We start from the raw sequence: 226,014 nt of genomic DNA on the forward strand, positions 1-226,014 counted from the left end.
GACCGTGACCTGATCCGCGAGGTCGGTCGCCTCTCCGGCGACCATCTGATCGTCGATTCCGCGGTTGGCCGTGACGACGGCGCCGGTGACCGAGACCGCGGCGAGGACGACCGCCAGGATGGCGGGGAGCACGCGGTGGGACCCCCGGACGAGGATCGCCGTCACGAGGCAGAGCAGTGCGCCGCCCGCGGCGGCGATCGCCACGAGGAGGCGGAACGCGCTCAGTTGGACGACGACCTGGGCCTGCTCGAGACCGAACAGCCCGGGGAGGACGGCGACGACGAGCAGGGCCGTGGTCGCGATCGCGAGCACGGCCGCGATGACGCCACCGACGGTCTTCAGCACCCGCGTCAGCGTAGGCGAGCGGTCTGGGAGTCCTCGGGGCAGGACCTGCGACTAGGGTGGAAGCGTGGTGAGCGCTCGAGACATGCACGGCCCCGCCGATCTGCACACGCACTCGAGCGTCTCGGACGGCACGGAGACGCCGACGCAGCTGATGCGCGCTGCCGGTGCCGCGGGGCTCGGCACGATCGCCCTCACCGACCACGACTCCACCGCCGGTTGGGCCGAGGCGGCCGTCGAGTCGCGCCGCCAGGGCATCACCCTGCTCCCCGGAATGGAACTGAGCACCCGCTACGAATGGCGGAGCGTGCACCTGCTCGCGTACCTCATCGATCCGTTGAACGGCGACCTGCTCCAGGAGACCGCGAAGATCCGGGAGTCCCGGCTCCGGCGGGCCGAAGGTATCGTGGCACGCATCGGTGGCGACTACCCGCTGTCCTGGGCGGACGTCCTCGCGCAGACCCGCGAAGGTGCGACCGTCGGACGGCCTCACATCGCCGACGCCCTCATCGCCCTCGGGATCGTGGCCGACCGTGGCGAAGCCTTCGACGGCATCCTGCATCCGCGCACCGGGTATTACGCGCCGCACTACGCGCCCGACCCGCTCACCGCGGTCAAGCTCGTCCGCGCCGCCGGTGGCGTCCCCGTGATCGCCCACCCGGTCCCGGCCGGCCGCGACCGGATGCTGCCCGAGCCGTACTTCCGCGAACTCGCTGACGCGGGCCTGTTCGGGCTCGAGATCGAGCACCGCGAGAACACCGAGGAGGGGAAGGTCGTCGTGCGGCGTATCGCCTCCGAGCTGGGCCTCGTCGCGACCGGTTCGAGCGACTATCACGGGACCGGTAAGCCGAACCGCCTCGGCGAGAACACCACGGACATCGACGTGGTCCGGCGCATCGTGGCCGAGGCCACCGGCTCGGCACCCGTCCTGCCTGACTGATCTGCGGCGCGTCCGGAGTGCCCTTCGACGCGCTCAGGGACCGGGTGTACTTCTCCCGGTCACTGAGCTTGTCGAAGTGCCCACGGGGGCGCAGCGGATGTGATGGGACGCCGGTCGGAGCACCCTTCGACAGGCTCAGGGACCGGTATCCTTCGGTCACCAACCGTGTCGAGCGCAGCGCTCGCGACATGCAGAACGCCCGCATCCGGAAGGGTGCGGGCGTTCTGCGTGGCGGACCTACGCCGTGGGAGCCGGGGGAGCGGTGCGGCGCGTCCGGCTCCGGCGGCGGGGAGCGCTGTTGCCGTCGCGGTGCTCCGGACCGTGGCCGTCGTGGGTGCCTGCTGCGGGCGCGCTGCGGTCGACGGTGTCGGTCGAGGCGGCGTCGTGCGTCCGCGAGTGGGCGCGGGTGCTCGGCTGGGACTCGAGCCGGGTGCTGGTCGGCTGCGTGCGGTCGCCTCCGCGTCCGCCGCGCTCACCACCGCGACCGCCGCTGGTCCGTGAACCGTCGCGTCCGCCGCCGGTCCGCGAACCGTCGCGTCCGCCTGCGCTCCGCGAACCCTCGCGCCGCGGGGCGGGCTCGACGGCCTTGGCGGGCTTCAGCCGGCCCTTCGTGCCCTCCGCGATCCCGAGGTCGGTGAACAGGTGCGGGCTCGAGGAGTAGGTCTCCGTCGGTTCCGGCTGACCGAACTCGAGGGCGCGGTTGATGAGCGCCCACTTGTGGAGGTCGTCCCAGTCGACGAACGTGACGGCGATACCCGTCTTCCCGGCGCGACCGGTACGGCCGACGCGGTGGAGGTACGTCTTCTCGTCCTCGGGGATCGTGTGGTTGATGACGTGGGTGACGTCGTCGACGTCGATGCCACGAGCGGCGACATCGGTGGCGATCAGGACGTCGCGCTTGCCGGCCTTGAACGACGCCATCGCCCGCTCGCGCTGCTCCTGGTTCAGGTCGCCGTGCACCGCCGCGGCGTTGAACCCGCGGTCGGTGAGCTCCTCGACGAGCTTCGCGGCGGCACGCTTGGTCCGCGTGAAGATCACGGTCTTGCCGCGACCCTCGGCCTGCAGGATGCGCGAGATCACCTCGTCCTTGTCGAGCGAGTGTGCGCGGTAGATGAGGTGCTTGATGTTGGCCTGCGTGAGCCCCTCGTCGGGGTCGCTCGCCCGGATGTGGATCGGCTTGCTCATGAAGCGGCGGGCCAGGGCCACGATCGGACCGGGCATGGTCGCCGAGAACAGCATCGTGTGACGCGCGGCGGGAGTCTTGGAGAAGAGTTTCTCGATGTCGGCGAGGAAGCCGAGGTCGAGCATCTTGTCGGCCTCGTCGAGCACCATCTCGGTGATGCCAGAGAGGTCGAGGAGGCGCTGGTTGTTGAGGTCGATGAGACGGCCGGGCGTGCCGACGACGATCTGGGCGCCGGCCTTCAGCTGCTCGATCTGCCCCTCGTAGGCCTTGCCGCCGTAGATGGAGACGAGCGTCGTCGACCGGTTCGAGATGAGGATCTCGATGTCCTCGGACACCTGGACGGCGAGCTCACGGGTCGGGACGACCACGAGGGTCTTGACGCCGGGAGCCGGGTTGAGGCCGAGGCGCTGGACGATCGGGATGCCGAACCCGAAGGTCTTGCCCGTGCCCGTCTTGGCCTGGCCGATGATGTCCTGGCCGGCGAGCCCGAGGGGGATCGTCTGCTCCTGGATGGGGAATGGTTCGATGATGCCCTTGGTCGTGAGGGCGTCGACGATGTCCTGGTCGACACCGAGATCAGAGAAAGTCACGGAGATACCTGTCAGTGCAGTCATGGTCTACACCTTCGATTGCACACAGGTGTAGGGCCCCGATCCGACGCCGGGGCACCGCTATTCTACCCGGGACGTCCCGAGAGGCCGCTGGGCGCGCGGAACACGGCGATCGGCGCGCTGCGGATAGGGTGGTCGCATGGCTCGTTGGTTTGCACGACGTCGGCGTCCCGGCACCCAGACGCCTCGTCTGCGCTCGCGGGAGGACGCCGTCCAGGCGACCCGCGTCGACCTCCACGAGCTCGCGCCCAGCACCGCCGACTACCTCGGTCAGGTGGCGCAGCTGCAGCTCGGTTTCTTCATGACGCTGTCGTTCGCGGTCGAGCACGCTCCGAACGACGCCGATCGGGAGACGGTCGCCGAGGCCGCCGCCACGGCGCTGCGCAAACACCAGGCGCTACTCGCCTGGCTCCGCCGGACGAGCGACGACCCGGGCGCCGTGCTCGAACCCTACGCACGCACGCGGGACGAGTTCCAGGCGATCCTGCGCACCGGCACCTGGGACGAACTCCTGCTGGGCGTCCTCGTGGCGCGGGGCTTCCTCGACGAGTTCTTCGCGCAGCTCGCGCGCGGCCTGGACGGGGCGGACGCCCGTGACCTGGCTGCGATCGTCGCCCCCGGTCCGGAGGAGGACCCGCTCGTCGGGATCCTGCACCGGGTGATCGCAACGCATCCCGAGCGCGCTTCGACGCTCGCGATGTGGGGCCGTCGGCTGCTCGGCGACACCATGCTCGTCGCCAGGTCCGCCCTCGTGACCGAGAGCAAGGCGCTGCCGGACGACGCCCGGGTCGAACCGGTCTACACGGAGCTCATCGCGAACCACACCAGACGGATGGACGCGCTCGGGCTCACGGCCTGACCGGTCGTCTCCTCCGACACGACGACGCCGCCGCTCCGGGTGGAGCGACGGCGTCGATCGATCGAGCGCCTCGGGTCAGGCGGCGACGCCCTGCTGCAAGCGGGTCAGCATCGCCTCGTCCGACGAGGTGCGGACGCGGACGAGTACGAGGTCGACCACCACACTCACGACGACGGACGCGCCGAAGGCGAGCACCCAGATCCAGCCGCCGTCCCACGCCATGCCGGCCCACGTCGCCGCGACCCAGACGACGGCGGCGACGAGCGTCGCGACCGCCGGGATGAGCGCGGCCCCGTGCTGGTCGCGGCCGGGCAGGAGGTATCGGACGGCGAGACCGAGGATGGCACCGCCGAGCACGACGAAGAGGAGTTCCATGGTCAGCCGACGAATCCGATGCGGCGGGACTCCTCGGTTCCGAGCTCGACGTAGCCGATGCCCGCGGTCGGGATGAGGTAGCTGGTGCCCTTGTCGTCCTTGAGCGCGAGCAGCTTGGCGTCCGTCTCGAGCGCGGTCTTGACCGCCTGCTCGATCTCCGACGCCGGCTGCGAGGTCTCGAAGCCGATCTCGCGAGGGCTGTTGAGGATTCCGATGCGAATTTCCACCTTGAGTGCCTTTCGGTTGCGTAGGGCAAGACTACGGGAGTCGTGGTCCTCCGACCGGCGCGGGTCGGCTGCTGTCAGCGAACAGCGGAACGCCGGTCGGCCGTCGCGGCGATGTCGGGAGGCTCCGGTAACGTGCGGACCATGACGGTTCCCGACGCCTCCGACGATCCGACGGGTGCGGTCCGTGACGCGGACCGCGCGCCCGTCGGCGGCCCGGCTGTCGGCACGTGCGTCCGGGTCGACGACTCGCAGGAGGCCGTGCTGCGGCTCGCGGACGACCGGTCCGCCGTCGTGCTCGGGGCTCCCGGCACGGGCAAGACCACGACGCTCATCGAAGCGGTCGCGGAACGCGTGCACTCGCGCGGTCTGCGTACCGACGAGGTGCTCGTCATCGCCTCCTCCCGGTCGTCGGCGCAGGTCCTCCGCGACCGCCTCGAGGCACGGGTCGCGCGCGCCACACCCGGATCCCTGGCGCGCACCGCCATCTCCCTCGCGCTCGAGGTCATCGCGGGCTCCGGGGCGTTCGCCGGTTCAGGACGACCGCGGTTGCTGACGGGCGGCGAGCAGGACCAGACCATCGCAGAGCGACTCCTCGGCGACGAACAGGACGCGACCGGTCCGCTGTGGCCCGCCGAGCTCGGCCCCGAGGTCAGGCGCCTGCAGGGGTTCCGCACCGAGCTCCGGAACCTCATGGAACGCAGCGTCGAACACGACGTCGCGCCTGCCGAGCTGCGTCGGCTCGGTACGGAGCACGGGCGTCCCGAGTGGGTCGCGTCCGCGGGCTTCATCGAGGGGTTCCTCGCCGACGACTGGCGCGGACATCTCACGCCCGCGGCGGCCCTCGCCCGCGCCGTCCGGCTCCTCGACGACCAGGAACCGGGAACGGGCGTGCTCGGCAGCCTGCGGGTGGTCTTCGTGGACGACGCCCAGGAGGCGACCCACGGCGTCCTGCAGCTGTTCGCCGCGCTCGCCCGACACGGGGTCACGATCGTCGCGTTCGGCGACCCCGACCTCACGACGGGTGCCTTCCACGGTGCCCGAGCCGACGCCCTCGGGCGGTTCGCCGAGGTGCTCGGTCGGCCGGTGGACACGCTCGTCCTCGGGCAGGTCCACCGCGGGACACCGGACATCCGGGCGACCGTCCGCGGTGTCGCCGAGCGCATCGGCACGGCCGGCGCCGGCCTCCATCGCACGGCCGCGCCACCGGTCGACGACGCGGAGGCCCCCGAGCACTCCGTCGTCACCGTGGCGGCCGGTTCCCCGGCCGAGCAGATCGCGGTCGTCGCACGCTTCCTCCGCGAGCGCCACGTCCTCGACGGCGTCGCGTGGGCCGACATGGCGGTGGTCGTCCGCAGCGGCGGGCTGATCCCGGCGATCGAACGGGGCTTGTCCTCCCTCGAGGTGCCCACCCGGGCGAGCACCGGCGGAGCACCGCTGCGCGACCACCCGTTCGTCAGGTCGGTCCTCCTCGCCATGTCGGTGGCACTCGGGCGGACGCCGCTCGACGCCGAGGTCGTGACCGAACTCCTCCACAGCGCGCTCGGTGGACTGGACTCGATCGGGGTCAGGCGACTGCGGGCCGCGCTCCGGCACGCCGATCTCGCTGAGGGCCTCGACCGCAGCGCGGACCGCCTGCTGGAGGAGGCGTTCGCCGTCCCCGGTGCACTCATCGGACTCGAGACGCCCTCCGCCGCCCGCGCCCGCTCACTTGCCGACAGCCTCGCCGAGGCGAGCGCGCAGGCGGCGGCGGGCGCTTCGGCCGAGGAGCTCGTCTACGGCCTCTGGTCGCGGAGCAGACTCGAGCGTTCCTGGGTCTCGCTGTCGAAGGGCAGCGGTCAGGCCGCCGAGGAGGCGAACCGCGACCTCGACGCGATCACCCAGCTGGCCGATGCGGCACGTACCTTCGTCGAGGCGGAGCCCGACACCCCGGCCTCCGTCTTCCTCGACCGCCTGCTCGAACAGACGGTCGGCGACGACTCCCTCGCGCCGACGGGCCTCCGGGAGGCGGTCACGATCGCGACGCCCGCCGCCCTGGTCGGGACCGCGTTCGACACGGTCGTCGTCGCCGGCATGCAGGACGGCGTGTGGCCCAACCTGCGGGTCCGCGACTCTCTGCTCGGCGCGTCGGAGCTCGTGGAACTGCTGGAGGGCACGGCCACGGCGACGGCGGACGCACGGCGCGCGGTCCTCCACGACGAGCTCCGACTCTTCGCCCAGGCGACCTCCCGTGCGCACCGGTCGCTCATGGTGGTCGCGGTCGTCGACGACGACCACCAGGCGAGCCCGTTCCTCACGCTGCTCCCCGAACCCGATCCGCACCGGGCATCCCTGTCGCCCCTGTCGCTCCGGGGGCTCGTCGGCACCCTGCGTCGCTCGCTCACCCGCCGGATCCGCCCCGCGGACCCGGCCGAGCGTGCCGCGTCCGCCTCGGCCCTGGCCATCCTCGCGACAGCGGGAGTCCCCGGCGCTCCGACCGAGGAGTGGTACGGCGTGGCCGCACCGAGCTCGACGGCACCGCTCCACGACCCCGCCGTCGAGGAGCTGCCGGTCTCCCCGTCCCGCATGGAGGCCTTCGAGGAGTGCCCGCTGCACTGGGCGATCGCCCGACTGGGCGGCGGAGCCTCCGGGTTCGCCTCCGGTCTCGGCACGATCGTGCACGCCGCGCTCGAACACGCGGAGTCCTCCGACGAGGCCGCGCTCTGGGCAGCGGTGGAGGACCGCTGGGACGAACTCCACTTCGAAGCGGCCTGGGAGGGCGCGGCGACGAAACGGCGTGCGGCGGAACTCGTCCACCGGCTGTCCGCGTACCTCCACGACGCGGAGCGCGCAGGAGTGACCTCGATCGGCAACGAGAGCCGGTTCAGCCTCCGCATCCCCATCGGAGAGTTGGGCGGCGCGGCCGTGCTCGGCGGCTCGATCGACCGCGTCGAACTCGTGCCCGACGCCGACGGCACGCGGCGCGTGGTGATCGCCGACCTCAAGACCGGCGGCTCGGCGCCCAGACAGGACCGGGAGGTCGCCGACATGGCGCAGCTCGGCGCCTACCAGCTCGCGCTGGCGTCCGGTGCGATCACCGGTACGGAGGGGCTGCTGAGCGGTGGCGCGAAGCTCATCGTCGTGTCGGCCGGCACGAAGCGCAAGGAGTACTACGACCCGGCCCAGCCCGCCTTCGACGACGAAGCCCTCGAGCGCTTCCGCGAGCGTGTTCTGGCGGACGCGGTCGGCATGGCCGGCGCGGTGTTCGAGGCCCGCGTCGGGACCCACTGCCACGACCCGTTCGCGTTCGGCGAGTGCGCCATCCACGTCGTCCCGGCGGTGAGCTCGTGAGCACGGAGGAGACCTACTCGGCCGAGATGCTCGCCGGCCTGCTCGGCCTCCCGCAACCGACGGCGCAGCAGGTCGAGGTCATCGAGGCCCCCATGGCGCCCGTACTCGTCGTCGCCGGTGCCGGGAGCGGGAAGACCGAGACCATGGCTTCACGCGTCGTGTGGCTGCTCGCCAACCGGCACGTGAACGTCGACGGGATCCTGGGGCTCACCTTCACCAGGAAGGCCGCGGGTGAGCTGGCGGCACGGATCGGCAAGCGGATCGCCGCCCTGCAGGACATCGGGATCCTGGATCCCGCGGCCGACGCGCTCTTCGACCGTCCCGAGGTGTCCACCTACAACGCCTATGCGAACGCCCTGTTCCGCGACAACGCCCTCCTGGTGGGCCGTGAGCCCGAGTCGGTCCTGCTGTCCGAGGCGTCCGCCTGGCGACTCGCGAGGCGCGTCGTGGTCCGACACGGAGACGAACGGCTCGCCACCCTCGGCAAGTCCGTCGACCAGGTGGCCGAGCTCGTCCTCTCGCTGAGTCACGAGCTCGCCGAGATCGACGGCACCACCGAGGAGCTGCTCGGCTTCGTGGAACGGTTCGTCGGCATCGGCGAGCTCCCCGACGGCGGTCGCGGGGCGTACGCGCAGATCGACCAGGCCGTCGAGGTCGTGGGTGCCCTGCCGGTCCTGCTCGACCTCGCGCACCGGTACGCCGACGAGAAGCGCCGGCAGGGACTCGTCGAGTTCTCTGACCAGGTCGCCCTCGCGCTTGCCGCCTGCGAACGTTCGCCGAAGGTCGCCGCCGTCGCACGCGATCGCGCGGGCGTCGTCCTGCTCGACGAGTACCAGGACACCTCGGTCGTGCAGACCAGACTGCTGTCGACCCTGTTCGCCGACCACCCCGTCATGGCGGTCGGCGACCCGCACCAGTCCATCTACGGCTGGCGCGGCGCGAGCGCGGCGAACCTCGCACGGTTCTCACGCGACTTCGGTCGGGAGGTCGCCGCCACCCAGTTCAACCTGTCCACGAGTTGGCGGAACGACCGCACGGTCCTCGAAGCCGCGAACGTCCTCGTCCGCCCGTTGCAGCAGCAGGCGCAGACGGCGGGGAAGCTGCGAGTCCTCGACCTCGAGCCGAAGCCCGGCGCCGGGGCCGGCTCCCTCGCCGTCGAGTTCCCCGAGACCGGTGCCGAGGAGATCCGGGTGGTCGCCGAGTGGTGCGCGGACCGCTTGCTCGCCGAACGCGGGGGAGATCCGGCCGGTTCGGCCGCGATCCTGTTCCGGGCGCGTCGACCGATGCAGGAGTTCGCCGACGGCCTCGCGGCGCTCGGCGTCCCCCACCACATCCTCGGCCTCGGCGGTCTGCTCTCCTCTCCGGAGATCGTCGACGTGACGGCGGCACTGCGGGTCATCCACGATCCCGGTGCCGGGTCCTCGCTCATCAGACTCTTGAGCGGGCCTCGCTGGCGGATCGGCGTCCACGACCTCGGACACCTCGTGGAGGTGGCCCGGTACCTGCAGGCCATCGACTGGAAGACGAAGCGGTACGACGCCGAACTGGCCGCCCGGCTCCGTGAGTCGGTCGCCGACGACGACGGGCGGTCGATCATCGACGCGCTCGACTTCATCGCCGCGGACCGCGTGCCGGCGGGCCTCGCCGCAGGGTTCACCGACGAGGCGCGTTCGCGTCTCCGGGAGGCCGGACTGGTGTTCGCCTCCCTGCGGCGTCGTGCGGGCAGCGGCCTCCCCGATCTCGTCAGAGCGGTCGAGCGCGAGTTGCGGCTCGACATCGAGGTCGTCGCGAACGAGTCGACCGGCTCCGCGGCGCGCGCTCCGGCCAGACTGCAGGCCTTCCACGACGAGGTCATCTCGTTCATCCAGGCGGAGGAGCAGGTGACGCTCGGCAGCCTGCTGGCGTGGATCGACCGCTCGCTCGCCCGAGACGACCTCGGACCGGCGAGCGACGCACCCGACCAGGGTGCGGTCCAACTGCTCACCATCCACGGTTCGAAGGGCCTCGAGTGGGACCATGTCGCGATCCCGCGGCTCGTGGTCGACGAACTGCCAGCCAAACCGAAGGACGGCAAAGGCTGGGTGCGTCTCGGGACACTGCCGTACGACTTCCGAGGCGACGCGGCGGAGCTGCCGGAGTTCGCCTGGCGGACGGCCGAGACGCGGAAGGAGGTCGTCGACGCTCAGCTCGCCTTCTCGGAGGCGCTCGGCGAACGCGCGCTCGACGAGGAACGCCGGCTCGCGTATGTGGCGGTGACCCGCGCCAAGCACGACCTCCTGCTCACCGGCTCGTTCTGGTCGGGCGATCGCAAGCGGCCCCGTGCTGCGAGCACCTACCTCCTGGAGCTGGCCGCGGCGGGCGTCATCGCACCGCTCCCCGCAGCCTCCGCCTTCGAGGAGAACCCGGTCGACTCCGGTGCTGCGGTCCTCGACTGGCCACTCGATCCGCTCGGCGCGCGTCGGAGCGTCGTCGAGCGGGCGGCGGCCGAGGTCGACCAGCGGCGCGGACGGCCCGAGGCCGAGCTGCTGGCGACCCTCGGCCCTCTCGAGAACGAGCTCACACTGCTCCTCGAGGAACGACGCCGTGCCGCGACGACGACCGCGCGCGGTGAACTCCCCGTGCGCATCCCCGCGTCCAAGTTCAAGGAGTTCGTCACGGAACCGGAGGCCGCACTCGAACGTCTGCGTCGCCCCGTCCCGCAGCGGCCCTACCGGCAGACCCGTCTCGGGACCCGGTTCCATTCGTGGGTCGAGGCGCACTACGGACGCTTCGGATTGCAGGAGCTGGTCGACGCGCTCCCCGAGGAGCTCGACGTCGAACGCCCGGGGCCGGACGCGTCGGAGGGGATCGGGTTCGACGAGCTCACCGAGCGGTTCCTCGCCTCGGAATGGGCGGACGTCCGACCGATCGAGGTCGAGACCGAGATCCACGTGCCGCTCGGCGACACCGGACGGGTGGTGGTCTGCAAGCTCGACGCGGTGTTCGAGCGCGGGGACCGGTTCGAGATCGTCGACTGGAAGACCGGCGCGGTACCCACGACGCCGGAGGACGTGCGGAACGCCTCGTTCCAGCTCGCGCTCTACCGTCTGGCGTACGCGCACCACCGGGAGGTCGACCCCGAGCGCATCGACGCCGTGCTCTACTACGTGAGCCACGACGTGCAGCTCCGGCCGGAACGCCTCTACTCGGAGGAGGAACTCCTGTCGGAGTGGGAGCGGTCCTTCGGGGAGGCCGCCGAGTCCCAGAGCTCGAACGACGAGGTGTCGATCTGATCCGTGGCGTTCGCGTCCGCGTCGGTTCCGGCGTGGTCGCGAACGTCGTCGGCCTCACCGTCGTCGGTGTCGTCGTCGTCCGAGCCGCCGGTATCGCGGCCGAGGGCGCGCTCGAGCTCTGACCGGTCATAGGTGTCGGTCTGCATGGCGATGCCGGGGGAGGACGAGCCGATCGGTGTGCGGTCGAGCATGTCCTCGACCTCGTCGACGTCGAGGACGGGTCCGGTCGAGGTGCCGAGGGGATCCGTCACGTCGCCGAGCACGCGGTCGACGAGTCCGTCGAGCATTGCGACGGCGTCCTCGACGATGGTCTCGTCGTGGCTGTCGCGACCGTGCAGGAGCCAGCGGGCGATCTCGAGTTCCGCGTAGAGGCGGGCGCGGAGCGTGACGAAGCGGTCGGGTCCGCGGGAGCACGAGGCCGCGTAGGCGGACAAGGCCTGCTCGCCGGTCGCGCCGAGCGTCGCGATCCAGTGGAGGTCGAGGGCCGGGTCGCCGACGCGCAGCGAGCCCCACTCGATGACGCCGTTGACGAGTCCATGTCCGTCCTGACGGATGACGAGCACGCGGTCGGCGGCGAGGGATCCGTGGATGACGGTGGGCTGGAACTGCCAGAGCGAGTGGTCCTCGACGGCCGCCTGCCAGCGCTCGCGGACGGCGGTCGGGAGGAGCCTCGTCTCGGCGGCGCGGGACACGATGCGGTGCGCGTCCGCCCGGATGAGCTCGGTGGACAGCAGCGGGAGGCCCGCTTCCGCGATGAAGGCCGTCGGGAGGGAGTGGATCGCGGCGACCGCGGCACCGAGCGAGTCGGAGAGGACCTCGTCGCGGCCGAGCGCGGTCGGGTCGAGGTGACTGCCGGCCACGAAGTCGAGCACCACGGCGCGAGTGCCGTCGACGGGCAGTTGGCCCACGACGGTCGGGGCGTCGAAGGGCAACCTGCTGCGGATACCGGGCGTGAGTGCGCGAAGGGCGATGAGGTCCGCGGACTGCTCCGTCTCGGCCTGCTGTGAGGTCGGGATGCGCACGATGAGCTCGCGTCCGTCGGCCGTCACGAGACGGGCCGCGTCGTAGTTCCCCTCGCCGCCGGCGGTGTGCGCGCCGGACCCGCGGACCTGGAGGTCGGCGACGGCCGAGGTGGCCAACGCGGCTAGAGTGAGATGGGATCTGGCCATGACATCCAGGGTACGGGGCCGTCCCGGTGAGCCGCGCTCGCCACGCCCTCAGAGAGGTTGTCCATGACGATTCAGGTTCGCGCACTCGCCGGTCTACCGCTTGCGAGAGGCGGACTCGACCGTCACGGCGAGCTCCGTTCACGACCGGACGTGCTCGACGGACTGCGGGTCGATCCGAACGCCCGAGCCGTCGTCCTCCGCGGCCGGCGCGCACTCGTGACCGGCGACGCGCTCGACCTCCTGGATCCCTCGGACCTGCCCGAGCCGGAGCTCATGGTCTACCTCGGAAGCACCGTCGAGGACAGCCCGGGGACACCACCGGGCACCGACATCCTGCTGTGGGTCCTCGCCGACGCCGACGCCGACGCGATCACCGAGGATGAGGACCGCTGGTTCGACCTCCGTCGGAGCGGACACCGGCTGTCCGACCGCGACGTCGGGATCCTGGCGACGTCGCTGGCGATCGCAGGCTGGCACCGAGCCGAGCCGTTCTGTGCGCACTGCGGCTCGCCGACCACCGTCCGCAACGCCGGCTGGGCACGGCACTGCCCGGTCGACGGCAACGAACTCTTCCCGCGCATGGATCCCGCGGTCATCGTCGCGGTCGTCGATCCTCAGGGACGGATATTGCTCGGGTCGAACGCGATGTGGGAGCACAACCGGTATTCACTGCTGGCCGGCTACGTCGATGCCGGCGAGTCTCTCGAGCAAGCCGTCGCCCGCGAGATCTTCGAGGAGTCGGGGATGCGTCTCGGCACTCCCGTCTACCTCGGTTCGCAGCCGTGGCCGTTCCCGCGCTCGCTCATGCTCGGCTTCGTCGCCCCGCTCGCGGAGGATCAGGATCCGGAGGCGCTCGTCCCGGACGGCCAGGAGATCCTCGACCTCCGGTGGTTCACGCGGGAGGAACTCGAGGACCCGGCCACCGACGTCATCCTCCCCGGACCGTCGTCGATCGCACGAGCCGTGATCGACGAGTGGCTTCGCGGATCCTGGTCTCGATGAGGCGCGGCACCACCGAGGGGCCCCGATGAGCAGTCCGGCCGAACTGCTGGCCGGACTCGACCCCGACCAGGCCGTCGCAGCGGAGGCGCTCCGCGGACCCGTGTGCATGCTCGCCGGCGCAGGCACCGGCAAGACCCGCGCGATCACCCATCGCATCGCCTACGGGGTCGCGACCGGGACCTACACGGCGTCGCGCGTCATGGCACTCACCTTCACCAGCCGCGCCGCTGCTGAACTGCGTGGTCGGCTCCGGGCGCTCGGAGCCGAGGGCGTCTCGGCCAGGACCTTCCACGCCTCCGCGCTCTCGCAGCTGAACTTCTTCTGGCCCCAGGTCGTCGGCGGTCAGGTGCCCGCGCTCGTCGAGAGCAAGGGCCGGGTGCTCGGGCACGCGGCCGAACGGCTCCGGTTGCGGGTCGACACCGCGACCCTGCGCGACGTGGCAGGCGAGATCGAATGGCGCAAGGTGTCCGGCCTGACCCTCGAGCAGTATGCGGCGTCGAACCGGCCGCTGCCGGCCAAGCTGTCCCTCGAGCAGGTCGTCTCGCTCCAGGAGACCTACGAGCAGTTGAAGGACGAGCGCCGACGCATCGACTTCGAGGACGTCCTGCTCGCCTGCGCCGGCATGATCGAGACCGAGCCCGCCGTCGCCATGCAGGTGCACGAGCAGTACCGCTTCTTCGTCGTGGACGAGTACCAGGACGTCTCGCCGCTGCAGCACCGACTCCTCGAACTCTGGCTGGGCGGTCGACGGGACGTGTGCGTCGTCGGCGACGCGAGCCAGACCATCTACTCCTTCGCCGGTGCCCGTTCCGACTACCTGCTCGACTTCCCGACCAGGTACCACGACGCCACGGTCGTCCGGCTCGAGCGCAACTACCGCTCCGCCCCGCCGGTCGTGGCCGCGGCGAACACGCTCATGCGGGGGCGCCCGGGGGCGTTGCACCTCTCAGCGGCCACCGCACGCGACGACGAGGGCACCCAGACCGCACGCCCTGAGACGCCGGCGGTCGGCCTGCGGCAGTACCCGAACGAGCTGTCCGAGGCGAGAGGCGTCGCCTCGGAGATCCTCGTGCAGCTGCAGGCGGGCGTCCCGGCCTCGGAGATCGCCGTGCTCTACCGGATCAACGTCCAGGCGGCGGCGTTGGAGACGGCCCTCGGCGAAGCCGGCATCCCCTACGTCATGCACGGCTCCAAGCGCTTCTTCGAGCTGCCCGAGGTACGGCAGGCCCTGCTCCAGCTCCGCGCTGCCTCCGTCTCGATCAGTGGTGAGCCCCTGTTCAAGTCCGTGAGCGACGTGCTCCGGTCGCTCGGCTGGAGCCAGGACCCGCCCGACGGCGGCGGCGCGGTGCGCGACCGCTGGGAGTCGCTCAACGCGATCATGGGGCTCGTCGACCAGGCGCCGGAGGGGACCTCGTTCCGCGCCTTCACGGATGAGCTGCAACTGCGGCAGGCCGCGCAGCACGAGCCGACGGTCGAGGCGGTCACGCTGGCGACCCTGCACTCGGCGAAGGGCCTCGAGTGGGAGGCCGTGCACCTCATCGGGCTCTCCGAGGGCTATCTGCCGATCTCCTACGCGAAACAGTTCGAGCAGGCGGACGAGGAACGGAGGCTCCTCTACGTCGGCATCACGCGCGCCAAGCGGCTGCTCAACCTGTCCTGGTCCGAGACGCAGCAACGCGGTGGTCGTCGCGAGCCGTCGCGATTCCTGGCAGAGCTCGGCATGCGCACCTCGAGTGCTCCCGGACGACGCGGCGCCTGACCCCACCGGTCGCGGCGTCGACCACCAGCTGGGTGCTCGCGAGGATGGGCTGGGACGCGTCGAGGTGTCGGAGCACCAGACGGGTCACGCGGGTCGCGACCTCCGCACCGAGGAGCTGGGTGTCGAGTGGCGAGCGGTGCCCGAGAAGCTGGGAGGCGACGGCCGGCCAGGCCGGATCGTCGTCGGTGCGGTGCAGCTCGACGCAGTGCAGGCACGGCCCTGAGCCGGGTGTCACGAACGGCCCGATCCGGACGACACGATCGCTGAACACGACCGGCAGGTGCGGGACGTCGTCGCGCAGCCACCGCGTGTACCGACTCGGCGGGATGACGAAGTCGGCGACGAGGACGGCGACGTCGACCCGGCCAGGGTGCGACCCGGCTCCGGTCGACCCGGACTCCGGTGGCATGAGTGCGACCGCCTCCTGCTCGGAGAGGAGGCGTCGGAGGAGCTCGGCCGCCAGGCTCGCGCCGTCCACGACGACCCGGTGCGTCACGGCGGGGCCGGAGGTGGGGCCGCCGTGCTCGATCACCGGGTCGAGCGTCGAGAGGACGCGATCGATCTCGTGGGCTGGGATGTCGAGGGCGTCCGCGAGTCGTCGTTCGACCAGAGCCGGGAAGCCGGCACGCAGTGCCGCGACGACCTGCTCGGTCTCGGTCCGGACGCTGTCGAGCACGACCGCTTCATCGACTCCCACCTGCAGGCTGTGCGGGGTTCGCCAGAGCAGCGGTCTCCTGGGATCGAGGCGCGTCGTCATCCATCGATGATGGCGGGTCGACGACCGGTCGCGTCGGCACTCTCCACAGCCCGCCCGGAAGGACGAGCTGTGGAGCGTCGCCGTGGATCAGACCGGGGGGCCGCCGGCACCGTTCGGGCCGGAGGGCTCCGAACCGGGCTCGTCGTCGTGCTGGCCGCCGCGTTCCTCGCCACGGAGGAGGTCTTCGAGCGCGAGATCCATCTCGTCCTGCTCGGGACGCTCGCCCCTGGCCTCAGCTTCGAGGCGCGCGATGAGCGCCTCCGGGGCGTCGATGTCGGCTGCGGTCGGCACGAGGTCGGGGTGCGACCACAGGGCGTCGCGCTGCGCGGTACCGACGGCGTCGGTGACCTGCTGCCACATCTGCGCAGCCTCGCGCAGCCGGCGAGGTCGCAGCTCGAGTCCCACGAGCGCGCCCAAGGCCTGTTCGGCCGGCCCACCGGCGGCGCGGCGTCGGCGGACGGTCTCCGCGATGGCCGCGGAGCGGGGGAGACGCTCGGTGGCTGCCGCGGTGACCACGTCGACCCAGCCCTCGATGAGGGCGAGCGTCGTCTCGAGTCGGGCGAGGCTCGCGTCCTGCGCCTCGGTTCGGGCGGGGATGAGCGCACCGCTCGTCATGGCCTCTCGGAGTTCCTCGGGGTTCGACGGGTCGAAGCTCTCGGCGAGCTCCTCGAGTCGCTCGGTGTCGATCCGGATGCCGCGTGCGAAGTCGGTGATCGAGGAGATGAGGTGCAGGCGGAGCCAGCGGGCGTGGCGGAAGAGTCGTGCGTGCGCGAGTTCACGGACCGCGAGGTAGATCTGGACCTGATCCGCCGGGATGTCGAGACCCTCGCCGAAGTCGGCGACGTTCTGGGGCACCAGGGCGGCCTCGTTGTCGTCGAGCAGTGGGATGCCGATGTCGCCGCCGGAGACGACCTCCTTGGAGAGCTGACCGACGACCTGTCCGAGCTGCATCGCGAAGAGCGTGCCGCCGATGCCGCGGACGAGCTGTCCGGCGTTCGCGATCATGCTCGACAGCTCCTCGGGCGCGCGTTCCGTGAGCACGCCGGTCAGGGCGTTCGCGATGTTCGTGGCCACCGGCTCGGCGAGCTGCGTCCAGAACGGCATCGTCTTCGTGGCCCAGCGCGTCCTCGTGTACAGGGCCGGTTCGCTCGACAGCTCGGCCACGTCGGTGACGTCGGCGAGCCACAGGGAGGCGATGTGGAACGCCTGCTCGAACGCCGCACGCTGCTCGGGCGTCGTGTCCTGGGAGCCGTCCCCGGCGATGGTCTTCGCCTGCTGGAGCGAGGTGTCCCAGTTGATGCCGTCGCCACCGGAGCGGAGTGCGCCCTGGAGCTGCGACATGAGCGCAGCGAGACTGGCCGGATCGCTGGGAAGGCCGGCGGCGCCGGCGAGCTGGCTCGGGTCGAACGAACCGTTGCCGGAGAGGAGCTCGCGGAGCATGTCGCGGAACTCGTCCTCCGGACTCTTGTCGGAATCCTCTGGCACGTCAGCCGCCTCTCAGATAGCTCGGTGCTGGGCCTTCTACGCTAGTCGCACCTCGCTGAAGAATCGCCGGGGTATGGTTGGTCGGGTTTCCGCCCACCGCGAACACTCCGGAAGGCTTGCATGTCGCTCTTCGCCGATGAGGCTCCCACCGCTTCGGCGCCGACCGGTCAGGGTCGCAATCGTCGCGCTCGGTTCGGTTGGATCGTGCTCAGCCTCTCGCTCGTCCTCCTCGGCGTGCTGTCGGCGGTTCCCGCGCCGTACGTCATCGAACAGCCGGGTCCCGTGTTCAACGTGCTGGGTACGACCGAAGGTGACGACGGCGACGTCCCGCTCATCGAGGTCCACGACGAGCAGACCTACGACACGGGCGGCACGCTCGACATGTTGACGGTCCAGCTGGTCGGGAACCCGCAACGGAGCCCGGGCTGGCTCGACATCGTCTCGGCCTGGTTCGACCCGAGCCGCGCCGTCGTGCCGATGGACCTCTACTTCCCGCCCGGCGTCACGACCGAGCAGCGCGACGAGCAGAACGCGACCCTCATGGTCGACTCGCAGCAGGACTCGGTCGCGGCGGCGTTGCGCGAGCTCGGGTACGAGGTTCCCGAGCACATCGTGGTGGCACAGATCGCGGAGGGTGCGCCCGCGCAGGGGGTGCTGCGGCTCGACGACGAGATCGTCGCGGTCGACGGCACGCCCGTGACCGGCCTGGCCGGCCTGCGGGACGCGATCAACGCCAACGGTACGGACAAGCCGGTCACGCTCGACATCGTGCGTGGGGGAGTGGCGAGCACCGTCGAGATCACGCCGACGACCGCGACCGCGTCCGACGGGACGACCTCGACCGTGATCGGCATCGGTACCAAGACCACCTACGACCTCCCCGTCGACATCACCATCCAGCTCGACAACGTCGGCGGCCCGAGCGCCGGCATGATGTTCGCGCTCGGCATGATCGACCTGCTCACCCCGGGTGAGCTCAACGGCGGGAAGGACGTCGCCGGTACCGGGACGATCGACGCCGACGGGAACGTCGGCGCGATCGGCGGCATCCGGCAGAAGCTGTTCGGCGCGAAGGACGCCGGGGCCGAGTGGTTCCTGGCACCGGAGAGCAACTGCGACGAGGTCGCCGGACACGTCCCCGACGGCTTGACGGTCTTCGCGGTGAAGACCCTCGACGATTCGCTCACAGCGCTCAAGGCCATCGCGGACGGAGCCGACACGAGCAAGCTGCCCACCTGCTCGGCTGGTTGACCACTTCGGGCGCTCTCCCAGCCCGGCCGCTTTAGGATGGGTGGGACGACCCCTATCTGAAGAGGCCACACGTGACATCCGCAGCAGCAGAGAAGCCCCTGTCCACTCAGCGCCGACGCGCCCCGATCGCGATCACGGTGGCGATCATCGCCGCGCTCCTCATCGGGTTCTTCGTGTTCTCGGGGTTCTACGCCGACCTGCTGTGGTTCCAACAGCTCGGCTTCACCGAGGTCCTGACCACGCAGTGGATCGCGGCGATCGCCATGTTCCTCGTCGGGTTCGTGGGGATGGCCCTCCCCGTCTGGCTGGCCATCGAGATCGCCTACCGGACCCGTCCGGTCTACGCGAAGCTCAGCTCGCAGGTCGACCGCTACCAGCAGGTGGTCGAGCCGCTCCGCCGACTCGCGACCTACGGCATCCCGGCGCTCTTCGGGCTCTTCGGCGGTGTCGCCGCGGCCTCGCGCTGGCAGCTGGTGCTGCTGTGGATGAACGGCACCCCGTCCGGTACCAAGGACCCGCAGTTCAACCTCGACGTGTCGTTCTACCTCTTCGACCTGCCGTTCTTCCAAGCCGTGGTCGCCTTCTCCTCGGCGGTCGTCCTGATCGCCCTCATCGCAACCGCCGTCGTCACCTACCTCTACGGAGGCATCCGGGTGGTCAGCCGTGAGGTCTGGATCTCCATGGCGGCCCGCGTGCAGATCTCGGTGCTCGCCGCGCTGTACCTGATCCTGCAGGCCGTCAGCCTCTGGCTCGACCAGTACACGACGCTGAACGACACCGGCACGCTCATCACCGGTGCCTCGTACACCGACGTCGCCGCGACCATCCCCGGTCGGGTCATCCTCGCCGGCATCGCGCTCATGGTCGCCGTCCTGTTCGTCGTCACCGCGTTCACCGGCCGCTGGCGTCTGCCGCTCGTCGGTACCGCGCTGCTCATCGTCGCGTCCCTCATCGTCGGCAGCCTCTACCCGTGGATCGTCCAGCGTTTCCAGGTGGAGCCGAACGCGAAGAGCCTCGAGACGCCGTACATCAAGCGGAACATCGACATGACCCGCGACGCCTACGGGATCGCCGACGTCGAGGAGGAGGAGTACGCGGCCACCACCGACGCGACCCCCGGAGCACTCCGTCAGGACGCCGAGACCACGGCGAACATCCGGATCATCGACCCGTCGCTCGTGAGCGCCTCGGTCGCGCAGCTCGAGCAGTTCAAGCAGTTCTACTCCTTCGACAAGCAGCTCGACGTCGACCGCTACAACATCGACGGCAAGACGCAGGACGCCGTCGTCGCGGTCCGCGAGCTGAACGTCGCCGGCCTCGACAACTCGCAGTCGTGGATCAACAACACGGTCGTGTACACCCATGGGTACGGTCTGGTCGCGGCCTACGGCAACCAGCGCTCGGCCTCCGGTGAGCCGGTCTTCCTCGAGTCGGGCATCCCCACCACCGGCGCGCTCGGCGACTTCGAACCGCGCGTGTACTTCGGTGAGCAGTCGCCGGACTACTCCATCGTCGGCGCTCCCAAGGGCGCGGACCCGGTGGAGCTCGACTACCCGTCGGGCACCCAGGGTGAGTCGCAGACCTACACGACCTTCGACGGTGATGGCGGGCCCAAGCTCGACAACGTCTTCAAGAAGCTCGTCTACGCGCTCAAGTTCCAGTCGGAGCAGATCTTCCTCTCCGACTCCGTGAACAGCCAGTCGCAGATCCTCTACGACCGCGACCCGCTCACCCGGGTCCAGAAGGTCGCTCCCTACCTGACGCTCGACTCCGACCCCTACCCGTCCGTGGTGGACGGTCAGATCGTCTGGATCGTCGACGGCTACACGACGAGCGCCAGCTACCCCTACTCGAAGACCGTGAGCCTGTCCGACACGATCTCCGACTCGGTCACGCCGGCGCAGAACTACGCGCTCGACGACGTCAACTACATCCGGAACTCGGTGAAGGCGACCGTCAACGCGTACGACGGCAAGGTGACGCTCTACAGCTGGGACGACCAGGATCCGATCCTCAAGACCTGGCAGAAGGTGTTCCCGTCGACGGTCAAGCCGATGTCGGACATGTCCGGCGACCTCATGAGCCACGTGCGGTACCCGGCCGACCTCTTCAAGGTCCAGCGTTCGGTGCTCGGCCAGTACCACGTCACCAACGCCGGATCGTTCTACTCGAGCGAGGACGCGTGGGTCACCCCCAACGACCCGCAGTCGACCGACACCGAGAAGAAGTACCAGCCGCCGTACTACCTGACGATGCAGCTGCCCGAGCAGGACGCGCCGTCCTTCTCCCTGTACTCCACGTTCATCCCGCGTCAGGGCGGTGAGCAGTCGCGGAACGTGCTGACGGGCTACCTCGCGGTCGATGCGAACGCCGGTGCCGAGGACGGCAAGCGGAGCTCCGACTACGGCAAGATCAGGCTCTTGACCCTGCCGAAGGACGACACCGTGCCGGGTCCCGGCCAGGTGCAGAACACCTTCGACTCCGATCCGAGCGTGTCCAGCCAGATCAACATCCTGAAGCAGGGCCAGACCGAGGTGCTGAACGGCAACCTGCTGACGGTGCCGGTCGGTGGCGGTCTGCTCTACGTGCAGCCGGTCTACGTGAAGTCCACCGGCGACACGAGCTTCCCGCTCCTGCAGAAGGTGCTCGTCGCCTTCGGCGACCAGATCGCCTTCGAAGACACGCTGGACGAGGCGCTCGACGTCCTGTTCGGCGGCGACTCGGGTGCGGATGCGGGTGACACCAACGTCCCCGGCGACAGCACGACGCCCCCGACGGACGGCACGGACACCGGCGGCGGAACCGACACCGGCTCGACCCCGAGCACGGGTGACCCGACGGTGGACGCGCAGATCAAGACGCTGCTCGACCAGGCGAAGGCCGCGATGGTCGAGAAGGACGCGGCCATGGCGAGCGGTGACTGGGCTGCCTACGGGGTGGCTGACAAGAAGATCTCCGACGCGCTGGCGCAGGCGCTGGCACTGCTGAACGGCTGATTCCGAGCCTGCAATCCGAACGGCGTCGCCCTGACGGGCGGCGCCGTTCGGCGTTCCAGGAGGAGGGATTCGGCCGGAATCGGAGTGCTCAGCAGCACGCGATTTGCACGCCCTCAGAATGCATGCTAGCTTTATCTCTTGTGCCGCAGGGTGGAGCAGTTCGGTAGCTCGCTGGGCTCATAACCCAGAGGTCGTAGGTTCAAATCCTGCCCCTGCAACAGAAAAGATGAAATCCCGGTCTCCTCGAGACCGGGATTTCGTCGTTTGCGGGGATGGTCGCCTGCGGTCGGCGGGCGGCGGGTCAGTCCATCGTCGCGACGGGGAGGCCGAACGCCGCGGCCACGCCGGCGTTGGTGACCGCACCCGCGTGGATGTTGACGCCCGCGCGGAGCGCTGCATCGGCCGCCACTGCTGCTCCCGTGCCCTGGTCGGCGATGGCGAGTGCGTACCGGAGCGTGGCATTGGTCAGCGCGCGCGTCGAGGTCTCCGGGACGGCGCCGGGCATGTTGGCCACGCAGTAGTAGAGGCTGTCGTGGACACGGAACGTCGGGTCGTCGTGCGTCGTCGCCCGTGAGCCCTCGAAGCAGCCGCCCTGGTCGATGGCGATGTCGACGAGCACCGAGCCGGGCTTCATGTCCGCCACCATGGCGTCGGTGACGAGCTTCGGGGCCTGAGCCCCGGGGATGAGCACCGAGCCGATGACGAGGTCGGCGTCGCGGAGCTGCTCCGCGATCTCGTACGCCGATGACGGTCTGGTCTGGATCTGCCCGCTGAAGCGGTTCTCCAGCTCGCGCAGGCGAGGGATGGAGATGTCGATGATCGTGACGTCCGCCTGCATGCCGAGCGCGTTGGCCGCGGCGTGCTCGCCGGCGACCCCGCCGCCGATGACGACGACCTTCGCCTTGGGGGTTCCGGGCACGCCGCCCAGCAGGATCCCTCGTCCACCGGTGGCGCGCATGAGGTGGTAGGCGCCGACTTGCGTGGACAGTCGTCCTGCGACCTCGCTCATCGGCTGCAGGAGCGGCAGGGAGCGGTTGGGTAGCTGCACGGTCTCATAGGCGATCGCGGTGATCCCAGAGGCGATCAGGGCGTCGGTGAGCGGACGGTCCGCCGCGAGGTGGAGGTAGGTGAAGAGCGTCTGGTCGGCCCGCAGGAAGTCGTACTCGGCGGCGACGGGCTCCTTCACCTTGAGTAGGAGGTCGCCCGCCGCCCAGACGGAGGCCGCGTCGGTGGCGATGGTCGCGCCGGCGGCACGATACGCCTCGTCGAGATTGCCGGACCCGAGGCCGGCGCCCGCCTGGACGACGACCTCATGGCCGTGTCGGACGAGTTCGTGGACGCCGCCGGGCGTCGCCGCGACCCGGTTCTCGTTGTTCTTGATCTCCGTGGGGATGCCGATTCGCATGGCTGGTTCCTCTCGCAGGCTGGGCCAAGGCTCGGCTCTCCCGCTCGTCGGTGGACGGTGTGGGACTATTCTGAGGTTGCTGCGTTTCAGTCAAATGAACACCGCAGTTTTTGCGGAATTCGTGTCTGAACTCGATGATGATTCGGCTGAAAAAGAGAGTGGGCGCAGGATGACGAACAATCTGCACGGACGCGCGGACCTCGACGACGTCGACCACGCACTCCTGCGGCTCCTGCAGGAGAACGCACGCATGACGAACGCCCGCATGGCGGAGCTCGTCGGCATCGCCCCCTCGACGTGTGTCGCCCGAGTGCGGTCGCTCGTCGACCGCGGCGTGATCACGGGGTTCTCGGCGCGTATCGATCCGGTCGCGGTCGGGCTCGGTCTCGAGGCGCTCATCAGCGTCAACATCAGGGCGGGGGCTCGCGCCCGTATCGCCGAGTTCAGCGCCGGCATCCGACAGCTCCCGGAGGTCGTGCAGGTGTTCTTCCTCGGCGGCTCCGAGGACTTCGTCATCCATCTCGCGGCGCGGGACAGCGCCCACATCCGCGACTTCGTCGTCGAGCACCTGTCGGCCGATCCGACGGTCGCCTCGACCCGCACGAGCCTGGTGTTCGATCACTCGTTCATCGGCGTCGCGGTGGGGGAGTGAGGGCGACCCGCGGCTGTACCGGCCGGGCGAAGGTCACGAACGCATAACGAAGGACTCGGGCGGAAAACCCTGACCATGTTCGGTTTTGCCATGGAGGCCGTGCGCGATGTCCGCCTTTTGGGGGATCGTCGATTAGCCAGCAGCTGTGAGTTTCGTTAGCGTTGTCGACGGCCCGCAAGGGCTGACCTACGTAACCGCGTCCCGCCCCCTGTCGCCCCGTGACGGCGTGCTGGACGTACGGTCGAACGCCACGCGGTAGCCGTTGTCGCCCCACGTGATCCGAGCCCGCGCGCTGTCCATCAGTGCGCCGATGGGGCGGATCGAGAGCCGTTCGACCCGGCCTGACGATCGACAGGAAGAGCGCACCGCGGTTCCGCGTGCGCTTCCAGGAGAACACATGACCGAAACGATTGCCGTCTCCGCGACGGGACTGTACAAGGTCTTCGGCAGGAAGCCGAAGGAAGCCGTGAAACGCCTGCAGGCCGGTGCCTCGCGTGACGAACTCGCCTCCGGCGGGACCACCGCAGCCGTCATCGACGCCTCGTTCGAGGTGAAGCAGGGCGAGATCTTCGTCGTGATGGGCCTCTCCGGCTCGGGCAAGTCGACGCTGATCCGGATGCTCAACGGCCTGCTCGAGCCGACGGCGGGCACCGTGACCATCGCCGGGAAGCCGATCTCGGGGGTGTCCTCGAAGCAGCTGCGTGCGGTCCGACAGGACAACATCTCGATGGTCTTCCAGCACTTCGCCCTGCTGCCGCACCGCACGGTGCTCGAGAACACCGCCTACGGACTCGAGGTGAAGGGTGTTCCGGCCGCTGAACGACGCGAGCGGGCCCAGGCCGTCGTCGAGCGCGTCGGGCTCGCAGGCTGGGAGGACAAGCTCCCGGGCCAGCTCTCGGGTGGGATGCAGCAGCGCGTCGGCCTCGCCCGCGCACTCGCCTCGGACACCGACATCCTCCTCATGGACGAGGCGTTCTCCGCGCTCGATCCCCTCATCCGCCGCGAGATGCAGGAGCAGCTCGTCGAGCTGCAGGCCGAGCTCGGCAAGACCATCGTGTTCATCACCCACGACCTCAACGAGGCGATGTTCCTCGGCGACCGGATCGCCGTCATGCGCGACGGCCGGATCGTCCAGGTGGGCACCCCGAACGACATCCTGACCGACCCGGCGAACGACTACGTCGCCCAGTTCGTCCAGGACGTCGACCGCGCCCGCGTCCTGACCGCCGGTGGCGTGATGGAACCCGCGCGCTCCGTCGTCTCCGCATCCGCCGGACCCCGGGCTGCCCTGCGCATCATGCGCGACCTGCAGACCTCGACCGCCTTCGTGGTCGGTCCGGGTCGGCAGCTCCTCGGTGTCGTCCGCGACAAGGACGTGCTGCGTCTCGTCCGGGCCGGCGACCACGAGCTCGGCAGCGTCATCACCGCCGACCTCGCCACGGTCTCGCCGGAGGCGGCGCTCGTCGACCTGTTCGAGTCCGCCGTCGAGAGCGCCCTGCCCGTCGCGGTCGTGGACGAGCGGACGCGCCTGCTCGGCGTCGTCCCGCGGGTGACCCTGCTCGCCGCCGTCGGCAACGTCCCGACCAACACGGACGAGATCAGCCTCGTCGGGCCGCCGGCGACGGTGCCCGTCGAGCTCATCACGGCGACCCTGCGGTCGACCGCGGAGGACCCGCAGCACCCCGACGACGTGACCTCGTCGATCGAGACCAGCGCCGCCGAACCGGCAGCGAGCCTGCCGGAAGGGAGTGTCCGATGAACGGCATCCGTCTCCAGTCGTCCGGGTTCCTGGACGCCATCACCCGCCCCGAGATCGGTGCGTGGGTCGAAGCCTTCGTCGACTTCATCACCGACGTCTTCCAGCCCGTCTTCGACGTCATCCGGAGCGTCTTCCAGGGGCTGTACGACGGCGTCGACCTCGTGCTCAGCGGTCCGCCGTTCTGGGTGATCATCATCGTCGCCGCCCTGCTGGCCTTCGTCGCACGGGGCCCGGTGTTCGCCGTCGGCTCCGCGGTCGGGCTGTTGATCATCGTCGGCGTCGAGCAGTGGGACAACGCGATGGACTCGCTCTCGCTCGTGCTCGTGGCCGGACTCATCGCCATCGTGATCGGGATCCCGCTCGGCATCCTGGCAGCCCGCTCGAAGGTCGCGTCGTCGATCATCCGGCCGCTGCTCGACTTCATGCAGACGACTCCGGCGTTCGTCTACCTCATCCCCGCGCTCATCCTGTTCCGCATCGGCGTCGTCCCGGGCATCGTCGCGACGATCGTCTTCGCGCTGGCCCCGGCCGTCCGTCTCACGGAACTCGGGATCCGCAACGTCGACCGCGAGGTCGTCGAGGCCGGCAACGCGTTCGGTGCTTCCTCGTGGCGGATCCTCCGCCAGATCCAGCTGCCGCTCGCGATGCCGAACATCATGGCCGGAGTCAACCAGGTCATCATGCTCTCGCTCTCCATGGTCGTCATCGCCGGCATGGTCGGCGCCGGCGGTCTGGGTGGCGACGTCGTCAAGAGCCTCTCCCGGATCGACATCCAGCTCGGCTCCGAAGCGGGCCTGTCGGTCGTCATCCTGGCGATCTTCCTGGACCGTCTCACGGCTTCCCTCGGCGGCGGTCGCAAACAGCGCGGGAAGCGCATGAAGGCTGCCCCGTCCTCGCCCGGCGGGATCCGACCGGCGCCTGCCTCGAGCACCACGACGACCGACAGCACCGCCTCAGGTGAGGAGCAGCGCACTCCCGCCGAGTCGCCGACCGCCGTGCGGTGACCCACCGGCACACAGCTTCCATCCGACGACACCGATCCCCGCGTCACGCGGGACGAAAGGAATCATCGAACATGCAGTACCGCACCAAGATCGCAACCACCATCGCAGCGGGGGCGGCGGCGACGCTCGCCATCTCCGGCTGCTCCGCGGGCGCCTCGGACGAGACGCTCGAGAACGGCGACAAGCAGGCGGTGACCATCGCCGTGTTCAGCGGCTGGGACGAGGGCATCGCGGCCTCCGAGCTGTGGAAGGCCGTGCTCGAGGAGCAGGGCTACGACGTCACCCTCGAGGAGGCGGAGCCCGCCCCGGTGTTCTCCGGCCTCAGCACCGGTGACTATGACCTGACGCTCGACGTCTGGCTGCCGACCACGCACGCGAGCTACATCGAGAAATTCGGTGACGACGTCGTCGACCTCGGCGCCTGGAACACCGACGCCAAGCTCACGATCGCCGTCAACGAGGACGCCCCTGTCGACTCGCTCGAGGACCTCGCGGCCAACGCGGACCTCTTCGACAGCCGCCTCGTCGGCATCGACCCCGGTGCCGGACTGACCGAGGCCACCCAGGACAAGGTCATCCCCGAGTACGGCCTCGACGACTGGAAGTTCCTGACCTCGGGCACCCCGGCGATGCTCTCGGAGCTGAAGGCCGCGACCGACGCCGGTGAGAACATCGCCGTCACGCTGTGGCGTCCGCACTGGGCCTATGACGCGTTCCCGATCAAGGACCTCGAGGACCCGAAGGGCGCCCTCGGGGATGCCGAAGGCATCCACAGCTTCGGCAAGGCCGACTTCGCGGACGAGTACCCCACGCTCGCCGGGTGGCTGAAGGACTTCGACTTCGACTCGGAGCGACTGTTCTCGCTCGAGAACGCGATGTTCAACGAGGGTGACTCCAAGGACTACGCGCCGGTCGTCAAGCAGTGGATCAGCGACAACCAGGAGTACGTCGACTCGCTCACCAAGTAGCGGATCGACGAGACGACGGGCACCGGAGCGATCCGGTGCCCGTCGTCGTGTGCATCGGAGCGTCAGCTGCGGAGTCGGGCGAGGCCGTCGACGGCCCGCTCCAGCACCTCGACGCGCTTGCAGAACGCGAACCGGACCAGCGACGCGTAGTCCGGGTCGTGCCGGTCGAGACAGAACGCCGACAGAGGTACCGCCACGACGCCGGCGAGTTCGGGCAGTGCCCGGCAGAACGCCGCAGCATCGTCGAAGCCCAACGGTGCCGCATCGGCCACGATGAAGTAGGTGCCGTCCGGCCGGAAGGTGTCGAACCCGGCGGCGGAGAGGCCAGCGCTCAGGAGGTCCCGCTTGCCGCGCAGGCCGTCGGCGATGGCCGTGAACGCGGCGTCGGGCAGTCGGAGTCCGGTCGCCATCGCCGGCTGGAACGGAGCACCGTTGACGTAACTGAGGTACTGCTTGACCGTCGAGACGGCCGAGACGAGTTCGCGGGGTCCGCTCAACCAGCCGATCTTCCAGCCGGTCGTGCTGAAGGTCTTGCCACCAGACGAGATCGTGACTGTACGTTCGGCGGCACCCGGCAACGTCGCGATGGGGACATGCCGGACGTCGAAGGTCAGGTGCTCGTAGACCTCGTCAGTCACGATGATCGCATCGTGGCGCTCCGCCAACTCGGCGACCAGGTCGAGCGTCGCGCGGTCGAGGACGGTGCCGGTCGGGTTGTGCGGCGTGTTGACCAGGATGATCCTGGTCCGGTCGGTGACGGCGGCGCGGAGCTCGTCCGGGTCCGGCTGGAAGTCGGGTGCGCGCAGCTTGACCGTCCGGTGCCGGCCGCCGGCGAGGGCGATGAGTCCGCCGTACGCGTCGTAGAACGGCTCGAAGGTCACGACCTCGTCGCCGTGCTCGACGAGGGCGAGCAGGGTCGCGGCGAGCGCCTCGGTCGCTCCGGCGGTGACGAGCACCTCTCCCTGCGGGTCGGGCTGGAGACCGTAGAACCGTCGCTGGTGCTCGCTGATCGCGGTGCGGAGGTCGAGGGTGCCCGGGCCGGGTGGGTACTGGTTCTCGCCGCGCTCGATGGCCGCGACCGCTTCGGCCAGGACCGCTTCGGGTCCGTCCTCGTCGGGGAACCCCTGGCCGAGGTTGACGGCTCCGGTCTGCATCGCGAGCGCGCTCATCTCCGCGAAGATCGTCGACGAGACGTGTCCGTCCTCGTCGACGAGGCCGGCGCCTTCGGCGGTGCGCCGCCAGGGTCCGTCAACCACCATGTGGATCTCCCTCCGTGGCCGCGGGCGCGGGCCGCTCCCAATCTAGGACACCGTGCGCAGGTCCTTGCGGCGAAGCCCTAGCCGGCGCACAGCGGGCGCGAATGAAACACTCAGCTCAGCACGGGAAGCTGACTGCGCTTGGAAGGAGCAGAATCGCCATGACCGACACCGCAGACGGACAGCAGCCCGCCGAACACCCCCAGTCCACCCCGAACGGTGAGACCGCGCCGCAGTCCGCACCCGCTGAGCAGGCGGGCGGCACCGTGCCTCCCGCGGGCGAGGCACGGCCGTCGACCTCAGGAGCGTACTTCCCGCCCCCGACCGCGATGCCACCGGTCGCACCGCCCGCCGGTCAGCCGACGCAGCAGCCGTACGGCGCGGCCCAGCAGGGCTCGCCGTACCAGCAGGCGCCGCAGCACCCGTCCGCAGCCTTCTCCCGTCAGCAGCAGCCGAACCCGTACGCCGCGTACCAGCAGCCCACCGGCCAGCAGCCCACGGCCCAGCCGCAGCCCGGTCAGCAGCACGGTCCCTACGGTGCGTCCCCGTACGCCCAGCAGCCGACCGGGCAGCACCCCGGCGTCCCGACGCCACCGGCAGCTCGGACGAAGAAGACCAACCGCCCGCTCGCGGGCATGGTCGCGATGCTCGCCGTCGGCGCCCTCATCGGAGGAGCGTCAGGCGCCGGGGCGACGCTCTGGGTCACGAACGCGACGAAGTCGAGTGTCTCGAGCAACGAGGCTGGCTCGAAGGCGTTCACCATCAACGACGACGCCGACGTGAGCCTGACCACGGCCATCGCCGCGACGGCCGGGCCGAGCGTCGTGACCCTTTCGGTCCAGGGCGGGCAGAGCGCCGGTACCGGTTCGGGGATCATCCTCAGCAAGGACGGTTACGTCCTGACGAACACGCACGTGGTCACCCTGGACGGCCAGGTCGCCGACCCGACCATCCGGGTCACCGATGCGAACGGCAAGCTGTACAACGCCAAGATCGTCGGCACGGACCCGATCTACGACCTCGCGGTCATCAAGCTCGAGGACGCCTCGGGTCTCAGCCCGATGGAGTTCGCGAACTCCGACAAGCTCAACGTCGGCGAGACGGCCGTCGCGATCGGTGCGCCGCTCGGACTGGCGGGGACCGTCACCGACGGCATCGTCAGCGCCCTCAACCGGAGCATCACCGTCGCCTCCTCCGCCGTTCCGGACTCCGGATCGAGTGACGACGGCGGATCCGGCGACTCGAACGGCGACAACCAGAGCCCGTGGAACTTCGACGTGCCGGGGCAGACCACCCCGACCGCGCCGACCTCCTCGATCTCCATCGCGGTCATCCAGACCGACGCGGCGATCAACCCCGGCAACTCGGGTGGCGCGCTCGTCGATGGCACTGGCAAGCTCATCGGGGTCAACGTCGCGATCGCGAGCGCCGGAAGCACCGACTCGTCGTCGCAGAGCGGCAGCATCGGTGTCGGCTTCGCCATCCCGGCGAACATCGCCAAGCGCGTCTCTGACGAGATCATCAAGACGGGCAAGGCGACCCACGGCCTGCTCGGCGCGACCGTGAAGGACGCCTCGAGCGACGCCAAGAGCACGGTCGCCGGCGCGCTCATCGACAAGGTCACCGACAACGGCGCCGCGCAGGCCGCGGGTCTGAAGTCCGGGGACATCGTCACCGAGTTCAACGGCGTCCCGGTCACGGGTGCGAACGACCTCACCGCTCAGGTGCGGGCGCTCGCGGCGGGGGCGACGGCGAAGCTCACCTTCACCCGCGGCAACGACTCGCAGACCGCCGAGGTCACGCTCGGCGAGCTCGCGCTCTGACACCCGGGGCGTCAGGCCCCGGAGGACGCCCGCACGGCCACCGTGCGGGCGTCCTCCGCGTCCGGGCCACCCCGACGACCGGCTGCTAGGCTCGATCGAACGAAACACGGAGTGAACCCCCATGTCGAACGACACAGGCCAGGCCGACGCACCGTCGTCGCCCGGAGTCTCCTACGTGATGCCGGTGTTGAACGATGTCCGCCACGTCCGGGCAGCCGTCGACAGCCTCCTGGCGCAGGACTACGCCGGCGACGTGGAGATCACGATCGCCGTCGGGCCGAGCATCGACGGCACGACCGAGCTCGTCCGAGAGCTCCAGGCGGCCGACCCGCGCATCCACGTGTTGGAGAACCGCGTCGGGTCGACCCCGGCCGGACTCAACCTGGCGATCGCCGCGTCGACGCATCCGATCGTCATCCGGGTCGACGCCCACTCGGAGCTGCCCGACGACTACGCGCGACTCGCGGTCGAGACCATGCTCCGCACGGGGGCGCAGAACGTGGGCGGCATCATGGACGCCCAGGGGCGCACGAGCTTCGAGACGGCGGTGGCGCGGGCGTATGGCTCGCGCGTCGGGCTCGGTGGCACGCCCCACCACGTCGGCGGTCGAGAGGGGCCTGCCGACACCGTCTACCTCGGGGTCTTCGACCGCGAGATGCTCATGCGGGTGGGCATGTTCGACGAGCGCATCAAACGCGGACAGGACTGGGAGCTCAACCGCCGGATCAAGCAGGCCGGCGGCCTCGTCTGGTTCACGCCCGCGTTGCGCGTCGTCTACCGCCCGCGTGCGAGCATGCGCGCCCTGGCGCGGCAGTTCTTCTCCACCGGACTCTGGCGCGGCGAGCTCAGCCGGAGCTTCCCCACCCGCGGCACGCTCCGTTACTTCGCGCCGCCGGTCCTGGTGCTCGGTATCGTGCTCGGCACGCTGCTCGGGCTCGGAGGCCTGGTCCAGCTGGGTGCGGGGGCGACGCCGTGGCTGCTCCTCGGGTTCGCGGCCCCCATCGCCTATGCGGCCATCGTGCTGCTCGCGAGCATCGTCGTCACCGGGCGGGACGGGGTACGCACGAGCCTCTGGATGCTCGCCGTCCTGCCGTGCATCCACTTCTGCTGGGGCACGGGGTTCGTGCTCGGCTACGGCTCGCTCGCGAAGGGTATCTCCGCGCTGCGCAATCCACCGAAGGCGGTCTAGATGTCGGATCCCAGCACGGCCGGAACCGGTCCGAGGCTCACGCCCCCGCGGACGATCGCCGAGCTCCGTGCCGTGGCGCAACCGCCGGAGGTCCGCGCGCGGAAGAACGCCGAGCACTGGACGGCCGACCTCTACCTGCGAGACCTGTCGCCGTACGTCACGTGGTTGCTGCTGCGCACGAGCATCAGCGCGAACGGCGTGACGGGTCTGATGATCCTGACCGGCTGGGCCACGGCCGCCGCGCTCCTCATCCCCGGATTCGGGGGCGCGGCCCTCGCGCTCGTGCTCGGCCAGACGCAGATGCTCGTCGACTGCTGCGACGGTGAGGTCGCGCGCTGGCGGCGGACGTCGAGTCCGGCCGGTGCGTTCCTGGACTCGGTCGGCCACTACTCCACCGAGTCGCTCATCGCGATCGCCCTCGGCATCCGTGCCGCCGCGTGGCCGGTCGATGCGCCCGAAGACCTCGTCTGGATCACCCTCGGATTCGCACTCGCGCTGTTCGTCGTCCTCAACAAGGCGCTGAACGACATGGTGCGGGTCGCCCGCGCCGGGTTCGGGGCGCCGAAACTCACCTACTCGACCGAGGAGTCGGCGCCGCGCGGGGGACTGCTCGCTACCGCTCGGACGGTGGCGCGGTTCCTCCCGTTCCACCGGCTGTTCCACTCGGTCGAGCTCACCATGGTGATCTTCGCCGCTTCCGTGGTCGGCCTGTTCGTCGGCGACGTCGAGGCGATGCGCTGGGTGCTCGCGATCCTCGTTCCGCTCGCGTTCCTGACGCTCGTCGGGCACTTCATCGCGATCGTCTCGTCGAAGCGGCTCCACGCGTGATGTCCGGCCCGATCCCGGTCACGCGCTCCGTCGGCGTCGTGGTCTTGACGCAGGGGACCCGCCCGGTCGAACTCACCGCAGCCGTGGAGAGCGTGCTCGCCCAGCAAGCGGTGGAGCTCGACGTGGTGGTGGTCGGCAACGGCTGGCAGCCGACCGGACTTCCGCACGGCGCTCGAGGCCTGGCCCTGTCGGAGAACCTCGGGATCCCGGCCGGCCGCAACCGTGGTGCCGACGCCGTGCAGGGGGAGTACGTCTTCTTCCTCGACGACGACGCGACCATCCCGTCCACCACGTTCCTCCGCGACGCCATCGCGATGCTCGACGCGGACCGCTCCATCGGCCTCATCCAGCCCCGGCTTGCCGACGCGGACGGTGCAGCGACGCCGTCCCGCTGGGTGCCGCGCACCCGCGACAAGGACCCCGGGCATTCGAGCGCCGTGTTCTCCTGCCTCGAAGCGGCCGTCCTGTTGCCGCGGTCGGTGTTCGACGCCGTCGGTGGATGGGCAGATCCGTTCTTCTACGCGCATGAGGGCATCGAGCTCGCCTGGCGGGTCTGGGACCAGGGGAGGCGAGCCTGGTACGAGGCGTCCCTCGAAGCGAACCACCCCGTGACCGAACCGACGAGGCACACCGCCTACTACCGGCTCAACGCGCGGAACCGGGTCTGGCTCGCGCGGCGGAACCTCCCGGTGCCGCTCATCCCGCTGTACGTGGGCTCCTGGACCGCGATCCAGGTGATCCGGTGGTGGCGGAAGCCGGAGGCCCTCCGTCCCTGGTTCGGTGGCTGGCGCGAGGGGTGGCGGACGGACCCCGGCGAACGTCGTCCACTGCGCTGGCGGACGGTCTGGCGGATGACGCGCGCAGGGCGACCTCCGGTCATCTGAGTGGCGGGGGCCCGTCGTGATCCCACCGTGACCTGGCGTCGTTACGCTTGACGGATGCTGGAGCTGACATGGGACTGATCAGAGACGGTCGTCGTGCCATCACGCTCGCCAAGGACCTGCTCGCCAACCGCCGGGCCAGAGCCGTCCTCGCGGCGCAGATGCAGGCGGCGCCCGTGATCGAGCCGGGGCGCTACAAGGTGGCCGTGTACTTCGCGGACGGTGCCGTCAACATGTACCAGATCCGACAGTGGTACCGGCCGCTCGCCGAACTGTCGAAGCAGTGGCCCGTCCTCATCCTCAGTCGCGGTGCGACGGCTGCGGCGAAGCTGTTCGAGGAGTCGCCGATCCCGACGGCCTACGTCCGGACGGTCGTCGCCCTCGAGCGCACGCTGGCCGAACAGGACATCCGCGTCGTGCTGTACGTCAACCAGAACGCCAAGAACTTCCAGATGTTCCGCTACGGCTCCCGCTGGCACGTCTTCGTCAACCATGGCGAAAGCGACAAGATGTACATGACCACGAACCAGTTCAAGGCCTACGACTACAGCCTCATCGCCGGCCAAGCGGCGAGGAACCGGCTGGAGCGGGTGCTCTGGGACTACGACTTCGACAAGCGCGCGATCATGATCGGCCGCCCGCAGGCGGACCACTACTCGGGCGAACTGCCGTACACGCCCGACGAGCGGACCGTGGTCCTGTACGCGCCCACCTGGGAGGGCGACCGCGCGGCCGCGGCATACGGCTCGATCGCGAGCCACGGCGTGGCCCTCGTCCGAGCGCTCATCGCGACCGGGCGGCACCGCGTCGTGTACCGCCCGCACCCGAGGAGCGGTGTCGTCGATCCGGCGTACGCGAGCGCGAACCGCGAGATCATGGCCGCGCTCCAGGAGGCGAACCGAGCGGACGCCTCGGCCCAGCACGTCGTCGACACGGGTGCCGACCTCGGTTGGCAGCTGGCGGCAGCTGACGCGGCGATCGTCGACATCTCCGCGATGGTCTACGACCGCCTCGCGAGCGGGAAGCCGCTCATGATCACCCGTCCCGTGAACCCGGAGGCGGAGATCGACACCGGAGGGTACCTCTCGTCGTGTGAATGGCTCGATGCCTCGGACGCAGCGGACATCGTCGACGGAGTCGACCGACTCCTCGGTGATCCCGAGACGGTCGCGCGACTGCAGCACTGGGTCGAGTACTACTTCGGCGACACGACGCCCGGGGTGACGACGGCGAGGTTCCACAGCGCCATCGAGCATCTGATGTCGGAATGGGAACGGTTCGCCCTCGCGCACGCCGATGGCCGGCCGGAGCTCGACGAGCATGAGGACGATGAGGACGAAGACGAGGATGACGACGACGAAGGACGCGCCTGAGGCGCCCTGAGCCGTTGAGTCCGCGCCCAGGAGAACCGCGTAGGGTCGGGCAGGTGAATCCGTCCTCCGGGCGACTGGCCTCCCTCGACGGAGTCCGTGGTGTCGCCAGCGTCGTCGTGGTGCTCTACCACGTGTCGTTGCTCGCACGACCCTTCGCGACGGGCCGGATCTCGGAGCCCGCCTGGGACATCGCGACCGAGACACCATTGAAGCTGCTCTTCGCCGGCACCGAGGCGGTGCAGGTGTTCTTCGTCCTGAGTGGTCTCGTCGTCGCGCTCCCGCTGTTGCGAGGCGGCGCGAGCTGGCCGGGGTTCTTCGCCGCGCGGTTCGTGCGGCTCTACCTCCCCGTGTGGGGATCGCTGCTGTTCGCCGCCGCACTCATCCTGCTCATCCCGAGGGATCCCGCCTCGGTGACCACCGGTGAGTGGATCGCGAACGCGAACGCGACGAGCGTCGACCCGCTGCACCTCCTGACGGAGGCCACCCTGACACCGGCGAGCTACACCCTGGTGAACACCCTGTGGTCGCTGCGCTGGGAGCTGATCTTCACGCTCCTCCTCCCGATCGCCGTCCTGCTCGCTCGGTTGCTGCGCCGCTGGGCGTGGCCGGTCGCTGCGTTGATGTCCGTGATCATGGTGCTCGGACGGGTCGCGGGACTGGACGCCGCCGTGTACCTGCCGGCGTTCTTCATCGGTACGCTGATCGCCGTCCGGCTCGACGACCTCCGCGCCTGGGCGGCGGATCGGTCCAGCCCCCTGCAGTGGGCATTGCTCACGGGCGGCTCCGCACTCCTGCTCGTCGCGAGCTGGCTCTCCCGACCGTTCGTCGAGTCCTCCTCCACGCTGGGTCAGGCGCTCTGGGGTCTGTCGGGCGTGGGAGCGGCCGGCCTCATCGTCGTCGCCATCGGAAGCCCGTTCGCCCGGCGGCTCCTCGAGACCCCGCCCGTCCTCTGGCTCGGCAAGGTGTCGTTCAGCCTGTACCTCGTGCACGCCCCGATCCTGGCCACGCTCGCCTTCATGTTCGGCGATGAGCGCTGGTGGCTGGTCGGCATCGTGGGCGTGCCACTCAGCCTGCTGATCGCCGCCGGGTTCTTCCAGCTCGTCGAGCGTCCGTCCCACGGCCTGGCGCGCCGCGTCGGCCGAGGGGTGCAGACGGGGGTCGCGGCGGTGCGCTCCCGGATGCTCAGCCGACGCGAGGGACGAGCGCGTTCCGCTTCTTCCGACGAGCGGCCGCGTGCAACTCCTGAGCCCACCGACGGGTGACGGCTTCGTCGTCGTACTGCTCCGCGGTCGTTCTCGCGTTGCGACGCATCGCGTCGACCTCGGTTTCAGGAAGGGCGAGCAGGCGCTCGATGGCGGCCGACACGACGGCCGGTTCCGCGGACGGCACGAGGAACCCGTTCCAACCGTCGCGGACGATGTCGGCCGGTCCGTAGGGGACGTCGACCACGATGGGAAGACACCCGGCTGCCATCGCCTCGATGAGCACGAGCGGGAAGCCCTCCGAGGTCGAGGTCATGACGAGGAACGAACCCGAGCCGAGCTGCTGCCGGGCGGAGCGGTCGTAGCCGTGGAGGACGACGCGGTGCTCCGGGTCTTCGGCGATGAGGAGCGACTGCAGTTCGTCGAGCAGCTCGCCGCCGCCGTAGACGTCGAGCGTCGGGGGAGGCCCGTCCGTGGACGTGGCGGCGAGGACGGCGCGGATCGCGTGCGCCGGCCGCTTCCGGGCCGTGAGCGAGCCGAGGAACATCCCGCGGCTGCGAGGCCGAGGAGCGCGTGCGACCTCCGGGGCGACGAGTTCGCGCGAGTTCGGGATGACACTGAGCGAGGCGTGCTCGCCGAGCATGGTCGTCACGTCCGCGAGCTGCCGATCACTGAGGAGCGCGACGAGGTCGAAGTCGTCGAGCGCCTCGAACACCGCTCGCCGCGACTCCCGCAGCCGACCGTGTGGCCGTTCCGTGCCCTGGAGGTGCGAGGCGTGCACGACGTGCGCGGTGACGACATTGCGCTTCCGGTAGCTCAGGACGAACGGGGCGATGGTCTTGCTGTCGACGATCATCCAGGCCGGCCCGCCCGCGGTGAGCGCGTCGAACCAGGCGCGGTACAGGGACCAGATGCGTCCCCAGGAGCGGACGGGACGACCCAGCTCGTCGCAGAGGACGACCGAGCGGCCGCCCTTCACACCCTGTTCACGCGTGTCGCGGCGGTCGGACAGGAGCAGGGTGCCGTCCGGTCGGTAGACGTCCACCTGCAGGATCTGACCCGCGTCGTCGTGTCGCTCGCGGCTGAGGACGGCGTCACCGCGGCGTCGTTCCGTGCCGACGTCGTCCAGGGGGAGCGGGGTGAACCCGTGGCGCGCCAGGTCGAGGGACCCACCCGGCAGAGGGTTGTCACGCAGCCAGTCCCAGAGGTTGACGACCCGGAGTCCGTCGATCAGGTCTCCGCGCGTGCGCAGCCGTGACGCCAACTCGGGGTAGTCCGGTCGGTGGTCGAAGGTGAGGACGTCGACCGGGGTGTCGGCCAGTCTGATGAACGCGCGGGAGCGCTGGAGCATCGCCTCGGTCATGCCGCCGAAGTCGTCCGACAGGCCCCAGGTCACCGCGAAGTGGCGACCTTCCGGGAACGGCTTCTGGGGGCGGCGCAGGAAGGGAAGTCTCACCCTCCGACGGTACGCGATGGACCTGGAGGGATGCCGCATCCCGGGCGGCCCGGTCGGGAGTGATCCGGAGCTCGCCTCGGGTGGTCAGGGGCGCTGCTCGGACCCGTCGCCGACGGCCGCATCGCCGCCTGACTCGATGGCCAGGTGCTTCCGGCGTCGGAACACCTGGTCGCGGATCTTCCCGAGGCCCGACCGGCCGGAGACGGCCCGCATCCGCGGCTCGAGGTCGAGTGGGACGACGAACGGCGCCGGTCCGAACGCCTGGCGCGCGGCACGGACGACCTGTCGGCCGAGCATGTGGTTGCCGATACCGCCGACGGCCGCTCCGACGCCGAAGGGGAGCGCCTTGCCGATGACACCGGCGCTGCCGCTCGCCGCGAAGTGCTTCACGAAGCGCACCCGCAGCTGGTCGGCGACGGGACCCACGATCATCGACGGCAGACCCTGGGTGATCGTCTGGCCCCAGAACGCCTGCCGCGGGACTCCCTTGCCGGCCGCCTGGGATCCGAAGTTGCGCAGGAGATCGGTTCCGGCCTTGCCGAGCATCATGGTCATGACGAGCGCGCGGGATCGCATCGGATCCGCCAGGGCGATGCCGTGGACCTCGGTGACCGACTGGGCGAACAGGGCGGTCGCCTCGAGGAACCCCGCCGTCTCGACACCGGAGAGCGCAAGGGTCGTCGCCGTCCCGATCGCCGGGACCACAGCGGTCGCGCCGACGGCGGCTCCCGTCGTCGTCACCGTCGTGAGGTACCGGCGTTCCAGGACGCGGATGAGCTGGTCGGCTGTCGCGTTCGGGTACATTCGCCGGATCGAGCGGATGTGCGCCACGACCACCGGTCGCTGGACCCAGAGCAGTCGGTCGAGCGCCCGTACCCATCCCGGCTCGGGCAGCATGGGCTGCTGTGCGGCGGCGGTGGGGAACTGGGCGGGACCCGGAACGGGTCCCTGCTGCGGTCCGGTCATGACGACCTCCTCGTGGGCGGGGCGGCCAGTCTACGTCGACCCGCTGCGGGTCGACTGACGCTTGCTGGCGGGCTTCAGCTGTTGTAGTCGGCGTTGTAGCGGTCGAGCACGTCGTCGATCGGGGCGTCGAGTACGAGTGCCCCCTTGTCGAGGTAGAGCCCCCTCGTGCAGAACCGCCTGAGGTCCTTCTCGTTGTGCGAGACGAAGAACAGGGTCCGCCCGCCCTCGAGGAGTTCCTCGATGCGCCGGTAGCACTTCTCACGGAACGCCCGGTCGCCGACGGCGAGGACCTCGTCGACGAGGATGATCGGCTCTTCGAGCTGCGCGATCACCGCGAAGGCGATGCGGACCTTCATCCCGCTCGAGAGGTGCTTGTACGGGGTGTCGATGAAGTCCGCGATCTCGGCGAACGCGATGATGTCGTCGAATCGTCCGTCGATCTCGCGGCGCGACATGCCGTGGAGGCCGGCCGTCAGGTACACGTTGTCGCGGACCGTCAGGTCGTTGACGAAGCCGCCGGTGATCTCGATGAGCGGCGCGACGCCCTCGCGCACACCGACGGTGCCCTCGTCGGGCAGCACGACGCCCGCGACGAGCTTGAGCAGCGTCGACTTGCCTTGACCGTTCCGACCGACGACGCCGATCGCCTCGCCGGGGGCGACATCGAAGGAGACGTGGCGCAGGGGCCAGAACTCGCCCGGCTTCGAGCGACGGTCGCGACCGGCGAAGAGGTCCTTGAAACTCCGCCGACCGCCACGGTTGCGCCGGAACCGGATGCCTGCGTCGGCGACCGAGATCGCCGGCCGACCCGCGGTTGCGTTACCTGTGGGCATCAGATCTCCTTCAGCACGGAGCGCTCGCAGCGCTTGAAGACGAGGAGACCGACCGCGAGGATGACCGCCGACATGGCGGCGGACACGCCCACGAGGTGCCAGTTGAGCTCTTGTGGGAAGAACGCGGAACGGTACAGCGCGAAGATGCCGCTGAGCGGGTTGAACGCCGCGAAGGGCTCGATCTTGTCGGGCAGCGCCGTCGTGCTGTAGATGATCGGCGTCGCGTAGAACATGAACCGCAGGATGAGCTTGACGGCGCGCTCGAGATCGCGGAAGAACACGACGAGCGGAGCGACGATCAGGCAGAGCCCGATGGTCAGGACGGCTTGGATGACGATGGCGAGCGGGAACAGCACGATGTCGAGGTTCACCTGCGCGCCGCTGAAGATCGCGAAGGCTGCGAGGACCGGGAGCGCCGCGAGGAACTCGATGCCCTTCGACAGCACGATCCGGTTCACCCAGATGGTCCGGGGGATCGTCGTCGAACGCACGAGCTTCGCCTCGCGCAGGAAGGCGCGCGTGCTGTCGGACACCGATCCGGTGAACCACATCCATGGCAGCAGGGCGGCGAGGAGGAACACGATGTACGGTTCCTCGCCGACGTCGCGCCGGAACACCTGCGTGAAGACGAACCAGTAGATCCCGCTCATGACGAGGGGGTCGAGGATGGACCACACGTAGCCGAGCGCGCTCGTCGAGTAGCGCACACGCAGGTCTCGGACGGTCAGGATCCAGAGCGCGTGGCGATACCTCGCCGAACGCGACATCCTTGGCCGCGTTTCAGCAGAAGAACTCACGTGACCAACCTTATCGAGGCGACGCAGGAACGCCGCCCGCGACGCTCAGCGTCGGGACGGCGTTCGTGTGCGATGTGGACGGGGCCCTCAGACGAAGAGGTTCGCGCGCTCGAGGTCCTCGGCGAAGTCGACCTCGACCGCGTAGAGGTCGGAGATGTCGACCGGCTCGACGAGCATGCCTTCGCGCTCGATGGCGAGCTCGATGCCGCGCTCGAAGTAGTCCTGGTCGCCGACCTTGGTCAGGTAGCGGTGCAGCATCGTCTTGTCCTGCGACGAGATGTAGTTGATGCCCACGGCCTCTCCGAGCCCGCCGACGACGGTCTTCGAGAGCTCCTTGATGTAGCCCTCGGCGCTCGTCGTGTACTTGACCTCTTCGTCGGACACCTTGGAGGTGTTGACGGTCACGAACGAACGGTCCTTGGCGATCATCGCGGCAGCGCGGTCGAGGACGGCCGGGTCGAAGACGACGTCGCCGTTCATCCAGAGCACGCCGCCGGCCTGAGACGCCGCGAGGGCGCGCATGAGGCTCTTCGAGGTGTTGGTCTGGTCGTACTGCTCGTTGTAGACGAAGGAGGCGTCGGGGAAGGCCTCGATGATGTGCTCGAGCTTGTAGCCGACGACGATCGTCACCTTGGCGCTCGCTCCGAACGCGTGGTGGATGTTGTCGAACTGCTGCTGCATGATGGTGCGGCCGTCGCTGAGCTCGGTCAGGGGCTTGGGGAGCGAGCGGCCGAGACGGCTGCCCATCCCTGCGGCAAGGATCACTACCTGGGTGGTCACGTTGTTCTCCTCAGTGTGGGTATGGAATCACGCGGTGCCACGATGCTGTGGACGATTCACCGAGGATTAACCAAGACGTGCATTGAAAGACACTCCGTTATGCCAAAATACAGGCTAGCCGCGGTGAACTCCGTCTGTCAGGGGTTCCCAGGGTCCGTTGTCGTTTTGTGATCGACCACCCGGCGTTTACACAGCTTGGGGGAGATGTGTCAACCGTTCATCCTGAGACTCCGCTGTCCGCTGCGGCCGCCGCTGTTGGTAGGTTTGCTTGGTGACTTCCACGACTCCGCCAGATCCCGCTCAGCAGCCCGCGCCTGCCGACGGCACGTCGACGAGTCCGGGCACGCCGAACCCCGCCGACGCCGCTGGTGCACCTGCGCCGACGACCGCTTCCGACGATCAGGCCGCTGCGGCGCCGACAGCACCGAAGCGCGCACCCCGCTCGACGACGCCTCGGGCTTCCGGAACGGCGAAGGCCCCGGCGAAGCGACCGAGCACGCCGCGCACCCGCACCACGGCGGCGAGCGAGACCTCGGGCGAGTCCGGGGACGCGACCACACCAGCACCGAAGGCGACCACGGCACGCTCGACGACCGCTCGGACCTCGACGGCGAAGACCACGGGCACCAAGTCGACGACGGCGCGCACCACCGCCGCGAAGCGCACGCCCGCGAAGTCGGCTGCTGCAGCCGGTGGTGCGGAGGGCACTGAGTCGGCCGAGACGACCACCGCCCCGAAGGCGCCCAGGTCGACGACGGCGCGCCCCGCAGCCGCGAAGCCGGCGACCAAGGCCGCAGGCGCCAAGACGACCACCGCCCGGACCTCGACGACGAAGTCCACGACGGCCCGGACGCCGGCCAAGCGCACACCGGCGCGCACCAGCGCCGCGAAGCAGACCGAACAGACGGCAGCCGCGGTCGCCGGCGTCCTCGACGAGGTCAGCGCACCGGGGTCGGTCGACCGGGCGACGACGTCGGCGCCGTCCGAGCAGCCGTCCCCCGAGGTCGCCGACCGGATCATCGTCGACGAGCCTCGGCCCGACCACACGCAGACCACGACCCCGGCGAGCGCTTCATCCACCGCCGAGCAGGCTGCGGACGACACGGCTCCGCAGACGACGCCGGCACCGTCGGAGTCCGTGTCGGTGGCGCCTCCGCAGGAGGAGGTCGTCGCTCCGGCGGCAGCCCCCAAGCGTCCTGTCGGTCGTCCCGCGGCGACCCCGCCGTCCGCCGCCACCTCGTCGCCTGCGGCGACGACGGCGCAGCGCACCGAGGCTGCCGACGACGGCGCACATCCCGTCGTCCTGTCGATCTCGGGACTCGTCAAGCAGTTCGGCGACACGGTCGCGGTCGACGGCGTCGACCTCGAGGTCCGCCGGGGCTCCTTCTACGGCATCGTCGGGCCCAACGGCGCCGGCAAGACCACCACGCTGTCCATGGTCACGGGTCTCCTCCGTCCCGACGCAGGGTCCATCACCGTCCAGGGCGTCGACGTCTGGCAGGATCCCGCCGAGGCCAAGCGGGCGATCGGTGTGCTGCCCGACCGGCTTCGGCTCTTCGACCGCCTGACCGGCAGCCAGCTCCTGTACTACTCCGGCGTCCTGCGGGGGCTCGACCCCGCGACCGTCAAGTCGCGGACCGCCGATCTGGCCCGTGCCTTCGGTCTGGACGACGCGCTCGGTCGTCTCGTCTCCGACTACTCGGCGGGCATGACGAAGAAGATCGCGCTGGCAGCCGCACTCATCCATTCGCCGCGGCTCCTCATCCTCGACGAGCCGTTCGAATCGGTCGACCCGGTCTCCGCGGCGAACGTCATCGAGATCCTCCAGCGGTACGTCGCCAACGGCGGAACCGTCGTGCTCTCGAGCCACGGCATGGACTTCATTCAGCGCGTGTGCGATCACGTGGCCATCATCGTGCAGGGCAAGGTGCTGGCCGCCGGGTCCGTCGACGAGGTGCGCGGAACGGGCACGCTCGAGGAGCGGTTCGTCGAGCTCGCCGGGGGCCGCAAGTCGGCAGAGGGAATGGAATGGTTGCACAGCTTCTCCGACTGAAACTGCAGCTGACGCTCAACGCGTTCCGCCGCAGCCCCTGGCGACTGGTCGGGCTCGTCCTCGCGATCGCGGTCGGCGTGTGGATCGTCGTGCTCGCGAGCACCGGTCTCGTCGCGCTGCGCGGCGGCGATCCGGAGGTCACCCGCAACCTGCTCGTGCTGGCCGGATCGGCCGTCGTCCTGGGGTTCATCATCCTTCCGCTCGTCTTCGGCGTCGACGATCAGCTGGATCCTCGGGCGTTCTCGCTCTTCGGGCTGCCCAACCGCACCCTGTCCGTCGGCCTACTCGTGACAGCGCTCGTGTCGGTGCCGTCGCTCGTCCTCGCCGTCCTCGCGGCCTCGTCGGTGGTCACCTGGTCGCGGTCGCCGCTGCCCGCCGTCCTCGCCGCGGTCTCCGCGGTCCTCGGGGTGCTGCTCTGCGCGCTCCTGGCCCGGATCGCCACCTCGATCTCCGCGAGCCTCCTCTCGACGCGTCGCGCCAAGGAGGTCATGGGTGTCCTCGGGCTGGTGCTCATCATCGCCGTGGCCCCGGCGATCATCGCCCTCACCACCGTGGACTGGCAGCGCGACGGGTTCGCCGTCCTCGGCCGGGTCGCTGACATCCTCAGTTGGACCCCGCTCGGCGCCGTCTGGTCGTTCCCCGGTGATGCCGCACTCGGTGGCATCGCGCCGGCGATCGTCAAGCTGCTCCTCACCGCGGCGACGATCGCCCTGCTCTGGTTCGCCTGGCAGGCGTTCGTCGCCCGACTGCTCGTGGCGCCGGAACGCCTCGGGACGGGCCGCGACAGCACCGGTCTGGGCTGGTTCGACCTGCTCCCCGGTTCCCCGTCCGGAGCCATCGCCGCTCGGAGCATGACCTACTGGCTGCGCGACCCTCGGTACCTCGTCTCCCTCGTGATCATCCCGATCGCGCCCTTCATCTTCTTCGTGCCCATGCTCGTCGCCGGCATCCCGATGAACGTCCTCGCACTCGTCCCACTCCCGGTCGTGTGCTGGTTCCTCGGCTGGCTCCTGCACAACGACCTCGCCTTCGATTCGACCGCGGTCTGGTTGCACGTCGCCTCGGGGGTCCGCGGACGATCGGATCGGATCGGCCGGCTCTTCCCGGTGCTCCTCATCGGCATCCCGCTCATCGCGGTCGGGTCGACGCTGAGCATCCTGTTCTACGGCGACTGGGACGCCCTGCCGTCGATGATCGGCGTGAGCATGTGCCTGTTGTTCAGCGGTGCCGGTATCGCGAGCTTCGTGTCCGCGCGGTTCCCGTACCCGACGTCGCTTCCCGGCGACAGCCCGTTCCAGCAGCCGCAGGTCCCGGGCAGCAGCGGTATGTCCGCACAGTTCCTGAGCCTGCTCGGTACGGTGCTCCTCACGATTCCCGCCGGCTGGCTGGCCGTGCTCGGGCTCACCGGTGAGCCGAACTGGAACTTCGGGGCACTCGTGGTCGGTGCCGGTACGGGCATCCTGGTGCTCGCGATCGGGATCTTCGCCGGCGGTCGCGTCTTCGACCGTCGCAGCCCCGAGATCGTCGGCTTCGCCAGCTCGCACTGACCCGACGTCGGCGAGGGCGACCGGATCGGCCCGCAGGAGACCCGAGTGCCGTCCGGCGGTACCATGGAGCCATGGCGCAGCATGACAGCACGAAGCAGCAGATGAGCACGATCGATCCCGGTGGCACGCCCGACGGTGGGAGCACGGCGATCATGGATCGTGAGCTCGAGGAGCTGATCGAGAGCGAGAACATCGAGCCCGGCGATCACGAGCGGTTCTCGCACTACGTCAAGAAGGAGAAGATCCTCGAGTCGGCGTTGAGCGGCAAGCCGGTGAAGGCGCTCTGCGGCAAGAAGTGGACGCCGGGTCGCGACCCCGAGAAGTTCCCGATCTGCCCGGCCTGCAAGGAGATCTACGAGAAGCTCCTCCGCGACTGAGCTTGGAGCGCACCGCGGCCGACGCTGAGACGCGTCGTCGCGGTCAGCCTTCGAGGTAGACGGTCGGGAGCACGGGGTCGCCGCGGGTGAGGCTGACGGCCCGGGGTGGCAGTTCCGCCACGGCCTGCGCCCGGTGTTCCCTCGCCTGGCGCGTCCCCGCGGCGCCGAGGTACTGCTCGTCCACGAGTCCGCCTTCGACGAGCTGGACCATCAGGGGGCGTTCCGAGGCGGCGTCGGCCGCTCCCTCGTGTTCGCCCGCAGGACCGTCGCCGAGGTAGATGCGCTCCTCGCGGGCGACCCCGTGCCGGTCGTAGGCGCGGGCAGCGGTCTTGCGGCCGCCGACGGTCGCCTTCTCAGCCGACTTCTTCGCGACGCTGATCCAGTCGCCCTGGTCGTCGCGGTGCGCGACGAGCTTGTAGACCATGCCCATGGCGGGGGAGCCTGAGCCGGTGACCACGGAGGTGCCGACGCCGTAGGAGTCGACCGGAGACGCGGCCAGGGCCGCGACGGCGTGCTCATCGAGGTCGTTGGTGACCGTGATGCGGGTCGACGTGGCGCCGAGCTCGTCGAGGAGGCGGCGGACCTGGTCGACGACGATCGGCAGATCACCGGAGTCGATGCGTACGGCTCCCAGCTCCGGGCCGGCGAGGCGTACGCCGAGACGCACGGCCTCCTCGATGTCGTAGGTGTCGACGAGCAGCGTGGTCCCGGCGCCCATCGTGTCGATCTGGGCTCGGAAGGCGTCCTCCTCGGAGTCGTGCAGGAGGGTGAAGGAGTGCGCGGCCGTACCCATCGTCGGGATGCCCCAGCTGCGTCCGGCCTCGAGGTTCGAGGTGGCGCTGAAGCCGGCGATGTACGCCGCCCGGGCCGCGGCGATGGCCGACCGCTCGCCCGTCCGACGGGAGCCCATCTCGGCCAGGGGACGGCTGCCCGCAGCTGAGGTCATGCGCGCGGCGGCCGTGGCGACGGCGCTGTCGTAGTTGAACACGCTGAGGGCCAGGGTCTCGAGGATGACGGCTTCGGCGAACGTGCCCTCCACGACCAGGATCGGCGAACCGGGGAAGAAGGCCTCGCCCTCGCGGTAGCCCCAGATCGATCCCGAGAAGCGGTAGTCGGCGAGCCAGTCGAGCGCCGTCGTGCTGACGACGCCCTCGTCGCGCAGCCACTCGAGTTCCGATTCACCGAAGCGGAAGTGCTTGAGCAGTTCGAGGAATCGACCCGTGCCGGCCACGACGCCGTAGCGGCGGCCGCCGGAGAGGCGTCTGGCGAACAGCTCGAACAGGCACTCCCGATCCGCGGTGCCGCGGTGGAGGGCGGCGTCCAGCATCGTGAGTTCGTATCGGTCGGTGAGGAGAGCTGAGGACTCGTGCACCCGTTCAGCCTAGCCGCGAGCGTGCTGGGAACGTGGTGATCGGTCGGTCCGCGACGTCCATCGGCAGGGGCGGTAGGCTGGGTCATCGTGAACGACGCACCCATCGGCATCTTCGACTCCGGCGTCGGCGGACTCACGGTGGCGAGAGCGGTCAGTGACCAGCTCCCCGCCGAGTCCGTGATCTACATCGGCGACACGGCCCACTCGCCCTACGGCCCGAAGCCCATCGCCGACGTGCGGCGCTACTCGCTCGAGGTGCTCGACTCGCTCGTCGACCAGGGCGTGAAGATGCTGGTGATCGCCTGCAACACCGCATCGGCTGCGATGCTCCGCGATGCACGCGAACGCTACTCGGTCCCCGTGGTCGAGGTGATCCAGCCCGCTGTGCGGACCGCGGTCCGGAGCACGAGGAACGGGCGCATCGGCGTCATCGGGACCGAGGGCACGATCAACTCGCGGGCGTATCAGGACCTCTTCGAGGTCAATCCCGAGCTGACGGTGTTCGGCCAGGCCTGCCCCCGGTTCGTGGAGTTCGTGGAGGCCGGCGTCACGACCGGCCCCGACCTCCTCGAGGCCGCGGAGGAGTACCTGGCCCCGCTCCGGCACGCCGGCGTCGACACCGTCGTCCTCGGATGCACCCACTACCCCTTCCTCAAGGGCGCGATCAGCTACGTGATGGGTCCGCAGGTGTCGCTCGTCTCGAGCGACACCGAGACCGCGAACGACGTCTACCGCGTGCTCGTCACCCGTGACCTGCTGCGCGCCAGCAGCGAACCTGCCACCCACCGGTACGAGGCGACCGGGAGCAGTGCCGACGACTTCATCGCCCTCGCCAACCGTCTGATGGGCCGGGAGATCTCCACCGTCTCGCTCGTCCAGACCGGCGTCATCGACCTTCCATCCCACCAGTTCGAGGAGCACATCCATGAGTGACATCGCGCGCGCCGACGGCCGCACCAACGACCAGCTGCGTCCCATCACGATCGAGCGCGGTTGGAGCGAGCAGGCCGAGGGTTCGGCACTCATCAGCTTCGGCCGGACGAAGGTGCTCTGCACGGCCTCGTTCACCAACGGCGTGCCGCGCTGGCTGAACGGCAAGGGTCGCGGCTGGGTCACCGCGGAGTACGCGATGCTGCCCCGTTCCACCAACGAGCGGATGGACCGTGAAGCGGTCAAGGGCAAGATCGGCGGTCGTACCCACGAGATCTCGCGACTCATCGGTCGCAGCCTCCGCGCCGTGATCGACACCAAGGCCCTCGGCGAGAACACGATCGTCATCGACTGCGACGTCCTGCAGGCGGACGGTGGCACCCGCACGGCGGCGATCACCGGCGCCTACGTCGCCCTCGCCGATGCGATCGAGTGGGCGCGCGGCAAGAAGTTCATCTCGCAGAAGGCGTCTCCCCTCACCGACAGTGTCTCGGCCGTCTCGGTCGGGATCATCGACGGTGTGCCCATGCTCGACCTCGCCTACGTCGAGGATGTGCGCGCCGAGACCGACATGAACGTCGTCGTCACCGGCGGCGGATCGTTCGTCGAAGTGCAGGGGACGGCCGAGGGCGCCCCGTTCGACCGCCGCGAACTCGACTCCCTGCTCGACCTCGCCGTCGGTGGCGCTGCGTCGCTCAAGGCCATCCAGTTCGAGGCCCTCGGACGCTGATGAGCGTCGAGATCGTCCTCGCGACGCACAACCAGCACAAGGTCGAGGAGTTCCAGCGGCTCGTCAGCCGCGACGTCCCCGGGATCACGGTCCTCGCCTACGACGGCCCGGAGCCCGTCGAGGACGGCACGACCTTCAGCGAGAACGCGTTGATCAAGGCGCGGGTCGCCGCCGCGCACACCGGTTCCATCGCGCTCGCCGACGACTCCGGCATCGGCGTCGAGATCCTGGGTGGATCGCCGGGTATCTTCTCGGCGCGTTGGGCCGGCTCGCAGCACGACTCGACCGCGAACCTCGCCCTCCTCCTCGATCAGCTGCGGGACGTGCACGAGGAGCATCGTGCCGCCTGGTTCGCCTGCCACCTCGCCCTCGTGGTGCCACCGGGGATCGATGGGACGGAGCCGTTCGAGCACGTCGCCGTCGGCACCTGGCGCGGAGCCCTCGCGACGGAGCCGAGCGGGACGAACGGCTTCGGCTACGACCCGGCGTTCATCCCGGACGGTGAGCAGCGGACGGCGGCGGAGCTGTCACCGGCGGAGAAGAACGAGCTGAGCCACCGCGCGCTCGCCTTCCGAGCACTCGTCCCGGTGCTGCAGCGGCTCGTGCCCGAGGGGCCCGCTTCGACCACCAGCTGAGCATGATACTCAGGACCATTCCTATCTCGGCATGAACCCTTCCGCGGGCGCTGGGAAGCTCCTACGGTTGATGCATCATGGGTCACGATCACGCACACGCCGGCACCGCCAACCGCAGGAGACTCGCGGTGGCGATCGCCATCATCGCGACCGTCCTCGTGGTCGAACTCGTCGGCGCCTGGGTGAGCGGTTCGCTGTCGCTCCTCGCCGACGCCGGGCACATGCTGTCCGACCTCACCGGGCTGATCATCGCGCTCGTCGCCACGATCGTCGCCGCCCGACCGGCCACCGACCGCCAGACCTTCGGGTATCAGCGCGCGGAGGTGTTCGGCGCGCTCATCAACGCGCTCATCCTGATCGCCGTCGCGGTGTCGGTCCTCATCGAGGGGGTGTCCCGCCTCGTCGAGCCGGCGGACGCGGAGGTCAAGAGCCTTCCGATGTTGATCGTCGCCGTCATCGGTCTCGTGGCGAACCTCGCCGCCCTCCAAGTGCTGCGCGGCGGCCGCGACACGTCGATCAACATGCGCGGTGCGTACCTCGAGGTCCTCGGTGACCTCCTCGGCTCGATCGCCGTGATCATCGCCGCGGTGGTCATCATGGCGACGGGTTTCGCTCAGGCCGATGCCATCGCGTCGCTCGCGATCGCCGCGATGATCGTGCCGCGGGCGTGGTCGTTGCTCCGCGACGTCGTCCACGTCCTCAGCGAGTCCGCACCGTCCGACACGGACGTGCAGGAGATCAGGGACCACCTGCTCGGCACCGACGGCGTCGTGGCCGTCCACGACGTCCACGTCTGGCAGATCACGTCCGGACAGCCGGTCTTCTCAGCACACGTCGTCGTCGAGCAGGACGTGTTCGCCGATGGTGGCACGGGGGAGCTGCTCGACCGTCTCGGTTCGTGCCTCCACGACCACTTCGACGTCGAGCACTCGACGTTCCAGCTGGAACCCGAGGAACACGCCTCGCACGAGGAGTCGCACCACCGCTGACGCGTGGGCGGTCCGGCTGTCGCGACCGCTCGTGCGAGCGGCGCCACCGGTGATCAGACCGTGTCGTGCCCGCGGTCGCGCTTGAAGACGTCCTGGTCGGCGAGCTTCGAAGCCGCGGCCCGACGCTCCTCCTCGGTGATGGTGCCCTGCAGCGCCTTCGCCTTCCGGCTGGACTGGATGTAGTGCCAGGTGGTCGGGATGAGGGTGAGGACGACGGCCCCGATGAGGATGACGTCGATGTAGTTCTGCACGAAGGTGGCGACCGGGGGGATGTATCCGAGCAGGTAGCCGAAGAAGGTGAGCCCTGCGCCCCAGATGAGCGCGCCGATGAGGTTGTAGAGCGAGTACTTCTTGTAGTTCATGTGGCCGATGCCGGCCGCGACCGGGGCGAAGGTCCGGACGATCGGGACGAAGCGCGCCAGGATGACCGCGAGGGCGCCGAAGCGCTCGAAGAAGGCGTTCGTCCGCTCGACGTTCTTGATGCTGAAGAGGCCGGACTCCTTGCGTTCGAACACCTTCGGCCCGAGCTTGTGCCCGATGAGGTATCCGACCTCGCCGCCGAGGAACGCGGCGAACCCGATCGCGAGGCAGACCCACCAGATGTCGATCTCGATGACGCGGGCGGAGCCGAACGCGAGGAGGCCGGTGATGACGAGCAGGGTGTCGCCGGGGAGCAGGAATCCGACGAGGAGGCCGGTCTCGGCGAAGACGATCGCGCAGACCACGACGAGGGCCCAGGGACCGACGGCCGTGATGATGCCCTCCGGGTCGAGCCAGGGGATGAGGGCGGTGTGGACCATGCGGAGCTCCTGCTGTAGGGGGAGGGATGGAACGGCGTACGACGATGTCGCGTGCGGGAGAAGGGACTTGAACCCTCACGCTCGAAAGCACAGGAACCTAAATCCTGCGTGTCTGCCAATTCCACCACTCCCGCGGCCCGCTCAGTCTACGGGAGCGAGGTCGGGAACGTCCTGAGCTTCGGGGGAGGAGCCGCGGCCAGCGGAGCCCGGGTCGGCCCGTGTATGCTCGGCTCCATGCGAACGACGTGTGCAACGAGCTGGTGGCCCGCCTCCTAGGCGGACCGCGCACGTGCACACACGACGACTCGACCGCCTGACAGGGCGGTCGTTCTCGTTCGGAGGCCCTGTCGGATCGGTCCCAGCCTGAGGACACCACCATGACCACCCTGCTCCACCGCGTGCTGCACGCCGGCCCCGACTTCCCGTTCGCGGTGCTCCGCCGACACGGCAGCGACACCGTCGACCTCTACACGGGCGATGTCGTCGACGTCGAGTCGCTCGCCGACATCCCGCTCGGATCCGCCGGCGACGACCACCAGCCCGAGGTCCTCACCCTCGTGCCGTATCGCCAGGTGCGTGAGCGCGGCTTCGCAGCGATGGACGACGGCGCTCCGCTGCGCTGCCTCGTGGTGAGCGAGCGTGAGACGGTGACGCTCGCCGAGCTGCTCGACCGACTCCCCGCCGACGCGGTCCCGCTGGTCGACGGCGGGTTCGACGTGTCCGACGAGGACTACGCGTCGATCGTGCGCCGCGTGATCGAGGACGAGATCGGACGCGGCGAGGGAGCCAACTTCGTCATCCGCCGCGAGTTCACCGCGACGACCGAGGTGCCGGCCGAGCGCGCCGTCCTCGCGTGGTTGCGCGCGCTCCTGTCGGGGGAGACCGGCGCCTACTGGACCTTCGCCGTGCACACGCCGGGCGTCTCGATGGCCGGTGCGACGCCCGAGCGCCACGTCGCGGTCGCCCGCGACGCGTCGACCGGTGAACGCACCGTCACCATGAACCCCATCAGCGGCACCTTCCGCCACCCGCGCTCCGGCGCGACCGGCGACGACTTCCGCGCGTTCCTCGGCGACGTCAAGGAGACGGAAGAGCTCTTCATGGTCGTCGACGAGGAGATGAAGATGATGAGCCGGGTGTGTGCCTCCGGTGGACGCATCCTCGGACCCTACGTCAAGCAGATGTCGCGCCTCACCCACACCGAGTACCTGCTCGCCGGGACGAGCGAACTCGACGTCCGCGAGGTCCTGCGGTTGACGATGTTCGCACCGACGGTCACCGGCTCGCCCATGCAGAACGCCTGCTCGGTCATCGCCCGCCACGAGCGGAACGCGCGCGGCTACTACTCCGGCGTGCTCGCGCTGTTCACGCCGGTGGGCGACGGCGACTACGAACTCGACGCACCGATCCTCATCCGCACCGCCTATGTCGACGACGCAGGCCTCGTCCGCGTGCCCGCGGGTGCGACGCTCGTCCGTCACTCGGATCCCGAGTCGGAGGTCGCCGAGACGGCGGCGAAGGCGGCCGGCGTGTTGACCGCTCTGGGCGTCATGGCACCCGCCGAGCTCGGCCCGACCGTCGACCTCGCGGCGGAGCCCGGAGTGCAGGACGCGCTCCGAGCGCGGAACGAGCGTTTGGCGTCCTTCTGGTTGCAGCCGCAGCACCCGGCGCCTGTCGGTTCACTGTCGGGCCGTACCGCGGTCATCGTCGACGCCGAGGACGAGTTCACCGCGATGCTCGCCCACCAGCTGCGCCACTTCGGGATGACCGTCAGCGTGGAGCACTGGTCGGCGGTGACCGACGCACTCGTGGACGTCGACCTCCTCGTCGCCGGTCCGGGTCCCGGCGACCCGCTCGACCTCGCCGAGCCGCGGGTCCGCCGGATGCACGAGATCGTGTCAGCGCGTCTCGCCGCCGGAGCGCCGCTGCTCGCCGTCTGCCTGAGCCATCAGGTGCTCGCGATCCAGCTCGGACTGCCGATCGAACGCCTCGACGCGCCCCGACAGGGGCTGCAGCTCGACCTCGACCTCTTCGGTGAGCAGTCGCTGATCGGGTTCTACAACACCTTCACCGCACGGCTGGCGGGTGAGGCTCCGGTCGGTGGGGTCGAGATCGCCGCCGATGCGGCGTCCGGCGACGTGTTCGCGATGCGTGGTCGTGGGTTCGCGTCGGTCCAGGGGCACCTCGAGTCGGTGCTGTCGCGCGACGGGCTCCGGACCCTCGGCTCGCTCGCGGGCCACGCGCTCGCGGGGGTCGCATCAGGGCGATCGGCTGCCGCCGTCGGCTCCTGAGCGTCAGGCACTGCCTTGGTGGTCGGTGTTGCCGATCGCCCAGGCGACGGGCCGGGCTGAGCAGTCGGTCAGGCGTCCGCCTGGTCGAGCGTCGTGAACGGCGTGACGTCGGCCAGCTGCGGCCCGAGACCGATGTCGATGAGGCGGACGTCGCCGGCGTAGGCCGAGCCGGGCGGGATGAGGAGCCCGGCCTTCACCGCGCCGAAGGTGACCGTGACCTCCGCCGGGAGGACGGCACCCTCGGGGACGCTTCCCTCGTCGGGGTCGATGCCGCTCGGGACGTCCACGGCGACGACCGTCGGTCCGCCGGAGTTCTGCACGACTGGGAGGACCGCCTCGACGATCGCCTTCGGCGCACCGCGCAGGGTGGGGTTCCGGCTTGCCCCGATGCCGAACACGGCATCGACGACGATCGCGGCGCCCTTGGCCTCGTCGGCGGTGTCGTCCGGTTCGGCGGGGGAGTTCATGAGGAAGCGGACACCGGCCTCGACCGCCGCGGCGTAGCCCGCCTCGTGGGCGTGGTCACCCGTCCTGGCCACGACGAGGTCGAGCGGGACGTCGTCCGGACCGGTCGTGCCGGCGAGCTCCGCCGCCGCGAAGAGGGCATCACCGCCGTTGTCGCCTGAGCCGACGAGCAGCAGGATCTTCCAGACGTCGGGTGCCTCGCCCTCGAGGCCCTCAGCGCGATCGGCGAGGACCGTCCGCAGTTCTTCGGCGAGTCCGTGGGCGGCTCGCGCCATGAGTGGTTCCCCTGCGTCCAAGAGTGGTGCCTCTGCGGCTCGGACCTGGTCTGCGGTGTAGCCGTTGATCATGGCGCCCACTCTTCCGGCTCGGGTCGACCGCCGCAAGCGGTTGCGGCGCGGGACCAGCACCGGAATCACCTCTGGATCCTGGCGTGCGCCGGGGCTACCATGCCTGCATGTGCCGGAACATCCACACCCTCCACAATTTCGAGCCGGCGGCGACCGACGACGAGGTCGGGGCCGCGGCGCTCCAGTACGTGCGGAAGATCAGCGGGTCGACGAAGCCGTCCCAGGCGAACGCTGAGGCGTTCGATCGAGCGGTCGCGGAGATCGCCCACATCACCCGCCATCTGCTCGAAGACCTCGTGACGACCGCCCCGCCGAAGGATCGCGAGGTCGAGGCGCAGAAGGCGAAGGAGCGTTCGGCGAAGCGGTTCGCGACAGCTTGAGCGCGGCGGGTTGAGCGCGACCGCCGGTTCCACACCTGGTCAGGCGAGTTCGAGTCGGATGTCCGGGTGGCCGGCGAAGACCTCGAGGAGCAGGTCGAAGTAGGTCTTGCCGCGGCCGGCGTCGAGGTCGTCGAGCTGCGCGGTGATCCGAGCCGTGTCGAACGGTGTGCCCCGCTCGAGCTTCTCCTGTAACCAGGCGCGGGTGGCCGTGACGCCGAGTGCGGCGCGGCTCGCGTCGTGCTCCGTCCAGACGAAGTGCACGTCGTCGAGATCGCGGAGCGAGCCGATCCCGCCGTAGAGGACGTCGTCGAGGGCGTCGAGGCTCGGGCCGAGATCCCAGTCCTCGTCCTGCATCACCAGCTCGTTCATCACCGCGTAGAACGAGAAGATGTCGTGGATGCGGGAGCCGTCGATGCGGAAGGTGGTCGGCACGGTCCCCGAGCCTAGTGACCGGTCGGTGACGCGTCGAGCGGGGGTGCTGTGGATAACTTCTGCGGGGTGTGGCCGGTGTTCGTCAGGATGGCGGCATGGGGACAGCGGCGGAGATCATCACGGCGCGCGTGCGTGACCGGGTGCGTGAGGAGTTCGGGGAGCCGGGTCGGCGTGGGGGAGCGGGGCGGATCGCCCGTGAGGAGGTGCGTCGCTATAACGAGCGGGCGTTGAACGACACGACGCCGCTGATCGACGATGAGCACGGGATGACGAGCGAGGTGCTCGCCGCGGTGACGGGGTTCGGTGCGATCCAGCCATTACTGGATGATCCGAGTGTCGAGGAGATCTGGATCAACGAGCCGACGAAGGTGTTCGTCGCCCGTGGTGGGGTGTCGGAGCTGACGGACGTGGTCCTCGGCGAGGGTGATGTCCGCGACCTCGTGGAGCGGATGCTGCGTGCCACCGGTCGACGGGTCGATCTCGCGAACCCGTTCGTCGACGCGTCCCTTCCGGACGGCTCGCGGTTGCACGTCGTCATCCCCGACGTCACGCGTCGGCACATGTCCATCAACGTCCGCAAGTTCTCCGCACGGATCCGTGATCTCGGTCAGCTGGTGGCCGCAGGGTCGATCAGCTATCAGGCCGCCGAGTTCCTGCGCGCGAGCATGACCGCGGGGGCGAACCTGCTCGTGTCGGGCGCGACGCAGGCCGGCAAGACCACGATGCTCGGCGCCCTCATCGCCTCATTGGACCCGGCCCTCCGCATCGTCACCGTCGAGGAGACCTTCGAGCTCGCGCCGGGCAACCGCGACGTCGTCGCGATGCAATGCCGACAGGCCAGTCTCGAGGGCACGGGAGAGATCACGCTGCGTCGGCTCATCAAGGAGGCGCTCCGCATGCGGCCGGACCGCATCGTCGTCGGCGAGGTCCGGGAGGCGGAGAGCCTCGACCTCCTGATCGCCCTCAACAGCGGATTGCCCGGGCTCTGTAGTATCCACGCGAACTCCGCGCGCGACGCGATCGGCAAGCTCTGCACGCTGCCACTGCTGGCGGGCCGGAACATCGACTCGGGGTTCGTGCGCCCGGCCGTCGCATCATGTGTCGACCTCGTCGTGCACTGCGAGCTCGACCGATCCGGACGCCGACGGGTGGCGGAGATCATCGCGGTCGGCGGGAGCGGGGAGTCCCACACGATCGAGGCCTCCACCCTCTTCGAGCAGCGAGACGGAGAGCTCCGCGCCACCGGTCGCTTCCCGTTGAACGACGCGAAGTATCGTGCGGCCGGGATCTCGCTCGCCTCGATCCTCGCCGTCGGCGAGCGATGAGTCTCGTCGTCGGAGCGGTCCTCGCCGCAGGCCTCCTCCTCACCGTCGCACCCTGGTGGTGGCCGGACCCGGAGCCGCTGCGCGACACCCTGGAGCGGTGGAGGCCGGTCGCTGCGCTCCGCGAACTCCTGATCCTGGCCGGTCTGCCCGGTCGGTACTGGGCGGCCGCCATCGTGGTCTCCGTCCTCGCCGGTCTCGTCTCCGGCGCGGTGGTCCAGGCGCTCTGCCGCGTCCTGCCGTTGAGCGCCGTCGTCGCTGTCGCCGGACTCGTCGCCCCGGTGATCGTGCTCCGAGCCCGCGCCACTTCGCGACGTCGCCTGCAGCGGGGACTGTGGCCGGATGTCGTGGACCACCTGTTGTCCGCGATCCGGTCAGGGCTCTCGCTCCCGGATGCGGTGGCCGCGCTCGACACCGTCGGACCCGCACCGCTCCGCCCGGCGTTCGCCGCGTTCAGCGCCGACTACCGTGCTGCCGGCCGCTTCGCCGACGGCATCGACGACCTGAAGACCGCGCTCGCAGACCCGGTCGCCGACCGCATCCTCGAGACGGTGCGCATGGCCCGCGACGTGGGAGGCACGGAACTGCCGGCGGTGCTCAGAGCGCTGTCCGCGGGGCTCCGTGAGGAGTCGGCCATCCGAGCCGAGGCCGAGGCGCGACAGTCCTGGGTGGTGAACGCCGCCAGGCTGGGCGTCGCGGCACCCTGGGCGATCCTCCTGCTCCTGTCGTCCCGGCCGGAGGCCTCGGCCGCCTACAACTCCCGGGAGGGAGCGGTCCTGATCATCGCCGGCGTCGTGGTCTCCGCTCTCGCCTACCAGGCGATGCTCCGTGTCGGACGCCTCCAGCCCGAACGACGGTGGTTCCGGTGAGTGCAGACGGAGCGTGGGCCGTCAGCCTCGGAGCGACCCTCGGGGTCGGCCTTTGGGCGCTCGCGATGCTCCTGCCGGCACTCGGACGACCGCGGCTCGCGGACCGCATCGCCCCCTATGTCGCCGACCTCTCCAGCGACGCCCGCTCGCAAGCCGCGCGCCGCTCGACCGACCCCCTACCGGTCCTCGGGACCCTGCTGGTCCCGGTCCTCCGCGCCGTTCGATGGTCGCTCGGCCTGGTCGGCGCCGATCAGGAACTCGTCATCCGTCGATTGGGTCAAGCCGGGGGACCGACGCTCGAGCGGTACCGACTGCTGCAACTCCTCTGGGGGCTCGGTGGCTTCGCGGTCGCCGCGGCGCTCGCCGTGTTCTCCTTCAGCAACGGACGGCTGCCGCTCCCGTTCGCAGCACCGGTTCCCGCGCTCGGGGCGGTGGCCGGAATCGTCCTCCGCGACCAGCTGCTGGCGCTCGCCGCCGGTGGGCGCCTCGCGCGGATCGAGGAGGAGCTGCCGACGGTGCTCGAGTTCCTCAGTCTGAGTCTCGCGGCCGGTGAAGCGATCACGGATGCTATGGACCGCGTGGCGCGCATCGGGTCCAGCGGGGAGCTCGGCAGGGAGTTCCGCCGGGTGATGGCGGACGTCTCCACCGGTATCCCGTTCGCCACCGCACTCCGGCAGTTCGAGGCACGACTCGCGATGCCGATGCTGTCGCGATGCGTCGACCAGATCCTCGGTGCGCTCGAACGCGGCACACCGGTCGCAGCCGTGCTCCTCGATCACGCCCACGACGGACGCGACACCGCCAAGCGCCGTCTCCTCGAATCCGCCGGGAAGAAGGAGGTCGCGATGCTCGTGCCCCTCGTCTTCCTGATCCTGCCCCTGTCCATCATCATCGCCGTCTTCCCCGGAGTGTTCGTGCTCCGGACCGGCTTCTGACGAAAGGTTCCACATGTCCTCCCCCTCCTTCCTCGACCGCACGCTCCACCGGCGTCGTTCCCTCCTCGCCGAGGAGCGCGGCGACGTCCCAGGCTGGGTCCTCATCACGCTCATGACGGCCGGGCTCGTCCTCCTCATCTGGGGTGTCGCCGGCCCGGCGCTCACGCAGGTGTTCGAACAGGCCATCGATCGTGTCTCCGGCATCTGAGCCCGAGATCGGCGGATGGCGGACGAGGCTCGTGCGCGGCGAGGACGGATCAGCCGTCGCCGAGTTCGTGTTCGTCGGAGCGATCCTCACCGTCCTGATGATGTCCGTGGTCCAGCTCGCACTCGCCCTCCACGTCCGGAACACGCTCATCGACGCGGCGGCGGAGGGTGCCCGGTTCGGCGCACTGGCCGACACCGAGCTGCTCGACGGCGCCGATCGAGCACGCCAGCTCATCGCCGTCGCCGTGGGGGAGGGATACACGGGTGACGTCAGCGCCACGCTGGCCGATCGTCGCGGGGCAAGCGTCGTCACCGTGACCGTCCGCGCACCGCTTCCGGTGGTGGGCTTGATCGGACTGCCCGGCGTCTTGGAGGTGGAGGGTAATGCAGTCCTCGAGACACTCGAGTGATGAGCTGCGTCGCCGAACGACCGCACGGGACGACGACGGATCGGCCTCCCTCGAGTTCATCACCGTCGGTCTGGTCCTCCTCGTGCCGATCGTCTATCTCATCGTCGCGCTCGCCGAGGTGCAGGCGGCGGTGCTCGCGGCCGGCGGGGCCGCGGCGCAGGCGGCGAAACTCTACGCGCGGGCCGACGACGACGCCACGGGTCGCGACCGCGTCGAGGACTCGCTCGCACTCGCACTGGACGACTTCGGGCTCGACCGGTCCCAGTCGTCCGTCACCCTCGACTGTGCACCAGCCGGTCTCCCGTGCGGGCAGCGCGGCGGCGCCGTCACGGTCACCGTCGACATCCTCGTCGTCCTACCCTTGATGCCCGAGATCGTCGGCGTCCAGGCCGCGGTCCCCGTGACCGGCGCCGCGACGGCACCGATCTCCCGGTTCGATGACCGGTTCGGCGAGGCGGAGTGAGGGTTCCGGGCGGGCGCCGACGTCCGGACGTCGGGGAGGAGGACGGGTCCACCATGCTCCTGACGATCGGATTCGCCGTGGTGGCGCTCGCCGTGGTCCTCGTCGGGAGCGCTGCCACATCCCTGTACGTGGAGCACAAGCGGCTCCTCGACCTCGCCGACCGCCTGGCCGCGACCGCCGCGGAGTCCTTCTCCATCGACGACGTCACGTTCCAGCCCGACGGGACCTTCCGACCTGTCCTCGATGACGACTCGGTCCGTTCGAGTGCACGCGACGACCTCATCACCGGTGGTGCGGGTGCGCTCACCGGCGTTGAGATCGTCGCGGCGCGGACCCCGGACGGCCGGAGTGCGGAGGTCTCGCTGGCGTCGGATTGGCGGCCGCCGATGCTGACGCTGTTCGTCCCGCAGGGCCTCCGGATCGAGGCGACCGCGAGTGCGCGCAGTGTCTTCTGGTGACGGCGGACGGGCCTCCCGACGATCAGGGGAAGGGGCGCGTGCCGCGATCGATGAAGCGGGGGATGAACCGGAAGAGGAGGAACGCGCCGATGAGCCCGACACCGCCGATGGTGCCGGCGGCGAGGGAGATCGACGCCGCTGCGGTGATCCCGGACATCGCCAGGGGAGCTGCGGCTGTGCCCGCGTCGCCCAGGAAGCGATAGGCGCCGAGGAACGGCGCGGGACGGTCCGGTGGCGCGAGGTCGGAGCCGAGGGTCATGAGGATGCCGCTGCCGAGGCCGTTGGAGAGTGCCAGCACGAGGGCGACAGCGATGAACCAGACCCGCGCTTCATCGAGGTCGTGCGTGAAGGCCAGGACGATGAACCCGGAGCCCAGCCCGATCATCGACGGGACGGCGGTCCAGATCCGCCCCCAGCGGTCCATCACCTGACCGCTGGCGTAGAAGAGGGCGAACTCCACCGCGCCGACGACGCCGATGATGAGCGCCGTGTCCGTCTCCGAGACGCCGATGCTCACGGCCCACAGGGGGAGCAGGACCGCCCGACACGAGCGCAGGGCGCCGACGAGTGCGGCGGTCGTCCCCATCCTGGTGAGGACCGCGCCGTGGGCTCGGATCGAAGCGATGAGGCCGCTCGACTCCTCGGACGCGAGCTCTTCTCCCTCGGTCCGCTCCTCGCCGTCGGCGGTGCGCGTCGACGGCGGTCGCCCGAACATCTCCGCCGGGTCGGGGAGGACGAGCAGGGTGATCGCGGAGCCAGCGCAGCAGATGACCATCACCCAGAACGCCGCCTGCGACGTCCCGGTGAGGTGGATGACGCCCGCCGCGAGGAACGGGCCGATGAACGTGCCGGCGCGGAAGACACCGCCGAGGGAGGAGAGCGCCCTCGCCCGGTACCGCATCGGCACGTACGTCGTCATGAACGCGTGCCGGGCCAGACCGAACACGGCGGTCGCGAGCCCGATGCAGAAGATGCCCACGGCGAGGACGAACGGATTGGGGGAGATGGCAGCCGTCGCGACCCCGACGACCGCGAGCAGCGCCGCCCACATCATCGCGAAGCGTTCGCCGATCCGACTGACGATCCACCCTGACGGGACGTCGCCGACGAGTTCGCCGAGCATGATGAGCGAGGAGATGACGCCGGCGACGGCGAGCGTCGCCCCCAGGTTCCCGGCGACGGCCGGGATGATGGGGATGATGGCGCCTTCACCGATGGAGAACAACAGTGTGGGGAGGAAGACCGAGACGGCCACGGAGCGCAGCTGGAACGGGCGTTCGTCGGAAGTCATCCCCTCGATCGTACGCCCGCGGCCCTGCGCGGTAGGCTGAAGCCAAATGTTTGACTTGGACCTCTCCACACAGATCAGTACCCTCCGCTCGACCTTCGACGACATCCGCACCGTCGTCGACGTCGACCGTCTCGAAGCCGAGATCGCGACGCTGAGCGAGCAGGCGGGTGCCCAGGATCTCTGGGACGACACGACGAACGCGCAGAAGGTGACGAGCGCCCTCAGTCACCGTCAGTCCGAACTCGCCCGCATCACCAGCATCGCGAACCGGCTCGACGACCTCGAGGTGCTCATCGAACTCGCGACCGACGCCCAGGACGAGGAGTCGGCCGAAGAGGCGCGCCAGGAGCTCATCAGCCTGCAGAAGGTGCTCGGCGACCTCGAGGTGCAGACGCTGCTGAGCGGCGAGTACGACCCGCGCCCCGCCGTCGTCACCATCCGCGCCGGTGCGGGCGGTGTGGACGCCGCCGACTTCGCCGACATGCTGTTCCGCATGTACCTGCGGTGGGCCGAGCAGCACAAGTACCCGGTCACCGTCATGGATACGAGCTACGCGGAGGAGGCCGGCATCAAGTCGGCCACCTTCGAGGTCGACGCGCCCTACGCCTTCGGCACGTTGAGCGTCGAGGCGGGCACGCACCGCCTGGTGCGCATGAGCCCCTTCGGTGCCGCCGGCAAGCGTCAGACGAGCTTCGCCGCCGTCGAGGTCATCCCGCTCATGGAGGAGACGGAGATCGTCGAGATCCCCGAGTCGGACATCCGTGTCGACGTCTTCCGGTCCAGCGGCCCTGGCGGCCAGTCGGTCAACACCACCGACTCCGCCGTTCGCATCACCCACCTGCCGACCGGCACGGTCGTCTCGATGCAGAACGAGAAGAGCCAGATCCAGAACCGCGCCGCGGCGATGCGCGTGCTCCAGTCGCGACTCCTCCTCATCCAGAAGGAGCAGGAGGCCGCGACGAAGAAGGAGCTGGCCGGCACCATCACGGCGAGCTGGGGCGACCAGATGCGTTCCTACGTGCTCGCGCCGTACCAGATGGTCAAGGACCTGCGCACGGAGCACGAGCAGGGGAACCCCGCAGCGGTGTTCGACGGCGATCTCGACGGGTTCATCGCCGCGGGCATCCGCTGGCGGTCGATGTCGAAGCCGGAGTAGCGCAGCGCGGCATAGTGTTCGCCCAGCCCTCGTACAGGGTACGGATCGCGGGCGTGTCCTGCCCGTAATCGGCAGGTCGCTCCTTAAGCTCAAGGAGCCATGATTCGGTTTGATCACATCTCCAAGAAGTATCCGGGAACCTCGCGTCCCGCGCTCAACGACGTCGATTTCGAGATCCTTCGGGGAGAGTTCATCTTCCTCGTCGGTGCCTCGGGGTCGGGGAAGTCGAGCTGCCTCCGCCTGATGCTCAAGGAGGACAAGCCGAGCAAGGGCAAGATCCATGTGCTCGGCCACGACCTCGGTTCCATCTCGAACCGCAAGGTGCCCTACTTCCGGCGCAGCCTCGGGGTCGTGTTCCAGGACTTCCGACTGCTGCCGAGCAAGACGGTCTACCAGAACGTCGCCTTCACCCTCCAGGTGATCGGCAAGTCGCGCGGCTTCGTCCAGGAGGCCGTCCCCGACGTCCTCAAGATGGTCGGACTCGACGGCAAGGCGCAGCGCCTGCCGCACGAGCTTTCCGGCGGTGAGCAGCAGCGCGTCGCCATCGCCCGCGCGATCGTCAACAAGCCGCAGATCCTGCTCGCCGACGAACCGACCGGTAACCTCGACCCCGCCACCAGCGCCGGCATCATGCAGTTGCTGGAGCGCATCAACGCCGGTGGGACGACGGTCGTCATGGCCACGCACGAGGCCGGCTTCGTCGACCAGATGCAGCGTCGTGTGATCGAGCTGCAGGACGGCCAGATCGTCCGTGACGAACGCCACGGTGGATACGGCACGACAGCGGCCATCCCGGGTCTCGTCAGAGGATCCTCCAAGGCTGCCGTCCCGTCGGCACAGACAGCTCCCGCAACGGCCTCGACCCCCGTCGCGCCCGCCGTCGAGACCTCCTCGGTTCCCGTGACGACCACGACCTCGTCCGTCGCTGCCGGCTCCGAGCCCACGACGAGTGCCGTTGCCGCAGCCGCGGTCGCCGCCACCGCCGCCACGCCGACCGCTCCAGCGGCACCGACCGCGCCCGCCGCGGTCTCGCGCGAGACCACGCCGCGGGCCGACACCGACGAGGTCGTCACCCGGGTGTCCGGCTCGACGCCGACCCAGGAACCGGCCGTAGCACCCGTCGCCGAACCTGAGACCCCGGCGACGCGGGTCGAGGAATCGACCCCGGAAGCACCCGAGGCCGAGCCGACGACGCCGGAAGCGGAGCCCGCCGTGCCACCGGCGGCTGCGGTCCCGGAGGTCGCGCCTCCGCAACGCCTGAGCAACGCCACGGGCCCCATCGGGCTTCCGGCACGCAACGAGATCGACCCGATCGAGGTCGAACACCTGTCGCTCGCCGAGCGGCTCGGCCTGCGTGCCGCGGCGCGCGGCACTGAAGACGGAGAGCAGAACGTGGGGCCGACCAAGTGAGACTCGCACTGATCTGGTCCGAGGTCTGGAACGGCCTGCGTCGCAACGTCTCGATGGTCGTCTCCGTCGTGCTCGTGACGTTCATCTCGCTCACCTTCGTCGGTACGGCCGTCCTGCTGCAGATGCAGATCGGCCAGATGAAGAACTACTGGTACGACCGCGCACAGGTCGCGATCTACCTCTGCACCGCCGACAGCGCGGGCGACACCTGCGCCGCCGGCGCCGCGACCGAGGAGCAGCGCGCCGCCGTCCAGAGCGCCCTGGAGTCGTCGACCCTCGCCCCCTTCGTGGACAAGTTCTACTTCGAGGACCAGGCGCAGGCGTTCACGAACTTCCAAGAGCAGTTCAAGGGCAACGACATCGCACAGTTCGTCACGGCAGACCAGCTGCCCGAGACCTTCTGGGTGAACATGAAGGACGCCTCGCAGTCCGACGTGCTCGTCGAGGCGTTCTCCGGCGTCGCGGGCGTGGAGCAGGTGACGGATCAACGCCAATACCTCGACCAGATCTTCTCGGTCCTGAACATCGCCAGTTACACGGCGATCGGGATCGCAGCACTCATGCTGGTCGCCGCAGCCCTGCTGATCGCGACGACCATCCGATTGTCGGCGTACTCGAGACGCCGGGAACTCGGCATCATGCGATTGGTCGGTGCGTCGAACCGGTTCATCCAGACACCGTTCATCCTCGAGGGTGTGTTCGCCGCGCTCATCGGCTCCATCCTCGCGGCCGGGGCGGTGATCACCATCGTCCAGGTGTTCGTCCAGGGATACCTGGCGGACCGCATGCGGTACGTCAACTTCGTCGATCTCGGCGACGCCTTCGTGGTCCTCCCGATCCTGCTGCTCGTCGGCGTGCTGTTGGCGGCGATCTCGGCCAACTTCGCGATCTCGCGGTACCTCAAGGTCTAGCGGGGAGGCAGTGCGGCCACCGCGCCGCTCGCTCTGCGTTAGACTGACAGGCTGCCGCGATCGCGGCCGGTCCGTTCCGATGGATCCGAACCAGAACGTCAGGAGTACACCGTGCCGAGGGAACGGGGCGAGAACGTCGTGGCCACGAACCGCAAGGCCCGCCACGACTACACGATCGAGGACACCTACGAGGCCGGCATGGTCTTGACGGGTACCGAGGTGAAGTCGCTGCGAGCCGGGCGGGCGTCGCTCGTCGACGGGTACGCCTTCATCGACCGCCGTGAGGCATGGCTCGACGCGGTGCACATCCCCGAGTACGGCCAGGGCACGTGGACGAACCACCCGCCGCGGCGCAAGCGCAAGCTGCTGCTGCACCGCGAGCAGATCGACAAGATCGCCCACAAGATCGCCCCCGGTGGTTTCACCCTCGTGCCGTTGAAGATCTACTTCAAGGACGGCAAGGCCAAGGTGGAGATCGCCGTGGCGAAGGGCAAGAAGGAGTACGACAAGCGGCATGCCCTCCGCGAGAAGCAGGACACCCGTGAGGCCGCGCGCGCGATGGCCACCAGGAACCGGCTCGGCGAATAGGTGACAGGTGCCCCTCGGGCGCGGTAGACTTGAAAGCTGCACCGCAAGGTGCTCGTTCACCGCTCGCGGTGGATTGACAACTCGACAGCGTATGACAACGACCCTCTTCGCCTCGTTCTCCGAGGCGCTGAGTCCATGGGGATGATCGGTTTCGACATTGCCTGCGAAACTGCGAGAAGCGGGTCGAGGATGCAGGGTTATCTCGTTAACGATCTCTGCAAAACAACAAGTGCCAACTCTAAGCGCACTGACTTCGCCCTCGCTGCTTAAGCGAGCCCGATAGTCCGTCAGACCGAGCGTGTCCCCGTCTCGGATCCTGGCGTCATCTAGGGGACTTGCTGGATGACGGAGCCGCGACGTCATCCGGGACTTTTCTTCGGCTGGGCCCGTCGACCAAGATGCCCTTGTCAATGGTCGGGGCCGAGTAGAACGTATCAAGGGATACGCCCGTAGAAGGCGCAGAATCACAGCAGTGGACGGGGGTTCAATTCCCCCCATCTCCACTTCGGACGTTGTCATACGCTGCCGAGTCGACGACAGGCCCCCGCTTCGGCGGGGGCCTGTCGTCGTTCCTGGGGTCGGAGGGGTACCGACAGGCTGCTAACCTGGGAGTCCAGAGGCCGCCACCACCCGGGAGACCTGCATGGCGACAATCCTGCTCGTTTTTGCTGCGATCGCCGTCGCCACGCCCACACTCACTCGAGTGCTGTCGACGAAGGTCTTCTACGTCATCGCGTGTATGCCCGCGGCGGCATTCGTCTGGACGCTCTCCCAGACCGGCACGGTCACGGCCGGCGGCACGGTCGTCGAGACGATCGAGTGGATCCCGCAACTGAGCATCGCGCTCTCGTTCCGGATGGACACGCTCGCCTGGCTGCTGTCCCTCGTGGTCACCGGCGTCGGTGCTCTCGTATTGCTCTACTGCGGCCGCTACTTCTCCTCGACCGAGCCCGGCCTCGGTCGCTTCGCCGCGCTCCTCTTCGCCTTCGCCGGCACGATGTTCGGTCTCGTGACCGCCGACGACATCATCGTCATGTTCATGTTCTGGGAGATCACGAGTGTGCTCTCCTACCTGCTCATCGGGCACTACACCGATCGCAAGGAGAGCCGCGGTGCCGCGCTCCAGGCGCTCCTGGTGACGACCTTCGGCGGGCTCGTCATGCTCGTGGGCGTCATCATGATCTCCGTGCAGGCGCAGAGCACCTCGCTCGCCTCGATCGTCGAGCAGGGCCTGACCGGCCCCGCGACCACCGTCGCCATCCTCCTCATCCTCGTCGGCGCGATCTCGAAGTCGGCGCTCGTCCCGTTCCACTTCTGGCTGCCGGCCGCGATGGCCGCACCGACGCCCGTGAGCGCATACCTCCACGCTGCGGCGATGGTGAAGGCAGGGATCTACCTCGTCGCGAGGCTCGCACCCGGGTACGCCGACACGCCGGGCTGGGACGCGATGCTCGTCGGCCTGGGCGTCCTCACCATGGTCGCCGGTGCTTGGCGGTCGCTGCGTCAGTACGACCTCAAGCTGGTCCTGGCCTACGGGACGGTGAGCCAGCTCGGATTCCTCATGGTCATCTCGGGGTACGGCACCCGTGATTCGGCCCTGGCCGCCGTCGCGCTCCTGCTCGCCCACGCCATCTACAAGGCGGCGCTCTTCCTCGTCGTCGGCATCATCGACCACCGCGCTGGGACGCGTGACTGGAGGCACCTCTCCGGTCTCGGGCGTCAGACGCCGGTGCTCGCCGTCATCGCGGCGATCGCGGTCGCCTCGATGGCCGGCATCCCACCGCTCTTCGGGTTCGTCGCGAAGGAGGCCGTCTTCACCTCACTGCTGGAGGGCGCGCTCGAGGGCGACGTGTGGGGTTGGGTCGCGATCGTCGGGACCGCCGTCGGGTCCGTGCTGACCGTCGCGTACAGCGCCCGGTTCCTCTGGGGCGCCTTCGGAGACCGGCGCGGCGCCGCGCCGACCGAACTGCATGCCGAATCCGGCATGATCATGATCGCGCCGGGCATCCTCGCCGTCGCGACCATCGGTCTCGGCTTCGCGACGAAGCCCATCGACACGGTGCTCGCGCCCTACGCGGACTCCGTGGGGGAGGGCGACTACCACCTCGCGCTCTGGCACGGCCTCGAGCCGGCGCTCGGCATCTCGGCCGTCGTCGTGCTGCTCGGTCTGCTGCTCTTCCGCTGGAGGCTCCCGGTCGCGCGTCTGCAGGACCGCCTGCCACCCCTCGTCGACTCGTCGAAGGGGTACTGGGCGGCGACCCAGGGCATCGACCGGCTCTCGGCGAAGGTCACCCTGTTCGCCCAGCGCGGCGGGCTCGTCCAGTACCTGTCCACCATCCTCGTGGTCTTCGTCCTGACCCTCGGCACGATCGCCCTCCTCGGGCGCGCCTGGCCGGGTGAGATCCGCCTGTGGGACTATCCCGCCCAGGTGGCCATCGCCTTCATCATGGCGACCGCGGCGATCGCGGCCGCCCGCGCGAAGCAGCGCATGGCCGCCGTGCTGCTCGTCGGCGTCACCGGGTTCGGGCTCGTCGCGCTGTTCGCCCTGCACGGCGCTCCCGACCTCGCGCTGACGCAGGCCCTCGTCGAGACGATCACGATCGTGGTGTTCGTCCTCGTGCTCCGCCGACTCCCGGCCAAGATCGCCCAGCGGAACGCCCCGGTCCACCGCGTCCGTCGGGTCGTCATCGGCACGCTGACCGGCCTGGTCATGGGGCTCATCGGGGTCATCGCCCTCGGCGCTCGACAGGCCGAGAGCATCGCGACCGAGCTACCCAGGCTCGCCGTCGAGGAGGGCCACGGCAAGAACATCGTCAACGTGATGCTCGTCGACATCCGGGCCTGGGACACCATGGGCGAGATCTCCGTGCTCGTCGTGGTGGCCACCGGTATCGCGAGCCTGCTCTTCGTCTCACAGCGGGGCGCCGAGGTCCCACGCCTCAGCGGTGCGCGGCGTCGACGGATCCCGGGCCTCCGATCCCAGGTCGTGTCGGACCCCCATCTCGCGGACAGCGAGATGGAAGCACCTCGCGACGCGGTGGGGCGGCACTCATGGCTCATCGGTGGCCGGGCGATCGCCGAGGCGAACCGTTCGATCCTCCTCGAGGTCCTCGTGCGGCTCCTCTTCCACCCGGCGATCGTCGTCTCCGTCTTCCTGCTCTTCGTCGGCCACAACGAGCCGGGCGGCGGCTTCGCCGGCGGTCTGCTCGCCGGCCTCGCGCTCGTGATGCGGTATCTCGCCGGCGGACGCTACGAGCTCGGCGAAGCCGTGCCGATCGACGCGGGCAAGGTGCTCGGCGTCGGACTGCTGCTCGCGGTGGGGACGGCCGTCGGTTCCCTGTTCTTCGGCGGTGAGGCGCTCCAGTCCGCGTACTTCTCGGCCGACGTTCCGATCCTCGGACACCTCTCGTTCGGCACGTCCAGCATCTTCGACATCGGCGTCTACCTCGTCGTCGTCGGACTGGCGCTCGACATCCTGCGCAGCCTCGGGGCCGAGGTCGACCGTCAACAGGAGGAAGCCGACATCGACGAGCAGAGTACGGACGAGTTCTCGGCGAGTGAGGCCGAACAATGAGCGCCTCACTGACCCTCGTCGTCCTGATGGCCGTCATGTACGGCACCGGGGTGTACGTCATGCTCGAGCGGAGCCTCACCAGGTTCCTCATCGGGTTCGTGCTCGTCGGCAACGCGACGAACCTCCTCATCCTGATCATGAGCGGCCCGAGCGGCACCGCACCGCTCGTCACGGGCACCGCCTCCGACGACCGCATGGTCGATCCGGTGCCGCAGGTGCTCATGCTCACGGCCATCGTCATCAACTTCGGTGTGACCGCCTTCATCCTGGCGCTCATCTACCGGACCTGGTGGTTGGCACAGCTCGGCGACGAGGGTGACACCCTCAGCGACGAGCACGCCGACGACACCGAGGCGGCGACGGAGGCGGTCTTCAACCAGGTCGACCTGGACGACGAGGCCATCCAGCGGGTCCTCGACGAGAGCAACGAGCACGGCGACGACAGTCACACGACCAGGAAGGGGGCAGGCGAATGAACGCACTCGTCCCGCTCGTGGTCATGATCCCGCTGATCGGCTCGGCGATCGCGCTCATGTTCCGCAACCGCCGCAAGACGCAGGTGGCGATCAGCGTCGTCGCGCTCACCGCGGTGACCGTGATCAGCGCGATCCTGCTCGCGGCAGTCGACCAGAGCGGCACGATCGTCGTGGAGCTGGGCGGCTGGTCCCCGCCGTGGGGGATCGTGCTCGTCGTCGACCGGCTGTCCGCGATCATGCTGCTCGTCGCGGCCCTGATGCTCCTGGGCGTCCTCATCTTCGCCATCGGTCAGGGCATCGTCGACGGCGATCGCGAGACGCCGGTGTCGATCTTCCACCCGACCTACCTGGTCCTGGCGGCCGGGCTGTTCGACGCCTTCGTCGCGGGCGACCTCTTCAACATGTACGTCGGCTTCGAGATGCTCCTCGCCTCCAGCTACGTCCTCCTCACCCTGGGCGGTACCGGAGCGCGGATCCGCGCCGGCGTCACCTACATCGTCATCAGCCTCATGTCGTCGCTGCTCTTCGTCGCCGCGATCGCCCTCATCTACGGCGCGACGGGCACGGTGACGATCGCCCTCGTGGCGGACCGGGTGCGCGACCTGCCGATGGAGGTGCAGGCGATCCTCTGCGCTGCGCTGCTCCTCGGGTTCGCGGTGAAGGCGGCGGTGTTCCCGCTGTCGTTCTGGTTGCCCGACTCCTACCCGACCGCGCCGGCGCCGGTCACGGCGGTGTTCGCGGGCCTACTGACGAAGGTGGGTGTGTACGCGATCATCCGGACCGACACGCTCATCTTCAAGGACGTGCCGCTGGCGACACCGTTGATGGTCATCGCCTTCCTGACCCTGCTTATCGGCATCTTCGGCGCGGTCGCCCAGGCCGACATCAAACGACTGTTGTCGTTCACTCTGGTGAGCCATATCGGCTACATGATCTTCGGCATCGCCGTCGGCGGGGTCGCCGGGACCGCCGCGACGATCTACTACATCGTCCACCACATCGTCGTCCAGACCACGCTGTTCCTCACCACCGGTCTCGTCGAGCGGATCGGCGGGACGACCTCCATCTCCCGCCTCGGCGGTATCCTGAAGGCCTCGCCGATCGTCGGCGTGCTGTTCTTCATCGGAGCGATGAACCTCGGCGGCATCCCGCCGTTCTCGGGCTTCCTCGGCAAGATCGGGCTGTTCCAGGCGGGTGTCGCCCTGGGCGACCCGCTGTCGTACATCCTCATCGCCGCCGGAGCCGCGACCTCGCTCCTGACCCTGTACGCCCTGGCGCGCGTGTGGAACATGGGCTTTTGGCGTGGGAAGGACGAGGTCGCCGGATACTCCTCGCCGTTGCTCGACCAGCTCGCGGAGAGCCCCGAGGACTCTGGCTCGGTCGACACCAAGACCATCTCGCGCCCGATGATCGGTGCCACGACCGGCATGGTCGCGTTGACCCTCGCCCTGACGGTCTTCGCGGGGCCGCTCTTCGGACTGGCCACGCGCGCGGCGGAGAACATCGAGGACCCGGACAACTACATCACCGCGGTCTTCCCCGACGGAACGGAGCACCTGAAGTAATGCAACCGTCACGTCGTCGCGCCCTGTTCAGCCAGGCCCTCCTCCTGGCCGGACTCATCCTGCTCTGGTGTCTCCTGTGGGGGATGTTCGACCTGCTCACCCTCGTGACCGGCCTCGGGGTCGCGTTGCTGGTGTCGTTCCTGTTCTACCTGCCGGCCGTCGAGCTGAGCGGCCGCATCAACCTCTGGCGGACCGCGATCTTCCTGGGCAAGCTCCTCGTCGACATCGTGCGGGCGAGTGCGGAGATCGCGTGGCTCGTCCTCAAGCCGAGGTTCCGGTCCAGTAACGCGGTGATCGCGGTCCGTCTGCGGACGACCTCCGACCTCATCATGAGCTGGACGGCCGAGGCGGTCTCGATCGTCCCCGGCTCGATCGTGGTCGACCTCGACCGCACGGCCTCGACGCTCTACCTGCACGCGTTGAACGTGCATGACGACGCCGACATCGACGAGGTCATCGCCGAAGTCCTCGGAACGGAGCGACGGCTCATCCTCGCGATCGGTTCGCGCGCCGAGGCCGACGCCCTCCGCCACGACCATGACCACGTCTCGATCGGAAGGGGGCAGTGATGCTCGTCGTGATCATGATCGTCTCCGTGCTGTTCGGTGCCGCGGCCCTCGCAGCGGTCTACCGGATCATCCGCGGGCCGAGCCTCCTCGACCGCGTGATCGCCTCCGACGTGCTCGTCGCCACCGTCATGTGCGCGATCGGGGCCGAGATGGCGATCAACCGTCACACGGACGGCCTGCCGGTCCTCCTGGCGCTCGCGATGTTCGCGATCGTCGGCTCGGTCAGCGTCGCGCGCTTCATGTCGAAGCAGGACGACGCATGAGCGGCGAGCTGATCCGCGACATCGTCACCGGTGCCCTCGTGCTCGTCGGTGCCATCATGTGCTTCGCCGCCGGCGTCGGTCTCCTGCGCTTCCCCGACGTGTTGTCCCGCCTGCACGCGGCGACCAAGCCGCAGATCCTCGGGCTCATCGCGATCATGGCGGACGTCGCCGTCTCGAGCCCGACGGTCGGGACGATCACGATCGCGATCGCGATCATCGTGTTCCAGAGCCTCACCGCGCCGATCTCCGCGCACATGGTCGCACGGGCGGCGTACCGGAGCGGCAACTTCGACGCGGCCGTCCTCGTCCGCGACGAGCTCGCGGGACGCGAAGAACTCGGCGAGGAACGACATCCCGGCCACACGCCCGAATAGCGGCACAATGTCCCCATGGGAATGCTCATCTACGGGGCCGGCGACGAGTACGAGATCGAAGACCGCGCGCTCGCGCACCTGAAGGCCGTCATCGGGGCGAAGCTGCGCCGACAGGAGAGTTTCTTCCTCAGCTGGGCGAACGATCCCGAACACGGTTCGGGACGACGGTCGCTCTGGTTGTCCCCGAGCATCCCGCTGCAGTTCCGCTTCTTCGGGAGCCGCCCGCCGGAACTCAACCGCGCGTGGCTCGAGGTCCTCTCGGATTCATCGCACACCCCGCGAGGGCTACAGCTCATCCCGGAGTCCGAGGTCGAGGGGCACCTCGCGGGGAACGGGGCGTCGCGCGACGCGGGCACCGAGTCCCACGACCAGGACCACGGCTAGGACGATTCGTCCGTCCCCACGAGCAGGACACGGAGCGCCGTCTCCGGTGAGCCGCGACCGTCCGGAGGGATCGTCTCGCCGTGCGTATAGCGATCGACGACCCGCGGGTCGACGTAGCTGGACTTCGCGATCGCCGGGGTGTTGCCGAGGACCGCTGCGGCGTCGCGCATGGCCTGTGCGATGACCTTCGAGCGTGCCGTCTTACTCTGCACGGGTCCGGCCTTCGCCAGGCTCTCCGCGGCCGCGACGGTGCCGTGCAGCGTCCGGAAGTCCTTCGCGGTGAACTCGCCGTTCGTCTGCGCCCGGACGTAGTCGTTGATCTGGCTCGCCTGGAGGTGGCGCCACCGGTTCCCGTCCTTCCAGGCCAGGAGGCGGGCGTGCGGTCCACGGCGCTTCAAGGAGCGGATGAGCGAGGCCAGATCGGCGTCGACGATGTCGGACTCCCAAGGCTGTCCGCTCTTCGCCGGGAACTTCAGCGCGACGGTGTCGCCGCTCACACGAGCGTGCGCTCCCTCGAGGGTCGACAGGCCGTGACTGCCGTTGGCCTCCGCATACTGCTCGCCGCCCACGCGCAGGGAGCCGGTGTCGAGCATGCGGAACGCGCCGGCTGACACCCGTGCCAGCGGGTATCCCTCGAGCCGGAGGTCCCGGGTGACCCGACCTCGCGCGGCAGGGAGCGCCTCTGCGAGGGCAAGGGCGCGGTCGAACTTGCTCCGGTCCTGACGCTCGCGCCAGGACGGGTGGTAGAGGTACTGCCGTCGCCCGGCTGCATCGATCCCCGTCGCCTGGATGTGCCCGTTCGCGTAGGGGGTGATCCAGACGTCGTTCCACGCCGGAGGGACCACCAGGCCGTCGATCCGTGCCCGGATCTCCTGATCGTCGAGGAGCGAACCGTCCGGCATTCGATAACTGAAACCGCGCCCGGATCGAACCCGTCGGATGCCCTGTCCGTTCACGTCGCTGCGCCTCAGTCGTACCATTTGCCCAGGCTACGACGCGGTCGGATCCCGCTCGGCGGGCTTGCGCGGTGCCGTGCGCTCGTGTCAGCCGACGGGTGGCAGCTCGGCGAGGAAGGCGTCGTGCAGGCGCCCGTTCGTCGCGAGGGAGCTGCGCGTGGAGATGGTCTCGATGCCGTCGATGTCCGTGAAGCGGCCGCCGGCCTCGAGGACGATCGGCACGTGGGCGCCCAGGTCGTACTCCTGCACGCCGAATTCGGCCACGGCGTCGATCGAGCCCTCAGCGAGCAGCATGTAGGGCCACATGTCACCGATGGCCCGATCGCGCCACAGGGAGCCGCACAGGGCCAGCAGCTGGGGGATCCGCCCGACCGAGGCCCACTGCGCGATGCTCTGGAAGCTGAAGGACGCGTCGGCGAGGTCGGAGACCCCCGAGACGGACAGCCGGCGTGGGGTGGTCTCGCCGAACCGGACGCCCCACGCGCCGTGTCCGATGGCACCCCACCAGCGGGCGTGCATGGCGGGTGCGCTCACGACGCCGACGACAGGTACGCCGTCGACGGCGAGGGAGATGAGTGTCGCCCAGTTCGAGACGCCGCGGAGGAAGTTCGCCGTCCCGTCGATCGGGTCGACGATCCACTGCCGATCCGTCGGGCCCTGCGCGCCGTACTCCTCGCCGAACACGCCGTCGTCCGGGCGCTCGGTCTCGAGGATGCCGCGGATGGCGCGTTCGACGGCGAGGTCGGCGTCGGTGACGTGCGAGCGGTCCGGCTTGGTGGAGACCTCGAGGTCTCGGGCCTCGAAGCGGTCCATCGCGATGCGGTCGGCCGCGTCGGCGAGCCGGAGCGCGAGATCGAGGTCGGCGGGGGAGACGGTCACGGGTTCGGTCACCTCTCCAGGATAGGGTCGCGCGGGCCGGATCGAACGACGCTCGTGGGGTCGGCGACGTGCCGCCGCGACACGCCGACCGGCTCGATTTCGCACCCGGGCCAGTTGGGTGCTAGTGTCATATCTCGGTTCGGAACACTCCGAAACCACGCACCTCTAGCTCAATTGGCAGAGCAACTGACTCTTAATCAGTGGGTTCCCGGTTCAAGTCCGGGGGGGTGCACCACACCAGCAACGGCCTCGTCTCGGACGGGGCCGTTCTGCGTTTCGGCTCGACTCGCGTTCGGGCTTACGGCCCGACGAAACGCTCCGGTGACGTTTCGCGACAGCTCCCGTCCGATTCGCGTCATCGGAACCGAGTAGAGCGCGGGCATGAGACCCTGGAAGGGTCGGCAGCATGGCGGGATCGGGTCCTGCCCTTGCCGACGAAAGCCTCCGCGTGGTCACCCCACCGTGCGGAGCAGAGCGACGGTCGGGCATTCGTGCCCACCAGCGCCGTGACGCCTCATCGATTCGGGTTCGATGAGGCGTCATGCCCGCTCAACGGCCCGGTACGACGAAACGGCCGTCCACCGGAGTGGACGGCCGTTGTCGACGTGCGTGGCCGGTCAGGCGACCGAGCTGCGGCGCGCCGGCACCGGGTTGACGAGGCTCGCGTCGATGAACTCGGGTTCGGCCCAGACGGTGATGGGGTAGTGCTGCGGCTCGAGGAGGGTTCGCTCGACGAGCGTCGGCTCAGTGTCGTCAGCCGCGGCATCGGTCTGCGCCTCGGACGGCGCGTCGATCGTCTCGGTGATGGCGGCAGGTTCCTCGACGACGGCCGGCTCGATGACCTCGACGGTCTCGACCTCGTCGGCGACATCGACCGCGGACTCCTCCTGGCCACGAGACCAGAGCCGCCATCCGCGCGCAGGAGCGGCCTCGGCACGGACCGTCACCGCAGCCTGCTCGAGGTCGATGTCCGTCGCGATGTCGTGGGCGAGCTGCTGGGCGTAGACCTCGTGGAAGATCTCATCGCCGGAGCTCGGGGTGCGGCGCGACAGCACCCAGGCACCGTTGGCACCGAGCTCGCTCGCCAGTCGAGCGTGGACGAGGTCGAACAGCTGCTTCTCGGTCAGCTTCGATGCGGAGACTGGTGCTGCGTGGCGTCGGCGACCGAACATGGCGGGCCCTTCATCGAAAGCGGATCATCCGTGAGGCTGGACTGCCTTCATTGTCGATCACGAGGCGCGGAACGACGCGGAGACACGCGGGTGAGCGCCCCAATTCTCGGGTTCTCCGGGCGCTCGTGGTAGCGCGGTCGGCGCGACCTCAGCGGCCGATCTCAGCCTGCTTGCTGTCGTCGAGCACCGAGCTGATCGCGAGGGCGAGCGAGATGCCCCAGCTCACCCAGAGGAGGGCGAGCTTCCAGTCCCGCGGTCCCTGTCGGGTCGCCTGGAGGGCGGAGATCCCGCCGAAGACCGTGGAGATCATGCTGCCGTTGAAGAGGAATTTGCGCATGACTTCACGCTAGCCGGTAGGGGAGGCCCCCCGCATCCGGGCTTTCCTTCGGGTTCTCGCCTGTGCTAGCGAATGCACGCTTCGCGAAGGCCAGTGAGGCGCGCAGCTGGCTGAGGCGGAGCGCGTCGCCACCCGTCGCGGGCAGGTGCACCTCCGCGACGATGCTTCCCGACCAGTCCGCCGCGCGCAGCAGCTCGAGGACCTCGGCGACCGGCTGCTCACCGTCGCCCGGGAGGAGGTGCTCGTCGAGGAAGGCACCCCGCGGCGACGGTGCGGTCCCGTCGCACAGGTGCACGTGGCGGAGGCGGCCGCCGTAGCGGGTCGCGATCTCGAGCGAGTCCTCACCCGCGAGGGCCGCATGGGAGAAGTCGAGCGTCAGGGCGGCGCAGGCGAGCGGGGCCGGGTCGTAGCCGAAGGCGAACGGCTGCACCCGGAGCCCGCGGCTCTGGAAGCACGCCATGTTCTCGACGGCCAGCTCGAGTCCGTGCGTCTCGCTCAGCTCGGCGACGAGGTCGACGAAGGCGTGCGCGTAGCGCCGCTGCCAGCGGAACGGCGGGTGGACGACGACGGTCGACGCGCCGACGGCGGCGGCGAGCTCGGCCGAGCGGCGGAGCTTCTCCCGATGGTCGCGGCCCCAGACGAACGCGGTCCGGGTCAGGACCGGCGCGTGGATCGACAGGATGTCGAGCCCGGTCTCGGCGGCGAGGGCGCGGAGGGCGTCGGCGTCCTGCGTGACGCGGTCCTGGGTCACCATGACCTCGACGCCGTCGTAGCCGGCTTCGGCGGCCAACTCGAACGCGCGCCGGGTTCCCAGCGGGTAGACGCAGGAGGTGCTCATGCCATGGCGGATCATCAGCGCAAGCATATGCTCGCCGTCTGAACACGCGGTTTCGCCATGCGGAACGCTGCTAGCCTGAACAGCGAACCCGAGTACCCCGGGAGGGCCATCATCACCAGATATTCCGCGCCTGACGGCGGATCAGCGTCGACCTTCGACTTCATCGTGGTATCCAACCGGCTGCCGGTCGATCGCGTCGTCGATGCAGACGGCGCCGAGAGCTGGCGGACCTCACCCGGTGGACTCGTGACCGCCCTCGAACCCGTCATGCGCGGTGCCGACGGCGCCTGGATCGGATGGGCCGGCTCCGCCGACCTCGAGATCGAGCCGTTCGACAACGACGACATGTGGATCATCCCGGTCCCGCTGTCCGAGGACGAGATCGCCCGCTACTACGAGGGCTTCTCGAACGACACCATCTGGCCGCTCTACCACGACGTCATCGCTCCGCCGAGCTACCACCGCGAGTGGTGGGACTCCTACGTCGCCGTGAACCGACGGTTCGCGGAGGCGGCCGCAGCGGCCGCGTCCGACGGCGGGACCGTCTGGGTGCAGGACTACCAGCTGCAGCTCGTGCCGAAGATGCTGCGTGAGCTGCGACCCGATCTCACGATCGGCTTCTTCAACCACATCCCGTTCCCGGCCTACGGCATCTACTCGCAGCTCCCATGGCGACGCCAGATCATCGAGGGACTGCTCGGCGCCGACGTCATCGGCTTCCAGCGCGTCGCGGACGCGGGCAACTTCTCCCGGGCGGTCCGCCGCCTGTTCGGGTACGAGACGAAGGGGGCCGCGATCCAGGTCCCGCTCGATGCGGCACTCGTGTCGGTCACGACGGACGCGGCACCGGTCGCCTCGAAGCGTGGCGCCCCGTACCGCACGGTGATCGCCCGGCACTTCCCGATCTCGATCGACAGCAAGGGGTACCAGGCCCTCGCGCAACGCCCCGACATCATCGCCCGTGCCAAGCAGATCCGCGAGGAGCTCGGCAACCCGGAGACGATCATGCTCGGCGTCGACCGCCTCGACTACACGAAGGGCATCGGGCACCGACTCAAGGCCTTCGGAGAGCTCCTCGCGCAGGGCAAGCTCGCGGTCGAGGACGTCACGCTCGTCCAGGTCGCCAGCCCCAGCCGCGAACGCGTCGAGACGTACCGTCAGCTCCGCGACGACATCGAGCAGACGGTCGGCCGGATCAACGGCGACTTCGGCACCATCGGCCACACCGCGATCCAGTACCTGCACCACGGGTACCCCCGCGAGGAGATGGCTGCCCTCTACCTCGCCGCCGACGTCATGCTCGTCACAGCCCTGCGCGACGGCATGAACCTCGTCGCGAAGGAGTACGTCGCCGCTCGCTACGACAACGACGGCGTCCTCGTGCTGAGCGAGTTCGCCGGCGCGTCCGACGAGCTGAAGCAGGCCCTCAAGATCAACCCGCACGACATCGAGGGGATGAAGTCGGCGATCCTCCAGGCCGTGCACATGACGAAGGCCGAGCGTGGTCGTCGCATGCGGGCGCTGCGCAAGCGCGTCATGGAGTACGACGTCGCGCGGTGGTCGGCGTCCTTCCTCGACGAGTTGCAGCGTGTGCGTGACCAGTCACCGACCATCGAGCAGGGGAGCACCACCCAGTCATGAGCACCACCGACGAGCCCACCGACACCCTCGGGGGGCTTCCCCTCGGACTGCGTGCGGAACTCCGCCGCCTGGCCGACGTCCCGAAGCTCCTGGTGGCCCTGGACTTCGACGGCACGCTGGCCCCCGAGGTCGACGACCCGGACCAGGCGCGGGCGCTGCCCGCGGCCCGCAAGGCCGTGTTGGCGCTGATGGACCTGCCAGGGACGCGCGTCGCACTCGTGTCCGGGCGTGCGATCGACAGTCTCGTGGCGGTGGCCGAGCTGCCAGACCACGCCCTGTTCGCCGGCTCGCACGGCGTCGAGATCCGTCTCGACAACCCCGACGACGCCCTCGCCCTCGACGATGAGGAGCGCGAACAGCGGGAGACCCTCCAACGGATCCTCCAGGACGTCGCGGAGGGTTACGATAATGTCTGGATCGAGCGGAAGCCGGCAGGGTTCGCCCTGCACACGAGGCTCGCCAGTGAAGAAGACTCCAGGATCGCCCACCTCGAAGCACTCGCCCACACCAAGGACGAGTTCGGCGCCCTGACGGTTCGAGAGGGCAAGAACGTCCTCGAGTTCTCGCTCAGGAGCGCGACCAAGGGCGAAGCCGTCGAACACCTCCGGCGGTACACCAAAGCAGATGCCGTGTTCTACGCGGGCGACGACGTCACGGACGAGGACGCGTTCGGCGCACTCGGCCCCGGCGACCTCGGGGTGAAGAGCGGCACCGGCGTGACCGCCGCCGACTTCAGGGTCGAAGGACCCTCCGAGATCGCGCGCGTCCTCGGCATGCTCGCGGAATATCGAAGCAACAAGGAAGCCGTAGACTCTTAAAATGCCAGAGATCGACATCAAACCACGCAGTCGTGCCGTCACCGACGGGATCGAGGCGACCACCTCGCGCGGCATGCTCCGCGCCGTCGGCATGGGCGACGAGGACTGGGACAAGCCCCAGATCGGCATCGCGAGCTCGTGGAACGAGATCACGCCCTGCAACCTCTCGCTCGACCGCCTCGCACAGGGGGCCAAGGAGGGCGTGCACTCCGGCGGGGGATACCCGCTGCAGTTCGGCACCATCTCCGTCTCCGACGGCATCTCCATGGGCCACGAGGGCATGCACTTCTCGCTCGTCTCGCGCGAGGTCATCGCCGACAGCGTCGAGACCGTGGTCATGGCCGAACGCCTCGACGGCACGGTCCTGCTCGCCGGCTGCGACAAGTCGCTGCCGGGCATGCTCATGGCCGCCGCGCGGCTCGACCTCTCCTCGGTCTTCCTCTACGCCGGATCGATCGCGCCGGGTTGGGTCAAGCTCTCCGACGGCACCGAGAAGGAGGTCACGATCATCGACTCCTTCGAGGCGGTCGGGGCCTGCAAAGCCGGCAACATGAGTGAAGAGGACCTGAAGCGCATCGAGTGCGCCATCGCCCCGGGCGAGGGCGCCTGCGGCGGGATGTACACGGCCAACACGATGGCGTCGGTCGCCGAGGCGCTCGGCATGAGCCTCCCGGGCTCGGCATCGCCCCCCTCGGCCGACCGCCGTCGCGACTACTTCGCGCACCGCTCGGGCGAGGCCGTGGTCAACATGCTCCGACTCGGCATCACCGCGCGCGACATCCTGACGAAGGAGGCGTTCGAGAACGCCATCGCCGTCGCGATGGCATTCGGCGGATCGACGAACGTGGTCCTGCACCTGCTCGCGATCGCCCGCGAGGCCGAGGTCGACCTCACGCTCGACGACTTCAACCGCATCGGCGACAAGGTGCCGCACATCGGCGACCTGAAGCCGTTCGGCCAGTACGTCATGAACGACGTCGACCGTCACGGCGGCGTCCCCGTCGTCATGAAGGCGCTGCTCGACGCCGGTCTGCTGCACGGCGACTGCCTCACGGTCACCGGCAAGACGGTCGCCGAGAACCTCGCCGACATCAACCCCGACCCGATCGACGGCACGGTCATCCGCACGCTCGACAACCCGATCCACGCGACCGGCGGCATCACGATCCTCAAGGGGTCTTTCGCGCCCGAGGGCGCCGTCGTGAAGACGGCCGGATTCGACGCCGAGGTCTTCGAAGGACCCGCGCGGGTCTTCGAACGTGAACGCGGAGCCATGGACGCGCTCACCGAGGGCAAGATCAACAAGGGCGACGTCGTCATCATCCGCTACGAGGGCCCGAAGGGTGGGCCGGGGATGCGCGAGATGCTCGCGATCACGGCCGCCATCAAGGGCGCCGGACTCGGCAAGGATGTACTACTGTTGACGGACGGTCGATTCTCAGGCGGCACAACCGGACTGTGCATCGGCCACATAGCACCCGAAGCGGTGGACGCAGGTCCAATCGCCTTCGTGCGCGATGGTGATCTGATACGGGTCGATATCGCTGGCCGCTCGCTCGACCTACTCGTCGACGAAGCAGAGCTGGAAGCCCGCCGCGACGGCTGGGCGCCTCTTCCCCCGCGCTATACCCGTGGCGTTCTCGCAAAGTACTCTCGTCTCGTGCACTCCGCAGCGGAGGGCGCGATCACGGGATAACCGAGCATCTCGTTCGTGCATCTCATCGCTGAAGGAATCATCATGCCCACGGAATCCCAACCCGTGCCTCATCCCAGAACACCTGCGGCCCCGGCCGCACCGGAGATCCTGACGGGAGCCCAGGCGATCGTCCGATCGCTCGAGCTCCTCGGGGTCACCGACATCTTCGGTCTGCCCGGCGGAGCGATCCTGCCGACCTACGACCCGCTGATGGACTCGACGAAGCTCCGTCACATCCTGGTCCGACACGAGCAGGGTGCCGGCCACGCGGCCGAAGGATACGCCGCCGCCGGTGGCGGGATCGGCGTGTGCATCGCGACGTCCGGCCCCGGCGCGACGAACCTCGTCACCGCGATCGCCGACGCCTACATGGACTCGGTGCCGATGGTCGCGATCACCGGTCAGGTGTTCTCGACCCTCATGGGCACGGACGCGTTCCAGGAGGCGGACATCGTCGGCATCACCATGCCGATCACGAAGCACTCCTTCCTCGTCAAGACCCCGGAGGAGGTCCCGGCGGCCATCGCCGCGGCCTACGAGATCGCGGGTACCGGCCGTCCCGGACCGGTGCTGGTCGACATCACGAAGGACGCCCAGCAGGCTGAAGCGCCGTTCATCTGGCCGCCGAAGGTCGACCTGCCCGGCTACCGTCCGGTGACGAAGGCGCACGGCAAGCAGATCCAGGCCGCTGCGCAGCTGCTCGTCAACGCCAAGAAGCCGGTGCTGTACGTCGGTGGCGGCGTGATCCGTTCCAAGGCCTCCGAGGAACTGCTCGCGCTGGCCGAGGCGACCGGGGCTCCGGTCGTGACGACGCTCATGGCTCGCGGGGCGTTCCCCGACTCGCACACGCAGCACCTCGGCATGCCCGGCATGCACGGCACCGTCCCGGCAGTGCTCGCGCTGCAGGAGGCCGACCTGCTCGTGTCGCTCGGTGCGCGGTTCGACGACCGCGTGACCGGCAAGGCCTCGCTCTTCGCGCCGAACGCCAAGGTCGTCCACGTGGATGTCGACCCGGCCGAGATCTCGAAGATCCGCATCGCGGACGTCCCCATCGTGGGCGACGCGAAGGACGTCATCGTCGACCTCCAGTCGGCGTTCGAGGCAGCCGCCCGCGAGGTCACCCCCGACATCGCCGAGTGGTGGTCCTACCTCGACGGTCTCCGCGAGGAGTTCCCGCTGGGCTACGCCGAGCCGACCGACGGTCTGCTCTCGCCACAGCACGTGATCTCCCGCATCGGCGAGATCACCGGTCCGGAGGGCGTCTTCGCGTCGGGCGTCGGCCAGCACCAGATGTGGGCGGCGCAGTTCATCAAGTACGAGCGTCCGAACTCCTGGCTGAACTCCGGCGGTGCCGGGACGATGGGCTACTCGGTCCCCGCGGCCATGGGCGCCAAGGTGGCCCAGCCCGATCGCCACGTGTGGGCGATCGACGGCGACGGCTGCTTCCAGATGACCAACCAGGAACTCGCGACCTGCACGATCAACAACATCCCGATCAAGGTCGCGATCATCAACAACTCCTCACTGGGCATGGTCCGCCAGTGGCAGACGCTCTTCTACGACGGTCGGTACTCGAACACCGACCTGAACACCGGGCACGACACCATCCGGATCCCGGACTTCGTCAAGCTGGCCGAGGCCTACGGTTGCCTCGCGATCCGCGTGACGAAGGAGGAGGAGGTCGACGCCGCCATCAAGCTCGCCCTGGAGACGAACGACCGTCCGGTCGTCATCGACTTCGTCGTGAGTGCCGACGCGATGGTGTGGCCGATGGTGCCGCAGGGTGTCAGCAACAGCTACGTCCAGTACGCCAAGGACCACAGTCCGTCGTTCGATGAGGAGGCCTGAGCATGAGCAGCCACGTCCTGAGCCTCCTCGTCGAGGACAAGCCCGGTCTGCTGACCCGCGTCGCCGGGTTGTTCGCCCGCCGGGGCTTCAACATCGAGAGCCTCGCGGTCGGCCACAGCGAGATCGAGGGTCTGTCCCGGATCACGGTCGTCGTCGACGTCGAGGAGCTTCCGCTCGAGCAGGTGACGAAGCAGCTGAACAAGCTCATCAACGTCATCAAGATCGTCGAGCTGGATCCGGCGCAGTCCGTCCAGCGCGAGCACCTGCTCATCAAGGTCCGCGTCGACAACTCCACCCGTTCCCAGGTGTTGGAGGCCGTCAACCTGTTCCGGGCCCGCGTCGTCGACGTGGCGACCGACGCCCTCGTGATCGAGGTCACGGGCGACTCCGGGAAGACGACCGCGCTCCTCAAGGTGCTCGAGCCCTACGGCATCAAGGAGATCGCCCAATCGGGTCTCCTCGCCATCGGGCGCGGCTCGAAGTCCATCACCGAACGCGTCTTCAAGAACTAGTCGCATCTGCGGCATATTGCGAAACCACAACCAAGGAGAGAACCACCAGTGACTGAGATTTTCTACGACCAGGACGCAGACCTGTCGCTCATCCAGGGCAAGAAGGTTGCCGTTATCGGCTACGGCTCGCAGGGCCACGCACACGCGCTCAACCTCCGCGACTCCGGTGTCGAGGTCGTCGTCGGCCTGAAGGACGGCTCGAAGTCGATCGCCAAGGCCGAGGAGCAGGGCTTCACCGTCAAGAACGTCGCCGACGCCTCCGCATGGGCCGACGTCATCGTCATCCTCGCTCCGGACCAGCACCAGCGCACGATCTTCGCCGAGTCCATCAAGGACCAGCTCGCTCCGGGCAAGGCGCTCGTCTTCGGCCACGGCTTCAACATCCGCTTCGGCTACATCGAGGCTCCTGAGGGCGTCGACATCTTCATGGTCGCCCCGAAGGGCCCGGGCCACACCGTCCGTCGCGAGTACGAGGCCGGCCGCGGCGTCCCCGTCATCGTCGCCGTCGAGAAGGATGAGACCGGTGGCGCCTGGGCGCTCGCCTGGTCCTACGCCAAGGCGATCGGTGGCCTCCGTGCCGGTGGCATCAAGACCACCTTCACCGAGGAGACCGAGACCGACCTCTTCGGCGAGCAGGCCGTCCTGTGCGGTGGCGTCTCGCAGCTGATCCAGTACGGCTTCGAGACCCTGACCGAGGCCGGGTACCAGCCGCAGATCGCCTACTTCGAGGTGCTCCACGAGCTGAAGCTCATCGTCGACCTCATCTGGGAGGGTGGCATCGCCAAGCAGCGTTGGAGCGTCTCCGACACGGCTGAGTACGGCGACTACGTCTCCGGCCCGCGCGTCATCGACCCGAGCGTCAAGACCAACATGCAGGCGGTCCTCAAGGACATCCAGGACGGCACCTTCGCCAAGCGCTTCATCGACGACCAGGACGCCGGCGCGCCCGAGTTCCTCGAGCTGCGCAAGAAGGGCGAGGACCACCCGATCGAGGCCACCGGTCGCGAGCTGCGCAAGCTCTTCGCGTGGAACGCCTCGAACGACGACGACTACGTCGACGGCAGCGTCGCCCGCTAGTCTCCGCTCGTCCAGCCGCTCAGCGACACCGAGCCAGAACGCCCGCCCCGATCCGTCGGGGCGGGCGTTCCGTCGTCTGCGGGAGCCTCAGGCCGTCGTTGCTCCGGTCGTACCGGGCTCGAGGAAGATCTCGATGACCGGGATCGGGGTGTCGGGTTCACCGATCGGCAGGTGCAGGGTCACCGTGTCGGGACCGAGTCCCTTCGGTTGGGTGTGCTGGTTCGGCAGATCGTGCTCCGGGCGATGCACCTGGAACGGCACCTCGGAGCCGTCCGACAACAGCTGCGCGTAGCGCACCCGGCCGCCGAGACCGGGCAGGTGCAGGTGCACGAACGGCCAGGCGAAGACGTGTACGTACAGCCGGTCGCCGCGTTGCGTGTATCGGACGTCGGTCGGACTGCTGAACTCCGACGGGCCGCATCCTCGGATCGCCCGCTCGTGGAGCGCGAACCAGTCGGCGAGGACGTCGAGTCGTTCGATCGCGCGAGGATCGATCGTCCCGCGCGCGGTCGGTCCGATGTTCAGCAGCATGTTGCCGTTCTTCGAGACCGAATCGATGAGCATCCGCAGGAGCAGCTCCGGCGACTTGTAGTCGAGGTTGTCGCGGTCGTACCCCCAGCTGCCGTTCAGGGTCTGGCAGGCCTCCCACCGGAGGGGGTCGCCGTCGGGACCGACCGGTGTCACCACGGGCTGGTACTGCTCGGGGGTGGTGACGTCGCCCGGGAGCTCGAGGCGGTCGTTGATGAGGATCTCCGGCTGCAGCCCGCGGATCATCTCGACGAGTTCCTCGGAGCCCCAGTCGGCGGCGCCCTTCCCCGGCAGACCTTCGATGCCCTGCGAGTAGCTGAAGTCGAAGAAGAGGTAGTCGATCGGGCCGTAGCCGGTGAGCAGCTCGCGCACCTGGCCGTGCAGGTAGTCCCGGTAGCGGGACCAGTCACGGTCGGCGTTCGCTGCGAGCGCCTCGGGGTCGTCGCGTCGCGGGTGGATGCCGTCGACCGTGAAGTCGGGGTGATGCCAGTCGATGAGCGAGTGGTAGAAGCCGATCCGGAGCCCCTCGGCGCGGAAGGCCTCCACGAACTCCGCCACGAGGTCACGGCCGGCGGGCGTGTGCATGGACGTGAAGTCGGTGAGTGCCGAATCCCACAGGCAGAAGCCGTCGTGGTGCTTCGTCGTGAGCACCGCGTACCGGAAGCCAGCCGCCTTGGCCTGCCTGGCCCAGGCGCGGGGGTCGAACCGGTCGGGGTCGAAGTGCTCGCGGTAGCGCTCGTAGTGTTCGGCCGAGAGGTGTTCCCGCGTCTGCACCCACTCATGGCGTGCCGGGAGGGCGTAGAGGCCCCAATGCAGGAACAATCCGAATCTCGCCTCGTCGAACCAGGCGGTGTCGGGTCGGGGGATGGTGGTCTCGGTCACGGCGGCCCTTCGATCGTCGAGTGGGTTCACGGCGGTGCGGGGGCAGGCTAACACGAAAGGTCGGATGTCTGCTGTCCGGTGGGCCGGCGTGGTCAGGACGTCGGACCTCCTGCGCGTCGACGGTTCAGGCGTCGTGGGGTTCGAAGACCTGCACGGGCACGCCGGTGTCCAGCGATGCCTTCGCCGCCAACGCGACCGTCAGGGCCGCGAGGGCACTCCGGCCGGTCACTCGGAACGGTTGGACGTCTCGCTTCACGCAGTCGAGGAAGGAGGCCATCTGTCGTCGGTAGGGATCGGTCTCGTCGAGGTCGTAGGAGCCGTGCGCGGCGGCCGATCCCAGCGCGTCGACCGAGAGCGGCGGTGCGTGGGTCGGGGACGCACCGACGAATCGGTGGGCGATGAGCCCGGTGCTGCCGAGCACCTCGATGGCCGAGCTGAATCCGAAGGCCGGCGGGAGCTCCATGGAGGTGAGGACGCGCCCGATCCCGCCGTCGGCGTAGTCGACCGTCGTCTCGATCGGGCGACCGGTGCCGGTGCGTCGTGCTGACACGGATCGCGGCTGACCGAGGAGCTGGTTCAGCTGGTCGAAGTCGTGGATCGCGAAGTCGACGAGGGGGCCGCCGGAGCGTCGCTCGTCCTGCCACCACGGTGACGGGGCGGCGGGGGAGCTCAGCCGTTCGGCCGTGACGGCGAGGGGTGTGCCGACAGCCCCGGCCCGCACCGCGTCGTCGATCGCCTCGTACCCGCCGAAGAACCTGACGACGTGCGCGACCATGAACGTCCGGCCGGACTCGTCGGCGGCCTGCAGGATCGCGTTGGCGTCGGCGAGCGTCAGGGCGATCGGTTTCTCCAGCAGGACGTGCTTGCCGGCACGGAGCGCCCTGACGGCGAGATCCCGATGGGTGTCGGTCGGCGTGCAGATGACGACGATCCCCACGGAGGCATCCAGGAGCACCTCGTCGACCGAGGTGGTGAGTCGTGCGGCCGGTGCCTCCGGCATGGCTCTCGGCGACCGAGCCGAGCACAGGTAAGTGATCCGGTCGGCTGCACCGAGTCCGGCGAGCGCGCGGACGTGCGCCAGTCCCATGGCACCGGTGCCGATGACGGCGATCCGGTCCGCCATCACCGCGTCACCGCTTCTCTCCAGCAGCCAGGTCCTCGCGCAGGCGGCTGAGGGTCGCGTCGTCGACGTCCCCGCCCAGCATCCTGATGCCCAGGGCGGCGGCTCCGACCAGGCCGTCGGCGACCGGGACGAGTCGGGCCCCGGCGGCAGCCGATGACAGGCGCTCCGCGGCGGAGGGGACGGACGGGAGGAGTCCGTCGACGAGCACGCTGCCGCCGACGACGAGCGTGCTCTCTCTGTGGTCCGAATCCGGAGCCAGCACCCGTTCCACGAGGACCGCCAGGCGGTCGACGGCAGCGTCGAGGATGGACCGCGCGACGTCGTCGTCCGCGGCTTGGAAGGCGAGCGGCGCTAGGCGGGCGATGGCGATGGGGGGACCGTCGTTCACCGACCGGATGAGTGTGTCGAGTAGCGGGGACCGGCGGTGGTCCGCGTCACCGGATGAGGACGGGTCCGGAGTGAACCCGACCGCCCGGGAGAGCAGCGGGGTGAGGCCCGTGCGGGGGCCGATGCCGTCGAGGTCGCCGGCGACCGCGCGGATCACGCGCCGGGCGATCCAGAATCCGGAGCCGCCATCGCCGAGGAGCCAGCCGGCACCACCGACCTCCCGGACGACGAGACGGTCCCTGATCCGTCCCGCGACGCTCCCGGTCCCCGCGACGAGCACGACGCCGTCCGGCGACGCCGAGCCGGAGCCGTACATGCCGAGCAGATCCGGTTCGATGACGACCGGTCCGAGTCCGAGCGGTACGAGGTGTGCGTCCAAGGCGCGGCGGTAGGCGTCGGACACCTGCCCCGCCTGCGTGATCACCACGAGCGACCCGGACGGGAGGGGCGGTATGGACGACGTCGTCCTGGCCTGGTCGAGTGCGGCACGAGCCGCGAGCGCGATCTGCTTGGCAGCGCTGTCCACACCGGACGACGTCGGATTCCCGCCGCCCGCGCGCCCGGAACCGAGGCGACGTCCTGAGGCGTCCACGAGCACCGCGCGGGACGAGGTGCCGCCGGCGTCGACCGCCAGAGTTGTTTTCATCATCGTCATCATCTCGAAACATGTTGCCGTGGGCCACAACGTACTGTAAGAATCAGTTTCGCGTCACTCCAACGAAGGAGAAAAGGAATTTCCATGACTGTTTCCATCCGCACCGACCCACCGGTCGAGCACGCCACCGGCGTGACCAACCGGATTCGGTCGCGGATGCCGGAGATGTCCGGGGTCATGCTGCGTATCGCCGACTACCTGTTGGAGAACCCAGACGCGCCCCTCACCCTCACGATCGGTGAGCTCGCAGCCGATTCGGGCGTCTCAGCGGCGACCATCACCCGCTTCTGCCGGATCATCGGGTACACCGGCTACGCGCCGTTCCGGGTCGACCTCGCCAAGGACTTCGGTCGCAGCACCGCACGCGACTCCTGGCAGACCGACATCGGCCGGGCGTTCGGCCCCGACGACTCGGCTCCGGACGTCCTGAGCACGCTGCTCAACGCGCACACCCGGACGCTGCGGGAGACCGCCGACGTGATCGACCTCGAGGTCATGCTCGAGATCGCCGCAGCCATCGCGCGCGCCCGGAACGTCGACATCTACGGTGTCGGCGGCAGCGCGATGCTCGCCGACGAGATGCAGGCCAGGCTGTACCGGATCGGCATCAGCACGCACGCCTGGTCGGAGGTCCACGCGGGCCTCACGAGCGCGGCGATCCAGGGCCCGGACTCGGTCGCCTTGGGCATCAGCAACACCGGGCGCACCGAGGAGACCATCCAGATGCTCCGCCAGGCGGGTCGCGCGGGCGCGCTCACCGTGGCGATCAGCAACAACCCGGACTCCCCGCTCGTCGCCGCGTCGACGCTGGCCATCATCACCTCGGCCCACGAACGGTTCCTGCAGCCCGACGACCTCTCCGCCAAGCACGGTCAGCTGTTCGTCCTAGATCTGTTGTACCTGTTCGTCGCGCAGCAGAACTTCGAGCGCACGACCAAGCGCCTCGCGGCCTCCGCCCTCGCGGTCGCCCCGCACCGCCGACCCACCAAGGCCGGAGCCCTGTCCGAGACCGCCTCGCCCCTGGGCGTCTGAGAGGAACCGAATGAGCACCACATCCACCACCACCTGGACCGATCACGTCGATCGCTACACCGACGAGGTCACCTCGCGCCTCGCGGACATCACCCAGGCGGCCCGGTCCGGCGAACTCGACCCCGCGATCGACCTGCTGGTCGCGGCCCTCGAACGCGGAGCGGTCATCCAGGCGTTCGGCACCGGCCACTCGGAGGCGTTCGCGATGGAGATCGCCGGCCGCGCCGGTGGACTGATCCCGACGAACAAGATCGCCCTGCGGGACGTCGTCCTCCGCGGCGAACGGTCCGTCGACGACCTCGGTGGTGCCGCGCTGGAGCGCAGCGGCGACGTCGCGGTGGAGCTCTTCGCGATCTCACCGGTGGGGGAGGGCGACGTGTTCATCATCGCGTCGAACTCCGGCGTCAACGGGTCGATCGTGGGACTCGCCCTGATCGCCAAGGAGCACGGCCACCCCGTCATCGCCGTGACCTCGCTGGAGCACACCTCGCGCGTCGAGCCGAAGCACCCGAGCGGGCTGCGGCTCTCCGAGGTGGCCGACGTGGTGCTCGACAACCGCGCTCCGTTCGGCGACGCGACCATCGAGGTCCAGGACGGCGTCCCGGTCGGCGCGGTGTCCTCGATCACAGCGGCCTACCTCGCGCAGCTCCTCACCATCGGCGTCGCGGCGAGGATCGCGGCGACCGGCGAGACCCCGCCGCTCTACATCTCGGCCAACATCCCGGGCGGCGACGAGCACAACAGTGTGCTCGAGGACCGCTACCGGGGCCGGATCAGACGTGACGCCTGAACCCGAGGCGTCGCAACACCCGCACCACACACCCGACAACACCACCCCGACAGCACCACACCCGGGCAACATTCGAATCACTGGAAGGTAGACCGATGGACAAGCAGCCAGCAACGCTCCAACGCCGCGATTTCCTGCGAGGAGCACTCGCGACCGCGATCCTCCTCCCGCTGGGCGGGACGCTCGCGTCCTGTGTCGGCGGCGGAGGCGGGGCGACCACCACCGGCGGACCGGTCTCGGCCGACAACCCGTTCGGCATGGCCGCCAACTCGACGGTCGACGCCGTCATCTTCAAGGGCGGGTACGGCATCGAGTACACCGAGTTCGCCGGGAAGCTCGTCGAGAAGCAGCAGGCAGGCTCGACCGTCAAGGTCACGGCCGCGACGAACATCGCGCAGACCCTCCAGCCGCGGTTCGTCGCCGGCAACCCGCCGGACGTCATCGACAACAGCGGCGCCGGCCTCATCGGCATCAACACGATCCGCGAGCAGCTCGCCGACCTGACGGACGTCATCGAGGCGAAGAACTACGAGGGCAAGGTCATCAAGGACACCCTCTACCCGGGTGTCGTCGAGCCGGGCACCTTCGACGGCAAGTTCGTGCAGCTGAACTACGTGCTGACGGTCTACGCGGTCTGGTACTCGGCAGCGCTCTTCGAGGCGAACGGCTGGACGCCCCCGAAGACCTGGGCCGAGGCACTCGATCTCGGTGCGAAGGCCAAGGCGCAGGGCAAGTACCTGTTCGGTTGGGGCACCGAGGCGGCCACCTACTACCTGACGATGGCGATCGCGTCCGCGATCAAGGAGGGCGGCGACGAGGTCCGTCTGGCGCTCGAGAACCTCGAGGCGGACTGCTGGTCGAAGCCGGCCGTCCAGGACGTGCTCAAGGGTCTCAAGGCGATCATCGACGCCGGCTACGTCAAGCCCGGTGGCGCCGGAACGCAGTTCACCGCTGCGCAGGCGCAGTGGAGCAACTCGGAGGACTTCATCCTCTACCCCTCGGGTGGCTGGATCGAGAACGAGATGAAGACCCAGACGAAGGACGGATTCAAGATGACCGGCGCGCCCGAGCCGACGGTCTCCGCCGACTCAGCCCTGCCGTACTCGGCGCTGCACAGCACCGCCGGTGAAGGGTTCATCGTCCCGTCGCAGGGCAAGAACGTCGGCGGTGGCAAGGAGTTCCTGCGGGCCATGCTGTCGAACGACGCCGCGGTGAACTTCGCCAAGACGACCTTCTCGTCGACGATCGTCAAGGACACGATCCCCGAGGACGGCTTCGGCTCGACGGCGCTCGTGTCCCAGGTGAAGATGTTGAACGACGCGGGCACCGACGTGTTCTCGTGGAGCTTCATCGACCTGTACGGACTCAACACGGACCTCCTCGTCCTCTGGAACACGTTCCTGCAGGGTGGTTCCGACGTCGCCACGCTCACCAAGGGCATGCAGGACATCTCCGACAAGGTCCGTAACGACGACTCCGTGGACAAGGTCACCGTCAAATGACGGCGGTCGGCACGCCGATCGGGAAGGTGGGAGGGGCTACCCCTCCCGCCGCCCGGCGGTTGCGCCGCCGGGACTTCACGTTCGACCGGGTCTCGTTCTTCCTGGTCTTCCTGATCGTGCCGGTGGTGGGGTACGTCGTCTTCGTGGTCTCACCGTTCGCGCAAGCGGCGTACTACTCGTTGACGAACTGGTCCGGGTTCTCCCCGGGCATGGACTTCGTCGGGTTCTCGAACTACACGAAGCTCTTCCAGGACCAGACCTTCCTCCAGTCCATGGGCAACAGCGTCGCGCTCGCGATCGTCCTGCCGCTCGTGACCCTCGGGATCGCATTCCTCTTCGCCTCCCTCATCACGATCGGCGGGCCGAGCAACGGTCCGATCCGCGGCCTCCGCAACTCGAGCGTGTACCGGGTGATCACCTTCTTCCCGTACGTCGTGCCGGCCATCGTCATCGGCCTCATCTGGAAGCAGATCTACGACCCGTCGTCCGGGCTGCTGAACGGCTTCCTGACCGGCATCGGGCTCGACCAGTTCACCTCCTTCGCCTGGCTCGGTTCGCCGGACACGGCGATGATCGCGACCATGTTCGTCATCGTCTGGGGACTCATCGGGTTCTACACGGTGCTCTTCATCGCGGCGATCAAGGGCGTGCCGGCCGAAGTGTACGAGGCGGCACGGATCGACGGCGCGGGCCGCCTGCGGACCGCGCTCACGATCACGATCCCGCTGATCCGCGACAACATCCAGACGGCGTACATCTACATGGGCATCCTCGCCCTCGACGCGTTCGTGTACATGGCCGCGTTGAATCCCGGCGGCGGCCCGTCCAACACGACGCTCGTGATGTCGCAGCAACTGTTCACGACGGCGTTCACCAAGGGCCAGTTCGGCTACGCCTGCGCGATGGGGGTCGTGCTCGCGCTCGTCACCCTGATGTTCGCGGGCGTCGTCTTCCTGGTCAGCCGACTCACCGGCGGCAACGATGAAGGGGTGGCGGAATGACCGTCCAGACCACGGCGACGACCGCGAACCCGGCGGTCGTCGGAACCGGCACGCGCACACCGGCCAGCCGCAAGCCGACCACGGGCGACCGCGTCGTCGGGACGGCATCGCACACGGTGCTCATCATCTGGTCGATCGTGGTCGTCGTCCCGCTGCTCTGGACGGTCATGTCGTCGTTCAAGACGAGCTCCGAGATCTTCGCCTCGCCGTTCTCGCTGCCGTCGAAGTGGAACTTCGACAACTACGTGAACGCGTGGACGACGGCCGGTATCGGCAGCTTCTTCCTGAACTCGATCGTGGTGGTGTTCGGCGCCCTGATCGTGACCATGCTGTTCGGCTCGATGTGTGCGTACGTGCTGGCGCGGTTCCGCTTCTTCGGGAGCCGGGCCATCTACTACCTGATGCTCGCCGGCCTCACGTTCCCCGTGTTCCTCGCGATCGTGCCGTTGTTCTTCGTGCTGCAGAGCCTCGGGTTGCTCAACTCGCTCCCGGGACTCATCCTCACGTACGCGGCGTTCGCCTTCCCGTTCACGGTGTTCTTCCTGTTCTCGTTCTTCAAGTCGCTGCCGGTCTCCATCGCGGAGGCGGCCGCGATCGACGGAGCGGGGGAGTGGCGGACCTTCTTCCAGGTGATGCTGCCCATGGCGAGGCCGGGGCTCGCGACCGTCGCGATCCTCAACTTCGTGGGGCTGTGGAACCAGTTCCTCCTGCCGGTGGCGCTCAACTCGAACCCGCAGAACTACGTGCTGACGCAGGGGATGGCGTCCTTCGCCGCCCAGGCCGGGTACTCGGTGGACTTCGGTGCGCTCTTCGCGGCGTCCGTGATCACCGTGGTCCCCGTGCTCATCGTGTACCTGATCTTCCAGCGCCAGCTGCAGGGTTCGGTGTCGCAGGGCACGGACAAGTAGCGCAGCGGCGTGCGCGTCCTCGGCTCGAGCGGATCACTGGAACAATGGGTCCAATGAGCCTCCAGTCGCCAATCGCCGTCGAGATCGCCGTCCAGGACGTGGAGGGGGTCCGCATCGCCATCCGCGAGGGAGCCCAGCGGGTCGAGCTGTGCCAGGCCCTCGGCACCGGTGGGCTCACCCCCTCCATCGGACTGGTCATGGCGGCGGTCCGCGCTGCGGACGAAGCCGGGCTCAGCGACTTCGTGCACGTCCTCGTGCGTCCGCGAGAGGGCGGTTTCGTCTACTCGCCCGCGGAGATCGACGTCATGTCCGGCGACATCCTCGCGCTCGAGGCCGCGGGTGCTGCGGGCATCGTCGTCGGCGCCCTCCGGTCCGATCGCACGATCGACCTGGAGGCGCTGGCGCAGCTGCGTCAGGCTGCGGGCTCGCTCGCGGTGACGTTCCACCGGGCCGTCGACGCGACGACCGACCCCGTCCGGTCCGCCGACCAGCTGCGCGACGCCGGTGTGGACCGTCTGCTGACGTCCGGCGGCGCGCGGGCGAGCATCGACGGCGCGGAGAAGCTCGCGCAGATGGCCTCGAGGGGCGACAGCTCGATGCAGATCATGGCCGGTGGCGGCGTCACGATCGATGCGATCCCCGCCCTCGCGCGGGCGGGTGTCGACGCGGTGCACCTCTCCGCCCGTCGTCGTGCCGGCCGGGTCACGGAGACCGGCCCCGGCGGAGGGTCGCCGAGCTACGACATCACGGACGCGACGACCGTCGCTCGCGCGGTGGCCGCGGCCAGGCGCGCTGCCGTCGCCGTCTGAGATCCGTCGGCACTGACGGGATCGTCGACAGGTCCCGTCGAGCGATCAGATCGCCACGATGACGAGGGCGAGGATCAGCACGAGCTGACCGATGAGCCGTGGGACGAACGGCACGGCGAGGCGGCCGAACCGCTCGGGCTGCCGCGCGGCCGCGGCGTTCGCCGGGAACACCGCGACGAGGAACACGATCAGGCAGACCACTGCGGCGAGCCTGGTGGGTGGGACGAGCAGGCCGACGCCGCCCGCGATCTCGCACACACCGGTGATGGCGACGAGCATCCGCGGTGTGATGGTGCTGCCCCGCAGGGGTCCCGGGATCATCGCGGCCATGGTCCTCGCCGGTCCCGGGAGGAAGTGGAGGACTCCCATGCCGATGAACATGATCGCGAGGACGACGGTCAGGGCGGACTGCAGGAGCGGGAACGGGTTCACCAGGCAATTCTGCTCCGTCGCGTCCGGATCGCCGCACTCGGTGGTCGGCCCGGCGGCGATAGGCTGGCGGTATGACTGAGCCGCGGGACGAAGACGCGCTGAGCTGGGCGGGCGACGACGATCCGACGCTCGACGCCTCGGCTTCCGGCGACCGGACCACGTTCGAGCCCGCATCGCCGGAGCCGATCACGCGTGGTCGGGCGACCGCGGCGGTCCAGCCGGCCGCGGAGTCGGCCGGTCCAGGTGCGGAACCGGTCGCCCCTCCTGTCGAGGTCGACGTCGCGAAGCCGACCGACCGGGTCACGGGCGAGGCTGCCGCCGGAGAGCGCGAGCAGATGAGCTCGGTCATGCTGGTCACCCTCGGCATCTTCGGTGGGGTCTTCCTGCTGTACAGCGTCGGTTGGCTGATCTCGGCGTTCCGTCCTGACGCGGCCGTCCCGAGCGATGCGGTCGGCCGGTTCATGTTCGATCTCGGACAGGGACTCGCGGTCGCCGCGGGACCCGTGTGGATGGCCGCGACGCTCTGGTTGACCCGTGGCGGCAGACCCGTCGTCAGGATCGCGATGCTCCTGCTCGGTGTCGTGCTCATCCTGCCCTGGCCGTTCCTCCGAGGAGTGTGACCCTGATGCCCTCCATCACCGCGGACCCCGTGTCGAAACCCGCCGCCGAGCGACCCGGCTGGCTCAGCTGGTCCATCGCCGTCCTGTTCGGCCTGTTCTTCGCCTATGACGTCTTCGAAGCCGTCGGCAACCTCGTCGGCATCGTCGGGACGGCGAGCGGCCTCGCCGTGCCGGTCCTGCCGCTCGGCTGGGTCGTCCTCATCGGCGGCCTGCTCCTGCCGATCGTGGCCTTCGCGATCGCCTTCTGGACCGGTCGCGAGCGGTCGCTCGGCGAGCAGGCCGTGCGCTACCTCGTCGCCCTGTGCGTGGTCGCGGCGATCTCGCTGTCGGTCCTCGCGATGTTCGGCGCGCAGCAGCTGATCGACCTCTCCGTCTGACCCGGCCGCCGCATCGTCACACGACGAACCGCCCGGTGCGCCTCCGATAGGCTTGCGATGGCCGCCGGACACCGACGCGCTGCCCACCCCACTGCTACTGCGAAGGAACCGTTCCGTGTCGAAACCGGTCGTACTGATCGCCGAAGAACTCTCACCAGCAACCGTCGACGCCCTCGGGCCCGACTTCGACGTGCGCTCCGTCGACGGGACGGACCGCCCGGCTCTGCTCGCGGCGATCGCCGACGCCGACGCCATCCTGGTCCGATCCGCGACCAAGGTCGACGAGGAGGCCATCCAGGCGGCCGCCCGGTTGAAGGTCGTCGCGCGCGCGGGTGTCGGTCTCGACAACGTCGACATCAAGGCCGCCACGACGGCCGGGGTCATGGTCGTCAACGCACCCACGTCGAACATCATCTCCGCGGCCGAGCTCACCGTCGGCCACATCCTGAGCCTCGCCCGCCACATCCCGGCCGCGCACGCCGCGCTCGCCCAGGGGCAGTGGAAGCGGTCCAAGTACACCGGTACCGAGCTCTATGAGAAGACCATCGGCATCATCGGCCTCGGCCGTATCGGTGCCCTCATCACGGCCCGTCTGCAGGCGTTCGGCACGAACGTCATCGCGTACGACCCCTACATCACTTCCGCTCGTGCGCAGCAGCTCGGGGTGCAGCTGGTCACGCTCGACGAACTGCTGGCGCAGTCCGACTTCATCACCATCCACATGCCGAAGACGCCGGAGACGACGGGCATGATCGCCGGCCCGCAGTTCGCGCTCATGAAGCCGACGGCCTACGTCGTCAACGTCGCTCGCGGCGGCCTGATCGACGAGGACGCGCTGTACGAGGCGCTGTCCAACAACGTCATCGCCGGTGCCGGCCTCGACGTCTTCGTCAGCGAGCCGCCCACCGACACGAAGCTGCTCGGGCTCGAGAACGTCATCGTGACGCCGCACCTCGGTGCGTCCACGGATGAGGCACAGGAGAAGGCCGGCGTCTCGGTCGCCAAGTCCGTGCGCCTCGCGCTCGGCGGCGAACTCGTCCCGGACGCGGTCAACGTCGCCGGCGGCGTGATCGACCCCTACGTCCGTCCCGGCATCCCGCTCGTCGAGAAGCTCGGGCAGGTGTTCGCCGCGCTGTCGACCTCGTCGCTCACGAGCGTCGACGTCGAGGTCCACGGCGAGCTGAGCGGGTACGACGTCAGCGTCTTGAAGCTGGCCGCGCTCAAGGGGATCTTCACGAACATCGTCAGCGAGACGGTCTCGTACGTGAACGCCCCGCTGCTCGCCGAGCAGCGGGGTGTCGTCGCGCGCCTGCTCACCGACGAGGTGAGCGAGGAGTACCGCAACGTCATCACGCTGCGCGGAGCCCTCAGCGACGGATCGCAGATCTCGGTGTCGGGCACGCTGACGGGCACGAAGCAGACCGAGAAGATCGTCGAGATCAACGGCTACGACGTCGAGGTGCCGTTCGCGAAGCACCACATCGTGATGGTCTACACCGACCGACCCGGCATCGTTGCCGTCTACGGCCAGCGGTTCGGCGAGGCGGGCATCAACATCGCGGGCATGCAGATCGCCCGTCACGAGGCCGGTGGCCCGGCGCTCAGCGTCCTGACGGTCGACTCACCGGTCGCCGACGACGTCCTCGAGGTCATCCGCGAGACGATCGACGCGACACTACTCCGCGAGATCGACATCACCGAGCAGTAGCCCGACCGCTGCTCCGACCCGATGCCCCGCGCCGTCCGGTGCGGGGCATCGTCGTCCGCAGGCCGAGGCGCCGACGCCGTTCCGGTGCGCCCGGCGGGCGTCGCGGCTCAGCGCCCGCCGGCGGGGAGCAGTCGCGCGATGACGGCCAGGAGCCGCTCGATCGACTCGTCGCTGCCCTCGTCGGGGTCGCTGACACCCATGCCGAGCTGCGCCGTGTTGGCGTAGAGGCCGTCGGACATCAACACGATGGCACGAGCGGTGTCGGGGTCGCCGACGGCGTCCTCCACCGTGCGCAACCAGCTCCGGCGGATGTCCGCCATCGCGTCGCTCGCCTGGGCGTGCTGTCCCTGCGCCAGCCGCGCGACGGCGATGATCGTCCGGTCGAACGGGGTGCCGCAGTCGACTGAGGTGCGCACGAAGTACTCGACGACGCCCTCCGGGGCCGCGAGCATCCGCGCCGTGTCGGCCTCGCTCATGTCCGAGAGCCGCTCGATGAGGCCGTCGACGAGGGCCTCCTTGCTGCCGAAGTGGTAGAGCAGTCCGCCCTTGGAGACGCCGGCCGCCGCGGCGACGGCGTCGAGGGTGGCGGCGCGTTCGCCCTGCTCGATGAGGAGTTCGGCGAAGGCGTCGAGGACGCGTTCTCGGGCTGCGGTCTGCTTCGCCATGGCTCCATCGTATTCGGCTCGTCGGATTCGGATTGATACTATACCGGCTGGACGGTATAGTCGAGCGGGCGGCGCCCGACCGGCGCCGTTCTCCACGCTTTGAAAGAGGTCACCGTGTCCACCGCCACCGAACCCACCGCCGTCGCCGCTCCCCGTGCCGGTCGGCGAGCCTGGTTCGCGCTCGCCGTCCTCATGCTCCCCGTCCTGCTGGTGTCGGTCGACAACACGGTCCTCAACTTCGCGCTGCCCGCGATCTCGAGCGCGCTCACCCCGACCGGGACGCAGCTGCTCTGGATCGTCGACATCTACCCGCTGGTCCTCGCCGGCCTGCTCGTGTCGATGGGCAGCCTCGGCGACCGCATCGGTCGTCGTCGTCTCCTGCTCATCGGCTCCATCGGATTCGGTGTCGTCTCCGTCGCCGCGGCGTTCGCGCCCAGCGCCGAGCTCCTGATCGCGGCTCGGGCGGCGCTCGGGTTCTTCGGTGCGATGCTCATGCCGTCGACGCTCTCGCTGCTGCGGAACATCTTCCTCGACCGCGACCAGCGACGGTTCGCCATCGCCGTCTGGGCCAGCGGGTTCGCCGCCGGCAGCGCGCTCGGGCCGATCGTCGGTGGGATCATCCTCGAGCACTTCGCCTGGGGCGCGGTGTTCCTGCTCGCCGTCCCGGTGCTCCTGCCGCTCGTCGTCCTCGCGCCCTTCCTCATCCCGGAGTCGAAGGACCCGAACCCTGGACGCATCGACGTGCCGAGCATCCTGCTCATCCTCCTGACGATGACGCCACTCGTGTTCAGCATCAAGCACCTGGCGGAAGCCGGCTTCGACCTGCTCACGGTGGTCTCGATGGTCGTCGGCGTGGTCAGTGGTGTCCTGTTCATCCGCCGTCAGCTCCGCCTCGAGCATCCGCTGCTCGACCTGAGCCTGTTCCGGCGGGCCTCGTTCAGTGGTGCCGTGGTCATCAACCTGTTGAGCGTGACGGCGCTCGTCGGTGGGCTGTTCTTCGTGTCGCAGCACCTGCAGCTGGTGCTGGGCCTGCAGCCGCTCGACGCCGGGCTCGTCCTGCTTCCCGGCCTCATCGTGATGATCATCGCCGGCCTCGTGATCGTGCCCATCTCCAAGCGGGTCCGTCCGGGCATCGTGGTCCCGATCGCACTCGTCGTGTCCGCCGTCGGCTACGCCTCCATCGCGATCACCGGGGGAGACGTGTCGGCCCTCGGGATCGGCCTCGCGTTCGTCGCGCTCGGGCTCGGCATCGGCTCCGCCGAGACGGTGTCGAACGAGCTCGTGATCGCGAGTGCGCCGCCGGAGAAGGCCGGTGCGGCGTCCGGTGTCTCCGAGACCGCCTACGAGCTGGGCGCGGTGCTCGGCACGGCGACGCTCGGCACCGTGCTCACCGCGTCCTACCGTTCCACGGTCGTCCTGCCGGACGGACTGACCGCTGCTCAGCAGCAGGCGGCGGGGGAGACCCTGGGTGGTGCGGCGAACGTCGCCGAGCAGCTGCCCGGTGACCTCGCGGGTGCACTCATGGACTCCGCGCGGCACGCCTTCGACAGCGGTGTCGGTGTCGCAGCGTGGATCGGCGTCGGCCTCATCGTGGCCGCCATGCTCGTCGCGGCGATCGGTCTTCGCCGGGTCCGGTAGGGCTCCGTCGATCGTGCCACCCGGAGACGGGTGGCACGATCCGCCCGAGGTCGGAGGCGTTAAGCTGGGCGCACACCGTCGTCGCATCCTCAGGAGTCGCATGTCCCGCACCGTCAAGCTCGCAGTCATCCCCGGCGACGGGATCGGTCCCGAGGTCGTCGGCGAGGCGCTCAAGGTCCTCGATGCGGCGGTGCAGGGTGGCGACGTCCGGTTCGAGCAGACGCCTTTCTCGCTCGGCGCCGCGCGGTTCCTCGAGACCGGTGACGTACTGACCGACGCGGACCTCGCTGCGATCGCCTCGCACGACGCCATCCTCCTCGGAGCGGTCGGCGGCGTGCCCGGCGACCCCCGGCTCGCGAACGCGAACATCGAGCGTGGACTGCTCCTCAAGCTCCGGTTCAGCCTCGACCACTACGTCAATCTGCGCCCGACCGTGGTGTACCCGGGTGTCCCGAGCCCGCTGAGCGAGCCCGGCGACGTGGACTTCGTCGTGGTCCGTGAGGGCACGGAGGGGCCGTACGTCGGCAACGGCGGAGCGATCCGCCAGGGCACGCCGCACGAGATCGCGAACGAGGTCTCGGTCAACACCGCCTACGGGGTGGAGCGGGTGGTGCGCTACGCGTTCGCCGCTGCGGCCGCGCGTCGGCGGAAGCTCACCCTCGTCCACAAGACCAACGTCCTCGTCTTCGCCGGGTCGCTCTGGAAGCGCGTCGTCGACGCGGTGTCCGCGGAGTTCCCCGACGTCGTGGTCGACTACCTGCACGTCGACGCGGCCACCATCTTCCTCGTCACGGATCCTGCTAGATTTGACGTCATCGTCACGGACAACCTCTTCGGCGACATCCTCACCGATCTGGCCGGCGCGATCAGCGGCGGCATCGGACTCGCGGCCTCGGGAAACATCAACCCGGACGGCACGTACCCGAGCATGTTCGAGCCCGTCCACGGATCGGCGCCCGACATCGCCGGGAAGCAGCTGGCCGACCCGACCGCCGCCATCCTCTCCGTCTCCCTGATGCTGTCGCATCTCGGCCTCGAGACGGAGGCGGCGCGAGTCGCCACTGCCGTCACCGCCGACATCGCCGCCCGCACCGGCGCAGCACGCACGACGACCGAGGTCGGCGATGCGATCGCGGCCCTCGCGGCGAACCGGTAGACGCCCACCAGACACGCAGATCACGACGGAAGACACCATCATGACGATCAACCTCCCCATGGCGCAGCGCGAACTCGCCTTCACCGTGACCCCCAACGAGCAGCCCGTCCCCGCCGCAGAGCGCGACGCGATCCTCGCCGACCCGGGCTTCGGGCAGCACTTCACCGACCACATGGTCGACATCTGCTGGTCCGAGCGCGGTGGATGGCACCGCCCACGGGTCCAGGCTTACGGTCCGATCTCGCTCGACCCGGCCGCCGCCGTCCTCCACTACGCCCAGGAGATCTTCGAGGGCCTGAAGGCGTACCGTCACGCCGACGGCTCCATCTGGTCGTTCCGCCCCGACGCGAACGGCCGCCGCCTGCAGCGCTCGGCCAAGCGGCTCGCGCTGCCGGAGCTCCCGGTCGAGTACTTCGTCGAGTCGATCAAGCAGCTCATCGCCGTCGACGGCTCCTGGGTGCCGTCGGCGCCGGAAACCAGCCTGTACCTGCGGCCGTTCATGTTCGCCAAGGAGGCCTTCCTGGGCGTCCGCCCGGCGAAGAAGGTCAACTACTACGTCATCGCCAGCCCGGCCGGCGCCTACTTCACCGGCGGCGTCACCCCCGTGTCCATCTGGCTGTCCACCGACTACAGCCGTGCGGGCAAGGGCGGCACCGGGGCGGCGAAGACCGGCGGCAACTACGCGTCCTCCCTGCTCCCGCAGGCCGAGGCGTACGAGCACGGGTGCGCCCAGGTGCTCTTCCTGGACGCACAGGAGGCGACCTACATCGAGGAGCTCGGCGGGATGAACGTCGTCCTCGTCAAGCGCGACGGCACGCTCGTCACGCCGGAGTCGGACTCGATCCTCGAAGGCATCACCCGCGACAGCATCCTGCAGCTCGCGGAGGACCGCGGACACCGGGTGGAGCGCCGCCGGGTCACGATCGACGAGTGGCGCGAAGGCGTCGAGAGCGGCGACATCGTCGAGGTGTTCGCCTGCGGGACGGCTGCGGTCGTCACGCCGATCGCGCAGCTGAAGGCCAAGGACTTCACCGTGGGCGACGCCGACGCTCCGGCGGGCGAACTCACGATGTCGCTGCGCCAGGAACTGACCGACATCCAGTACGGCCGCCTGCCCGACCGCCACGGGTGGATGACGCGTCTCGACGCCGAGTAGCCTCCGAGCAGCCTGGGAAGCCCCGCACCTCGTGCGGGGCTTCCGTGTCGCCGGGGCACCTCGGGATAGGCTGGCCTGGTGAAAATCGCTCGCTTCAGTCACGATCAGGCCATCCGCTACGGCATCATCGACGATGCGGATCTCGTCGTCCTCGACGGCGATCCGCTCTACTCGGGCTTCGAACCGACGGGGGAGCGCGTCCCGCTCGCGGATGCGGTCCTGCTCGCGCCGGTCATCCCTCGCTCCAAGGTCGTCGCCGTCGGCAAGAACTACCACGACCACGCCGCCGAGATGGGTGGGGAGGCTCCCACCGAGCCGCTGCTCTTCCTGAAGCCCAACACCTCCGTGGTCGGGCCGGGGGACGCCGTCGTCTTCCCGAAGCAGTCCGAGCGCATCGACTTCGAGGGCGAACTCGCCATCGTGATCGGTGGCGTCGCCAAGAACGTCAGCGCGGAGCGTGCCGACGAGGTCATCTTCGGCTACACGATCGCCAACGACGTCACGGCTCGCGACCTCCAGGAGTCCGACGGCCAGTGGGCCCGCGCGAAGGGCTTCGACACGTTCTGCCCGCTCGGCCCCTACATCGAGACGGAGTTCTCCTTCGACGGCGCGACGATCGAGACCCGGGTCGACGGTGAGGTCCGCCAGCACGCCCCACTCTCCGACATGGTGCACTCCATCGGCGCGATCGTCGAGTACGCGTCCGCCGTCTGGACGCTCCTCCCGGGCGACGTCATCCTGACCGGGACGCCGGCCGGCGTCGGACCATTCACCGACGGCCAGGTCGTCGAGGTCGAGGTCTCGGGCATCGGCATCCTCCGGAACACCGGCCGCCGACCCTGACCCGCGTCAGCTGCGCTGACCGAGAGCGGTCAGCGCAGCTGCGACGTCGTCGTCGGTGTTCCAGAGGTGGAACGCGACCCTCGCCCGGCCGGCGCGACCCGATGCCGTGATCCCGGCCGACTGCAGCGCCCGGAGGTCGTGTCCATCGGGATCCGTCCACGTGACGATGGCCGAGGCCGTCCCGGTGAGGAGCGACCGGCTCTCGCCGATGCCCGCCCTGAGCGCTGCTGCGAGCCGGGTGTCGTGCTCGTACACGGCGACGGCGTCGACCGCCGCGAAGAGGGCGATGGCGGGCTCGGCGCCGACCCAGGCCTGCCAGGCGGGGGAGACGTCGAACCGTCGTGCGCTCTCGGCGAGATGCAACGACGGGCCGTAACAGGACGACCAGACGTCGTCACCCGAGTACCAACCGGCCTGGCTCGGCCGGAGGCGGTCCACCACCTCGTCGCGCACCGTCATGAACGCCACGCCTCGTGGCGCGCAGAGCCACTTGTAGGCGTGGCACACGGTGATGTCGTCGGCCGAGGCGTCGACGGGGAGCCACCCGGCCGCCTGCGTGAGGTCGTTGAGCGTCAGCGTGCCGTGGACGGCCGCCGCCTCACGGATCGCGACCACGTCGGCGACCGCGCCGGTTGCCGACTGCACCGCGGAGTAGGCGACGAGCCAGGTCGAGGCGTCGATGTGGGCAGCGAGTTCGGTGAGCGGTGCGTGGCGGACACGCACGCCGCGGTGCGCCTGCATGAGGAACGGAGCGACGAGTGAGCTGAAGTCGCCCTCGACGCAGAGGACCTCGGCGCCGTCCGGCACCGACGCCGCGACCATGGCGACCATGGCGGATGTCTGGGATCCGATCGCGACCGAGCGGACCGGCACGTGTACCAGCTCGGCGAAGGAGCCGCGCACCCGCTCGACGACGGCGCCGTAGGCGGCCGCATCGGTTCGAGCCGCCTGCCATGCGGAGAGATCGGCCGTGATCGCGTCCGTCGTGCCGATCGTCGGCAGTCCCAGCGTGCAGGCGGCCAGGTAGCCGGGTGCGGATGGGAAGGATCCGCTGGCTTCCTGGAGGCTGAGGGTGCTCATGCATCCAGTCTGTTCGCCGGGTATCCATACGACAAGGACCGACTCTCGATGAGAACCATAACGAGGAATTATGCTTCGAGGGTGTCCACCCTCTCACCGCAGCCCTCGTCATCGGCCCTCGACGCCGGTTCTCTCCTCGTCGTCGGCGCCATCGCCTCGACCGGGTCGATCACGGCCGCCGCGCACGCGCTCGGCTCGAGTCAACCGGCGGTGAGCCAACATCTCCGCCGGCTCGAGCGTCGGCTCGGCATGCCGGTCGTCGAGCGCGTCGGTCGCGGCGTCCGCCTCACCGAGGCCGGTGCGATCCTCGCCGGACACGCGGTGGCGGTGGACCGAGCGGTGCGCGCGGCGTCCGAGGAGGTCGCGGCACTCGCGGGGCTGCGGAGTGGGCGGGTGCGCCTCGTCGCCTTCCCTTCGGCGTCGTCGATGCTCGTGCCGCAGCTCCTCGCTCGCCTGGCCGACGAGCATCCGGGGATCGGGGTCTCCTTCGTCGAGGCCGAACCGCCGGAGGCCGTCGCCGCGGTCCGTGCCGGTGAAGCCGACGTCGCGATCACCTTCAGCTACCCGGGCGATCCGGACGACCCGCATCGGGAGAGCGCGGCCGGACTCCGCGTGCGCCGGTTCGGCACCGACCCGATGCGCCTCGTGCTCCCGGTCGGCCACGCTCGAGCCGGTGATCGGCAGGTCGACCTCGCGGCCCTCGCCGGTGAGCGTTGGATCGCGGGTTGTCCGCGTTGCCGAGGTCATCTCCTCGGTCTCTGCAGGTCGAGCGGCTTCGAGCCCGTCATCGCGCACGAGACCGACAATGCGATCGCGGTCACCGCCCTGGTGGCGGCCGGGCTCGGCGTCGCCCTGCTACCCACCCTCGCGCTCGCGGCCGCACAGCTGCCGACCGAGGTGGTCGTGCTGCCGACGCGCAACGACGACGACCGGGCGCTCCACCTCGTCAGCGCCGAGCACGCGGACCGTATCCCCGCCGTCGCTGCACTCCTGCGGATCGCCGCGTCCGTGGGCGGCGCGACTAAGATGACAGGCGATGTCTGACACGATTACGCACCCCTTCTCCACGGCTTCCGGCACCGACGTCCGCGTCCGGTTCTGCCCGTCGCCGACCGGCACGCCCCACGTCGGTCTCGTCCGCACGGCGCTGTTCAACTGGGCGTACGCCCGGCACACGGGGGGCAAGCTCGTCTTCCGGATCGAGGACACCGATGCCGCTCGCGACAGCGAGGAGAGCTACGAGCAGCTCGTCGACGCGCTCACGTGGCTGCGGCTCGACTGGGACGAGGGCGTCGGCGTCGGCGGACCCCACACGCCGTACCGGCAGTCCGAGCGGAGCGACATCTACGCCGACGTGATCGCACGGCTGACGGCTGCCGGGCACCTCTACGAGAGCTTCTCGAACGCCGACGAGATCGACGCCCGCAACGAGGCGGCCGGCCGGCCGAAGCAGTTCGGGTACGACAACTTCGACCGCGACCTCACCGACGAGCAGCGCGCCGCGTTCCGAGCCGAGGGCCGCGAGCCGGCACTCCGTCTGCGGGTCCCGGACGACGACCTCAGCTTCGACGACCTCGTGCGCGGTGAGATCACCTTCCCGGCCGGGTCGTTCACGGACTTCGTCCTCGTGCGCCCGAACGGCAAGCCGCTCTACACGCTCGTGAACCCCGTGGACGACGCCATCATGCAGATCACCCACGTCCTCCGCGGCGAGGACCTGCTGCCGTCGACACCGCGGCAGATCGCGCTGTACCACGCGCTCATCGACATCGGCCTCACGACCTTCGTCCCACGGTTCGGTCACCTGCCGTACGTCATGGGCGAAGGCAACAAGAAGCTCTCCAAGCGCGACCCGGAGGCGAACCTCTTCCACCACCGCGACCGCGGCTTCGTGCCGGAGGGGCTCATCAACTACCTCGCGCTGCTCGGATGGTCGCTGAGCGGCGACCGCGACGTCTTCTCGATCGACGAGATGATCGCCGCGTTCGACGTCGTCGACGTCAACCCGAACCCGGCGCGCTTCGACCTCAAGAAGGCGGAGTCCATCAACGGCGACCACATCCGACTGCTGGAGCCGGCCGACTTCCTCGGCCGCATCACGCCGTATCTCGTCGAGGCCGGCGTGGTGAGCGAGCCCGTCACCGAAGCGCAGCGGGCCGTGCTCGAGCAGGCCGCTCCGCTCGTCCAGGAGCGCATCGCGCTGCTCGGCGAGGTCCCCGCGCTCCTCGGCTTCCTGTTCCGCGGTGCAGCGGAGCTCGAGTACCAGGACGACGCGCTCAAGGGTCTTCCGGCGAACGCCGGCGAGGTGCTCGCCGCGTCCATCGGCGCGCTCGAGCTCGTCCCCGAGTCGGAGTGGACGGCCGGATCGATCCAGGACGCGCTCGCCGGTGCGCTCATCGAGGGCCTCGGACTGAAGCCCCGTATCGCCTACGGCCCGCTGCGCGTCGCGGCTTCCGGGCGTCGGATCTCCCCGCCGCTGTTCGAGTCGCTCGAGATCCTCGGGAAGACGGAATCGATCACGCGACTCGATCGGCTCTCCGCGCACCTCGGGTCATGAGCGACTCGTACGACGTCGTCGTCGTCGGCGCGGGACCCGCGGGACTCTCGGCCGCGCTGAACCTGGCGCGCGCGCGTCGGCGCATCCTCGTGCTCGACGGCAATCGCCCACGGCACGCTGCGACGCTGCGCTCGCACGGCTTCCTCACCCGCGACGGCATCGCTCCGCTGGATCTCCGGCGAATGGGGCGCGAGGAGGTCGCCGCGTATACGAACGCGGAGGTCCAGTTCGCGTCCGTGCAGTCGATCGAGGCGACCACTGACGGCTTCCACGTCGTCGCCCAGGGGGTCCGCGGCGAACCGGATCGCGACGTCGTGACCCGGACGGTCGTCGTCGCGAGCGGTCTCACGGAGACGCTGCCGAAGGTCGCGAACCTGCGGGCCTTCTACGGAACGGATCTGCACAGCTGCGTCGAGTGCGACGGGTACGAGAAGGCCGACGCACCGCTCGCGCTCATCGGCGAGACGACGGACCTGGCGGAATGGGCGATCCTCATCGCACAGTGGTCGTCGGACCTCATCGTCTTCACGAACGGTACCGACACCGTCACCGGCCCCGAGGAAGCCGCGCTCGCTTCCGCGGGCATCCGGGTCGAGCGCGGAGCGATCGCGGAGCTCGACGGCGGTCGCGACGGCTTCACGGGTGTCCGCCTCGCCGACGGTGCGCTCATCCCACGGTCCGGGGGGTTCGTGCGGCCGCAGTGGGCCGCGCCCCTCGGATATCTGGAACAGCTCTCACTCGATCGCGACACCGACGGGTACGTCGTGGTCGACGCCTGGGGTCGCACGTCCGTGCCGGGCGTGTACGCCGCCGGCGACATCACGCCTCCCGGCCCGCAGCAGCTCATCGTCGCGGCCGGGAACGGCGCTCGGGTGTCCAGAGCGCTCAACCGGGACCTCGCGGGCGTCCCCGGCTGAGCGCTCCGCGACGCGCCCGGGACGCTTCGATTTGAGACGGCCGCCTCCGTAGGCTAGTGTTGTTCTTCGGTCGGGGCTTCGGTTCTGACAGTGGGGTATGGTGTAATTGGCAACACGACTGATTCTGGTTCAGTTGTTCTTGGTTCGAGTCCAGGTACCCCAGCCAGACGGCAACACCACGACGAAGGCCCGCGATCATCGCGGGCCTTCGTCGTTTCCGGCGTGCTCGGCCCGTCCGTGGGCCGGTGGGTGCAGTGGCACACCGACGTCCTCAACGAGGCCCCGAATCCTCCTCGACGGCAGTGCGCTCGAACGCGATGATGCGCTCGACCGCCGGGGCGATCTGCGACGCCATCCGACGGAAGACCTCCGGGCCCTGACCGAACGGGTCGACGACGTCGTCCTGGGCCGGATCCGGGAGTCGTGCGCTCGTCCGGTTGGCCGCCAGCTCGGGGGCAAGACGCATCCAGCGCCCTGCTCGAGGGCGGGGAAGTCGTCCCGAGTCGACGGTGTCGAGGAGCCGGGCGAACTCACGCAGGGAGAAGGTCCGACGCAGCGCCTCCGGGCACAGCCGGAGGACAGCGCTGCGATGCTCCCGCGTCATGGTGAGGACGACGTCCTGTCGAGCCACGAGGTCGGCGGTGAGCTGCGTCGCGGTGAAGCCGGCGGCCGTCGCGGCGAGCGGACCGAGCAACGCCGCGCTCGAGGGGTCGATCGGGTGTCCGCGCAGCGCGCCCGTCCCGGCGCTCCGCACTTCGAAGCCGGACGCGTCGACCTCCGACAGCCCACCGCCGAGGAGGAACTCGGCATACGGGGATCGACAGATGTTGCCGGTGCAGACGATCAGGATCCGGGTCGGAGGCGGATCGAGCGGGGTGTTCATGCGGTGGTCCGCCGTGGTCGACGCGTCGGGGCGGTCCGGTGGTAGTACGCGTAGGACGACGACTGCTCTCCTCGAGCCACCTCGATGCGGTTGAGGACGACCCCGAGGAGCTTCGCCTGGACGAAGCTGAGGTTCTCGAGGGACTGCCGGAGCTGGTCGCGGTGCAGTCGGCCGTCGGCCGACGCCACGAGCAGGACGCCGCTCGCAAGGGTCGACAGTGCTGTCGGGTCCGAGACGTTGATGAGCGGGGGCGTGTCGATGACCACCACGTCGTACGCGCGTTCCATCTCGGAGAGCGCACGCTCCATCGCTGCTGATCCGAGGAGTTCGCTCGGATTCGGCGGCAGCTCGCCGGAGGTGAGGACGGCGAGACGCCCCGCCCCGTCGACCGCTTGCGAGGCATCGCCGAGGCTGATCCTGCCGGTGAGCACGGTCGTGAGCCCGACCGCACCCTCGAGACCGAACATCTCGTGCTGGCGGGGTCGGCGCAGGTCCGCATCGACGAGGAGGACGGAGTTCCCCGCCTCTGCGAGGACGAGCGCGAGGTTCGCCGCGGTTGTGCTCTTCCCCTCGCCCGGGACCGAGGACGTGACCATCACACTGCGGAGTCCGCCGTCGATGGAGGCGAACTGGAGGTGTGTCCGAAGCTGCCGGAAACTCTCGGCGCGCCGGCTGTAGCTCTCCGTCGATCCGAGGATGAGTTGGGCCGCGTCGGTGGGTTCCGTGTGGAAGGCGCCGAGGATGCTCGTGTCCGTGAGCTTCTCGATCGCCGAGCGACCGCGGAGTCGGGTGTCGAGGACCTCGATCAGCAGCGTGATCCCGACGCCCAGGGCGAGGCCGGCGAGGATGCCCACCGCGAGGTTCTGCAGCACGTTCGGCGCGACGGGGGACCGGGGTGGAGACGCCTCTTCCACGATCGTCAGCCCGACCGGGGTCGGATCGCCCAGCGCACCGGCGGAGTCCACCTCGTTGGCGCTCTCGACGTCGTCGACGAGGTCGACGAGCACCTGGGCTGCGGTGTTCGCGATGCGGGCTGCCGCAACCGGATCGCTGTTGACGGCGGAGATATCGATCAGGACCGACTGGGCGGGATTGGACGCTGAGATCGTCCCGATGAGCGACGCGGGGTCGAGGTCGAGGCGGGCGGCCACCGTGGACCGGACGGTCGAACCGGTGGCGAGGATCACGTACGAGGCGACGCGGCTCTGGGCGAAGGCGTTGCCCTGATTGAGGTCGCCGACGGAGTCGCCGCCGGTGACGGCGACGAACAGCTGGCCCGTCGACTGGTACACGGGTTGGGTGATGAGGGTGTACCCGTGGGCGAGCGCCGCTGCTCCCATGGTGATCGCGACGATGAGCAGCCAGCGATGGCGGAGGATGCGCAGGTAGTCCTTCAGGTCCATCCTGATATGTTAGTCGTCTGACATGTGTGTCGCGTCCGGCGGAGACGACGCAGGGCCCGGACTCACGAGTCCGGGCCCTGCATGACGGTGGCGGAGCGGTCTGCCGGTCAGGCGGCCTTCCCGAACCGGTCGGTGCCGTTCGCACGAGGTCGGCGCGGGGCGCGGTTCGTCTGACGGACCGTCGGTTCGGTCATGACCGGTCGTTCACTGCCGACCACGGTGCGGTCTGCGACCCTGGCATCCCGATCGACGCTCGCGCCGTGGGCGACCTGGACGTCGGCGCCGAGACGGGCGTCGCTTCCGACCCGCGCTCCGCGTCCGATGACACAGCGCTCCCCGATGTGGACGTTCGCGCCGATGAAGGCGCCTTCGCCGATCACCGCGGACCGGTCGATCCAGGTTCCGGCACCGATCCAGGCGTTGGCACGGATGTCCGCGTCAGCCTCCACGAAGGTAGTGCGTTCGATGAACGCCGACGGATCGATCAGTGCACGAGCTGCGACCATGCCCTTGCCGTTCGGGTGGTGACGGTACCGTTCCACCTCGCCGGTCCGGCCTTCGATCTCTTCGTACACTCTCGCCATGGGTGACCCCCTTCTGGTCTACTCAACACTGGGGACAACGCCGGGTGGCTCCCGGTCATTCCTTCCCCGGGCCTGCCTGGGAATCCCATGAGTCTCGTGCTGTGCTGTAGAGGGTGTTCGGAGGAGGAGCCCGCCGCGGTTTGGTCGTGACGGGTCATTGGAAATCGCGCGAACGGGTGTTCGCCCCGATCCGGAGCGCTTCCAACCGATCCGCCACCAGATTGACGATGCCTTCCGGTGATCGCTCCAGCATGCCGCGGACCACCATCGCCGGGGCTTCCCTGGCCACGCGGCGATACCGGTTCCAGACGCCGACACTGCAGATCACGTTGACGAGTCCCGCTTCGTCCTCGAGGTTCATGAAGGTGATGCCGCTCGCCGTCGCCGGCCGTTGCCGATGCGTCACGACGCCCCCGACCTCCACGCGACGGTCCGTCTGCGCCGTCAGGAGTTCGTCGGACCGTAGCGCACCTCGCCGTGTGAGTTCGGCACGGACGTGGCGGATGGGGTGGTCGTCGGTCGACATCCCGGTCGACCAGATGTCGGAGATGAGCTGTTCGGCGGCCGTCGGAACCGGGAGCAACGGCGGCTGCACGGTCGTGAACGTCCCCTCGAGCTGGTCGGGACGATGCCGACTGGCCTGCGCTGCGCCCCACATCGCCTCACGACGGGTGAGGCCGAATCCGTCGAAGGCGCCTGCCGCCGACAGCGACTCCAACTGCGAGGAGCTCAGGCCGATCCGCCTGGCCAGGTCGGCCTGGCTGGTGAACAGCCCTCCGGACTCCCGTTCGGCGACGATCCGCTTCGCGAGCTCCTCACCGATCCCCTGGACGGAGGAGAGTCCCAGCCGGACGGCGAGTGCGCCGTCGCGCCGGTGTCCTGCCGAATCGTCGGGAAGGAGCGGATCGAAGAGCCCGGTCGGCCCCTGTTCGTGTTCGAGGCAGCGCGTGCGCCCGCCGGGAGCGACCGGGGCGCCGGGGGTGGCCTCCGGGTCGAGCGCTTCGAGGTCGGCCTGTGCGCCGGAGCGATGCAGATCGGGGCGCAGGACGGAGACGCCGTGTCGGCGGGCGTCGGCGACGAGGGTCATCGGCGAGTAGAACCCCATGGGCTGCGCGCGGAGCAGGGCCGCGAGGAAGGCCCCCGGGTAGTGCAGGCGCAGCCAGGCGCTCACGTAGACGAGGAGGGCGAAGCTCAGGGAGTGGCTCTCGGCGAAGCCGAAGTTGGCGAAGGCCTGGATCTTGGCGTACACAGCATCGGCGTCCGCACCGACGATGCCGTTACCGGCCATGCCGAGGTACAGCGTGTCCTTGAGGCTCTCGATCTTCTCCTCGCCGCGCTTCGATCCCATCGCCCGGCGCAGGAGGTCAGCGTCCTCGGCCGAGCACCCACCGACGGCCATCGCCATCTGCATGAGCTGCTCCTGGAACAACGGCACGCCGAGCGTGCGTTCGAGGACCGGTTCGAGGCTCGGGTGGAGGTAGGTGATGGGCTCCTGGCCGGTCTTCCGGCGCAGGTAGGGGTGCACCGCGCCGCCCTGGATGGGCCCAGGGCGGATCATGGCGACCTCGATGACGAGATCGTAGAACCGGCGGGGGAGCAAGCGTGGCAGCATGCCCATCTGCGCGCGGCTCTCCACCTGGAAGACCCCGATGGTGTCGGCCCGGCAGAGCTGGTCGTAGACCCCTGCTTCGTCCTTCGGGATGGTCTCCAGGGTCCAGCGCTCCCCGGTGTGCTCGGCCACGAGGTCGAAGCAGTACTGGATGGCCGAGAGCATGCCGAGACCCAGGAGGTCGAACTTGACGAGACCCATCCAGGCGCAGTCGTCCTTGTCCCACTGGAGGACCGTGCGACCGTCCATGCGCCCGTGCTCGATCGGGCAGACCTCGCCGACCGGCCGATCGGTCAGCACCATGCCACCCGAGTGGATGCCCAGGTGCCGAGGCAGGGTGAGCATCTGCTGCGCAAGACCGACGACGCGCTCGGGGATGTCGTGGTCGGCGCTCGACATGACCCCGCCCCAACGCTCGACCTGTTTCGACCAGGCGTCCTGCTGACCGGGGCTGTACCCGAGCGCCTTGGCGGTGTCGCGGACGGCGAACTTCGGCCGATAGCTGATGATGTTCGCGACCTGAGCGGCGTTGCGGCGCCCGTAGGTCTCGTAGACGTACTGGATGGCCTCCTCGCGCCGGTCGGAGTCGAAGTCGACGTCGATGTCGGGCTCCTCCTCCCGCATGCTGGAGAGGAACCGTTCGAACGGCAGCTCGTAGAAGATCGAGTCGACGGCGGTGATCCCGAGCAGGTAGCAGACGGCCGAGTTCGCGGCGGAACCGCGTCCCTGGCAGAGGATGCCCCGGCCGCGGGCGAAACTGACGATGTCGTGCACGATCAGGAAGTACCCGGGGAAGTCCTTCTGCTCGATGACCTCGAGCTCCCGTTCGATGCGTCGGAGGTGCTCGGGAGTGGCGTCGGGGTACTTGACGGGGACGGCTTCGAGCACGAGGTGCCGAAGCCAGCTCATGGGCGTATGGCCCTCCGGGACGCGCTGTCGCGGGAGCTTCGGGCGGACCGCCCGCAGGCTGAAGGCGAGTTCGTCGGCCAGCTCGACGCTCCGTGCCACCGCTCCGGGATATCTGGCGAACCGGTCCGCCATCTCGGCTCCGCTCCGCAGGTGCGCGGTTCCGGCCGCGGGAAGCCATCCGTCGAGCTCGTCGAGGCTGCGTCGTGCTCGGACGGCCGCCAGCGCGGTCTGGAGTCGATGCTGCTCGGGCGTGGCGTAATGGACGTTGCCCGTGGCGACGACGGTGAGGTCGAGCAACGCCGCGATCTCGGCGAGTGCATCGTTCTCCGCCGAGTCCTCCGGGTGGCCGTGGTCGCTCAACTCGACGACGACGTGCTCCGGACCGAACAGGGCGACGAGTCGGTCGACCGCGGCGGCGGCGGCCTCCAGACCGTGCTCACGGAGCGCGGTGCGGACGAACCCCTTGCGGCACCCGGTGAGCACGGTCACGTGGCCGGCGACGGAAGCGGCGAGCCGCTCGAGGTCGTAGATCGGGTGGCCCTTCTCGGCTCCGTCGGCGAGTTGTGCGTCCGTGATCGCGCCGGCCAGGCGGTGATACCCCTCTGCTCGACGGGCGAGCAGGAGTAGATGATGCCCGACGGGGTCGGGGACGCCGTTCTGCGGCCGGTCCAAGCCGATGGACAGTTCGGCACCGTAGACCGTCCGGAGGTCGGGGAACCGTTCCGCCGCCTCGGCCATCCGTACGACGCCGTAGAAACCGTCGTGGTCGGTGAGCGCGAGCGCGTGCAGGCCGAGTGCCGCAGCCTCTTCGACGAGCCGCTCCGGCGGGCTCGCGCCGTCGAGGAAGCTGAAGCTCGAGTGCGCGTGGAGTTCCGCATAGGGGACCCGCGTCGTCGTCGGGCGCTGCTCCGGTGGTTCGGGGACGTACGGTTGACGCTTCCGCGACCAGGCCGGGCTGTCCCCGCCGTCGGCTCCCAGCGGCAGGGTGGCCGGTCGGCTCGCGTCGGACAGACGGCGCTCGAACTCCGACCATGAGACCGGGGGGTTGTTCCATCCCATGCTGGGCTCCTTCGTCATGCGGTGCGGTGCGGACGTGATGTGGTTCAGTCGTAGCGGGCCTCGGCCCTCCAGTGCTGCTCCTCCAACAGGAGCAGCCAGGCCTCACCCGAGTCGTCGAGGACCTGGAGACGGTGGACGCGATGGTGGCCGTCGTCGTCCCACCAGCGTTCGTCGATGCTCCAGGGGCCGGCCCAGCCGTCGATGACGTGCCAGTCCGAGAGGGCGAAGAACCGTGCGGGCGCTGCACTCACGGTGCTGCGCTCGTCGACCGCCACGGCCAGTCCCGTCGCGTCGACGACCTCGACCGGCACGGCGGTGTCGAAGACGGTCGACGGAGCCGCTCCCGGGATGGTCCCGGGCCAGGGCCGGTTCCTGCGTTCGGCCACGGCCGCCTCACCACCCGGTGGAACACTGCCCCAGGGGACCAGGATGCGGCGGTCGAGGAGGAGGCGTCCGCCGGACGGCACCGCGGTCACGACGCCGTCGTGACCGAGCATGCTCTGGACGCGGGCGAGTCCGCTGTAGATGCGTTCATCCGGTCCGCTGCCCCAGAGCCCTTCCTCGTGTTCCGCGGCGTCGTCGAGGGTCTCCGGGACGACCTCGACGAGTTCGACGGGGGAGGCGAGTCCGTGATCGATGTTGGACGCGCCCTGCAACTGCCAGCGCACGCGATCGAGGACGTCGCCGGCGGTGAACCAGCGTGGGTGGAGCCAGGTGCGGGTGGAGCGCTCCCCGCGCTCGCTCCGCATGCTGATCGTGATTGCGGTGGTCACGAGGCCGGCCTCGGCCAGGCCGGTGATGAACCGTTCCGCGGACTGCCGGAACCCGAAGGTCAGCTGATCGATGCGGTCGAGCGGGGGCTCGAAGGCGATCGACACGGCCAGCTCCGTCGGCGGCACGCGAGGGACGACGCTTCGGGCGTCCGCGCCGGCTGCGAGGCGGTGCGCTCGGGCGCCGTCGGGGCCGAAGCGGTCGCGGACCTCGGTCGCGGGCAGTGCGCCGAACGCCCCCAGGGTGCTGATCCCGAGCCGGTGCAGCAGTGAGCTGAGTTCGGGGCGCCCGAGTGTGGACAGGGGGAGTGGGGCCAGGAAGGCGGGAGAGGCTCCGGAGGGGATGACGATGATCCGGGAACCGTCCTGCTGGAACGCGGTGGACCTCGCGGCCTGCTCCGCGGCGAAGGGGCCGTCGGCGATGCCGATCCGCGCATCGGGGACACCGAGCTCGTCGAGGCGGGCCAGGAGGACCTCCGCCGCAGCCGACTCGCCGCCGTAGTATCTGCTCGGTCCTCGGGATCGGATGGCGCAGAGCCCGGCCCGGAAGGGCTGGACGCCCGGCATGAGCTCCTCGATGCCGAGGAGGATCGGCTCGAAGGCGCGGGTGTCGACGACCGGGTCGTAGTCGGCGGTCGCCAGTTCCGGACAGCGGGCCTCAGCCTCGCGGACACGGAGTCCTCGCCGCACTCCTGCTCGACGTGCGGTGGCGTCGCAGGCCAGGACCTCACCATGCTCGACCAGGGCCAGCGGAGCGTCGGTCGTGTCCTCGGACAGTGTCCCGGAGAGTCGTGCCGCCACGATCGGCCAGTCGGGGCACCAGAGGACCATGGTGCGCTCGACCGGTCCCGCAGGCGGTTCGGTCGTCATCGGTTCACGACCATCGGGAGCCGGACGACCGTGTCGTCGTCGAGGAGGCCGGAGCCGGCGAGCGGCGCGGTGCGACCCTCGGTCGATCCCAGGGGCAGCGTCAGGTGTGCGGTCCTGGGCCGGCCCGCAGCCCCCTGGCCGAGCATCGAGCTGACGGTGAGCCGCCGATGCCGGAGATGTCCGTGCCCCGCCCCGAGGCCGCTCCAGGAGCTCTCGGTCACGCGCAACGTCGCATCGCTCTGCGGCCAGGAACCGAGGACGATCAGTGCGGCCTCGCGCTGCCGGAGGCGAGCCGCGAGTCTGGCGGCGTCGCTCGGGGCGATCCGTCCGGGAGGCGCTGTGATGAGCACGCCGGCGACGTCGGCCATGGCCGCGGTGACCGTGAGCCAGTCCGGACCGGGCTGGGGGACGAGGACGAGTCGTTCGAGGTCGATGCCCATGGAGGCCGCCGCCTCCACGCCGAACGACGGGAGACCGATGACGGCGCACCAGGTCCCGGCTGCGGACGGTCCGGCCATGAGCGACATGGCGAGTGCCGTGGAGCCGAGCACGGAGTAGCTGCCTCCGGCCTGGAGGGCGCCACCGGGCAGGAGCCGGGAGAGCTCAGGAGCGGTCGGCAGGGATCGGGTGTCGAGGCGCGTCCCCTGCATCCGCTTGATGCGCCCCTGGAGTTCGTGCAGCTCGGTCGCGGTGTCCGCCCTGACGGGGGAGTCGACGAGTGCGCGGAGGGCCATGGCTCAATATTCGAACATATCTTCGAACAAGTCAACCGGCTCGATCCGGTCTCGACGACGACTGACGGATGACTCGACCATGGTCCTGCATCCCACCGACACGCGGTCCGCGGTGTCAGCAGCGCCCGGTACGCTGGGCCCATGTGCGGACGTTTCGTCGTGACCGAATCCACCGAGGAACTCATCGAGCTCTTCGACATCGACCACGCGGCTGCCGAGCTGCCCGGGCCCTCGTACAACGTGCGCCCGACCGAGCAGATCCCGATCATCCTCGACTCGGTGAAGACGGGGCCGGTGGTCCGCCGGCTCGAATCGGCGCGGTGGTCACTCGTGCCGTCGTTCGCCACCGAGTTGAAGAGTCAGTACCCGACCTTCAACGCTCGCGCGGAGGAGGTCACCACCAAGCCCACGTTCGCGCCATCGGTCAAGCAGAAGCGCGCGTTGGTCCCTGCCGCCGGGTACTACGAGTGGCACACCGAGGGTGCGACGAAGACCCCGTACTACGTGCAGACCGCTGGTGGTGAACCGATCGTCTTCGCGGCCCTCTACTCGTGGTGGCGCGATCGCTCGCTACCGGACGACGACCCACGGCGTTGGGTGCTGAGTGCGACCATCCTCACGCGGCCGGCGGTCGGTCCCTTGCAGGAGCTGCACCCACGGACGCCCGTGACGCTGCCTCCGGAATGCTGGGACGCCTGGCTCGATCCGCACCACGAGGCCGACCAGGACGAGGTCGACGAGATGGTGTCCGCAGCGACCGACGTCGCGGAGCAGCTCGTCTTCCACCGGGTGGCGCCGTTGCAGGGCGATGGTCCTGAGCTCATCCTCCCCGTCCAGGAGTAGCCGCAGGAGAGTCGCCCGGAGGCGCGGAACCGCCCCGGAGACACGAAACCCACCCCGGACACACAGAACCGCCCCTGACGCGAACGTCAGGGGCGGTTCTCGGTGTCTCAGACGCGAGGGCTGGAATGACCGGCCGCTCGGATCGTCAGCTCCGACTGATCAGAGAATCAGAGGGGGCGGATGTTCTCGGCCTGCAGGCCCTTGGGGCCCTGGTTGGTCTCGAACTCGACCTTCTGGTTCTCCTCGAGCGAGCGGTAGCCGCTCGTCGCGATGGCGGAGAAGTGTGCGAAGACGTCGGCGCTGCCGTCGTCAGGAGTGATGAATCCGAAGCCCTTTTCGGCGTTGAACCACTTCACAGTTCCAGTTGACATGTATTTCCTCTTTCATGAGTGACCGTTCCCGACTTTCGGGCCCGTTCGTCGCGGTGTTCTTTGCTCGCTCCTCAGAAAAGCAGCGTATCCATCGGTGGAAACGCGGCTTGAAATACCTGCGCAACACAACAACTTCGATCCACGTTAGCCCATCTCGGCTCGAAACGGCAGCCGAACACGTAACGGATTGGCCAATTCTGCGTCTTTTCTCGACAACTGGCGGGTGAGTGGCCTGATCTGGGGTCGGATGTCGTGATGTGGGGTGATTCTTCAGACACCGACCGTAGGCTGTGGCCATCTGCAGAGCTCGCGCTCGTCCGAGCATCCGCTCATCGCCCCGGCTGGGAAGTCGACACGATTCCTCCGGAGTGCCCATGTCAACTGAAGCCATCCTCGGCCCGGTTCGTGCCACGAGCCCCCGCAAGCCCGGCGCTGCGAACGTCACCAGCTCCTACTCGTCGCTGTTGAAGACGGTCCGCGAAGCGGGACTCCTCCGCCGCCACCGCACGTTCTACATCCTCACGTTCTCGTTCCTCGTGATCGCGCTCCTCGGCTGCGTCACCGGGTTCGTCCTGCTCCGCGAGTCCTGGTTCCAGCTGCTCATCGCCGGCGCGCTCGGCATCATCCTCACCCAGTTCGCCTTCCTCGCCCACGAGGCCTCGCACCGCCAGGTCTTCGAGTCGGGCCGCGCGAACGACCGCGCCGGCCGGTTCCTCGCGGCGGGCATCGTCGGCATCAGCTACTCGTGGTGGATGACGAAGCACACCCGCCACCACGCGAACCCGAACCAGGTCACCAAGGACCCCGACATCGAGATCGACACGATCTCCTTCATCGAGGAGGACGCTGCCAAGGCCAAGGGCCTGCAGGCCCTCATCACCCGCAAGCAGGGCTACCTCTTCTTCCCCCTCCTCATGCTGGAGGGCATCAACCTCCACGCGCTGTCCTTCAAGACCCTCTTCGGTCCGGGCAAGGTCGACGGCCGCGCCGCCGAGATCAGCATGATCGTCGCCCGCGTCGGTCTGTACCTGGCCGCGATCTTCCTCTTCCTGCCCGTCGGCATGGCGTTCGCGTTCCTCGGCGTCCAGCTCGCGGTCTTCGGCGTCTACATGGGTGCGTCCTTCGCGCCGAACCACAAGGGCATGCCGATCATCCCGGCCGACATGAAGCTCGACTTCCTCCGCAAGCAGGTGCTGACCTCGCGCAACGTCCGCGGCTTCGGCATGGCCACCTTCATGGGCGGCCTGAACTACCAGATCGAGCACCACCTGTTCCCGAGCATGCCTCGCCCGGCTCTGGCTCGTGCTCGCGTCATCGTCCGGGAGCACTGTGAGACCCAGCAGGTGCCGTACACCGAGACGACCCTGCTGCAGTCCTACGCCATCGTCATCGAGTACCTCAACCGGGTCGGCCTCTCGGCCCGCGACCCGTTCGACTGCCCGGCGGCGGCGAACTTCCGCCGCCGGTAGTCGACCGGTCTCAGACCTCGAGCGTGTCGAGCGGGGCGAGCGGGTAGTAGGTCCCGCCGCCCTGTTCGGTCGCCCACTGCAGGCGGTCGTGCGACATGCTCTGTCCCGGCCCCGAGAGCACCATCTCGTGCGTCCCGAACGCGCGCTTCGGCGCGACGGCGGTGACGAAGTCCATGCCCTCGGAGATCTTCATCCACGGTGCACCCGCCGGGGCGGCCAGGACGTCGACCTCGACGCCCTCGGGGACGGCGAAGGAATCGCCGGGGTAGTACACGAGGTCGTTGATGAGGACGCCCACGTTGTCGATCACCGGGATCGACGAATGGATGACCGCGTGGGTCCCGCCGAAGAAGCGGAGCGTGAAGGGCCCCGCTTCGACCACGTCTCCCGGGGCGACGACGGTGATGTCGTACCCGTCCGCGGCGGCGGCCACACCGGCCGGTCCGTAGAGGACGGCCTCCGGGCTCGCGGCGAGGATGCGGTCGAGGTGCTCCGCGGTCCAGTGGTCGGGGTGCAGGTGCGTGATCAGGACCGCCGCGGTGTGCTCCACATCGGCGATCGGGGACGTGAACGCGCCCGGGTCGACGATCAGCTTGGCGCCGTCCGTCTCGAGGAGGAACGCTGCATGTTCGAACTTCGTGAGTCTCATAGGACGAGTGAATACCGTGGGAGCGCCGGGGGCAACCCGGTCGTCCGGGTATCCACCCGCCGTGGGCCTGTCAGAATCGGCAGGTGACCACGCAGCCCCGACGCATCGGCGTCGCCATCAACCCGACCGCGTCGTTCGGCTCGACCCGAGCCGTGGGCCCGATGGTGCTCGACGCCCTCGAGCAAGCCGGGCATCGCGCCGTCCGCCTGCAGGAGCAGACCGTCGGACAGCTCCGGAGCGCGGTGCAGACTGCGATCGAGGCTGGGTTGGACGCGCTCGTCGTCGTCGGTGGCGACGGCATGGTGAGTCTGGCCGTCGAGGCGGTACGTGACTCGGGCCTGCCGTTCGGTGTGGTCCCGTCCGGTACAGGCAACGACATCGCCAGGGGACTCGGGATCCCGCTGGGGGATCCCACAGCCGCGATCGCGTCCCTGCTCCGTGCGCTCGAGGGCGAGCCGCGCGTGATCGACGCCGGCACGGTGACCGACGGCGAGCGGACGACCTGGTTCGTCGGTGCGGTGTCCGCAGGCTTCGACGCCCTCGTCAACGAACGGGCGAACCGCATGCGACGGCCGCGCGGGCGCAGTCGGTACACGATCGCGATCCTCCGTGAGCTCCTCGCCCTCCGCGCGCGTCGATACGAGCTGACCGTGGACGGGGCGCCGGAGACGGTCGACGCCGTCCTCCTCGCCGTCGCGAACAACACCTCGATCGGTGGCGGCATGCTCATCGCGCCACAGGCGGACCTTGCCGACGGCCGATTCGACCTCTTCGTCGTCGCACCCGTGTCACGGTTCCGGTTCCTCCGGCTGTTCCCCAAGGTCTTCTCGGGTGCCCACACGGATCTCGACATCGTGCGACTGTCGCGGGTCCGTTCGGTCTCGATCGCCGCGGACGGCGTCACGGCCTATGCCGACGGGGAGCGTATCGGTCCGCTGCCGGTCACGATCGATGTGGTCCCCGGTGCACTCCGCGTGCTCGCCTGAGCCTGTCCGGCCGACCGTGACCACCGCGCGACACGCCCGTCGGATGCCGCTGGTGGCCTCGATTTGTACGGCTCGAAATCGTATGGCATACTCATATCCGTTGCTTACGGCCCCATCGTTTAGCGGCCTAGGACACCGCCCTCTCACGGCGGCAGCACGGGTTCAAATCCCGTTGGGGTCACAACACCGAACGAAGCCTCGCTTTCCTGAGTCATCAGGGAGCGGGGCTTCGTTCATTTGGCGGCTCGAGCATGCCCCGGGATGTCCACGCAGGCCCTGCGGGATGCGCGGAAGGCAGGGCCCGCACCGATCTCGCCGAGTGCCGCTGCGTGCTAGCTTGGCCGGGTGACCGTGAAGCAGAAGCGCCGCGCTCCGGCGACAGCCGCAGTCCTGATCCTCGCCGCCCTGCTGGCGGGGTGCTCCATCCCGGTGACCGGGGAGCCCGTAGCCGGGGGCGCGGGCCCCGTCGTCGACGTCGCCGGTGGCACCGACGACACGCTGCGCAAGGACTTCGACGCGAGTCCCCAGGAGGTCAACGACTACTGGACCGACGACAAGTTCGGGGGAGCGACGGCACCGGACCTGAAGCCGGGGCAGGACACGCTCACGGGCGACCAGGCCACCGGCGTGGTCGTGCACCCGAGTACCGGTGTCGGTCCCGACGTCGATGTCAAGGCGATCGCCCCGACAGCGGCCGGCGACCCGTACCCGGCGACCGGACTGGCGGCGGCCACGCAGGGACGTCTCTACTTCTCCATCGGCGGCGCCACCTACGTCTGTTCCGCGAGCGTCGTGAACGCACCGACCATGGACCTCGTCCTGACGGCGGGCCACTGCGTCTGGGACACGTACGGCAAACAGCTCGCCGAGAACATCATCTTCATCCCGGCCGACGCGGCCAACGGCCAGACCCAGCCCTACGGGCAGTGGGCCGGGGTCAGCACCTACGTCCCCGACGAGTTCACGAGTGAGGCGACCTCGGACGCCAGCGGTGCGACGAGCGGCAACGGTTGGGCCTACGACTTCGCCTTCATCCGACTCGCCCCGAACGCTGCAGGCCAGAAGATCCAGGAGGTGACCGGCGGTCAGGGCATCTCCTTCGGTACACCACCTGAGGGAATCACCGTGATCGGTTACCCGTCGGCCGCCCCGTTCGACGGACAGTCGCAGCGCTACTGCGCGAGCCAGGCCGCCACCAAGGGTTATGCCGGCTACCGGGTCGACTGCCTCATGACCCCGGGTTGCTCGGGCGGTGGCTGGCTCACCCGGCTGGATCCCGCCACCGGCGCCGGGTACGTCACCTCGGTCACCTCGCGCGGCGACGGTTCCTGGCTCGAGGGCCCCGTCCTCGGACAGCGGGCGCTCACCCTGTACAACGACGCTCTGGCGGAGGGGTCATGACCGCCAGCACGAGCATGACGCGACGCCGTCGGCGGATCGGTGTCCTGGCTCTGGCCGGGAGCGCCGCGCTCGCCTTGAGCGCCTGCACGACGCCCGGATCGGCGTTCCCCGACGCCGCCGCCCAGCAGGGCTACATGCAGGATCTCGCCGAGGCGAGGTTCGAGCTGCTGTCGGCCCAGATCGGCCAGGCGCCGGACGTGATCGGGTCGGCATACGTCCACGCCGTCTCGGGCGACCTCGAGTCGCACGAGAACGACTCGGTGGTCCTCTTCGGCGACCCGACCTCGTCGTTCAGCCAGGACAAGGGCTCGGCTGACGGCGACACCGTCGACATCTACCATCTGCCGGGTGCCGCATACGACCTCCTCCTGCTCGGCGGGGAACTCAAGGAGCTCGCACCGACGGAGTGGGTGGCCGTCCAGACCCAGTACGTCGCCGAGGAGGATGCGGAGGGCTCACTCGGACCCGCCTGCGTCTACCCGGGCATCTCCATCGCCTGCGACATCTACACCGCGGTCGAAGCCACGCGGAGCTCCAAGGAAGGCGTCCTCAGCAGTGTCGTCGTCTCGATGCGGAACGACGGCTCCTCGCAGATCTCGACGAGCGCCAGCCTCGAGAGCGTGTTGGCCGTCGGGACGCTCTTCGACCTCCCGGACGACCTCGTCTCGTCGTTCAGTGAGGACGACCTCGCGACCCTCCTGCCGGTGACGATCTTCCAGAACGCCGAGGGCGGCCTCGTGAAGATGGAGTTGAGCGGGACGGTCGAGAGCGAGACCAAGCTGCAACTGCAGGCCGGCTTCGAGGTGTCGGGCACGTCGACGCTCGAAGACTTGCCGACGGAACCATCAGGATTCGACGTGACTGCGATCCCGGCGGCCGATCAGGCCGCGTTCTGGGATCGGATCGAGGAGTTGAGGAAATGACCGACGACCAGAAACCCGAGGACCTCGGAAAGCCCCCGGTCGGCGGCCCCCTGCGCCCCGACCAGCAGCCGCCGGGATTCCCCGACCCGAACGCACCCCGCCTGGAGTTCGGACCGGGAAGCCCGCAGCGTCAGACGCCGCCGCAGAACGGTGCACCCCAGAACGGCGCGCCGCAGGGTCAGAACGGACCGCCGCAGGGCGTCCCGTCGCAGAACGGCCCGTCTCAGCCGCCCGCGCCTGGTCAGACCGGGGGAGGGCCCCGTCCGCAGGGAGGCGCCCCAGGGCAGCAGCCCAACGGTCCTGCGCCGCAACCTCCCGCCCAGTCCGGAGCGCCGTTCGCCGGCGCGCCCGGTGGGCAGCCGTGGGTGCAGCAGCAGCGGCCCTCGAACGCAGCTCCGAACCAGCAGCCGCAGCAGCAGGGGCGGCCAGGCGGTCCGGACGGGTTCCGGCCCCCGACATCGAACGGTCAGCCCGGTCACGCGTCCGGGGGTCCTCAGCAGGGTCGGGCCCCCAGCCAGGCTCCACATGGACGTCCACTCGGCGCGCCGCAGAGTCAGCCTCAGAGCCAGCCTCAGGGGCCGCAGGGTCAGCCGCCCTACGGTCAGGCACGCCCCACCGGGTCTCAGCCCTTCGGTCCGGGACAGGCGCAGCACCCGAACGGCCCGTTCCAGCCAGGTCCACAGCAGCAGGGATCGCAGTCCGGTCCACAGCAGACCGGTCCGTTCCGTCCCGGCCCCGAGTACGGCGTCGCGGGCCAGCAGCCTGCTGCGAGCCGCAAACCCGCCCGGAAGCCGCTCGGGCGCAAGCTCTGGATCGGCGTGCTCATCGGTGCGGTCGCCGCATCACTCATCGCCGTCCCGCTCACCCTCCTCTCGGTCGGTCGCCTGTTCACGCCGATGCTCGACCGCGGCTCGGTGCAGACCGGTGTGGCCGAGGTGCTCAAGCAGGACTTCGGGCTCGCAGACGTCGAGAAGGTCGAGTGCCCGAGTGATCAGCCGGCCACGACCGGGACACAGTTCGAGTGCACGTTCTCGTACAACGCGAAGAGCTACCCGGTGGCCGTCGAGGTCATCAACGACCAGGGGCAGTATCGGGTCGGGATCGACGCGCCGAAGTAGCACGGTGTCGGCACCGGCGTCCCCTCGAGCGACGACGGTGCCGACGGCTTCGCCACGGACCGGGTGGTACGCTGGGCGAATGTTGTCCGGGCTGCTCCTCCTTCCCAGCCGCGACGAGGCCTAGTTCCAGGCTCCCTCGTCGCGGAGGTCGCTGACGCCTGACCACTCATCGTTTGAAGGAATTCCACGACATGTCGCAGCTGAACGCCGATCCGTCCGTCCCGAGCATTCCCGAGCACCCGCGCACGCTCGCCGAGAAGGTCTGGGACGACCACCTCGTCGTCAAGGGTGAGGACGGCACGCCCGACCTCATCTACATCGACCTGCACCTCGTCCACGAGGTGACGAGCCCGCAGGCCTTCGACGGTCTGCGCCTGGCCGACCGGCCGCTGCGTCGCGTCGACCTCACGATCGCGACCGAGGACCACAACACCCCGACGCTCGCGATCGACAAGCCGATCGCCGACCTCACAAGCCGCACACAGATCGAGACCCTCCGTCGCAACGCCGCGGAGTTCGGGGTGCGGATCCACTCCCTCGGCGACCTCGACCAGGGGATCGTCCACGTCGTCGGGCCGCAGCTCGGCCTCACGATGCCCGGGATCACGGTCGTCTGCGGCGACTCGCACACCTCGACCCACGGCGCCTTCGGGGCCATGGCCTTCGGTATCGGCACCAGCGAGGTCGAGCACGTCATGGCCACGCAGACGCTGCCGTTGAAGCCGTTCAAGACCATGGCGATCACCGTCGAAGGCACGCTGCGGCCGGGCGTGACCGCCAAGGACATCATCCTCGCCGTCATCGCGAAGATCGGCACCGGCGGCGGGCAGGGCTACGTCCTCGAATACCGCGGCTCGGCGATCCGTGCGCTCTCCATGGAGGGCCGCATGACGATCTGCAACATGTCGATCGAGGCCGGGGCCCGGGCCGGCATGGTCGCCCCGGACCAGATCACCTACGACTACCTGCAGGGCCGACCGCACGCTCCGACCGGAGCCGACTGGGACGAAGCCGTCGCCTACTGGGACACCCTCGCGACCGATGAAGGCGCCGCCTTCGACGCCGAGGTCTTCCTCGACGCCGACACGCTGGAACCCTTCGTCACCTGGGGCACCAACCCGGGCCAGGGCGTCTCGCTCAGCGAGAACGTGCCCGACCCCGCCGCCATCGCCGACCCGAACGAGCGGTCCGCCGCCGAGCGCGCCCTGGAGTACATGGCGCTCGAAGCCGGCACCCCGATGAAGGAGATCCCGGTGGACGCGGTCTTCATGGGCTCTTGTACGAACAGCCGCATCGAAGACCTGCGGGCGTTCGCATCCGTCATCGAGGGCCGCACGAAGGCCGAGGGTGTGCGGGTCATGGTCGTCCCGGGTTCCGCCCGGGTTCGGATCGAGGCTGAGGCCGAGGGGCTCGACAAGATCATCACCGACTTCGGTGCGGAGTGGCGGTTCGCCGGATGCTCCATGTGCCTCGGGATGAACCCCGATCAGCTCGCTCCGGGCGAGCGCTGCGCCTCGACGTCGAACCGCAACTTCGAGGGTCGCCAGGGCAAGGGCGGCCGCACGCACCTCGTCTCGCCGCTCGTCGCCGCGGCGACCGCCATCCGCGGAACACTCTCCAGCCCTGCCGATCTCGAGGTCGAGCCCGGCAGACACGCCGCCACCGAGCAGGAAGGCGTGCACGCCTGATGGACAAGTTCACGACCGTCACCGGCGTCGCCGCTCCGATGCAGCGTTCCAACGTCGACACCGACCAGATCATCCCCGCCGTCTACCTGAAGCGGGTCACGAAGACCGGCTTCGAGGACGCGCTCTTCGCGGGGTGGCGTCAGGACCCCGATTTCGTCCTGAACCAGCCCGTCTACCAGGGTGCCAGCATCCTCGTCGCGGGGCACGACTTCGGCACCGGCTCGTCGCGTGAGCACGCCGTGTGGGCCTTGCGCGACTTCGGGTTCAAGGTCGTCGTGTCGTCCCGCTTCGGCGACATCTTCCGCGGGAACTCCGGGAAGCAGGGTCTCCTCGCCGCCCAGGTCAGCGAGGAGGAGCTCGAGCAGCTCTGGGCTGCGATCGAGACCGCTCCCGGGTCCGATTCCGTCGTCGACCTCATCGCCCGCACCATCACGGTCGGCGATCTCACGGTTTCGTTCCAGGTCGACGATTACACTCGGTGGCGGCTCATCGAAGGACTCGATGACATCGGGCTGACGCTCCGTAGCGAAGAGCAGATCACCGCGTTCGAGGCCCGGCGGCCGAACTGGCTGCCCCGCACCATTCCCGTCAAGTAGCAAGGCAGTAGGTACCGGTTTGAATTCACTCGTCCAGGCGTCACAGGCGGCAGGCTCGTCGGTCGGACTCGATGTCGACCGCATCACGATCAACGGCGGTATCCCGCTCAGAGGCCGCATCGAGGTCAAGGGTGCCAAGAACCTCGTGACCAAGGCGATGGTCGCGTCGCTGCTCGGCGAGAACGTCAGCGTCCTGCGCAACGTGCCGAACATCAGCGACGTCCGGGTCGTCCGTTCCCTGCTCGAGATCCACGGCGTGGACGTGACGGAGGGCGAGAACCCGAACGAGCTCCGCCTCGACCCGACCAACGTCGAGTCCGCCCACATGGAGGAGATCGACGCACACGCCGGCTTCTCCCGGATCCCGATCCTGTTCTGCGGGCCGCTGCTCCACCGCCTCGGGGCGGCGTTCATCCCCGACCTCGGAGGCTGCCGCATCGGCGACCGCCCCATCGACTTCCACCTCGACGCGCTCCGCAAGTTCGGCGCGGTCGTGGAGAAGCTCCCGCAGGGCATCCGTCTCTCGGCCCCGAACGGTCTGCACGGGACGACGGTGCACCTTCCGTACCCGAGCGTCGGCGCCACGGAGCAGGTCCTGCTCACGGCGGTCCGTGCCAAGGGCACCACGGAGCTCAAGGGTGCGGCGATCGAGCCGGAGATCATGGATCTCATCGCCGTCCTCCAGAAGATGGGCGCGATCATCTCCTACGAGCCCAACCGCGTGATCCTCATCGAGGGCGTGGACAAGCTCGAGGGGTACGACCACACGGCCATCGGCGACCGCAACGAGGCAGCGAGCTGGGCGTCGGCCGCGCTCGCGACCGACGGCGACGTCTTCGTCGGCGGCGCGAAGCAGCAGGACATGATGACGTTCCTCAACATCTTCCGCAAGGCCGGTGGCGGGTTCGACATCACCGACGACGGCATCCGGTTCTACCGCAAGGAGGAGCTGAAGCCCGTGGTCATCGAGACCGACGTGCACCCCGGCTTCATGACGGACTGGCAGCAGCCCCTCATCGTCGCGCTGACGCAGGCGACGGGCGAGTCGATCGTCCACGAGACCGTCTACGAGAACCGGTTCGGTTTCACGGACGCGCTCAACACCATGGGCGCGAACATCGTCGTGCACCCCAACGGGCTGTCGGGTACGCCTCGTCGCGTGCCGCGGCGCAACCTCGAGCAGGCCGCCGTGATCAACGGCCCGACGCCGTTGCACGGTGCCGACATCGAGGTCCCCGACCTCCGCGGTGGCTTCAGCCACCTCATCGCGGCGCTCACCGCCGAGGGCAAGTCGACGGTCAGCAACGTCGGCATCATCAGCCGTGGGTACGAGAACTTCATCGTGAAGCTCCAGCAGCTCGGTGCTGACTTCGTCCTCGAAACGAAGTAGTCCGCCGTGGGGGTGGAACGGTCGAGGCCGTCGATCTACTGGTTGCTGTCGTCGATCGCGATCCCGCCGTTCAGTGCTCTCGTCAAGCTCCGCGTCCGGCACGGCGAACGCCTGCCGCAGGAGGGGCCGTTCATCCTGTCGCCCAACCACGACAGCGAGTTCGACCCGCTGATCATGGGCGTGGCCGTCTGGCGGCTCGGGCGACAGCCCCGCTTCATGGCGAAGGGCAGTCTGTTCACGGTCCCGGTGGTCGGGTGGTTGTTGCGGAAGTCCGGACAGATCCCCGTCGAGCGCGAGGGTTCAGCCCGCGGGATGGACCCGGTCAGCGCTGCAGCACACCTGACCGAACGCGGTCAGGGCGTCGTCGTATACCCCGAGGGTTCACTCACCCGCGACCCGGGCCTGTGGCCGATGCGCGGGCGAACCGGCGCGGTCCGGATCGCACTCACGCACGGCCTGCCGATCATCCCCGCCGCGCACTGGGGCACGCAGGAGGTCATGCCGCGGTACGGCAAACTGCGGGTGTTCCCGTTGCGGAAGCGCGTCGAGGTCGCCATCGGCGAGCCGGTGGACCTCTCGGCCTTCGCCGGGCGGCAGCTAGACTCGAAGACGCTGAACGAGGCGACCGAGGTCGTCATGCAGGCCATCACCGCCCTCTGCGAGGAACTCCGCGGTGCTCAAGCTCCCACGGAGCGTTGGGATCCCTCGAAACACCAGCAGAAGGAGACAGGCCGCTTTGAGTCCTAGGAACGTTCCGCAACCACCGGCCGCCACGAGGGTCGCCGTGCTCGGAGCGGGCAGCTGGGGCACGACGTTCGGCAAGATCCTCGCGGACGGTGGCTCCGACGTGGTCATGTGGGCCAGACGGCCCGAGCTCGCTCGCGAGATCACCGAAGCCAAGCGCAACAGTGACTACCTGCCCGGGATCAACCTGCCGATGCGGATGACGGCGACCGCGAGCATGGTCGACGCCGTGCGCGGTGCCTCGGTCGTGTTCCTGTCCGTCCCGAGCCAGTCCCTGCGCGACAACCTCATCGCGCTCCGCCCGCACCTCGAGGACGGCACCATCGTCGTCTCGCTCATGAAGGGCGTCGAGCGTCGCAGCGGATCCCGGATGAGCGAGGTCATCCGCGAGACCCTCGACATCGACCCGTCACGCATCGCCGTCGCCTCCGGCCCCAACCTCGCGCTCGAGATCGCCCGCGAGCAGCCGACGGCCGCCGTGATCTCCTCCGAGAGCCTCGAGACGGCGCAGACGGTCGCGCTCCTCGCGCGCAACCGGTACTTCCGCAGCTTCGTGAACACCGACGTCATCGGTACCGAGTTCGGTGGTGTGCTCAAGAACCTCATCGCCGTCGCGATCGGCATCGTCGACGGTGTCGGCTACGGCGAGAACACGAAGGCCTCCATCATCACTCGCGGGCTGGTCGAGATGACCGACTTCGCGGTGGCCCATGGCGCGCAGCCGGAGACCCTCTCAGGCCTGGCCGGGCTCGGCGACCTCATCGCGACGTGCCAGTCGCCGCTGTCCCGGAACAACACGGCGGGGCGTCTGCTCGGCCAGGGGTATCAGTTCGACGACGTCGTCAAACAGATGCAGCAGACCGCGGAGGGGCTCGCGTCCGTTGCACCGGTGCTCGAGCTGGCCAAGGCGAAGGGGGTCGCGATGCCCATCGTCGAACAGGTCAAGCAGGTGCTCGACGGCACGCTCGACCCGAAGGACATCGCACCGCACCTCACGACCGACGACGACGAACCCCAGGGGGAGAGAAGCAACGATGACGCACAAGACCGGAGTGGTGGTGCTCTTTGGAGGCCGTTCAAGCGAGCACTCGATCAGCTGCGCAACGGCGGGCGGCGTCCTCGCCGCGATTGACCGCGAACGGTACGACGTCTACCCGGTCGGGATCGCCCACGACGGCTCGTACGTCCTCGAGGTCGACGACCCGAGCCGGTACGCGCTCGACCCCGCGCACTTGCCGGAGGTCGACCCCTCGCGGCCGGCCGTGCGCTGGCCTGAGCGCGTCGGCAGCCGTGAGCTGACCGTGGTCGGGGAGGACGGCGTCCCGTTCACCCTCGGTCCCATCGACATCGTCTTCCCGATCCTCCACGGTCGGTTCGGCGAGGACGGCACCGTGCAGGGCATGCTCGAGCTCGTCGACCTCCCGTACGTCGGCTCCGGCGTCCTCGCGTCCTCCCTCGGTATGGACAAGCACTTCACGAAGACGGTGCTCCAGGCCGCCGGGATCGCCGTCGCGCCGTGGGTGCGGTTCACCGCCCACGAGTGGGCCACAGCACCAGAGGAGGTGCTCGCATCGCTCGGATCGCTCGGGTCACCGGCGTTCGTGAAGCCGGCGCGAGCCGGTTCGAGCGTCGGCGTGTCGAAGGTGTCGACGCCGGACGCGTTCCGTGCAGCGATCGAACTGGCCCTCGCCGAGGACTCGACCGTGCTCGTCGAGACCGGTCTGGTGGGCCGAGAGGTCGAATGTGCGGTCCTCGAGTCCCTCCCCGGCGAGGCACCTCGTGTCTCGGTGGCCGGCGAGGTCGTCGTGACCGGACGCGACTTCTACGATTTCGAGGCGAAATACCTCGACGCACCCGGTATCGAGCTCGTCTGCCCCGCCGACCTTCGTCCCGAGCAGTTGTCGGAGATGCAGGACCTCTCGCGTCGGGCGTTCGAGGCGTTGGGCTGCGCGGGGCTCGCCCGGGTCGACTTCTTCCTGACCGCGGACGGCTTCGTCGTCAACGAGGTCAACACCATGCCGGGGTTCACCCCGATCTCGATGTTCCCGAGCTGCTGGTTGGCCTCGGGGCTCAGCTACCCCGAGCTCATCACCGAGCTGATCGAGGTCGCGCGCGCCCGCTCCTGAATGCAGCGGCGCCGGAACGGTCAGCCGTCGGTGGGGATCGGGAGCTCGGCGTAGCCGAGGGCGGTGCACTTCCCGGTGACGGGGAGCACGGACACGGCAGGCGCCAGATCGGCCAGGACGGTGCTGCTGGCGACGGCGTCGCCGTCGAGCACGATCTCGACCGCGGGCGTGCGCCCGAAGGTGGTGAACCGGTAGTTCGGCGCGTCGGCGTCGTCGATGATCCAGTCGACGCCGTTCACCGACTGGCACTGCTGCGTGGTCGGGCCGGGGATCGCGACGCCGCAGTGCAGGAGGACCGTCGCGGGATCGCCCCAGGCGCCCGTGGCCTGGGCGTCGGTCCCTCGCTCGGGAAGTTCGGCGACGACGTCGGGCAGACGCACCGTGACCTCAGCGCACTGCGGGTTGTTCGCATCGGCGGCGGGTTCGAGCGCGACGGCGGGGGCGCAGCCGGCGAGGGCCAGGGTTGCGGCTGCGGCGAGGGCGGTGGCGAGGAGCACACGAATCGGGGACATCGCCCACCAGGCTACCGTTGATCCCATGAACGAGTCTGGGAGCGCGTCCGACGATCACGGAACGGTCGGGCCCTGTGTCGGGGACCTCGCCGAGGGGGAGCTGCTCGAGCGCATCTTCCCTCGCCTGCCGCACGCCGACGCCGAACTCCTCGGGCCGGGCGACGATGCCGCGGTCGTGCGCGCGCCGGACGGTCGGTTCGTGGTCACGACGGACACGATGATCCACGGGCCGGACTTCCGGCTGGCGTGGTCGAGCGCTCACGATCTCGGGTGGAAGGCTGCGGCCAGCAACCTGGCGGACGTCGCGGCGATGGGGGCGCGTCCGACGGCGCTCGTCGTCGCACTCGCCATGCCCAAGCACCTGCCGGTCGCCGTGCTCGACGGGTTCGCCGACGGACTGCGCGACGCCTGTGCCGAGCTCGCGCCCGGCTGCGGTGTCGTCGGCGGCGATCTGGCCGTGTCCGACGTCTTCATGATCGCGGTGACGGCGTTCGGCGACCTGGAGGGTCGTGCCCCCGTCCGGCGTGACGGAGCGCGACCCGGCGACGTGGTCGCGGTCGCGGGGGAGTTGGGTTCGGCTGCGGCAGGTCTGCGACTCCTCTTCTCGCGTGGGGTCGACACCGACGGCGTGCCTTCGGCCGAGGCAGCGGCCGGCCTGCGACGCGATCACCGGGTCGAGGTGGAGGCACAACTCGCACCACGGCCACCGATCGCCGCCGGTGTCGTCGCCGCCGTCGCCGGTGCCACGGCGATGCTCGACCTGTCGGACGGGCTCGCGCTCGACGCCGGTCGCCTCGCGCGGGCGAGTGGGGTCGCGATCGACCTTCGGGCTGAGGACCTGGGTGCCGACGTGGCGCTCGCCCTCGCCGGCGGCGAGGACCACTCCCTCCTGGCGACGTTCCCGTCCGCCACCACGATCCCCGCCGGCTTCCGGGCCATCGGCGCGGCCCGGACCGGTGCCGGGGTCCTCGTCGACGGTGTGGCCTACGACGGTCGCGCCGGCTGGGACCCCTACCGCGACTGGGACGACGCGTCCGGTTGAGCGGTGTGGCCGGCCGCCGTGGCGCGAAGACCCTGCGGAGACGCGGTGACGGTGACGCGGTGGCTCAGACCGGCGTGATCCACCAGACGACGGTCTCGCCGTAGGTGCTCTTCCGCAAGACCTCGAGCGCTGGGGGAAGGGTCGGTTCGGGCGAGCGGGAGCTCCGCTCGACGAGCACGAGCCCGTCATCGGTGACCAGACCGACGAGCGCGGCGAGGTTGGCCGTGAGCTCCGCCTCGGGGAGGTCGTACGGGGGATCGATGAAGACGAGGTCGGACGGGACCGTCGCCCCGGACAGATAGGCGCCGACCGACTTGGCATGCACCGTGATGCGTGGTGCCGCAGCGCGAGGTGCTGCCGAGGTCACGATCCTCGCGTTGTCCCGACACAGCTTCGCGGCCTCAGACCCGCGGTCGACGAGGGTGACCACGGCGGCACCCCGGCTGGCGCATTCGAGCCCCAGCGACCCCGACCCTGCGTACAGGTCGAGCACTTCGGCTCCGGCGAGCACGTCGCGGGCCTCCAGCGCGGAGAAGAGCGCCTCGCGAACGCGATCGCTCGTCGGTCGGGTCCCGCTGCCCGGGACCCGGATCGTGCGTGATCCGGCGAAACCCGAGATGATCCTGATGCCGGCCATGGTCCCATCCTCGCAGGCTGCGCGAAGCCGAGCGAACCGCGGTGTCCGAGGTCCGGAATAGAATCGACGGCATGACGGGGATCGAGCTGGGCACGAAGCTCGGCGGTGTCCTCGGCGGACGGACCGCGACGGCACTCCAGAAGGCGTTCGGCGTCGAGACCGTCGGCGACCTCCTCGAGCACTACCCGCGTCGCTACGCGAAGCGCGGCGAGCTGACGGTCATCGGCCTGCTGCCGCTCGGCGAGGACGTGACGATCGTCGCCGACGTCCTCGAGGTCCGCGACCGCCAGATGAAGCAACGCAAGGGTTCCATCCTCGAGGTCGTCATCTCCGACGGTCAGGGTCGGCTCAACCTCACCTTCTTCAACCAGCCCTGGCGCGCGAACGAACTCCGGCCGGGACTCCGCGGCATCTTCGCAGGCAAGGTCGGCGACTACCGCGGCAGTTATCAGCTCGCCCACCCGCAGTACCAGATCTTCCCCGACGACGCTGAAGCCCCGGCGCTCGCCGACGCCCAGGCGAAGGCGTGGTCGGAGGCCCCCATCCCGATCTACCCGGCGACGAGCACGATCACGAGCTGGAACCTCAGACAATCCGTCGAGCTGGTTCTGGACGCCCTGCCGCCGCAGGAGGACCCCGTCCCGCGGTCGGTCCGGGCGGCGAGGGGTGAACTCTCCTTCGACGCCGCCATCCGTGCCGTCCACCGCCCGACGGTCGACCGCGACTGGCAGCGCGGTCGCCGCAGCCTGCGGTACCAGGAGGCGTACCTCCTCCAGACGGCCCTGCTCCAGCAGCGTGCGGCCACCCGTGCGCTGGCGGCCGAACCCCGCGTGCCGAAAGCCGGCGGCTACCTCGAGCGCCTCGATGCCGCGCTCCCGTTCGAGCTGACCGGCGACCAGCAGACGGTCGGCACGGAGATCGCGGCCGACCTCGCGCAGCCCAATCCGATGAACCGGCTCGTCCAGGGCGAGGTCGGCTCGGGCAAGACGCTCGTCGCCCTCCGGGCCATGGCGGCCGTTGCCGACAGCGGGGGACAGTCGGTGCTGCTGGCGCCCACCGAGGTCCTCGCGGCGCAGCATCTGCGGTCGATCGTCCGTTCGCTCGGCCCCGACCTCTCGGCCGAGCTCATGCCGACGCTGCTCACCGGCCAGCTGCCGACGTCCGATCGCAAACGGGCGCTGCTGCGGATCGTCGCCGGCCAGGCCCGGATCGTGATCGGGACGCACGCGCTGCTGGGTGACGCCGTGACCTTCGCCGATCTGGGGATGGTCGTCGTCGACGAACAGCACCGCTTCGGCGTGGAGCAGCGCGACCAGCTCCGTCAGAAGGGACGCACACCGCCGCATGTCCTCGTGCTGACCGCGACGCCGATCCCACGGACCGTGGCCATGACCGTCTTCGGCGACCTCGACGTCAGCATCATCAAGGAGCTGCCACGCGGGCGGCAGGGGATCGAGAGCTTCGTGGTCGCCCTGGCCGATCACCCGCGGTGGATCTCCCGCGTCTGGGAGCGCCTCGCCGAGGAACTCGAGCAGGGGCGGCAGGGGTTCGTCGTGTGCCCGGCGATCGACGCCAAGGAGGTCGAGCCCGGTGAGGAACTCGAGGAGGACGCCGACCCGGCGCGCCCGATCGCGTCCGTGCTCACCACGGTGGAGCAGCTGCGTACCCACCCACTGCTGGCGTCCCGACGCATCGACGTCCTCCACGGCCGGATGAGCGCGGAGGAGAAGGACCGGACGATGCGGGCCTTCGCGGCCGGTGAGATCGACGTGCTCGTGGCGACGACGGTCATCGAGGTGGGCGTCGACGTCCCCAACGCCTCGACGATGGTCGTGCTCGACGCGGAGCGTTTCGGGGTGTCGCAGCTCCACCAGCTCCGCGGACGCGTCGGTCGAGGCGGCGTCCCCGGGCTGTGTCTGCTCGTCACCGCGGCGGAGGCGGAGAGCACCGCACGCGAGCGCGTCGACGCGGTTGCCGCGACGCTCGACGGCTTCGACCTGGCGCAGGTCGACCTCGAGCTGCGGCGCGAGGGTGACGTCCTCGGCAGCATGCAGTCGGGCGGGCGGTCCTCGCTCAAACTGCTTCGGGTCGTGCACGACAGCGAGGTCATCATCGAGGCGCGGGCGGATGCCGCCGAGCTCCTCGGCACCGACCCCGACCTCGCCGATCACCCGGTGCTGGCCGAAGCGCTCCGCCGACGCCTCGACGAATCCGACCGCGCCGCGCTCGCCAAGAACTGAGCACCGATAGGCTGGCGGCATGAAGCGGATCGCCGTCGTCCCCGGATCGTTCGACCCAGTCACCCTCGGTCACCTGGATGTCATCGAGCGGGCGGCGCGCATCTTCGACGAACTGCACGTGCTGGTGGTGCACAACCCCGACAAGTCCGCGCTGCTGCCGATGCCGCAGCGGGTGTCCCTGCTCGAGCGCTCCATCGCGGACGGCGGGTTGCCTGACAACATCGTCGTCGCGCAGTGGAACGTCGGCCTGCTCGTCGACTACTGCACGGACGTCGGCGCGAGCGTGCTCGTGAAGGGCATCCGCTCGCAGGTCGACGTCGCGTACGAGACGCCCATGGCCATCATGAACCGCAGCCTCGCCGGCGTGGAGACGGTCTTCCTCCTGCCTGATCCCGCGCACGCGCACGTCTCCAGTTCACTCGTCCGGCAGGTGGCCGCGCTCGGTGGCGATGTCAGCCCGTACGTCCCGCAGGTGGTGGCGACCTTCCTCCAAGAGGGCTAGGGCGTCCTCCCGGTCGGGTTCGGCGTAGAATCGTCGATCGTGACTAGGAAGAGAACGAACAATTCGCCGTTCAGCGTCAATGTGCGCGATCTGGTGAACCGTCCCGGGGAGATGCGCGAGCACGACCTCGAGGTGGTGCTCGCCGAGCGCTGGGGCGAGGGTCTGGTCGCCGTCCAGGAGGGCACGACGCTTTCCGAGCAGGTGCGTCTCGAGTCCGTGCACGAGGGGATCCTCGTGACCGTCGACGTCGACGCACTGGCGACCGGCGAGTGCGGCCGTTGCCTCCGCGACATCGAACTGCCTGTCGAAGTCGAGATTCAGGAACTTTTCGCGTATCCTAATTCGGAAGCGTCTGACTTCGAGGTTCACGACGACCACGTGGATCTTGAACCTCTGGTCAGAGATGCGGTAGTTCTCGCATTACCGTTTCAGCCGGTGTGCCAGCCGGATTGCCCCGGACTCGACCCCGAGACCGGTGAGCGGCTGGCCGAACGTCCGGAACGACACCCTCACGACGTCGCAGATCCTCGCTGGTCTGCGCTCGCGGGCTTGTCCTCAGACTCCGTACTTGACACAGACGCCAGTAGCGCCCAGCGCGCCGCTGCAGACACAGAAGAGAGATAGATCATGGCTGGAAACCCCCCGAAGCGGAAGGTCTCGCGCTCGAACACCCGCTCGCGTCGCTCGCAGTGGAAGGCCGCCGTGCCGACGCTCGTGAAGACGGTGGAGAACGGCCGCGTCACGTACAGCCTGCCGCACCGCGCCAAGGTCGTCGAGGACTCGCAGGGCACCGCCCTGTACCTCGAGTACAAGGGCCGCAAGGTCGCAGACGTCTGATCCGCGCGTTGAACGTCCGCGTTCGAACAGCGTGAACACGAATCATTCCGACCACACCGGAATCGGCTCCGCATCGGAGACCGATCCCGGTGTGGTCGTTTTCGCACGGCAACTGGGTGTCGACGTCTCGTACGAGCTGCTCGACTTGGCGCTGACGCACCGCTCGTACGCGTACGAGCACGGTGGACTCCCGCACAACGAGCGCCTCGAGTTCCTCGGCGACTCGATCCTCGGGCAGGCCGTCACCGTCATGCTCTACCGCGACTTCCCGCACCTCGACGAAGGGCAGCTGGCGAAGCGTCGGGCGAGCCTCGTCTCGACGATCGCGCTCGCCGAGGTCGCGCGTTCGATCGGTCTGGGCGAGCGGATCAAGCTCGGCAAGGGCGAGGACCAGACCGGAGGCCGCGACAAGGCGTCCATCCTGGCCGACACGATGGAGGCCGTCATCGGCGCGACGTACCTGTCGGCCGGACCCGACGCCGCGACGGCACTCGTCCTGCGCCTGGTGAACCCCCTCCTCGAGAACCCTGAGCGCTTCGGCGCGGCGATGGACCCGAAGACGAGCCTCCAGGAGGCCGCCGCGGCCATCGGTGCGCCGGCGCCCGTCTACGAGATCGCCAGCTCCGGCCCCGACCACAACCGACGGTTCGTCGCGACGGTCACCGTGGGCACCGCGGTCACGGCGACGGGCTCCGGCACGAGCAAGAAGCACGCCGAGATGGCGGCGGCCCTGGAAGCCTGGTCGAGGATCAGTGCCGGAACTCCCTGAGGTCGAGGTCGTCCGCGCCGGCTTGGAGCCCGCCGTCAGCGGGGCGACGATCGCCGGCGTCGAGGTCTTCGACGAACGCTCCCTGCGCCGCCACGCGAGTGGTGTCGCCGACTTCACGGCACGGCTGACGGGGCGGACCATCCGATCTGCCGTCCGACGCGGGAAGTTCCTCTGGTTCCCCCTCGACGACGATGAGGCGATCGTCGGTCACCTGGGCATGAGCGGGCAGATGCTGCTCCGGTCACCTGGCGATGACGCCGACCGACTCCTGCGCATCCGCTTGCAGCTGGAGCATCCCGAGCACGGCGAGCTCTGGCTGCACTTCGTGGACCAGCGGATCTTCGGCTCCATGGCGGTGACCGCGCTCGTCCCGACGACGGACGGAGCCGCAGGTGGGTTCGGCGACGAGGTCGCGATGGTGCCCGACCAGGTCGCGCACATCGCCCGCGACCCGATGGACCCGGCTTTCGACGACGCCGGCTTCCTGCGACGACTGCGCGAGAAACGCACCGGCGTGAAGCGGGCGCTCCTCGATCAGACCCTGGTGAGCGGGATCGGCAACATCTACGCGGACGAGTCGCTCTGGGCGGCGCGCATCCATCCCGAACAGGAGACCGCCCGTCTCGGGCTCGGACGCGCCGGCCGGCTGCTCGAGGAGGTCCGTGCCGTGCTCGCCAAGGCCCTGGCCGAGGGCGGGACGAGCTTCGACGCCCAGTACGTGAACGTCAACGGTCAGGCGGGGTACTTCGCCCACAGCCTGAACGCCTACGGGCGGCAGGGCAAACCGTGCGCGCGCTGCGGCACGCTCATCGTCCGCGAGCAGTTCATGAACCGGGGCTCGCATCGCTGTCCCGTGTGCCAGCGCCGCACCTGACGATCAGTCGCTGCGGGGGAGTCGGCGCTGCCACTCTCCGGAGTAGCCGACGATGCGGAACCCGAGGCGGTCGTTGATCGCGAGCATGTGCGCGTTCTCGTCGGCGTTCCAGGTGTAGATCCGGGACCGCTCGGGTGCCTGATCGGCGAGTGCGAGGAGGTTCGCCGCCTTCATCCAGAGTCCGAGGCCGTGTCCCCGGTGGTCGGCGAGCACGAGCGTGTCCCACTGCTCCGCGTGTTCCTTGCCCTCGCCGAGGACGAGCTCGCTGTACCCGGCGACCGTGCCGCTGTCGCGGTGGACGGCGGCGACGACGATCGCGTGGTCGCCAGACGCCGCCAGCTGGTCCTCGCGGGCGCGGACCCGCTCGGGCGTCCAGACCTCGGGGTCGAGCTCCAGATCGGCGGCCGGGATGTCCGTTGCCATGTGTTCGCGGGCCGTGGCGAGTGATCTGAGCAGTTCGTCGGGGGTGCGATCCAACCAGTGCACGAGGCGGTACTCGTGCCCGGCTCGGGCGGTCGACGCCGCGACGATGTCCGGCAGCTCCCCGAGCATCGAGGCGAGGTCGCAGCGATTGGTCCGCTCGACCTGGGCGAGGGCGTATCCACGATCGAGCATGAACCGGCTCGCCGCGGCGTTCGCAGGGATAGCCCGTTCGCCGACGCTCGCACCGAGGAGTGGTTCGTCGGCCGGGATGTCGTCGACGGCGTGCTGGGTGAAGGCGGTCACTGTCGGGCGACCGGCCGCGAGGGCCCGTCGTTCCAGCTCCACCAGGAGCGCTGTGCCGATCCCACGACGACGCGCGTCAGGGAGGACACCGACGTCCAGGGAGGCCGTCGCCGCGTCGGCCTCGGTGCCGTACCCGAGCCAGCCGCGACCGACCACACGGCCGTCGAGGGCGGCGACGAGCAGGACGCGTCGCTGGAACCGCTGGTCGCGGTACTCGGGCAGGGTCATTGCGGAGGTCAGAGCGAAGTCGTCGGTGGACCAGATCTCCGCTTCGAGCGTGTTCGCGACCTCCTGGACCGCTTCGAATACTGCTGAGCTCCCGGACGCCGGGATCTCGACCTCGTCGATCGTGACGCGCATCGTCGCCTCCCTCCCGCACCAGACCGTCCTGGGTGATGCGGTCCATGCTACGACCGCCCCGGCGGGCCGTCACAGCGTGGTGTCCCTCGTCCGTCCGCGGATTCGCTACCGTAGTGCACAGCATCCGCGACGCGGGAGAGGAGGTGCGCGTGTACCTGAAGAGCCTGACGCTCAAAGGGTTCAAGTCCTTCGCGCACCCCACCACCTTCGCATTCGAGCAGGGCGTCACCTGCGTCGTGGGTCCCAACGGTTCCGGCAAGTCGAACGTCGTCGACGCGCTCGCCTGGGTGATGGGCGAGCAGGGGGCGAAGACCCTCCGCGGCGGCAAGATGGAGGACGTCATCTTCGCCGGCACGTCGACCAGGGGCCCGCTCGGTCGAGCCGAGGTCACGCTCACCATCGACAACAGCGACGGCGCACTGCCCATCGAGTACACCGAGGTGACGATCAGCCGCACCCTGTTCCGCAACGGCGGGAGCGAGTACGCCATCAACGGCGACACGTGCCGGTTGCTCGACGTCCAGGAGCTCCTCAGCGACTCCGGGCTGGGCCGCGAGATGCACGTCATCGTCGGGCAAGGACAGCTCGACGCGGTGCTGCGGGCGACGCCCGAGGAGCGACGCGGCTTCATCGAGGAGGCGGCCGGCATCCTGAAGCACCGTCGACGCAAGGAGAAGACGCTCCGGAAGCTCGAGGCGATGCAGACCAACCTCACGCGGCTGAGCGACCTCGCCGGGGAGATCCGTCGGCAGCTGAAGCCGCTCGGCCGTCAGGCGGAGATCGCCCGGGAGGCGCAGACGATCGCAGCGGTCGTCCGCGACGCCCGCGCTCGGATCCTCGCGGACGACGTCGTGGGCCTCCGGCGTTCCCTCGACGAGCACAACCGGTCGGAGAGCGAGCGCCACAGCGAGCGCCTCGTCCTGCAGGAGCAGCTGGAACAGGCAGAACTGCGGATCAACCGGATCGAGCAGGCGCAACTCGGCGACGCGGTCGACGACGCCCGCCGGATCACCTTTGAACTCGAGAGCGTGCAGGAACGCCTCCGGAACCTGTACACGCTGGCCAACCAGCGGCTCGCCCTGCTCGGATCATCGACGGACACGACGGCCGCCGAACCGCGGATCACGAAGCAGATGGTCGCCGACGCGACCGCCGAGATCGACGGACTGCGGGTGGCGGTCGCCGACGCGGAGCGCGCGTTGCAGGAGGCGCAGGCGGACACCCGCGCGAAGCGCGCCGCACTCGACGCGGTGGACGTCGAGATCGCGGCGCAGAGCGCGCTCGTGTCACGACACGACCTGGAGCTCTCCAAGCTCGCGGGCGCCGTCGACGCCGCCGGGTCCAAACTCGCCGCGGTCCGTGGCGAGGCGTTGCGCCAGCAGAACGCGATCGACGCCGCTGCCCTCCGTCTGGACGCCGCACGGCTGGAGTACGAGGCGCTCGAGGACGACCCGACCCTGGCGGACGCCGCCGACTCCGGACTCGACGACGCCTACGAGGCGGCCCAACGCGGCGCAGCGGAGGCCGAGGGGGAGATCGAGGGCCTGCGCGAGCAGCTCCACACCCTCGAACGTGAACGCGATTCGCTCGGCGCCAAGACCAGTGCACTCTCGCGCGCCCTCGACCTCAAGACCGGCTCGGCCGAACTCGCTGCGAGCGGGATCGACGGGATCGACGGGATCGTCGCGGACCGGGTGCAGGTCCGACCCGGCCACGAGTCGGCGGTGGCCGCAGCGCTCGGCACGCTCGCGGAGGCCGCCGTCGCCGTCGACCGGCACGCCGCCCGTCGGGCGCTCGATCACGCGGCCGACCAGGATCTCGGCCGGGTCGAGATCGTCATCGCCGACGGTGCGCGAGACGTCCCGGACGCGCCCGCCGGGTTCACCTCGGCTGCCGAGCTGGTGGAGGCCCCTCCTGGCGTGCTAGGGATCCTCGCCTCGGTCCTCGTCGTCGACTCGCTCGACGACGCGATCGCGGCGTACGACCGACTCGGCTCGTCACTCAGCGCGTTCACCCTCGTGACCCGTGACGGCGCGGTCGTCACGGACAGCATCGTCCGCGGGGGGAGCGGCGGAGCGCAGAGCCGCATCGAACTGCTGGCTGAACGCGATGCGGCAGCCGATCGACACGGCGAGGTCGAGTCGCTCATCGAACGGGCGCGCTTCGCTCTGGCCGAGCAGCGCACGATCCTGCAGGAGGCGAAGCAGACCGCGCAGGCGGCGCTCAGCGCCCTCCGCGAGTTCGACGCCAACCGTGCCTCACAGGCCGAGCGCGTGAACCGGGTCACGGTCCGGTACGAATCCGCGCAGGCCGAACACGACCGCCTCCTCGCAGCTGCCGGGACGGCGGAGGCGGCCGTCGCCGACGCCGCTGCCGCCGTGGAGCGGGCCAAGCTGGACCACGACACCGCTCGCGCGCGTCCACGACCGCTCCTCGACGTCTCGGCACGCGACGGGCTCTCCGCCGAACTGGACGCGGCGCGCGAGGCCGAAGTGCAGCACCGCCTCCTCCTCGAGACCGCGCGCGAACGCGTGCGGGCGGAGGAGCTCGCGGTCGCGAACCTCGAGCGGCAGCGGCAGGCCGACCAGGCGGCAGCTGAGGAAGCGGCTCGGCGTGCCGTCATCCGTGCGCGCCAGGCCGCGGCCGCCACCGCGGTGACGGAGGCGCTCCCGCCCGTCCTCGACTCGGCCGACCGGTCGGTCACCGAGGCCCGCGTCGCCCTCGCGGCAGCCGAGGCGACGCGGTCCAGCCGGAACGCCGAACTCGTGCGACTGCGCGGCGAGGAGCACACGCTCCGGCAGCGGCTGCAGGTCGTCACCGAGAGCGTCCACGGCCTCGAACTCCAGATCTACGAGAAGAAGCTCCACTTGTCCGGTCTGCTCGAGCGCGCCGGGTCGGAGCTGGGACTCGTCGAGGACGTGCTCGTCGCGGAGTACGGGCCTGAGGTTCCGGTGCCCGTCGACCCGCCGACACCCCGCGCGACCGCCCGCTCGGCTGTGCGAACGGCCGACGACACCGGTCCGGAGGTCTCACCCGAGACGACGACACCCGACTCGGACGAGGCGCCCGAGGCACTTGCCGACGGACCCGCGACGCCGGACGCCGAGCCGGAGGAGGAACCTACCGAAGAGTCGGACGACGTGCCGACGACGCCCTACGTCCGCGCCGAGCAGCAGAAGCGTCTCGCAGCAGCGGAGCGCACCTACGCCCAACTCGGGCGGGTCAACCCGCTCGCGCTCGAGGAGTTCGCGGCACTCGAACAGCGCCACCGCTTCCTCACCGAACAGCTCGCCGACCTCACCAGCACCCGCGCCGACCTGCTGTCGATCATCGAGGACATCGACGGGAAGATGGAGGTCATCTTCGCCTCGGCGTTCGCCGACACCGAAGCGGCCTTCACCGAGGTGTTCCCGATCCTGTTCCCGGGCGGCACGGGCAGCATCTCGCTCACCGACCCCGAGCACATGCTCACCACGGGCATCGAGGTGTCGGTCAAGCCCGCCGGCAAGAAGATCGAGCGCCTGTCGCTCCTGTCGGGCGGGGAGCGCTCGCTCGCCGCGGTCGCCCTCCTCATCGCCATCTTCAAAGCCCGACCGAGCCCGTTCTACATCATGGACGAGGTGGAGGCGGCCCTCGACGACGCGAACCTCGGGCGGCTCCTCACCATCTTCGAGGACCTCCGTCAGACGAGCCAGCTCATCGTCATCACGCACCAGAAGCGCACCATGGAGATCGCCGACGCCCTCTACGGCGTCTCGATGCGCCAGGACGGGGTGTCGGCCGTCGTCGGTCAGCGCGTGGCAGCAGAACGCGCGAGCTGATCCGGTCTCGTCCCCACGCGACGGGACCGCGTCGCCGACGGCTACGCTGAGACCATGGCTGCACGCACACCCTGGTCACTCTCCGGTGCCCTCAAAGGCATGTTCCAACGTCCGACGATCGACGAGACCACCTGGGAGGACCTCGAGGACGCGCTCATCGGCGCGGACTTCGGCCCCGACGTCACCGAGTCGATCGTCACGGGCCTGCACGCCTCCGTGGACCGCTACCGGACCACCGACCCGCGCGACCTCCAGCGCATGCTGCGCGAGGAGGTCGAGGAGCGGCTGTCGAAGTTCGACACGACGCTGAAGCTCAGCGAGCGTCCGGCGGTCGTCCTCGTCGTCGGCGTCAACGGGGTCGGCAAGACGACCACCATCGGCAAGTTCGCGAAGTTCCTCCGCAACTACGACCGCACCGTCGTCGTGGGGGCAGCGGACACCTTCCGCGCCGCTGCCGTCGAGCAGCTGGCGACCTGGGCTGAGCGCGCGGGCGCACAGATCGTCCGCCCCCAGCAGCAGGGGCAGGACCCGGCCTCCGTCGCCTTCCAGACGATCGAGTACGCCAAGCAGACCGGCACCGAGATCGTCATCATCGACACCGCTGGTCGGCTGCAGACGAAGGGCGGGCTCATGGACGAGCTGTCCAAGATCCGTCGCGTCGTCGAGAAGCAGGCGCCCATCGCCGAGGTCCTCCTCGTGCTCGACGCGACGACCGGTCAGAACGGTCTGTCACAGGCGCAGGCGTTCATCGAGCACGCCGGGGTGACCGGGCTCGTCCTGACGAAGCTCGACGGCTCCGCGAAGGGCGGGTTCGTCCTCGCCGTGCAGGAGAAGACCGGCATCCCGATCAAGCTCGTCGGTCAGGGCGAGGGCATCGGCGACCTCACCGGCTTCACGCCGCACGTCTTCGCACAGAACCTGGTGGGCAGCTGATGGCGATCGAACACGACTACTTCGGCATCATCGCGACCGAGCCTGGCGGTGGCGTCTACTGGTCCGACAACATCGACGTCGGGGAGCAGTCCGTCTCCATCTCGTTGAGCGCCCCCGAAGAGGACGACATCCCGGCCGACGCACTCGACCTGGCGGCGGCGATGATCCTCGCTCTGGAGGGCTTCGACCTGCGCTCGCGTGAGGCGATGCTGAGCGAGGTCGACGACCGCACCTCCGAGGTGACCGAGTACATCATCCAGGCCGTCGAGGAGCTGGGGGAGTCCCTGCCGGACGTCCTGGTCGACGAGTCCGGAGACCGCGACGTCGACGTCATCCGGTCGATGACGCTGCTGAGCGTCGGGTTCGCGCCGCACCAGCACAACGGCGACGAGGCGTTCGCGATCTTCGAGTACTCGCTCGACGCGGACCAGCTCGACGGCGTGCTCATGGTCGCGTACAGCTCCGACGGCGAGGTCACCGGGGTCACGAGCGAGGACTGAGCCCGACCGGTCGAGGCGTCGGCCTCAGACCGCCTGGGCGAAGCCGAGTGAGGCGTCTGCGAGGTGCTGCAGTCCCTCGGGGACCGCGCGGCCCTTGGCCGTCATCGACTGCGCCCAGAGGCGTCCGGCGCGATAGGACGATCTGACGAGCGGTCCCGCGAGCACACCGAGGAACCCGATCTCCTCGGCCTCCTCCTTGATCTCCAGGAACTCCTGCGGCTTGACCCAGCGGTCGACCGGGAGGTGTCGAGGCGTCGGCCGGAGGTACTGGGTGACGGTGATGATGTCGGTGCCGGCCTCGTGCAGATCCTCGAGCGCCTGACTGATCTCGCTCCGGTCCTCGCCCATGCCGAGGATGAGGTTGGACTTCGTGATGAGGCCGGCGGCACGCGCCTGGGTCAGGACGTCGAGGGAGCGCTCGTAGCGGAAGGCGGGCCTGATCCGCTTGAAGATGCGTGGGACCGTCTCGACGTTGTGTGCGAAGACCTCCGGTCGGGAGGCGAACACCTCGCCGAGGAGGTCGGGGTTGCCGGAGAAGTCGGTCGCGAGGATCTCGACGCCCGTCCCCGGGTTCGTCTCGTGGATGCGCCGGACGGTCTCGGCGTGCAGCCACGCCCCTTCGTCGGGGAGGTCGTCGCGCGCCACACCGGTGACGGTCGCGTAGCGCAGCCGCATCCGCTGCACCGAGTCGGCCACCCGCCGTGGCTCGTCGCGGTCGTAGTCGGCGGGCTTGCCGGTGTCGATCTGGCAGAAGTCGCAGCGCCTCGTGCACTGCGACCCTCCGATGAGGAAGGTCGCCTCGCGGTCCTCCCAGCACTCGAAGATGTTCGGGCAGCCGGCTTCCTGGCAGACCGTGTGGAGGCCCTCCTCCTGCACGAGCGCCTGGAGCTGTCGGTACTCGGGTCCCATCGTCGCGCGGGTCTTGATCCAGTCGGGCTTCCGCTCGATGGGGGTCTGGGCGTTCCGGACCTCGAGTCGCAGGAGCTTCCGTCCGCCGGTGTCCGCCGTGGGAACGGGTGCCGGTGCGCCGCAGCCGCTCACGCGGCCGCTCCGATCGTGGTCACGGACGCGGCCGTCCAACCGGGCCGGAGCGCTTCGAAGATCTCGGAGACGCGCTCGGCGACGTCGCTCGGCGTGATCCGTCGACCGAGCTCGGCGCTGATCGTGGTGACCCCGGCATCGGCGATACCGCACGCGACGATGTGGCCGAAGGGCTCGAGGGAGTTGTCGCAGTTGAGCGCGAAGCCGTGCAGCGTGACCCCCGCCTGCACCCGGACACCGACGGCGCCGATCTTCGCGGCCGGTCCGCCGGCGACGGGGTCGACCCAGACACCCGACCGTCCGTCGATGCGGCGGCCGCTGACGCCGAGCTCGGTGATCGTCTGCAGCATGACCTCCTCGAGCAGGCGGACGTGCGCGACGACGTCGACCGGCTCCGGGAGGCGGACGATCGGATAGCCGGTGAGCTGTCCGGGTCCGTGCCAGGTGATGCGGCCGCCGCGGTCGACCTCGACGACCGGTGTGCCGTCGTCGGGACGCTCATGCGGCCGGGTCAGCTTGCCCGCCGTGTACACGGGCTCGTGTTCGCACAGGATGAGGTGCTCCGGCCCTGCTCCGCTGACGACCGCCTCATGGACCCGACGCTGCAGCGCCCAACCCTCGCGGTACGGGACGAATGCGGGCGCGAGCCCGGCGATGAGGAGCTGTGTCATGGCCGCCACGATAGCATTGTTGGACGCCGTCCAAATACTCATCTTCCAGCCGTGGCGGCGATCGACCGGGTCGCGTCGCGGTCTGCCCTAAACTGGAGGGATCATGGCAACGTTCGGCACACTCTCTGACCGCCTCGCGGACACGTTCAAGAACCTCCGCACCAAGGGCAAGCTCTCCGCGGCCGATGTCGACGGCACCGTCCGCGAGATCCGTCGCGCCCTCCTCGACGCGGACGTCGCACTCGACGTCGTCAAGGACTTCACGGGTCGCGTACGCGAGCGCGCCCTCGGCGACGAGGTGAGCAAGGCCCTCAACCCGGCGCAGCAGGTCGTCCAGATCGTCAACGACGAGCTCGTCACGATCCTCGGCGGACAGCAGCGCCGTCTCGAGTTCGCGAAGAAGCCACCGACCGTCATCATGCTCGCCGGGCTCCAGGGCGCCGGAAAGACGACACTCGCGGGCAAGCTCGCCAAGTGGCTCAAGAAGGACGGCCACACGCCGCTCCTCGTCGCGTCCGACCTCCAGCGCCCCAACGCCGTCAACCAGCTCCAGGTCGTCGGAGAGCAGGCGGGCGTCCCCGTCTACGCTCCCGAGCCCGGCAACGGGGTCGGCGACCCGGTCAAGGTCGCCCGCGACGGCGTCCGGTTCGCCGAGCAGAAGCTCTACGACACCGTCATCGTCGACACCGCCGGACGACTCGGCGTCGACGCCGAGCTCATGAAGCAGGCGTCGAACATCCGCAAGGCGGTCGATCCCGACGAGGTCCTCTTCGTCATCGACGCGATGATCGGTCAGGACGCGGTCGCGACGGCCAAGGCCTTCCTCGACGGCGTCGACTTCACCGGTGTGGTGCTCTCGAAGCTCGACGGCGACGCCCGCGGTGGTGCGGCACTCTCGATCGCCTCGGTCACCGGACGCCCCATCATGTTCGCGTCGACCGGTGAGGGTCTCGACGACTTCGAGCCGTTCCACCCCGACCGCATGGCGAGCCGGATCCTCGACCTCGGTGACATCCTCACCCTCATCGAGCAGGCGCAGCAGAACTTCGACGAGGAGGAGGCGCGCAAGGTCGCGGAGAAGTTCGCGACCGACTCCTTCACGCTCGACGACTTCCTCAAGCAGATGCAGCAGCTGCGCGGCATGGGTTCCATCAAGAAGATGATGGGCATGCTCCCCGGCATGGGGCAGATGAAGGAGCAGCTCCAGAACTTCGACGAGCGCGAGATCGTCCGCACCGAGGCCATCATCCAGTCGATGACCACGGCCGAGCGCACGAACCCGAAGATCCTCAACGGATCCCGGCGCCTGCGCATCGCCAAGGGTTCCGGCATGACCGTCACCGAGGTCAACGCCCTCGTCAACCGCTTCGAGCAGGCGGCCAAGATGATGAAGACCGTCGCCAAGGGTGGCGTGCCGAACATCCCCGGGATGGGTCCGGTTCCCGGTGCACGGACGAACCGACCGAAGCCGCAGGCCAAGAAGAAGGGTTCCCGCTCAGGCAACCCGGCCAAGCGCGCGGCGGAGAACGCCGGCGCCGTCGAGACGCAGGCCGCCGCTACGGGTGCTGGATTCGGCCTCGGCGGCGGTTCGTCGTCGGGATCGGCAGCCCCGACCGAGGCGGAGCTCGCCGAGCTGCAGAAGTTCCTGGGTCGCTGAGTCGAGCGGAGGCGGTATGCGCGCGCTGAGGGCGGCGGCTTCGGTCGTCGGAGTCGTCCTGGCCGCGGGACTGCTCGCCGGGTGCTCGGCGCCGTCTCCGGGCGAACGCGTCCTGGGCACCTGGGGTGAGGGGACCGGCGCTGCCGACCCGCACCTGGTGTTCACCGACGACGGTCGCGTGAGTGGTTCGGACGGCTGCAACAGCCTCTCCGGCTCCTGGCGCGCCGAGGACGACGCGGTCGTCGTCTCCGACGTCGCGAGCACCCTGATGGCGTGTCCGGGCGTCGACACCTGGCTACGGGGGATCGCACAGGCGACGCTCTCGGATGACGGCGGGCGCCTGACCGTGACCGACGACGCCGGCACGCGGATCGGGACGCTCGACCGCGCTGAGTGACGCCGCCTCGTCAGGCGGAGGGCTGGACCCCGTGTCGCAGCTCCTTCGCGAGCGAGCTCACGACCGCCTGCAGGCTGCCGCCGTTCGCGTGGGCGACGGCGAGCTGTCGCTGGTAGCTCGCGCCGTGCTCGATGATCGTGGCGATGCTCGCCAGTTCGTCCGCACAGCCGAGCCGGCGAGCGACCGGCGCGAGGGTGTCGAGCAGGTCGTGCAGGTCGTCGGTCACGAGGCGCTCGTGGCCCGAGGAGTCGAGGATGATCTCGGCGTCCAGGCCGTACCGCGCCGCACGCCACTTGTTCTCGCGGACGTACCACGGCTGCAGGGTCTGCAGGCGCTCTCCGGCGTCGAGGCGGTCGGACAGGTGTTCGGTGAGGCAGTGGATGAGCGAGGCGAGGGCGCCGAACTCCGCGACGGTCGACGCTCCGTCGCACGCGCGCATCTCCACCGTGCCCCACTGCGGCGACGGTCGAACGTCCCAGCGGACCTCGGTGTGGTCCTCGATGATGCCGGTCACCGTCATGTCGTCGACGTAGGCCTCGAACTGCTCCCAGTCCGAGAGCTGGTAGGGGAGGCCCGCCGTCGGGAGCTGCTGGAACATGAGCGCGCGGTTCGACGCGTACCCGGTGTCGACCCCGCCCCAGTAGGGGCTGGACGCCGACAGCGCCTGGAGGTGGGGCAGATAGGTCAGCAGTCCGTTCATGATCGGGAGGACCTTGTCGACCGTCTCGACGCCGACGTGCGCGTGCACGCCCCAGATCATCATGTTGCGGCCCCACCACTGGGTGCGGTCGATGAGCTTGTGGTAGCGGGGCTTGTCGGTGACCTGCTGGTCGTACCACTGGCCGAACGGGTGCGAACCGCTGCAGATGAGTTCGACGCCCATCGGATCCGTGATCGCCCGCACCTCGGCCAGCTGGCCCTCGAGGTCCGCGATCGCCTCGGGGACCGTGTGGTGCACACCCGAGACGAGTTCGACGGTGTTGAGCAGCAGCTCGTTGGTGATCTGCGGATGATCGGAACCGTCGCTCGGGCGGAGTTCCGACAGGACGGTGTCCGCTGCGCCGACGAGATCGCCGGTGTCGCGGTCGACGAGGGCGACCTCCCATTCGAGGCCGACGGTCGAACGCTCGGATCTGGCGAACTCGATGGGCATTGGCGTCGACCTCCCGCAGGGCGCGGCCGGATGCCACGCGCCAGCCCATCTTCACACGGGGTGGAGGGGTCATCCGGTATCGGTGTCGCCGGATTACCCAGATCGCCCGATGTCTGGCAGAATAGAGAGTTGAGTCTGCGCGGAGTTCGACCCTCTATCCGACGCCCGCAGCAACCACAGTTTTCGCGTCGAGCGTGTGGCCCCACCTTTCGGCAGCGAGCACATCAAACATCACATCATTCAGGAGAATCGTGGCTGTCAAAATCCGTCTCAAGCGTCTCGGCAAGATCCGTGCGCCGTACTACCGCATCGTCGTCGCAGACTCGCGCACGAAGCGCGACGGTCGTGTCATCGAGGAGATCGGCAAGTACCACCCCACCGAGGAGCCCTCGTTCATCGAGGTCGACTCCGAGCGTGCGCAGTACTGGCTCAGCGTCGGCGCCCAGCCGACCGAGCAGGTCGCAGCGCTCCTCAAGCTCACCGGTGACTGGGGCAAGTTCAAGGGCGACAAGGACGCCGTGAGCACCGTCCGCGTCAAGGAGCCGAAGGCCGCCTTCGTCGCCGACGAGAAGAAGAAGCCCGTCCTCAAGCCGAAGGCTGAGGCCCCCGCGGCCAAGGCTGCTCCGGCCGAGGCCGAGGCGCCCGCTGCCGACGCCGCTGAAGCAGAGCAGGCGTAGTCTTGCTCGCTCCCGCGCTCGAACATCTCGTCAAGGGGATCGTCGATCACCCGGATGACGTTCGCGTCACGGCACAGAACTCCGCCCGTGGCGAGGTCCTCGAGGTTCGTGTGAACCCCGAGGACCTCGGCCGGGTCATCGGTCGTGCCGGCCGGACGGCCAAAGCCCTGCGCACCCTCGTGGCAGCGCTGGCAGACGGTCGGCGGGTCCGGGTCGACGTGGTCGACACGGACGCCTCCGGCGCCAGCGCGTAGGTGGCGGACGAGACGGAGCCGAAGACCCAGTTGCGGGTCGGTCGGCTCACGAAAGCCCATGGCCTGAAGGGCGCCCTGAAGGTCGAGCTCTACACGGATGAGCCGGAGCACCGGTTCACCCCGGGCGCGACGTTCACGCTCCAGGTCCCCGCAGGATCGAAGTGGCGCGGCAAGACGCTCGAGCTCATCGAACTGCGCTGGTACAACAGCCAGCCGGTCGCCTTCTTCGTCGGCATCTCCGATCGCAGTGAGGCGGAGACCCTCGTGAAGGCGATCCTCTGGGTGGAGCAGGACCCCACCGAGCTACCGGTCGACGACGACGCGTGGTACGACCACCAGCTCGTCGGGTTGGCCGTGCACCGCGACGGCGTCGCCGTCGGTACCGTCGCTCGCGTCGACCACTTCCCGGCTCAGGACCTCCTGATCGTGAAGACCGGCGACGGCGAGGTCATGGTCCCGTTCGTGAAGGCGATCGTCCCCACGGTCGACATCGCTGCCGGGATCGTCACGGTCACGCCGCCAACCGGTTTGTTCGAGGAACTCCCGGAGGCCGACGACGCCCCCGAGACGACGACGGCCGGCCCAGCCGAATCCGAGGCCTCCGACGAGGCTCAGGACGACACCGGAGCGTCGCAGCCGGAGCAGTAGATCGCGTTCCGAGTCGGTTCTCCCGGCTCGGAACACCCACGACGGAGGCGTCGGTTGCGTGCAACCGGCGCCTCCGTCGTCGTCTCCGGCAGATCACGCCGGTACCGGCTCGCTCTGACGATCACCGTCCGCGACCCGCTCGAGGACCGCGGCGATCCGGCCGGTGCACCCACCGCAGCCGGTACCGGCGCGGGTTGCCTTGCCAATGCAGGCGACCGTGGTACTGCCCGATTGCGCGGCATCCATGATCCTGCCGACCGTCACGCCGTTGCACGTGCAGACGGTCGTCGAGGGGGCGAACGCATCGGCGGAGGCACCACCGATCGCGTCCGGCCCGTCGAGCCGGAGGAGGACCGAGCGATCCGCCGGCAGTTCGCCGCCCCCGTCGTACAGGAGCGTCAGCTCGGCCGCAGTTCGCGGCATACCGATGCAGACGAAGGCGGTCAGGACCCCGGCGCGGGTGATCATCTTGACGTAGCGGCCGTGGTCGGGGTCCGCCCACACCGAGACGCTGCGCGGAGCGGCCGGATGCACGCTGCACCCGTCAGCGGTCGTCGACTCGACGTCCCAGGGCTCGGCCTGGACGTCGCCGACCGCGACGACGTCGACCCGCTCGGCCTTGAGTGCGACGGTGCTCGCCCGCTCGACCGGTGGTGGACCCAGCTCGAGCGGTGGTCCGCCGGCCGCGGCCTCGATCAGGAATCGAGCGGCGAGCCACTCGGCCTGCCGCCATCCTGGGCCGATGAGCCCCGACGGGCCGCCGGGGACGATGCGCTCGCTGCGCAGCTCCGGTGTCGGCGCCAGCACGTGCGCGCAGTCACCGATGGCGAAGATCCGTTCGTCCGACCAGCTGCAGAGGTCTTCGCCGACGAGCACGCCGGAGCCGACACGGACCCCGGCGAGGATCGCCAGATCGGCGCGTGCGCTCACCCCGCACGACAGGACGAGCAGATCGCCGGTGATCCGTTTCCCGTCAGCGGTGATCAGCGCGTCGAAGTGCCTCCCGCCCGCGGGGTCGTCCCGATGACCGACCGCCTCGGCGCGGCTGTGTGCGATGACCTCCACTCCCGCTGCCCGGAGCGCCGCGGCGAGCACGGAGCCGCCGCCGCGGTCGAGGTTCCGCGGCATCGGGGTGGGGCCGTGGTGGACGACGACCACGTCGGCGCCGGCGCGCGCGGCGGAGAGCGCGAGCTCCAGTCCCAGGACACCGGCACCCAGGACGACGATCCGGCCGCCCGATCGGACGACCTCGGCGACGGCGTCGGCGTCCGCGAGGTCACGCAGGGTGCAGACGCCGCGGGGGAGGTCGTGGTCGGACAGCAGCAACGACCGTCCGTACTTCTCGAGCGCCGGGAGGTCCCGCTTCCGTCGATCGACGCCGTCGAGTGTCGGAACGTTCGCGCGCGCACCCGTCGCCAAGACGAGGCGGTCGTAGGGGAGCGTCTCCCCGGTGTCGAGTTCGACGGTCCGCGTCTCGCGATCGATCTGCATCGCGGTCGTGCCGCGCAGGACACGGATACCGTCCGAGGCGAGGTCCTCGGCACTGACGAGCGTCATGTCCGCGAGTCCGGTCGAGCCGACCGCGTGATCGGCGACCAGCACCCGGTTGTACGCGTCGACCGGTTCCTGCCCGACCACGGTCACGTGGATCGAGCCGTTCCGCACGCCAGGGGCGACCTCCTCGGCGAATCGCGCACCGACCGGGCCGAATCCGACCACGACGATGCGGAGTGCGCGACCTGGTCGCGGACTCATCGGAGGGCTCCGGTCGCTGTGGCTTCCGGCAGCGGCGCGCCAGCGGCCGGGCGCAGCCGCACCGCCGCGCGCTTGAAGTCCGGCATCCCCGAGATCGGATCGACCGCGTCCTGCGTCAGGAGGTTCGCCGACGCGTCGCCCGGGTAGTGGAACGGCAGGAAGACGGTGTCGTGACGGATGTCGCCGTCGACACTGGCTCGAGCCGTCAGCGTGCCCCGACGGTTCGAGACCTCGACCAGTCCGCCTTCGACGATCCCGAGTCGTGCCGCCGTCGCGGGGTGGACCTGGACGAAGACTTCGGGACGGGCGTCGTCGAGCTCGGGGACGCGGCGGGTCTGAGTGCCCGACTGGTAGTGCTCGAGGAGGCGTCCGGTCGTCAGGGTGAGTTCCTCCCCGGTCTCCGGTGACTCCGAGACCGTCGCGGGGCGGACCGGGATGATCCGGGCGAGACCGTCGTCGTGTGCGAACCGTTCCGTGAACAGCCGGGGCGTGCCGCCGCTGCCGACGGGGAACGGCCAGTACGCGGCGAGCCCGGTGTCGAGGAGAGCGTGGCTCAGTCCCGAGTAGTCGGCGAGGCCTCCGGCGGATGCGGCCGCCAACTCGTCGAACACGATCGACGGGTCCAGCTCGAATCGGCCCGGAGCATCGAGACGACGGGCGAGTTCGTGCATGATCCAGAGCTCGCTGCGGACGCCGACCGGAGCATCGAGCGCCCGCCGGCGGCGGATCACGCGCCCCTCCAGCGAGGTCATGGTGCCCTCCTCCTCCGCCCACTGCGTCGTCGGGAGGACGACGTCTGCGAGCGCGGCGGTCTCAGACAGGAAGAAGTCGCAGACGACGAGCAGCTCGAGGCGGCCGAGTCCGTCCCGGACCGTCTGCACGTTCGGAGCGGATACGACGACGTTCGAGCCGTGGACCAGGAGGGCGTGCACACCGTCTGGTTCACCGAGGCGGTTGAGGAGGGCGACGGCCGGCAGCCCGGGACCCGGGATCGACTCGACCGGTACACCCCATACCTCGGCGACGTGACGGCGGGCTTCCGGATCGGTGATCTTGCGGTACCCGGGCAGTTGGTCGCACTTCTGACCGTGTTCGCGACCGCCCTGGCCGTTGCCCTGGCCGGTGAGCGTGCCGTAGCCCGATCCCGGCCGGCCCGGTAGTCCGAGCACGAGTGCGAGGTTGATGGCGGCGGTGGCCGTGTCGGTGCCGTCGACATGCTGCTCGACGCCGCGACCGGTGAGGATGTAGGTGCCGTCCGAGGCGGCGAGCCGACGAGCCACGTCTCGGAGGACCGGCGCCGGCACGCCGGTCACGGATTGGACGCGTTCCGGCCACCACGCGCTCACGCTGCGGCGCAGGCCGTCCAGCCCGGTCGTGCGCTCGGCCAGGTAGGCCTCGTCTGCGAGCCCTTCGGCGAGGACGATGTGCGTGAGCCCCAGGAGCAGGACCAGATCCGTCCCGGGCGCGGGCTGCACGTGGAGTCCACGACCGGTCTCGGTGAGTCGCACGGTGGCCGAGCGGCGCGGATCGACCACGATGAGGCCACCGGAGGCCTGAGCACCGACGAGATGACCGATGAACGGGGGCATCGTCTCCGCGACGTTGGATCCGAGGAGGAGGACGGTCGACGCACCGTCGAGGTCCTCCAGTGGGAACGGCAGCCCCCGGTCGATCCCGAACGCACGGTTGCCCGCTGCCGCGGCGGAGGACATGCAGAACCGGCCGTTGTAGTCGATCCGGCTCGTCCCGATCGCGATCCTGGCGAACTTGCCCAGCTGGTAGGCCTTCTCGTTCGTGAGGCCACCGCCTCCGAAGACTCCGATCGCGTCCGCCCCGCGCTCACCACGGATGCGGAGGATGGTCGATGCGACGAGGTCGAGGGCCGCATCCCAGCTCGTCTCGACCAGCTCACCGGTGGCGTCGCGCACCAAGGGGGTCGTGAGGCGATCGCCCCGCGCGAGGAGCTCGGCCGACGTCCACCCCTTCTTGCAGAGGCCGCCCCGGTTCGTCGGGAAGTCCCGCCCGGCGACGTCGACCGGGAGCCTCGGAGCGACCCCGTCCACCGCCGTCGTTCGGGTGAGGGACATCGCGCACTGCAACGCGCAGTACGGGCAGTGGGTGTCGGTCACCGGGGCGGTGGGACGAGGCATGCGTGGTCCTTCGGTCAGGAGCGGGTGGAGCGACGGCTCACAGTCGTTGGCCGGCGAGTGACGCGTTCTTGCGGAAGTAGACGAGGAAGGTGACCGCGAACAGGACGACATACGCGCCGATGAAGCCGATGAACGCGGCCGAGTAGCTACCGGTCGCGCCGTGCGAGAGCCCGAGGATCTGTGGGATGACGAAGCCGCCGTAGGCACCGATCGCGGAGATGAGCCCGAGCGCGGCGGCGGCCTTGCGCTGCGTCCCGACGTCGCCGCTGCGGTGGTGGGCGTCGCGCAGGCCGGATCGCGCCGCGAAGACGCTCGGGATCATGCGGTACGTCGAGCCGTTCCCGACACCGGCGGCGACGAACAGGAGCAGGAAGCAGCCGAGGAACAGCCAGAAGTTCGCCAGCGGCAGGGTCCACAGCACCGCGAGCGCTCCCAGGGCCATGACGGCGAACGCACTCATCGTGACGACGGCCCCACCGAAGCGGTCGGCGAGACGCCCACCGAAGGGGCGTGCCAGCGAACCGATCAGGGCTCCGAGGAACGCGAGCGAGATCGACGCGGAACCGACGGCGAAGGAGGAGAAGTCGGGGAACTGGTCCGCGATGAGCTTGGGGAACACACTCGCGAAGCCGATGAACGAGCCGAAGGTGCCGATGTACAGGAGCGCGAGCAGCCAGAGGTGCGGTTCCCGGAGCGCGGCGGCGGATCCGCGGAGGTCCGCCTTCGCTGACGACAGGTTGTCCATGTAGCGGTAGGCGCCGAACATCGCGAGGAGGATGAAGGGGACCCAGATCCATCCGGCGAGGCTCAGGTTGAGGGTGGCGGCGGCTCCGACGGTGACCGCGATGGGGACGACGAACTGCGCGACCGCTGCACCGAGGTTGCCGCCCGCCGCGTTCAGCCCGAGCGCCCAGCCCTTCTCCCGCTGCGGGTAGAAGTAGGTGATGTTCGACATGGAGCTGGCGAAGTTGCCACCGCCGAAGCCGGCGAGCCCGGCGACGACGAGCATGACGCCGAACGGGGTGTCCGGATTGCTCACACACAGCGCGAGCGCGATGGACGGGATGAGGAGCAGCCCCGCCGAGATGATCGTCCAGTTCCGGCCGCCGAAGCGCGGGACCATGAACGAGTACGGGAACCTGAGGGTCGCACCGACGAGGCTCGGCATCGAGATGAGCCAGAAGGTCTCGGCCGTGGAGAACGAGAACCCGGCCGTCGGGAGCATGACGACGACGATGCTCCAGAGCTGCCAGACCACGAAGCCGAGGAACTCCGCGAAGATCGACCACCGGAGGTTCCGCCCGGCGATGCCGCGGCCCTCCCGGTCCCAGAACGCGCTGTCCTCGGGGTTCCACCCGTCGATCCAACGACCGGGGCGGTGGGTCAGTGCGACCGGGGTGACGGTCGGTGTCGCCGCGGTCGGTGGGGCGTCGACTGCTTCGAGGTTCGTGGTCATGGCTGCTCCGAGCGTTCGGTGAAGCGGGACGGGACGTGTGCTGTCTCCGAAGCTACCGACGCCGTGTTTCGGGGCCCCACCCGCGAGGTAACACCTGGATCACCGCCTGCTCACAGGCACTCATCACCCCGGTGAGGCGGATGACCGCGCGCGGTCCAGGAGCCGGACCGGGCGCCGTCAGACGTCGAGGCGGTAGCCGCGCTTGACGATCGTGTTGATGAGTCCGGGGACGCCGAGCGTCTGGCGGAGGCGGCTCATCTGTACTTCGAGCGCGTGGTGGTCCGCGGCTGCGGGCAGCGCGTCGGCCAGTGCGGAGCGCGAGAGGACGGCTCCGTTCGCGCGGACGAGGGCGCGGAGGAGCGCGAGGGAGTTCGGGGGGAGCCGGACCCGCGAGCCGGGCAGCTCCACGATGGCGCCACGGATGGCGATCGGGCCGTGCAGCGTCTCGGCTCGGAGGATCGCGTGCTGTTCGAGATGCTCGCACAGCAGCCGGATGAGTGCCCCCATGCGGAACCGCTCGGGGACGATGGGCTCGATGTCCTGGGCGAGCAGTGGCGCCGCCGTGACCGGGCCGACGGCCGCGCACAGCACGTCGCGACGGAAGGCGTCGACGACGGCGTCCTCCTGACCGAGTGCCTCCGCGGCCGTGAACAGGGCGACGACCGACGGGGCGCTCGTGAAGGTGACCGCGTCGAGCGAGCCACTGACGATCGCCTCGACGAGTCGCCGCACGCGCTCGTCGGTCGCATCGGGGTCCGTCCACCGGTAGGGGGCGACCGTGTGCACCTCCTGGTGGACGGCACGGAGCCGTTCGAGCTGGCGCTCGTCGGTGTACCCGTGGAGCTGGACGGCGACGCGGAGACCGGCCGGGTAGTCGGCGAGCACCTTGTCGACGAGGGAGGCGGTGGTCTCGCGGTCGCTCATGCCCACGTCGTTCAGACCGGCTGCTCGGATGGCACCGCGTGCCTTGGGACCACGGACGAGGATGGCCGTCTCGGCGAGCGCCTCGAGGAGTTCGTCGCCGAGTCCAGCGGCGTCGGCGACCTCGAACCACCGTCGGATGCCGTACGAGGTCGTGGCGAGCAGGACGTCGGGGCGTGCGGCGATGATGTCGCGCGTGTCGTCGATGAGCGGTTCGTCGTGCTGTGCGTGTGCGATCCGCAGCGTCGGTGCGTGCACGACGGTGGCGCCGCGCCGCTCGAAGGCGTCGATGAGGTCCTGCGATCGACGGTCGCTCGTCACGCCGATCCGGAAGCCCTCGAGCTGGTCCGCCCGGAATCCCGGGACCGGGGTCGTGACGTCCGGGCCGGCGTCAGCGGCCGGCGGGGTGGTGTCGGTCACGCCGATGCCCCCAGACGTTCGGCCCGCGCCAGCAGTTCCGAGGCCTCGGCGTCACCGTCGAAGGCGAAGGCGACGACGTGGCCGATCACGATGACGGCCGGTGACCGCACGCCGGCGGCCGCGGCGACGTGGAGGATCGTCCCGAGGTCGGCCACGGTGGTGCGCTGGGTCTCGCTGTAGCCGCGCTCGATGATCGCGACGGGTGTGTCGGCGGCGAGCCCCGAGGTGAGGAGCCCGTGGGAGATGGAGGGCAGCGTGCCGACACCCATGAGGACGACGATCGTCCCACCGAGGCCGGCGAGGTGACGATGTTCCTCGTCGGAGAGCGGCGCATGACCGCTGACCACGGTGAAGAGATGACTCAGGTTCCGGTGCGTGAGGGGGATCCCGGCAGCCGCGGGCACAGCGACGGAACTCGAGACGCCCGGGATCACGCGGACGGGGACGCCCGCGCGATGGCAGGCCAGGACTTCCTCGCTGCCGCGCCCGAAGACGTACGGGTCGCCTCCCTTGAGGCGGACGACCGCCGCGCCGTCGAGCGCGTGTCGCACCATGACGGTCTCGATACCGTCCTGTCCGATCGGGTGATGGCCAGGGCGCTTGCCGACGTCGACGAGGAGCGCGTTCGGGGCGAGCTCGGGGAGGGTGTCGTGGGGTGCGAGCCGGTCGTAGAGGACCACGTCCGCGTCTCGGAGGGCCTCGACGGCAGCGACGGTCAGCAGCGCGGGATCGCCCGGTCCGCCGCCGACGAGCGTGACCCTGCCTGGACCCGACATCTATGCCCCTTCCCTCACTGGAATGGTAGGCCCTGCGAGATAGACGGCCTCGCCGCGCTCGATCTCCTCCGTCGTCGCGGGCCGGTACTGGCCTCGCTCCGCGACCCGCGCGAGTCGCGGTTCGGCATCGCCCGGCTCGTTGACGAAGGAACGGAACCGGCGGAGGCGCTCCGGGTCGGCGAGGGTCGCCGCCCACTCGTCCTCATACCCGTCCACATGTGCGGCCATGGCCTGTTCGAGTTCGGCGGCGAGTCCGAGCGAGTCCTCGACGACGACCTCCCGCACGTGGTCGAGTCCGCCGTCGAGGTCCTCCATCCACCTGGCGGTGCGCTGCAGTCGGTCCGCCGTCCGGATGTAGTACATGAGGTAACGGTCGATGTACCGGATGAGCGTCTCGTCGTCGAGGTCTCCGGCGAGGAGCTGCGCGTGGGTCGGCTGGAACCCTCCGTTGCCGCCCACATACAGGTTCCAGCCCTGCTCGGTGGCGATGATCCCCACGTCCTTGCCACGTGCTTCAGCGCACTCGCGCGCGCACCCCGACACCCCGAACTTGAACTTGTGCGGTGCCCGGAGGCCGCGGTACCGGAGTTCGAGGTGGACCGCCATGCCCACGGAGTCCTGCACACCGAAGCGGCACCAGCTGGACCCGACACAGCTCTTCACGTTGCGGAGCGACTTCCCGTACGCCTGTCCGGACTCGAAGCCGGCGTCGACGAGGATGCGCCAGATGTCGGGCAGCTGTTCGAGGCGGGCGCCGAACAGGTCGATCCGTTGACCGCCCGTGATCTTCGTGTAGAGCCCGTAGTCGGTGGCGACCTGTGCGATCACCGCGAGCTTCTGCGGTGTGATCTCGCCACCGGGGATCCGGGGGACCACGGAGTAGGTGCCGTCCTTCTGCATGTTCGCGAGCGCCCGGTCGTTCGTGTCCTGCAGCGTCCCCCGGCCGCCGTCGAGGATGTACCCACCCTGCTGGCTGGCCAGGATGGAACCGATCACCGGCTTGCACACGTCGCAGCCGCGTCCGGTGCCGTAGCGAGCGAGGATCTCGTCGAAGGAGGTGAGACCGAGCACCCGGATGGTCTCGAAGAGCTCCTGCCGGGACAGCTCGAAGTGTTCGCAGAGTGCGCGCGAGACGGCGATGCCGGACTTGGTCAGCTCCGTCTCGAGGATCTTCTTCACGAGCGGGACGCAGGAGCCACACTGGGTCCCGGCGCGGGAGCAGGTCTTGAGCGCCCCCAACTCGGTGCACGCCTCGCCGTGCACGCCCGCGATCGCGTCGCGGACGGTCCCCGCGGTGACGGCGTTGCATGCGCAGACGAGCGCTGCGTCGGGGAGCTCGTCCCCGGCCGGTGCCTCGATCCCTGACGCCGACAGGTAGGCGGCCGGCTCACTCGACAGCTCGGCGCCGAGGAGCGGGCGCAGCGAGGCGTAGGGCGAGGCGTCGCCGACGAAGACCCCGCCCAGGAGGGTCTTGGCGTCGTCCGTCATGACGAGCTTCTGGTACAGCCCACGCGCCGGGTCCGCGTACACGATCTCGAGACTCTGCTCCGTGCGTGCAAGTGCGTCGCCGAAGCTCGCGACGTCGACGCCGGACAGCTTGAGTTTCGTGGCGTCGTCGACGGTCGTGAACTCCGCCTCGCCACCGAGCAACCGATCCGCGACGACCTCGGCCATCGCGTTCGCCGGCGCGACGAGGCCGGTGCATCGACCGTCGAAGCAGGCGACCTCGCCGATGGCCCAGACACCAGGCGCAGACGTCCTGCAGTCGGTCCCGATCACGACCCCACCGCGGTCACCGAGCTCGATCCCGGCATCGCGGGCCAGCTCGTCCCTGGCGCGGATACCGATCGCGAACACCACGATGTCGACGTCGACCTGCTGGCCGCTCGAGAACTTCACGCCCGAGACACCGCCCTGCTCGTCCACGAGGATCGACCGTGGCCTCGTCCCCAGGTGCAGACCGATGCCCTGGCCGCCGATGATGCGCCCGAGGGCTCGACCGGCTCCCTCGTCCAGCTGGGCGGACATGAGCCACGACCCGGAGTGCACGACGCTCGCCTCGGCACCGAGCCGTGCCGCGCCACCGGCAGCCTCGAGCCCGAGCAACCCGCCGCCGGCGACGATCACCCGGGCGGGACGACCTCGCAGGGAGCCGATGCGCTCGATCTCCGACACCAGCAGGTCCACGTCGTCGATCGTCCGGTAGACGAGGGCGTGTTCCGAACCGTCGATCTCGGGCACCGGGGCCGAGGAGCCGGTCGCCAGGACCAGCTCGTCGTACGAGACGACCCGCCCCAGGGAGGTGTGGACCGTCCGGGCCTCGCGGTCGATCCGTTCGGCGCGTTCGCCCAGCAGGAGCGACACGTGCTGCTCGTCCCAGACGCCCGTCGGCGCGAGCGTGAGGTCGATCACCGCATCGTCGAGACGCTTGCTCAGTGCCACACGATCGTAGGGACGGTGGAGCTCTTCACAGACGACCGTGATGTGCATGGTGCGCCCGGCGTCGCGACTGTGCAGGGCATCGACCAGACGGTGTGCGGCCGGGCCGCCGCCGACCACGACGACGCGACGCGGCAGATCTCCTGCGGTGGGATCGATCATCATGGGCCCCCTCGGCTCGTGTTCCAGCGAGCGTACTGACGCGGCGTTTCCGGACCGTTGCCCGCATGTGTCCCGAACGCGTCCAGGACCGCACACGACGCCCGGGCGGATGTGAGGTCGGTTTCACCTCACCGAAACGTCACGAGTGATCCGACGAAACACCCCGCCCGTAGCGTCGGTGCTCCGACGCACGACCAGGAGGCCGACGATGAGCATCACGATGCAGGAGCACACCGGGCGGACGGCGCTCGCCGAGTGGCGACGCGTCTGCGCCATCGACGACCTCGAACTCTCCTGGGGCGAGGTGGCGTTGCTCCACGCCCGGCAGATCGCGGTGTTCCGCATCGGCGCAGATGAGGTCTACGCCGTCGACCATCGGGACCCGCACACGGCCGCGCCGGTGATGGCTCGCGGCATCGTCGGTTCTCGAGGGGAGCGACCGACGATCGCGTCACCGTTGCACAAGCAGGTGTACGACCTCGGCACGGGTGAGTGCTTCACCGACCCGAACCTCTTCCTCCAGACGTTCCGCACCCGCATCGTGGGCGGGTTCGTGGAGATCGAGCTGGGGGAGGACGCATGACCTTGCTCGAGACCGCGGTGCGCCGCCCGCAGACGCGTCCGCGGACGAGTCCGGCGCTCCTGGCCGTGTCCCACGGGACGAGTTGCCCGATCGGACAGGCCTCCGTCGCCGCGCTCGTCGACGCCGTCGGACGATCGCGTGCCGATCTCCACGTCGCCGGTGGCTTCGTCGACGTCCAGCAGCCCGACGTCCCGGCCACCCTCGGTTCGATCGAGCCCGAGCGGCCCGCGGTGGTCGTGCCGTTGCTCCTGTCCGCGGGGTTCCACGTCCACGTCGACCTCGTCGAGGACCTCGAGGCGACGGATCGGCCGACGGCACTCGGACGGGCGATGGGACCGGACGACCGCCTCGTAGCGGTCCTCGCCAGGCGACTGGAGGCGCTGCACGTGACGCCCGACGATCGGATCGTGCTCGGAGCGGCCGGGTCCACCGACGCCAGGGCCGTCGCCGACTGCGTCGACATGGGACGTCGACTGGAGTCGCGACTGCGGGTGCCGGTCGAGACGGCGTTCGTCTCCGCGGCTCAGCCGTCGGTGCCCGATGCGGTGGTCGCGGCTCGAACGAGTCGACCGCGAGGGCGGGTCATCATCGCCACCTACCTGCTGGCGCCCGGCTACTTCGCGCGGCTGCTCGAGGAGGCGGGAGCGGACCTCGTGACGCCGCCGCTCCTCCACCTCGGCGAGGTTCCCGATCCGGGCATCGTCGGCCTCGTGGTCGACCGCTACGAGGAGGCCTCGGCCGGGCTGTCGGGCTGACCGACGCGACCGGGAGGACGACCGTCGCGCGAATAGACTGCTCCTCATGCGCATCGACATCGTCACGATCTTCCCGACCTTCTTCGATGCCCTGGACCTCTCACTGCTCGGCAAGGCAAAGCAGAGCGGGCTCATCGAGTTGGACGTCCACGACCTGCGGGATTCGACGCACGACCGTCACCGCACCGTCGACGACACCCCGTACGGCGGGGGAGCCGGCATGGTCATGAAGCCGGAGCCTTGGGGTGAGGCGCTCGACGGCATCCTGGGTGACGACACCGAGGAGGAGCCGCTGGTCATCTTCCCGTCTCCTGCGGGTGAGGTGTTCACGCAGGCCATGGCCCGCGAGCTCGCGGCCGAGCCGCACCTCGTCTTCGGCTGCGGCCGGTACGAGGGCATCGACCACCGCGTCTTCGACCACACCGCCAGCCGAGCACGGGTCCGCCTGGTGAGCCTCGGCGACTACGTCCTCAACGGGGGAGAGGTCGCCGTGATGGCGATGATCGAGGCGATCGGTCGGCTCGTCCCGGGCGTCGTCGGCAACCCCGAGAGTCTCGTCGAGGAGTCTCACGAAGACGGGCTCCTCGAGTACCCGAGCTACACGAAGCCTGCGGACTGGCGAGGACTCCCGGTACCGCCGGTGCTGCTGAGCGGCAACCACGGTGCGATCGCCACCTGGCGTCGTCAGCAGCAGATCGAGCGGACCCGCGAGGTCCGCCCGGATCTGCTGCCCGCTGACCAGCCGGACGCCTGAGCGCGCCGCGGTCCTGTGCGTGACGGCTGTCAGGGCCGACGTCGCACGGCGGCGGCGATGCCGGCGATGACGAGGACGGCCCCGGTCGCGATGATCGCCCCGGTGATCCACCCCAGGGGGTCGATGCGCACCTCGGTGAGGTTGGTGACGAGCATGGCGCCGGCGAAGACGAGCAGGAGCACGCCCCAGAGGATCGTGCCGAAGCGCGGTGGTCGACCGCCTCGATCCTTCGGGCCAGCATCGGTCCTCGGCTCATCCGCCGTCTGCGCTGTGGCCGGCTGCGCTCTGGTCGACTCCGTGGTGGCCGTCTGATCGGTCTCCGACGGAGCCGATCCCGTCGCCGCGTCGGTTGGGGACGACATGTCCGCCGCTCCGGTCCAGTCGTCCTGCTCGCTCATCGTCCCGCCTCCGCTTCCTCGGTCACGACAGCGCTGCCGGCGACCGTCCACACCCGCACCCGTGTCGTGTCTCCTGAGGCCGTTCGTCCGTACCGTGCCTCATCCTGGAACAGGGCTCCGCCGCGTCGGTCCGTCCGGTCCCGACCATCGCGTCCCGTCTCCAGGGTGCCCGCGATCGCTGAGAACTCGACGATCACCGGCACGTCCTCGGGGATGAGCACGTCGACCTCGCCTGCGAGGATCCACACGTCGATCGTCCCACCGCGCAACGCGTCGTCGTCGGCGAGCTCCCCGAGGTCGAGCGTGGGTTGGCCGGCGATCATCACGTAGCCACGTCGGTCGTCCGCATCCGTCGACGTCACGGTCCAGGTCGTGCGTCCGACCGGCAGGAAGGAGGAGCCGAGTGGGAACACCCCGGTGGCGAGCAAGGAGATCACGGCGGCCCAGGTGAACAGTCCGAGCCAGCCGCTCTCCCGTCCGCTGATGCCCGCGACGATCGTCGCGACGGCGAGCGCACCGAGCGCTGCGGCGAGCCCGATGACCACGACGACCGGGATCGAGAACCCGGCGCTCGCCGCGATGACGGCCGCGCCGGCACCGGCGAGCAGCGCCAGTCCGAGGGTGATCGCCACGAAGGCCGCTCCAGGGTGCTGGGCACGACGCTCACGAGCCTTCGTCTCACGCTCGGCCTGCTGCTCGGCTCGCTGGCGGCTCATCTCGTCCCGGAACTCCTGACTCGTCCAGCCGCGCTGCTGGCTCGGAGCCCCGTCCCACGCGGTGGCGGTGGCGGTGGTGGTTCCAGGGAGCGGGACGGTTGTGCCCGCATCATCAGGCCAACCATCGGCCTTCGCGAGCGACACCGGGTTCGCGGCACCGGGGGAGGCCGGGGCCGAGCCGGCGGCGCCCGAGGGGGAGGCTGTGGGCGATGGTGCCGTCGGCTTCGGGATCGAGGCGTCGCTGGTCCACGGGTCGCGCTGCGGCGGTGTCTCAGGCGGAGTCGCCCGCCCGGGGTCGCGGCGGGAGAACATCACGATCAGCCAGACCGCCGCGGCGACCAGGGCGATCACCCAACCGGCGGTCATGGTCGACTCCAGCCACCCCGGCAGGTTCCACGCATGCGGCACGCCGTCCCACCAGAGGCCACGCATGAACGGCACGACAGTGAGCACCGCGAGGATACCGATCGCGACGATCGCCGGGTCGAAGACGCCCCGGATCGCACGCTCGAGGTGGATCCGACCCTGCTGGTCGGGGATGAGCGCCCAGCCCGCGGCGTAGACGAAGAGGACCGGCCCGCCCAGGATCGCGATGACGATGAGGGCTCCGCGCACGATCATCGGATCGAGGCCGAGCCGGGCCGCGACACCCCCGGCGACACCGCCGAGCCACGAGTCGCTCGAGCGACGGAGACCGGTGGACCGCCACCAGTCGAAGAAGCGGGTCGTCGGATCCTGCGGGGCGGGTGCCCCCGGTTCCGCTCCGGTGGGCGGCGTGCTGTGGTTCGTCATGGTCCGATTCTGGCGAAGCGTGCGGGTCGGGCCCATCCGGCATGACCCTGAGTGCACCCTGATCCTGCTGTCCCAGGGTGCCGACCGCACCCCGAACTGCTTGGATGGCTCCATGGGAACCGAGGTGATGATCCGGCCGAGGCACCGCCTGCTCGGCGGTGTGTGCGCCGGCTTCGCCGAGCACACCGGTCTCCCCGTCGCCGCGGTGCGGACGGCGACGCTCATCCTCGCGTGCTGCGGCGGAGCGGGCCTGCTCCTCTACGTGTGGCTGTGGGTCATGACGCCGACGCAGGGCGCGGACGCACCGCTCGATCCTCGGGAGCACCTGCTCCGGCCTGCCTCGACCGATGAGGGAGCCGACCTCGACGGCCCCCGTCGCGCGCCGATCACGGAGGTGCTGCTCGGGATCGCCCTGCTCGCGGCCGGGACCGCGCTGATCGCGACCCGGACCGGGCTGGACATCCCACTCGAGGCCGTCATCCCCGTCATCGTCGTCCTCGCGGGAGCTGCGCTCGCCTGGCGGCAGTTCGGCGAGCGTGGTCGCGGTGAGGGTTCACGTGCCCTCTTGATCCGCGTACTCGGAGCGCTCGTCCTCGTCGTCCTCGGCATCCTCCTGTTCTTCGTCACCGGTGACCGCCCGAACATGTGGACGGTCATCGTCGCCGCGATCGCCGTGCTCCTCGGGGTCGCCGTGGTCATCGCCCCCTGGGCGCTCCAGCTCAATCGCGACCTCGCCGACGAGCGCGCCGCGCGGATGCGCGAGGCCGACCGCGCCGAGATCGCCGCGCACCTGCACGACTCCGTGCTCCAGACGCTCGCGCTCATCCAGCAGCAGGCCGGTCCGGGGAGCGAGGCGTCCCGTCTCGCCAGGGCGCAGGAGCGCGAGCTGCGGAATTGGCTCTTCTCCGGCGGGACCGCTCCGACGGGCGACCTCGCGACCGAGCTGCGGACCATCGCGGCGGCGGTGGAGGCCGACCACGCGGTGCGCGTCGACGTCGTCGCGGTCGGGCGTGCGATCGACGACGCTCCGGAGCCGCTCCTCGCCGCCGTACGTGAGGCCGTGCTCAACGCGGCACGTCACGCCGGCGGCGACGTCTCCGTCTATCTGGAGACGGCACCGCAGCGGATCGAGGTGTCGATCTCGGACCGCGGCCCCGGCTTCGACCTGGAACAGGTCCCGCGGGACCGCCTCGGGGTCAGGGAGTCGATCATCGGCCGGATGCAGCGCATCGGTGGCGAGGCGACCATCCGTCCGGGGCCCGGCGGACGAGGTACCGAGGTCCGTCTCGTCCTGCCCGTGCACGACGCCGCGCCGACTGCGCCGCGGCCCGACACCGTCCCGACCGTTCCGAGGAGCCGACCATGAGTGACCGACCACTGACCGTCGTGATCGTCGACGACCACTCGATCTTCCGTTCTGGACTGCGCAGCGAACTCGATCCCGGCATCGAGGTGCTGGGGGAGGCCGGCGACGTTGAGGAGGCGATCCGCGTGATCGGGGAGACGCGCCCGCAAGTCGTGCTGCTCGACGTCCACCTGCCGGGTGGTGCCGGCGGCGGTGGCGCGGACGTGATCGCCGGCTCGGTGTCGATCGCGCCCGCCACCCGGTTCCTCGCGCTCAGCGTCTCGGACGCCGCCGAGGACGTGGTCCGGGTGATCAGGGCCGGTGCACGCGGCTACATCACGAAGAGCTCCTCGGGTGCCGAGGTCGCGGAGGCCGCACGGCGGGTCGACGACGGCGACGCGGTCTTCTCACCCCGGCTCGCGGGATTCGTCCTGGACGCCTTCGGTGCCGTGACGGGGGAGACTGCGGAGTCCGTCGACGAGCTCGACCGGCTGTCCGCCCGTGAGCAGGAGGTCATGCGCCTCATCGCCCGCGGCTACGCCTACAAGGAGGTCGCGACGGAGCTGTTCATCTCCGTGAAGACCGTGGAGACCCATGTGTCGAGCGTGCTGCGCAAGCTGCAGCTGTCCTCGCGCCACGAGCTCGCCGCCTGGGCGCTGCAGCGCAAGCTCCTCTGACCCCTCGGGTCCGGACCGACATCGGCCGACAGCGAACGACCAGTGCGCGCCCAGGAGCCCGGCGGTAGCCTGAGAGGCATGATCATCCGTCGGGCGTTCTACTACTGGCGATTCGCCGCGATCTTCGTGCTGCCCGCCTGGCCGTTCGTCGGATGGGGACTCTTCGGTGAGAGCGGCTGGAGCCTGTTCGGGCTCTTCATCGCCATGCCGATCCTCGCCATCGCGCTCGCCGCGATCGCGTTCCTCATCTCCGCCAGGGCCAGCGTCCGGACGACGAAGCTCGTGTCGTGGACGGACGTCGGCCTGCTCACGCTCTGGCACGTCACGATCATCTGCTTCGGTTCCTTCAGCTCGGGCGTCGCCCTCTGGGCGGTCCTCGGCGTCGTCGCAGGCCTCGCCGCCTTCTGGGGGGTCATCGCGCAACTCATCTCCGAGACGGCACGCCGCGCCCGGGAGACGATGGCCGAATTCGAGCGCATGGCCGCTGCAGCCGGGCCAGGCACGGTCCCCGGATCGGCGATCCCGCCGCAGCCACGGTTCGATCCCGGTCCGATCGACGGCGGGGAGTTCATCGTGATCGAGGAGTCCAAGCCCGACGAGCGTCGCTGAGCGGCCGTATCCGCCGCGGTCGCCTGCGCCGTATCGGGGCCCGGTTTCCCATCCGAGGCCCTTTCATGACACAATTGCTGTTTGTGCCTCCGCAGTTCTGCCACAGGGGAACGCCGGCATCGGGCACACCCTTCCTTCCGAACGTATTCAGCGGTCGACCTGTGGCGGTCGCAGAGATGGAATCATCATGCACATTCTCGACTCAGTCGATGCAGCATCCCTCAAGTCGGACATCCCCGACTTCCGCGCCGGCGACAACGTCAAGGTGCACGTGAACATCATCGAGGGCAACAAGTCCCGTATCCAGGTCTTCCAGGGTGTCGTCATCGGCCGCTCCAACGAGGGTGTCCGCGAGACCTTCACGGTCCGCAAGGTGAGCTACCAGGTCGGCGTCGAGCGTACCTTCCCGGTCCACTCCCCGAACATCGACCACATCGAGGTCGTCACCCGCGGTGACGTCCGTCGCGCGAAGCTGTACTACCTCCGCGAACTCCGTGGCAAGAAGGCGAAGATCAAGGAGAAGCGCGACAACTAGTCGTCCTCCCGGTCGCCCTCCGCGATCATTCCTGAGCTCCCCACCGGATAAGCTGGTGGGGAGCTCAGGCGGTTAAATGACAGACAATTCCCTGGCGGCAGACGCGTCGCCCGACCACCAGCAGCGCCCCCGCGGCAAGCGCGGAGCGCTGCTCTTCCTTCGCGACCTCCTCATCATCTTCGTGGTCGCGCTGCTGGTCTCCTTCCTCATCAAGACCTTCCTCGTGCGGTCGTTCTACATCCCGTCCGGGTCGATGGAGAACACGCTGCAGATCCAGGACCGCATCCTGGTGAACGAGCTCGTCCCCGACGTGGTCTCGCTGAATCGAGGCGACGTGGTCGTCTTCCAGGATCCGGGCGGCTGGCTCCCGCAGACGGTCGAGGCTCCGCAGCCTCCCGTCACCGCAGCCGTCGAATGGGTGCTGTCGATCTTCGGCCTCGTCGCTCCCGACAGCGACGACCACCTCATCAAACGCGTCATCGGCCTGCCGGGCGACCACGTGTCATGCTGCAATCCGCTCGGGCAGATGACGGTCAACGGGGTTCCGCTGAACGAACCGTACGTGAAGCTCCCGGCCGGCACCGAGAAGGTGTCCGGAGACCCGTTCGACATCGTCGTCCCGGAGGGCTCGCTCTGGGTCATGGGCGACAACCGGTACAACTCGAAGGACTCCCGGTACAACGGCGACACCCCCGGTGGCGGCTTCGTCCCGATCGACAACGTCGTGGGGCGTGCGTTCGTCATCACCTGGCCCTCCAGCAACTGGGCCTGGCTCGACAACTACCCGTCCGTCTTCCAGGGCATCCCCGCCCCAGAAGAGGAGTGATGGCCGTCAGCGAACCGACCCTCGAGGTCGAGCACGAACTGTTCGCTGCGGGTGTCCCGTCGGTCATCGGCATGGACGAGGTGGGTCGCGGAGCCATCGCCGGCCCGGTGGCCGTCGGCGCCGCGGTGGTCGTCCCGGCCTGCGGGCCGTTCCCGGAGGGACTCCGCGACTCGAAGCTGTTGAGCGAGCGAGCGAGGACCCGCCTGGAACCGCTGGCTCGCGAGTGGGTGTTGTACGGGGCCGTCGGACTCGCGAGCCCGGCGGAGGTCGACGAGCTCGGCATCACCGCGTGCCTCGGACTCGCCGGCCGTCGAGCACTGCTCGAACTGCACGCCGTCGGCGCGGACGTCACGGGATCGACCGTCCTGCTCGACGGCAACAGCGACTGGCTGAGCCGGGCGCTCCAACGACCGCTCACCATCACCACGAGGGTCAAAGCGGATCGGGACTGCGCGTCGGTCGCCGCAGCGTCCGTACTCGCCAAGGTGCACCGCGACCGACTGATGATCGAGTTGCACGAGGCACTGCCGGAGTACGGGTGGGAGGGCAACAAGGGATACGGCTCGGCGCAGCATCTGTCGGCCCTCTCCGAGCACGGCTTGACCCTCCACCACCGGAGCAGCTGGCTGCCCGCCTACACGTAGACTGGAGAGACCATGGACGAAGACGAGTTCGAAGACTACGACCGCGAGGTCGAACTGGCCCTCTACCGCGAGTATCGCGATGTCGTGGGTCAGTTCAAGTACGTGATCGAGACCGAGCGCCGGTTCTACCTCGCCAACGAGGTCGACCTGGTGCGACGCGACACGGCGAACGACTTCTACTTCGAGCTCTCCATGACCGACGTGTGGGTGTGGGACGTCTACCGGTCCGACCGGTTCGTCAAGAGCGTCCGGGTGCTCACGTTCAAGGACGTCAACGTCGAGCAGTTGTCCTCGCGTGACTTCGAGCTCCCGAAGGAACTCACGCTCGACGAGTAGGGCTCGGTTCCCGCGACCGACAGCGCTCCACAGGCACGCCTCGCCGCGCGCTCGTCGACGACAGACCCACCTCTGGGTAACGAGCCTCGTCTGCACGCTTGGCTGGATGCCAGGAGGTGCACATGGCACGGAAGGACGAGCTCGGCCGACGCGGCGAGCAGGTGGCGGCGGATCATCTCGAGGCGTGCGGATACCGCATCCTCGACCGCAATTGGCGATGCCCGCAGGGCGAACTCGACCTCGTCGCGGACGACGACGGCACGCTGGTGTTCGTCGAGGTGAAGACCCGTTCCGGCGTCGGCTTCGGCGATCCCGCGGAGGCGGTCACGCCGAGCAAGCTGGCCCGGATCGGTCGTCTCGCCGGGGCTTGGTGTGCTGAGCACCGACCGCGCTCGCGGCGGATGCGCGTCGACGTCGTCGGCATCGTGCTGCCGTCCGAAGGGGACATGCGACTCCAGCACCTGCGGGGAGTCTCCTGATGGCTGTCGCACGCACCTGGTCGGTCGCGCTCGCCGGCCTCACGGGCGCGATCGTGGAGGTCGAGGCGTCAGCCGCCGCGACCGTACCGGGCATGGCGATCGTCGGGCTTCCCGACAAGTCGCTCGGTGAGGCCGCGCACCGCATCAAGAGTGCGACGGCGAACTCCGGCTGCGAGCTGCCCGGTGGCAAGCTCACGATCAACCTGTCTCCCGCGTCGCTGCCCAAGCAGGGGAGCGCGTTCGACCTCTCCATGGCGATCGCCTGCCTCGCCGTGGGCGGCCTCGTCCGCCGGGAGTCCGCCGAGCGGGTCGTCCATCTCGGTGAGCTCGGGCTCGACGGTCGGCTCCGTCCGCTCGTCGGCGTGCTGCCGGCCGTCCTCGCCGTCGCCCGCGCCGGCTACGACGCGGTGATGGTGCCGACGGCCAACGTCGAGGAGGCGCAGCTCGTGCCCGGCGTCACGGTGATCGGGGCGACCTCGCTGCGTGATGCGGCCATCTGGCACGGTGCAGAACTCTCCGCGATCGACCTCGAACCCGTCCGACAGCGGGTCGATCGGCTGCCCATGCCCGACCCACTCGATCTCGCGGACGTGGTCGGACAACCGGACGCGGTCGACGCGATGGTCGCTGCGGCGGCCGGCGGGCACCACGTCATGATGGTCGGACCTCCCGGTGCCGGCAAGACCATGCTGGCCGCCCGGCTCCCCGATATCCTTCCCGACCTCGAGCCCGAGGCCGCGGTCGAGGTCAGCTGCCTCCGCTCGCTCATCGGTCTACCGCCGGACGGAGCGCTCGCCCGACGACCACCGTGGGAGAGCCCTCACCATTCGTCATCGGCGGCGGCGATCATCGGTGGCGGTTCGCGCCAGATCCGGCCCGGAGTAGCCGCGCGCGCGGCGCATGGTGTGCTCTTCCTCGACGAAGCGCCGGAGTTCCGAGCCGACGTCCTCGACTCGCTGCGTCAGCCACTCGAAGCCGGCGTGGTCACCGTGCATCGTGCGCACGGCAGCGCGACGTTCCCGGCCGCCTTCCAACTCGTCCTCGCCGCGAACCCCTGCCCCTGCGGCCAGTACGGCACGGCGGACGGCGTCTGCACCTGTCCACCGCAGGCCCGTCGACGCTATCTCGGGCGGATCTCGGGGCCGCTCCTCGACCGGATCGACATCCGCGTGCGGGTGCACCGGATCACCTCGGCACTCACGAGTCTCTCGCAGGAGGGTGGGGTCTCCACCGCTGAGGCTCGTTCCCGCGTCGAAGCGGTGCGGGCCGCGAGTGCCGAGCGGTTGGCCGGCACCGGCTGGACCACGAACGCACAAGCGAGCGGCACCTGGCTCAGGAGCCCGCGGATGCGGCTGCCCAGATCCGTCACCAGCGCGTTGGACCGCTCCCTCGAGCGGGGCGGGATCACCATGCGTGGCTACGACCGCATCCTCCGACTGAGCTGGACGCTCGCCGACCTCGATGGGGCCGACAGCCCCACAGCCGAGCACTTGGGGCGGGCCCTCTTCCTGCGGAAGGGCATCTCGTGAGTGCGTGGTTCGGCTTGGACCGCGAGTTGGTCGAACGCCTCGTCCGTGGACTCGGCGGCCTGGAGCCGGCTGAGGCCGCGGGCAGTCCTCGCGCGGATGGAGGTGCCGAGCACGTCTCGGAGGCCGACGACAACGTCGGCATCACCGGGATACGGGCGGCCTTCGCTCGGGCGGCCTGGACGATGATCGCCGAACCGGGCGATGGCGTGGCCGGGCTCGTGGTCGGTGCGCTCGGCCCTGCGGGCGCACTGTCAGCGGTTCTCGACCGGGTGGGGCCGACCGAACTGCAGCGCCGCATCCTCGGCAGCGAGTGGTTTAGTGGCTCGGGCTCGACGTCGGCCGATGCCGATGCCGAGTCCGAGGATCCCGCTGCGATTCCCGCCTCCCGCGTGCTCGGAAGTGCGCTGGAACGCTGGCGCCCCCGTCTCGTCTCGGCTGACCTCGTCGCCGCGTGCGAGACCGCGATCGAGGTCGGCGTACGACTACTCCTGCCAGGCGATCCGGGCTGGCATGCGGGGTTCGACCACCTCGGTGTGCACGCGCCGCACGCCCTCTGGCTACGCGGTTCTCCCGACGTGCCTGCGGAAGAACGCGCCATCGCGTTGGTCGGGGCCCGGGCCGCGTCCGGGTACGGCGAGCACGTCACCCTCGAGGCTGCGGCCGGGCTCGTCGATCGGGGCTTCGCGATCGTGTCGGGTGCCGCGTACGGCGTCGACGGCGCGGCGCACCGAGCCGCCCTCGGGAGCGGGGGCGTGACCGTGGCCTATCTCGCAGGCGGGGTCGATCGGCCGTACCCGGCCGGTCACGATGCGCTCATCCGTCGGATCCGCGAGGCCGGTGGAGCCGTCATCAGCGAATCACCGTGCGGGTCCACACCGTCCAAGTGGCGATTTCTGCAGCGGAACCGACTCATCGCCGCAGCCTCGGCTGCGACGGTGGTCGTGGAGGCCGGCGACCGCTCCGGGTCGATCAACACGGCGGGTCACGCTGCATCCCTCGGGCGTCCGCTCGGAGCCGTGCCCGGCCCGGTCACGAGTCCGTCGTCGGCGGGCTGTCACCGCCTGATCCGTGAGTACGCCGCCACATGCGTGACGAACGCCGCACAGATGGCGGAGCTCGCCGGGTGGACCGCGGTCGACGCGGACGCGCAGGCGTTCGCCTCGCCAGAGGAACGCCGGGTCCGTGATGTGATGAGTGCGCGCTCGCCACGCACCGTCGAGGCGCTTGCGAAAGCGAGTGGTCTGAGTCCTCGAGAGGTCACCGGTGTGCTCGGTGCGCTCGATCTCGCCGGGGCCGTCGAGGAACGCGAACGAGGGTGGGTGCTCGTCGGCGGACGGGCGTGAGGTGATCGGTCGGCGGGGGAAGGCCACGGCGTCGGATGCGTGGGGCATGCTGTCCACGTGGACATCTGGAGCAGCATCGACGGGTTCTCGGAGCACCTCGCTTCAGAGCGTCGGTTGTCGCCGCAGACCGTTCGCGCCTACGCATCCGATCTCCGGCAGCTCGCCGACTTCGCCACCGGACGCGATGTCGAGGGCGTCGACGGCGTGACGCTGGACCTCCTCCGCGACTGGCTCTGGGCAGCTTCCGAGGCAGGCTCGTCCAAGGCGACGCTCGCGCGACGCACCGCCACGGCCAAGGCCTGGAGCGCCTGGCTCCTGCGCACCGGCAGGGTCGATTCGGACGTCGCGGCACGTCTCCGGAGTCCGAAGACGGGTCGGACCCTGCCACGCGTCGTCGGCCGGGGCCCGTTCGACGACCTCCTCGCTGGGCTCGAGGACCGCGCCGCATCGGGGGAGCCGAACGCCCTCCGCGACCTCGCCGTCGTCGAACTGCTCTACGCCTCGGCCCTTCGCGTATCCGAGCTGTGCGGACTCGACCGGGACGACCTCGACCTCGATCGACTCACCGTCCGTGTCACGGGCAAGGGCGACAAAGAGCGGGTCGTGCCGTTCGGCGTCCCCGCTCAGTCGGCGATCGTCGACTACCTCACGAGCGCCCGCCCGCAGCTGGTCGTCCGTGCCGCCGCGAAGGACCGCGGACCGACGCCCGGCGCAGCCCTCTTCCTCGGCGCACGCGGAGGACGGCTCGGCCCACGCTCCGTCTACACGCTCGTCGCCCGGCTCCTCGACGCCGTGCCCGGTGGTGGTCCGGCAGGGCCGCACGCCCTGCGGCACACCGCCGCGACGCATCTGCTCGACGGGGGAGCGGACCTCCGCGCGGTCCAGGAACTCCTCGGCCACGCGAGTCTCGCGACGACGCAGATCTACACGCACGTCTCCGTCGAACGCATCAAGGAGAGCTACCGCAACGCCCACCCGCGGGCCTGAGCCTCCGCGGTCGCGGTCAGTGGGAGCAGGACGGCCGGAGGCACCTCGCCGAGCAGCAGCATCGGATTGACGTAGACGCCGTCGAGCCGCACCCCGAAGTGCACGCAGCCGTCGGCGCAGTGTCCGCCGACGCCGACCGTCCCGATCGGTGCCCCGCGGGTCACGCGGCTACCGACGTCGACCGAACCCACCACCGGCTCGATGCTCGAGACGTGTCCGTCGTCGTGCCGGATCACGACGAGTGGGCGGTCGACCACCGTCCCGCTGAACGTGACGACGCCGGCTGCCGCCGCGGCGACCGGCTGACCGGGCGATGCCGCGATGTCGATACCCCGGTGGCCGGCGCTGTACGGGTCGGGTGGCGCGACGAACGGCTCGGTGACGACGTGCGGGGGAGCGATCGGCCAGCTCCAGGCCGGCGCCGCCCCAGACGTGCTCACGGGTGCGAGGAGCACCAGGCAGGAGATGAGGAACCAACTGGCGATCGAGGTCATCATGATCCGAGCCTGACGGGCTCGGGAGAGCGAGGGCCGGTGGGCACCTCGGAGCGGGGAGACGGACGTGGTCGGACGGGCTGTGGAGCACCGTCATCACGGTGGCCTGATGCTATGCTGAACGGAGCACCTCGCTCGTCGGGGTGACTACGCGTGCCATTTCGGCCACCACTTCCAATCGGTCCTCGCTCTCCGGAGCGTGGCGGACGTGCGCCGGGCACCAGGGACGAGGCCATCCGGTCCGTCAGACAACCGAGGCACTCCCACCCGTCCGCGTCAGCGGCGCGGTGGCGAGCGCAGAACAGGAGAACGGCTCATGGCCGTCGTAACCATCCGCCAGCTGCTCGACAGCGGCGTGCACTTCGGGCACCAGACCCGCCGTTGGAACCCGAAGATGAAGCGCTTCATCTTCACCGAGCGTTCCGGCATCTACATCATCGACCTGCAGCAGTCGCTCGGCTACATCGACCAGGCCTTCGACTTCGTCAAAGAGACGGTCGCCCACGGCGGCACCATCCTCTTCGTCGGCACGAAGAAGCAGGCGCAGGAAGTCATCGCCGAGCAGGCCACGCGCGTCGGCCAGCCCTACGTCAACCAGCGTTGGCTCGGTGGCCTCCTCACCAACTTCCAGACGGTGTCGAAGCGACTCGCCCGCATGAAGGAGCTCGAGGAGCTCGACTTCGAAGACGCCTCCAAGAGCGGCTTCACCAAGAAGGAACTCCTCATCAAGAAGCGCGAGCTGGACAAGCTCCACAAGTCGCTCGGTGGTATCCGCAACCTCTCGAAGACGCCGTCGGCGCTCTGGGTCGTCGACACCAAGAAGGAGCACCTCGCGATCGACGAGGCGCGCAAGCTCGGCATCCCGGTCATCGGCATCCTCGACACCAACTGCGACCCCGACGAGGTCACCTACCCGATCCCGGGTAACGACGACGCGATCCGTTCCGTCGGCCTGCTGACGCGCATCATCGCCGACGCCGCCGCCGAGGGTCTCATCCAGCGCCACCAGAAGCCGACCGAGGGCGACGCCCCGGCCGAGCCGCTCGCCGAGTGGGAGCAGGAGCTGCTCCAGGGCGGCGAGCAGGGTTCCGCCGAGACCGAGAAGGTCGCCGATGAGGCGATCGCCGCAACCGACGCCGTCGAGGCAGCTCCGGCTGTCGAAGACGTCGAGGTCGCTGCAACCGAGTCCGCCGCCGACGCCGAGGGCGCAGCTGCCGCCGTCGTCGCCGACGAGAAGTAATCAAGGAGGACACCAGCAATGGCCAACTTTTCTCTCGCTGACCTGAAGGTGCTGCGCGAGCAGCTCGGCACCGGCATGGTCGACACCAAGAACGCACTCGTCGAAGCCGATGGCGACGTCGAGAAGGCGACCGAGATCCTGCGTCTCAAGGGTGCGAAGGGCAACGCGAAGCGTGCCGACCGCTCCACGAGCGAGGGCCTCGTCGCCGCGAAGGAGAACGGCGACACCGCCACGCTCATCGAGCTCGCCTGCGAGACCGACTTCGTCGCGAAGGGCGAGAAGTTCCTCGCTCTGGCCGACCTCGTCCTCGACGCAGTCGTCGCCGCCGGCGCGACCACCGTCGAAGAGGGGAACGCGGCTCCGGCCGACGGCAAGACCGTCGCCGAGGTCATCGCGGACTCCGCTGCGATCATCGGTGAGAAGTTCGAGCTCCGCCGCCTCGCGGTGGTGCACGGTGAGCACTTCGCCGTCTACCTCCACAAGACCAACAAGGACCTGCCCGCGCAGGTCGGCGTGGTCGTCGGCTACACAGGCGACGACGCGGAGACGGCTCGCAGCATCGCGCAGCACATCTCGTTCGCCAACCCGTCCTACCTCAGCCGCGACGACGTCCCGGCCGACGAGGTCGAGAAGGAGCGCGAGATCGTCACCGAGATCTCGAAGAACGAGGGCAAGCCCGAGGCCGCACTGCCGAAGATCGTCGAGGGCCGCGTGACCTCGTACTTCAAGCAGGTCGCGCTCCTCGAGCAGGACTACGCCAAGGACAACAAGCTGTCCGTGCAGAAGGTGCTCGCTGACGCGGGCCTCACCGTGACCGGGTTCGCCCGCTTCAAGGTCGGCGCGTAGCAATTGTGACGGGGTCCGGATCGCCAGTGGCGATCCGGACCCCTTTGCGTGCGCGGGCATACCCGTGCACGTGGGATCGGTGACGATCCAGCCAGCGAGTCGACGGCTGTCGCGGACAGCGGGCGGCTCCTGACGCTAAGTTGTGTGAGGGACGAGGAAGGACAGGCGGATGCCGGAGAAGAAGCGCAGGGTACTGCTCAAGCTGTCAGGTGAGGCGTTCGGAGGCGGCCAGTTGGGCGTCAACCCCGACGTGGTCGGGTCGATCGCCCGCGAGATCGCTGAAGCGACCGCCGAGGTCGAGGTCGCAGTGGTCGTCGGAGGCGGCAACTTCTTCCGCGGAGCCGAGCTCAGCCAGCGCGGCATGGACCGCGGCCGAGCCGACTACATGGGCATGCTCGGAACGGTCATGAACGCCCTGGCGCTCCAGGACTTCCTGGAACAGGCCGGCGCCGCCACGCGCGTGCAGTCAGCCATCGCCATGACGCAGGTCGCCGAGCCGTACATCCCGCTCCGTGCCGAGCGACACCTCGAGAAGGGTCGCGTCGTCATCTTCGGAGCGGGCGCCGGACTCCCGTACTTCTCGACCGACACCGTCTCGGCACAGCGCGCGCTCGAGATCGGAGCCGTCGAAGTCCTCGTCGCCAAGAACGGCGTCGACGGCGTCTACACCGCCGACCCCCGCGTCGACCCGACGGCGACGAAGATCGACACCATCTCCTATCAGGAGGCGCTCCAGCGCGGCCTCAAGGTCGTCGACTCGACGGCCTTCAGCCTCTGCATGGACAACGGCATGCCGATGCGCGTCTTCGGCATGGAGCCGGCCGGCAACGTCACGGCGGCCATCCGCGGTGCCGCGATCGGCACTCTCGTCACCTCCGCGTAAGCGGCAGGGCGGCGAGGCCGAGGCCAGCCGCCCGACTAGACTGAACCCAGTAATGCAATCAAAGGAGTGCTCGTGATCGCGGATGTCCTGTCGGATGTTGGTACCCGGATGTCGAAGGCCGTCGAGGCCGCGAAGGATGACTTCGCCACGGTGCGTACGGGTCGCGCCAACCCCCAGCTGTTCCAGAAGGTCCTGGTGAGCTACTACGGCACGCCGACGCCGCTGGCGCAGCTCGCCTCCCTGCAGAACCAGGAAGCTCGCACGATCGTCGTGACGCCCTACGACAAGTCCGCACTGCGCGACATCGAGCAGGCGATCCGCGACATCCCGAACCTCGGCGCCAACCCGACGAACGACGGCACCGTCATCCGGGTCACCATGCCCGAACTGACCGCTGAGCGTCGCAAGGAATACGTCAAGATCGTCCGCGGCAAGGGTGAAGACGCGAAGGTGTCCATCCGCAACATCCGTCGCAAGGGCAAGGACGACCTCGAGGCGCTCAAGAGCGAGGTCGGCGATGACGACGTCGCACGCGGCGAGAAGGAGCTCGAGGCCGTCACGAAGTCGCACATCGACGCCGTCGACGCCGCGCTGAAGGCCAAGGAGACCGAGCTGCTCTCCATCTGAGCCGCTGTCCCACCGCTGATTCCGTTCGCCGACCGGTCCCTCGACCGACGGCAGGCCCGCTGGAGGTACCTGTGGAAGACGATGTCGCTCCCGGGCGATCGAGCGATCCGTCGAAGCCCGAACCCGGCCGGTCCGGCAAGTCGGGTTCGCAGGAATTGCGTTCTCAGCTGAAGGACCGCCGTGCGAAGTTCGAGCGGCAGGTCGACGCCAAACGTGCCGACATCGAGCGGCAGGTCCAGGCGACGAAGGCGCAGTTCGACGCGACGAACGAACGCATCGAGGCGCGGGTCGGCCGCAACCTCGTGAACGCCATCCTCATCGGGGTGGCCGCGGGCGGCATCATGCTCGTGAGCCTGATCATCTTCAAGGTGATCTTCGTCGTCCTGGCCTCGGCCGTGGTGGCCTTCGCCACGCTGGAGCTGCGGAAGGCCCTCGAGCAGACCGGGCGCCGGGTGCCGGCGATCCCGACCGTCATCTCGGCCGTCGCGATGCAGCCGGCGGCGTTCTTCCTCCACGACGTCTGGCGTTGGTCCGTCGTCCTGCTCGGCATCCTGCTCGTCATCGTCTGGCGCGTGGCCGAGCAGGCCATCGCTTCGAAGCGGACCGACCTTCCCACGCTCGTCCGCGACCTCGCGTCCGGGACGTTCATCCAGGTCTACGTCCCCTTCCTCGCCTCCTTCGCCGTGTTCCTCGTCGCCCAGCCCGAGGGCGAATGGTGGACGCTGGCGTTCCTGATCCTCGTCATCTGCGTCGACGTCGGTGCTTATGTGAGCGGCCTGTCGTTCGGCAAGCACAAGATGGCGCCGGTGATCAGCCCGAACAAGACCTGGGAGGGCTTCGCCGGAGCGGGGGTCGTCTCGGTCGTGGCCGGCGTGCTGCTCGCCATCCTCATGCTCGGTGTCCCGTGGTGGGTCGGTGTCCTGCTCGGTCTGCTGCTCCTCGGCAGTGCCACGGTCGGCGACCTCGCGGAGTCGCTCATCAAACGCGACATCGGCGTGAAGGACATGAGCTCGTGGCTTCCCGGGCACGGGGGATTCCTCGACCGCCTGGACTCGATCCTGCCGTCGGCGGTCGTCGCCTACGTGGTCTACCTCCTGTTCGGCGGACTCGCGGTCTGAGTCCCGGCTCGGTCCGATTTCGCCCGATCAGCCCCTCATGGGGGAGAATGGTCCGGTGAGCACGATCTTCCCCACCGCAAAACGTTCGAAGCGTGGCTACGATCCGGCCGAGGTCGACGAGTTCCTCGACCGCGCTCGCGCCGCCTACGGGCAGGACACCGACGCCGACGCCGATGCGATCCTGAGCGCGGAGGACATCCGGCACGTGGCGTTCCGGCTCGTCCGGGGTGGCTACAGCACCGAGCACGTCGACGCGGCGCTCGAGCGACTCGAGGACGCCTTCTCGCTCCGCGAGCGGGAGCGGTCGGTCGAGGAGCGCGGTGCCAAGGAGTGGCTGCGCGACGCCCGCGGCACCGCGCAGGTCATCCTCAACCGGCTGACGAGGCCGGAGGGCCAGCGGTTCCAGCGCGTGAGCCTGCTCGCCCGCGGCTACAGCCGGAAGGACGTGGACGCCCTCGCGGATCGCCTCGTCGCCTACTTCCACGACGGCACGCCGCTCAACGTCGACCGCGTCCGCACGGCCGTGTTCCGCAACGAATGGGCCGGTTACCGCGAGTCCCAGGTCGACGCACTGCTCGACAGCGTCGTGGACGTCATGCTGGCGGTTCGCTGAGCGTCGGCCGACCAGGTGGCCTGATCAGGCATTCTCGGCTACCATCGATGCATCGTGCCTCAAGACTCAACTGACGTGACCCCGTGGAAACCATCAGCCCAGCCGAACACCGGTAAGGCTGTTCAGGCCTACCGTCGGCCGCGCTCTCGCGGCAAGAAGGTCCTCGGGATCTTCGCGGCGACGGCTGCATTCGGCTTCGTCGCCGTGACGATGGTCGACCCGACCTCGAGCGTCGTGGCGTCCTCCTATGCGGAGAAGCAGGCGCAGTTCGGTGGCAACGCCGCGCAGTCGGTCGTCGCAAGCTCGAACTACCAGTACACCTTCGCCCGCGACAGCTACGAGGTCGTCGCTCCGCCCCCGCCGCCTCCCGTGGCGACGCCGGCCGCGACCGGCGGCGGTTCCTCGTCCACGGGCAGTGCTCCCGCGGCAGGCACGCCCGACCCGGGTACGGCTCAGGCCATCGCCTACGACATGGTCATGGCCAACGGCTGGGGCGAGGGCGAGTACAGCTGTCTCGTCTCCCTGTGGAACCGCGAGTCGGGTTGGAACGTGTACGCCTACAACGCCAGCTCCGGCGCCACGGGCATCCCGCAGGCGCTTCCCGGCTCCAAGATGGCCTCGGCCGGAGCCGACTGGGCGACCAACCCCGCGACGCAGATCACCTGGGGTCTCGGATACATCACGAGTCGGTACAGCACGCCGTGTGGCGCGTGGGCCCACTCGGAGTCCAACGGCTGGTACTGACCGGAACCGCCTCCCGACACGGTCGTGGAGGCTGAGCCTAGACTTGACCCATGCCCCGACACCACCGCCACCGGCCGCGGCCCGGCGACGACGAGGGTAACGGTCTCGAACGGCTGATGGCGGGGTGGAAACGCACCGAGGACCATCGAGACGGATCCTGGTTCGTCCAGCCCGTCAGCGGTTCCAGTGCGCAGAAGACCTATGTGTGTCCTGGATGCGGACAGTCCATCCCGCCCGGCACCGCCCATGTGGTGACGTGGCGCGCTGACGGGGTCCTGGGCGACCAGGCCGACATCGCTGCCCGGCGGCACTGGCACTCGCACTGCTGGCGGATCCGGTGAACGCACGCACGTCGCGAAACGACCCGACCACACTGCCCCGGAGGACTGACTCATGACCGACACCATCGAGATCCGTGGTGGCGCCGAGCTCCCCGCCGTCCGCGAGGAGATCGAGCTGCACACGGCCGACGGCCTGACCCTGGTCGGCGAACTCGCGGTGCCGGCCGACGGCGAGATCGTCGCGACCCTGGTGACGCTCCACCCGCTGCCCACCGCCGGCGGGTTCATGGACTCCCATGTGCTCCGGAAGGCCGCGGCGCGCCTGCCTGCGCTCGCGGGGATCGCCGTGCTCCGCTTCAACACCCGCGGCACCTCGTCTCCGCGAGGGACGAGCGACGGCGCGTTCGACGGCGGCGTCGGCGAGCGGGCCGATGTCGAGGCTGCGCTGGCGTTCGTGGTCGAGCGCGGGCTTCCGCATCCGTGGATCGTCGGATGGTCGTTCGGGACCGAGCTGGCCTTGAAGTACGGTCGCGACCCGGCCGTCGACGGCGTGATCCTCCTTTCTCCGCCGCTGCACCGCACGACGGAGGACGAGCTCCGGGCCTGGGCCGGCGACGACCGGCCGATGGTCGTCCTCGTGCCCGAGTTCGACGACTACCTCCGACCAGCGGAAGCGGCGGAACGGTTCGGCGTGCTCCCCGGGGCCACCCTCGTCCCGGTGGACGGTGCCAAGCACCTGTGGGTGGGGGAGAGTCAGACCCGTCGCGTGCTCACCGAGATCGTCGCTGCAGTGCGTCCCGAGGCGCTGCCGCTCCCGACCCACTGGCCGGCCCCCGGCCTCTCAGCGGCCGTCTAGCCGCCTCCCAGTCATTTCCGATACCCTGAACCACCTGCGTCTCCTGCCGGCCCGACCCGCCGGATCCCGTCGGACGCAGGATCACCCGCGTCGCTCCGACGCCAGAGGAGAGTAATCCGTGCGTTTCGTTCTCGCCATCGCCGCGTTCGTCGTGGCAGCCGTCATGATCGTGACGGGAATCGCGCAACGGACCGTGTTCCTCTCGCCCGGCACCTTCAGCCTGTCGACGACGGTCGACAGCGGTGATCGGTTCATCGTCATCCCCGGGAGCGTGCTGCAGTCGCAGCCGGGAGCGCAGTCCATCGTGGCGGGCGCGGGCGGCGACACCCAGGTGTTCATGAGCTACGGGCGCTCCGACGACATCACGGCCTGGCTCGGCGACGAGCCCTACAGCCGCGTCGGCGTCAACAGTGCCGGCACCGCCCTGACGACCACCACCGTCACCGCCGAGGCGGACGCGACCGACGACGGGGCGACCCCGAGTCCGGAGCCGTCGGCGACGCCGGCCCCCGAGGCCACCGACGACACCACCACCTCCGAGCAGGGCCCGAACCCGCGGGGATCCGACCTCTGGCTCGGCGAGTACGACGAGGCGGGGGCAGTCATCGCGACGATGAACCTGCCGAAGGACATCGACGTGCTCATCGCGACCGACGGTACGGCCGCCGCTCCGGATTCCCTCCGCCTCTCCTGGCCACTCGACAACGCCACCCCGTGGGCCGGCCCGCTGATCGCCGGTGGCATCCTCGTGCTCCTCGCCGGCATCGTGCTCTACCTCTCGGGGATCCAGCGCATGCGTCGCTCGCGAGGCCCGCGTCGCAAGGGTCCGGGACAAGGACAGAAGGGCATCACGAAGATGTCGAGACAACCGAAGCCGCGCCGCCCCCGTGAACTCGGGGCCGGCAAAACGAAGCGCTCCCCGCTCCGCCGTTCCCTCGTCGTGGGCGTCCCGCTCGTCCTCATCGGCACGCTCGGCCTGAGCGGTTGCTCCCAGGACTACTGGCCGACCATCGGAGCGCCGTCACCGACGCCCACCGTCACCGCGACGGACCTGCCGGCCGACAGCCAGGACCAGGACTTCGCGGCGCCCGTCGTCACCGTGCCACAGGTCGAACGGATCGTGTCGCGGATCTCGACGGCGGCGTCCGAGGCCGATGCTGCGCTCGACGGCACCGCTGCGGCCGTCCGGTTCTCCGGGCCGGCGCTCGAGGAGCGCACCGCGAACTACGCCCTCCGCTCGAAGGTGGCCGACGCCGCCGGAGCGACCCCCATCCCCGCCTCGCCCGTCACGCTCACCCTGCCTCAGGCGACGGACGCCTGGCCACGGACGGTCATGACCGCGATCCAGGACAAGGCCGACGAGACGGTGTCGCCGACGGTCCTCGTGATGACCCAGCAGGACCCGCGGTCGAACTACCAGGTCGTCTACGCGGAGAAACTCCTCGAGGGCGCCCGACTCGAGAACGTCGCGCCCGCGACCATCGGTGCCGCGAGCGTCCCGCCGGACTCGAAGCTGCTCGTCATGCCACCGGAGGAGATCGCCGCGGCCTACGCCGACATCATCACGAACGGCGATGCGAGCACCTTCGCCGGCCTGTTCAACGCCGATGGCGACGTCTTCCGCACGCAGGTCGCCGCGGACCGCGCGACGAAGGCCGCGAACCTGCCGACGACGGCGAGCATCGCCTTCTCGGCGGCCGCCGGTACCGGCCCGAACGTCGCGCTGGCGACCAACGACTCCGGCGCGATCGTCGCCGTCAACGTGCAGGAGGGCGAGGTGGTCTCCGTCGTCACCGCCGGTGCTACCGTGAAACCTTCGGGTGCGGTCGCCGCGCTCTCCGGGATCACCGAGAGCGCGAAGGGGACACAGGCCACCTACGGCGACCAGCTCCTGTTCTACGTGCCAGCCGTCAACTCCGGAGAGAAGATCACCTTGCTCGGATTCACCCAGACCCTCATCGCCGCATCGGAGCTCCCGTGAGTGCCGCGGAGCCGAGCGCGGCACACCTGCGCGGCGCCGTCGACCTCTCCGGCCTCGCGCGTCGCCACCAGACGCCGCCCGCCGGCGCGCCGACCCAGCCAGGCGCGCCTGCAGAAGCACCCGGCGCGACGACCGACCAGACCGTCCAGGTCCCGTCCCTCGTCTTCGACGCGACGGACGACGGGTTCGGACAGGTCGTCGAGCTGTCCTCCGTGGTCCCCGTCGTCATCGACCTCTGGGCCGAATGGTGCGGGCCGTGCAAGCAGCTCTCGCCGGTACTCGAGCGCCTCGCCGCGGAATACGCCGGTCGCTTCGTGCTCGCCAAGGTGGACGTCGACGCGAACCCGCAGCTCTCCCAAGCCTTCCAGGCGCAGTCGATCCCGATGGTCGTCGCCGTCGTGGGTGGACGCCCGGTGCCGATGTTCAACGGCGCGATCCCGGAGTCACAGGTGCGCGACGTGATCGAGCAGTTGCTGCAGCTGGCCGAGCAGAACGGGGTCTCCGGTCGGGCCGTCGTCGCCGATGGCGACGCTGCAGCCCCTGCCGAGCCCGTGGAAGAACCGCTGCCGCCCCTCCACGCCGAGGCGTACGAGGCCATCGAGCGCGCCGACTACCCGACGGCCATCGCCGCGTATGAGAAGGCCATTGCGCAGAACCCGAAGGACGACATGGCTGTGGCCGGCCTCGCCCAGGTCCGTCTGCTGCACCGCCTCACGGGGAAGACCCTCGATGAGATCCGCGGACAGGCGGCCGCCGCTCCCGACGACCTCGACGCCCAGCTGACCGTCGCCGACCTCGACCTCTCCGGAGGACACCTCGAGGACGCCTTCGACCGGCTGCTGACGCTGTTCCCCGACCTCGACCAGTCGGGCAAGGACACCGTCCGGACGCGCCTGCTCGAGCTGTTCCAGGTCGCCGGCGTCACCGATCCGCGCGTCATGAAGGCCAGGGCCCGGTTGACCGGCCTGCTCTACTGACCGACCGATGCACGACGAAGGCCCGCCTCCCTCAGGAGGCGGGCCTTCGTCGTGCATCCGGGTGCCGCGGAAGCCTGGTCAGCCGACGTGCTTGAGCCAGATCATGCCGAGCGGGGGCAGCGTGAGCTCGGCGGAAGCCGGGCGTCCCGCCCACGGTGACGCCGACGCCTCGACCGATCCGTAGTTGCCCACGCCGGATCCGCCGTACTCCACGGCGTCGGTGTTGAGGAGTTCCTCCCACCGACCCGCGCGAGGCAGACCGACCCGGCACGGCCCGACGGGGGCACCGGAGAAGTTCACGAGCGCGGCGATCACGTTGCCGTCGTCGTCCCAGCGCAGGAAGGAGAGCACGCTGTTCTGCGCGTCCCCGGCGTCGAGCCATTCGAAGCCGGCGGCGTCGTGGTCGAGGGCCCAGAGAGCCGGGTGGTCCGTGTACACGGCGTTGAGTCGGGACACGAGGCCGAGCAGTGCCCGGTGGCTCGGCTGGTCCAGGATCCACCAGTCCAGACCGCGTTCCTCCGACCACTCGGAGGGCTGACCGAACTCCTGGCCCATGAAGAGCAACTGCTTGCCGGGGTGGGCCCACATGAAGGCGAGGTAGGCCCGCATGTTCGCGAGCTGCTGCCAGTGGTCACCGGGCATCTTCGCGAGGAGGGACCCCTTGCCGTGGACGACCTCGTCGTGGCTGATCGGCAGGAGGAAGCTCTCGCTGAAGGCGTAGACCATCGAGAAGGTGATCTCGCCGTGGTGGTGCGACCGGTAGAGCGGATCGTGCTCGATGTACTGGAGCGAATCGTGCATCCAGCCCATGTTCCACTTCAGGCCGAACCCGAGTCCGCCCTCGCTCGTCGGCGCGGTGACGCCGGGCCAACTCGTCGACTCCTCGGCGATCATCACGATCCCGGGGTTCCGTCGATAGGCCGTCGCGTTCGCCTCCTGGAGGAGACTGATCGCTTCGAGGTTCTCGCGCCCGCCGTGGACGTTCGGCAGCCACTCGCCGTCCTTCCGCGAGTAGTCGAGGTACAGCATCGAGGCGACGGCGTCGACGCGCAGGCCGTCGACGTGGAACTCCTCGAGCCAGTAGAGGGCGTTGGCCACCAGGAAGTTCTTGACCTGGGGCTGGCCGAAGTCGAAGACGAGGGTGCCCCAGTCCGGCTGTTCGCCACGTCGCGGGTCGGGGTGCTCGTAGAGGGGCTGACCGTCGAAGTTCGCGAGGGCCCACTCGTCCTTGGGGAAGTGGCCGGGCACCCAGTCCATGAGGACGCCGATCCCCGCGCCGTGGAGACGGTCGATCAGGTACTTGAGGTCGTCGCTCGAACCGAAGCGGCTGGTCGGCGCGTAGTAGCCGGTGACCTGGTAGCCCCAGGACCCGCCGAAGGGGTGCTCGGCGAGCGGCATGAACTCCACGTGCGTGTAGCCGAGCTCAGCGATGTACTCGATGAGCTGGTCCGCGAGGTCCCGGTAGCCGAGCCCGGGACGCCAGGAGCCGACGTGCAGCTCGTAGACGCTCATGGGTCCGTTGTGGGGATCGCTCGCGGCCCGCCGATCGAGCCACGCCTCGTCCGTCCAGCGGTAGTCGCTGACACCGGTCACGGATGCGGTGGCGGGGGAGCGTTCGGTGAACCGGGCCATCGGGTCGGACCGACGGACCCAGTCGCCGTGCTGGGTCAGGATCTCGAAGCGGTACAGCTCGCCGGCGCCGATGGTGGGGATGAACAGCTCCCAGACACCCGTCGCACCCATGTTGCGCATGGCGTGCGCCGTGCCGTCCCAGGAGTTGAGATCGCCGATGACCCGGACCGCACGTGCGTGAGGTGCCCAGACGGCGAACGCGGTGCCGGCGACCGACTCGGTGACCCCACGCAGCTCGGTGACGTGTGCGCCGAGTGCGTCCCAGAGTCGTTCGTGGCGACCCTCGCCGATGAGGTGCAGGTCGAGTTCACCGATCGACGGCGCGAACCGGTACGGGTCGTCGGCGTTCCAGATCGACCCGTCGCTGTAGCGGGCGTCGAGCGTGTAGTCGATGATGCCGTCGACGTGGAAGCCCTGCCAGATGCCGGCGCGGACGTGCGCGAGCTCCACGCGCGCACCGTTGGCGAGCACCGCCGTCACCTGCTCGGCCAGCGGCCGTCTGGCGCGGACGACCACGAGGGGGTCGCTCACCCCGCCGAGGTCGACGAGGTGCTGGCCGAGGATCTGGTGCGGATCGTGATAGCGGCCCTCCGCGACGGCGTCGAGGATCCAGTCCTCGACGGAGGGGAGCGGGAGCTCCCGGGGCGCCGGTGTGGCGTCGACCGGCATCGGTGCGGCGCGACGGCCGGAGCGCTTCGGTGCAGCGGCTCCGTCTGGGGTCACAGGGCTGGTCGTCATGGTCGGATCCTCACGCTCAGGATGTGCACGGGCTCGGTGAAGGCGTCGAGGCGCACGAAGTTGCTGTCGGACCAGATCCACTCGGCCCCCGTGACGAGGTCCGTGACGTCGAAGCTGCCGCCCGGGACGCCACCGAACACGGTCTGGTCGAGGTGCACCATGGTCTGTCGGACCGAGTGCGGATCGAGGTTGGCGACGACGAGCAGGGTGTCGTGCTCACCGGTGCCGGTGAACCGCTGGTCGAGATGCTTGCTGAAGACGAGGATCTGGTCGTCGTCGCTCCAGTGGAAGCTGATGTTGCGCAACTGCCGGAGGGCGGGATGCGCACGCCGGATCTGGTTGAGCAGGGTGAGGTACGGCGACAGCGAGGTGCCGGCGGCTTCCGCAGCGGCCCAGTCCCGCGGACGGTACTCGAACTTCTCGCTGTCGATGTTCTCCTCGGCACCGGGACGGGCGACGTTCTCGATGAGCTCGTACCCGGCGTAGACCCCCCACGTCGGAGCGGCGGTCGCGGCGATCGCCGCACGCACCTTGTACGCCGCCCGGCCACCGAACTGGAGGTACTCGGTGAGGATGTCCGGCGTGTTGACGAACAGGTTGGGCCGGAGGAAGTCGGCGGTCTCGGTCGCTGCCGCGCCGAGGAACTCCTCGAGCTCCTCCTTCGTGTTGCGCCACGTGAAGTAGGTGTAGCTCTGCTGGAACCCGACCTTCGCCAGACCCTGCAGCAGGGCCGGACGGGTGAAGGCCTCCGCGAGGAACACGACGTCGGGGTCCGTCCGGTTGACGGTCGCAAGCAACCATTCCCAGAAGTCGAGCGGCTTGGTGTGGGGGTTGTCGACGCGGAAGATGCGGACACCGAGCGAGATCCAGTGCCGGACGATGCGCAGCACCTCGGCCCGGATGCCCTCGGGGTCGTTGTCGAAGTTGACCGGGTAGATGTCCTGGTACTTCTTCGGCGGGTTCTCGGCGTACGCGATCGTGCCGTCGGGGAGGGTCGTGAACCACTCGGGGTGCTCGGTCACCCAGGGGTGGTCCGGCGACGCTTGCAGCGCGAGATCGAGGGCGACCTCCAGGCCGACCTTCTTCGCCTGGCGGACGAAGGCGACGAAGTCCTTCTCCGTGCCGAGGTCGGGATGGATCGCGTCATGACCGCCCGCGGAACCACCGATCGCCCAGGGGGAACCCGGGTCGTGCTCGCCGGGCGTGAGGGTGTTGTTCGGCCCCTTGCGGAACGTCACGCCGATGGGGTGGATGGGCGGCAGGTAGAGGACGTCGAACCCCATCGCGGCGACGGCCGGCAACCGACCGGCTGCGCTGCGGAAGGTGCCCGACGTCCAGGAGCCGTCCGGGTTCCGCTCGGCACCCTCCGACCGCGGGAAGAACTCGTACCAGGAACCGACGCCGGCCCGGGTTCGCTCGACGCGGACCACGCGCTCGTCGCTCGTGCTCGCGAGACCGGCGAACGGTCGGCGGTCGGCGATGGCCAGGAGTTCGGGGTCGTCGAGCACCGCGAACCGGGCTGCCGGCTCGGCGTCGGTGTCGCGGAGGAGCTTGGCGGCGGCGGTGAGGAAGCGGCGGTCCTTCGCCGGGCGGAGCTTGTCCGTCGCGGCGCGCTCGAGGAGTTCCGCGCCGATGAGGTACATGAGCTCGACGTCGACGCCGGCCTCGATCTTGACCCGGGCGTTGTGCTCCCAGGTCGAGAACTCGTCGGCGAAGGCGCGGACCTGGTACCGCCAGGTGCCCTCGGTCGCGAGTTGGACCTCGACCTCGAAGCGGTCCGTGCCCGGGGCGCCCGGAGCCATCCGATGCGCGACCGTCTTCCCGCGCGGATCGGTGAGCAGAAGCTCGACGCCGATGAGGTCGTGTCCCTCGCGGAACGCGGTCGCGCCGAACGGCACCACCTCGTCCGAGAACGCCTTGGCCGGCCAACGGCCACCTTCGACCGAGGGCGTCGGATCCAGGATCGGGATGCGCCCGATGCTCGGGGACAGCGTGAGCGACACCGGTACGGCGTCGTCGACGGTGGAGGACTGCGGTACTGACTTCGGCATAGTGCGTTCCATCTCCTTCGGTGCCACTGGTCCGACCGTACCGCGAAACGACCACCGATGAAGGGGCGCGCGGGGTGTCGCGCGTCATGCTAGGGCCTTGGGCGCTGCCGTGTCCCAGGTGGCCGCCCGATGAGCGTTCGGGTGCGTTCCGCGGTTGCCATAGAGTGAGCGCGTGAAGGCTATCCGCAGGTTTACCGTCCGCGCGCTCATCCCCGATTCCCTGACCTCGCTCACCGCCCTCGCTGCGAACCTGCGGTGGTCGTGGCACGAGCCGACGCAGCGCCTGTTCGACGAGATCGCACCGGACGTCTGGCGCGAGTCCGACCACGATCCGATCAGCGGCCTCGGACTCGTGACACCGGAGCGACTGGCGGAACTCGCCGCCGATGCGGACTTCGTCGGCCGGGCCGACGCCTTGCACGCCGACCTCCGCCGGTACCTGGAGGAGCCGCGGTGGTACCAGGGCCTCCCGGACCCGAAACCGCAGACGATCGCCTACTTCTCGCCCGAATTCGGTATCGCCGCGGCCCTGCCGCAGTATTCGGGCGGACTCGGCATCCTCGCCGGCGACCACCTGAAGAGCGCCTCCGACCTGGGTGTGCCGCTCGTCGGCGTGGGTCTCCTGTACCGCTCCGGATACTTCGCGCAGTCGATCACGAACGACGGCTGGCAGCAGGAGTCCTATCCCGTGCAGGACCCCGACGGACTCCCGGTCACCGTGCTCCGGGAACCGGACGGGACACCGGTCACCGTCACCCTGGCGCTCCCCGACGACCGGAGCCTGTCGGCACGGGTCTGGATCGCCGAGGTCGGTCGGGTGCCACTGCTGCTGCTCGACACGGACATTCCGGAGAACGTCGCCGACCTGCGCGGCGTGACGGACCGGTTGTACGGCGGGGGTGGCGAGCATCGACTCCTGCAGGAACTCCTCCTCGGCATCGGCGGCGTCCGAGCGATCAAGCAGTGGAGCGAGCTCACGGACCACGCGCTGCCGCAGGTCTACCACTCCAACGAAGGCCACGCCGGTTTCCTGGGGCTCGAGCGGATCAGCGACCTCGTCGGGAACGGACTCTCCTTCGACGAGGCGCTGCAGCTCGTGCGCGGCGGGACCGTCTTCACGACGCACACCCCCGTTCCAGCCGGGATCGACCGGTTCGACCGCGAGGTGATCACGCGCTACTTCAGCGGTGACCTGCTCCCGGGCGTCGCCGCACCGGACGTCCTCGCACTCGGCGACGAGACGGCGAACGGCGGCTCGGCCGACGTGTTCAACCTGGCGATCATGGGCCTGCGTCTGGCGCAGCGCGCGAACGGCGTCAGTCGGTTGCACGGCGAGGTGAGCCGGGCGATGTTCCGAGGGCTCTGGCCCGGCTTCGACGTCTCGGACGTGCCGATCACGTCGATCACGAACGGTGTCCACGCCCCGAGCTGGACGGATCCGTCGCTCGTCGACCTCGCCGTGGACCGGTGGGGGACGACCGACACGAGTCGGGCGGACTGGTCCGATCCCTCGCTCTCGGACGCCGAGCTCTGGTCGCGCAAGCACGGTACGCGGGAGCGCCTCGTCGCCGACGTGCGGCGCCGGATCGCCGATGGGTATCGGACCCAGAACCCGCAAGCGGTGCTCCCGTCCTGGATCGACGAACTGCTCGACCCCGAGGTGTTGACGATCGGGTTCGCCCGGCGTGTGCCGAGCTACAAGCGGCTCACCCTCATGCTGCGCGATCCCGACCGACTGCGCGCGATCCTGCTCCACCCCGAACGGCCCGTCCAGATCGTCGTCGCGGGCAAGGCACACCCGGCGGACGACGACGGCAAGCGGCTCATCCAGCGCCTCGTGCAGTTCGCCCAGGATCCCGAGCTCCGATCGCGCATCGTCTTCCTGCCGGACTACGGCATCGGGATGGCCAAGACGCTCTACCCCGGCTGTGACGTGTGGTTGAACAACCCGTTGCGTCCGCTCGAGGCCTGCGGGACGTCCGGCATGAAGGCCGCGCTCAACGGAGCACTGAACCTGTCGATCCTCGACGGATGGTGGAACGAGTACGCGGACGGCGAGAACGGTTGGGTCATCCCGTCGGCGGACGGGGCGGCGGATGACCAGGAACGCGACGCCCTCGAGGCCACGGCGCTGTACGAGATCCTCGAGCACCAGCTGGTACCGCGGTTCTACGAGCGCGAGGACGACGGGCTGCCGCAGCGCTGGATGCAGATGGTGCGACACACGATCTCGACGCTGTCCGAACCGCTCAGCGCCGACCGCATGGTCCGCGAGTACACGGAGCGCATGTACCTCCCGGCGGCGGCGATGGAGCGCGAGCTGAACGCGTCCGATCAGCAGCGGGCGCGCGAGCTGGCGGCCTACAAGCGGCGGGTGCGCGAGGCCTGGCCACAGCTGGCGGTCGCCCATGTCGAGAGCGGCGGTGTCGACGCGGTCCCGCAGGTCGGTGACGTCCTGCGGCTGCGCGCCTACGTCCAGCTGGGATCGCTGTCACCCGAGGACGTGACCGTCGAGGTGGTCTGCGGGGTACCCGGTGCCGGAGGTGAACTGCTCGACATCCGGACGCAGCCGCTCGAGCAGCAGCAGTCCCCGTCGACGAGTCGGCCGGAGCACACACTCGAGTACGCCGGGACGCTTCCCCTCGATCGGGCCGGCGGGTTCGGGTACACGGTGCGCATCGTGCCGAGACACGAGCTGCTCCTCACCCCCGCGGAACTCGGGCTCGTCGCCGTGGCGGACCAGTAGGGCGATCTCCTCCGACGCACCGGTGCGACCCTCGGACCGGTGCGTCGAGGGATCCGACTATCTGGCGATCTGCGCGACGACGGCGGAGACGGCCGATCCGAGGTCGGACGGGGCGAGTTCGAGGTCGAACCCGCGCCGACCACCCGAGACCAACACCGTCTCGTGCTCGAAGGCGCTCTCGTCGAGCACCGTCGGGAGCGTGGTGCGCTGCCCGATCGGGCTGATGCCGCCGACCACGTAGCCCGTCTTCCGCTCGGCGACGGCAGGGTCCGCCATCGTCGCCCGCTTCCCGTCGAGGGCCGCCGCGAGCGCCTTGAGGTCGAGTTGGTCGGCGACCGGGACGATCGCGACGACGAGCGACCCGTCCACCTCCGCCAGCAGGGTCTTGAACACCCTGGGCGGGTCGACGCCGAGCGCCGTGGCGGCTTCGAGACCGAAGGCCGTCACCGACGGGTCGTGTCGGTAGGCGCGCGGGGTGAAGGGGATGCCCAACGAGGTCAACGTCACCGTCGCCGGCGTGCCTCCGCCCTCGACCCTGCGCTTCGCCATCGTCAGACGGCTCGGAAGAGTTGCATCGACGTGGCGGAGACCGGGACCGTCTGGCCGGGGACGTACTGCTCCTCCTCGGACATCGGTGCGTCGTCCGCGGAGTTCCAGATGCGCACGAACGCGGTCACGCCCTCGTGCTCGGGCAGGGTGACCTCGACCGGCTGCTCGACACCGTGCACGATGAGCAGCACGCGGTCGAGCTCCTCGGACTCCGGCGTGCTCGTCGAGAAGAACTGCAGTGTCCGGTTCCGCGGACTCGTCCAGTCCTCGGTGCTCATGGTCGCGCCCGAAGCGTCGAACCAGTCCATGACGCTCGCGCCGGGCACCGTCGTCCCGGCGGCGGCGAAGTGCTCCGGTCGGAGGGCGGGGTGTTCGCGCCGGAGTTCGAGGAGCCGGCGGCTGTGCGCGAGCAACTGGTCCTGCCAGGGCTCCCTCGTCCATCCGACCCACGTCAGCTCGGAGTCGTGACAGTAGGCGTTGTTGTTGCCGCGCTGACTCCGCCCGAACTCATCGCCCGCCGTGAGCATCGGGACACCCGCCGACAGCAGGAGCGTGCCGAGCAGGTTCCGCATCGCCTTGCGACGAGCGGCGAGGATCGCGGGGTCGTCCGTCGGGCCCTCGGCACCGTGGTTGAAGGAACGGTTGTTGTCCGTGCCGTCGCGGTTGGACTCGCCGTTCCCGACGTTGTGCTTGACGTCGTACGAGACGAGGTCGGCCAGGGTGAACCCGTCGTGGGCCGTGATGAAGTTGACGGAGGCCAACGGACCGCGCTCAGCGGAGAAGGTGTTGCTCGATCCGGCCAGACGGGTCGCGAACCCACCGATCCCGACCGGGGCGTCCGCCCGTCTCGCGTAGTCGATGTCGGAGAGCCAGAAGTTGCGGACGCGATCCCGGTACCGGTCGTTCCACTCGTGCCAACCGGCGGGGAAGTTCCCCGTCTGCCAGCCGCCCATCCCGACGTCCCAGGGCTCGGCGATCATCTTCGCGTCGACGAGCGACGGGTCGTGGACGATCGCCTCGAGCAGGGGGTGGTCGGGCGTGAACTCGACCGCCTCGTTCCGACCGAGCGTCGCAGCGAGGTCGAACCGGAAGCCGTCGATCTGCACCTCGTCAGCCCAGTACCGCAACGAGTCGAGCACGAGCTGTTGGGGGACCGGGTGGCCGAAGTCCACGGTGTTGCCGCAGCCCGTCACGTCGATGTAGGCGCCGGTGGCGTCCTGACGGTAGTAGGTCGCGTTGTCGATGCCGCGGAAGCTCGTGCGGGGGCCGCCGGGCCCCTCTTCGGCGGTGTGGTTGTAGACGACGTCGAGGATGACTTCGAGGCCGGCCTCGTGCAGCAGCTTCACCATGCCCTTGAACTCGCGGAGGACTTCGTCCGCGCCACCCGCCTGAGCCGTCTTCGTCGCGTAGGAGGCCTGTGGACTGAAGAAGTTCAGGGTGTTGTAGCCCCAGTAGTTGACGAGGCCCTGCTTGATGAGACGCTGCTCGGAGGTGAACGCGTGCACCGGCAGCAGTTCGACGCTCGTCACCCCGAGATCGTGCAGATGCGCGATCATCGCGGGGTGGGCGAGGCCCGCGTACGTGCCCCGCAGCTCCTCCGGCACGTCGGGGTGCAGCTTGCTCAGCCCCTTGACGTGCGCCTCGTACACGACGGTCCGGTCGAGCGGGACACGGGGTTTCTGCACACCGCCCCAGTCGAACGCGTCGTCGACGACGACGGAACGCCACTGCTCGGCCGACACGCGGGCGAGCCCGCGGGCGTAGGGGTCGAGCAGCAGCAGGCTCGGGTCGAAGGCGTTGTTCGGCGAGGACGGCCCGGAGGCGCGGACCGCATAGCGTCGGCCGAGCACCAGCTCCTCGGAACTCCCACTCCAGACCCCGTCGTCGTCGCGGGTCATCTCGACCGAGTGGGTGATCCAGTTCAGATCCTTGTCGTCGAAGATCACGAGTTCGAGGGCATCCGCATGCTCGGACCACACACGGAGCTCACCACCGGACGGGCCGAGGCGGACGCCGAGATCGTGGAAGGGGTCACCAGCGTTCATGGGTTCTACAGTAGTGAGTGCGGGAGTGCGCGAAGATCCGCGGACACCGCGGCGAGGGGAGGAGCGGCATGGTGGTGTACCTGGACCACGCCGCGACGACCCCGGTGCGATCCGAGGTGATCGAGGCCTACGCGTCCGCGATGGCGACCGTCGGCAACCCGGCCTCCATCCACGGCCCCGGGCAGCAGGCCCGCCGTCTCCTCGAAGAGGCGCGTGAGCGGGTCGCTGCGACCCTCGGGTGCGACCCCATCGAACTCGTCTTCACCTCCGGCGGCACGGAGTCCATCAACCTCGCCCTGAAGGGTCTCTACTGGCACCGACAGCAGGATCGACGCCGTGCCGCCGTGCTCGCACCCGCGGGGGAGCACCACGCCACGCTCGACACCGTCGAATGGCTCGAGCGCCACGAGGGCGCATCCCCGCTCTGGATCCCGCTCGACGACCTTGGCCGGGTCTCACTCGACACGGCGGCCGAGCGCTTCGCCGACCACGGCCCCGACATCGCCGTGGCGACGGCGCTCTGGGCGAACAACGAGGTCGGCACCATCCAGCCCGTCGTCCGGCTGGCGGCGCTCGCCGCAGCGGCCGAGGTGCCGTTCCACCTGGACGCGGTCTCGGCCTACGGACACCTCCCCATCGACCTCGCCGACCTTCGCGCCGCATCCGGATCGGTCGGTGCCAGTGGTCTCGTCGCGCTCAGCGTCTCCGCGCACAAGATCGGTGGTCCCGTGGGGATCGGAGCCCTGGTCGTGAGCCGCGCAGCCGTGGTGGAGCCGTTGCAGCACGGTGGCGGACAGCAGCGCGGACTCCGCTCCGGCACGCAGGACGTCGCGGCAGCCGTCGGGTTCGCCGTCGCCGCGGAGCTCATGGCGCTCGAGCGGACCGCGGAGCAGGAGCGTCTCGGCACCTTGCGCGACCGACTCGTGGCCGGCGTGCGGGCGACCGTTCCGGAGGCCGAGCTGACGGGCGATCCCAGCGAGCGACTCGCGTCGAACGCGAACTTCGTGTTCCCCGGCGCACAGGGAGACTCGATGCTCTTCCTCCTCGACCTCGCAGGGGTGGCGGTCTCGACGGGTTCAGCCTGCCAGGCCGGCGTCCCGGAACCGTCGCATGTCCTGCTCGCGATGGGACGCCCGGAGACGGAGGCCCGATCGGTCCTCCGGATCACGCTGGGTCGGACGACGACCGAGACGGACGTGGACGACTTCCTCCAGGCCCTGCCGCGCGCGTACGCACAGGCGAGTCGGGCCGGTTCCGCCGACCGCGACACGGCGCTGGGCGCTCGTCCCTGAGCAGCCGCGCCGTCACCGCTTGCGGGTGGCCGTCCAGCGGCTGGCGCGTAGACTTGCCCGGTGAAAGTTCTGGCAGCGATGAGTGGCGGAGTCGACTCCGCCGTGGCAGCGGCGCGCGCCGTCGACGCAGGCCATGAGGTGGTCGGCGTCCACCTGGCGCTCAGCCGGATGCCGGGCACGCTCCGGACCGGCAGTCGCGGGTGCTGCACCATCGAGGACTCGATGGACGCCCAGCGTGCGGCGAACCTGATCGGCATCCCGTACTACGTGTGGGACTTCTCGGAGCGCTTCAAGCTCGACGTGGTGGACGACTTCATCGCCGAGTACCGCGCCGGCCGGACCCCGAACCCGTGCATGCGTTGCAACGAGAAGATCAAGTTCGCGGCGTTGCTCGAGAAGGCGCTCGACCTCGGGTTCGACGCGGTCGTGACCGGTCACTACGCCACGATCGTCACGAGCCCCGAGGGCGATCGTGAGCTGCACCGCGCGAGTGCCTGGGCCAAGGACCAGTCGTACGTCCTGGGCGTGCTCACCGCCGAACAGCTCGCGCACTCGATGTTCCCGCTCGGCGCGACACCGTCGAAGGCCGAGGTCCGAGCCGAGGCCGCGGAGCGCGGCTTCACGGTGGCGAACAAGCCCGACAGCCACGACATCTGCTTCATCCCCGACGGCGATACGAAGGGCTGGCTGGGGGAGCGGGTCGGCACCGAGACCGGCCAGGTCCTCGACCGCGACGGAGCCGTCGTCGGTTCGCACGAGGGCGCCCACGCCTTCACCGTCGGCCAGCGCAAGGGCCTGCACCTCGGCGTGCCCGCGCCGGATGGACGTCCGCGCTTCGTCCTCGAGGTGCGCCCGAAGGACAACACGGTCGTCGTCGGGCCGAAGGAGGCGCTCGCCATCGGCGAGATCGCCGGTTCGCGCTTCACCTGGGCTGGGAGGGCTCCGGAGGTCGGTGTCGCACCGATCCCGTGCGACGTCCAGATCCGTGCGCATGCCGACCCGGTTCCCGCCGCACTGACGCTCGTCGACGGCGAGCTCGTCGTCCACCCGGAGACGCCGCTCGACGGCGTCGCTCCCGGACAGACCGCCGTGCTGTACAGCGGGACGCGCGTCCTCGGCCAGTTCACGATCGACCGCACCGTCAGTGCGGTGCCCGTCGGAGCCGCCGCCTCCGCCTGAGGATGCCGCAAAGACGGAACGCCCGACGAGCCAGCAGGCTCGTCGGGCGTTCCGCGTCGGTCGTCAGGATCGGGTCTGTGCGCCCGCCTTGGACTTCTTGGGCTTCTTGACGAAGAGGGTCTCCGCCTCCTCGAGCGTCAGGCCGTTCGTCTCGGGGATCTTCGCGAGGACGAAGACGAACGAGAGGAGCGCGAACAGCGCGTACATGCCGTAGGTCACCGGCAGGGAGAACGCGGCGAGGGCCGGGAAGCTGACCGTGATGAGGAAGTTCGCGATCCACTGCGCCATCGCCGCGACACCGAGTGCCTTCGCGCGCAGGCGGTTCGGGAAGATCTCGCCGAGGAGCACCCAGACGAGCGGTCCCCACGACGCCCCGAATGCGACGACGAACACATTGGCGGCCACCAGGGCGATCGTGCCCCACGGCTGCGGGAGCGACACCTCGCCGGCGCTGTCGGTGACCGACTGCGTGAACGCGATCGCCATCGCGCCGAGCGAGACCGTCATACCGATGGAACCCGCGAGGAGGATCGGCCGTCGACCGATGCGGTCCACGAGCAGGATGGCGACGACGGTGACCGCGACGTTCGTCACCGAGGTGATGACCGAGATGAGGAGCGAGTCGGACTCCTGGAACCCGACGGCCTTCCACAGCGTCGTCGAGTAGTAGAAGATCACGTTGATGCCGACGAACTGCTGGAAGATCGACAGGATGATGCCGATCCAGACGATCGGCAGGAGCCCGAAGCGTCCGCCCCAGAGGGTCGCCTTCTTCTGCTGCTCATCGTCCTTCACCGCCTGCTCGGCGAGCTTGACGGCGCGATCCACCTCCTCCTGCGGCCAGACGGTCGCGAAGATCCGGCGGGCCTCGTCCGACTTGCCCTTGCGGACGAGGAACCGGGGCGACTCCGGGAGCCGCATCGCGAGCACGCCGTAGACCACGGCCGGGAGCGCGCAGGCGATGAACATCCAGCGCCAGGCCTCGACGCCGAACCACAGGGGGTTCGAGGCGCCGCCGGCGGCGCCCGCCAGGACGGAGTCGGACAGGAGCGCGGCGAAGATGCCGAGCGTGATGGCGAGCTGCTGCAGCGAGGCGAGACGGCCGCGGATGGCGCTCGGCGCGATCTCGGCGATGTACGCCGGAGCCACGACCGAGGCGATGCCGATACCGAGCCCGCCGACGATGCGCCAGATCACGAGGTCCCAGGGGGAGAAGGCGAAGCCGGCTCCGAAGGAGGAGATGAAGAACAGGCCTGCACCGAGCAGCATCGTGAAGATGCGGCCGCGGCTGTCGGCGATCCGGCCCGCGAGGTAGGCGCCGAGCGCGCAACCGAGCAGCGCTGACGCGACCGCGAAGCCGATGAGCGCCTCACTGAGCGCGAAGTGGTCCTGCATCGCGTCGACCGCGCCGTTCACCACGGAGGAGTCGAACCCGAAGAGGAAGCCACCGACCGCGGCCGAGACGGAGATGCCGATGACGCGCGCGGTCAGCTGCTTGCTGGTAGGAGCCGCCCCCGTTCCCGGACTGCTGGACTGGGACATGGTTCCTCCGATTCCGCGCGCATGGTTCCTGCGGCACTGCGACACCCTACTCCTCGATGAGACCCGCCCCGACCCGGTTGCGCACATCTGGGAGGACGTGCCGGGTGTCAAGCGCCCGCCGGTGTCGGACGCCGCTCGTAGACTGGACGCCGTGGCGAACAGCACCGGACAGACCCTCCAGCAGGCATCGACCGAGGCCGAGGAACTCACCTCGCGCATCCTCGAGCTTCGCGACGCGTACTACGAGCGCGACGAGTCGCTCGCCTCCGACGAGGAGTACGACGCGATGCTCCGTCGGCTCGAGGAGCTCGAGCGTCTCTTCCCCGAGCTGCAGAGCCAGGACAGCCCCACCCAGACCGTCGGCGGGCGCGCCGAGACCACGCTGTTCGCCCCGGTCACCCACCTCGAGCGCATGCTCAGCCTCGACAACGTCTTCTCGATCGAGGAGTTCCTCGCCTGGGCCGCCAAGGTCGAGCGCGACGCCGGAGGGTCCGTCCAGTACCTCTGCGAACTGAAGATCGACGGCCTCGCCATCAACCTCCGGTACGAGCGCGGCCGCCTCGTGAGCGCGGCCACGCGCGGCGACGGCGTCGTCGGCGAGGACGTCACGGAGAACGTGCGGTACATCCGTTCCATCCCCGAACGCCTGACGTCGTCCGACCCCGGGGTCGAGTTCCCGGAGGTCGTCGAAGTCCGGGGCGAGATCTTCTTCCCGGTCGAGGCCTTCCGCGAACTGAACGCCAACCAGGCGGCCGCCGGTGAACGGGTCTTCGCCAACCCGCGCAACGCGGCGAGCGGTTCCCTGCGCCAGAAGGCGGAGAGCAAGAACCCGGCCCAGCTCGCACTCATGCACGACCGGCTCGGCCGCCTGCAGATGCTCGTCCACGGCATCGGCGCGTGGGAACAGCCGCCCGTCGCTCGGCAGTCACAGGTCTACGAGCTGCTGCACAGCTGGGGGCTCCCGACCTCCTCGCACTACCGGGTCCACGACGAGGCGACCGGTGCGGCGGAGTTCATCGAGTACTTCGGCGCCCACCGCGACAGCGTCGAGCACGAGATCGACGGCGTCGTCGTGAAGGTCGACGATCTCGCGCTCCACGGCGAGCTCGGCGCGACGAGTCGTGCTCCGCGATGGGCCATCGCCTACAAGTACCCGCCCGAGCAGGTGAACACGAAGCTCCTCGACATCGTCGTGAGCGTCGGGCGCACCGGTCGCGCCACCCCGTTCGCCGTCATGGAGAAGGTGCTCGTCGCCGGCAGCGAGGTGCGTCAGGCGACCCTGCACAATCAGGACGTCGTGAAGGCGAAGGGGGTGCTCATCGGCGACACCGTCGTCCTCCGGAAGGCCGGCGACGTCATCCCTGAGGTCCTCGGCCCGGTCGTCGAGCTCCGCGACGGTTCGGAGCGGGAGTTCGTCATGCCCGAGCACTGCCCCGAGTGCGGTACCCCCCTCGCCCCCGCGAAGGAGGGCGACATCGACCTGCGCTGCCCGAACGCGCGGAGCTGCCCGGCGCAGGTGCGCGGACGCGTCGAGCACATCGGCTCCCGTGGCGCGCTCGACGTCGAGGCGCTCGGCGAGGTGGCGGCAGCGGCGCTCACCCAGCCGGTGGAGCCTGCGGAACCACCGCTGACGACCGAGGCCGGACTCTTCTCGCTCACGATGGCCGACATCTTCCCGGTCACGGTGATCGTCCGCGACAACGAGACCGGGCTGCCCAAGCTCAACGAGGACGGATCCGAGAAGCGCGTCACGCCCTTCCGCCGCCGACGCGCCAAGAAGGACGGCGTGCACGATCCGGCCGCGGCCGAGTTCGACGGCGACGAGTCCTCGGTGCCGTCCAAGAACGCGATCGAACTCCTCGCCAACCTCGACGGCGCGAAGACCCGCCCGCTCGCACGGTTGCTGGTGGCACTCAACATCCGCCACGTCGGCCCGGTCGCCGCCCGGTCACTCGCGGAGTACTTCGGCTCGCTCGACGCCATCCGTGCGGCCACCCGCGACGAGCTCGCAGAGGTCGACGGCGTGGGCGGGATCATCGCCGACGCCCTCATCGCCTGGTTCGAGGTCGACTGGCATCGCGAGATCGTCGAGGAGTGGACTGCGGCGGGCGTGCAGTGGGCGACACCCGGACACCCGGGGCCGGGCGCGGCGGTCGCGGCCGGTGGTGTGCTGTCCGGTGTCACCGTCGTCGCCACCGGTTCGCTCGACGGCTTCACCCGGGAGGGCGCGCTGGAAGCGATCGTGCAGGCGGGCGGGAAGGCTGCGTCGAGCGTCTCGAAGAAGACCGACTTCGTCGCCGCCGGCCCGGGTGCCGGGTCGAAGCTCGCGAAGGCCGAAGCACTCGGTCTGCGGATCATCGACGCCGAGCAGTTCGCCCTGCTCGTCTCCGAGGGTCCGGCGGCGCTCGGCGAGCCGGAGGCCCCGGCCGCGGATGAGGCCGAGGGTGCGGCGTCCGCCGACGAGGTGCCGACGGACTGACCTCAGTCCTGGTCGGCCTGCAGCAGCTCGTCGCGGACCTGGCGCCGCAGCACCTTGCCGATGAGCGACTTGGGGAGTTCGTCGACGACGACGACCCGCTTCGGCACCTTGTACGGGGTGAGGATCTCCCGCGCCCAGGCTCGGAGGGCATCCGGATCCACGGTGGCACCGGGAGCCGCGACGACGGCCGCGACGACCTGCTCGCCGGAGTGGGGATCGGGGAGCCCGACGACGGCGGCGTCAGCGACCGACGCGTGCCCGCGGAGCACCTGCTCGACCTCGCTCGGCGACACGTTGAACCCGCCGGTGATGATGAGCTCCTTGATCCGGTCGACGACGGTCATGAACCCCTCCTCGTCGATGGACACGATGTCACCGGTGCGGAACCAACCGCCTGGGAGCAGGACGGCGGCGGTCTCCTCGGGCTTGTTGTAGTAGCCGTTGAAGACCTGCGGGCCGCGGACGAGCAACTCGCCCGCCTCGCCGGCCGGCCGGTCGGTCTCCGGGTCGTCGGGATCCACGACGCGCACCTCGGTGCTCGGCAGCGGGAGGCCGATGGTCCCGGGCTTCCGTGCGGTCGAGACCGGGTTCGCGGAGATGACCGGGGAGCACTCGGACAGCCCGTAGCCTTCGACGAGGAAGCCGCCGGACGCGGCTTCGAACGGGACGACGAGGTCGTGCGGCAGCGGCATCGCGCCAGAGATGGCGATCTCGGTGCCCTGCAGTGACACGCCCTGCTCGGTCGCCGCGGTCAGGAGACGGTCGGCGATGGGCGGGACGGCGGGCAGGAAGGTCGGCGGTCGCTTCTTCATGACCTTGAGGACGAGCGCCGGGTCGAACTTCGGGAAGAGGACGAGGCGCGAGCCCATGCTCATGGCGAACGTCAGGCAGAGCGTCAGGCCGTAGGCGTGGAACATCGGGAGCACCGCGTAGACGACGGCCTCCCCACGCTTGACCGTGGGCACCCAGGCGCGGGACTGCGCCGCGTTCGCGAGCAGGTTGCCGTGGGTGAGTGCTGCACCCTTGGGCGAGCCCGTCGTCCCGCTCGTGTACTGGATGAGTGCGAGGGCGTCGGTCGCGGGCTTCGGGTGGCTCGCCGGCAGCGGCCCCGAGGTCAGGAGCTGCTCCCACCGCACGGTGCCCGAGACCGGCGCGGTGAGCTGAGCCCGTGAGGCTCTCGCCTTCGGGATGGGCAGACGGAGAGCAGCGCGCATGTGGAGCGGCATCGCCCGGGTCACGTCGATCGTCACGAGCGAGTGCACCGCCAGGTCGGCCGGGAAGTCCTGCAGGTGCTCGGCGACCTTGTCCCAGACGATCGCGAACGTCGCGCGGTGGTCCTCGAACTGGTGGCGGAGCTCTTGGGGGGTGTAGAGCGGATTGTGCTCGATGACGACGGCGCCCAGCCTGAGGACCGCGTAGAACGCGACGATGTGCTGCGGGCAGTTCGGGAGCATGAGGGCGACGGGGTCTCCCGCCCGGACACCGAGTGCGCGCAGGCCGGCGGCGGCACGGGCGATGAGCGCCTCGAGCTCCGTGTAGGTGGTGGTCGACCCGAAGAACTCCAGCGCGACGGCGTCCGGGTAGCTCGCGGCGGAGGCTTCGACGAGATCGCCGAGGCTGCCGGTCTGCTCGGGGATGTCGTCTGGCACGTCGGCGGCGTAGCTCGCAAGCCAGGGACGCTCGTGCGGGGGACGGGGACGGCTGCTCGAGTCGTTCTGGGTCACCGTCCCACTGTAGGGGCGGAGCCCGACGGACGACCACGTCCCTGGCGAATAGACTGGAGCGACCGCCACCGCTACACGTACGGGAGACGCATGTCGGAAATCACTACCGAGCAGGTCGCGCATCTCGCGAACCTCGCTCGAATCGCCCTGAGCCAGGACGAGATCGCCCACCTCACGACGGAGCTCGACTCCATCGTGGACAACATCCAGAAGGTGCAGCAGGTGGCCACGCCTGACGTCCCGGCGACGAGCCACCCGATCCCGCTCGAGAACGTGTACCGCGACGACGTCGTCGGCAACACGCTCACGCGGGAGCAGGCGCTGCAGAACGCGCCGGAATCGGCCGACGGTCGCTTCAAGGTCTCGGCGATCCTGGGGGAGGAGCAGTGAGCGGGTTGATCGGTCTCACGGCAGCCGAGCTGTCGAGCAAGCTCCGCGCTGGCGAGGTCTCCAGCGTCGAAGCCACCCAGGCGCACCTCGACCGCATCGCGCAGGTCGACGGCGACGTCCACGCCTTCCTCCACGTGTCGGACCACGCACTCGACGTCGCCGCCGACATCGACGCACGCCGTGCCGCGGGCGAGGACCTCGGCGAGCTGGCGGGCGTCCCGCTCGCCATCAAGGACGTGCTGGTCACGACGGACATGCCGTCCACCTCGGGGAGCAAGATCCTCGAGGGGTACCTGTCACCGTTCGACGCGACCGTCGTCGCCCGGTCGCGTGCCGCCGGTCTCGTGCCGCTCGGCAAGACGAACATGGACGAGTTCGCCATGGGCTCGAGCACGGAGCACTCCGCGTACGGCCCGACCCACAACCCGTGGGATCTCGACCGCATCCCCGGCGGTTCCGGCGGTGGCTCCGCTGCCGCGGTCGCCGCGTTCGAGGCGCCCATCGCCCTCGGCAGCGACACCGGCGGGTCCATCCGCCAGCCGGCGCACGTGACCGGCACGGTCGGCGTGAAGCCGACCTACGGCGCGGTCAGCCGCTACGGGGCGATCGCGCTCGCCTCCTCGCTCGACCAGGTCGGGCCGGTCAGCCGCACGGTCCTCGACTCGGGCCTCCTCCACGACGTCATCGCCGGGCACGACGCCCTCGACTCCACCTCGCTCCGCGACGCCTGGCCGTCGATGGCCGCTGCGGCCCGCGAGGGCGCGCGCGGCGACGTGCTGCGCGGCCTCCGGGTCGGCGTCGTCACCGAGCTCAACGGTGAGGGCTTCCAGGCCGGCGTGAAGAGCCGCTTCCAGGAGGCGCTCGCGGTACTCGAGGCGAACGGTGCCGAGATCGTCGAGGTCTCCGCTCCGAACTTCGAGTACGCCGTCGCCGCCTACTACCTCATCCTCCCCGCCGAAGCGTCGAGCAACCTCGCGAAGTTCGACTCGGTGCGCTTCGGCATGCGGGTCACGCCCGAGGGTGGCGGCACGGTCGAGCAGGTCATGTCCGCGACGCGCGAGGCCGGTTTCGGTCCCGAGGTGAAGCGACGGATCATCCTCGGCACGTACGCGCTGAGCGCGGGCTACTACGACGCCTACTACGGCAGTGCCCAGAAGGTCCGGACGCTCATCCAGCGCGACTTCGCGGCGGCGTTCGACCAGGTCGACGTCCTCGTGAGCCCGAGCGCCCCGACGACGGCGTTCAAGCTGGGCGAGCGTATCGACGACCCGCTGGCGATGTACCTGAACGACGTCACCACCATCCCGGCGAACCTCGCCGGCGTGCCCGGCATCAGCGTGCCGATCGGGCTCGCCCCGGAAGACGGTCTGCCCGTCGGCATCCAGTTCATGGCGCCAGCACGGGAGGACGCCAGGCTCTACCGGGTCGGCGCCGCTCTCGAGGCGCTTCTCGAATCGACGTGGGGGCACACCCTCATCTCGCAGGCACCCGCTCTCGGAGGTCGGTAACCCATGGCCAAGGACAAGCTCCTCTCCTACGAAGAAGCCCTCGAACTGTACGAGCCGGTGCTCGGCTTCGAGGTGCACGTCGAGCTGAACACCAAGACGAAGATGTTCTCCTCGGCGCCGAACGGCTTCGGCGACGCTCCGAACACGAACATCTCGCCGGTCTGCCTCGGTCTGCCCGGGTCGCTCCCGGTCGTGAACGAGCAGGCGGTGCGGTACTCGATCAGCCTCGGGCTCGCCCTCGGCTGCTCGATCGCACCCTCGAGCCGTTTCGCGCGGAAGAACTACTTCTACCCCGACCTCGCGAAGAACTACCAGATCTCGCAGTTCGACGAGCCGATCGCCTTCGAGGGCTCGGTCGACGTCGAGCTGGCGGACGGCACCATCGTGACGGTGCCGATCGAGCGCGCGCACATGGAGGAGGACGCCGGCAAGCTCACGCACATCGGCGGTTCCACCGGCCGTATCCAGGGTGCCGAGTACTCGCTCGTCGACTACAACCGCGCGGGTGTGCCGCTCGTCGAGATCGTCACCAAGCCGATCTACGGCACCGAGCACCGGGCACCCGAGATCGCGAAGGCCTACGTCTCCGCGATCCGCGACATCGTCGTGGCGCTCGGCATCTCCGACGCGAAGATGGAGCGCGGGAACCTCCGCTGCGACGCCAACATCTCGCTGCGCCCACGCGGCCAGGAGAAGCTCGGCACGCGAACCGAGACGAAGAACGTCAACTCCCTGCGTTCCGTCGAGCGCGCCGTCCGCTACGAGATCCAGCGGCAGGCGGCGATCCTCAAGGACGGCGGATCCATCGTCCAGGAGACGCGGCACTGGCACGAGGACACCGGTGCGACGTCCGCCGGCCGGCCGAAGAGCGACGCCGACGACTACCGGTACTTCCCGGAGCCCGATCTGCTCCCGGTCGTGCCGTCGCCCGAACTCATCGAGGAACTCAGAGCGGCCCTGCCCGAGCAGCCGGCCGTCCGTCGTCGTCGGCTGAAGAGCGAATGGGGCTTCACCGACCTGGAGTTCCAGGACGTCGTGAACGGTGGTCTGCTGAACGAGATCACGGCCACCGTCGAGGCCGGCGCCGCTCCGGCCGCCGCACGGAAGTGGTGGACGGGCGAGATCTCGCGGATCGCGAACCAGCGCGATGTCGAGGCGACGAGCCTCGTGTCACCCGAGCACGTCGCGGCACTCGCGGCGCTCGTCGAGGCCGGAACGCTCAACGACAAGCTCGCACGCCAGGTGCTCGAGGGCGTCATCGACGGGGAGGGCACTCCTCAGGAGGTCATCGACGCTCGCGGTCTCGCACTGGTGTCCGACGACGGTCCGCTGATCGCAGCCATCGACGAGGCACTGGCCGCTCAGCCGGACGTCCTCGCCAAGATCCGCGACGGCAAGGTCCAGGCCGCCGGCGCGGTCATCGGCGCCGTGATGAAGGCGATGCGCGGACAGGCCGATGCGGCGCGTGTGCGCGAACTCGTCCTGGAGCGCGCCTCGCAGTAGCGGTCACCGCTGCACCATCGGGCCCGCGCCACCGTCGATGACGGCGGCTCGGGCCCGATGTCGTCGGCCAGGGGAAGCCCTGGTGCCGACTGCTGGCCCGGCATACACTTCCGCCATGCTGGTCGAAGGCACCATGCGGTGGCAGGTCACGGAAGACGCTCCGATGGCCCTCATGCTGGCGCTCGCGTTCCGCGACATGGCGGGACTCGGGGAGCGATGCGTCGCGCAGCTTCCCGCGGTCACACCGGGGCTGGAGCGGGTCGACGTCGCCGGCCTCGACCTCGACGCGCTCGCCGTCCAGTTCGACGGTTGGTGGACCGGGATCGCCCGGCGCGACACGCGCCTGTTCATGGCCGAGGTCCGCCCACCACACTTCGAGGTGTTCGATCGAGCCCTCGACCTGCAGGAGCTCGCCTACCGGGCGTACGACGAGGCGCACCGGTGGGCGGCGGCTCGCATCCGGGAGTACGAGCGCGCGCTCGCAGGTCGATCGCCGAGCCGTCTCACCGACGTCTACGAACTCATCCGCGAGCGTCAGTTCGAGTTGCGTCGGCAATCCAGCTCGTTCCGGTTGGACCTCGAGGTGCTCCCGATCTGCCGACCGGGGGCCTGGGTGGTCGCGCCCGACACGATCGTGGTCAGTGAGTCGCTCCGGGACGACCGGGAGGCCTTCCGCGAGTGGCTACGACCGCTGGTCCACGGCCTGGTCTGATCCGCTCGCGACGCGCTCGACCGCCCGACGGGTCGGGTTCAGGAGCACGACCGCGATGATCGAGCCGACAGCGCCGGCAGCCGCCATCGCGGCGGTGAGCGGGTGGGAGATCTCCGCGAAGGGCATGATGAAGGCGCTCGCGAGCGCGATCCACACGGCGACGTTTGCAGGCTTGCGCTCCGGGTCGAGGCGCAGCTTGCGGGGGTGCTCGACGCGGCCGAGGAGTGCGCCGACGCCCGCGAGTAGAACCGCGACGACGAGCAGTACGACCGGTCGGGTCCACCACCATGCCGCGCTCAGCGGTTCCGCGAAGGGGATGCCGAGGGCGAGCTGGAGACCGGCGACCGCGATGATCAGGGGGAGATGCCAGAGGTACACCGTCATCAGCCGGGAGCCGATGAGGAAGACGACCGCTCTCGCGGCGCGGGTCCGCATGACGGCGGTGAGCAGCGGGTGCACCAGGGCGAGCAGGGCGAGCTGCCCGACTCCGAGGACGACGAGGGGGAGGGTCGGTGGGTTGAGGTTGCCGAGCATGCTGGTCGAGTACGGCAGCCAGGTCGTGATCGGCACGAGCGCACCGTAGGAGACGAGCACCACGGCCACGAGGACGAGGCGCGGAAGGGAGCGGAGACGTCCGTCGGCCAGGAAGAACCCGAACTGCTGCAGCAACGGCCAGACGAACACCAGGTTGACGAGACCGATGCCCAGGAGACCGGTCGAGTAACGGACGACGTCGACGAGGATCACGCCGGCCAGCAGTGCCGCACAGGTCAGGAAGGGGTGGCGGTCGTGGCAGGTGGCGAGGAACGGGGCGACCGCCTGGCACAGCAGGTAGGCGGCCAGGAACCAGAGCGGGGAGCCGACGCCTGCGGCGACGGCCTCGATGATGGCCGGGTCGACACCGAGCGCCCCGGCGAGCCACAGCCCCGCGGCGAGGAAGATCAGGACCGGGATCGTCGGCAGGGCGAGTCGGAACACCCGGGACCGGAGGAAGTCGCTGGTCCCGCCACCACGTCGGACGGTGCTGCGCCAGCCGGTGATCGTCGCGAAGCCGCCAACGATGAAGAACAGCGGCATGATCTGGCCGAACCAGGTACCCGTGTCGAACCACGACTGCTGCTCGAGCGCTCGGGAGATGCCGATCGTGCCGTCCGGCTCGACGGCCACCGCGACCATCAGGAGGTGGACGATGACGACCGTCACGACGCACGCGACGCGCACGAGGTCGAGGGCGAGGTCCCGCCCGGAGAGGTCTGGGACCGCCGGGGCCGACCCGGTCCGCGTTCGCGTGCTCATCGCCGGACAGCCTAGCGTCGCCGGGCCCTCCCGCCTCGGCCCTTGTGGAGAGCGTGTCGGAGGCGACTGCGACAATGGAGGCATGAGTCGGCAGGATGGAGCGTCGCGTCGCGTCTCGGCGCACGATGCCGACGACAGCGGTACCCCCATCCTCCACGTCGACATGGACGCGTTCTTCGTCTCGGTCGAGCTCTTGGAACGGCCCGAGCTGCGCGGTCTGCCGATCATCGTGGGAAACAAGGAGGGGCGGTCGGTCGTCACCTCCGCCAGTTACGAGGCTCGCCGGTACGGCGTGCGAGCGGCGATGCCGGTGTCCCAGGCGATGCGCCTGTGTCCGAGCGCCGTCGTGTTGCCACCCCACCACGGCAGGTACCGCGAGTACTCCGACCGGGTGATGGAGGTCTTCGAGTCGGTCACGCCGCTCGTCGAGCCGCTGAGCATCGACGAGGCCTTCCTCGACGTGTCCGGCGCGGTCCGGTTGCTCGGGAGCCCACGGACGATCGCCGCGCTCGTGAAGCAACGGGTCCTCGACGCGACCGGTCTGCCGTGCTCGGTCGGCTTGGCATCGACGAAGTACGTCGCGAAGCTCGCCTCCGGCCTGTCGAAGCCCGACGGCCTGCTGGTCGTGCCCGCCGACGAGACCCTGGCGTTCCTCCACCCGTTGCCGGTCGGCGCGCTGTGGGGTGTCGGTGGTCGGACGGAGGAGCAGCTGACGAACCGGGGCATTCGGACCATCGGTCAGCTCGCCTCCACCCCGCTGTCGATGCTCCAGCGCGCGGTCGGCGAGGCCTCCGGTCGCCGACTCCTCGAGCTCGCGAACGGGATCGATCCGCGCGGCATCGAGCTGGCACGACGCGAGAAGAGCGTCAGCCACGAGGTGACCTTCCCGACGGACGTCTCCGACCCGACCATCCTCAAGCGCGAGCTGCTGAACCTCGCCGGTCTCGTCGCGATCCGGCTCCGGAAGGGCGGCTACGCCGGCCGGACGATCAGCATCCGTGTCCGCTATGCGGACTTCAGCGTCATCACCCGGTCGCGCACCATCGGCGAGGCCACGAACGTCGGGCGTCGGGTCTACGACGAGGCGGCGTCGTTGTTCGACGACCTCGATCGCGGTGGGCGTCTCGTGCGCCTCGTCGGGGTGAAGGTCGACCAGCTCGTCCCCGCCGATGAGGCCGGCGCCGGGCTCTGGGACCCGGACGAGGAGTGGCGTGAAGCCGAGCAGACGATCGACCGGGTCGCGAGCCGGTTCGGCGATCTCGCGATCGCTCCCGCCTCCCTCCTCGGCAAGCCGAGGCGTCGCGGACTCGGCAGTCGCGGAGACTCGCAGGGTGCTGGGAGCACGGATCAACCCCTTGGACCGGTGGATACCGAGCGGTAGCCTCGCGGTATGACGAATCTCGTGGAGAAGCTGGCAGAACAGGCGAAGGGGCTCGGCGTGTCCGCAGCCTACGGGGAGCAGCAGGACGTCGACGGCACGAAGCTCGTGCCCGTCGCGCTGACGTACTACGGCTTCGGCGGCGGCTCCGAGGGCGACGGCGACGACGCCCCGAGCGGCGGTGGCGGCGGTGGCGTCTCGATCCCGGTCGGTGCCTACATCAAGACCGACGAGGGTCTCCGTTTCGACCCGAACCTCATCTCGCTCATCGCCGTCGCGATCCCGTTCATCTGGGTGAGCGGCAAGGCGCTGGCCGGCCTCATCAAGGCCCTCAAGAAGTAGCCCTCCCCGTCGAACCCCTGTCGTGCGACTGCGCACGGCAGGGGTTAGACTCGTGCCACCACGGGAGTCCGGTGAACCGGGCTGAGAGGAAGGTATTCGCCTTCGACCGTCGAACCTGATCTGGATCATGCCAGCGCAGGGAGACCATTTCTCGCTATCCCGTGCTCTTTTCCGTCTACAGGAAGGGCACGTATCGTGTCAGCATCGACCAAGATCTCACCCTCTGAACGCGCTGCGTCGCGGACCTTGCGCTGGAGGGTCGTCGACATCGTCGTGGTCGCCGTGCTCGGCGTCGCGACCGGCCTCATCTTCTGGGCGTGGAACACGCTCGGATCACTCTGGTACGCGGGTGCCAGCGCCGTCACGCCCGGTTTCGGCGGGATCGCCGTCGGGATCTGGCTCCTCGGCGGGGTGCTCGGCGGACTCATCATCCGGAAGCCCGGCGCAGCACTCCTCGTCGAGACCATCGGTGCGATCGTCTCCGCCCTCATCGGCAACGCATGGGGCGTCACGACGGTGTACTCCGGCCTCGCTCAGGGCCTCGGCGCCGAGCTGGTGTTCGCGGCGCTCGCGTACAAGCGCTTCGGCCTCGTTCCGGCGATCCTCGCCGGGGCCGGCGCCGGGGCCGGCGCGTGGCTCCTCGAGCTCGTGATGTCGGGCAACCTCGAGAAGGGTGTCGAGTTCAACGCGATCTACCTCGGTTCGCTGCTCGTCTCGGGCGCGATCCTCGCCGGTGTCGTCGGCTGGGCACTCGTCAGGGCACTCGCGTCGACCGGAGCGCTCAGTCGGTTCGCGTCGGGGCGGGACGCTCGGCGCGAGGTCTGATCGTGCCGGGAGCGGCTGCGACCGGTCCGGCGCGCGTCGTCGCGCGGGACTGGGGGTGGCGTCATGCCGGTCGGAAGGCCTGGGCGGTGCGCGACCTCGACCTCGTGATCGAACCGGGCGAGCGGGTCCTCCTCCTGGGGGCGTCCGGTGCAGGCAAGTCGACGCTGATCCACGCACTGGCCGGCGTCCTCGGCGGTGCGGACGAGGGGGAGTCCCACGGCTCGCTCCTCGTGGACGGCGTTCCGCCTGAACGAGCGAGGGGTCGCATCGGGCTCGTGCTGCAGGATCCCGACTCGCAGGTGATCCTGTCCAAGGTCGGCGACGACGTCGCCTTCGGCTGCGAGAACCTCGGCGTCGAGCGCGAGGAGATCTGGCGCCGTGTCGACGCCTCGCTGGAGGCCGTCGGACTGGACCTGCCGCTGGACCACTCGACCTCGGCGCTGTCCGGGGGTCAGAAACAGCGGCTGGCCCTCGCCGGCGTACTCGCCATGCACCCCTCGCTCCTCCTGCTCGACGAACCGACCGCGAACCTCGACCCGGCCGGGGTGGCCGAGGTGCGGGACGCCGTCGCTCGGCTGGTCGATGACGGTTCGTCCACCCTGGTCGTCATCGAACACCGCGTCGACGTCTGGCGCGAGCTGATGACCAGGGTCGTCGTGCTCGACGCCGACGGCGGTGTCCTCGCCGACGGGCCACCCGACCTCGTCCTCGACGACGTCGGGCAGCGCCTGGCCGATGCGGGTGTCTGGGTGCCGGGCATCCCGCTGGGGTTGGCCCCTCGTCCGGTGTCCGGCCCATCAGCGGCGGTCATCACGGCCGACGACCTGGCGATCGGTCGAACGCGGAAGCAGCCGGTGCAGGAGCACCTGGGGCTCGCGGTGCCCGAGGGCGCGGCGACCGTCATCGTCGGCCCCAACGGCGCGGGGAAGTCCACGCTCGCGCTCACGCTGGCGGGACTGCTGCCGGAGATCACGGGGACGGTGACCGCCGCTCCGCAGCTCGCCGGCAGGCTGGGATCCCGGCCGATCCGCTGGAAGTCCACCGAGTTGCTCACACGCATCGGGACGGTCTTCCAGGATCCCGAGCACCAGTTCGTCTCATCGACCGTGCGGAACGAGCTCGGTGTCGGCCTGCAGGCCCTCCGCTGGTCCCGGACCGCCATCGACGAGCGGGTCTCCGAGATCCTCGAGGCGCTCGGTCTCGGTCGTCTTGCCGAGGCGAACCCGTTCAGCCTCTCGGGCGGTCAGAAGCGCCGGTTGTCGGTGGCCACCGTCCTCGCCGCCCGGCCGGCGGTCATGGTCCTCGACGAACCGACGTTCGGGCAGGATCGACGCACGTGGTTGTCACTCGTCCGCCTGCTGCAGCACGAGCTCGAGCGCGGCGCGACGATCGTCTCCGTCACGCATGACGCGGGGGTCGTCGAACATCTGGGCGACCATCGCATCCTCCTCGAACCGCTGGAACTCGGGAGGCGGGCCGCATGACGAGCCTCACGGCAGCGGACCGCTCGACGGTGTTGCACCATCGACCGCCACTCGACCGCGTGAATCCGGTGACGAAGGTGCTGGCCGTCCTCATCCTGTCGGTCCCGTTGCTGCTGACGATCGACTGGGTGAGTGCGAGCACGGCGGTGCTGCTCGAAGTGATGCTGTTCCCGCTCTCCGGCCTGCGGTTCACCGCGCTGCTGAAGCGGGCACTGCCGGTGCTCGTCTTCGCGCCCATCGGCGGGATCAGCATGCTGTTGTACGCGAAGCCGGGAGGGACGGAGTACCTGTCGCTCGGGTTCGTCAGGGTGACGGACAACTCGATCGAGCTGGCGGTCGCCGTGACGATCCGCGTGTTGGCGCTCGGTCTCCCGACGATCCTGCTCTTCGCGCGGGTGGATCCGACCGATCTGGCCGACGGCTTGTCCCAGATCACGAAGCTGCCGTCGCGGTTCGTGCTCGGGATCCTCGCTGGAGCGCGGATGCTCGGACTCTTCATCGACGACTGGCGCAGTCTCGCGCTCGCCCGTCGTGCCCGTGGGCTGGGGGACCGGGGAGTGGTCCGGCGGTTCGCGTCCATGGCGTTCGTGCTGCTGGTGTTCGCCATCCGCCGCGGGAGCAAACTCGCGACGGCGATGGAGGCACGGGGGTTCGGGGCACCGATCGAACGCACCTGGGCCAGACCGTCCCGCCTGGGCCGGGCTGACCTCGTCGCCGTCCTGGTGACGATCGTCATCATGGCTTTCGCGCTGTCCACGGCGGTCCTCGCCGGCACGTTCCGGGTCGTGGGCCAGTGAGCGCGGTTCCGCCGGTCCTGCTCATCGACGGACGGTCGGGCACGGGGAAGACGACGCTCGCCTCCTCGGTGGCGTCCGCATTGACGGCCAGCACGGTCGTCCACATGGACGACCTGTATCCGGGGTGGGAGGGGCTCGACGAGGGTGCTCGACTCCTCGTCGAGTGGATCCTCACACCGTTCTCCGAGCGGCGCGCGGGGGAGTGGCGGCGCTGGGACTGGGAACGGTCCGCCCGTGCGGAGACGCACCTCGTGCCGAGTGACCGTCCACTCATCGTCGAGGGTTGCGGGTCGTCGTCGCGGGCGTCGCGAATACTCGCCGACACGGTGCTGTGGCTCGACGCGCCGGTGGTCCAGCGCACCGACCGCCTCATCGGGCGCGGTGACGGCGTCGACTGGCTCGCCGAGTGGACCCTCCAGGAGGACTCGTTCATCGAGCGGGAGCGGCCCGACCTCGACGCCGGCCTCCGCATCGAGGCGACGGGCGCCGCGGACCAGGTCTCATCCCTCGTCCTCGACGCCCTGAGGCGCGACGAAGCGGGCCGCTGGAACTCCTGGCTCCGCGTCTGACGACCGACCGCGATCTCGGTCCCTGAGCTTGTCGAAGGGTCGGGGCTGAGGTTCCGGTCCTTGAGCTTGTCGAAGGGTCAGGGCTGAGGTTCGGTCCCTGAGCTTGTCGAAGGGTCGGTGTGCCCCCGGCAGGATTCGAACCTGCGACCAAGAGATTAGAAGGCTCCTGCTCTATCCCCTGAGCTACGGAGGCGGGCGTCGTCCAGGATACCGCAGCGGTGTCTCAGGCGCCGACGCCGAGGAGGCCGAGGACTCCGAAGACGAGCGACAGGGCTGCGAGGACGAGGGCGATGCTGATGAGGATGACGTGCACGCGCAGGAACGTCGTCGCACGTCCCTGATCGTCGCGGGCGCGCGGGTCGGCGACGATGCGCTTGAGGAAGCGGGGCCAGACGACGACGTTGTAGACACCGTTGACGAGCAGCAGGACGGAGATGGCGATGATCACCGCTCGAGTCTACGGAACCGGCGGCGTCGGTCGTGCTGAGTAGACTCGACCCATGAGCACAGCTGGGGACCGTCTGGTCTGGATCGACTGCGAGATGACCGGACTCGAGCTGGAGGTCGACGAACTCGTCGAGATCGCCGTCGTGATCACCGACTTCGAACTGAACATCCTCGACCCGGGTTACTCCGTCGTGATCAAGCCCGACCAGTCGGCACTCGACAACATGGGTGAGTTCGTGACGAACATGCACCGCACGTCGGGGCTGCTCGAGGAGATCCCGAACGGCGTGAGCGTCGCGGACGCCGAGTTCCAGGTCATCGAGTACATCCAGCGCTTCGTCCCGGACGAGTCGAAGGCACCGCTGGCCGGGAACACCATCGGGACCGACCGAGGATTCCTCGCGCGGTACATGCCGCGGCTCGACGCCCACCTGCACTACCGCAACGTCGACGTCTCCTCCATCAAGGAACTCGCCCGTCGGTGGTACCCGCGGGTGTACTTCAACGCCCCGTCGAAGCACGGCGGACACCGCGCGCTGGCGGACATCCTCGAGTCCATCCGTGAGCTCGCCTACTACCGCGGAGCGTTGTTCGTCGACCTCCCCGGCCCGTCCTCCGACGACGCGAAGCAGGTTTCGGAAGCGGTCGTGTCACGGTACGCCCCAAACATGTAATAGACTCGTCCAGTCGCTTGTGACGCGGTCTCCGCGGAGCAGGTCGCATGGTGGGTATAGCTCAGTTGGCAGAGCGCCTGGTTGTGGTCCAGGAGGTCGCGGGTTCAAGCCCCGTTACTCACCCCATGTCGTACAGAAGCCGGAGGATCCCTCCGGCTTCTGTCGTATCCGGGGAGCGGGCATGTTGGAGCTGGACACCGAGGCGTTCGAAGCCCTCGTGGTGGACGAACTCGACCGCTTGCCCGACGAGATGGTCGACGGTCTCGACAACCTCGTCTTCGTCGTCGAGGACCGGCCTGAGAACGGCACGCTCGACACGCTCGGGCTGTACGACGGCGTCGCCCTGACGGAGCGCGACCGCTACGGCTTCGGCGAGATGCCCGACCGGATCATCGTCTACCGCGAGCCGCATCTGGCGGCGTGCGAGACACTCGACGAGCTCGCCGACGAGATCCACACCACCCTGGTCCATGAGATCGCGCACTACTACGGCATCGACGACGAGCGGCTGCACGAGCTCGGCTGGGCCTGAGACCCGCCTCGTCCACCGAGCCGTGTTTCCGGTGTGTTGCAAGTGCCTCGGAGTTCCGGGTGCGCCTCCGGTGAGCGAGTAGCCTGGGGACATGCGCGAGATCCAGGCCCGCATCATTGCGGAACTCCATGTCAGCCCCACGATCGACCCGTCGGCCGAGGTCCGTTCCCGGATCGACTTCCTGAAGTCGTACCTGCGGGCGACGCACACGAAGGGGTTCGTACTCGGGATCAGCGGGGGACAGGACTCGTCGCTCGCCGGGCGCCTGTGCCAGCTCGCGGCGGAAGAGGTCCGAGCCGAGGGTGGCGAGGCCCGGTTCGTAGCCGTCCGTCTGCCGTACGCCGTGCAGCACGACGAGGACGACGCCCAGTTGGCGCTGTCGTTCATCCGCCCGGACGACTCCGTCGTGTTCAACATCCAGCGTGCGGTCGACGGGTTCGAAGCCGAGTACGCGGATGCGACCGGCGAACCCCTCAGCGACTTCGTCAAGGGCAACGCGAAGGCGCGCGCACGGATGGTCGCGCAGTACGCGATCGCCGGTCAGCAGGGGCTCCTGGTGGTCGGGACGGACCACGCGGCCGAGGCGGTCACCGGCTTCTTCACGAAGTTCGGCGACGGCGGGGCCGACGTGCTCCCGCTCAGTGGCCTGACGAAGCGTCAGGGGCGGGCGCTCCTGGAGTCGCTCGACGCTCCGGAACGCCTCTACCTGAAGGCCCCGACCGCCGATCTCCTCGACGGGACCCCCGGCCAGACCGATGAGGAGAACCTCGGGCTCAGCTACCAGCAGATCGACGACTTCCTCGAGGGGAGCGAGATCGATCCGTTGGCCGCCGAAGCGATCGAGGCCCGGTACGCGGCGACGGAGCACAAGCGACAGGTCCCGGTCAGCAAGTTCGACACCTGGTGGCGCTGACCACGCACCCCTGACACGAAGACGGCGGCCCGATCGGATGATCGGGCCGCCGTCTGTCGGTCTCGGTGGTCAGCTGACGCTGGACTGCTTGCGTTCGGCTTCCAGGACCGCGACGTCGTCGATGATGCGCTGCGTCGTGCTGGTGTTGATCGTGCCACCCGTCGAGCGCGTGATGTCGCCGGGCCGTGATGCCGGCGCGGTGGACGCGGGCTTCACCTCGGCGTACTGCTCGTGGTGCTGCTTGGCGACCCAGGACTCCTGCTCCGCGACGAGCGCCTGTTCCGATCCGCTGGACTCGGCGCGCCAGCGACGGAGGTCGCCGTCGAAGTCCTTGCGAGCCCGTGCCGGCTTCTTCGACCACTCGACGAGGCGGTCGCGGAAGTCCTCGACCACCGGGTCCAACTCGTACCCGAACGTCGCGGAGTTGCGCTTCATCTCGTGGAGCTGGTGGTTCGCCCAGTCCGCGGCGACGGCCGCACCCTTGATCGGGCTGAGCCGCACGAGGGTGTCGGCCTGGGCGACGGCCCGATCGCTGAGCACCTGCTCCTGCGGGGTGAGCGAGTTCCAGACGCTGGCCTCGGTGGCGGCGTCGACGAGCGCCAGGATCGCGACGTTCTTCTGCTCTCGATCTCGCTGGTCCACGATGGCTCGCAGCGCGCGACGGCTTGCGCCGGCGGCGACGAGGGAGGACACCACGACGGCCACGATGAAGAGGGCCGCAGCGAACAGCATGGGGCGGACCTCAGCTGAGGTCACCCACTCTACGAAATCATTCCACCACTGCATGGGCCGCAGACTACCCCTCGTTCGGGCGTGAACACGGGCGACGCACCGGGTTCGACGGAACGGCGGGAGGGTCGTCGCTCAGTTGCGGAATGCGTCGATGGCGATCGCGAGATCGCGGAAGCTGCCCAGTGGGGCATACCCGAGGACCGCTGGTCGGAACCGGTTGGCCCGGTACTCCGGGACGCCGTCCGCTCCGACGGCCTCGATGTTGCCGAGCACGCGGCCGTCGGGGGTCGTCACACGCCAGTAGCCGGGACGGATGCTCAGTGCGTTGGGCATGGGACTCCTCGTGCGCTGGTGGGGCGATGCCGGACTGGGGCTACCGGCTGGTACTCGTCAGCGTATGCGCGACCACCGACATCGGCCCTGGTCAGAGCGGAGCGAGGGTCCTCCACAGCGAGGTGCGCGGTTGTGGACATCGACGAGGGCCACCCGGCTCGACATGGGGCCCACGGGATCGGTGAGGCTGGCAGCGCGTCCGGGGTGGCGATCGGCACGGACCCGCCCCGGACGCTTCCGCGATCCACCGCCAGGATCGTCGGACCGACAGGAGAGGAACCCATGAACGACCAGATCACCGTCTGCGGACACGTCGCGACAGACCCCAAGCACCATCGCACGACGTCCGGGCTGGACATCACCAGTTTCCGCCTGGCGTCGCAGCAACGTCGGTACGACCAGAAGCAGGGTTCCTGGGTGGCGCAGGAGACGAACTGGTACACGGTGAGCGCCTTCCGTGGATTGGCGACCGCCTCCGCCACATCGCTCGTCAAAGGACAACGCGTGATCGTGCTCGGCCGGTTGCGGATCCGCGACTGGGAGCAGGGTGAGCGACGAGGGACGTCGGTCGACATCGAAGCCGATCACATCGGGCCCGACATCGGCTGGCAACCGAAGGGGTCCGGTGAGTCGCCGGTCGGAGCGGGGGTGTCTCCGGCGCCCGCCGCATCCGAGTCGAGCGGTTCCGGAACCGGAACCGGGGAGTGGGCGTCGGCACCGCCGCAGGACACGCCGTTCTGACGCGCCGCGTAGACTGCTCGACGTGCAGAAGAGCCTCCGCGACCGCCCCGTCTCAGCCGTCACCTCGATACGTCGCCGCACGTCGATCGCCGGCGTCCGGGTCGGCGTGGTGCTCGGCCTGCTCGGCATCGTCGTGACCGGTTGCACCCAGCCCGCTCCCGAGCCGACGGCCACGCCGAGCCAGACGCCGACCGCCACTGAGACGGCTCCGGCGGCGCCGGTGCTGCTCCCCGAGGGCACCGCCACCGACAACCTGCCGTTCTTCGACGCCGTGAACGCCGCCACGCTCGCCGCGAACCCCGCCGCTGGCGGCCAGGCGATCATCGACGGTCTCGTCGCCGCCGGCTTCCCGAAGGCGGAGATGGAGGTCTCCTCGGACACGACGAGCATCGGCGAGCCGGCCGACTCGATCCAGTTCGCCATCCGGTGGCAAGGGCAGTGCATCCTCGGGCAGAACGGGCCGGCGACGGGGTATCACTCGTCGGTGGTGTCGCAGCTCGACACCGGGCGATGCCTCATCGGGGTCACGCGCGCGATCGACTGGTAGCGCCGCCGACCACTCACGGGCTGGTGCAAGCCGCGGGCATGCCATAACCTGACATTTCAGATATCGCCACCTCCTAGGTGGCTCGATCCGGAATCGAGGGCCCGCATGACCGCCAACCCATCACCTGGCGGGGAACCTGCCACCGAGGCCGTCTTCCTGGCCGACGAACGTCTGGCCGTGGCGCCGACGGCGTTGGCGCATACACTCAAGCCTCGTCATCTGGCGCTGATCGCCCTCGGCGGCATGATCGGCGCCGGGCTCCTCGTGGCGTCGAGCACGGCGATCCTCGCAGCGGGACCCGGCGTGATCCTCGCGTACGCCCTGGCCGGCGTGGTCGTGGTGTTCGTCATGCGCATGCTGGGGGAGATGGCCTCCGCGTCGCCCGAGACCGGGTCGTTCTCCGCCTACGCCTCGCGCTTCATCGGCCCCTGGGCCGGTCTCGCGATCGGGTGGCTGTACTGGTGGTTCTGGGTCGTGGTCGTCGGCATCGAGGCGACGGCCGCAGCGCAGATCGTCAGCCAGTGGGTGCCCGGTCTCCCGCAGTGGATCCCGGCGCTCGTGATCACCGTCGCGTTCCTCGCCGCCAACCTCGTCTCAGTGAAGTCGTTCGGTGAGTTCGAGTTCTGGTTCTCCTCGATCAAGATCACGGCCGTGATCCTGTTCATCGCGCTCGGTTCGCTCATCATCGTCGGCGTCATCCCGACCGAGACGGCGACCGTCACCAACCTCGCTCCAACGGACGGGGGCTTCCTGCCGTTCGGTATCGGCGGCGTCCTGGCGGCGCTGCTGCCGATCATCTTCTCGATGTTCGGTGCCGAGGTCGCCACGATCGCGGCAGGAGAATCGGTGGACCCGAAGGGTGCCGTCCGGCGAGCGGTGAACTCGGTCGTCTGGCGGATCCTGCTGTTCTACATCGGTTCGATCCTGGTCGTCCTCATCGTGGTGCCGTGGACGGAGATCACGCCGGGGATCAGTCCCTTCGTCACCATGCTGCACGCCGCCGGGATCCCCGGTGCCGGGGTGGCGATGGACATCATCGTCTTCACGGCCCTGCTGTCGACGCTCAACGCCTCGCTGTACACGGCGTCGCGCATGCTGTTCTCACTCGGCGGCCGCGGGGAGGCCCCGCGAGCGGTCCGCGCGACGACGCGACGCGGCACGCCGGCGGTCGCGATCCTGTGCTCGGCCGTCGTCGGGCTCGTGTGCGTCCTGTTGAACTACCTCGCACCGGACGAGGTCTTCACGTTCCTCGTCAACTCCACCGGCGCGATCGCGATCTTCGTGTGGATCGTGATCGCCGTCGCTCAACTGCGCAGTCGACGGTTCGACCAGGTCTCGGCGTCGGAGAGCAGCGACCGCGTCGGCGGGATCCGCATGTGGGGACACCCGTGGCTCACGGTCGTGGTCGTCGTCGCGCTCATTGCGCTGCTGGTGTCGATGTTCTTCGGCGGACCCGCCCGGCTCCTCGAGGTGACGACGAGTTGCGCGATCGCGGCGGCGGCAGTCATCGCCGGCGTCGTCGTGCAGCGCAAACGGAGAGTCCGCCCGTAGACTGGACGGCGACATGGCTGAATACATTTACTCGATGGTCCGCGCCCGCAAGGCGGTCGGCGACAAGCTCATCCTCGACGACGTGACGATGGCGTTCCTGCCCGGAGCGAAGATCGGCGTCGTCGGCCCGAACGGTGCCGGTAAGTCGACGATCCTGAAGATCATGGCGGGGATCGACACCCCCTCGAACGGCGAGGCGAAGCTCACGCCGGGCTTCAGCGTCGGCATCCTCATGCAGGAGCCGGAACTCGACGAGGACAAGACGGTGCTCGAGAACGTCCAGGAGGGCGTCGGCGAGATCAAGGGCAAGATCGACCGCTTCAACGAGATCTCGCTCGCGATGGCCGAGCCCGACGCCGACTTCGACGCCCTGCTCGCCGAGATGGGCGTGCTGCAGGAGGCGATCGACGCCGCCGACGCTTGGGACCTCGACTCGCAGCTGGAGCAGGCGATGGACGCCCTGCGCTGCCCGCCCTCCGACGCCACGGTCGCCCACCTCTCCGGTGGTGAGAAGCGTCGCGTCGCGCTCTGCAAGCTCCTCCTGCAGAAGCCCGACCTCCTGCTCCTCGACGAGCCCACCAACCACCTCGACGCCGAGAGCGTGCTCTGGCTCGAGCAGCACCTCGCTCAGTACGCGGGCGCCGTGCTCGCCGTCACCCACGACCGGTACTTCCTCGACCACGTCGCAGAGTGGATCTGTGAGGTCGACCGCGGTCGCCTGTACCCGTACGAAGGCAACTACTCGACCTACCTCGAGAAGAAGGGCGAGCGTCTCAACGTCCAGGGCAAGAAGGACGCGAAGCTCGCCAAGCGACTCGCGAGCGAACTCGAGTGGGTCCGCAGCAACGCGAAGGGCCGCCAGGCGAAGTCGAAGGCTCGTCTCGCTCGCTACGAGGAGATGGCGACGGAGGCCGAGCGCACCAGGAAGCTCGACTTCGAGGAGATCCAGATCCCCGCCGGTCCGCGACTCGGCTCGACGGTCCTCGAGGCGAAGAAGCTCGAGAAGGGCTTCGACGGACGCGTCCTCATCGACGACCTCTCCTTCAGCCTCCCGCGCAACGGCATCGTCGGCATCATCGGCCCGAACGGTGTCGGTAAGACCACGCTGTTCAAGACGATCGTCGGCATCGAGCCGCTCGACGCCGGTGAGCTCAAGGTCGGCGAGACCGTGAAGCTCTCCTACGTCGACCAGTCCCGTGGGGGCATCGACCCCAACAAGACGCTCTGGGAGGTCGTGTCCGAAGGGCTCGACTACATCCAGGTCGGCAACCAGGAGATCCCGTCCCGCGCCTACGTGTCGACCTTCGGGTTCAAGGGCCCGGACCAGCAGAAGAAGGCCGGCGTCCTCTCGGGTGGTGAGCGCAACCGACTGAACCTCGCGCTGACGCTCAAGCAGGGCGGCAACCTCCTGCTGCTCGACGAACCGACCAACGACCTCGACGTCGAGACGCTCTCGAGCCTCGAGAACGCGCTCCTCGAGTTCCCGGGTTGCGCTGTGGTCATCACCCACGACCGGTGGTTCCTCGACCGCATCGCGACGCACATCCTGTCGTACGAGGGCACCGAGGAGAACCCGTCGAACTGGCACTGGTTCGAGGGAAACTTCGAGTCCTACGAAGAGGACAAGATCAAGCGCCTCGGACCGGATGCGGCCAAACCGCACCGCTCCGCCTACCGCAAGCTCACGCGCGACTAGGACTCGTGCGAACGGCCCATCGGCTTCTGCCGGTGGGCCGTCGTCCGTTCACGACCCGTACGTCCCCGACCCACGGAGGGCCCAGCAATGACCAGACTCCACGTGCCGATCCCACTGCGGTGGGGCGACCTCGACGCCTTCAACCACGTCAACAACGCCTCGATGCTCAAGCTGCTGGAGGAGGCGCGCGTCCGCGTCTTCTGGATCCCGACGCTGGCGTCGGAGGACGTCCCGCCGACCGCGGTCATCGATGCGAGCCTCGAGGCCGAGACGCTGACGCTCGTGGCGCACCAGGAGATCGAGTACCTGGCCCCGATCCCGTACCAGCGCGATCCGCTCGACGTCCAGCTCTGGATGGGCAAGATCGGCGGAGCCAGCCTGCAGGTCGCGTACGAGGTCTACTCGCCGCTGGGCGGGGCATCGCAGACGCTGTACGCCCGAGCCTCCACGACGGTCGTCATGGTGGACGCCAAGACGCTCAAGCCGCGCCGGATCTCGGACGTCGAACGTGCGGCATGGGAGCCGTTCCTCGAGGATCCGATCGAGTTCTCGCGGCGCTGAGCGACGCCGGTCACCGAGGCGTCGGGAACCGCACCATGCCCTCCTGGGCGACGCTCGCGACGAGGCGACCCGCCCGATCGTAGATGCGCCCGAGGGACAGACCTCGTCCGCCGGTGGCGCTCGGGGAATCCTGCAGGTAGAGCAGCCACTCGTCGACGCGGGCGGGTCGGTGCCACCACATGGCGTGGTCGAGACTGGCGATCTTGATGCCCGGGGTGGCCCACGGGACGCCGTGACGACGGAGCACCGGCTCCAGGATCGTGTAGTCGCTCGCGTAGGCGAGCGCGGCACGGTGCAGCGCGGGGTCGTCGGGCAGGTCCTCGATCGTCTTGAACCACACCGCTTGCCGGGTGGTCCGCTCGCCCTCCACCCGGAGGTAGACGGGGGAGCCGACGTGTCGGAGGTCGAAGGGGCGTCCCGTCGCCCACGCCTCGGCAGCCGGGTGGTCGATCCCGCTGAGGAGCTCGGCGGCTGACGGGAGGGTCTCCGGGTCCGGGATCCCGTCGGGCAGCTCGATCTGATGCTCCGGGCCCTCGTCCTGGGTCTGGAAGGACGCGATCATCGAGAGGATCGGCACTCCGTTCTGGTACGCCTGGGTGCGCCGGGTGGCGAAGGAGCGTCCGTCGTGGATGCGGTCGACCGCGAAGGTGATCGGCAGGTCGACGTCGCCCGGTCGGAGGAAGTACCCGTGCATCGAGTGTATGATGCGCTCGGCGTCGACGGTCCGGGTCGCGGCGACGACGGACTGGGCGAGCACCTGACCACCGAAGACCCGCCCCTGCGGCATCCATTGGGACGGACCGGTGAAGATGTCCTCGTCGGTCCGGACACCGGGAGCACTGAGGTCGAGTGCGGTGAGCAGGGAGTGGATCGGTTCCTTCACGCGAACACGCCTTTCATCCGGGGGTCGAGGCTCGGTCGTCGATGCCCGACCCGACCCGCCGAGTCTATCCAGGCCCTGGCGACGCGGTGCCGGAGCGCACGCGGCGGTGGCGTAGATTGAGAGGAGATGTCCACCACCTTGCAGCTCCTCGACGCCACCTCGCTCGCCGACCTCCGCACCTTCCTCGCACGCGCCGCCCGGATCGACGACTCCGGCGTGCGACTCCTGGCTGCCGGGGACGTCCTGGCGGTCTCCGCCCCGGTGCTGCACCCGCAGGGCCTGCTCGACCGGAGTCCGACGATCATCGGGATGCGCACCTTCGCCCTCGCCGAACCCGCCACGGCCGACGTCCTCGCGACCCCGCGTGAACTCATCGACCGCATCGTCCGAACGCTCGGCGGGGTCGCTGCCGAGGACCTGATAGCGGATGCCCGCGAGACCGTGCCGCTCGAGCTGCCGCCGTCCACCAGGACGGCCCCGTGGGTCGGACAGGCACCGCCCCGTGGCGGCTGGGAACGTGCGGGCGACGTGGACACCATCGAGCTGGAACTCGTCGCCAGGACGGGGGCCTCGGAGATCGCCGAGACGCTCCCCACCGCGGTGGGCGATCAGATCGTCCAGAAGGTGCGGTCGCAGGTGTGGTCACGGCCCCTCGGCGACGGCCACGGACTCCCGACCGGTGCCGCGTTCGCCGCGGTGGGCCTCGGCTTCATCGCCGAGCCGGAGCGCGCGGCCGTCTTCCGCTCAGGTGGATGGGTCCGCTTGAGCACCCGACGCGGGCATGTGCTCGCGGGCGCCGTGACCTGATCCTCAGGCGCCTGCCATCGCGCGGCCGGCGGTCCGACCGCTGAACAGACACCCGCCGAGGAAGGTCCCCTCCAGCGCGCGGTAGCCGTGGATCCCTCCACCGCCGAAGCCAGCCGCCTCACCGGCGGCGTAGAGGCCGGGCACCGGGTTCCCGTCCGGGCCGAGGACCCGACTCGCGAGGTCGGTCTCGAGCCCGCCGAGGCTCTTGCGGGTCAGCACATGCAGCTTCACCGCGATGAGCGGTCCGGCCTTCGGATCGAGGAGCCGGTGCGGCGCGGCGACGCGGATGAGTTTGTCGCCCCGGTAGGAGCGGGCACCGCGGAGCGCGGTGATCTGCAGGTCCTTCGTGAACGGGTTGTCGATCTCGCGATCGCGAGCCTCCACCTCGGCGATGACGTTCCCCGCGTCGATGGGCGTCTCCGGGCTGAGCTCCTGCATCCCTGCGACCAGCTCGGTGAGCGTGTCTGCGACGACGAAGTCCGCGCCGTGCTCCTTGAACGCCTCGACCGGCCCTGGCGCTCCCGGGCCGATGCGCTTCGCGAGCAGCCCGAGGTCCTTCCCGGTGAGGTCGGGGTTCTGCTCGCTCCCCGACAGTGCGAACTCCTTCTCGATGATCCGCTGGGTCAGCACGAACCAGCTGTGGTCGTGGCCGGTGGCACGCAGGTGCGCGAGGGTACCGAGCGTGTCGAAGCCCGGGAAGAGCGGCACCGGGAGCCGCTTCCCGGTCGCGTCGAACCAGAGCGAGGACGGCCCCGGCAGGATCCTGATGCCGTGCTGCGGCCAGATCGGATCCCAGTTGGTGATGCCCTCGACGTAGTGCCACATCCGGTCGCCGTTGATGAGATGCCCGCCCGCACGCTCACTGATCGCCAGCATGCGTCCGTCGACGTGCGCGGGGACCCCGGAGAGCATGGTCGCCGGCGGCGTCCCCAGCCGAGCCGGCCACTGCTCGCGGACGAGGTCGTGGTTCCCTCCGATGCCGCCGCTCGCGACGAGCACAGCAGGCGCCCTGCACGAGAACTCGCCGACGACCTCGCGCGAGCTCGGAGCACCGCGCTCGGCATGCGACGGGGCGAGCACGGAGCCGCGGACGCCCACGACCGCGCCGTCCTCGGTGAGCAGCTCGTCCACACGGTGCCGGAAATGAGCCGACACCGTGCCGTCCTCGACGCCGGCGTTCACCCGTCGGACGAAGGGCGCGACGACACCGGGTCCGGTGCCCCAGGTGATGTGGAAGCGGGGAACGGAGTTGCCGTGGCCGATGGCGCCGTAACCGCCCCGTTCCGCCCAGCCGACGACCGGGAAGAACCGCACGCCCTGGTCGTGGAGCCAAGCGCGCTTCTCGCCCGCGGCGAAATCGAGGTACGCCTCTGCCCAGCGCTTGGGCCAGTGGTCCTCGGGACGGTCGAACGCTGCTGCGCCGAACCAGTCCTGGGTCGCGAGCTCGAGCGAATCACGGACGCCGAGGTGGCGCTGCTCGGGGGAGTCGACCAGGAACAGACCGCCGAACGACCAGTGCGCCTGGCCACCGAGGTTCGACTCCGGCTCCTGTTCGAGCAGGATGACCCGCTTGCCGGCGTCGATGAGCTCTGCGGCGGCGACGAGCCCGGCCAGCCCGCTGCCGATCACGATCGCGTCGGCCTCGGTTCGATCGGCGGACGGGTTGGGAGGGACGGCTGCTGGCATCTGCTGACTCCTTCGGCACGGACGTGCGTCCGATCCTACGACCGTGCGGCCGGAATCAGAGGAGACTGCGGCGCGGTGCCCCTGGATCCTCGTCGAAGGTGTTGACCATGGCGTGGGCTGCCCGCTCGAGGTAGTCCCAGAGCGTCGCCTCGTGCACCGGTGCGAGGTCGAGGCTGTCGACGGCGGCGCGCATGTGCAGCAGCCAGCGGTCGCGAGCGTCGGGGTTCACGTGGAAGGGCTGGTGTCGGAGCCGGAGACGCGGGTGGCCGCGTTCGGCGCTGTAGGTGCCCGGCCCACCCCAGTACTGCTCGAGGAAGAGCATCAGCCGGTCGGCCGCCGGACCGAGGTCCTCCTCGGGGTACATCGGTTTCAGGACGGGGTCGCCGGCCACGCCGCGGTAGAACTCGTCCACGAGGGCCTTGAAGGTGGCGTGTCCGCCGACCTGCTCGTAGAAGGACATGCCTGGTGCCTGGGAGTCGGTCACTGCTGCCCTCTCGGGGGTCGCTTGGTCTTCGGCGCCCGCGGCGGGACCACCGTGGTCGGGTGGGTGCGCGGGGGACGCGAACCGGTCACGCTTGCGGCACCCTCGAAGCCCGAGAGGACGATGCTGTTGAGCGACGGCAGCTTGACGTCCATCTCGTCGACGGCGCGCTTCAACCGCATCCGCAGTTCGCGAGCCACGTCGTCCTTGGCACTCGTGCGCGTCTTGATGACGAGGCGGATGACGAGGGCGTCGCCCGAGATCGATTCGAGACCCCACAGTTCGGGCTTCTCGAGGATGCGGGAGCGCCACTTGGGGTCGTGGGCGAGTTCGTTCGCCGTGTCGAGCATGCGCTCCTGGACGGCCTCGACGTCGGTGTCGTACGGGATCGCCAGGTCGATGATGACCCGCGACCACCCCTGCGACATGTTGCCGACCCGCAGGATCTCGCCGTTGCGGACGAACCAGAGCGTGCCGTTGACGTCGCGTACCTGGGTGATCCGGATGCCGACGGTCTCGACGACGCCGGTGGCGGGCCCGAGGTCGACCACGTCACCCACGCCCAGTTGGTCCTCGACCACCATGAACAGGCCGTTCAGGATGTCCTTGACGATGTTCTGGGCACCGAAACCGAGACCGGCACCGACCGCGGCCGTCAGCAGGGCGAACGAGCCGATGATGCTCGAGTCGATGACGTTGACGACGAGGATGGCCGCGACGATGACGATGGTGACGTTGACGATGTTGCTGAGCACGGTGCCGAGGGTCCGCGTGCGTTGGACGAGTCGGACGGCGGCGAGCGGCGAGGCGAGCAGCGATTGCGTGTCGGTGACGTCGGCGCTCTTCTTGACGCCACTCACGATGCGGCCGACGACGCGTCGGATGACGAATCGGAGCACCCATGCGGCGGCGAACGCCAGGCCGATCACGACCACCACGCCGATGATCTTCCACCCCGCCGTCCAGAGGAAGGCGGTCACGTCAGGCCAGATCTCATCCCAGTTCATATGGGCCTCAGTGTATCGAGCGACCCGGAGTGAACCGTGTGAGCCGCCCGAGTGCGAGCCGGACGGTGCCTGCGTGAACGGTCATGGACGCACGAGTCCGTGCTTGTAGGCGAAGATGACCGCCTGCACGCGGTCGCGCAGCTGCAGCTTCATGAGTACGCGACCGACGTGCGTCTTCACCGTCGACTCGGAGAGGACGAAGTGGGCGGCGATCTCCGCGTTGCTCAGCCCCTCCGCCATGGCGACGAGGATGTCGTGCTCCCGCGGTGTCAGCTCGGCGAGTTCTGCTGCCGAGCCGTCCTCGGCGGCCGTGGGGGTGCCGGGGAGGGCCGTCGCGAAGAGTTCGAGCATCCGCTTCGTGATGCGGGTCGAGACGGCG

Annotated in this window: 210 protein-coding genes, 7 tRNA genes, 1 other RNA gene and 1 riboswitch (2 of these 219 only partly in view); of the genes, 148 read left to right on the plus strand and 70 right to left on the minus strand. The window is 69.4% G+C overall.

Going from position 1 to position 226,014, the window contains the following annotated elements:
• A protein-coding gene (locus ACLIME_RS02695; RefSeq protein ID WP_411558141.1) for an endonuclease/exonuclease/phosphatase family protein crosses the window boundary here: on the minus strand, positions 1-345 show its 5' portion. It extends 693 nt beyond the left edge of the window; the window shows 345 of its 1,038 coding nt (coding positions 1-345); it begins with the start codon at positions 343-345; the stop codon falls past the left edge of the window.
• 82 nt (positions 346-427) lie between these two features.
• On the opposite strand from ACLIME_RS02695, the gene ACLIME_RS02700 reads away from it, so the two are divergent.
• Positions 428-1,282, plus strand: a complete 855-nt coding sequence (locus ACLIME_RS02700; RefSeq protein WP_079705549.1) for a PHP domain-containing protein — start codon at positions 428-430, stop codon at positions 1,280-1,282.
• Positions 1,283-1,519: 237 nt separating this feature from the next.
• On the opposite strand, the gene ACLIME_RS02705 is transcribed toward ACLIME_RS02700, so the two are convergent.
• A complete protein-coding gene (locus ACLIME_RS02705) occupies positions 1,520-3,079 on the minus strand; it encodes a DEAD/DEAH box helicase (protein ID WP_193555819.1) in 1,560 nt (519 codons plus the stop codon).
• Between the two features lie 136 nt (positions 3,080-3,215).
• On the opposite strand from ACLIME_RS02705, the gene ACLIME_RS02710 reads away from it, so the two are divergent.
• On the plus strand, positions 3,216-3,935 hold the full coding sequence (locus tag ACLIME_RS02710) for a ferritin-like fold-containing protein (protein ID WP_079705551.1): 720 nt from the start codon (positions 3,216-3,218) through the stop codon (positions 3,933-3,935).
• A 75-nt stretch (positions 3,936-4,010) separates the two neighbouring features.
• Here ACLIME_RS02710 and ACLIME_RS02715 read toward each other — a convergent pair whose 3' ends face one another.
• Both ACLIME_RS02715 and ACLIME_RS02720 read right to left on the minus strand, forming a co-directional pair.
• Entirely contained in the window at positions 4,011-4,310 is a 300-nt protein-coding gene (locus ACLIME_RS02715) for a hypothetical protein (protein ID WP_079705552.1), read from the minus strand.
• Between the two features lie 2 nt (positions 4,311-4,312).
• A complete protein-coding gene (locus ACLIME_RS02720) occupies positions 4,313-4,537 on the minus strand; it encodes a DUF3107 domain-containing protein (RefSeq protein ID WP_064296179.1) in 225 nt (74 codons plus the stop codon).
• 141 nt (positions 4,538-4,678) lie between these two features.
• Between ACLIME_RS02720 and ACLIME_RS02725 the strand changes: the two genes are divergently transcribed.
• Positions 4,679-7,864: a PD-(D/E)XK nuclease family protein gene (locus tag ACLIME_RS02725; protein WP_411558142.1), complete on the plus strand. Its 3,186-nt coding sequence runs from the start codon at positions 4,679-4,681 to the stop codon at positions 7,862-7,864.
• Positions 7,828-11,136 (plus strand): ATP-dependent DNA helicase, encoded by a 3,309-nt coding sequence (locus ACLIME_RS02730; RefSeq protein WP_244175443.1) that lies wholly within the window; start codon positions 7,828-7,830, stop codon positions 11,134-11,136. The genes ACLIME_RS02725 and ACLIME_RS02730 overlap by 37 nt, the downstream gene beginning before the upstream one ends.
• Here the strand turns inward: ACLIME_RS02730 and ACLIME_RS02735 are convergent.
• Positions 11,046-12,305: a phosphotransferase gene (locus ACLIME_RS02735; RefSeq protein ID WP_411558143.1), complete on the minus strand. Its 1,260-nt coding sequence runs from the start codon at positions 12,303-12,305 to the stop codon at positions 11,046-11,048. The genes ACLIME_RS02730 and ACLIME_RS02735 overlap by 91 nt on opposite strands.
• A 63-nt stretch (positions 12,306-12,368) precedes the next feature.
• Between ACLIME_RS02735 and nudC the strand changes: the two genes are divergently transcribed.
• Positions 12,369-13,307, plus strand: a complete 939-nt coding sequence (nudC, locus tag ACLIME_RS02740) for an NAD(+) diphosphatase (protein ID WP_138946730.1) — start codon at positions 12,369-12,371, stop codon at positions 13,305-13,307.
• 25 nt (positions 13,308-13,332) lie between these two features.
• Positions 13,333-15,066: an ATP-dependent helicase gene (locus ACLIME_RS02745; protein ID WP_192005220.1), complete on the plus strand. Its 1,734-nt coding sequence runs from the start codon at positions 13,333-13,335 to the stop codon at positions 15,064-15,066.
• Here the strand turns inward: ACLIME_RS02745 and ACLIME_RS02750 are convergent.
• A complete protein-coding gene (locus tag ACLIME_RS02750) occupies positions 14,954-15,823 on the minus strand; it encodes a TOMM precursor leader peptide-binding protein (protein ID WP_411558144.1) in 870 nt (289 codons plus the stop codon). The two genes, ACLIME_RS02745 and ACLIME_RS02750, sit on opposite strands and share 113 nt — an antisense overlap.
• Before the next feature lie 87 nt (positions 15,824-15,910).
• Positions 15,911-17,308, minus strand: coding sequence for a zinc-dependent metalloprotease (locus ACLIME_RS02755; protein WP_411558145.1), 1,398 nt, complete (start codon positions 17,306-17,308; stop codon positions 15,911-15,913).
• 120 nt (positions 17,309-17,428) lie between these two features.
• Here ACLIME_RS02755 and ACLIME_RS02760 point away from each other — a divergent pair, with 120 nt between their 5' ends.
• The 3 genes from ACLIME_RS02760 to ACLIME_RS02770 all read left to right on the plus strand — a co-directional run bounded on the left by ACLIME_RS02760 (position 17,429) and on the right by ACLIME_RS02770 (position 21,773).
• Positions 17,429-18,559 carry a PDZ domain-containing protein gene (locus ACLIME_RS02760; RefSeq protein WP_159878268.1) on the plus strand — a complete coding sequence of 377 codons (1,131 nt, stop codon included), beginning with the start codon at positions 17,429-17,431 and terminating at the stop codon, positions 18,557-18,559.
• Between the two features lie 71 nt (positions 18,560-18,630).
• Positions 18,631-21,555 (plus strand): UPF0182 family protein, encoded by a 2,925-nt coding sequence (locus ACLIME_RS02765; RefSeq protein ID WP_124769026.1) that lies wholly within the window; start codon positions 18,631-18,633, stop codon positions 21,553-21,555.
• A gap of 144 nt (positions 21,556-21,699) precedes the next feature.
• A tRNA-Met gene (locus ACLIME_RS02770) sits at positions 21,700-21,773 on the plus strand.
• Between the two features lie 83 nt (positions 21,774-21,856).
• Here the strand turns inward: ACLIME_RS02770 and ald are convergent.
• The gene (gene ald, locus ACLIME_RS02775) at positions 21,857-22,960 is read right to left on the minus strand and encodes an alanine dehydrogenase (protein ID WP_411558146.1); all 1,104 of its coding nucleotides are present in this window, start codon (positions 22,958-22,960) and stop codon (positions 21,857-21,859) included.
• Positions 22,961-23,129: 169 nt separating this feature from the next.
• Here ald and ACLIME_RS02780 point away from each other — a divergent pair, with 169 nt between their 5' ends.
• The 4 genes from ACLIME_RS02780 to ACLIME_RS02795 all read left to right on the plus strand — a co-directional run bounded on the left by ACLIME_RS02780 (position 23,130) and on the right by ACLIME_RS02795 (position 27,343).
• Positions 23,130-23,612 (plus strand): Lrp/AsnC family transcriptional regulator, encoded by a 483-nt coding sequence (locus ACLIME_RS02780; protein WP_079705560.1) that lies wholly within the window; start codon positions 23,130-23,132, stop codon positions 23,610-23,612.
• Between the two features lie 397 nt (positions 23,613-24,009).
• Entirely contained in the window at positions 24,010-25,371 is a 1,362-nt protein-coding gene (locus tag ACLIME_RS02785; RefSeq protein ID WP_411558147.1) for a quaternary amine ABC transporter ATP-binding protein, read from the plus strand.
• Entirely contained in the window at positions 25,368-26,375 is a 1,008-nt protein-coding gene (locus tag ACLIME_RS02790; protein ID WP_274499677.1) for an ABC transporter permease, read from the plus strand. The genes ACLIME_RS02785 and ACLIME_RS02790 overlap by 4 nt, the downstream gene beginning before the upstream one ends.
• A 71-nt stretch (positions 26,376-26,446) precedes the next feature.
• Positions 26,447-27,343, plus strand: a complete 897-nt coding sequence (locus tag ACLIME_RS02795) for a glycine betaine ABC transporter substrate-binding protein (protein ID WP_411558148.1) — start codon at positions 26,447-26,449, stop codon at positions 27,341-27,343.
• A 62-nt stretch (positions 27,344-27,405) separates the two neighbouring features.
• On the opposite strand, the gene ACLIME_RS02800 is transcribed toward ACLIME_RS02795, so the two are convergent.
• A complete protein-coding gene (locus tag ACLIME_RS02800; RefSeq protein ID WP_411558149.1) occupies positions 27,406-28,602 on the minus strand; it encodes a pyridoxal phosphate-dependent aminotransferase in 1,197 nt (398 codons plus the stop codon).
• A gap of 158 nt (positions 28,603-28,760) precedes the next feature.
• Here ACLIME_RS02800 and ACLIME_RS02805 point away from each other — a divergent pair, with 158 nt between their 5' ends.
• From ACLIME_RS02805 to ACLIME_RS02830, 6 genes are all read left to right on the plus strand, one after another.
• Positions 28,761-30,422: a trypsin-like peptidase domain-containing protein gene (locus ACLIME_RS02805; protein ID WP_071260997.1), complete on the plus strand. Its 1,662-nt coding sequence runs from the start codon at positions 28,761-28,763 to the stop codon at positions 30,420-30,422.
• A 121-nt stretch (positions 30,423-30,543) separates the two neighbouring features.
• Positions 30,544-31,611, plus strand: coding sequence for a glycosyltransferase family 2 protein (locus ACLIME_RS02810; protein ID WP_079705566.1), 1,068 nt, complete (start codon positions 30,544-30,546; stop codon positions 31,609-31,611).
• Positions 31,612-32,439 carry a CDP-alcohol phosphatidyltransferase family protein gene (locus ACLIME_RS02815; RefSeq protein ID WP_079705567.1) on the plus strand — a complete coding sequence of 276 codons (828 nt, stop codon included), beginning with the start codon at positions 31,612-31,614 and terminating at the stop codon, positions 32,437-32,439.
• A complete protein-coding gene (locus ACLIME_RS02820; RefSeq protein WP_124769031.1) occupies positions 32,439-33,323 on the plus strand; it encodes a glycosyltransferase family 2 protein in 885 nt (294 codons plus the stop codon). The genes ACLIME_RS02815 and ACLIME_RS02820 overlap by 1 nt, the downstream gene beginning before the upstream one ends.
• A 68-nt stretch (positions 33,324-33,391) precedes the next feature.
• A complete protein-coding gene (locus ACLIME_RS02825) occupies positions 33,392-34,693 on the plus strand; it encodes a CDP-glycerol glycerophosphotransferase family protein (RefSeq protein ID WP_079705569.1) in 1,302 nt (433 codons plus the stop codon).
• A gap of 53 nt (positions 34,694-34,746) precedes the next feature.
• Positions 34,747-35,955, plus strand: coding sequence for an acyltransferase family protein (locus ACLIME_RS02830; RefSeq protein ID WP_411558150.1), 1,209 nt, complete (start codon positions 34,747-34,749; stop codon positions 35,953-35,955).
• Here ACLIME_RS02830 and ACLIME_RS02835 read toward each other — a convergent pair.
• The 5 genes from ACLIME_RS02835 to ACLIME_RS02855 form a co-directional block, all read right to left on the minus strand.
• Positions 35,876-37,351, minus strand: a complete 1,476-nt coding sequence (locus tag ACLIME_RS02835; RefSeq protein WP_411558151.1) for a glycosyltransferase — start codon at positions 37,349-37,351, stop codon at positions 35,876-35,878. The two genes, ACLIME_RS02830 and ACLIME_RS02835, sit on opposite strands and share 80 nt — an antisense overlap.
• A gap of 84 nt (positions 37,352-37,435) precedes the next feature.
• Positions 37,436-38,317 carry a hypothetical protein gene (locus tag ACLIME_RS02840; protein ID WP_124769034.1) on the minus strand — a complete coding sequence of 294 codons (882 nt, stop codon included), beginning with the start codon at positions 38,315-38,317 and terminating at the stop codon, positions 37,436-37,438.
• A 74-nt stretch (positions 38,318-38,391) separates the two neighbouring features.
• Complete coding sequence (locus ACLIME_RS02845) at positions 38,392-39,150, minus strand: ABC transporter ATP-binding protein (RefSeq protein ID WP_079705573.1); 759 nt, start codon at positions 39,148-39,150, stop codon at positions 38,392-38,394.
• Entirely contained in the window at positions 39,150-39,917 is a 768-nt protein-coding gene (locus ACLIME_RS02850; RefSeq protein ID WP_079705574.1) for an ABC transporter permease, read from the minus strand. The genes ACLIME_RS02845 and ACLIME_RS02850 overlap by 1 nt, the downstream gene beginning before the upstream one ends.
• Positions 39,918-40,034: 117 nt before the next feature.
• Complete coding sequence (locus ACLIME_RS02855) at positions 40,035-40,727, minus strand: NTP transferase domain-containing protein (RefSeq protein WP_064296200.1); 693 nt, start codon at positions 40,725-40,727, stop codon at positions 40,035-40,037.
• A gap of 271 nt (positions 40,728-40,998) precedes the next feature.
• On the opposite strand from ACLIME_RS02855, the gene ACLIME_RS02860 reads away from it, so the two are divergent.
• The 3 genes from ACLIME_RS02860 (at position 40,999) to ACLIME_RS02870 (ending at position 44,704) form a co-directional block, all read left to right on the plus strand.
• On the plus strand, positions 40,999-42,780 hold the full coding sequence (locus tag ACLIME_RS02860) for an ATP-binding cassette domain-containing protein (RefSeq protein ID WP_411558152.1): 1,782 nt from the start codon (positions 40,999-41,001) through the stop codon (positions 42,778-42,780).
• Positions 42,756-44,327: a hypothetical protein gene (locus ACLIME_RS02865; protein ID WP_411558153.1), complete on the plus strand. Its 1,572-nt coding sequence runs from the start codon at positions 42,756-42,758 to the stop codon at positions 44,325-44,327. The genes ACLIME_RS02860 and ACLIME_RS02865 overlap by 25 nt, the downstream gene beginning before the upstream one ends.
• A gap of 101 nt (positions 44,328-44,428) precedes the next feature.
• Entirely contained in the window at positions 44,429-44,704 is a 276-nt protein-coding gene (locus tag ACLIME_RS02870) for a DUF3039 domain-containing protein (protein WP_064296346.1), read from the plus strand.
• Between the two features lie 43 nt (positions 44,705-44,747).
• On the opposite strand, the gene ACLIME_RS02875 is transcribed toward ACLIME_RS02870, so the two are convergent.
• Complete coding sequence (locus tag ACLIME_RS02875; RefSeq protein ID WP_079705576.1) at positions 44,748-46,076, minus strand: nicotinate phosphoribosyltransferase; 1,329 nt, start codon at positions 46,074-46,076, stop codon at positions 44,748-44,750.
• Between the two features lie 87 nt (positions 46,077-46,163).
• Here ACLIME_RS02875 and murI point away from each other — a divergent pair, with 87 nt between their 5' ends.
• From murI to ACLIME_RS02895, 4 genes are all read left to right on the plus strand, one after another.
• Entirely contained in the window at positions 46,164-47,009 is an 846-nt protein-coding gene (gene murI / locus ACLIME_RS02880; protein WP_411558154.1) for a glutamate racemase, read from the plus strand.
• Positions 47,002-47,736, plus strand: a complete 735-nt coding sequence (gene rph, locus ACLIME_RS02885) for a ribonuclease PH (protein WP_064296204.1) — start codon at positions 47,002-47,004, stop codon at positions 47,734-47,736. The genes murI and rph overlap by 8 nt, the downstream gene beginning before the upstream one ends.
• The gene (gene rdgB / locus ACLIME_RS02890) at positions 47,736-48,371 is read left to right on the plus strand and encodes an RdgB/HAM1 family non-canonical purine NTP pyrophosphatase (RefSeq protein WP_411558155.1); all 636 of its coding nucleotides are present in this window, start codon (positions 47,736-47,738) and stop codon (positions 48,369-48,371) included. Before rph ends, rdgB begins: the two co-directional genes overlap by 1 nt.
• A gap of 77 nt (positions 48,372-48,448) precedes the next feature.
• Positions 48,449-49,360: a cation diffusion facilitator family transporter gene (locus tag ACLIME_RS02895; RefSeq protein WP_411558156.1), complete on the plus strand. Its 912-nt coding sequence runs from the start codon at positions 48,449-48,451 to the stop codon at positions 49,358-49,360.
• A gap of 53 nt (positions 49,361-49,413) precedes the next feature.
• Here the strand turns inward: ACLIME_RS02895 and ACLIME_RS02900 are convergent, their stop codons facing one another.
• The gene (locus ACLIME_RS02900; protein ID WP_411558157.1) at positions 49,414-50,160 is read right to left on the minus strand and encodes a DedA family protein; all 747 of its coding nucleotides are present in this window, start codon (positions 50,158-50,160) and stop codon (positions 49,414-49,416) included.
• A 52-nt stretch (positions 50,161-50,212) separates the two neighbouring features.
• Positions 50,213-50,294: transfer RNA gene (locus tag ACLIME_RS02905), tRNA-Leu, on the minus strand.
• Between the two features lie 243 nt (positions 50,295-50,537).
• Here ACLIME_RS02905 and ACLIME_RS02910 point away from each other — a divergent pair.
• The gene (locus tag ACLIME_RS02910; RefSeq protein WP_411558158.1) at positions 50,538-52,451 is read left to right on the plus strand and encodes an anthranilate synthase family protein; all 1,914 of its coding nucleotides are present in this window, start codon (positions 50,538-50,540) and stop codon (positions 52,449-52,451) included.
• A gap of 68 nt (positions 52,452-52,519) precedes the next feature.
• Here ACLIME_RS02910 and ACLIME_RS02915 read toward each other — a convergent pair whose 3' ends face one another.
• Positions 52,520-53,263: an NAD(P)H-hydrate epimerase gene (locus ACLIME_RS02915; RefSeq protein WP_124769040.1), complete on the minus strand. Its 744-nt coding sequence runs from the start codon at positions 53,261-53,263 to the stop codon at positions 52,520-52,522.
• Positions 53,264-53,370: 107 nt separating this feature from the next.
• Here ACLIME_RS02915 and ACLIME_RS02920 point away from each other — a divergent pair, with 107 nt between their 5' ends.
• A complete protein-coding gene (locus ACLIME_RS02920) occupies positions 53,371-53,643 on the plus strand; it encodes a DUF2277 domain-containing protein (RefSeq protein ID WP_086473621.1) in 273 nt (90 codons plus the stop codon).
• 39 nt (positions 53,644-53,682) lie between these two features.
• On the opposite strand, the gene ACLIME_RS02925 is transcribed toward ACLIME_RS02920, so the two are convergent.
• Complete coding sequence (locus ACLIME_RS02925; protein WP_241160858.1) at positions 53,683-54,075, minus strand: ribonuclease inhibitor; 393 nt, start codon at positions 54,073-54,075, stop codon at positions 53,683-53,685.
• 95 nt (positions 54,076-54,170) lie between these two features.
• Between ACLIME_RS02925 and ACLIME_RS02930 the strand changes: the two genes are divergently transcribed.
• Genes ACLIME_RS02930 through ACLIME_RS02960 form a run of 7 tightly spaced genes read left to right on the plus strand, consistent with a single transcriptional unit; the run spans position 54,171 to position 58,739 of the window.
• Positions 54,171-55,400 (plus strand): CpaF family protein, encoded by a 1,230-nt coding sequence (locus tag ACLIME_RS02930; RefSeq protein WP_411558159.1) that lies wholly within the window; start codon positions 54,171-54,173, stop codon positions 55,398-55,400.
• Positions 55,397-56,266 carry a type II secretion system F family protein gene (locus ACLIME_RS02935; RefSeq protein WP_159878302.1) on the plus strand — a complete coding sequence of 290 codons (870 nt, stop codon included), beginning with the start codon at positions 55,397-55,399 and terminating at the stop codon, positions 56,264-56,266. Before ACLIME_RS02930 ends, ACLIME_RS02935 begins: the two co-directional genes overlap by 4 nt.
• Positions 56,263-57,201: a type II secretion system F family protein gene (locus ACLIME_RS02940; RefSeq protein WP_411558160.1), complete on the plus strand. Its 939-nt coding sequence runs from the start codon at positions 56,263-56,265 to the stop codon at positions 57,199-57,201. Before ACLIME_RS02935 ends, ACLIME_RS02940 begins: the two co-directional genes overlap by 4 nt.
• A 13-nt stretch (positions 57,202-57,214) precedes the next feature.
• Positions 57,215-57,409 (plus strand): hypothetical protein, encoded by a 195-nt coding sequence (locus ACLIME_RS02945; protein ID WP_411558161.1) that lies wholly within the window; start codon positions 57,215-57,217, stop codon positions 57,407-57,409.
• Positions 57,393-57,818 carry a TadE/TadG family type IV pilus assembly protein gene (locus tag ACLIME_RS02950; RefSeq protein WP_411558162.1) on the plus strand — a complete coding sequence of 142 codons (426 nt, stop codon included), beginning with the start codon at positions 57,393-57,395 and terminating at the stop codon, positions 57,816-57,818. The genes ACLIME_RS02945 and ACLIME_RS02950 overlap by 17 nt, the downstream gene beginning before the upstream one ends.
• The gene (locus ACLIME_RS02955) at positions 57,793-58,281 is read left to right on the plus strand and encodes a TadE family protein (protein ID WP_411558163.1); all 489 of its coding nucleotides are present in this window, start codon (positions 57,793-57,795) and stop codon (positions 58,279-58,281) included. The genes ACLIME_RS02950 and ACLIME_RS02955 overlap by 26 nt, the downstream gene beginning before the upstream one ends.
• Positions 58,282-58,334: 53 nt before the next feature.
• On the plus strand, positions 58,335-58,739 hold the full coding sequence (locus ACLIME_RS02960) for a hypothetical protein (protein WP_411558164.1): 405 nt from the start codon (positions 58,335-58,337) through the stop codon (positions 58,737-58,739).
• A 22-nt stretch (positions 58,740-58,761) separates the two neighbouring features.
• On the opposite strand, the gene ACLIME_RS02965 is transcribed toward ACLIME_RS02960, so the two are convergent.
• Positions 58,762-60,030: an MFS transporter gene (locus ACLIME_RS02965; protein ID WP_079705592.1), complete on the minus strand. Its 1,269-nt coding sequence runs from the start codon at positions 60,028-60,030 to the stop codon at positions 58,762-58,764.
• Positions 60,031-60,076: 46 nt separating this feature from the next.
• On the opposite strand from ACLIME_RS02965, the gene prfB reads away from it, so the two are divergent.
• From prfB to ACLIME_RS03025, 12 genes are all read left to right on the plus strand, one after another.
• On the plus strand, positions 60,077-61,186 hold the full coding sequence (gene prfB / locus ACLIME_RS02970) for a peptide chain release factor 2 (RefSeq protein ID WP_079705593.1): 1,110 nt from the start codon (positions 60,077-60,079) through the stop codon (positions 61,184-61,186).
• Positions 61,187-61,285: 99 nt separating this feature from the next.
• On the plus strand, positions 61,286-62,596 hold the full coding sequence (ftsE, locus tag ACLIME_RS02975; RefSeq protein WP_411558165.1) for a cell division ATP-binding protein FtsE: 1,311 nt from the start codon (positions 61,286-61,288) through the stop codon (positions 62,594-62,596).
• The gene (ftsX, locus tag ACLIME_RS02980; RefSeq protein ID WP_064296231.1) at positions 62,593-63,507 is read left to right on the plus strand and encodes a permease-like cell division protein FtsX; all 915 of its coding nucleotides are present in this window, start codon (positions 62,593-62,595) and stop codon (positions 63,505-63,507) included. Before ftsE ends, ftsX begins: the two co-directional genes overlap by 4 nt.
• A 111-nt stretch (positions 63,508-63,618) precedes the next feature.
• Positions 63,619-64,095 (plus strand): SsrA-binding protein SmpB, encoded by a 477-nt coding sequence (gene smpB, locus ACLIME_RS02985; RefSeq protein WP_056007115.1) that lies wholly within the window; start codon positions 63,619-63,621, stop codon positions 64,093-64,095.
• 137 nt (positions 64,096-64,232) lie between these two features.
• Positions 64,233-64,601: a transfer-messenger RNA gene (gene ssrA, locus ACLIME_RS02990) on the plus strand.
• A 137-nt stretch (positions 64,602-64,738) separates the two neighbouring features.
• On the plus strand, positions 64,739-67,669 hold the full coding sequence (locus ACLIME_RS02995) for a Na+/H+ antiporter subunit A (protein WP_411558166.1): 2,931 nt from the start codon (positions 64,739-64,741) through the stop codon (positions 67,667-67,669).
• Positions 67,666-68,145, plus strand: coding sequence for an NADH-quinone oxidoreductase subunit K (locus ACLIME_RS03000; RefSeq protein ID WP_079705596.1), 480 nt, complete (start codon positions 67,666-67,668; stop codon positions 68,143-68,145). The genes ACLIME_RS02995 and ACLIME_RS03000 overlap by 4 nt, the downstream gene beginning before the upstream one ends.
• Positions 68,142-69,710 (plus strand): Na+/H+ antiporter subunit D, encoded by a 1,569-nt coding sequence (locus ACLIME_RS03005; protein ID WP_079705597.1) that lies wholly within the window; start codon positions 68,142-68,144, stop codon positions 69,708-69,710. The genes ACLIME_RS03000 and ACLIME_RS03005 overlap by 4 nt, the downstream gene beginning before the upstream one ends.
• Positions 69,710-70,279: a Na+/H+ antiporter subunit E gene (locus tag ACLIME_RS03010; RefSeq protein ID WP_192018169.1), complete on the plus strand. Its 570-nt coding sequence runs from the start codon at positions 69,710-69,712 to the stop codon at positions 70,277-70,279. Before ACLIME_RS03005 ends, ACLIME_RS03010 begins: the two co-directional genes overlap by 1 nt.
• Positions 70,279-70,542: a monovalent cation/H+ antiporter complex subunit F gene (locus ACLIME_RS03015; RefSeq protein WP_411558167.1), complete on the plus strand. Its 264-nt coding sequence runs from the start codon at positions 70,279-70,281 to the stop codon at positions 70,540-70,542. The genes ACLIME_RS03010 and ACLIME_RS03015 overlap by 1 nt, the downstream gene beginning before the upstream one ends.
• Positions 70,539-70,916 (plus strand): monovalent cation/H(+) antiporter subunit G, encoded by a 378-nt coding sequence (gene mnhG, locus ACLIME_RS03020; protein WP_079705599.1) that lies wholly within the window; start codon positions 70,539-70,541, stop codon positions 70,914-70,916. Before ACLIME_RS03015 ends, mnhG begins: the two co-directional genes overlap by 4 nt.
• A 15-nt stretch (positions 70,917-70,931) precedes the next feature.
• The gene (locus ACLIME_RS03025; RefSeq protein ID WP_411558168.1) at positions 70,932-71,300 is read left to right on the plus strand and encodes a hypothetical protein; all 369 of its coding nucleotides are present in this window, start codon (positions 70,932-70,934) and stop codon (positions 71,298-71,300) included.
• On the opposite strand, the gene ACLIME_RS03030 is transcribed toward ACLIME_RS03025, so the two are convergent.
• Both ACLIME_RS03030 and ACLIME_RS03035 read right to left on the minus strand, forming a co-directional pair.
• The gene (locus ACLIME_RS03030) at positions 71,297-72,280 is read right to left on the minus strand and encodes a DNA topoisomerase IB (RefSeq protein WP_079706267.1); all 984 of its coding nucleotides are present in this window, start codon (positions 72,278-72,280) and stop codon (positions 71,297-71,299) included. The two genes, ACLIME_RS03025 and ACLIME_RS03030, sit on opposite strands and share 4 nt — an antisense overlap.
• Positions 72,281-72,343: 63 nt before the next feature.
• On the minus strand, positions 72,344-73,147 hold the full coding sequence (locus ACLIME_RS03035; protein ID WP_241160860.1) for an inositol monophosphatase family protein: 804 nt from the start codon (positions 73,145-73,147) through the stop codon (positions 72,344-72,346).
• Positions 73,148-73,294: 147 nt separating this feature from the next.
• Between ACLIME_RS03035 and ACLIME_RS03040 the strand changes: the two genes are divergently transcribed.
• Positions 73,295-73,370 (plus strand) — tRNA-Lys (locus tag ACLIME_RS03040).
• A gap of 382 nt (positions 73,371-73,752) precedes the next feature.
• On the opposite strand, the gene ACLIME_RS03045 is transcribed toward ACLIME_RS03040, so the two are convergent.
• The 3 genes from ACLIME_RS03045 to ACLIME_RS03055 all read right to left on the minus strand — a co-directional run bounded on the left by ACLIME_RS03045 (position 73,753) and on the right by ACLIME_RS03055 (position 75,482).
• Positions 73,753-74,307: a hypothetical protein gene (locus tag ACLIME_RS03045; protein WP_411558169.1), complete on the minus strand. Its 555-nt coding sequence runs from the start codon at positions 74,305-74,307 to the stop codon at positions 73,753-73,755.
• A 148-nt stretch (positions 74,308-74,455) separates the two neighbouring features.
• Positions 74,456-74,644, minus strand: coding sequence for a hypothetical protein (locus tag ACLIME_RS03050; protein ID WP_079705603.1), 189 nt, complete (start codon positions 74,642-74,644; stop codon positions 74,456-74,458).
• 4 nt (positions 74,645-74,648) lie between these two features.
• Positions 74,649-75,482 carry a sugar phosphate isomerase/epimerase family protein gene (locus ACLIME_RS03055; RefSeq protein ID WP_241160861.1) on the minus strand — a complete coding sequence of 278 codons (834 nt, stop codon included), beginning with the start codon at positions 75,480-75,482 and terminating at the stop codon, positions 74,649-74,651.
• 57 nt (positions 75,483-75,539) lie between these two features.
• Between ACLIME_RS03055 and otsA the strand changes: the two genes are divergently transcribed.
• The 6 genes from otsA to ilvC are packed head-to-tail and all read left to right on the plus strand — an operon-like array spanning position 75,540 to position 83,074.
• Entirely contained in the window at positions 75,540-77,123 is a 1,584-nt protein-coding gene (gene otsA / locus ACLIME_RS03060; protein WP_079705604.1) for an alpha,alpha-trehalose-phosphate synthase (UDP-forming), read from the plus strand.
• On the plus strand, positions 77,120-77,941 hold the full coding sequence (otsB, locus tag ACLIME_RS03065) for a trehalose-phosphatase (RefSeq protein WP_079705605.1): 822 nt from the start codon (positions 77,120-77,122) through the stop codon (positions 77,939-77,941). The genes otsA and otsB overlap by 4 nt, the downstream gene beginning before the upstream one ends.
• Position 77,942: 1 nt before the next feature.
• The gene (gene ilvD, locus ACLIME_RS03070; RefSeq protein ID WP_064296246.1) at positions 77,943-79,637 is read left to right on the plus strand and encodes a dihydroxy-acid dehydratase; all 1,695 of its coding nucleotides are present in this window, start codon (positions 77,943-77,945) and stop codon (positions 79,635-79,637) included.
• Positions 79,638-79,679: 42 nt separating this feature from the next.
• The gene (locus ACLIME_RS03075; protein WP_085510581.1) at positions 79,680-81,485 is read left to right on the plus strand and encodes an acetolactate synthase large subunit; all 1,806 of its coding nucleotides are present in this window, start codon (positions 79,680-79,682) and stop codon (positions 81,483-81,485) included.
• A 2-nt stretch (positions 81,486-81,487) separates the two neighbouring features.
• The gene (gene ilvN, locus ACLIME_RS03080) at positions 81,488-81,997 is read left to right on the plus strand and encodes an acetolactate synthase small subunit (RefSeq protein WP_064296248.1); all 510 of its coding nucleotides are present in this window, start codon (positions 81,488-81,490) and stop codon (positions 81,995-81,997) included.
• Between the two features lie 48 nt (positions 81,998-82,045).
• Positions 82,046-83,074 carry a ketol-acid reductoisomerase gene (gene ilvC / locus ACLIME_RS03085; RefSeq protein ID WP_064296249.1) on the plus strand — a complete coding sequence of 343 codons (1,029 nt, stop codon included), beginning with the start codon at positions 82,046-82,048 and terminating at the stop codon, positions 83,072-83,074.
• Between the two features lie 87 nt (positions 83,075-83,161).
• Here the strand turns inward: ilvC and ACLIME_RS03090 are convergent, their stop codons facing one another.
• The 3 genes from ACLIME_RS03090 to ACLIME_RS03100 form a co-directional block, all read right to left on the minus strand.
• Positions 83,162-84,484, minus strand: coding sequence for an alpha-L-fucosidase (locus tag ACLIME_RS03090; protein WP_240043916.1), 1,323 nt, complete (start codon positions 84,482-84,484; stop codon positions 83,162-83,164).
• A 124-nt stretch (positions 84,485-84,608) separates the two neighbouring features.
• Positions 84,609-85,607, minus strand: a complete 999-nt coding sequence (locus ACLIME_RS03095) for a Gfo/Idh/MocA family protein (protein WP_411558170.1) — start codon at positions 85,605-85,607, stop codon at positions 84,609-84,611.
• Between the two features lie 7 nt (positions 85,608-85,614).
• Entirely contained in the window at positions 85,615-86,640 is a 1,026-nt protein-coding gene (locus tag ACLIME_RS03100; protein ID WP_411558171.1) for an N-acetylglucosamine kinase, read from the minus strand.
• A 93-nt stretch (positions 86,641-86,733) separates the two neighbouring features.
• Between ACLIME_RS03100 and ACLIME_RS03105 the strand changes: the two genes are divergently transcribed.
• The 6 genes from ACLIME_RS03105 (at position 86,734) to ACLIME_RS03130 (ending at position 92,691) form a co-directional block, all read left to right on the plus strand.
• The gene (locus ACLIME_RS03105; protein ID WP_411558172.1) at positions 86,734-87,681 is read left to right on the plus strand and encodes a MurR/RpiR family transcriptional regulator; all 948 of its coding nucleotides are present in this window, start codon (positions 86,734-86,736) and stop codon (positions 87,679-87,681) included.
• Between the two features lie 10 nt (positions 87,682-87,691).
• Complete coding sequence (locus ACLIME_RS03110) at positions 87,692-88,471, plus strand: sugar isomerase domain-containing protein (RefSeq protein WP_411558173.1); 780 nt, start codon at positions 87,692-87,694, stop codon at positions 88,469-88,471.
• A gap of 95 nt (positions 88,472-88,566) precedes the next feature.
• A complete protein-coding gene (gene ngcE / locus ACLIME_RS03115; protein WP_079705609.1) occupies positions 88,567-89,973 on the plus strand; it encodes an N-acetylglucosamine/diacetylchitobiose ABC transporter substrate-binding protein in 1,407 nt (468 codons plus the stop codon).
• Positions 89,970-90,974, plus strand: a complete 1,005-nt coding sequence (locus ACLIME_RS03120; RefSeq protein WP_079705610.1) for a carbohydrate ABC transporter permease — start codon at positions 89,970-89,972, stop codon at positions 90,972-90,974. The genes ngcE and ACLIME_RS03120 overlap by 4 nt, the downstream gene beginning before the upstream one ends.
• Positions 90,971-91,882 (plus strand): carbohydrate ABC transporter permease, encoded by a 912-nt coding sequence (locus ACLIME_RS03125; protein WP_079705611.1) that lies wholly within the window; start codon positions 90,971-90,973, stop codon positions 91,880-91,882. Before ACLIME_RS03120 ends, ACLIME_RS03125 begins: the two co-directional genes overlap by 4 nt.
• A gap of 53 nt (positions 91,883-91,935) precedes the next feature.
• The gene (locus ACLIME_RS03130; RefSeq protein WP_064296255.1) at positions 91,936-92,691 is read left to right on the plus strand and encodes a copper homeostasis protein CutC; all 756 of its coding nucleotides are present in this window, start codon (positions 91,936-91,938) and stop codon (positions 92,689-92,691) included.
• Positions 92,692-92,736: 45 nt separating this feature from the next.
• Here ACLIME_RS03130 and ACLIME_RS03135 read toward each other — a convergent pair whose 3' ends face one another.
• Positions 92,737-93,123 (minus strand): DoxX family protein, encoded by a 387-nt coding sequence (locus ACLIME_RS03135; protein WP_236555406.1) that lies wholly within the window; start codon positions 93,121-93,123, stop codon positions 92,737-92,739.
• A gap of 71 nt (positions 93,124-93,194) precedes the next feature.
• Between ACLIME_RS03135 and ACLIME_RS03140 the strand changes: the two genes are divergently transcribed.
• The 3 genes from ACLIME_RS03140 to serA all read left to right on the plus strand — a co-directional run bounded on the left by ACLIME_RS03140 (position 93,195) and on the right by serA (position 95,828).
• A complete protein-coding gene (locus ACLIME_RS03140) occupies positions 93,195-93,743 on the plus strand; it encodes a hypothetical protein (RefSeq protein ID WP_411558174.1) in 549 nt (182 codons plus the stop codon).
• 5 nt (positions 93,744-93,748) lie between these two features.
• On the plus strand, positions 93,749-94,120 hold the full coding sequence (locus ACLIME_RS03145; protein ID WP_411558175.1) for a bacitracin resistance protein: 372 nt from the start codon (positions 93,749-93,751) through the stop codon (positions 94,118-94,120).
• Between the two features lie 115 nt (positions 94,121-94,235).
• Positions 94,236-95,828: a phosphoglycerate dehydrogenase gene (gene serA / locus ACLIME_RS03150; RefSeq protein WP_411558176.1), complete on the plus strand. Its 1,593-nt coding sequence runs from the start codon at positions 94,236-94,238 to the stop codon at positions 95,826-95,828.
• 107 nt (positions 95,829-95,935) lie between these two features.
• Here the strand turns inward: serA and ACLIME_RS03155 are convergent, their stop codons facing one another.
• Positions 95,936-96,493, minus strand: a complete 558-nt coding sequence (locus tag ACLIME_RS03155) for a TetR/AcrR family transcriptional regulator (RefSeq protein ID WP_079705616.1) — start codon at positions 96,491-96,493, stop codon at positions 95,936-95,938.
• A 114-nt stretch (positions 96,494-96,607) separates the two neighbouring features.
• Between ACLIME_RS03155 and ACLIME_RS03160 the strand changes: the two genes are divergently transcribed.
• From ACLIME_RS03160 to ACLIME_RS03175, 4 genes are all read left to right on the plus strand, one after another.
• Positions 96,608-98,131: an MFS transporter gene (locus ACLIME_RS03160; RefSeq protein ID WP_240043915.1), complete on the plus strand. Its 1,524-nt coding sequence runs from the start codon at positions 96,608-96,610 to the stop codon at positions 98,129-98,131.
• Positions 98,132-98,231: 100 nt separating this feature from the next.
• A complete protein-coding gene (locus ACLIME_RS03165) occupies positions 98,232-99,287 on the plus strand; it encodes a 3-isopropylmalate dehydrogenase (protein WP_411558177.1) in 1,056 nt (351 codons plus the stop codon).
• A gap of 40 nt (positions 99,288-99,327) precedes the next feature.
• Entirely contained in the window at positions 99,328-100,443 is a 1,116-nt protein-coding gene (locus ACLIME_RS03170) for a branched-chain amino acid aminotransferase (protein ID WP_085510591.1), read from the plus strand.
• A gap of 78 nt (positions 100,444-100,521) precedes the next feature.
• Positions 100,522-101,286, plus strand: a complete 765-nt coding sequence (locus ACLIME_RS03175; protein ID WP_064296260.1) for a fumarylacetoacetate hydrolase family protein — start codon at positions 100,522-100,524, stop codon at positions 101,284-101,286.
• 6 nt (positions 101,287-101,292) lie between these two features.
• On the opposite strand, the gene ACLIME_RS03180 is transcribed toward ACLIME_RS03175, so the two are convergent.
• Entirely contained in the window at positions 101,293-102,366 is a 1,074-nt protein-coding gene (locus tag ACLIME_RS03180; protein WP_124769069.1) for an aminotransferase class V-fold PLP-dependent enzyme, read from the minus strand.
• An 81-nt stretch (positions 102,367-102,447) separates the two neighbouring features.
• Here ACLIME_RS03180 and ACLIME_RS03185 point away from each other — a divergent pair, with 81 nt between their 5' ends.
• The 4 genes from ACLIME_RS03185 (at position 102,448) to ACLIME_RS03200 (ending at position 106,006) form a co-directional block, all read left to right on the plus strand.
• Positions 102,448-103,410, plus strand: coding sequence for a LysR family transcriptional regulator (locus ACLIME_RS03185; RefSeq protein ID WP_236555409.1), 963 nt, complete (start codon positions 102,448-102,450; stop codon positions 103,408-103,410).
• A complete protein-coding gene (gene gltX / locus ACLIME_RS03190; protein ID WP_411558178.1) occupies positions 103,403-104,923 on the plus strand; it encodes a glutamate--tRNA ligase in 1,521 nt (506 codons plus the stop codon). The genes ACLIME_RS03185 and gltX overlap by 8 nt, the downstream gene beginning before the upstream one ends.
• Entirely contained in the window at positions 104,920-105,840 is a 921-nt protein-coding gene (locus ACLIME_RS03195; protein ID WP_159878345.1) for an NAD(P)/FAD-dependent oxidoreductase, read from the plus strand. Before gltX ends, ACLIME_RS03195 begins: the two co-directional genes overlap by 4 nt.
• A gap of 91 nt (positions 105,841-105,931) precedes the next feature.
• A tRNA-Gln gene (locus tag ACLIME_RS03200) sits at positions 105,932-106,006 on the plus strand.
• A gap of 105 nt (positions 106,007-106,111) precedes the next feature.
• On the opposite strand, the gene ACLIME_RS03205 is transcribed toward ACLIME_RS03200, so the two are convergent.
• From ACLIME_RS03205 to ACLIME_RS03230, 6 genes are all read right to left on the minus strand, one after another.
• Positions 106,112-106,723, minus strand: coding sequence for a low molecular weight phosphatase family protein (locus ACLIME_RS03205; protein ID WP_411558179.1), 612 nt, complete (start codon positions 106,721-106,723; stop codon positions 106,112-106,114).
• A complete protein-coding gene (locus ACLIME_RS03210; protein WP_411558180.1) occupies positions 106,720-108,126 on the minus strand; it encodes a polysaccharide biosynthesis tyrosine autokinase in 1,407 nt (468 codons plus the stop codon). The genes ACLIME_RS03205 and ACLIME_RS03210 overlap by 4 nt, the downstream gene beginning before the upstream one ends.
• A 107-nt stretch (positions 108,127-108,233) precedes the next feature.
• Positions 108,234-108,710, minus strand: coding sequence for a DapH/DapD/GlmU-related protein (locus ACLIME_RS03215; protein ID WP_079002213.1), 477 nt, complete (start codon positions 108,708-108,710; stop codon positions 108,234-108,236).
• Between the two features lie 154 nt (positions 108,711-108,864).
• A complete protein-coding gene (locus ACLIME_RS03220; protein ID WP_411558181.1) occupies positions 108,865-112,287 on the minus strand; it encodes an error-prone DNA polymerase in 3,423 nt (1,140 codons plus the stop codon).
• Positions 112,288-112,331: 44 nt separating this feature from the next.
• Entirely contained in the window at positions 112,332-113,927 is a 1,596-nt protein-coding gene (locus ACLIME_RS03225; RefSeq protein WP_411558182.1) for a DNA polymerase Y family protein, read from the minus strand.
• Positions 113,924-114,661 (minus strand): hypothetical protein, encoded by a 738-nt coding sequence (locus ACLIME_RS03230; RefSeq protein ID WP_193555816.1) that lies wholly within the window; start codon positions 114,659-114,661, stop codon positions 113,924-113,926. The genes ACLIME_RS03225 and ACLIME_RS03230 overlap by 4 nt, the downstream gene beginning before the upstream one ends.
• A 141-nt stretch (positions 114,662-114,802) precedes the next feature.
• On the opposite strand from ACLIME_RS03230, the gene ACLIME_RS03235 reads away from it, so the two are divergent.
• Entirely contained in the window at positions 114,803-115,504 is a 702-nt protein-coding gene (locus ACLIME_RS03235; protein ID WP_079705628.1) for an SOS response-associated peptidase, read from the plus strand.
• A gap of 167 nt (positions 115,505-115,671) precedes the next feature.
• Here ACLIME_RS03235 and ACLIME_RS03240 read toward each other — a convergent pair whose 3' ends face one another.
• Positions 115,672-115,875: a cold-shock protein gene (locus tag ACLIME_RS03240; RefSeq protein WP_056006986.1), complete on the minus strand. Its 204-nt coding sequence runs from the start codon at positions 115,873-115,875 to the stop codon at positions 115,672-115,674.
• A 374-nt stretch (positions 115,876-116,249) separates the two neighbouring features.
• Here ACLIME_RS03240 and ACLIME_RS03245 point away from each other — a divergent pair, with 374 nt between their 5' ends.
• On the plus strand, positions 116,250-117,344 hold the full coding sequence (locus ACLIME_RS03245) for a fatty acid desaturase family protein (protein WP_085510601.1): 1,095 nt from the start codon (positions 116,250-116,252) through the stop codon (positions 117,342-117,344).
• Between the two features lie 10 nt (positions 117,345-117,354).
• Here ACLIME_RS03245 and ACLIME_RS03250 read toward each other — a convergent pair whose 3' ends face one another.
• Positions 117,355-117,993 (minus strand): MBL fold metallo-hydrolase, encoded by a 639-nt coding sequence (locus tag ACLIME_RS03250; protein ID WP_124769078.1) that lies wholly within the window; start codon positions 117,991-117,993, stop codon positions 117,355-117,357.
• Positions 117,994-118,076: 83 nt separating this feature from the next.
• Between ACLIME_RS03250 and ACLIME_RS03255 the strand changes: the two genes are divergently transcribed.
• The 11 genes from ACLIME_RS03255 to ACLIME_RS03305 all read left to right on the plus strand — a co-directional run bounded on the left by ACLIME_RS03255 (position 118,077) and on the right by ACLIME_RS03305 (position 128,965).
• A complete protein-coding gene (locus ACLIME_RS03255; protein ID WP_411558183.1) occupies positions 118,077-118,979 on the plus strand; it encodes a diacylglycerol/lipid kinase family protein in 903 nt (300 codons plus the stop codon).
• A 108-nt stretch (positions 118,980-119,087) separates the two neighbouring features.
• A tRNA-Glu gene (locus tag ACLIME_RS03260) sits at positions 119,088-119,160 on the plus strand.
• Between the two features lie 164 nt (positions 119,161-119,324).
• Positions 119,325-120,380, plus strand: coding sequence for a trypsin-like serine peptidase (locus tag ACLIME_RS03265; protein ID WP_411558184.1), 1,056 nt, complete (start codon positions 119,325-119,327; stop codon positions 120,378-120,380).
• The gene (locus tag ACLIME_RS03270; protein ID WP_079705632.1) at positions 120,377-121,303 is read left to right on the plus strand and encodes a hypothetical protein; all 927 of its coding nucleotides are present in this window, start codon (positions 120,377-120,379) and stop codon (positions 121,301-121,303) included. The genes ACLIME_RS03265 and ACLIME_RS03270 overlap by 4 nt, the downstream gene beginning before the upstream one ends.
• Positions 121,300-122,421 (plus strand): DUF4333 domain-containing protein, encoded by a 1,122-nt coding sequence (locus ACLIME_RS03275; RefSeq protein WP_411558185.1) that lies wholly within the window; start codon positions 121,300-121,302, stop codon positions 122,419-122,421. Before ACLIME_RS03270 ends, ACLIME_RS03275 begins: the two co-directional genes overlap by 4 nt.
• A 191-nt stretch (positions 122,422-122,612) precedes the next feature.
• Positions 122,613-124,109 (plus strand): 3-isopropylmalate dehydratase large subunit, encoded by a 1,497-nt coding sequence (gene leuC, locus ACLIME_RS03280; protein ID WP_079705635.1) that lies wholly within the window; start codon positions 122,613-122,615, stop codon positions 124,107-124,109.
• Positions 124,109-124,705, plus strand: a complete 597-nt coding sequence (leuD, locus tag ACLIME_RS03285) for a 3-isopropylmalate dehydratase small subunit (protein WP_411558186.1) — start codon at positions 124,109-124,111, stop codon at positions 124,703-124,705. The genes leuC and leuD overlap by 1 nt, the downstream gene beginning before the upstream one ends.
• 19 nt (positions 124,706-124,724) lie before the next feature.
• Positions 124,725-126,095: a UDP-N-acetylglucosamine 1-carboxyvinyltransferase gene (gene murA / locus ACLIME_RS03290; protein WP_064296294.1), complete on the plus strand. Its 1,371-nt coding sequence runs from the start codon at positions 124,725-124,727 to the stop codon at positions 126,093-126,095.
• A 6-nt stretch (positions 126,096-126,101) separates the two neighbouring features.
• Complete coding sequence (locus tag ACLIME_RS03295; protein WP_086473580.1) at positions 126,102-126,842, plus strand: lysophospholipid acyltransferase family protein; 741 nt, start codon at positions 126,102-126,104, stop codon at positions 126,840-126,842.
• Between the two features lie 37 nt (positions 126,843-126,879).
• Complete coding sequence (locus tag ACLIME_RS03300) at positions 126,880-127,971, plus strand: NAD(P)H-dependent glycerol-3-phosphate dehydrogenase (RefSeq protein WP_229938610.1); 1,092 nt, start codon at positions 126,880-126,882, stop codon at positions 127,969-127,971.
• Positions 127,874-128,965: a D-alanine--D-alanine ligase family protein gene (locus tag ACLIME_RS03305; RefSeq protein WP_192005136.1), complete on the plus strand. Its 1,092-nt coding sequence runs from the start codon at positions 127,874-127,876 to the stop codon at positions 128,963-128,965. Before ACLIME_RS03300 ends, ACLIME_RS03305 begins: the two co-directional genes overlap by 98 nt.
• Before the next feature lie 20 nt (positions 128,966-128,985).
• Here ACLIME_RS03305 and ACLIME_RS03310 read toward each other — a convergent pair whose 3' ends face one another.
• Positions 128,986-129,477, minus strand: coding sequence for a DUF3515 family protein (locus tag ACLIME_RS03310; RefSeq protein ID WP_411558187.1), 492 nt, complete (start codon positions 129,475-129,477; stop codon positions 128,986-128,988).
• Positions 129,478-129,502: 25 nt separating this feature from the next.
• On the opposite strand from ACLIME_RS03310, the gene thiL reads away from it, so the two are divergent.
• Positions 129,503-130,519, plus strand: coding sequence for a thiamine-phosphate kinase (thiL, locus tag ACLIME_RS03315; protein ID WP_411558188.1), 1,017 nt, complete (start codon positions 129,503-129,505; stop codon positions 130,517-130,519).
• A 64-nt stretch (positions 130,520-130,583) separates the two neighbouring features.
• Here the strand turns inward: thiL and ACLIME_RS03320 are convergent, their stop codons facing one another.
• Positions 130,584-131,156 carry an RsmD family RNA methyltransferase gene (locus ACLIME_RS03320; RefSeq protein ID WP_137241887.1) on the minus strand — a complete coding sequence of 191 codons (573 nt, stop codon included), beginning with the start codon at positions 131,154-131,156 and terminating at the stop codon, positions 130,584-130,586.
• A gap of 71 nt (positions 131,157-131,227) precedes the next feature.
• On the opposite strand from ACLIME_RS03320, the gene ACLIME_RS03325 reads away from it, so the two are divergent.
• The 6 genes from ACLIME_RS03325 to mutM all read left to right on the plus strand — a co-directional run bounded on the left by ACLIME_RS03325 (position 131,228) and on the right by mutM (position 136,378).
• Complete coding sequence (locus tag ACLIME_RS03325) at positions 131,228-133,396, plus strand: ATP-dependent DNA helicase RecG (protein ID WP_411558189.1); 2,169 nt, start codon at positions 131,228-131,230, stop codon at positions 133,394-133,396.
• Between the two features lie 19 nt (positions 133,397-133,415).
• Entirely contained in the window at positions 133,416-133,898 is a 483-nt protein-coding gene (gene coaD, locus ACLIME_RS03330) for a pantetheine-phosphate adenylyltransferase (RefSeq protein WP_064296302.1), read from the plus strand.
• Positions 133,899-134,009: 111 nt separating this feature from the next.
• Positions 134,010-134,522 (plus strand): YceD family protein, encoded by a 513-nt coding sequence (locus tag ACLIME_RS03335; RefSeq protein WP_079706272.1) that lies wholly within the window; start codon positions 134,010-134,012, stop codon positions 134,520-134,522.
• A 3-nt stretch (positions 134,523-134,525) separates the two neighbouring features.
• Positions 134,526-134,735, plus strand: coding sequence for a 50S ribosomal protein L32 (gene rpmF / locus ACLIME_RS03340; RefSeq protein ID WP_056006932.1), 210 nt, complete (start codon positions 134,526-134,528; stop codon positions 134,733-134,735).
• Positions 134,736-134,826: 91 nt separating this feature from the next.
• Positions 134,827-135,504: a ribonuclease III gene (gene rnc, locus ACLIME_RS03345; protein ID WP_086473824.1), complete on the plus strand. Its 678-nt coding sequence runs from the start codon at positions 134,827-134,829 to the stop codon at positions 135,502-135,504.
• A complete protein-coding gene (mutM, locus tag ACLIME_RS03350; protein WP_079705643.1) occupies positions 135,488-136,378 on the plus strand; it encodes a bifunctional DNA-formamidopyrimidine glycosylase/DNA-(apurinic or apyrimidinic site) lyase in 891 nt (296 codons plus the stop codon). The genes rnc and mutM overlap by 17 nt, the downstream gene beginning before the upstream one ends.
• Before the next feature lie 3 nt (positions 136,379-136,381).
• Here mutM and ACLIME_RS03355 read toward each other — a convergent pair whose 3' ends face one another.
• Positions 136,382-137,464 carry an N-acetyltransferase family protein gene (locus ACLIME_RS03355; RefSeq protein WP_411558190.1) on the minus strand — a complete coding sequence of 361 codons (1,083 nt, stop codon included), beginning with the start codon at positions 137,462-137,464 and terminating at the stop codon, positions 136,382-136,384.
• 149 nt (positions 137,465-137,613) lie between these two features.
• Between ACLIME_RS03355 and ACLIME_RS03360 the strand changes: the two genes are divergently transcribed.
• The 3 genes from ACLIME_RS03360 to ACLIME_RS03370 are packed head-to-tail and all read left to right on the plus strand — an operon-like array spanning position 137,614 to position 142,718.
• Positions 137,614-141,285, plus strand: a complete 3,672-nt coding sequence (locus tag ACLIME_RS03360) for an AAA family ATPase (RefSeq protein ID WP_079706274.1) — start codon at positions 137,614-137,616, stop codon at positions 141,283-141,285.
• Between the two features lie 54 nt (positions 141,286-141,339).
• Complete coding sequence (ftsY, locus tag ACLIME_RS03365) at positions 141,340-142,218, plus strand: signal recognition particle-docking protein FtsY (RefSeq protein ID WP_064296361.1); 879 nt, start codon at positions 141,340-141,342, stop codon at positions 142,216-142,218.
• Positions 142,218-142,718 (plus strand): DUF2004 domain-containing protein, encoded by a 501-nt coding sequence (locus ACLIME_RS03370; protein ID WP_411558191.1) that lies wholly within the window; start codon positions 142,218-142,220, stop codon positions 142,716-142,718. The genes ftsY and ACLIME_RS03370 overlap by 1 nt, the downstream gene beginning before the upstream one ends.
• Positions 142,719-142,742: 24 nt before the next feature.
• Here the strand turns inward: ACLIME_RS03370 and lipA are convergent, their stop codons facing one another.
• Both lipA and lipB read right to left on the minus strand, forming a co-directional pair.
• Positions 142,743-143,759 (minus strand): lipoyl synthase, encoded by a 1,017-nt coding sequence (gene lipA, locus ACLIME_RS03375; RefSeq protein ID WP_411558192.1) that lies wholly within the window; start codon positions 143,757-143,759, stop codon positions 142,743-142,745.
• Positions 143,756-144,430, minus strand: coding sequence for a lipoyl(octanoyl) transferase LipB (lipB, locus tag ACLIME_RS03380; protein WP_411558193.1), 675 nt, complete (start codon positions 144,428-144,430; stop codon positions 143,756-143,758). Before lipB ends, lipA begins: the two co-directional genes overlap by 4 nt.
• Positions 144,431-144,533: 103 nt before the next feature.
• Between lipB and ffh the strand changes: the two genes are divergently transcribed.
• Together ffh and ACLIME_RS03390 are read left to right on the plus strand one after the other, a co-directional pair.
• Positions 144,534-146,087, plus strand: coding sequence for a signal recognition particle protein (gene ffh / locus ACLIME_RS03385; RefSeq protein WP_064296308.1), 1,554 nt, complete (start codon positions 144,534-144,536; stop codon positions 146,085-146,087).
• A 16-nt stretch (positions 146,088-146,103) separates the two neighbouring features.
• Positions 146,104-146,484 carry an META domain-containing protein gene (locus ACLIME_RS03390; protein WP_411558194.1) on the plus strand — a complete coding sequence of 127 codons (381 nt, stop codon included), beginning with the start codon at positions 146,104-146,106 and terminating at the stop codon, positions 146,482-146,484.
• 10 nt (positions 146,485-146,494) lie between these two features.
• On the opposite strand, the gene ACLIME_RS03395 is transcribed toward ACLIME_RS03390, so the two are convergent.
• Complete coding sequence (locus ACLIME_RS03395) at positions 146,495-147,637, minus strand: glutamate--cysteine ligase (protein ID WP_064296310.1); 1,143 nt, start codon at positions 147,635-147,637, stop codon at positions 146,495-146,497.
• 251 nt (positions 147,638-147,888) lie between these two features.
• On the opposite strand from ACLIME_RS03395, the gene rpsP reads away from it, so the two are divergent.
• Genes rpsP through rimM form a run of 3 tightly spaced genes read left to right on the plus strand, consistent with a single transcriptional unit; the run spans position 147,889 to position 149,216 of the window.
• Complete coding sequence (gene rpsP, locus ACLIME_RS03400) at positions 147,889-148,314, plus strand: 30S ribosomal protein S16 (RefSeq protein ID WP_064296311.1); 426 nt, start codon at positions 147,889-147,891, stop codon at positions 148,312-148,314.
• 2 nt (positions 148,315-148,316) lie between these two features.
• Entirely contained in the window at positions 148,317-148,568 is a 252-nt protein-coding gene (locus ACLIME_RS03405; RefSeq protein WP_064296312.1) for an RNA-binding protein, read from the plus strand.
• Positions 148,569-149,216 carry a ribosome maturation factor RimM gene (gene rimM, locus ACLIME_RS03410; protein ID WP_236555410.1) on the plus strand — a complete coding sequence of 216 codons (648 nt, stop codon included), beginning with the start codon at positions 148,569-148,571 and terminating at the stop codon, positions 149,214-149,216.
• A gap of 93 nt (positions 149,217-149,309) precedes the next feature.
• On the opposite strand, the gene ACLIME_RS03415 is transcribed toward rimM, so the two are convergent.
• From ACLIME_RS03415 to nirB, 6 genes are all read right to left on the minus strand, one after another.
• Positions 149,310-150,971 (minus strand): FAD-dependent oxidoreductase, encoded by a 1,662-nt coding sequence (locus ACLIME_RS03415; RefSeq protein WP_411558195.1) that lies wholly within the window; start codon positions 150,969-150,971, stop codon positions 149,310-149,312.
• Entirely contained in the window at positions 150,968-153,121 is a 2,154-nt protein-coding gene (locus ACLIME_RS03420; RefSeq protein WP_411558196.1) for a molybdopterin oxidoreductase family protein, read from the minus strand. The genes ACLIME_RS03415 and ACLIME_RS03420 overlap by 4 nt, the downstream gene beginning before the upstream one ends.
• 37 nt (positions 153,122-153,158) lie before the next feature.
• Complete coding sequence (locus ACLIME_RS03425) at positions 153,159-154,577, minus strand: MFS transporter (RefSeq protein ID WP_411558197.1); 1,419 nt, start codon at positions 154,575-154,577, stop codon at positions 153,159-153,161.
• A 177-nt stretch (positions 154,578-154,754) separates the two neighbouring features.
• Positions 154,755-155,918, minus strand: a complete 1,164-nt coding sequence (locus ACLIME_RS03430) for a uroporphyrinogen-III synthase (protein WP_411558198.1) — start codon at positions 155,916-155,918, stop codon at positions 154,755-154,757.
• Positions 155,915-156,694, minus strand: a complete 780-nt coding sequence (cobA, locus tag ACLIME_RS03435; protein WP_411558199.1) for a uroporphyrinogen-III C-methyltransferase — start codon at positions 156,692-156,694, stop codon at positions 155,915-155,917. The genes ACLIME_RS03430 and cobA overlap by 4 nt, the downstream gene beginning before the upstream one ends.
• Entirely contained in the window at positions 156,695-159,298 is a 2,604-nt protein-coding gene (gene nirB / locus ACLIME_RS03440) for a nitrite reductase large subunit NirB (protein WP_411558200.1), read from the minus strand.
• Positions 159,299-159,503: 205 nt separating this feature from the next.
• Between nirB and nirD the strand changes: the two genes are divergently transcribed.
• From nirD to trmD, 3 genes are read left to right on the plus strand one after another with little or no spacing between them, the layout of a single operon-like run.
• On the plus strand, positions 159,504-159,878 hold the full coding sequence (nirD, locus tag ACLIME_RS03445; protein WP_411558201.1) for a nitrite reductase small subunit NirD: 375 nt from the start codon (positions 159,504-159,506) through the stop codon (positions 159,876-159,878).
• Positions 159,875-160,633, plus strand: coding sequence for a sirohydrochlorin chelatase (locus ACLIME_RS03450; protein WP_411558202.1), 759 nt, complete (start codon positions 159,875-159,877; stop codon positions 160,631-160,633). Before nirD ends, ACLIME_RS03450 begins: the two co-directional genes overlap by 4 nt.
• Positions 160,634-160,679: 46 nt before the next feature.
• Positions 160,680-161,387: a tRNA (guanosine(37)-N1)-methyltransferase TrmD gene (gene trmD, locus ACLIME_RS03455; protein ID WP_202939084.1), complete on the plus strand. Its 708-nt coding sequence runs from the start codon at positions 160,680-160,682 to the stop codon at positions 161,385-161,387.
• 29 nt (positions 161,388-161,416) lie between these two features.
• Here the strand turns inward: trmD and ACLIME_RS03460 are convergent, their stop codons facing one another.
• The gene (locus tag ACLIME_RS03460) at positions 161,417-161,785 is read right to left on the minus strand and encodes a hypothetical protein (protein WP_159878387.1); all 369 of its coding nucleotides are present in this window, start codon (positions 161,783-161,785) and stop codon (positions 161,417-161,419) included.
• A complete protein-coding gene (locus ACLIME_RS03465; protein WP_411558203.1) occupies positions 161,782-163,293 on the minus strand; it encodes a PspC domain-containing protein in 1,512 nt (503 codons plus the stop codon). Before ACLIME_RS03465 ends, ACLIME_RS03460 begins: the two co-directional genes overlap by 4 nt.
• Positions 163,294-163,405: 112 nt before the next feature.
• On the opposite strand from ACLIME_RS03465, the gene ACLIME_RS03470 reads away from it, so the two are divergent.
• The 11 genes from ACLIME_RS03470 (at position 163,406) to ACLIME_RS03520 (ending at position 172,603) form a co-directional block, all read left to right on the plus strand.
• Positions 163,406-164,659, plus strand: coding sequence for a PspC domain-containing protein (locus ACLIME_RS03470; protein ID WP_411558204.1), 1,254 nt, complete (start codon positions 163,406-163,408; stop codon positions 164,657-164,659).
• Positions 164,656-165,315, plus strand: a complete 660-nt coding sequence (locus ACLIME_RS03475; protein WP_064296318.1) for a LuxR C-terminal-related transcriptional regulator — start codon at positions 164,656-164,658, stop codon at positions 165,313-165,315. The genes ACLIME_RS03470 and ACLIME_RS03475 overlap by 4 nt, the downstream gene beginning before the upstream one ends.
• Positions 165,316-165,393: 78 nt before the next feature.
• Complete coding sequence (locus ACLIME_RS03480; RefSeq protein WP_137241868.1) at positions 165,394-165,924, plus strand: hypothetical protein; 531 nt, start codon at positions 165,394-165,396, stop codon at positions 165,922-165,924.
• 187 nt (positions 165,925-166,111) lie between these two features.
• The gene (gene rplS, locus ACLIME_RS03485) at positions 166,112-166,459 is read left to right on the plus strand and encodes a 50S ribosomal protein L19 (RefSeq protein WP_056006851.1); all 348 of its coding nucleotides are present in this window, start codon (positions 166,112-166,114) and stop codon (positions 166,457-166,459) included.
• Between the two features lie 76 nt (positions 166,460-166,535).
• A complete protein-coding gene (gene lepB, locus ACLIME_RS03490) occupies positions 166,536-167,285 on the plus strand; it encodes a signal peptidase I (RefSeq protein WP_064296320.1) in 750 nt (249 codons plus the stop codon).
• A complete protein-coding gene (locus ACLIME_RS03495; protein ID WP_159878399.1) occupies positions 167,285-167,929 on the plus strand; it encodes a ribonuclease HII in 645 nt (214 codons plus the stop codon). Before lepB ends, ACLIME_RS03495 begins: the two co-directional genes overlap by 1 nt.
• A 12-nt stretch (positions 167,930-167,941) precedes the next feature.
• Entirely contained in the window at positions 167,942-168,265 is a 324-nt protein-coding gene (locus ACLIME_RS03500) for a DUF2469 domain-containing protein (protein ID WP_071260887.1), read from the plus strand.
• Positions 168,266-168,387: 122 nt separating this feature from the next.
• Entirely contained in the window at positions 168,388-168,744 is a 357-nt protein-coding gene (locus tag ACLIME_RS03505) for a YraN family protein (protein ID WP_064296323.1), read from the plus strand.
• The gene (locus ACLIME_RS03510; protein ID WP_411558205.1) at positions 168,744-170,273 is read left to right on the plus strand and encodes a YifB family Mg chelatase-like AAA ATPase; all 1,530 of its coding nucleotides are present in this window, start codon (positions 168,744-168,746) and stop codon (positions 170,271-170,273) included. The genes ACLIME_RS03505 and ACLIME_RS03510 overlap by 1 nt, the downstream gene beginning before the upstream one ends.
• Positions 170,270-171,616, plus strand: a complete 1,347-nt coding sequence (dprA, locus tag ACLIME_RS03515) for a DNA-processing protein DprA (RefSeq protein ID WP_411558206.1) — start codon at positions 170,270-170,272, stop codon at positions 171,614-171,616. The genes ACLIME_RS03510 and dprA overlap by 4 nt, the downstream gene beginning before the upstream one ends.
• A 57-nt stretch (positions 171,617-171,673) precedes the next feature.
• A complete protein-coding gene (locus tag ACLIME_RS03520) occupies positions 171,674-172,603 on the plus strand; it encodes a tyrosine recombinase XerC (protein WP_411558207.1) in 930 nt (309 codons plus the stop codon).
• On the opposite strand, the gene ACLIME_RS03525 is transcribed toward ACLIME_RS03520, so the two are convergent.
• On the minus strand, positions 172,576-173,100 hold the full coding sequence (locus ACLIME_RS03525; RefSeq protein WP_411558208.1) for a murein hydrolase activator EnvC family protein: 525 nt from the start codon (positions 173,098-173,100) through the stop codon (positions 172,576-172,578). The two genes, ACLIME_RS03520 and ACLIME_RS03525, sit on opposite strands and share 28 nt — an antisense overlap.
• Positions 173,101-173,413: 313 nt before the next feature.
• Here ACLIME_RS03525 and rpsB point away from each other — a divergent pair, with 313 nt between their 5' ends.
• From rpsB to ACLIME_RS03580, 11 genes are all read left to right on the plus strand, one after another.
• Positions 173,414-174,337: a 30S ribosomal protein S2 gene (rpsB, locus tag ACLIME_RS03530; RefSeq protein ID WP_064295105.1), complete on the plus strand. Its 924-nt coding sequence runs from the start codon at positions 173,414-173,416 to the stop codon at positions 174,335-174,337.
• A gap of 18 nt (positions 174,338-174,355) precedes the next feature.
• The gene (gene tsf, locus ACLIME_RS03535) at positions 174,356-175,183 is read left to right on the plus strand and encodes a translation elongation factor Ts (RefSeq protein WP_064295106.1); all 828 of its coding nucleotides are present in this window, start codon (positions 174,356-174,358) and stop codon (positions 175,181-175,183) included.
• A 169-nt stretch (positions 175,184-175,352) separates the two neighbouring features.
• Positions 175,353-176,066: a UMP kinase gene (pyrH, locus tag ACLIME_RS03540; protein ID WP_056006822.1), complete on the plus strand. Its 714-nt coding sequence runs from the start codon at positions 175,353-175,355 to the stop codon at positions 176,064-176,066.
• Positions 176,067-176,138: 72 nt separating this feature from the next.
• Positions 176,139-176,693 (plus strand): ribosome recycling factor, encoded by a 555-nt coding sequence (frr, locus tag ACLIME_RS03545; RefSeq protein WP_064295107.1) that lies wholly within the window; start codon positions 176,139-176,141, stop codon positions 176,691-176,693.
• A 155-nt stretch (positions 176,694-176,848) separates the two neighbouring features.
• Positions 176,849-177,811 (plus strand): phosphatidate cytidylyltransferase, encoded by a 963-nt coding sequence (locus ACLIME_RS03550; protein WP_254628156.1) that lies wholly within the window; start codon positions 176,849-176,851, stop codon positions 177,809-177,811.
• A 55-nt stretch (positions 177,812-177,866) separates the two neighbouring features.
• The gene (locus tag ACLIME_RS03555; protein ID WP_236555416.1) at positions 177,867-178,424 is read left to right on the plus strand and encodes a DivIVA domain-containing protein; all 558 of its coding nucleotides are present in this window, start codon (positions 177,867-177,869) and stop codon (positions 178,422-178,424) included.
• Between the two features lie 75 nt (positions 178,425-178,499).
• Entirely contained in the window at positions 178,500-179,168 is a 669-nt protein-coding gene (locus tag ACLIME_RS03560) for a lytic transglycosylase domain-containing protein (RefSeq protein ID WP_411558209.1), read from the plus strand.
• 50 nt (positions 179,169-179,218) lie between these two features.
• On the plus strand, positions 179,219-179,509 hold the full coding sequence (locus tag ACLIME_RS03565) for a hypothetical protein (protein WP_071260877.1): 291 nt from the start codon (positions 179,219-179,221) through the stop codon (positions 179,507-179,509).
• A gap of 52 nt (positions 179,510-179,561) precedes the next feature.
• A complete protein-coding gene (locus tag ACLIME_RS03570) occupies positions 179,562-180,305 on the plus strand; it encodes an alpha/beta hydrolase (protein ID WP_192005112.1) in 744 nt (247 codons plus the stop codon).
• Positions 180,306-180,423: 118 nt separating this feature from the next.
• Entirely contained in the window at positions 180,424-182,286 is a 1,863-nt protein-coding gene (locus ACLIME_RS03575; RefSeq protein WP_411558210.1) for a hypothetical protein, read from the plus strand.
• Positions 182,283-183,263: a tetratricopeptide repeat protein gene (locus tag ACLIME_RS03580; protein ID WP_411558211.1), complete on the plus strand. Its 981-nt coding sequence runs from the start codon at positions 182,283-182,285 to the stop codon at positions 183,261-183,263. The genes ACLIME_RS03575 and ACLIME_RS03580 overlap by 4 nt, the downstream gene beginning before the upstream one ends.
• A gap of 78 nt (positions 183,264-183,341) precedes the next feature.
• Here ACLIME_RS03580 and glgB read toward each other — a convergent pair whose 3' ends face one another.
• On the minus strand, positions 183,342-185,564 hold the full coding sequence (glgB, locus tag ACLIME_RS03585; RefSeq protein WP_411558772.1) for a 1,4-alpha-glucan branching protein GlgB: 2,223 nt from the start codon (positions 185,562-185,564) through the stop codon (positions 183,342-183,344).
• A 65-nt stretch (positions 185,565-185,629) separates the two neighbouring features.
• A complete protein-coding gene (locus ACLIME_RS03590) occupies positions 185,630-187,684 on the minus strand; it encodes a maltotransferase domain-containing protein (protein ID WP_411558212.1) in 2,055 nt (684 codons plus the stop codon).
• Positions 187,685-187,856: 172 nt separating this feature from the next.
• Here ACLIME_RS03590 and glgP point away from each other — a divergent pair, with 172 nt between their 5' ends.
• The gene (gene glgP / locus ACLIME_RS03595) at positions 187,857-190,430 is read left to right on the plus strand and encodes an alpha-glucan family phosphorylase (protein WP_411558213.1); all 2,574 of its coding nucleotides are present in this window, start codon (positions 187,857-187,859) and stop codon (positions 190,428-190,430) included.
• Positions 190,431-190,487: 57 nt separating this feature from the next.
• On the opposite strand, the gene ybaK is transcribed toward glgP, so the two are convergent.
• Both ybaK and glgX read right to left on the minus strand, forming a co-directional pair.
• Positions 190,488-190,979 (minus strand): Cys-tRNA(Pro) deacylase, encoded by a 492-nt coding sequence (ybaK, locus tag ACLIME_RS03600; protein WP_411558214.1) that lies wholly within the window; start codon positions 190,977-190,979, stop codon positions 190,488-190,490.
• 2 nt (positions 190,980-190,981) lie between these two features.
• Positions 190,982-193,024 carry a glycogen debranching protein GlgX gene (gene glgX, locus ACLIME_RS03605; protein ID WP_411558215.1) on the minus strand — a complete coding sequence of 681 codons (2,043 nt, stop codon included), beginning with the start codon at positions 193,022-193,024 and terminating at the stop codon, positions 190,982-190,984.
• A gap of 68 nt (positions 193,025-193,092) precedes the next feature.
• On the opposite strand from glgX, the gene ACLIME_RS03610 reads away from it, so the two are divergent.
• Complete coding sequence (locus ACLIME_RS03610) at positions 193,093-194,316, plus strand: cysteine desulfurase family protein (protein ID WP_411558216.1); 1,224 nt, start codon at positions 193,093-193,095, stop codon at positions 194,314-194,316.
• 60 nt (positions 194,317-194,376) lie between these two features.
• Positions 194,377-195,495, plus strand: a complete 1,119-nt coding sequence (gene mnmA, locus ACLIME_RS03615) for a tRNA 2-thiouridine(34) synthase MnmA (RefSeq protein WP_229938575.1) — start codon at positions 194,377-194,379, stop codon at positions 195,493-195,495.
• Between the two features lie 63 nt (positions 195,496-195,558).
• On the opposite strand, the gene ACLIME_RS03620 is transcribed toward mnmA, so the two are convergent.
• Positions 195,559-197,037, minus strand: a complete 1,479-nt coding sequence (locus ACLIME_RS03620; RefSeq protein ID WP_079705678.1) for a sugar porter family MFS transporter — start codon at positions 197,035-197,037, stop codon at positions 195,559-195,561.
• A 151-nt stretch (positions 197,038-197,188) separates the two neighbouring features.
• Here ACLIME_RS03620 and ligA point away from each other — a divergent pair, with 151 nt between their 5' ends.
• Positions 197,189-199,516: an NAD-dependent DNA ligase LigA gene (gene ligA / locus ACLIME_RS03625; RefSeq protein ID WP_411558217.1), complete on the plus strand. Its 2,328-nt coding sequence runs from the start codon at positions 197,189-197,191 to the stop codon at positions 199,514-199,516.
• Between the two features lie 2 nt (positions 199,517-199,518).
• On the opposite strand, the gene ACLIME_RS03630 is transcribed toward ligA, so the two are convergent.
• The gene (locus tag ACLIME_RS03630; protein WP_411558218.1) at positions 199,519-201,240 is read right to left on the minus strand and encodes a long-chain-fatty-acid--CoA ligase; all 1,722 of its coding nucleotides are present in this window, start codon (positions 201,238-201,240) and stop codon (positions 199,519-199,521) included.
• A 90-nt stretch (positions 201,241-201,330) separates the two neighbouring features.
• Here ACLIME_RS03630 and gatC point away from each other — a divergent pair, with 90 nt between their 5' ends.
• From gatC to ACLIME_RS03650, 4 genes are all read left to right on the plus strand, one after another.
• Positions 201,331-201,630, plus strand: a complete 300-nt coding sequence (gene gatC / locus ACLIME_RS03635) for an Asp-tRNA(Asn)/Glu-tRNA(Gln) amidotransferase subunit GatC (RefSeq protein ID WP_064295120.1) — start codon at positions 201,331-201,333, stop codon at positions 201,628-201,630.
• On the plus strand, positions 201,627-203,138 hold the full coding sequence (gene gatA / locus ACLIME_RS03640; RefSeq protein WP_064295121.1) for an Asp-tRNA(Asn)/Glu-tRNA(Gln) amidotransferase subunit GatA: 1,512 nt from the start codon (positions 201,627-201,629) through the stop codon (positions 203,136-203,138). Before gatC ends, gatA begins: the two co-directional genes overlap by 4 nt.
• Before the next feature lie 3 nt (positions 203,139-203,141).
• The gene (gene gatB, locus ACLIME_RS03645; protein ID WP_079705682.1) at positions 203,142-204,641 is read left to right on the plus strand and encodes an Asp-tRNA(Asn)/Glu-tRNA(Gln) amidotransferase subunit GatB; all 1,500 of its coding nucleotides are present in this window, start codon (positions 203,142-203,144) and stop codon (positions 204,639-204,641) included.
• Between the two features lie 115 nt (positions 204,642-204,756).
• Positions 204,757-205,353 carry a hypothetical protein gene (locus tag ACLIME_RS03650; protein ID WP_411558219.1) on the plus strand — a complete coding sequence of 199 codons (597 nt, stop codon included), beginning with the start codon at positions 204,757-204,759 and terminating at the stop codon, positions 205,351-205,353.
• Here ACLIME_RS03650 and ACLIME_RS03655 read toward each other — a convergent pair.
• Positions 205,324-206,649 (minus strand): acyltransferase family protein, encoded by a 1,326-nt coding sequence (locus ACLIME_RS03655; RefSeq protein WP_411558220.1) that lies wholly within the window; start codon positions 206,647-206,649, stop codon positions 205,324-205,326. The genes ACLIME_RS03650 and ACLIME_RS03655 overlap by 30 nt on opposite strands.
• 82 nt (positions 206,650-206,731) lie before the next feature.
• Between ACLIME_RS03655 and dinB the strand changes: the two genes are divergently transcribed.
• From dinB to ACLIME_RS03685, 6 genes are all read left to right on the plus strand, one after another.
• Positions 206,732-208,030, plus strand: a complete 1,299-nt coding sequence (gene dinB / locus ACLIME_RS03660) for a DNA polymerase IV (protein WP_079705685.1) — start codon at positions 206,732-206,734, stop codon at positions 208,028-208,030.
• Between the two features lie 9 nt (positions 208,031-208,039).
• Entirely contained in the window at positions 208,040-208,369 is a 330-nt protein-coding gene (locus ACLIME_RS03665; protein ID WP_079705686.1) for a hypothetical protein, read from the plus strand.
• 50 nt (positions 208,370-208,419) lie between these two features.
• A riboswitch (TPP riboswitch) is annotated at positions 208,420-208,528 on the plus strand.
• A gap of 36 nt (positions 208,529-208,564) precedes the next feature.
• Positions 208,565-209,194: an ECF transporter S component gene (locus ACLIME_RS03670; RefSeq protein WP_086473536.1), complete on the plus strand. Its 630-nt coding sequence runs from the start codon at positions 208,565-208,567 to the stop codon at positions 209,192-209,194.
• Between the two features lie 86 nt (positions 209,195-209,280).
• Positions 209,281-210,678 (plus strand): ABC transporter ATP-binding protein, encoded by a 1,398-nt coding sequence (locus tag ACLIME_RS03675; RefSeq protein WP_411558221.1) that lies wholly within the window; start codon positions 209,281-209,283, stop codon positions 210,676-210,678.
• Positions 210,675-211,475, plus strand: a complete 801-nt coding sequence (locus ACLIME_RS03680) for an energy-coupling factor transporter transmembrane component T family protein (RefSeq protein ID WP_411558222.1) — start codon at positions 210,675-210,677, stop codon at positions 211,473-211,475. The genes ACLIME_RS03675 and ACLIME_RS03680 overlap by 4 nt, the downstream gene beginning before the upstream one ends.
• Positions 211,472-212,044, plus strand: coding sequence for a hypothetical protein (locus ACLIME_RS03685; RefSeq protein ID WP_411558223.1), 573 nt, complete (start codon positions 211,472-211,474; stop codon positions 212,042-212,044). The genes ACLIME_RS03680 and ACLIME_RS03685 overlap by 4 nt, the downstream gene beginning before the upstream one ends.
• A gap of 120 nt (positions 212,045-212,164) precedes the next feature.
• Here the strand turns inward: ACLIME_RS03685 and ACLIME_RS03690 are convergent.
• Positions 212,165-212,237 (minus strand) — tRNA-Arg (locus tag ACLIME_RS03690).
• Positions 212,238-212,267: 30 nt separating this feature from the next.
• A complete protein-coding gene (locus ACLIME_RS03695) occupies positions 212,268-212,492 on the minus strand; it encodes an SCO4848 family membrane protein (RefSeq protein ID WP_064295131.1) in 225 nt (74 codons plus the stop codon).
• 52 nt (positions 212,493-212,544) lie between these two features.
• On the opposite strand from ACLIME_RS03695, the gene orn reads away from it, so the two are divergent.
• The 4 genes from orn to nadE all read left to right on the plus strand — a co-directional run bounded on the left by orn (position 212,545) and on the right by nadE (position 214,610).
• Positions 212,545-213,165, plus strand: a complete 621-nt coding sequence (orn, locus tag ACLIME_RS03700; RefSeq protein WP_064295132.1) for an oligoribonuclease — start codon at positions 212,545-212,547, stop codon at positions 213,163-213,165.
• Between the two features lie 50 nt (positions 213,166-213,215).
• Positions 213,216-213,291 (plus strand) — tRNA-His (locus tag ACLIME_RS03705).
• A gap of 55 nt (positions 213,292-213,346) precedes the next feature.
• Positions 213,347-213,697: a metallopeptidase family protein gene (locus ACLIME_RS03710; RefSeq protein WP_411558224.1), complete on the plus strand. Its 351-nt coding sequence runs from the start codon at positions 213,347-213,349 to the stop codon at positions 213,695-213,697.
• A 91-nt stretch (positions 213,698-213,788) separates the two neighbouring features.
• A complete protein-coding gene (gene nadE, locus ACLIME_RS03715; protein WP_411558225.1) occupies positions 213,789-214,610 on the plus strand; it encodes an ammonia-dependent NAD(+) synthetase in 822 nt (273 codons plus the stop codon).
• A 69-nt stretch (positions 214,611-214,679) separates the two neighbouring features.
• Here nadE and ACLIME_RS03720 read toward each other — a convergent pair whose 3' ends face one another.
• Complete coding sequence (locus ACLIME_RS03720; RefSeq protein ID WP_147427104.1) at positions 214,680-215,366, minus strand: hypothetical protein; 687 nt, start codon at positions 215,364-215,366, stop codon at positions 214,680-214,682.
• A 108-nt stretch (positions 215,367-215,474) separates the two neighbouring features.
• Entirely contained in the window at positions 215,475-215,675 is a 201-nt protein-coding gene (locus tag ACLIME_RS03725) for a hypothetical protein (RefSeq protein ID WP_079705692.1), read from the minus strand.
• 282 nt (positions 215,676-215,957) lie between these two features.
• Here ACLIME_RS03725 and ACLIME_RS03730 point away from each other — a divergent pair, with 282 nt between their 5' ends.
• The 5 genes from ACLIME_RS03730 to ACLIME_RS03750 all read left to right on the plus strand — a co-directional run bounded on the left by ACLIME_RS03730 (position 215,958) and on the right by ACLIME_RS03750 (position 220,771).
• Positions 215,958-216,416, plus strand: a complete 459-nt coding sequence (locus ACLIME_RS03730) for a single-stranded DNA-binding protein (protein WP_079705693.1) — start codon at positions 215,958-215,960, stop codon at positions 216,414-216,416.
• Positions 216,417-216,438: 22 nt separating this feature from the next.
• Complete coding sequence (locus tag ACLIME_RS03735) at positions 216,439-216,963, plus strand: DUF6993 domain-containing protein (RefSeq protein WP_411558226.1); 525 nt, start codon at positions 216,439-216,441, stop codon at positions 216,961-216,963.
• Positions 216,964-217,068: 105 nt separating this feature from the next.
• The gene (locus ACLIME_RS03740; protein WP_411558227.1) at positions 217,069-218,514 is read left to right on the plus strand and encodes an amino acid permease; all 1,446 of its coding nucleotides are present in this window, start codon (positions 217,069-217,071) and stop codon (positions 218,512-218,514) included.
• Between the two features lie 13 nt (positions 218,515-218,527).
• Entirely contained in the window at positions 218,528-220,210 is a 1,683-nt protein-coding gene (gene ettA / locus ACLIME_RS03745; RefSeq protein ID WP_085510665.1) for an energy-dependent translational throttle protein EttA, read from the plus strand.
• An 87-nt stretch (positions 220,211-220,297) separates the two neighbouring features.
• Positions 220,298-220,771: an acyl-CoA thioesterase gene (locus tag ACLIME_RS03750; RefSeq protein ID WP_064295138.1), complete on the plus strand. Its 474-nt coding sequence runs from the start codon at positions 220,298-220,300 to the stop codon at positions 220,769-220,771.
• A gap of 10 nt (positions 220,772-220,781) precedes the next feature.
• Here the strand turns inward: ACLIME_RS03750 and ACLIME_RS03755 are convergent, their stop codons facing one another.
• Positions 220,782-221,654 carry an acyl-CoA thioesterase gene (locus ACLIME_RS03755; protein WP_234993952.1) on the minus strand — a complete coding sequence of 291 codons (873 nt, stop codon included), beginning with the start codon at positions 221,652-221,654 and terminating at the stop codon, positions 220,782-220,784.
• Between the two features lie 126 nt (positions 221,655-221,780).
• Here ACLIME_RS03755 and ACLIME_RS03760 point away from each other — a divergent pair, with 126 nt between their 5' ends.
• Positions 221,781-222,461 carry a hypothetical protein gene (locus tag ACLIME_RS03760; RefSeq protein WP_411558228.1) on the plus strand — a complete coding sequence of 227 codons (681 nt, stop codon included), beginning with the start codon at positions 221,781-221,783 and terminating at the stop codon, positions 222,459-222,461.
• A gap of 3 nt (positions 222,462-222,464) precedes the next feature.
• On the opposite strand, the gene ACLIME_RS03765 is transcribed toward ACLIME_RS03760, so the two are convergent.
• The 4 genes from ACLIME_RS03765 to ACLIME_RS03780 all read right to left on the minus strand — a co-directional run.
• Entirely contained in the window at positions 222,465-224,147 is a 1,683-nt protein-coding gene (locus ACLIME_RS03765; protein WP_411558229.1) for an FAD-binding dehydrogenase, read from the minus strand.
• 55 nt (positions 224,148-224,202) lie between these two features.
• Positions 224,203-224,607 carry a globin gene (locus ACLIME_RS03770; RefSeq protein WP_079705698.1) on the minus strand — a complete coding sequence of 135 codons (405 nt, stop codon included), beginning with the start codon at positions 224,605-224,607 and terminating at the stop codon, positions 224,203-224,205.
• A gap of 20 nt (positions 224,608-224,627) precedes the next feature.
• On the minus strand, positions 224,628-225,635 hold the full coding sequence (locus ACLIME_RS03775; RefSeq protein ID WP_079705699.1) for a mechanosensitive ion channel family protein: 1,008 nt from the start codon (positions 225,633-225,635) through the stop codon (positions 224,628-224,630).
• 81 nt (positions 225,636-225,716) lie between these two features.
• Positions 225,717-226,014: the 3' portion of a response regulator gene (locus tag ACLIME_RS03780; RefSeq protein ID WP_191940907.1), read on the minus strand. The gene runs 377 nt beyond the window's last position; the window shows 298 of its 675 coding nt (coding positions 378-675); the start codon falls outside the window, past its right edge; the stop codon is at positions 225,717-225,719.

This window comes from Plantibacter sp. MPB07 (assembly GCF_046619465.1).
Taxonomy (GTDB): domain Bacteria; phylum Actinomycetota; class Actinomycetes; order Actinomycetales; family Microbacteriaceae; genus Plantibacter; species Plantibacter auratus.

What these genes read in the sequence shown, in the direction of transcription:
- ACLIME_RS02700 (WP_079705549.1), top strand. Translation starts at nt 428, where the DNA reads ATGCACGGCCCCGCCGATCTGCACACGCACTCGAGCGTCTCGGACGGC.
- ACLIME_RS02705 (WP_193555819.1), bottom strand. Translation starts at nt 3,079, where the DNA reads ATGACTGCACTGACAGGTATCTCCGTGACTTTCTCTGATCTCGGTGTC.
- ACLIME_RS02710 (WP_079705551.1), top strand. Translation starts at nt 3,216, where the DNA reads ATGGCTCGTTGGTTTGCACGACGTCGGCGTCCCGGCACCCAGACGCCT.
- ACLIME_RS02715 (WP_079705552.1), bottom strand. Translation starts at nt 4,310, where the DNA reads ATGGAACTCCTCTTCGTCGTGCTCGGCGGTGCCATCCTCGGTCTCGCC.
- ACLIME_RS02725 (WP_411558142.1), top strand. Translation starts at nt 4,679, where the DNA reads ATGACGGTTCCCGACGCCTCCGACGATCCGACGGGTGCGGTCCGTGAC.
- ACLIME_RS02735 (WP_411558143.1), bottom strand. Translation starts at nt 12,305, where the DNA reads ATGGCCAGATCCCATCTCACTCTAGCCGCGTTGGCCACCTCGGCCGTC.
- nudC (WP_138946730.1), top strand. Translation starts at nt 12,369, where the DNA reads ATGACGATTCAGGTTCGCGCACTCGCCGGTCTACCGCTTGCGAGAGGC.
- ACLIME_RS02745 (WP_192005220.1), top strand. Translation starts at nt 13,333, where the DNA reads ATGAGCAGTCCGGCCGAACTGCTGGCCGGACTCGACCCCGACCAGGCC.
- ACLIME_RS02750 (WP_411558144.1), bottom strand. Translation starts at nt 15,823, where the DNA reads ATGACGACGCGCCTCGATCCCAGGAGACCGCTGCTCTGGCGAACCCCG.
- ACLIME_RS02760 (WP_159878268.1), top strand. Translation starts at nt 17,429, where the DNA reads ATGTCGCTCTTCGCCGATGAGGCTCCCACCGCTTCGGCGCCGACCGGT.
- ald (WP_411558146.1), bottom strand. Translation starts at nt 22,960, where the DNA reads ATGCGAATCGGCATCCCCACGGAGATCAAGAACAACGAGAACCGGGTC.
- ACLIME_RS02780 (WP_079705560.1), top strand. Translation starts at nt 23,130, where the DNA reads ATGACGAACAATCTGCACGGACGCGCGGACCTCGACGACGTCGACCAC.
- ACLIME_RS02785 (WP_411558147.1), top strand. Translation starts at nt 24,010, where the DNA reads ATGACCGAAACGATTGCCGTCTCCGCGACGGGACTGTACAAGGTCTTC.
- ACLIME_RS02790 (WP_274499677.1), top strand. Translation starts at nt 25,368, where the DNA reads ATGAACGGCATCCGTCTCCAGTCGTCCGGGTTCCTGGACGCCATCACC.
- ACLIME_RS02795 (WP_411558148.1), top strand. Translation starts at nt 26,447, where the DNA reads ATGCAGTACCGCACCAAGATCGCAACCACCATCGCAGCGGGGGCGGCG.
- ACLIME_RS02800 (WP_411558149.1), bottom strand. Translation starts at nt 28,602, where the DNA reads ATGGTGGTTGACGGACCCTGGCGGCGCACCGCCGAAGGCGCCGGCCTC.
- ACLIME_RS02805 (WP_071260997.1), top strand. Translation starts at nt 28,761, where the DNA reads ATGACCGACACCGCAGACGGACAGCAGCCCGCCGAACACCCCCAGTCC.
- ACLIME_RS02810 (WP_079705566.1), top strand. Translation starts at nt 30,544, where the DNA reads ATGTCGAACGACACAGGCCAGGCCGACGCACCGTCGTCGCCCGGAGTC.
- ACLIME_RS02815 (WP_079705567.1), top strand. Translation starts at nt 31,612, where the DNA reads ATGTCGGATCCCAGCACGGCCGGAACCGGTCCGAGGCTCACGCCCCCG.
- ACLIME_RS02820 (WP_124769031.1), top strand. Translation starts at nt 32,439, where the DNA reads ATGTCCGGCCCGATCCCGGTCACGCGCTCCGTCGGCGTCGTGGTCTTG.
- ACLIME_RS02825 (WP_079705569.1), top strand. Translation starts at nt 33,392, where the DNA reads ATGGGACTGATCAGAGACGGTCGTCGTGCCATCACGCTCGCCAAGGAC.
- ACLIME_RS02840 (WP_124769034.1), bottom strand. Translation starts at nt 38,317, where the DNA reads ATGACCGGACCGCAGCAGGGACCCGTTCCGGGTCCCGCCCAGTTCCCC.
- ACLIME_RS02845 (WP_079705573.1), bottom strand. Translation starts at nt 39,150, where the DNA reads ATGCCCACAGGTAACGCAACCGCGGGTCGGCCGGCGATCTCGGTCGCC.
- ACLIME_RS02850 (WP_079705574.1), bottom strand. Translation starts at nt 39,917, where the DNA reads ATGTCGCGTTCGGCGAGGTATCGCCACGCGCTCTGGATCCTGACCGTC.
- ACLIME_RS02865 (WP_411558153.1), top strand. Translation starts at nt 42,756, where the DNA reads ATGGTTGCACAGCTTCTCCGACTGAAACTGCAGCTGACGCTCAACGCG.
- ACLIME_RS02870 (WP_064296346.1), top strand. Translation starts at nt 44,429, where the DNA reads ATGAGCACGATCGATCCCGGTGGCACGCCCGACGGTGGGAGCACGGCG.
- rph (WP_064296204.1), top strand. Translation starts at nt 47,002, where the DNA reads ATGAGTGACATCGCGCGCGCCGACGGCCGCACCAACGACCAGCTGCGT.
- rdgB (WP_411558155.1), top strand. Translation starts at nt 47,736, where the DNA reads ATGAGCGTCGAGATCGTCCTCGCGACGCACAACCAGCACAAGGTCGAG.
- ACLIME_RS02895 (WP_411558156.1), top strand. Translation starts at nt 48,449, where the DNA reads ATGGGTCACGATCACGCACACGCCGGCACCGCCAACCGCAGGAGACTC.
- ACLIME_RS02900 (WP_411558157.1), bottom strand. Translation starts at nt 50,160, where the DNA reads ATGGTCCACACCGCCCTCATCCCCTGGCTCGACCCGGAGGGCATCATC.
- ACLIME_RS02910 (WP_411558158.1), top strand. Translation starts at nt 50,538, where the DNA reads ATGACCACCCTGCTCCACCGCGTGCTGCACGCCGGCCCCGACTTCCCG.
- ACLIME_RS02915 (WP_124769040.1), bottom strand. Translation starts at nt 53,263, where the DNA reads ATGATCAACGGCTACACCGCAGACCAGGTCCGAGCCGCAGAGGCACCA.
- ACLIME_RS02920 (WP_086473621.1), top strand. Translation starts at nt 53,371, where the DNA reads ATGTGCCGGAACATCCACACCCTCCACAATTTCGAGCCGGCGGCGACC.
- ACLIME_RS02930 (WP_411558159.1), top strand. Translation starts at nt 54,171, where the DNA reads ATGGGGACAGCGGCGGAGATCATCACGGCGCGCGTGCGTGACCGGGTG.
- ACLIME_RS02935 (WP_159878302.1), top strand. Translation starts at nt 55,397, where the DNA reads ATGAGTCTCGTCGTCGGAGCGGTCCTCGCCGCAGGCCTCCTCCTCACC.
- ACLIME_RS02945 (WP_411558161.1), top strand. Translation starts at nt 57,215, where the DNA reads ATGTCCTCCCCCTCCTTCCTCGACCGCACGCTCCACCGGCGTCGTTCC.
- ACLIME_RS02955 (WP_411558163.1), top strand. Translation starts at nt 57,793, where the DNA reads ATGCAGTCCTCGAGACACTCGAGTGATGAGCTGCGTCGCCGAACGACC.
- ACLIME_RS02960 (WP_411558164.1), top strand. Translation starts at nt 58,335, where the DNA reads ATGCTCCTGACGATCGGATTCGCCGTGGTGGCGCTCGCCGTGGTCCTC.
- ACLIME_RS02965 (WP_079705592.1), bottom strand. Translation starts at nt 60,030, where the DNA reads ATGACTTCCGACGAACGCCCGTTCCAGCTGCGCTCCGTGGCCGTCTCG.
- prfB (WP_079705593.1), top strand. Translation starts at nt 60,077, where the DNA reads ATGTTTGACTTGGACCTCTCCACACAGATCAGTACCCTCCGCTCGACC.
- ftsE (WP_411558165.1), top strand. Translation starts at nt 61,286, where the DNA reads ATGATTCGGTTTGATCACATCTCCAAGAAGTATCCGGGAACCTCGCGT.
- ACLIME_RS02995 (WP_411558166.1), top strand. Translation starts at nt 64,739, where the DNA reads ATGGCGACAATCCTGCTCGTTTTTGCTGCGATCGCCGTCGCCACGCCC.
- ACLIME_RS03000 (WP_079705596.1), top strand. Translation starts at nt 67,666, where the DNA reads ATGAGCGCCTCACTGACCCTCGTCGTCCTGATGGCCGTCATGTACGGC.
- ACLIME_RS03005 (WP_079705597.1), top strand. Translation starts at nt 68,142, where the DNA reads ATGAACGCACTCGTCCCGCTCGTGGTCATGATCCCGCTGATCGGCTCG.
- ACLIME_RS03010 (WP_192018169.1), top strand. Translation starts at nt 69,710, where the DNA reads ATGCAACCGTCACGTCGTCGCGCCCTGTTCAGCCAGGCCCTCCTCCTG.
- ACLIME_RS03015 (WP_411558167.1), top strand. Translation starts at nt 70,279, where the DNA reads ATGCTCGTCGTGATCATGATCGTCTCCGTGCTGTTCGGTGCCGCGGCC.
- mnhG (WP_079705599.1), top strand. Translation starts at nt 70,539, where the DNA reads ATGAGCGGCGAGCTGATCCGCGACATCGTCACCGGTGCCCTCGTGCTC.
- ACLIME_RS03025 (WP_411558168.1), top strand. Translation starts at nt 70,932, where the DNA reads ATGGGAATGCTCATCTACGGGGCCGGCGACGAGTACGAGATCGAAGAC.
- ACLIME_RS03030 (WP_079706267.1), bottom strand. Translation starts at nt 72,280, where the DNA reads ATGGTACGACTGAGGCGCAGCGACGTGAACGGACAGGGCATCCGACGG.
- ACLIME_RS03045 (WP_411558169.1), bottom strand. Translation starts at nt 74,307, where the DNA reads ATGTTCGGTCGCCGACGCCACGCAGCACCAGTCTCCGCATCGAAGCTG.
- ACLIME_RS03050 (WP_079705603.1), bottom strand. Translation starts at nt 74,644, where the DNA reads ATGCGCAAATTCCTCTTCAACGGCAGCATGATCTCCACGGTCTTCGGC.
- ACLIME_RS03055 (WP_241160861.1), bottom strand. Translation starts at nt 75,482, where the DNA reads ATGAGCACCTCCTGCGTCTACCCGCTGGGAACCCGGCGCGCGTTCGAG.
- otsA (WP_079705604.1), top strand. Translation starts at nt 75,540, where the DNA reads ATGCGGAACGCTGCTAGCCTGAACAGCGAACCCGAGTACCCCGGGAGG.
- otsB (WP_079705605.1), top strand. Translation starts at nt 77,120, where the DNA reads ATGAGCACCACCGACGAGCCCACCGACACCCTCGGGGGGCTTCCCCTC.
- ilvD (WP_064296246.1), top strand. Translation starts at nt 77,943, where the DNA reads ATGCCAGAGATCGACATCAAACCACGCAGTCGTGCCGTCACCGACGGG.
- ACLIME_RS03075 (WP_085510581.1), top strand. Translation starts at nt 79,680, where the DNA reads ATGCCCACGGAATCCCAACCCGTGCCTCATCCCAGAACACCTGCGGCC.
- ilvN (WP_064296248.1), top strand. Translation starts at nt 81,488, where the DNA reads ATGAGCAGCCACGTCCTGAGCCTCCTCGTCGAGGACAAGCCCGGTCTG.
- ACLIME_RS03095 (WP_411558170.1), bottom strand. Translation starts at nt 85,607, where the DNA reads ATGGCGGACCGGATCGCCGTCATCGGCACCGGTGCCATGGGACTGGCG.
- ACLIME_RS03100 (WP_411558171.1), bottom strand. Translation starts at nt 86,640, where the DNA reads ATGAAAACAACTCTGGCGGTCGACGCCGGCGGCACCTCGTCCCGCGCG.
- ACLIME_RS03105 (WP_411558172.1), top strand. Translation starts at nt 86,734, where the DNA reads ATGACTGTTTCCATCCGCACCGACCCACCGGTCGAGCACGCCACCGGC.
- ACLIME_RS03110 (WP_411558173.1), top strand. Translation starts at nt 87,692, where the DNA reads ATGAGCACCACATCCACCACCACCTGGACCGATCACGTCGATCGCTAC.
- ngcE (WP_079705609.1), top strand. Translation starts at nt 88,567, where the DNA reads ATGGACAAGCAGCCAGCAACGCTCCAACGCCGCGATTTCCTGCGAGGA.
- ACLIME_RS03120 (WP_079705610.1), top strand. Translation starts at nt 89,970, where the DNA reads ATGACGGCGGTCGGCACGCCGATCGGGAAGGTGGGAGGGGCTACCCCT.
- ACLIME_RS03125 (WP_079705611.1), top strand. Translation starts at nt 90,971, where the DNA reads ATGACCGTCCAGACCACGGCGACGACCGCGAACCCGGCGGTCGTCGGA.
- ACLIME_RS03130 (WP_064296255.1), top strand. Translation starts at nt 91,936, where the DNA reads ATGAGCCTCCAGTCGCCAATCGCCGTCGAGATCGCCGTCCAGGACGTG.
- ACLIME_RS03140 (WP_411558174.1), top strand. Translation starts at nt 93,195, where the DNA reads ATGACTGAGCCGCGGGACGAAGACGCGCTGAGCTGGGCGGGCGACGAC.
- ACLIME_RS03145 (WP_411558175.1), top strand. Translation starts at nt 93,749, where the DNA reads ATGCCCTCCATCACCGCGGACCCCGTGTCGAAACCCGCCGCCGAGCGA.
- ACLIME_RS03155 (WP_079705616.1), bottom strand. Translation starts at nt 96,493, where the DNA reads ATGGCGAAGCAGACCGCAGCCCGAGAACGCGTCCTCGACGCCTTCGCC.
- ACLIME_RS03165 (WP_411558177.1), top strand. Translation starts at nt 98,232, where the DNA reads ATGTCCCGCACCGTCAAGCTCGCAGTCATCCCCGGCGACGGGATCGGT.
- ACLIME_RS03170 (WP_085510591.1), top strand. Translation starts at nt 99,328, where the DNA reads ATGACGATCAACCTCCCCATGGCGCAGCGCGAACTCGCCTTCACCGTG.
- ACLIME_RS03180 (WP_124769069.1), bottom strand. Translation starts at nt 102,366, where the DNA reads ATGAGCACCCTCAGCCTCCAGGAAGCCAGCGGATCCTTCCCATCCGCA.
- gltX (WP_411558178.1), top strand. Translation starts at nt 103,403, where the DNA reads ATGTCTGACACGATTACGCACCCCTTCTCCACGGCTTCCGGCACCGAC.
- ACLIME_RS03195 (WP_159878345.1), top strand. Translation starts at nt 104,920, where the DNA reads ATGAGCGACTCGTACGACGTCGTCGTCGTCGGCGCGGGACCCGCGGGA.
- ACLIME_RS03205 (WP_411558179.1), bottom strand. Translation starts at nt 106,723, where the DNA reads ATGAACACCCCGCTCGATCCGCCTCCGACCCGGATCCTGATCGTCTGC.
- ACLIME_RS03210 (WP_411558180.1), bottom strand. Translation starts at nt 108,126, where the DNA reads ATGGACCTGAAGGACTACCTGCGCATCCTCCGCCATCGCTGGCTGCTC.
- ACLIME_RS03215 (WP_079002213.1), bottom strand. Translation starts at nt 108,710, where the DNA reads ATGGCGAGAGTGTACGAAGAGATCGAAGGCCGGACCGGCGAGGTGGAA.
- ACLIME_RS03220 (WP_411558181.1), bottom strand. Translation starts at nt 112,287, where the DNA reads ATGGGATGGAACAACCCCCCGGTCTCATGGTCGGAGTTCGAGCGCCGT.
- ACLIME_RS03225 (WP_411558182.1), bottom strand. Translation starts at nt 113,927, where the DNA reads ATGACGACCGAACCGCCTGCGGGACCGGTCGAGCGCACCATGGTCCTC.
- ACLIME_RS03230 (WP_193555816.1), bottom strand. Translation starts at nt 114,661, where the DNA reads ATGGCCCTCCGCGCACTCGTCGACTCCCCCGTCAGGGCGGACACCGCG.
- ACLIME_RS03235 (WP_079705628.1), top strand. Translation starts at nt 114,803, where the DNA reads ATGTGCGGACGTTTCGTCGTGACCGAATCCACCGAGGAACTCATCGAG.
- ACLIME_RS03240 (WP_056006986.1), bottom strand. Translation starts at nt 115,875, where the DNA reads ATGTCAACTGGAACTGTGAAGTGGTTCAACGCCGAAAAGGGCTTCGGA.
- ACLIME_RS03245 (WP_085510601.1), top strand. Translation starts at nt 116,250, where the DNA reads ATGTCAACTGAAGCCATCCTCGGCCCGGTTCGTGCCACGAGCCCCCGC.
- ACLIME_RS03250 (WP_124769078.1), bottom strand. Translation starts at nt 117,993, where the DNA reads ATGAGACTCACGAAGTTCGAACATGCAGCGTTCCTCCTCGAGACGGAC.
- ACLIME_RS03270 (WP_079705632.1), top strand. Translation starts at nt 120,377, where the DNA reads ATGACCGCCAGCACGAGCATGACGCGACGCCGTCGGCGGATCGGTGTC.
- ACLIME_RS03275 (WP_411558185.1), top strand. Translation starts at nt 121,300, where the DNA reads ATGACCGACGACCAGAAACCCGAGGACCTCGGAAAGCCCCCGGTCGGC.
- leuC (WP_079705635.1), top strand. Translation starts at nt 122,613, where the DNA reads ATGTCGCAGCTGAACGCCGATCCGTCCGTCCCGAGCATTCCCGAGCAC.
- leuD (WP_411558186.1), top strand. Translation starts at nt 124,109, where the DNA reads ATGGACAAGTTCACGACCGTCACCGGCGTCGCCGCTCCGATGCAGCGT.
- ACLIME_RS03305 (WP_192005136.1), top strand. Translation starts at nt 127,874, where the DNA reads ATGACGCACAAGACCGGAGTGGTGGTGCTCTTTGGAGGCCGTTCAAGC.
- ACLIME_RS03310 (WP_411558187.1), bottom strand. Translation starts at nt 129,477, where the DNA reads ATGTCCCCGATTCGTGTGCTCCTCGCCACCGCCCTCGCCGCAGCCGCA.
- thiL (WP_411558188.1), top strand. Translation starts at nt 129,503, where the DNA reads ATGAACGAGTCTGGGAGCGCGTCCGACGATCACGGAACGGTCGGGCCC.
- ACLIME_RS03320 (WP_137241887.1), bottom strand. Translation starts at nt 131,156, where the DNA reads ATGGCCGGCATCAGGATCATCTCGGGTTTCGCCGGATCACGCACGATC.
- ACLIME_RS03325 (WP_411558189.1), top strand. Translation starts at nt 131,228, where the DNA reads ATGACGGGGATCGAGCTGGGCACGAAGCTCGGCGGTGTCCTCGGCGGA.
- coaD (WP_064296302.1), top strand. Translation starts at nt 133,416, where the DNA reads ATGAAGCGGATCGCCGTCGTCCCCGGATCGTTCGACCCAGTCACCCTC.
- ACLIME_RS03335 (WP_079706272.1), top strand. Translation starts at nt 134,010, where the DNA reads ATGCGCGAGCACGACCTCGAGGTGGTGCTCGCCGAGCGCTGGGGCGAG.
- rpmF (WP_056006932.1), top strand. Translation starts at nt 134,526, where the DNA reads ATGGCTGGAAACCCCCCGAAGCGGAAGGTCTCGCGCTCGAACACCCGC.
- ACLIME_RS03355 (WP_411558190.1), bottom strand. Translation starts at nt 137,464, where the DNA reads ATGCGCGTCACGATCGACGAGGTCGAGATCCCGGCGTCCGGGAGCTCA.
- ftsY (WP_064296361.1), top strand. Translation starts at nt 141,340, where the DNA reads ATGGCTGCACGCACACCCTGGTCACTCTCCGGTGCCCTCAAAGGCATG.
- ACLIME_RS03370 (WP_411558191.1), top strand. Translation starts at nt 142,218, where the DNA reads ATGGCGATCGAACACGACTACTTCGGCATCATCGCGACCGAGCCTGGC.
- lipB (WP_411558193.1), bottom strand. Translation starts at nt 144,430, where the DNA reads ATGACACAGCTCCTCATCGCCGGGCTCGCGCCCGCATTCGTCCCGTAC.
- ffh (WP_064296308.1), top strand. Translation starts at nt 144,534, where the DNA reads ATGGCAACGTTCGGCACACTCTCTGACCGCCTCGCGGACACGTTCAAG.
- ACLIME_RS03390 (WP_411558194.1), top strand. Translation starts at nt 146,104, where the DNA reads ATGCGCGCGCTGAGGGCGGCGGCTTCGGTCGTCGGAGTCGTCCTGGCC.
- ACLIME_RS03395 (WP_064296310.1), bottom strand. Translation starts at nt 147,637, where the DNA reads ATGCCCATCGAGTTCGCCAGATCCGAGCGTTCGACCGTCGGCCTCGAA.
- ACLIME_RS03415 (WP_411558195.1), bottom strand. Translation starts at nt 150,971, where the DNA reads ATGAGTCCGCGACCAGGTCGCGCACTCCGCATCGTCGTGGTCGGATTC.
- ACLIME_RS03420 (WP_411558196.1), bottom strand. Translation starts at nt 153,121, where the DNA reads ATGCCTCGTCCCACCGCCCCGGTGACCGACACCCACTGCCCGTACTGC.
- ACLIME_RS03425 (WP_411558197.1), bottom strand. Translation starts at nt 154,577, where the DNA reads ATGACCACGAACCTCGAAGCAGTCGACGCCCCACCGACCGCGGCGACA.
- cobA (WP_411558199.1), bottom strand. Translation starts at nt 156,694, where the DNA reads ATGTCGGGTCCAGGCAGGGTCACGCTCGTCGGCGGCGGACCGGGCGAT.
- nirB (WP_411558200.1), bottom strand. Translation starts at nt 159,298, where the DNA reads ATGATGATCGATCCCACCGCAGGAGATCTGCCGCGTCGCGTCGTCGTG.
- nirD (WP_411558201.1), top strand. Translation starts at nt 159,504, where the DNA reads ATGAGCATCACGATGCAGGAGCACACCGGGCGGACGGCGCTCGCCGAG.
- ACLIME_RS03450 (WP_411558202.1), top strand. Translation starts at nt 159,875, where the DNA reads ATGACCTTGCTCGAGACCGCGGTGCGCCGCCCGCAGACGCGTCCGCGG.
- trmD (WP_202939084.1), top strand. Translation starts at nt 160,680, where the DNA reads ATGCGCATCGACATCGTCACGATCTTCCCGACCTTCTTCGATGCCCTG.
- ACLIME_RS03460 (WP_159878387.1), bottom strand. Translation starts at nt 161,785, where the DNA reads ATGAGCGAGCAGGACGACTGGACCGGAGCGGCGGACATGTCGTCCCCA.
- ACLIME_RS03465 (WP_411558203.1), bottom strand. Translation starts at nt 163,293, where the DNA reads ATGACGAACCACAGCACGCCGCCCACCGGAGCGGAACCGGGGGCACCC.
- ACLIME_RS03470 (WP_411558204.1), top strand. Translation starts at nt 163,406, where the DNA reads ATGGGAACCGAGGTGATGATCCGGCCGAGGCACCGCCTGCTCGGCGGT.
- ACLIME_RS03475 (WP_064296318.1), top strand. Translation starts at nt 164,656, where the DNA reads ATGAGTGACCGACCACTGACCGTCGTGATCGTCGACGACCACTCGATC.
- ACLIME_RS03480 (WP_137241868.1), top strand. Translation starts at nt 165,394, where the DNA reads ATGATCATCCGTCGGGCGTTCTACTACTGGCGATTCGCCGCGATCTTC.
- rplS (WP_056006851.1), top strand. Translation starts at nt 166,112, where the DNA reads ATGCACATTCTCGACTCAGTCGATGCAGCATCCCTCAAGTCGGACATC.
- lepB (WP_064296320.1), top strand. Translation starts at nt 166,536, where the DNA reads ATGACAGACAATTCCCTGGCGGCAGACGCGTCGCCCGACCACCAGCAG.
- ACLIME_RS03495 (WP_159878399.1), top strand. Translation starts at nt 167,285, where the DNA reads ATGGCCGTCAGCGAACCGACCCTCGAGGTCGAGCACGAACTGTTCGCT.
- ACLIME_RS03500 (WP_071260887.1), top strand. Translation starts at nt 167,942, where the DNA reads ATGGACGAAGACGAGTTCGAAGACTACGACCGCGAGGTCGAACTGGCC.
- ACLIME_RS03505 (WP_064296323.1), top strand. Translation starts at nt 168,388, where the DNA reads ATGGCACGGAAGGACGAGCTCGGCCGACGCGGCGAGCAGGTGGCGGCG.
- ACLIME_RS03510 (WP_411558205.1), top strand. Translation starts at nt 168,744, where the DNA reads ATGGCTGTCGCACGCACCTGGTCGGTCGCGCTCGCCGGCCTCACGGGC.
- ACLIME_RS03525 (WP_411558208.1), bottom strand. Translation starts at nt 173,100, where the DNA reads ATGATGACCTCGATCGCCAGTTGGTTCCTCATCTCCTGCCTGGTGCTC.
- rpsB (WP_064295105.1), top strand. Translation starts at nt 173,414, where the DNA reads ATGGCCGTCGTAACCATCCGCCAGCTGCTCGACAGCGGCGTGCACTTC.
- tsf (WP_064295106.1), top strand. Translation starts at nt 174,356, where the DNA reads ATGGCCAACTTTTCTCTCGCTGACCTGAAGGTGCTGCGCGAGCAGCTC.
- pyrH (WP_056006822.1), top strand. Translation starts at nt 175,353, where the DNA reads ATGCCGGAGAAGAAGCGCAGGGTACTGCTCAAGCTGTCAGGTGAGGCG.
- ACLIME_RS03565 (WP_071260877.1), top strand. Translation starts at nt 179,219, where the DNA reads ATGCCCCGACACCACCGCCACCGGCCGCGGCCCGGCGACGACGAGGGT.
- ACLIME_RS03570 (WP_192005112.1), top strand. Translation starts at nt 179,562, where the DNA reads ATGACCGACACCATCGAGATCCGTGGTGGCGCCGAGCTCCCCGCCGTC.
- glgB (WP_411558772.1), bottom strand. Translation starts at nt 185,564, where the DNA reads ATGCCGGTCGACGCCACACCGGCGCCCCGGGAGCTCCCGCTCCCCTCC.
- ACLIME_RS03590 (WP_411558212.1), bottom strand. Translation starts at nt 187,684, where the DNA reads ATGCCGAAGTCAGTACCGCAGTCCTCCACCGTCGACGACGCCGTACCG.
- ybaK (WP_411558214.1), bottom strand. Translation starts at nt 190,979, where the DNA reads ATGGCGAAGCGCAGGGTCGAGGGCGGAGGCACGCCGGCGACGGTGACG.
- glgX (WP_411558215.1), bottom strand. Translation starts at nt 193,024, where the DNA reads ATGAACGCTGGTGACCCCTTCCACGATCTCGGCGTCCGCCTCGGCCCG.
- ACLIME_RS03610 (WP_411558216.1), top strand. Translation starts at nt 193,093, where the DNA reads ATGGTGGTGTACCTGGACCACGCCGCGACGACCCCGGTGCGATCCGAG.
- ACLIME_RS03620 (WP_079705678.1), bottom strand. Translation starts at nt 197,037, where the DNA reads ATGTCCCAGTCCAGCAGTCCGGGAACGGGGGCGGCTCCTACCAGCAAG.
- gatC (WP_064295120.1), top strand. Translation starts at nt 201,331, where the DNA reads ATGTCGGAAATCACTACCGAGCAGGTCGCGCATCTCGCGAACCTCGCT.
- gatB (WP_079705682.1), top strand. Translation starts at nt 203,142, where the DNA reads ATGGCCAAGGACAAGCTCCTCTCCTACGAAGAAGCCCTCGAACTGTAC.
- ACLIME_RS03650 (WP_411558219.1), top strand. Translation starts at nt 204,757, where the DNA reads ATGCTGGTCGAAGGCACCATGCGGTGGCAGGTCACGGAAGACGCTCCG.
- ACLIME_RS03655 (WP_411558220.1), bottom strand. Translation starts at nt 206,649, where the DNA reads ATGAGCACGCGAACGCGGACCGGGTCGGCCCCGGCGGTCCCAGACCTC.
- dinB (WP_079705685.1), top strand. Translation starts at nt 206,732, where the DNA reads ATGAGTCGGCAGGATGGAGCGTCGCGTCGCGTCTCGGCGCACGATGCC.
- ACLIME_RS03665 (WP_079705686.1), top strand. Translation starts at nt 208,040, where the DNA reads ATGACGAATCTCGTGGAGAAGCTGGCAGAACAGGCGAAGGGGCTCGGC.
- ACLIME_RS03680 (WP_411558222.1), top strand. Translation starts at nt 210,675, where the DNA reads ATGACGAGCCTCACGGCAGCGGACCGCTCGACGGTGTTGCACCATCGA.
- orn (WP_064295132.1), top strand. Translation starts at nt 212,545, where the DNA reads ATGAGCACAGCTGGGGACCGTCTGGTCTGGATCGACTGCGAGATGACC.
- ACLIME_RS03710 (WP_411558224.1), top strand. Translation starts at nt 213,347, where the DNA reads ATGTTGGAGCTGGACACCGAGGCGTTCGAAGCCCTCGTGGTGGACGAA.
- nadE (WP_411558225.1), top strand. Translation starts at nt 213,789, where the DNA reads ATGCGCGAGATCCAGGCCCGCATCATTGCGGAACTCCATGTCAGCCCC.
- ACLIME_RS03725 (WP_079705692.1), bottom strand. Translation starts at nt 215,675, where the DNA reads ATGCCCAACGCACTGAGCATCCGTCCCGGCTACTGGCGTGTGACGACC.
- ACLIME_RS03730 (WP_079705693.1), top strand. Translation starts at nt 215,958, where the DNA reads ATGAACGACCAGATCACCGTCTGCGGACACGTCGCGACAGACCCCAAG.
- ACLIME_RS03740 (WP_411558227.1), top strand. Translation starts at nt 217,069, where the DNA reads ATGACCGCCAACCCATCACCTGGCGGGGAACCTGCCACCGAGGCCGTC.
- ettA (WP_085510665.1), top strand. Translation starts at nt 218,528, where the DNA reads ATGGCTGAATACATTTACTCGATGGTCCGCGCCCGCAAGGCGGTCGGC.
- ACLIME_RS03750 (WP_064295138.1), top strand. Translation starts at nt 220,298, where the DNA reads ATGACCAGACTCCACGTGCCGATCCCACTGCGGTGGGGCGACCTCGAC.
- ACLIME_RS03760 (WP_411558228.1), top strand. Translation starts at nt 221,781, where the DNA reads ATGTCCACCACCTTGCAGCTCCTCGACGCCACCTCGCTCGCCGACCTC.
- ACLIME_RS03765 (WP_411558229.1), bottom strand. Translation starts at nt 224,147, where the DNA reads ATGCCAGCAGCCGTCCCTCCCAACCCGTCCGCCGATCGAACCGAGGCC.
- ACLIME_RS03770 (WP_079705698.1), bottom strand. Translation starts at nt 224,607, where the DNA reads ATGTCCTTCTACGAGCAGGTCGGCGGACACGCCACCTTCAAGGCCCTC.
- ACLIME_RS03775 (WP_079705699.1), bottom strand. Translation starts at nt 225,635, where the DNA reads ATGAACTGGGATGAGATCTGGCCTGACGTGACCGCCTTCCTCTGGACG.